This window comes from Geomonas sp. Red32 (assembly GCF_023652955.1).
GTDB lineage: Bacteria > Desulfobacterota > Desulfuromonadia > Geobacterales > Geobacteraceae > Geomonas.
Map to the genome: position 1 here is coordinate 288,358 of NZ_JAKLOY010000002.1, position 230,686 is coordinate 519,043.

The 230,686-nt window shown below is 62.0% G+C and carries 205 protein-coding genes, 1 pseudogene and 1 riboswitch (2 of these 207 running past the window's edge); of the genes and pseudogenes, 84 read left to right on the plus strand and 122 right to left on the minus strand.

Annotated features, from left to right (window positions below; translation table 11 throughout):
• The 3 genes and pseudogenes from L4X63_RS23855 to L4X63_RS08175 all read right to left on the minus strand — a co-directional run.
• A protein-coding gene (locus tag L4X63_RS23855) for a dihydrolipoamide acetyltransferase family protein (protein WP_250678321.1) crosses the window boundary here: on the minus strand, window positions 1–362 show its beginning. 463 nt of this gene lie to the left of the window's left edge; the window shows 362 of its 825 coding nt (coding positions 1–362); the start codon lies at window positions 360–362; its stop codon lies beyond the left edge, outside the window.
• Between the two features lie 3 nt (window positions 363–365).
• Window positions 366–1,133 (minus strand): annotated as a pseudogene (locus L4X63_RS23860) (biotin/lipoyl-containing protein); the annotation flags it as partial.
• Window positions 1,134–1,143: 10 nt separating this feature from the next.
• Window positions 1,144–2,130 carry an alpha-ketoacid dehydrogenase subunit beta gene (locus L4X63_RS08175; protein WP_250678120.1) on the minus strand — a complete coding sequence of 329 codons (987 nt, stop codon included), beginning with the start codon at window positions 2,128–2,130 and terminating at the stop codon, window positions 1,144–1,146.
• A gap of 337 nt (window positions 2,131–2,467) precedes the next feature.
• Between L4X63_RS08175 and L4X63_RS08180 the strand changes: the two genes are divergently transcribed.
• Both L4X63_RS08180 and L4X63_RS08185 read left to right on the plus strand, forming a co-directional pair.
• On the plus strand, window positions 2,468–3,127 hold the full coding sequence (locus L4X63_RS08180) for a hypothetical protein (RefSeq protein ID WP_250678121.1): 660 nt from the start codon (window positions 2,468–2,470) through the stop codon (window positions 3,125–3,127).
• Between the two features lie 47 nt (window positions 3,128–3,174).
• Window positions 3,175–3,990 carry a DUF169 domain-containing protein gene (locus tag L4X63_RS08185; RefSeq protein ID WP_250678122.1) on the plus strand — a complete coding sequence of 272 codons (816 nt, stop codon included), beginning with the start codon at window positions 3,175–3,177 and terminating at the stop codon, window positions 3,988–3,990.
• Between the two features lie 367 nt (window positions 3,991–4,357).
• Here L4X63_RS08185 and L4X63_RS08190 read toward each other — a convergent pair whose 3' ends face one another.
• Window positions 4,358–5,914, minus strand: coding sequence for a tetratricopeptide repeat protein (locus L4X63_RS08190; RefSeq protein ID WP_250678123.1), 1,557 nt, complete (start codon window positions 5,912–5,914; stop codon window positions 4,358–4,360).
• A gap of 206 nt (window positions 5,915–6,120) precedes the next feature.
• On the opposite strand from L4X63_RS08190, the gene tsaA reads away from it, so the two are divergent.
• The gene (tsaA, locus tag L4X63_RS08195; protein WP_250678124.1) at window positions 6,121–6,663 is read left to right on the plus strand and encodes a tRNA (N6-threonylcarbamoyladenosine(37)-N6)-methyltransferase TrmO; all 543 of its coding nucleotides are present in this window, start codon (window positions 6,121–6,123) and stop codon (window positions 6,661–6,663) included.
• 177 nt (window positions 6,664–6,840) lie between these two features.
• Here tsaA and L4X63_RS08200 read toward each other — a convergent pair whose 3' ends face one another.
• The 8 genes from L4X63_RS08200 to L4X63_RS08235 all read right to left on the minus strand — a co-directional run bounded on the left by L4X63_RS08200 (window position 6,841) and on the right by L4X63_RS08235 (window position 14,708).
• A complete protein-coding gene (locus L4X63_RS08200; RefSeq protein ID WP_250678125.1) occupies window positions 6,841–7,584 on the minus strand; it encodes a hypothetical protein in 744 nt (247 codons plus the stop codon).
• Between the two features lie 374 nt (window positions 7,585–7,958).
• A complete protein-coding gene (pdhA, locus tag L4X63_RS08205) occupies window positions 7,959–8,936 on the minus strand; it encodes a pyruvate dehydrogenase (acetyl-transferring) E1 component subunit alpha (protein WP_250678126.1) in 978 nt (325 codons plus the stop codon).
• Window positions 8,926–10,869, minus strand: coding sequence for an aconitate hydratase (locus tag L4X63_RS08210; RefSeq protein ID WP_250678127.1), 1,944 nt, complete (start codon window positions 10,867–10,869; stop codon window positions 8,926–8,928). Before L4X63_RS08210 ends, pdhA begins: the two co-directional genes overlap by 11 nt.
• 65 nt (window positions 10,870–10,934) lie before the next feature.
• Complete coding sequence (locus L4X63_RS08215; protein ID WP_250678128.1) at window positions 10,935–11,282, minus strand: DUF488 domain-containing protein; 348 nt, start codon at window positions 11,280–11,282, stop codon at window positions 10,935–10,937.
• Window positions 11,283–11,286: 4 nt separating this feature from the next.
• A complete protein-coding gene (locus tag L4X63_RS08220) occupies window positions 11,287–12,129 on the minus strand; it encodes a DUF302 domain-containing protein (RefSeq protein WP_250678129.1) in 843 nt (280 codons plus the stop codon).
• A gap of 192 nt (window positions 12,130–12,321) precedes the next feature.
• A complete protein-coding gene (locus L4X63_RS08225; protein WP_250678130.1) occupies window positions 12,322–13,098 on the minus strand; it encodes an MlaA family lipoprotein in 777 nt (258 codons plus the stop codon).
• A gap of 13 nt (window positions 13,099–13,111) precedes the next feature.
• On the minus strand, window positions 13,112–14,383 hold the full coding sequence (locus L4X63_RS08230) for an alpha/beta hydrolase (protein WP_250678131.1): 1,272 nt from the start codon (window positions 14,381–14,383) through the stop codon (window positions 13,112–13,114).
• A 67-nt stretch (window positions 14,384–14,450) separates the two neighbouring features.
• Window positions 14,451–14,708, minus strand: coding sequence for a BON domain-containing protein (locus L4X63_RS08235; protein WP_250678132.1), 258 nt, complete (start codon window positions 14,706–14,708; stop codon window positions 14,451–14,453).
• A 214-nt stretch (window positions 14,709–14,922) separates the two neighbouring features.
• Here L4X63_RS08235 and L4X63_RS08240 point away from each other — a divergent pair, with 214 nt between their 5' ends.
• Together L4X63_RS08240 and L4X63_RS08245 are read left to right on the plus strand one after the other, a co-directional pair.
• Window positions 14,923–15,342, plus strand: a complete 420-nt coding sequence (locus L4X63_RS08240; RefSeq protein ID WP_250678133.1) for a hypothetical protein — start codon at window positions 14,923–14,925, stop codon at window positions 15,340–15,342.
• 85 nt (window positions 15,343–15,427) lie between these two features.
• On the plus strand, window positions 15,428–16,375 hold the full coding sequence (locus L4X63_RS08245; protein WP_250678134.1) for a metal ABC transporter substrate-binding protein: 948 nt from the start codon (window positions 15,428–15,430) through the stop codon (window positions 16,373–16,375).
• Between the two features lie 190 nt (window positions 16,376–16,565).
• Here the strand turns inward: L4X63_RS08245 and L4X63_RS08250 are convergent, their stop codons facing one another.
• Window positions 16,566–17,318 (minus strand): uracil-DNA glycosylase family protein, encoded by a 753-nt coding sequence (locus L4X63_RS08250; RefSeq protein ID WP_250678135.1) that lies wholly within the window; start codon window positions 17,316–17,318, stop codon window positions 16,566–16,568.
• Between the two features lie 79 nt (window positions 17,319–17,397).
• Between L4X63_RS08250 and L4X63_RS08255 the strand changes: the two genes are divergently transcribed.
• Window positions 17,398–18,306 (plus strand): zinc dependent phospholipase C family protein, encoded by a 909-nt coding sequence (locus L4X63_RS08255; RefSeq protein WP_250678136.1) that lies wholly within the window; start codon window positions 17,398–17,400, stop codon window positions 18,304–18,306.
• 29 nt (window positions 18,307–18,335) lie between these two features.
• On the opposite strand, the gene coaBC is transcribed toward L4X63_RS08255, so the two are convergent.
• From coaBC to L4X63_RS08335, 15 genes are all read right to left on the minus strand, one after another.
• Window positions 18,336–19,544 carry a bifunctional phosphopantothenoylcysteine decarboxylase/phosphopantothenate--cysteine ligase CoaBC gene (coaBC, locus tag L4X63_RS08260; protein ID WP_250678137.1) on the minus strand — a complete coding sequence of 403 codons (1,209 nt, stop codon included), beginning with the start codon at window positions 19,542–19,544 and terminating at the stop codon, window positions 18,336–18,338.
• A gap of 9 nt (window positions 19,545–19,553) precedes the next feature.
• Window positions 19,554–20,177 (minus strand): MBL fold metallo-hydrolase, encoded by a 624-nt coding sequence (locus L4X63_RS08265; RefSeq protein WP_250678138.1) that lies wholly within the window; start codon window positions 20,175–20,177, stop codon window positions 19,554–19,556.
• Window positions 20,178–20,325: 148 nt separating this feature from the next.
• Complete coding sequence (locus L4X63_RS08270) at window positions 20,326–21,450, minus strand: 3'-5' exoribonuclease YhaM family protein (RefSeq protein ID WP_250678139.1); 1,125 nt, start codon at window positions 21,448–21,450, stop codon at window positions 20,326–20,328.
• A 37-nt stretch (window positions 21,451–21,487) separates the two neighbouring features.
• Window positions 21,488–23,071 carry an NAD(P)/FAD-dependent oxidoreductase gene (locus L4X63_RS08275; RefSeq protein ID WP_250678140.1) on the minus strand — a complete coding sequence of 528 codons (1,584 nt, stop codon included), beginning with the start codon at window positions 23,069–23,071 and terminating at the stop codon, window positions 21,488–21,490.
• 5 nt (window positions 23,072–23,076) lie between these two features.
• The gene (locus L4X63_RS08280; RefSeq protein ID WP_250678141.1) at window positions 23,077–23,478 is read right to left on the minus strand and encodes a response regulator; all 402 of its coding nucleotides are present in this window, start codon (window positions 23,476–23,478) and stop codon (window positions 23,077–23,079) included.
• 72 nt (window positions 23,479–23,550) lie between these two features.
• A complete protein-coding gene (locus L4X63_RS08285) occupies window positions 23,551–24,738 on the minus strand; it encodes a hybrid sensor histidine kinase/response regulator (protein WP_250678142.1) in 1,188 nt (395 codons plus the stop codon).
• A gap of 75 nt (window positions 24,739–24,813) precedes the next feature.
• Entirely contained in the window at window positions 24,814–25,257 is a 444-nt protein-coding gene (locus L4X63_RS08290) for a universal stress protein (protein WP_250678143.1), read from the minus strand.
• A gap of 21 nt (window positions 25,258–25,278) precedes the next feature.
• A complete protein-coding gene (locus L4X63_RS08295; protein WP_250678144.1) occupies window positions 25,279–25,659 on the minus strand; it encodes a response regulator in 381 nt (126 codons plus the stop codon).
• 187 nt (window positions 25,660–25,846) lie between these two features.
• Window positions 25,847–26,713, minus strand: a complete 867-nt coding sequence (locus tag L4X63_RS23610) for a helix-turn-helix domain-containing protein (protein ID WP_350339176.1) — start codon at window positions 26,711–26,713, stop codon at window positions 25,847–25,849.
• A gap of 6 nt (window positions 26,714–26,719) precedes the next feature.
• Window positions 26,720–27,466 carry a tetratricopeptide repeat protein gene (locus L4X63_RS08310; RefSeq protein WP_250678145.1) on the minus strand — a complete coding sequence of 249 codons (747 nt, stop codon included), beginning with the start codon at window positions 27,464–27,466 and terminating at the stop codon, window positions 26,720–26,722.
• Between the two features lie 92 nt (window positions 27,467–27,558).
• Window positions 27,559–28,476, minus strand: a complete 918-nt coding sequence (locus L4X63_RS08315; RefSeq protein WP_250678146.1) for a PfkB family carbohydrate kinase — start codon at window positions 28,474–28,476, stop codon at window positions 27,559–27,561.
• A gap of 44 nt (window positions 28,477–28,520) precedes the next feature.
• Complete coding sequence (gene mtnP / locus L4X63_RS08320) at window positions 28,521–29,384, minus strand: S-methyl-5'-thioadenosine phosphorylase (protein ID WP_250678147.1); 864 nt, start codon at window positions 29,382–29,384, stop codon at window positions 28,521–28,523.
• Window positions 29,385–29,427: 43 nt separating this feature from the next.
• A complete protein-coding gene (gene rlmN, locus L4X63_RS08325; RefSeq protein WP_250678148.1) occupies window positions 29,428–30,462 on the minus strand; it encodes a dual-specificity RNA methyltransferase RlmN in 1,035 nt (344 codons plus the stop codon).
• A 61-nt stretch (window positions 30,463–30,523) separates the two neighbouring features.
• On the minus strand, window positions 30,524–30,937 hold the full coding sequence (gene ndk / locus L4X63_RS08330) for a nucleoside-diphosphate kinase (protein ID WP_250678149.1): 414 nt from the start codon (window positions 30,935–30,937) through the stop codon (window positions 30,524–30,526).
• A 145-nt stretch (window positions 30,938–31,082) separates the two neighbouring features.
• Complete coding sequence (locus L4X63_RS08335) at window positions 31,083–31,289, minus strand: hypothetical protein (RefSeq protein ID WP_250678150.1); 207 nt, start codon at window positions 31,287–31,289, stop codon at window positions 31,083–31,085.
• A 422-nt stretch (window positions 31,290–31,711) separates the two neighbouring features.
• Here L4X63_RS08335 and amrA point away from each other — a divergent pair, with 422 nt between their 5' ends.
• A complete protein-coding gene (amrA, locus tag L4X63_RS08340) occupies window positions 31,712–32,269 on the plus strand; it encodes an AmmeMemoRadiSam system protein A (RefSeq protein WP_250678151.1) in 558 nt (185 codons plus the stop codon).
• Window positions 32,270–32,368: 99 nt separating this feature from the next.
• On the opposite strand, the gene L4X63_RS08345 is transcribed toward amrA, so the two are convergent.
• The 3 genes from L4X63_RS08345 to L4X63_RS08355 all read right to left on the minus strand — a co-directional run bounded on the left by L4X63_RS08345 (window position 32,369) and on the right by L4X63_RS08355 (window position 36,954).
• Window positions 32,369–33,694, minus strand: coding sequence for a citrate (Si)-synthase (locus tag L4X63_RS08345; protein WP_250678152.1), 1,326 nt, complete (start codon window positions 33,692–33,694; stop codon window positions 32,369–32,371).
• A 222-nt stretch (window positions 33,695–33,916) separates the two neighbouring features.
• A complete protein-coding gene (locus L4X63_RS08350) occupies window positions 33,917–35,107 on the minus strand; it encodes a M24 family metallopeptidase (RefSeq protein ID WP_250678153.1) in 1,191 nt (396 codons plus the stop codon).
• A gap of 164 nt (window positions 35,108–35,271) precedes the next feature.
• Window positions 35,272–36,954 (minus strand): AMP-binding protein, encoded by a 1,683-nt coding sequence (locus L4X63_RS08355; protein ID WP_250678154.1) that lies wholly within the window; start codon window positions 36,952–36,954, stop codon window positions 35,272–35,274.
• Window positions 36,955–37,509: 555 nt separating this feature from the next.
• On the opposite strand from L4X63_RS08355, the gene L4X63_RS08360 reads away from it, so the two are divergent.
• The 8 genes from L4X63_RS08360 (at window position 37,510) to L4X63_RS08395 (ending at window position 46,208) form a co-directional block, all read left to right on the plus strand.
• Window positions 37,510–38,190 carry a response regulator gene (locus tag L4X63_RS08360; protein ID WP_250678155.1) on the plus strand — a complete coding sequence of 227 codons (681 nt, stop codon included), beginning with the start codon at window positions 37,510–37,512 and terminating at the stop codon, window positions 38,188–38,190.
• Window positions 38,187–39,950 (plus strand): two-component system histidine kinase PnpS, encoded by a 1,764-nt coding sequence (gene pnpS / locus L4X63_RS08365; RefSeq protein ID WP_250678156.1) that lies wholly within the window; start codon window positions 38,187–38,189, stop codon window positions 39,948–39,950. The genes L4X63_RS08360 and pnpS overlap by 4 nt, the downstream gene beginning before the upstream one ends.
• A gap of 463 nt (window positions 39,951–40,413) precedes the next feature.
• Window positions 40,414–41,442 (plus strand): phosphate ABC transporter substrate-binding protein PstS, encoded by a 1,029-nt coding sequence (gene pstS / locus L4X63_RS08370; protein ID WP_250678157.1) that lies wholly within the window; start codon window positions 40,414–40,416, stop codon window positions 41,440–41,442.
• Between the two features lie 132 nt (window positions 41,443–41,574).
• Entirely contained in the window at window positions 41,575–42,585 is a 1,011-nt protein-coding gene (gene pstC / locus L4X63_RS08375; protein WP_250678158.1) for a phosphate ABC transporter permease subunit PstC, read from the plus strand.
• Window positions 42,586–43,425, plus strand: coding sequence for a phosphate ABC transporter permease PstA (gene pstA, locus L4X63_RS08380; protein ID WP_250678159.1), 840 nt, complete (start codon window positions 42,586–42,588; stop codon window positions 43,423–43,425).
• A gap of 84 nt (window positions 43,426–43,509) precedes the next feature.
• Window positions 43,510–44,310: a phosphate ABC transporter ATP-binding protein PstB gene (gene pstB, locus L4X63_RS08385; RefSeq protein ID WP_250678160.1), complete on the plus strand. Its 801-nt coding sequence runs from the start codon at window positions 43,510–43,512 to the stop codon at window positions 44,308–44,310.
• A 57-nt stretch (window positions 44,311–44,367) separates the two neighbouring features.
• Entirely contained in the window at window positions 44,368–45,039 is a 672-nt protein-coding gene (gene phoU / locus L4X63_RS08390) for a phosphate signaling complex protein PhoU (RefSeq protein WP_250678161.1), read from the plus strand.
• Window positions 45,040–45,530: 491 nt separating this feature from the next.
• On the plus strand, window positions 45,531–46,208 hold the full coding sequence (locus tag L4X63_RS08395; protein WP_250678162.1) for a haloacid dehalogenase type II: 678 nt from the start codon (window positions 45,531–45,533) through the stop codon (window positions 46,206–46,208).
• A 21-nt stretch (window positions 46,209–46,229) separates the two neighbouring features.
• Here L4X63_RS08395 and L4X63_RS08400 read toward each other — a convergent pair whose 3' ends face one another.
• Together L4X63_RS08400 and L4X63_RS08405 are read right to left on the minus strand one after the other, a co-directional pair.
• The gene (locus tag L4X63_RS08400) at window positions 46,230–47,192 is read right to left on the minus strand and encodes a D-2-hydroxyacid dehydrogenase (protein ID WP_250678163.1); all 963 of its coding nucleotides are present in this window, start codon (window positions 47,190–47,192) and stop codon (window positions 46,230–46,232) included.
• 42 nt (window positions 47,193–47,234) lie between these two features.
• Entirely contained in the window at window positions 47,235–47,825 is a 591-nt protein-coding gene (locus tag L4X63_RS08405; protein ID WP_250678164.1) for a DUF502 domain-containing protein, read from the minus strand.
• A gap of 246 nt (window positions 47,826–48,071) precedes the next feature.
• Here L4X63_RS08405 and L4X63_RS08410 point away from each other — a divergent pair, with 246 nt between their 5' ends.
• From L4X63_RS08410 to mtaB, 11 genes are all read left to right on the plus strand, one after another.
• Window positions 48,072–48,245, plus strand: coding sequence for a twin-arginine translocase TatA/TatE family subunit (locus L4X63_RS08410; RefSeq protein WP_250678165.1), 174 nt, complete (start codon window positions 48,072–48,074; stop codon window positions 48,243–48,245).
• A gap of 12 nt (window positions 48,246–48,257) precedes the next feature.
• Window positions 48,258–48,590, plus strand: a complete 333-nt coding sequence (gene hypA, locus L4X63_RS08415) for a hydrogenase maturation nickel metallochaperone HypA (RefSeq protein WP_250678166.1) — start codon at window positions 48,258–48,260, stop codon at window positions 48,588–48,590.
• A gap of 3 nt (window positions 48,591–48,593) precedes the next feature.
• Entirely contained in the window at window positions 48,594–49,520 is a 927-nt protein-coding gene (gene hypB / locus L4X63_RS08420; protein WP_250678167.1) for a hydrogenase nickel incorporation protein HypB, read from the plus strand.
• Window positions 49,510–51,789, plus strand: a complete 2,280-nt coding sequence (gene hypF / locus L4X63_RS08425; protein WP_250678168.1) for a carbamoyltransferase HypF — start codon at window positions 49,510–49,512, stop codon at window positions 51,787–51,789. Before hypB ends, hypF begins: the two co-directional genes overlap by 11 nt.
• Window positions 51,780–52,013 carry a HypC/HybG/HupF family hydrogenase formation chaperone gene (locus L4X63_RS08430; protein WP_250678169.1) on the plus strand — a complete coding sequence of 78 codons (234 nt, stop codon included), beginning with the start codon at window positions 51,780–51,782 and terminating at the stop codon, window positions 52,011–52,013. The genes hypF and L4X63_RS08430 overlap by 10 nt, the downstream gene beginning before the upstream one ends.
• Window positions 52,010–53,107, plus strand: a complete 1,098-nt coding sequence (gene hypD / locus L4X63_RS08435) for a hydrogenase formation protein HypD (protein WP_250678170.1) — start codon at window positions 52,010–52,012, stop codon at window positions 53,105–53,107. Before L4X63_RS08430 ends, hypD begins: the two co-directional genes overlap by 4 nt.
• Before the next feature lie 42 nt (window positions 53,108–53,149).
• On the plus strand, window positions 53,150–54,163 hold the full coding sequence (gene hypE / locus L4X63_RS08440) for a hydrogenase expression/formation protein HypE (RefSeq protein ID WP_250678171.1): 1,014 nt from the start codon (window positions 53,150–53,152) through the stop codon (window positions 54,161–54,163).
• A 168-nt stretch (window positions 54,164–54,331) separates the two neighbouring features.
• Window positions 54,332–55,720 (plus strand): S41 family peptidase, encoded by a 1,389-nt coding sequence (locus L4X63_RS08445; protein WP_250678172.1) that lies wholly within the window; start codon window positions 54,332–54,334, stop codon window positions 55,718–55,720.
• A 98-nt stretch (window positions 55,721–55,818) separates the two neighbouring features.
• Window positions 55,819–56,721 (plus strand): tRNA (adenosine(37)-N6)-dimethylallyltransferase MiaA, encoded by a 903-nt coding sequence (gene miaA, locus L4X63_RS08450; RefSeq protein ID WP_250678173.1) that lies wholly within the window; start codon window positions 55,819–55,821, stop codon window positions 56,719–56,721.
• A gap of 178 nt (window positions 56,722–56,899) precedes the next feature.
• Window positions 56,900–57,580, plus strand: coding sequence for a serine O-acetyltransferase (gene cysE / locus L4X63_RS08455; protein ID WP_250678174.1), 681 nt, complete (start codon window positions 56,900–56,902; stop codon window positions 57,578–57,580).
• Window positions 57,581–57,702: 122 nt separating this feature from the next.
• Window positions 57,703–58,995, plus strand: a complete 1,293-nt coding sequence (gene mtaB, locus L4X63_RS08460) for a tRNA (N(6)-L-threonylcarbamoyladenosine(37)-C(2))-methylthiotransferase MtaB (RefSeq protein WP_250678175.1) — start codon at window positions 57,703–57,705, stop codon at window positions 58,993–58,995.
• 18 nt (window positions 58,996–59,013) lie between these two features.
• Here mtaB and L4X63_RS08465 read toward each other — a convergent pair whose 3' ends face one another.
• From L4X63_RS08465 to L4X63_RS08515, 11 genes are all read right to left on the minus strand, one after another.
• Window positions 59,014–60,234 (minus strand): hybrid sensor histidine kinase/response regulator, encoded by a 1,221-nt coding sequence (locus L4X63_RS08465; protein ID WP_250678176.1) that lies wholly within the window; start codon window positions 60,232–60,234, stop codon window positions 59,014–59,016.
• A gap of 236 nt (window positions 60,235–60,470) precedes the next feature.
• Window positions 60,471–63,158: a cation-translocating P-type ATPase gene (locus L4X63_RS08470; protein ID WP_250678177.1), complete on the minus strand. Its 2,688-nt coding sequence runs from the start codon at window positions 63,156–63,158 to the stop codon at window positions 60,471–60,473.
• Window positions 63,159–63,218: 60 nt separating this feature from the next.
• Entirely contained in the window at window positions 63,219–65,915 is a 2,697-nt protein-coding gene (locus L4X63_RS08475; RefSeq protein WP_250678323.1) for a UPF0182 family membrane protein, read from the minus strand.
• 103 nt (window positions 65,916–66,018) lie between these two features.
• Window positions 66,019–66,354: a hypothetical protein gene (locus tag L4X63_RS08480; protein ID WP_250678178.1), complete on the minus strand. Its 336-nt coding sequence runs from the start codon at window positions 66,352–66,354 to the stop codon at window positions 66,019–66,021.
• A 100-nt stretch (window positions 66,355–66,454) separates the two neighbouring features.
• A complete protein-coding gene (locus L4X63_RS08485; RefSeq protein WP_250678179.1) occupies window positions 66,455–67,639 on the minus strand; it encodes a glycoside hydrolase 100 family protein in 1,185 nt (394 codons plus the stop codon).
• Between the two features lie 252 nt (window positions 67,640–67,891).
• Window positions 67,892–68,029: a hypothetical protein gene (locus L4X63_RS08490; protein ID WP_250678180.1), complete on the minus strand. Its 138-nt coding sequence runs from the start codon at window positions 68,027–68,029 to the stop codon at window positions 67,892–67,894.
• Window positions 68,030–68,221: 192 nt separating this feature from the next.
• Window positions 68,222–69,652 carry a serine hydrolase domain-containing protein gene (locus L4X63_RS08495; protein ID WP_250678181.1) on the minus strand — a complete coding sequence of 477 codons (1,431 nt, stop codon included), beginning with the start codon at window positions 69,650–69,652 and terminating at the stop codon, window positions 68,222–68,224.
• A gap of 604 nt (window positions 69,653–70,256) precedes the next feature.
• Window positions 70,257–71,096 (minus strand): cytochrome C, encoded by an 840-nt coding sequence (locus L4X63_RS08500; protein ID WP_250678182.1) that lies wholly within the window; start codon window positions 71,094–71,096, stop codon window positions 70,257–70,259.
• A 251-nt stretch (window positions 71,097–71,347) separates the two neighbouring features.
• Window positions 71,348–72,247, minus strand: a complete 900-nt coding sequence (locus tag L4X63_RS08505) for a cation diffusion facilitator family transporter (RefSeq protein ID WP_250678183.1) — start codon at window positions 72,245–72,247, stop codon at window positions 71,348–71,350.
• Window positions 72,247–73,962, minus strand: coding sequence for a single-stranded-DNA-specific exonuclease RecJ (recJ, locus tag L4X63_RS08510; RefSeq protein ID WP_250678184.1), 1,716 nt, complete (start codon window positions 73,960–73,962; stop codon window positions 72,247–72,249). The genes L4X63_RS08505 and recJ overlap by 1 nt, the downstream gene beginning before the upstream one ends.
• 193 nt (window positions 73,963–74,155) lie before the next feature.
• Window positions 74,156–75,700, minus strand: a complete 1,545-nt coding sequence (locus L4X63_RS08515) for a cytochrome B6 (protein ID WP_250678185.1) — start codon at window positions 75,698–75,700, stop codon at window positions 74,156–74,158.
• Window positions 75,701–76,058: 358 nt separating this feature from the next.
• Here L4X63_RS08515 and L4X63_RS08520 point away from each other — a divergent pair, with 358 nt between their 5' ends.
• The 4 genes from L4X63_RS08520 to L4X63_RS08535 all read left to right on the plus strand — a co-directional run bounded on the left by L4X63_RS08520 (window position 76,059) and on the right by L4X63_RS08535 (window position 79,875).
• The gene (locus L4X63_RS08520) at window positions 76,059–76,364 is read left to right on the plus strand and encodes a hypothetical protein (RefSeq protein ID WP_250678186.1); all 306 of its coding nucleotides are present in this window, start codon (window positions 76,059–76,061) and stop codon (window positions 76,362–76,364) included.
• Window positions 76,365–76,639: 275 nt separating this feature from the next.
• Window positions 76,640–77,461: an IclR family transcriptional regulator gene (locus L4X63_RS08525; protein WP_250678187.1), complete on the plus strand. Its 822-nt coding sequence runs from the start codon at window positions 76,640–76,642 to the stop codon at window positions 77,459–77,461.
• Between the two features lie 95 nt (window positions 77,462–77,556).
• Window positions 77,557–77,868 (plus strand): DUF485 domain-containing protein, encoded by a 312-nt coding sequence (locus L4X63_RS08530; protein ID WP_250678188.1) that lies wholly within the window; start codon window positions 77,557–77,559, stop codon window positions 77,866–77,868.
• A gap of 15 nt (window positions 77,869–77,883) precedes the next feature.
• A complete protein-coding gene (locus L4X63_RS08535) occupies window positions 77,884–79,875 on the plus strand; it encodes a solute symporter family protein (protein WP_250678189.1) in 1,992 nt (663 codons plus the stop codon).
• Between the two features lie 105 nt (window positions 79,876–79,980).
• Here the strand turns inward: L4X63_RS08535 and L4X63_RS08540 are convergent, their stop codons facing one another.
• From L4X63_RS08540 to L4X63_RS08590, 11 genes are all read right to left on the minus strand, one after another.
• Window positions 79,981–81,015 carry an AI-2E family transporter gene (locus tag L4X63_RS08540; protein WP_250678190.1) on the minus strand — a complete coding sequence of 345 codons (1,035 nt, stop codon included), beginning with the start codon at window positions 81,013–81,015 and terminating at the stop codon, window positions 79,981–79,983.
• A gap of 156 nt (window positions 81,016–81,171) precedes the next feature.
• The gene (locus L4X63_RS08545) at window positions 81,172–83,169 is read right to left on the minus strand and encodes an MASE3 domain-containing protein (RefSeq protein WP_250678191.1); all 1,998 of its coding nucleotides are present in this window, start codon (window positions 83,167–83,169) and stop codon (window positions 81,172–81,174) included.
• A gap of 300 nt (window positions 83,170–83,469) precedes the next feature.
• Window positions 83,470–84,198 carry a transglutaminase domain-containing protein gene (locus L4X63_RS08550; RefSeq protein WP_250678192.1) on the minus strand — a complete coding sequence of 243 codons (729 nt, stop codon included), beginning with the start codon at window positions 84,196–84,198 and terminating at the stop codon, window positions 83,470–83,472.
• A gap of 23 nt (window positions 84,199–84,221) precedes the next feature.
• The gene (locus L4X63_RS08555; protein WP_250678193.1) at window positions 84,222–85,238 is read right to left on the minus strand and encodes a metallophosphoesterase family protein; all 1,017 of its coding nucleotides are present in this window, start codon (window positions 85,236–85,238) and stop codon (window positions 84,222–84,224) included.
• 774 nt (window positions 85,239–86,012) lie between these two features.
• A complete protein-coding gene (locus L4X63_RS08560) occupies window positions 86,013–86,609 on the minus strand; it encodes a tetratricopeptide repeat protein (RefSeq protein ID WP_250678194.1) in 597 nt (198 codons plus the stop codon).
• Between the two features lie 10 nt (window positions 86,610–86,619).
• Window positions 86,620–87,516: a protein translocase subunit SecF gene (secF, locus tag L4X63_RS08565; protein WP_250678324.1), complete on the minus strand. Its 897-nt coding sequence runs from the start codon at window positions 87,514–87,516 to the stop codon at window positions 86,620–86,622.
• 18 nt (window positions 87,517–87,534) lie between these two features.
• Window positions 87,535–89,136: a protein translocase subunit SecD gene (gene secD, locus L4X63_RS08570; protein WP_250678195.1), complete on the minus strand. Its 1,602-nt coding sequence runs from the start codon at window positions 89,134–89,136 to the stop codon at window positions 87,535–87,537.
• 30 nt (window positions 89,137–89,166) lie between these two features.
• The gene (gene yajC / locus L4X63_RS08575) at window positions 89,167–89,490 is read right to left on the minus strand and encodes a preprotein translocase subunit YajC (protein WP_250678196.1); all 324 of its coding nucleotides are present in this window, start codon (window positions 89,488–89,490) and stop codon (window positions 89,167–89,169) included.
• Window positions 89,491–89,731: 241 nt separating this feature from the next.
• The gene (tgt, locus tag L4X63_RS08580) at window positions 89,732–90,856 is read right to left on the minus strand and encodes a tRNA guanosine(34) transglycosylase Tgt (RefSeq protein WP_250678197.1); all 1,125 of its coding nucleotides are present in this window, start codon (window positions 90,854–90,856) and stop codon (window positions 89,732–89,734) included.
• A gap of 35 nt (window positions 90,857–90,891) precedes the next feature.
• Window positions 90,892–91,917, minus strand: coding sequence for a tRNA preQ1(34) S-adenosylmethionine ribosyltransferase-isomerase QueA (queA, locus tag L4X63_RS08585; protein ID WP_250678325.1), 1,026 nt, complete (start codon window positions 91,915–91,917; stop codon window positions 90,892–90,894).
• A gap of 1 nt (window position 91,918) precedes the next feature.
• Window positions 91,919–93,028: a SpoIID/LytB domain-containing protein gene (locus tag L4X63_RS08590; RefSeq protein ID WP_250678198.1), complete on the minus strand. Its 1,110-nt coding sequence runs from the start codon at window positions 93,026–93,028 to the stop codon at window positions 91,919–91,921.
• 351 nt (window positions 93,029–93,379) lie between these two features.
• Here L4X63_RS08590 and L4X63_RS08595 point away from each other — a divergent pair, with 351 nt between their 5' ends.
• From L4X63_RS08595 to L4X63_RS08610, 4 genes are all read left to right on the plus strand, one after another.
• A complete protein-coding gene (locus L4X63_RS08595) occupies window positions 93,380–95,569 on the plus strand; it encodes an HD domain-containing phosphohydrolase (protein ID WP_250678199.1) in 2,190 nt (729 codons plus the stop codon).
• Window positions 95,570–95,809: 240 nt separating this feature from the next.
• Complete coding sequence (locus L4X63_RS08600; RefSeq protein WP_250678200.1) at window positions 95,810–96,772, plus strand: ABC transporter ATP-binding protein; 963 nt, start codon at window positions 95,810–95,812, stop codon at window positions 96,770–96,772.
• Window positions 96,769–97,749 (plus strand): ABC transporter ATP-binding protein, encoded by a 981-nt coding sequence (locus L4X63_RS08605; RefSeq protein ID WP_250678201.1) that lies wholly within the window; start codon window positions 96,769–96,771, stop codon window positions 97,747–97,749. Before L4X63_RS08600 ends, L4X63_RS08605 begins: the two co-directional genes overlap by 4 nt.
• A 68-nt stretch (window positions 97,750–97,817) precedes the next feature.
• Window positions 97,818–98,096: an ArsR/SmtB family transcription factor gene (locus tag L4X63_RS08610; protein ID WP_250678202.1), complete on the plus strand. Its 279-nt coding sequence runs from the start codon at window positions 97,818–97,820 to the stop codon at window positions 98,094–98,096.
• Here the strand turns inward: L4X63_RS08610 and L4X63_RS08615 are convergent.
• From L4X63_RS08615 to L4X63_RS08630, 4 genes are all read right to left on the minus strand, one after another.
• Window positions 98,093–99,436 (minus strand): TldD/PmbA family protein, encoded by a 1,344-nt coding sequence (locus L4X63_RS08615; RefSeq protein ID WP_250678203.1) that lies wholly within the window; start codon window positions 99,434–99,436, stop codon window positions 98,093–98,095. The two genes, L4X63_RS08610 and L4X63_RS08615, sit on opposite strands and share 4 nt — an antisense overlap.
• Window positions 99,437–99,461: 25 nt before the next feature.
• Window positions 99,462–99,911: an N-acetyltransferase gene (locus tag L4X63_RS08620; protein ID WP_250678204.1), complete on the minus strand. Its 450-nt coding sequence runs from the start codon at window positions 99,909–99,911 to the stop codon at window positions 99,462–99,464.
• Window positions 99,908–101,572, minus strand: coding sequence for a DNA repair protein RecN (gene recN, locus L4X63_RS08625; RefSeq protein WP_250678205.1), 1,665 nt, complete (start codon window positions 101,570–101,572; stop codon window positions 99,908–99,910). Before recN ends, L4X63_RS08620 begins: the two co-directional genes overlap by 4 nt.
• Before the next feature lie 190 nt (window positions 101,573–101,762).
• Window positions 101,763–102,629 carry an NAD(+)/NADH kinase gene (locus L4X63_RS08630; RefSeq protein WP_250678206.1) on the minus strand — a complete coding sequence of 289 codons (867 nt, stop codon included), beginning with the start codon at window positions 102,627–102,629 and terminating at the stop codon, window positions 101,763–101,765.
• A 197-nt stretch (window positions 102,630–102,826) separates the two neighbouring features.
• Between L4X63_RS08630 and L4X63_RS08635 the strand changes: the two genes are divergently transcribed.
• From L4X63_RS08635 to pfkA, 3 genes are all read left to right on the plus strand, one after another.
• The gene (locus L4X63_RS08635) at window positions 102,827–105,325 is read left to right on the plus strand and encodes a glycogen/starch/alpha-glucan phosphorylase (RefSeq protein WP_250678326.1); all 2,499 of its coding nucleotides are present in this window, start codon (window positions 102,827–102,829) and stop codon (window positions 105,323–105,325) included.
• The gene (locus L4X63_RS08640) at window positions 105,326–106,630 is read left to right on the plus strand and encodes a replication-associated recombination protein A (protein WP_250678207.1); all 1,305 of its coding nucleotides are present in this window, start codon (window positions 105,326–105,328) and stop codon (window positions 106,628–106,630) included. It abuts the gene before it with no gap.
• 92 nt (window positions 106,631–106,722) lie between these two features.
• On the plus strand, window positions 106,723–107,682 hold the full coding sequence (pfkA, locus tag L4X63_RS08645; RefSeq protein WP_250678208.1) for a 6-phosphofructokinase: 960 nt from the start codon (window positions 106,723–106,725) through the stop codon (window positions 107,680–107,682).
• Between the two features lie 3 nt (window positions 107,683–107,685).
• Here the strand turns inward: pfkA and L4X63_RS08650 are convergent, their stop codons facing one another.
• The 9 genes from L4X63_RS08650 to amrS form a co-directional block, all read right to left on the minus strand.
• Entirely contained in the window at window positions 107,686–110,280 is a 2,595-nt protein-coding gene (locus tag L4X63_RS08650) for a hypothetical protein (RefSeq protein ID WP_250678209.1), read from the minus strand.
• A gap of 105 nt (window positions 110,281–110,385) precedes the next feature.
• Entirely contained in the window at window positions 110,386–110,772 is a 387-nt protein-coding gene (locus L4X63_RS08655; RefSeq protein ID WP_250678210.1) for a VOC family protein, read from the minus strand.
• A gap of 169 nt (window positions 110,773–110,941) precedes the next feature.
• On the minus strand, window positions 110,942–111,394 hold the full coding sequence (locus L4X63_RS08660) for a tetratricopeptide repeat protein (RefSeq protein WP_250678211.1): 453 nt from the start codon (window positions 111,392–111,394) through the stop codon (window positions 110,942–110,944).
• 58 nt (window positions 111,395–111,452) lie between these two features.
• Window positions 111,453–112,073 (minus strand): HAD family hydrolase, encoded by a 621-nt coding sequence (locus L4X63_RS08665; protein ID WP_250678212.1) that lies wholly within the window; start codon window positions 112,071–112,073, stop codon window positions 111,453–111,455.
• 28 nt (window positions 112,074–112,101) lie between these two features.
• Window positions 112,102–112,407 (minus strand): HNH endonuclease, encoded by a 306-nt coding sequence (locus L4X63_RS08670; protein WP_250678213.1) that lies wholly within the window; start codon window positions 112,405–112,407, stop codon window positions 112,102–112,104.
• Window positions 112,408–112,641: 234 nt separating this feature from the next.
• Entirely contained in the window at window positions 112,642–113,088 is a 447-nt protein-coding gene (rnhA, locus tag L4X63_RS08675; protein ID WP_250678214.1) for a ribonuclease HI, read from the minus strand.
• Window positions 113,078–113,731 (minus strand): lysophospholipid acyltransferase family protein, encoded by a 654-nt coding sequence (locus tag L4X63_RS08680; protein ID WP_250678215.1) that lies wholly within the window; start codon window positions 113,729–113,731, stop codon window positions 113,078–113,080. The genes rnhA and L4X63_RS08680 overlap by 11 nt, the downstream gene beginning before the upstream one ends.
• Before the next feature lie 270 nt (window positions 113,732–114,001).
• Window positions 114,002–115,567, minus strand: coding sequence for a sensor histidine kinase (locus L4X63_RS08685; protein ID WP_250678216.1), 1,566 nt, complete (start codon window positions 115,565–115,567; stop codon window positions 114,002–114,004).
• Between the two features lie 3 nt (window positions 115,568–115,570).
• Window positions 115,571–116,584, minus strand: coding sequence for an AmmeMemoRadiSam system radical SAM enzyme (gene amrS / locus L4X63_RS08690; protein WP_250678217.1), 1,014 nt, complete (start codon window positions 116,582–116,584; stop codon window positions 115,571–115,573).
• 445 nt (window positions 116,585–117,029) lie between these two features.
• Here amrS and L4X63_RS08695 point away from each other — a divergent pair, with 445 nt between their 5' ends.
• Window positions 117,030–117,179, plus strand: coding sequence for a hypothetical protein (locus L4X63_RS08695; RefSeq protein ID WP_250678218.1), 150 nt, complete (start codon window positions 117,030–117,032; stop codon window positions 117,177–117,179).
• 732 nt (window positions 117,180–117,911) lie between these two features.
• On the opposite strand, the gene L4X63_RS08700 is transcribed toward L4X63_RS08695, so the two are convergent.
• The 8 genes from L4X63_RS08700 to L4X63_RS08735 form a co-directional block, all read right to left on the minus strand.
• The gene (locus L4X63_RS08700; protein WP_250678219.1) at window positions 117,912–118,292 is read right to left on the minus strand and encodes a hypothetical protein; all 381 of its coding nucleotides are present in this window, start codon (window positions 118,290–118,292) and stop codon (window positions 117,912–117,914) included.
• A gap of 357 nt (window positions 118,293–118,649) precedes the next feature.
• Complete coding sequence (locus tag L4X63_RS08705; RefSeq protein WP_250678220.1) at window positions 118,650–119,789, minus strand: tRNA-queuosine alpha-mannosyltransferase domain-containing protein; 1,140 nt, start codon at window positions 119,787–119,789, stop codon at window positions 118,650–118,652.
• Between the two features lie 12 nt (window positions 119,790–119,801).
• Entirely contained in the window at window positions 119,802–120,902 is a 1,101-nt protein-coding gene (gene rodA / locus L4X63_RS08710; RefSeq protein WP_250678221.1) for a rod shape-determining protein RodA, read from the minus strand.
• 64 nt (window positions 120,903–120,966) lie between these two features.
• On the minus strand, window positions 120,967–122,955 hold the full coding sequence (mrdA, locus tag L4X63_RS08715; protein WP_250678222.1) for a penicillin-binding protein 2: 1,989 nt from the start codon (window positions 122,953–122,955) through the stop codon (window positions 120,967–120,969).
• On the minus strand, window positions 122,952–123,437 hold the full coding sequence (gene mreD / locus L4X63_RS08720) for a rod shape-determining protein MreD (protein WP_250678223.1): 486 nt from the start codon (window positions 123,435–123,437) through the stop codon (window positions 122,952–122,954). The genes mrdA and mreD overlap by 4 nt, the downstream gene beginning before the upstream one ends.
• Window positions 123,438–123,444: 7 nt before the next feature.
• Window positions 123,445–124,269 (minus strand): rod shape-determining protein MreC, encoded by an 825-nt coding sequence (mreC, locus tag L4X63_RS08725; RefSeq protein ID WP_250678224.1) that lies wholly within the window; start codon window positions 124,267–124,269, stop codon window positions 123,445–123,447.
• Between the two features lie 78 nt (window positions 124,270–124,347).
• Window positions 124,348–125,250 carry a glucose-1-phosphate thymidylyltransferase RfbA gene (gene rfbA, locus L4X63_RS08730; RefSeq protein ID WP_250678225.1) on the minus strand — a complete coding sequence of 301 codons (903 nt, stop codon included), beginning with the start codon at window positions 125,248–125,250 and terminating at the stop codon, window positions 124,348–124,350.
• A 107-nt stretch (window positions 125,251–125,357) separates the two neighbouring features.
• Window positions 125,358–125,735 carry a hypothetical protein gene (locus L4X63_RS08735; protein ID WP_250678226.1) on the minus strand — a complete coding sequence of 126 codons (378 nt, stop codon included), beginning with the start codon at window positions 125,733–125,735 and terminating at the stop codon, window positions 125,358–125,360.
• Between the two features lie 220 nt (window positions 125,736–125,955).
• On the opposite strand from L4X63_RS08735, the gene L4X63_RS23615 reads away from it, so the two are divergent.
• The 4 genes from L4X63_RS23615 to L4X63_RS08750 all read left to right on the plus strand — a co-directional run bounded on the left by L4X63_RS23615 (window position 125,956) and on the right by L4X63_RS08750 (window position 127,973).
• A complete protein-coding gene (locus L4X63_RS23615) occupies window positions 125,956–126,081 on the plus strand; it encodes a hypothetical protein (RefSeq protein ID WP_284694547.1) in 126 nt (41 codons plus the stop codon).
• Between the two features lie 236 nt (window positions 126,082–126,317).
• Entirely contained in the window at window positions 126,318–127,013 is a 696-nt protein-coding gene (gene sfsA, locus L4X63_RS08740; RefSeq protein ID WP_250678227.1) for a DNA/RNA nuclease SfsA, read from the plus strand.
• Between the two features lie 68 nt (window positions 127,014–127,081).
• A complete protein-coding gene (locus tag L4X63_RS08745; protein ID WP_250678228.1) occupies window positions 127,082–127,570 on the plus strand; it encodes a hypothetical protein in 489 nt (162 codons plus the stop codon).
• The gene (locus tag L4X63_RS08750) at window positions 127,539–127,973 is read left to right on the plus strand and encodes an ATP-binding protein (RefSeq protein ID WP_250678229.1); all 435 of its coding nucleotides are present in this window, start codon (window positions 127,539–127,541) and stop codon (window positions 127,971–127,973) included. The genes L4X63_RS08745 and L4X63_RS08750 overlap by 32 nt, the downstream gene beginning before the upstream one ends.
• Window positions 127,974–127,976: 3 nt before the next feature.
• Here the strand turns inward: L4X63_RS08750 and L4X63_RS08755 are convergent, their stop codons facing one another.
• The 8 genes from L4X63_RS08755 to nudC form a co-directional block, all read right to left on the minus strand.
• Window positions 127,977–128,444, minus strand: coding sequence for a Csu type fimbrial protein (locus L4X63_RS08755; protein ID WP_250678230.1), 468 nt, complete (start codon window positions 128,442–128,444; stop codon window positions 127,977–127,979).
• Window positions 128,445–128,499: 55 nt separating this feature from the next.
• Window positions 128,500–131,016, minus strand: coding sequence for a fimbria/pilus outer membrane usher protein (locus L4X63_RS08760; protein ID WP_250678231.1), 2,517 nt, complete (start codon window positions 131,014–131,016; stop codon window positions 128,500–128,502).
• A 23-nt stretch (window positions 131,017–131,039) separates the two neighbouring features.
• Window positions 131,040–131,852: a fimbrial biogenesis chaperone gene (locus L4X63_RS08765; RefSeq protein WP_250678232.1), complete on the minus strand. Its 813-nt coding sequence runs from the start codon at window positions 131,850–131,852 to the stop codon at window positions 131,040–131,042.
• A gap of 113 nt (window positions 131,853–131,965) precedes the next feature.
• Complete coding sequence (locus L4X63_RS08770) at window positions 131,966–132,448, minus strand: Csu type fimbrial protein (protein ID WP_250678233.1); 483 nt, start codon at window positions 132,446–132,448, stop codon at window positions 131,966–131,968.
• Between the two features lie 88 nt (window positions 132,449–132,536).
• A complete protein-coding gene (locus tag L4X63_RS08775; RefSeq protein ID WP_284694548.1) occupies window positions 132,537–132,986 on the minus strand; it encodes a spore coat protein U domain-containing protein in 450 nt (149 codons plus the stop codon).
• Window positions 132,987–133,193: 207 nt separating this feature from the next.
• Window positions 133,194–133,284: riboswitch (cyclic di-GMP riboswitch) on the minus strand.
• Window positions 133,285–133,701: 417 nt separating this feature from the next.
• Window positions 133,702–134,130 (minus strand): hypothetical protein, encoded by a 429-nt coding sequence (locus L4X63_RS08780; RefSeq protein ID WP_250678234.1) that lies wholly within the window; start codon window positions 134,128–134,130, stop codon window positions 133,702–133,704.
• Window positions 134,131–134,665: 535 nt separating this feature from the next.
• Entirely contained in the window at window positions 134,666–138,028 is a 3,363-nt protein-coding gene (locus L4X63_RS08785; RefSeq protein WP_250678235.1) for a DEAD/DEAH box helicase, read from the minus strand.
• Between the two features lie 262 nt (window positions 138,029–138,290).
• Window positions 138,291–139,145 carry an NAD(+) diphosphatase gene (gene nudC / locus L4X63_RS08790; protein ID WP_250678236.1) on the minus strand — a complete coding sequence of 285 codons (855 nt, stop codon included), beginning with the start codon at window positions 139,143–139,145 and terminating at the stop codon, window positions 138,291–138,293.
• Between the two features lie 177 nt (window positions 139,146–139,322).
• Here nudC and L4X63_RS08795 point away from each other — a divergent pair, with 177 nt between their 5' ends.
• The 6 genes from L4X63_RS08795 to L4X63_RS08820 all read left to right on the plus strand — a co-directional run bounded on the left by L4X63_RS08795 (window position 139,323) and on the right by L4X63_RS08820 (window position 149,184).
• Window positions 139,323–140,351: an agmatine deiminase family protein gene (locus tag L4X63_RS08795; protein WP_250678237.1), complete on the plus strand. Its 1,029-nt coding sequence runs from the start codon at window positions 139,323–139,325 to the stop codon at window positions 140,349–140,351.
• A gap of 10 nt (window positions 140,352–140,361) precedes the next feature.
• Window positions 140,362–141,243 carry a carbon-nitrogen hydrolase gene (locus L4X63_RS08800; RefSeq protein ID WP_284694549.1) on the plus strand — a complete coding sequence of 294 codons (882 nt, stop codon included), beginning with the start codon at window positions 140,362–140,364 and terminating at the stop codon, window positions 141,241–141,243.
• A gap of 73 nt (window positions 141,244–141,316) precedes the next feature.
• Window positions 141,317–145,483 (plus strand): DEAD/DEAH box helicase, encoded by a 4,167-nt coding sequence (locus tag L4X63_RS08805; RefSeq protein ID WP_250678238.1) that lies wholly within the window; start codon window positions 141,317–141,319, stop codon window positions 145,481–145,483.
• Between the two features lie 258 nt (window positions 145,484–145,741).
• Window positions 145,742–146,179, plus strand: a complete 438-nt coding sequence (locus tag L4X63_RS08810) for a VOC family protein (RefSeq protein ID WP_250678239.1) — start codon at window positions 145,742–145,744, stop codon at window positions 146,177–146,179.
• Entirely contained in the window at window positions 146,176–147,489 is a 1,314-nt protein-coding gene (locus L4X63_RS08815; protein ID WP_250678240.1) for a putative sensor domain DACNV-containing protein, read from the plus strand. Before L4X63_RS08810 ends, L4X63_RS08815 begins: the two co-directional genes overlap by 4 nt.
• 24 nt (window positions 147,490–147,513) lie before the next feature.
• A complete protein-coding gene (locus L4X63_RS08820) occupies window positions 147,514–149,184 on the plus strand; it encodes a mucoidy inhibitor MuiA family protein (protein ID WP_250678241.1) in 1,671 nt (556 codons plus the stop codon).
• A gap of 182 nt (window positions 149,185–149,366) precedes the next feature.
• On the opposite strand, the gene L4X63_RS08825 is transcribed toward L4X63_RS08820, so the two are convergent.
• The 4 genes from L4X63_RS08825 to pruA form a co-directional block, all read right to left on the minus strand.
• A complete protein-coding gene (locus L4X63_RS08825) occupies window positions 149,367–150,821 on the minus strand; it encodes a sigma-54-dependent transcriptional regulator (RefSeq protein ID WP_250678242.1) in 1,455 nt (484 codons plus the stop codon).
• A gap of 229 nt (window positions 150,822–151,050) precedes the next feature.
• Entirely contained in the window at window positions 151,051–151,299 is a 249-nt protein-coding gene (locus tag L4X63_RS08830) for a hypothetical protein (protein WP_250678243.1), read from the minus strand.
• A 103-nt stretch (window positions 151,300–151,402) separates the two neighbouring features.
• A complete protein-coding gene (locus L4X63_RS08835) occupies window positions 151,403–152,344 on the minus strand; it encodes a class 1 fructose-bisphosphatase (RefSeq protein WP_250678244.1) in 942 nt (313 codons plus the stop codon).
• Window positions 152,345–152,715: 371 nt separating this feature from the next.
• On the minus strand, window positions 152,716–155,709 hold the full coding sequence (gene pruA, locus L4X63_RS08840) for an L-glutamate gamma-semialdehyde dehydrogenase (protein ID WP_250678245.1): 2,994 nt from the start codon (window positions 155,707–155,709) through the stop codon (window positions 152,716–152,718).
• Window positions 155,710–155,947: 238 nt separating this feature from the next.
• On the opposite strand from pruA, the gene L4X63_RS08845 reads away from it, so the two are divergent.
• The 9 genes from L4X63_RS08845 to L4X63_RS08885 all read left to right on the plus strand — a co-directional run bounded on the left by L4X63_RS08845 (window position 155,948) and on the right by L4X63_RS08885 (window position 165,582).
• Window positions 155,948–156,517 (plus strand): flavodoxin family protein, encoded by a 570-nt coding sequence (locus L4X63_RS08845; RefSeq protein ID WP_250678246.1) that lies wholly within the window; start codon window positions 155,948–155,950, stop codon window positions 156,515–156,517.
• A 142-nt stretch (window positions 156,518–156,659) separates the two neighbouring features.
• Window positions 156,660–156,842 (plus strand): hypothetical protein, encoded by a 183-nt coding sequence (locus L4X63_RS08850; protein WP_250678247.1) that lies wholly within the window; start codon window positions 156,660–156,662, stop codon window positions 156,840–156,842.
• A 290-nt stretch (window positions 156,843–157,132) separates the two neighbouring features.
• Window positions 157,133–158,950: a CheR family methyltransferase gene (locus L4X63_RS08855; RefSeq protein ID WP_250678248.1), complete on the plus strand. Its 1,818-nt coding sequence runs from the start codon at window positions 157,133–157,135 to the stop codon at window positions 158,948–158,950.
• Between the two features lie 45 nt (window positions 158,951–158,995).
• Entirely contained in the window at window positions 158,996–159,541 is a 546-nt protein-coding gene (locus L4X63_RS08860; RefSeq protein WP_250678249.1) for a chemotaxis protein CheW, read from the plus strand.
• A gap of 48 nt (window positions 159,542–159,589) precedes the next feature.
• On the plus strand, window positions 159,590–161,326 hold the full coding sequence (locus L4X63_RS08865) for a methyl-accepting chemotaxis protein (RefSeq protein WP_250678250.1): 1,737 nt from the start codon (window positions 159,590–159,592) through the stop codon (window positions 161,324–161,326).
• Window positions 161,327–163,366, plus strand: coding sequence for a hybrid sensor histidine kinase/response regulator (locus L4X63_RS08870; RefSeq protein ID WP_250678251.1), 2,040 nt, complete (start codon window positions 161,327–161,329; stop codon window positions 163,364–163,366). It begins immediately after the preceding gene.
• Between the two features lie 100 nt (window positions 163,367–163,466).
• Window positions 163,467–164,498 carry a chemotaxis-specific protein-glutamate methyltransferase CheB gene (gene cheB, locus L4X63_RS08875; protein WP_250678252.1) on the plus strand — a complete coding sequence of 344 codons (1,032 nt, stop codon included), beginning with the start codon at window positions 163,467–163,469 and terminating at the stop codon, window positions 164,496–164,498.
• A gap of 64 nt (window positions 164,499–164,562) precedes the next feature.
• The gene (locus L4X63_RS08880; RefSeq protein WP_250678253.1) at window positions 164,563–164,937 is read left to right on the plus strand and encodes a response regulator; all 375 of its coding nucleotides are present in this window, start codon (window positions 164,563–164,565) and stop codon (window positions 164,935–164,937) included.
• Window positions 164,938–165,282: 345 nt separating this feature from the next.
• Window positions 165,283–165,582 carry a hypothetical protein gene (locus L4X63_RS08885; RefSeq protein ID WP_250678254.1) on the plus strand — a complete coding sequence of 100 codons (300 nt, stop codon included), beginning with the start codon at window positions 165,283–165,285 and terminating at the stop codon, window positions 165,580–165,582.
• On the opposite strand, the gene L4X63_RS23865 is transcribed toward L4X63_RS08885, so the two are convergent.
• From L4X63_RS23865 to L4X63_RS08900, 3 genes are read right to left on the minus strand one after another with little or no spacing between them, the layout of a single operon-like run.
• Window positions 165,514–167,157: a sensor histidine kinase gene (locus L4X63_RS23865; RefSeq protein ID WP_250678255.1), complete on the minus strand. Its 1,644-nt coding sequence runs from the start codon at window positions 167,155–167,157 to the stop codon at window positions 165,514–165,516. The two genes, L4X63_RS08885 and L4X63_RS23865, sit on opposite strands and share 69 nt — an antisense overlap.
• The gene (locus L4X63_RS08895; protein WP_250678256.1) at window positions 167,157–168,005 is read right to left on the minus strand and encodes an ABC transporter substrate-binding protein; all 849 of its coding nucleotides are present in this window, start codon (window positions 168,003–168,005) and stop codon (window positions 167,157–167,159) included. Before L4X63_RS08895 ends, L4X63_RS23865 begins: the two co-directional genes overlap by 1 nt.
• Entirely contained in the window at window positions 167,993–169,780 is a 1,788-nt protein-coding gene (locus L4X63_RS08900) for a TonB-dependent receptor plug domain-containing protein (protein WP_502799899.1), read from the minus strand. Before L4X63_RS08900 ends, L4X63_RS08895 begins: the two co-directional genes overlap by 13 nt.
• Before the next feature lie 404 nt (window positions 169,781–170,184).
• Between L4X63_RS08900 and gptM the strand changes: the two genes are divergently transcribed.
• Window positions 170,185–171,516 carry a geopeptide radical SAM maturase gene (gene gptM, locus L4X63_RS08905; RefSeq protein WP_250678258.1) on the plus strand — a complete coding sequence of 444 codons (1,332 nt, stop codon included), beginning with the start codon at window positions 170,185–170,187 and terminating at the stop codon, window positions 171,514–171,516.
• Window positions 171,517–171,529: 13 nt separating this feature from the next.
• Here the strand turns inward: gptM and L4X63_RS08910 are convergent, their stop codons facing one another.
• The gene (locus L4X63_RS08910) at window positions 171,530–172,933 is read right to left on the minus strand and encodes a sigma-54-dependent transcriptional regulator (protein ID WP_250678259.1); all 1,404 of its coding nucleotides are present in this window, start codon (window positions 172,931–172,933) and stop codon (window positions 171,530–171,532) included.
• Between the two features lie 184 nt (window positions 172,934–173,117).
• On the opposite strand from L4X63_RS08910, the gene L4X63_RS08915 reads away from it, so the two are divergent.
• The 3 genes from L4X63_RS08915 (at window position 173,118) to L4X63_RS08925 (ending at window position 176,951) form a co-directional block, all read left to right on the plus strand.
• Complete coding sequence (locus L4X63_RS08915) at window positions 173,118–173,669, plus strand: HD domain-containing protein (RefSeq protein ID WP_250678260.1); 552 nt, start codon at window positions 173,118–173,120, stop codon at window positions 173,667–173,669.
• 221 nt (window positions 173,670–173,890) lie between these two features.
• Complete coding sequence (locus tag L4X63_RS08920; protein WP_250678261.1) at window positions 173,891–175,801, plus strand: SpoIIE family protein phosphatase; 1,911 nt, start codon at window positions 173,891–173,893, stop codon at window positions 175,799–175,801.
• Between the two features lie 58 nt (window positions 175,802–175,859).
• Window positions 175,860–176,951 (plus strand): AAA family ATPase, encoded by a 1,092-nt coding sequence (locus tag L4X63_RS08925; protein WP_250678262.1) that lies wholly within the window; start codon window positions 175,860–175,862, stop codon window positions 176,949–176,951.
• 3 nt (window positions 176,952–176,954) lie between these two features.
• Here the strand turns inward: L4X63_RS08925 and L4X63_RS08930 are convergent, their stop codons facing one another.
• From L4X63_RS08930 to rimI, 6 genes are all read right to left on the minus strand, one after another.
• A complete protein-coding gene (locus L4X63_RS08930) occupies window positions 176,955–177,347 on the minus strand; it encodes a TraR/DksA family transcriptional regulator (RefSeq protein ID WP_250678263.1) in 393 nt (130 codons plus the stop codon).
• A gap of 66 nt (window positions 177,348–177,413) precedes the next feature.
• Window positions 177,414–177,572, minus strand: a complete 159-nt coding sequence (locus tag L4X63_RS08935; protein WP_250678264.1) for a hypothetical protein — start codon at window positions 177,570–177,572, stop codon at window positions 177,414–177,416.
• A gap of 284 nt (window positions 177,573–177,856) precedes the next feature.
• Entirely contained in the window at window positions 177,857–178,891 is a 1,035-nt protein-coding gene (locus L4X63_RS08940; RefSeq protein ID WP_250678265.1) for a KamA family radical SAM protein, read from the minus strand.
• Window positions 178,891–179,808: a dihydroorotate dehydrogenase gene (locus L4X63_RS08945; RefSeq protein WP_250678266.1), complete on the minus strand. Its 918-nt coding sequence runs from the start codon at window positions 179,806–179,808 to the stop codon at window positions 178,891–178,893. Before L4X63_RS08945 ends, L4X63_RS08940 begins: the two co-directional genes overlap by 1 nt.
• A gap of 2 nt (window positions 179,809–179,810) precedes the next feature.
• Complete coding sequence (locus L4X63_RS08950; RefSeq protein WP_250678267.1) at window positions 179,811–180,620, minus strand: dihydroorotate dehydrogenase electron transfer subunit; 810 nt, start codon at window positions 180,618–180,620, stop codon at window positions 179,811–179,813.
• 1 nt (window position 180,621) lies between these two features.
• Window positions 180,622–181,095, minus strand: a complete 474-nt coding sequence (gene rimI / locus L4X63_RS08955) for a ribosomal protein S18-alanine N-acetyltransferase (RefSeq protein WP_250678268.1) — start codon at window positions 181,093–181,095, stop codon at window positions 180,622–180,624.
• Window positions 181,096–181,201: 106 nt separating this feature from the next.
• On the opposite strand from rimI, the gene purM reads away from it, so the two are divergent.
• Genes purM through L4X63_RS08970 form a run of 3 tightly spaced genes read left to right on the plus strand, consistent with a single transcriptional unit; the run spans window position 181,202 to window position 183,727 of the window.
• Window positions 181,202–182,248, plus strand: a complete 1,047-nt coding sequence (purM, locus tag L4X63_RS08960; RefSeq protein ID WP_284694550.1) for a phosphoribosylformylglycinamidine cyclo-ligase — start codon at window positions 181,202–181,204, stop codon at window positions 182,246–182,248.
• Between the two features lie 22 nt (window positions 182,249–182,270).
• Entirely contained in the window at window positions 182,271–182,885 is a 615-nt protein-coding gene (gene purN, locus L4X63_RS08965; protein WP_250678269.1) for a phosphoribosylglycinamide formyltransferase, read from the plus strand.
• On the plus strand, window positions 182,882–183,727 hold the full coding sequence (locus L4X63_RS08970) for a ChaN family lipoprotein (protein WP_250678270.1): 846 nt from the start codon (window positions 182,882–182,884) through the stop codon (window positions 183,725–183,727). The genes purN and L4X63_RS08970 overlap by 4 nt, the downstream gene beginning before the upstream one ends.
• Here L4X63_RS08970 and L4X63_RS08975 read toward each other — a convergent pair.
• Together L4X63_RS08975 and fliK are read right to left on the minus strand one after the other, a co-directional pair.
• A complete protein-coding gene (locus L4X63_RS08975; protein ID WP_250678271.1) occupies window positions 183,700–184,014 on the minus strand; it encodes an EscU/YscU/HrcU family type III secretion system export apparatus switch protein in 315 nt (104 codons plus the stop codon). The two genes, L4X63_RS08970 and L4X63_RS08975, sit on opposite strands and share 28 nt — an antisense overlap.
• Window positions 183,995–184,954, minus strand: a complete 960-nt coding sequence (gene fliK / locus L4X63_RS08980) for a flagellar hook-length control protein FliK (RefSeq protein ID WP_250678272.1) — start codon at window positions 184,952–184,954, stop codon at window positions 183,995–183,997. The genes L4X63_RS08975 and fliK overlap by 20 nt, the downstream gene beginning before the upstream one ends.
• Window positions 184,955–185,075: 121 nt before the next feature.
• Here fliK and L4X63_RS08985 point away from each other — a divergent pair, with 121 nt between their 5' ends.
• The 6 genes from L4X63_RS08985 (at window position 185,076) to L4X63_RS09010 (ending at window position 195,114) form a co-directional block, all read left to right on the plus strand.
• A complete protein-coding gene (locus tag L4X63_RS08985) occupies window positions 185,076–187,397 on the plus strand; it encodes a PAS domain-containing hybrid sensor histidine kinase/response regulator (RefSeq protein WP_250678273.1) in 2,322 nt (773 codons plus the stop codon).
• Window positions 187,394–188,440: an HD domain-containing phosphohydrolase gene (locus tag L4X63_RS08990; RefSeq protein ID WP_250678274.1), complete on the plus strand. Its 1,047-nt coding sequence runs from the start codon at window positions 187,394–187,396 to the stop codon at window positions 188,438–188,440. Before L4X63_RS08985 ends, L4X63_RS08990 begins: the two co-directional genes overlap by 4 nt.
• Window positions 188,441–188,632: 192 nt before the next feature.
• Window positions 188,633–189,007 carry a DUF6567 family protein gene (locus L4X63_RS08995; RefSeq protein WP_350339179.1) on the plus strand — a complete coding sequence of 125 codons (375 nt, stop codon included), beginning with the start codon at window positions 188,633–188,635 and terminating at the stop codon, window positions 189,005–189,007.
• Window positions 189,008–189,306: 299 nt separating this feature from the next.
• Entirely contained in the window at window positions 189,307–192,483 is a 3,177-nt protein-coding gene (locus L4X63_RS09000) for a peptidase S9 (protein ID WP_250678276.1), read from the plus strand.
• A gap of 69 nt (window positions 192,484–192,552) precedes the next feature.
• Window positions 192,553–193,155: a short chain dehydrogenase gene (locus L4X63_RS09005; RefSeq protein WP_250678277.1), complete on the plus strand. Its 603-nt coding sequence runs from the start codon at window positions 192,553–192,555 to the stop codon at window positions 193,153–193,155.
• A 318-nt stretch (window positions 193,156–193,473) separates the two neighbouring features.
• Entirely contained in the window at window positions 193,474–195,114 is a 1,641-nt protein-coding gene (locus L4X63_RS09010; protein ID WP_250678278.1) for a methyl-accepting chemotaxis protein, read from the plus strand.
• On the opposite strand, the gene L4X63_RS09015 is transcribed toward L4X63_RS09010, so the two are convergent.
• Genes L4X63_RS09015 through L4X63_RS09025 form a run of 3 tightly spaced genes read right to left on the minus strand, consistent with a single transcriptional unit; the run spans window position 195,115 to window position 197,510 of the window.
• Window positions 195,115–196,296 (minus strand): sensor domain-containing diguanylate cyclase, encoded by a 1,182-nt coding sequence (locus L4X63_RS09015; RefSeq protein ID WP_250678279.1) that lies wholly within the window; start codon window positions 196,294–196,296, stop codon window positions 195,115–195,117.
• Window positions 196,297–196,346: 50 nt separating this feature from the next.
• On the minus strand, window positions 196,347–197,297 hold the full coding sequence (locus tag L4X63_RS09020) for an aldo/keto reductase (RefSeq protein ID WP_250678280.1): 951 nt from the start codon (window positions 197,295–197,297) through the stop codon (window positions 196,347–196,349).
• 9 nt (window positions 197,298–197,306) lie between these two features.
• A complete protein-coding gene (locus L4X63_RS09025) occupies window positions 197,307–197,510 on the minus strand; it encodes a SlyX family protein (RefSeq protein ID WP_250678281.1) in 204 nt (67 codons plus the stop codon).
• Between the two features lie 275 nt (window positions 197,511–197,785).
• Between L4X63_RS09025 and L4X63_RS09030 the strand changes: the two genes are divergently transcribed.
• Window positions 197,786–198,451, plus strand: coding sequence for a hypothetical protein (locus L4X63_RS09030; RefSeq protein ID WP_250678282.1), 666 nt, complete (start codon window positions 197,786–197,788; stop codon window positions 198,449–198,451).
• A 143-nt stretch (window positions 198,452–198,594) separates the two neighbouring features.
• Here L4X63_RS09030 and L4X63_RS09035 read toward each other — a convergent pair whose 3' ends face one another.
• Genes L4X63_RS09035 through L4X63_RS09055 form a run of 5 tightly spaced genes read right to left on the minus strand, consistent with a single transcriptional unit; the run spans window position 198,595 to window position 202,683 of the window.
• Complete coding sequence (locus L4X63_RS09035) at window positions 198,595–199,356, minus strand: TSUP family transporter (RefSeq protein WP_250678283.1); 762 nt, start codon at window positions 199,354–199,356, stop codon at window positions 198,595–198,597.
• The gene (gene gmhB, locus L4X63_RS09040) at window positions 199,353–199,922 is read right to left on the minus strand and encodes a D-glycero-beta-D-manno-heptose 1,7-bisphosphate 7-phosphatase (RefSeq protein WP_250678284.1); all 570 of its coding nucleotides are present in this window, start codon (window positions 199,920–199,922) and stop codon (window positions 199,353–199,355) included. The genes L4X63_RS09035 and gmhB overlap by 4 nt, the downstream gene beginning before the upstream one ends.
• Window positions 199,919–200,500 carry a D-sedoheptulose 7-phosphate isomerase gene (locus tag L4X63_RS09045; RefSeq protein ID WP_250678285.1) on the minus strand — a complete coding sequence of 194 codons (582 nt, stop codon included), beginning with the start codon at window positions 200,498–200,500 and terminating at the stop codon, window positions 199,919–199,921. The genes gmhB and L4X63_RS09045 overlap by 4 nt, the downstream gene beginning before the upstream one ends.
• Before the next feature lie 50 nt (window positions 200,501–200,550).
• The gene (locus L4X63_RS09050; RefSeq protein WP_250678286.1) at window positions 200,551–201,600 is read right to left on the minus strand and encodes a glycosyltransferase; all 1,050 of its coding nucleotides are present in this window, start codon (window positions 201,598–201,600) and stop codon (window positions 200,551–200,553) included.
• 36 nt (window positions 201,601–201,636) lie between these two features.
• Window positions 201,637–202,683, minus strand: a complete 1,047-nt coding sequence (locus tag L4X63_RS09055) for a rod shape-determining protein (RefSeq protein ID WP_250678287.1) — start codon at window positions 202,681–202,683, stop codon at window positions 201,637–201,639.
• A gap of 251 nt (window positions 202,684–202,934) precedes the next feature.
• Here L4X63_RS09055 and L4X63_RS09060 point away from each other — a divergent pair, with 251 nt between their 5' ends.
• The 3 genes from L4X63_RS09060 (at window position 202,935) to L4X63_RS09070 (ending at window position 206,475) form a co-directional block, all read left to right on the plus strand.
• Complete coding sequence (locus L4X63_RS09060) at window positions 202,935–204,503, plus strand: SurA N-terminal domain-containing protein (protein WP_502799900.1); 1,569 nt, start codon at window positions 202,935–202,937, stop codon at window positions 204,501–204,503.
• A 157-nt stretch (window positions 204,504–204,660) separates the two neighbouring features.
• Window positions 204,661–205,551, plus strand: coding sequence for a phosphoribosylaminoimidazolesuccinocarboxamide synthase (locus L4X63_RS09065; RefSeq protein WP_250678289.1), 891 nt, complete (start codon window positions 204,661–204,663; stop codon window positions 205,549–205,551).
• 291 nt (window positions 205,552–205,842) lie between these two features.
• Window positions 205,843–206,475 carry a DUF3047 domain-containing protein gene (locus L4X63_RS09070; protein WP_250678290.1) on the plus strand — a complete coding sequence of 211 codons (633 nt, stop codon included), beginning with the start codon at window positions 205,843–205,845 and terminating at the stop codon, window positions 206,473–206,475.
• On the opposite strand, the gene L4X63_RS09075 is transcribed toward L4X63_RS09070, so the two are convergent.
• On the minus strand, window positions 206,472–206,831 hold the full coding sequence (locus L4X63_RS09075; protein ID WP_250678291.1) for a YtxH domain-containing protein: 360 nt from the start codon (window positions 206,829–206,831) through the stop codon (window positions 206,472–206,474). The genes L4X63_RS09070 and L4X63_RS09075 overlap by 4 nt on opposite strands.
• Window positions 206,832–207,016: 185 nt before the next feature.
• Here L4X63_RS09075 and L4X63_RS09080 point away from each other — a divergent pair, with 185 nt between their 5' ends.
• Window positions 207,017–208,120, plus strand: a complete 1,104-nt coding sequence (locus L4X63_RS09080) for an NAD(P)-binding domain-containing protein (RefSeq protein ID WP_250678292.1) — start codon at window positions 207,017–207,019, stop codon at window positions 208,118–208,120.
• A 186-nt stretch (window positions 208,121–208,306) separates the two neighbouring features.
• Here the strand turns inward: L4X63_RS09080 and L4X63_RS09085 are convergent, their stop codons facing one another.
• On the minus strand, window positions 208,307–209,101 hold the full coding sequence (locus L4X63_RS09085; protein WP_250678293.1) for a tetratricopeptide repeat protein: 795 nt from the start codon (window positions 209,099–209,101) through the stop codon (window positions 208,307–208,309).
• A 227-nt stretch (window positions 209,102–209,328) separates the two neighbouring features.
• On the opposite strand from L4X63_RS09085, the gene ptsP reads away from it, so the two are divergent.
• On the plus strand, window positions 209,329–211,671 hold the full coding sequence (gene ptsP / locus L4X63_RS09090; protein WP_250678294.1) for a phosphoenolpyruvate--protein phosphotransferase: 2,343 nt from the start codon (window positions 209,329–209,331) through the stop codon (window positions 211,669–211,671).
• Window positions 211,672–211,698: 27 nt separating this feature from the next.
• Here ptsP and L4X63_RS09095 read toward each other — a convergent pair whose 3' ends face one another.
• Window positions 211,699–211,917 carry a YtxH domain-containing protein gene (locus L4X63_RS09095; RefSeq protein WP_250678295.1) on the minus strand — a complete coding sequence of 73 codons (219 nt, stop codon included), beginning with the start codon at window positions 211,915–211,917 and terminating at the stop codon, window positions 211,699–211,701.
• A 329-nt stretch (window positions 211,918–212,246) separates the two neighbouring features.
• Here L4X63_RS09095 and L4X63_RS09100 point away from each other — a divergent pair, with 329 nt between their 5' ends.
• Window positions 212,247–213,269: a peptidylprolyl isomerase gene (locus L4X63_RS09100; protein WP_250678296.1), complete on the plus strand. Its 1,023-nt coding sequence runs from the start codon at window positions 212,247–212,249 to the stop codon at window positions 213,267–213,269.
• A 72-nt stretch (window positions 213,270–213,341) separates the two neighbouring features.
• On the opposite strand, the gene L4X63_RS09105 is transcribed toward L4X63_RS09100, so the two are convergent.
• Complete coding sequence (locus L4X63_RS09105) at window positions 213,342–213,863, minus strand: ferritin (protein ID WP_250678297.1); 522 nt, start codon at window positions 213,861–213,863, stop codon at window positions 213,342–213,344.
• A gap of 304 nt (window positions 213,864–214,167) precedes the next feature.
• On the opposite strand from L4X63_RS09105, the gene L4X63_RS09110 reads away from it, so the two are divergent.
• Together L4X63_RS09110 and L4X63_RS09115 are read left to right on the plus strand one after the other, a co-directional pair.
• A complete protein-coding gene (locus L4X63_RS09110) occupies window positions 214,168–215,541 on the plus strand; it encodes a sigma-54-dependent transcriptional regulator (RefSeq protein ID WP_250678298.1) in 1,374 nt (457 codons plus the stop codon).
• Window positions 215,542–215,733: 192 nt separating this feature from the next.
• Window positions 215,734–216,960 (plus strand): glycosyltransferase family 4 protein, encoded by a 1,227-nt coding sequence (locus tag L4X63_RS09115; protein WP_250678299.1) that lies wholly within the window; start codon window positions 215,734–215,736, stop codon window positions 216,958–216,960.
• On the opposite strand, the gene L4X63_RS09120 is transcribed toward L4X63_RS09115, so the two are convergent.
• Entirely contained in the window at window positions 216,950–217,819 is an 870-nt protein-coding gene (locus tag L4X63_RS09120) for a protein phosphatase 2C domain-containing protein (RefSeq protein WP_250678300.1), read from the minus strand. The two genes, L4X63_RS09115 and L4X63_RS09120, sit on opposite strands and share 11 nt — an antisense overlap.
• A gap of 139 nt (window positions 217,820–217,958) precedes the next feature.
• Here L4X63_RS09120 and L4X63_RS09125 point away from each other — a divergent pair, with 139 nt between their 5' ends.
• Entirely contained in the window at window positions 217,959–219,008 is a 1,050-nt protein-coding gene (locus tag L4X63_RS09125; RefSeq protein WP_250678301.1) for a GNAT family N-acetyltransferase, read from the plus strand.
• Window positions 219,005–220,171 (plus strand): polysaccharide deacetylase family protein, encoded by a 1,167-nt coding sequence (locus L4X63_RS09130; RefSeq protein WP_250678302.1) that lies wholly within the window; start codon window positions 219,005–219,007, stop codon window positions 220,169–220,171. The genes L4X63_RS09125 and L4X63_RS09130 overlap by 4 nt, the downstream gene beginning before the upstream one ends.
• A 114-nt stretch (window positions 220,172–220,285) precedes the next feature.
• Here the strand turns inward: L4X63_RS09130 and L4X63_RS09135 are convergent, their stop codons facing one another.
• Entirely contained in the window at window positions 220,286–221,101 is an 816-nt protein-coding gene (locus L4X63_RS09135) for a TIM barrel protein (protein ID WP_250678303.1), read from the minus strand.
• Between the two features lie 54 nt (window positions 221,102–221,155).
• Window positions 221,156–221,473 carry a hypothetical protein gene (locus L4X63_RS09140; protein WP_250678304.1) on the minus strand — a complete coding sequence of 106 codons (318 nt, stop codon included), beginning with the start codon at window positions 221,471–221,473 and terminating at the stop codon, window positions 221,156–221,158.
• A 143-nt stretch (window positions 221,474–221,616) separates the two neighbouring features.
• Here L4X63_RS09140 and L4X63_RS09145 point away from each other — a divergent pair, with 143 nt between their 5' ends.
• Window positions 221,617–221,943 carry a winged helix-turn-helix transcriptional regulator gene (locus tag L4X63_RS09145; RefSeq protein WP_250678305.1) on the plus strand — a complete coding sequence of 109 codons (327 nt, stop codon included), beginning with the start codon at window positions 221,617–221,619 and terminating at the stop codon, window positions 221,941–221,943.
• Between the two features lie 402 nt (window positions 221,944–222,345).
• Complete coding sequence (locus tag L4X63_RS09150) at window positions 222,346–222,609, plus strand: hypothetical protein (RefSeq protein WP_250678306.1); 264 nt, start codon at window positions 222,346–222,348, stop codon at window positions 222,607–222,609.
• An 87-nt stretch (window positions 222,610–222,696) separates the two neighbouring features.
• On the opposite strand, the gene L4X63_RS09155 is transcribed toward L4X63_RS09150, so the two are convergent.
• The 7 genes from L4X63_RS09155 to L4X63_RS09185 form a co-directional block, all read right to left on the minus strand.
• Window positions 222,697–223,491, minus strand: coding sequence for an ABC transporter ATP-binding protein (locus L4X63_RS09155; protein ID WP_250678307.1), 795 nt, complete (start codon window positions 223,489–223,491; stop codon window positions 222,697–222,699).
• On the minus strand, window positions 223,488–224,246 hold the full coding sequence (locus L4X63_RS09160) for an ABC transporter permease (RefSeq protein ID WP_250678308.1): 759 nt from the start codon (window positions 224,244–224,246) through the stop codon (window positions 223,488–223,490). Before L4X63_RS09160 ends, L4X63_RS09155 begins: the two co-directional genes overlap by 4 nt.
• A 1-nt stretch (window position 224,247) precedes the next feature.
• Window positions 224,248–225,216 carry an ABC transporter substrate-binding protein gene (locus L4X63_RS09165; RefSeq protein WP_250678309.1) on the minus strand — a complete coding sequence of 323 codons (969 nt, stop codon included), beginning with the start codon at window positions 225,214–225,216 and terminating at the stop codon, window positions 224,248–224,250.
• Entirely contained in the window at window positions 225,209–227,254 is a 2,046-nt protein-coding gene (cooS, locus tag L4X63_RS09170) for an anaerobic carbon-monoxide dehydrogenase catalytic subunit (RefSeq protein WP_284694551.1), read from the minus strand. The genes L4X63_RS09165 and cooS overlap by 8 nt, the downstream gene beginning before the upstream one ends.
• Window positions 227,255–227,541: 287 nt before the next feature.
• Window positions 227,542–228,417, minus strand: coding sequence for a GerMN domain-containing protein (locus L4X63_RS09175; protein ID WP_250678311.1), 876 nt, complete (start codon window positions 228,415–228,417; stop codon window positions 227,542–227,544).
• A gap of 82 nt (window positions 228,418–228,499) precedes the next feature.
• Complete coding sequence (locus L4X63_RS09180) at window positions 228,500–228,865, minus strand: hypothetical protein (protein WP_250678312.1); 366 nt, start codon at window positions 228,863–228,865, stop codon at window positions 228,500–228,502.
• A 33-nt stretch (window positions 228,866–228,898) separates the two neighbouring features.
• Complete coding sequence (locus L4X63_RS09185) at window positions 228,899–229,372, minus strand: hypothetical protein (protein ID WP_250678313.1); 474 nt, start codon at window positions 229,370–229,372, stop codon at window positions 228,899–228,901.
• A 337-nt stretch (window positions 229,373–229,709) separates the two neighbouring features.
• On the opposite strand from L4X63_RS09185, the gene L4X63_RS09190 reads away from it, so the two are divergent.
• On the plus strand, window positions 229,710–230,686 hold the 5' portion of the coding sequence (locus L4X63_RS09190; protein WP_250678314.1) for a heavy metal sensor histidine kinase. The gene runs 478 nt beyond the window's last position; only the first 977 of its 1,455 coding nucleotides appear in the window; the start codon lies at window positions 229,710–229,712; the stop codon falls past the right edge of the window.

The window sequence follows — 230,686 nt, forward strand, 5'->3', positions numbered from 1 at the left end:
CGGAAATCCTGCAGGGTGAGGGCCACGGCTTTTACGATGAGATCGTTGACGGTCACCGGAATGCCGGTCTGTTTCAACTGGTGCCGCAACGACTCCGCCTCGTCCATCAGGATCTCCATGGTGACCGTGAAGTGCGGGATGGAACTCCAGGACTGGGTGACGGTCTTGGCAATGGCGGCGCGCAGTTTCGGGAGCGGCTGAGTCCCCTCCTGCAGGGCAGGACGCGGTGCCTGCTTGCCGGGCTGCCCGGCGGGTGACGGCTGAGCACCGGCAGGCTGCCCCCCCGGCTGCTGCGGCTGCTGGGCCTGGGCATCGTAGAGATCTTGCAGAAGGATCCGGCCGTCGGGCCCGCTCCCTTTCACCGCGCCCAGCTCGATCCCCAGCTCACGAGCGCGTCTCCTGACTACCGGAGCAGCCTTCTCGCGGCTCTCTCCCGACTGTGGGGAGGGCGCCGGTTTCTGTGCACCTTCTGGATGCTGAGCCGGTTGGACGGCAGCAGGAGCGGCTTCCTCCCCACCCTCCTTGGCGCCCTCTTCCGGCTGCCCCTTGGCAGACTCTTCCACACCTTCCTTGGTGCCCGGCGGCGCAGGAGCCTCGCCACCGGCTGGAGACTCGCCACCGCCAGCAGACTCGCCACCGCCAACAGACTCGCCACCGCCAGCAGCCTCACCACCGGCAACAGCCTCACCACCGGCAACAGCCTCACCACCGGCAACAGCCTCACCACCGGCAACAGCCTCACCACCGGCAACAGCCTCGCCAACGGCAGCAGCCTCGCCAACGGCAGCAGCCTCGCCAACGGCAGCAGCCTCGCCAACGGCAGCAGCCTCGCCAACGGCAGCAGCCTCGCCACCGGCAGCGGCCCCGCCACCGGCAGGAGGAGGCGCACCTTTCTCCTCCGGCTTCCCGATCACCGCGATGACGGTACCGACCGCGACCAGGTCACCGGGATGGGCCTTGAGCTCCAGCAGAGTACCGGCGGCGAAGGCCTCGAGCTCCATATTGGCCTTGTCGGTCTCAACCTCGGCCAAGACGTCACCGCGCTTGACGGTGTCCCCAACCCTCTTTCTCCAGGCAACCAACCGCCCTTCCGTCATGGTGTCGGAAAGTTTTGGCATGACGATATCGTTCATTGCGGCTCCCTTAGTACAATTCTTTGAGAAGATCACGAACTCCCTGGGCGATGCTGTCCGCCTGCGGGATGCAGATTTTTTCGATTTTGCGCGAGTACGGCATCGGCACGTCGAGGCCGGAGATCCGCTTGACCGGGGCGAGCAGGGTATCGAAGCAGGACTCGTATATCCGTGCGGCGATGTCCCCTCCGAGACCGGCGGCGCGCCAGCATTCTTCGACCACCACCGCCCTCCCCGTTTTCCTCACCGAAGCCAGCACGGTATCCATGTCCAGCGGGCTCAACGTCCGTAAATCCACTACTTCGCAGGAGATATCCTCCTTCTGGAGCTCACCGGCCGCCTGGAGAGCGAGGATAGCCATCCGTCCGTAGCCGACGATGGTCACCTGGCTCCCTCCCCGCGTAACTGCCGCCTTTCCGAAGGGTACGACAAAGTCCGGGTCGTCGGGGACCTCCCCCTTGCTGTTGTAGAGAAGCTCGTGCTCCAGAAACACCACCGGGTTATCGTTGCGGATGGAGCTTTTCAGAAGCCCCTTGGCATCCGCCGGGGTTGCCGGGTAGGCGATCAACATACCGGGGCAGTGCATGAAGTAACTTTCCAGGCTTTGCGAGTGCTGGGCTCCCAGTTGGCTCCCCCCACCTCCGGGCATGCGGATCACCATGGGGAGGGAGACCTGCCCGCCGAACATGTAGCGGACCTTCGCCATGTGGTTCACGATCTGGTCCATGGCCAAGAGAGCAAAGTTCACCGTCATCAGCTCGGCGACCGGCCGCATCCCTCCCATGGCCGCACCGACCGCAACCCCCACGATGGTGTTCTCGGAGATGGGACAGTCCCTCACCCGTTCCTCGCCAAACTCTGCCAAAAGCCCCCGGGTCACCTTGAAGGCCCCCTCGTAGAGGGCGACATCCTCCCCGTAGGCGATCACGGTCGGGTCCCTCCGCATCTCCTCCTTGAGCGCCAGGTTGATGGCATCTCGGTACGTCATCTCGGACATAACGGTCTCCAGTCTTGGTCAACGTAAAACGGACCCCGGGGCCCGTTGTTCTCATTATGGAACTTAAAAATAGTACCAGACGGGCCCGGGAACACAACGCCAGGGGGAACGCTGGAAGCGCGCCCAGCGCCGGAAAATGCCCGAGAGGGACCCGGTCGATAACGTAGCCGCATTAAGAAACATTTGGAAAAGACCGTGCTAATGTGTTATACCCGTCCGGTGGATTGGGTCCCGCTTCCCAGGGACAGTGCCGGGGAAATAAATCGGAGTCGGTATGATCGATAAGAGGACAAAACGTATCCTTGCAGCCCTGCTCCTGATGTTGCCCGCCCTGACGATGTCCTCGACTGCGGCTTTCGCCAAGGCGGGCCTCTCCGAACTGGACGGGGCGTCCGCCACCGTACTGTTCACCCTCGTCCTGGCCGGGGCGATGGCCATTCCCTTCAGCGTCCATGGGTTATGGTTCTTCCCCTGGTACTTCGTGGGTCTGCAGATTCCCTTGATCGGCGGCGGGTTGTACGGGGTCTGGAAGCTGCTCAACCGAAAGGAAGCCCGCCTTCTTACCTATTTCATCGCCCTCCCCGTCGTCTACGCCGTTCTCACCCTGACCACCAACATGACCGCGGTCGCCTTCTTTCGCGCCGATCATTCCGGCTATTTCGCCATGGAAAAAACGCTGGTAGCCGTTTGCGACCGCCAGGGGGGCGAACGCCCGTCGGAGGCCGAGATCCGTCAAAAGCTCGGTGAACCGTACGAAGCCGACTCCTTCCGGGTCTCCAGTCCTGCCCTCCCCCAGGCGGTAGCCGATACCATGCGGGAGGCCAAGATCGACGAGGCCTACATCCTGAGCTATTTCGAGAAATGCCGCGGCCGGAAGGGAACCGAACAGCGGACCTATTATCTCGTGCTCGATCCCAACACCCGCCGCTACCTGACACGCGTGATCCTGATGGAGCCCACCCAGTGGCTCAACAAGTGGCCGTACCGCCGGGATTGATACTCCAGAGGACGCAGTAAATCAGCCCCAAGCAGGAGGAATTCCAGATGGAAAGCAAAATCGCCCGCGCGTTGAAACTTGGCAGCGAACCGGTAGCCCTGCTCTGGTCGGATGTCCGCCCGGAAGGAGCGGCCCAGTTCTCACCCGGCACCCGCTCGTGCGTGATGTTCATGGTAGCGACGGCGTCCAAGGGGAAAACGGCGGTGTTCGACCGGGAGACCTTCGGCTGCCCGGGAGGGGGTGTCGGTCTTGGGTTCGGAAACATCTACGAAAAGTTCCCCGGCGGGATTCCCGGCTTTTGCGGCTTCCTGTCCAACGGAAACGAGAAGGATCCGGCCGGCAAGGCGATCGGCGAGGGAATGAGGGCAGGCGGCGCCCCGGAGGAGTTCGTCCACCACTTTCTGCACGGTGAGCGGTTCAAGAAATCGCCCGAGGCGGTGAAATGGTTCATCGAGGCCAATCCCATCCAGGACATCCCGGCAAAATACGTGATCATGAAGCCTCTTTCGGAAGTCGATCCCGAAAAGGAGGAGCCGATATCGGTGACCTTCCTCGTCAATCCGGACCAGCTCTCGGCCTTGGTCATCCTCGGCAATTACGACCGCCCCGGCCTCGAGAACGTCGCCGTGCCGTATGCGGCGGCCTGCCAAGTGGTCGGCATCGTCTCCTACCGGGAGGCCCACTCGCAAAATCCCCGCTGCCTCATCGGACTCACCGACCTTTCCGCCCGCAAGTATCTCAAGGGACAGGGGATGGCCGACAAGCTCACCTTCACCATCCCGTACCGCCGCCTGTGCGAGATGGAGGAGAACGTTGCCGGGAGTTTCCTCGAAGAAAGAACCTGGGCGGAAGTGATCGCCTGACCCACCGGCCCCTGCTCCTCCCTTTGGGAGCGGGGGCCTGCCTCACCTGCACCAATCGCCGCCAGATCCTCACCTTCAACACACCTTACCAGCCCCCGCTCCAACTCAGAACAGCATGTTTCACCGCACCCTCTTCGCCTACCATCCACTACTCCATACCTCGCTTTGCAGCGGCTCTTCCTAGGCCCCCTTGAGCCCCTCGATATCGAGCTTCTTCAAAGAAGACCCCGGTGCGCCAACAGGACACAAAAAAAAGCCGCCTCATCCGGTTAAGGATGGGCGGCTTTGAGATTCCACAGGAAACACGTTCTCTTTAGCGCTTCCCATCCAGAGAAGGGGCAAGATCACGAGGGGGTTATGGCAGTATCTACCGGGGAGTCATCTGTCCCTTAATAGCCAGACAACGTTCCAGCGAGGCACGGGCATTGGCCGAGCGTTCGGAGTCGGGTTTCAATTGGAGCGCAATGACGAGATGCTGTATGGCCTGATTCACATCGCCGGTGATCATCGAGATCATCCCGATCTTGTAATGAGCGACCTCGTTGCGGGGATCGATCCTCACCGCCTCCAGGTAGTGGGGGAGAGCCTCGGTGTAGTTCCCCTCCTGGAAAAGCCAGTTGCCGAAAAGGATGTGGGCGTAGTAGTTATCGCCGGTGACCTTGATGGTGTGGGTAAGGAGCGACCGGCTGTTCTGCCAGTAACCGAGCTGGTTCCAGGTCAGGGCGGCGAAGGCGATCAGGACCGCTACCGCCACCGGGGCGAGGATCCTTCCCTGGCGAAGCGAAGAAGGAAGGAGCTCCGGGATCCCCCAGACCGCGATGATGGCGAGCCCCACCATGGGAATGTACATGTAACGGTCAGCCATCGACTGGTGCCCGACCTGGACCAGGCCGATCACCGGCAGCAGGGTGATGACGAACCAGAACCAGCCGACTGCCAGGTACGGGCGGCGTCTCGCGTTGAGCACGGCAACGACGGAGACCGCTAACAAAACGACGAGGCTGCCCACCGCGGGGAGGTAGGATTCGACAGGGGGGAACGGATAGTACACGGCGAGGTTCACCGGCCAGAGCGTCTTCCCGATGTAGGCGAGGTACGAGACCAGGGCGTTGTACACCCGGAGGGATATCGGCAGAACGGAAAGGTCGGCGACCGCGCCCCCCTGCCGCTGGGCGTAGATGGCAAGGCCGCAGAAAAAGGCGGTAATGCCGACCAAGGGGAGCTTCTCGATCAGCAGCGGCCACAACACCCGCCCCTCCCGGTCGGCCACCGGTGCGCCCCCCTCCACTAGCGGAGCTGGTCCGCCAGCGGGGGCGAAGCGCCCGAGCGGCCAGTAGTCGAGGAGCAAAAGGACCATGGGAAGCGATACCAGCATCGGCTTGGACACCAGCCCGATGACGAAGACGGCAAGGAGGGCGGCGTAACGTCCGGCGCTGCGCTTTCTGACGTACCCTGCGTAGATGAGGAGGGCGGCCATCCAGAAAAAGGTGCTCAGCACATCCTTGCGTTCGGCAACCCAGGCCACCGACTCGACGTGCAGCGGGTGGAAGGCGAAGATGGCGGCGACCAGCGCGCTCGGCCAGAGGGCACCGGTGACGGCGGAGAGGAAAAGGAAGAGAAGCCCCACGTCAAGGGCGTGCCAGAAGACGTTCACCAAGTGATGGCCAGCCGGGTTGAGACCGAACAACTGGACATCGAGGATGTGGGAAAGCCAGGTGACCGGATGCCAGTTGCCGCTGGTTTCGGTGGAGCCGAGCGAGAAGGCCCACTTCACGGAATCTGCCGTGAGCCCGCCGGCGATGGAAGGGTTCTTGCTGACATAGAGCTGGTCGTCAAGGATGATGAAATCGTGCCGGCCGCACTGAAAATAGAGAAGGAGAGTCGCGGCAACCAGAACAAGGAAGATAGAAAATCTCTTCGACATAACAGCTCCCGGGAAGGGACATTTAAAAGGCGAGGCATCATACCACCGGGTCAAGGAGGGGGCAAGTTCAGAGTGGAGAGGTTGGACTCGAAAGCAGCCACAGCCGGCCTCATACCCAAACATATCCTGGAAACCACCGGCCCCATGTGGTATAGGAGTTTGACCCGACGCCCACCCGTCGGCCTCTCTAGATCCGGAGTTTCCCCTTGCCGCAAGACATTTCCCCTGACATCACCCGCGATTCCGACTTCGTCTACCGTCCCATCGGCGTCGTGCGATCTCCCTATTCCCGCCGCATCGATGCCCCGCATCAAAGCACCGTCGTGGAGGGGACCGAGACCGGGGAAGTTGCGATAGCCACCTTGGAGCTCGGCCCGCACCTCGACGAAAAGGTGCTCCAGGACCTCGACGGTTTCGACCGGGTGTGGCTCATCTTCGCCTTTCACCTGAGCGAGGGGTGGAAAAGTACCGTGAAGCCACCACGCGGGGGACCGAAACGGGGCGTTTTCGCCACCCGTTCGCCCCACCGTCCCAACTCGATCGGGCTTTCCGCGGTGGAACTGGTGAAGATCGAGGGAAGGACGCTCCACCTCCGTGGCGTCGACCTCCTGGATGGCACGCCCGTCCTCGACATCAAGCCGTACGTCCCCTACGCCGATGCCTTTCCGGGCTCCAAGGCCGGATGGATCGACGAGATGGATGCCCAAAAGGGGCGCTACTCCGCCCCGGGGCCGCGCAAGCCCCGCTAGGCCAGGCAAGTCCACGCAAGTCCATACAGGTCCACGCAATCCCCGCAACCCACGCTAGCCCATGCAGGCAGACCCGCTACAGTCAGCCGCCGGCCCGCTGGCAACAAAAAAACGCCGCCCAACCATTCCTGGTTCGGCGGCGTTTGCTTTTGGTCTAAAGCGCGGGTAAGGCCGAAGCTACTGGACAGCCACCCAGTTTCCGGTCCCGTTGGCATCGACGGACACGGTGTAGCCGCTGTTGTTGAAGGTCATCCTGGCCCTGGAGCCGTTGGCGCCGGTGAAGAGCACCACACCGGAGTTCGGTTCGCTGGAGAGGGAGCCGACGGTAAGGGGCGTCGGGGTGGTGATATCGACGTACCCGTACTGCGGATCGTAGTACTGGCCGCTGATGGTCATGCTGGTGGAGGTGAGGGTAAAGGTCCAGTCGCGCAGCCAGTAGGTGGCCCCACCGCTAGTCACGGTGCAGGAGATGGTCATGGTTTCGCTGTTCCCCTGGATGGAGAACCCGATGCTGCCATAGAGCGAGGAAGTGGCGTTATTCAACGAGGCGCTCAGCGGGTTGAAGGACATGGTGAGCGAATTGAAGGAACTAGTGTTCAAGTTGAAGACGCCGCTGATTCCCACCGAGCCTGAAATCGAGGCGGTGCCGGCCAGCTCGCAGTAGTTGCTGAAGGTAATGGAACCGGAGAATTCGCCGGTGGTCTGGTTGAGGTTGAGGGAAAAAGCGGCGCTACCGCTGTAGCCGCCGTAGATGGTCTGGCTGGCGGAGGAGTTCACCCCGGCGAGGGCATTTCCAGCATTCCCGGCCTGCAGAGCCTTGGCAACCCCTTCTTTGACGGTGGCGCCGATCCCGGCAACGACCGGGGAAGCGGGAGCCGAGCCCGCACTCTGAACCGCGGCGATGTTCGCGGTCATGGCCATGCTGGTATTGTTATAGGCAGATGAAGAAAGAGAGGCAGCATTCGACGGAGTTACTACAGCCTTGGTTTGTACACCGGTATAAGAACTGACTCCGCCACTACCGGTACCACCACCGCCACCACAGGCGGCAAAAAGTCCAGTCACAGCAAATATGCTGATCATTTTTAAGCACGTCACATACTTACTCGCCTTTTTCACAAACATTCTTTCCCTCCCGATGTAGTTTGGCTTTACGGCCGAAATTGAACGAAATAGATATAGAGCCAAAGCGTATACAAGTCAATGTCAATCAACCCTCGGATTGGAAATAAATAAGGGAGGGCCCCATGCAGCAGGGCCCTCCCTTTGCCAATGTCGTCCTGGTTCTTGGCGGATCAGACGTAGATGTCTTCCCAGACCTGGTTATCCTCCGGCCAGGGAGATTGGGAGGCGAAGCTTACCGCCTCTTCGACCTTGGCGCCGCAGCGCTGGTGGATCTCGTCGAGGTGCTCCTGCGTCGCTATCCCCTCCTCGACCAGCCTCCGCCCGAGATTGGGGATCGGGTCGCGGCTCTTCCAGACCTCCTGCTCGGATGAGGAGCGGTACCTCGCCGGATCGGCCATGGAGTGGCCACGGAAGCGGTAGGTAACCGCCTCGATGAAGTACGGCCGCTGCCGCTCCCGCACCCAGGCGGCCGCTCGTTTGGTCGCCTCGTACATCGCGATCACGTCCATGCCGTCCACCTTCTCGCTCGGGATGTCGTACCCGCAGGTGCGCCGGTGCAGGGCCGCCTGCGCGGAGGCGCGGTGGACCTCGGTGCCGATGCCGTAGAAGTTGTTCTCGCAGACGAAGAGCAGCGGGAGGTCCCAAAGCCTCGCCCAGTTGAGGGATTCGTGGAAGGTCCCCTGGTTCATGGAGCCGTCGCCGAAGAAGCAGGCGGTGATGCTGTCCTCGTTCTTCAGGTGCGAGGCCCAGGCGAGCCCCACCGCGATGGGGAATTGCCCCCCGACGATCGCATAGCCCCCCATGAACCGTTTCTCGGGGGAGAAGAGGTGCATCGATCCCCCCTTCCCTTTGCAGATCCCAGTGGCGCGCCCGAAGAGCTCGGCCATGATCTTCTTGGCCTCCACCCCGCGCACGAGCGCCTGGGCGTGGTCCCGGTAGGCGGAAAGGATGTAGTCGTTGGTTTCCAGACCGGCGGTACACCCCACGGCCACCGCCTCCTGTCCGCTGTAGAGGTGGAGAAAGCCGGTGATCTCCCCCTTGGCGTACTGTTCGGCGCAGCTCTCCTCGAACTCACGGCAGAGTACCATCTGCTCGTAAAAGCCGACCAGTTCCTTTTCCGGCAGCACGTCTCTCAGACTACCTTCCATGGCTCTCCTCCTTGACCACGTTCAACAGACCTCCCGCCAGCAGCTCCCGCCGCTCCCGGTCCGAGGCGTCCAGTAAGGTCACGATCTCCCTGCCGTTGACCTCCACAGGGATCTCGGTGGCCCCGCTTTCCACGAGTTCCCTCAGGCGGGCGAATTTCAGCCGGTCCCCTTGGTTAAGCGAATCATAGTCGGCCGGATCCTTGAAGGTCAGGGGGAGGATGCCGTAATTGATGAGGTTGGAACGGTGGATCCGCGCGAACCCCTTGGCGATCTTGACCCTGATCCCGAGGAAGCGGGGCGCGAGAGCGGCATGCTCGCGCGAGGAGCCTTGGCCGTAGTTGACGCCCCCCACCACCGCGCCGTTTCCCTTGGCCTTGGCCCGCTCGGAGAACTCCGGGTCGGCCTGCTCGAAGACGAACTTGCTGATCGCCGGGATGTTGCTCCTGAACGGGAGCACCTTGTTGCCGGCCGGCATGATGGTGTCGGTGGAGATATTGTCGCCGACCTTGATGATGACCTCCACCTCCAGCTCATCGGGGAGGGCGTCGAACTCGGGAAGCGGCACGATGTTCGGACCGGTGACGATCTCGACCCTTGAGCCGTCCTCCGGAGGCGCCAGGATCCCCGCCGAGTCGTCCACCAGGTAGCGGTCGGGATTCTGGACGGCCGGCCACGGCATCAGCTCCCCGAGTTTGCGGGGATCGGTCGCTACCCCGAAGAGACCGGCCGCGGCGGCGGTTTCCGGCGAGCAGAGGTAGACACGGTCGTCCTTGGTCCCGCTTCGTCCCGGGAAGTTGCGGGGGAAGGTGCGGAAGGAGACCTGGTTGGTCCCCGGCGCCTGCCCCATCCCGATGCAGCCGAGGCAGCCGGGCTGGTGGATCTGGGCCCCGGCCAGCAGGAGCATGATGAAGCCCCCGTTGGCGACCACGTTCTCCAGCACCTGCCGGCTTCCAGGGTTGATGTGGAAGGAGAGGCTGGGAGCCACCTTCCTGCCGTCGAGGATCTTGCAGACGGTCATCAGGTCGCGGAAGGAAGAGTTCACCGAGCTCCCGACGATCACCTGGTCGACCTTGAGCCCCTCGATGTCGGCCACCCGCACCACGTTGTCCGGCGAGGTCGGGCAGGCGATCAAAGGCTCCACCTGGGAGAGATCGATCTCGTCGTATTCGTCGTAAGTGGCGTCGGGATCCGCCGAAAGTTCCCGCCAGACCTCTCCCCTCCCCTGCGCCTCCAGGAACTCGCGGGTGCGATGGTCGCTGGGGAAGACGGTGGTGGTGGCGCCGAGCTCCGCCCCCATGTTGCCGATGGTGGCGCGGTCGGTGGCCGAAAGGGTGGCGACGCCGGGGCCGTAGTATTCGATGATCTTCCCGACCCCGCCCTTGACGCTGTGGCGGCGGAGCATCTCGAGGATGACGTCCTTGCCGGAGACCCACGGCTGCAGCTCCCCGGTCAGCTTGATCCCCCAGATCTTCGGGCAGGTCAGGTGGAAGGGGCGGCCCGCCATGGCCAGCGCGGCATCGAGGCCACCGACCCCGATGGCCAGCATGCCGAGGCCGGCGGCGGTCGGCGTATGCGAGTCGGCGCCGAGCATGGTCGTCCCCGGGACGCCGAAGCGCTCCAGGTGCACCTGGTGGGAGACGCCGTTGCCGGGCTTGGAGAGGTAGACGCCGAGGCGCTGGGCGGCCGAGGTGAGAAAGGCATGGTCGTCGGCGTTCTTGTTGTCGGTCTGCAAAAGGTTGTGGTCGATGTACTGGGCGGCCAGACTGACCTTGATCCGATCGATGCCGGTCGCCAGAAACTCCAGCATGGCCATGGTCCCGGTGGCATCCTGAAGCAGGGTCTGGTCCACCTTGATGGCGATCTCTTTGCCGGGGACCAGCTCACCCTCGACGAGGTGCGCCTGCAGTATCTTGTTGGCTAGATTCTGTCCCATGACGGATCTCCTTGGCGCCTGTGCAATTAAAAAAACCGGAAGGCCCCGTGGGGCCCGGTCCGGCTTTACAGTAGTTCCTCGATCAGCTCCCTGAGCACCACCGCGTTATTGTGGTCGGGGTCGCGGGCCGCGAAGAGGAGGGTGACCCTTCCCCGCCGGGCCATCCCCGCCACCTCCTCGATGGCTGGCCGCACCGGCCGAAGCTCCTCCCGGTAACGTTCCCGGAATTCGTCCCACCGGGCCGGGTCGTGACCGAACCAGTGGCGGAGCTCGTTACTGGGGGCGAGGTCCTTCAGCCAGTGGTCGACCGCCGCGCGCTCCTTGCTGAGGCCGCGGGGCCAGAGCCGGTCCACCAGGAGACGGACCCCGTCCTCGGGTGCCGGTGCCTCGTATGCCCGCTTTATCTTTACCATATCCTCATAGCCCCGCCACCACCCTCTGCAGGGACTCCTTGATCGACTCGGCAAGCTCGACCAGGTGCGGGTTCCCCACCAGCGAGAGGGCCGCCACCGGGTCCATCACCATCACCACCGTGCGGATCTCGGACACCGAGTAGAGCACCACGTTGCAGGGGAGCAGGGTGCCGATGTTCATCTCGATCCCCAGCGCCTGGTAGGCCGCCCCCGGGTTGCAGGCCCCCAGGATCAGGTAGTCGCGGAAGTCCTTCTGCAGTTTTTCCTGGAACTTCTGCTTCACGTCTGCCTCGGAGATGATCCCGAACCCCTCCTTGGCAAGCTCCTCCCTGACCTTCTTGACCGCGTCCGCGAAGGGAAGAGCCACGGTGATCCCGAATGCGTACGGGGTGCTGAGCGGCTGGGAATTCTCCTTATCGAGGGTCTCGGCGCGTTGCTTGATGGCCAGTGCCTCGCTCTGGATCTGGTTCGCCATTCCGGCCAGCAGAATCTGCTCGGCCTTTTCGTCCTTGGGAGCCCAGTCGACCTCGATGGTCAGCACCTGCGGGGAAACCGGGTTCTGTACCGAGGAAGGAACCACCCGGTTGACCACCTTCCCGGAGAAAAGCGGATGCTCGAGCAGGAAGTAGTGGATCTCGCCGTGCCCCCGGTCGATCACCACCTTTTCCTTGATCAGCATCCCCTCCCCTTTGATCTCCCTCAAAAGGCCATTGCCGTAGTGCTGAAGGATGCGTGACTGAATCACCCCCGGCATATAGCTCTGGGGCTGCTCGACCTTTTCGATCAGGAGTTTCCAGACCGTATCCAGGGCTGCGTGAATTTCGCAGCTGTAGGTTACCTTGCGCATGGATGGCACCTCCCGGTAACGCCGGGCTCCCACTCCTTTAACGAGGCAGAGAGCGCGGCGTTTCCAATTAAACTTTACCCCTGTTGCCGATTCCCGGCAACTTGCCCCGGACCTTACTCATGTGGATCCCTCCCGGAAAATGGTCATAATCCTGCGGAGTTTTAAAGGGTGAGAAGCCTCTGGCTGCTACCTTCATTTGGGTGCCGGCGACGGCGGCGGTGGCTTGGTCGCTTCGAGCTCCCGCTTCTCGTGATAGACGAAGCGGACGAGGTAGTACTCGAAGGGAAAGCCGCTCTCGTAGTAGCGGAAAGGCTGCAGATGGCGGGCATCGACGGCCTCCAGGGTCTCGATGCCGAGCGCCACGGCGAAGCTGTCGTCCGAGTCGACCGGCGCCTCGGCGACCCTGTACATCCCGTAGCGAATCCCGGAATCGACCGCGAGCCCGCCGGTATCGCGCACGGAAGAGGGACCGAAGATGGGAAGCACCAGGTAGGGGCCGGAGGCCACCCCCCAGTAGCCGAGCGTCTTGCCGAAGTCCTCCGGCCGGGGTTTGAGCCCCCATTGGGTGGCCGGATCGAAGAGCCCCCCCAGGCCGAGGGTACTGTTAGTGAGAAACCGCCCCAGGGTGATGCCGGCCTCCTGCCCTTTCAGCTGGAAGATGCTGTTGGTGAGGTTCTTGAGCTCGCCGATGTTGGAGAAGAAATGGGAGACCCGGTGCTGGAGAAAGACCGGGGTCACGTACTCGTAGCCATGCACCACCGGGATGTAGAGGTACTTGTCGAAGTAGAAGTTGAACCGGTACATGTTCCGGTTGAACCCCTCCCACGGATCGTAGACGTAGGCGAACGGCTGGTCCCGGAACTCCGCCATGGTGTGCCGCGGTGGGATTTCCCTGGCGGGTTGCGGCTTGGTGGTCGCGCAACCGGAGAGGGCCAGAACGAGGAGCAGGACGATCAGGGGACGGCTCACGGGGATCCTCCTTTCAGCGGAAAAAGGCGACCATCTCTTCCAGGTTGTCCCGGTACTCGAGGTTACCGAGATGCCCACCTTTGGGGTACACCTTGAGACGCGGTCCGAACAGGTTCCGCAGGTACTCGAGATCGCCGGGCCCCATGAGGAAGTCGTTCTCGTTGGCGACCACCCCGATCTTCGGAGTATTGGCAAGGTAACCTTCGATGCTCTTCAGGCTCTGGGCGGCGGCCAGTTGCTGGATGGTGAGCCCGGGGCGCTTGGATTGGAAGTACGGATAGAAGTACTCGTTGAAATATTCGAAGAAGCTTAAGTGCGAAGAAACCATGAAGTAATCGTAGAGTGAGTCGCTTTGCATCAGCACCTTGTTCTTCGGCACGATATACCCGCTGTTGGTCATCACATCGGAGGCGAAGATCATCCCGCCGAGGTTGATCCTGAAGGTGAGGCTGATCAGTCCCCCCGTCTCCTCAGAGGAGAAGAGCCGTTCCCGGTACATGGTGTAGAGGAACTCGTCGTTGAGAGTCACGAAGTTACTGCTGCGGTAGTACTCGCTGAAGCGGGAGAGCATCCGGTTGAAGAAGATCCCCTCCTGATGCGGGCCGCCGGGTACCTTCTTCAGAAGATCCTCGATGCGGGTGATGGAGGTATAGATGCTGACCGAGGGGTCGATCATCAGCACTTTGCGGAAGTTGAAGACTTGGCGGTCCTCGTCCAGCTTGGCGACGAAGGCCGCCTGGTCGCCGCCGAGGCTGTAGCCGCAGAGGTTGAACGAAGAGACCTCGATTTCGCCCCGGACCTTCTCCCAGGCCACCTCCATGGCGTGGTAGAGGTCGGCGCTATCGTCGGTAAGATCGCCCGGGATGCAGCTGCGCGAGGCGGAGACGATGAAGTTCGCGTTGGTTGGCGACGGAAGCGTGATGACGTGAAAGCCCGCGTGGTAAAAGGCCTTCAGCATGGTGATCAGCTTGTCGGCGCGGTCACTCGCGCCGGTTCCGGCGATCAGGAACACCAGGGGAGCCTTCTTCTTCTGCCAGGCGAAGGTGCAGCGAAGCCCGGTGTCGTAGAAGAAGATGGGAGGCTTGACCCGCTCGGGGAGCACGTCGAGGACCAAAGACCTCATGCGGATCTTTTCCGGGTACACCGGGATCATTTGGGGCGGGGTACCGAGGATGGTGGCCTCGTAGGCGCCTTCAATCGGATAGCCGTAACGATCGCCGGCGGCCAGCAGATCGAACGGCAGCAGGAGCAGCAGGAAAACGATCGCCAATCTCAGGAACATCATCAGCGCCTCCCGTCAAAAAACAACCCGCCGAAGCGGGTTGCCGGGCGCCCCGGTCGGGGACAGTAAGCTATTTAACGATCAGGTCGTTTTTGACATCGGTGACGCCGCTGACCCGGCTGGCGACATCGCCGGCCCTGGTTTTCTGGTCGAGGGTATCCACGAAGCCGCTCAACTGGACGACCCCCTGGTAGGTCTTGACCCCGATGTTGAAGGTCTTAAGCGACAGCTCGTCGAAGAGGGCCGCCTTCACCTTGGTGGTCACCACCGAATCGTCCACGTACTGGCCGGTGCTCTCATGAGTCGAGGTCGTTGCGCATCCGATCATAGAAGACAACACTCCTGCGCAGGCAAATACCTTTGCCCACTGGCGAATATTGGCCATGACGTCTCTCCTTTTTAAGCTACGGGGTTGAGATATGCTTAAGGGTAGCTAACTCACATTAAGTGTCAAGCCGACCGTCTCTACGCTCATTATAGCCTATCCGCCCGGTGCATGGTCCAAACCCGGGCGGAAAAACTGGCACACAAGGAGAATCCGCATGAAGCCGACTGCCATCATCGCCCTTTCCCTTACGTCACTGCTGCTGACCACCGCCCTCTTCGCCGCCGACGTCTCCATCTGCAACCCCGGCTCCGCCATTACCACCTTTCCCGACGGGCGCCTTCAATCGTGCAACCTGAGAGATATCTACACTCTCCAGGGGGTGGTCTGTAACGCCTACTCGACAATATCCTTCCACCCCAACGGCCTGCTGCGAAGCTGCACCAGCAGGGATTTCTACACCTACGCCGGGATACCTTGCGACGAGTACGGCGAGATATCCTTCTATCCCTCCGGAACACTCGACACCTGCCGGCTCTCGGCCCAGACCCAGATCCAGGGGAAGGTCTGCGACGAACTGCAGCCGGTCACCCTGTTCGAAGACGGCAGGCTCAAATCGTGTGCCACACCGAAGTGACCACCGGGAGCCCTTGACATTCAAATCGAAATGGTTTCTATTTGGTCAACCGCCTTGCCCATTCCCTCTCATGGAGGAGTCTTAGATGAAACGCCTATCCCGGATGCTGTTGATCGGCATCCTCATGCTTACCTTTGGCTGCAGCTCAAAGGAGGCCCCGACGGCAAAGAGCGGTCCGCACAAGCCGATCGTGGTGGCCACCCTCTTCCCCGTTTACGACTTTGCCCGCGAGGTGGCAGGCGACAAGGCGGAGGTCAAACTGCTCCTTCCTCCGGGAGTGGAGCCGCACAGCTTCGAGCCCAAGCCCGACGACGTGGTGCGGATCGCCAAGGCGGACGTGGTGATCTATACCAACCGCTTCATGGAGCCGTGGGCGGTGAAACTCCTCGAGTCGCAGGGGGGGAACACCGAGGCGGTAGACGCAAGCCAGGGGGTGACCCTGATGAAGACGTCGCACGCCGGGGACGAAAAGGAGGGAGGAGGTCACGCCCACGACCACGGCGGGTACGATCCCCACGTCTGGCTCGATTTCGCGAACGCCCAGGTGATGGTGAAGAACATTGCCGACGGGCTCGCCAAAAAGGACCCAGCCAACGCCGAGTACTACCGGGCCCGGGCGGTGAAGTACCAGGGGGAATTGCAGAAACTAGACGAGGAGTACAAGGCGGGGCTGGCAAACTGCCGGACCAGGGTTCTTCTCCATGGCGGGCACTATGCCTTCGGCTACCTGGCGAAGCGCTACGGGCTGGATTACCACTCCGCGCAGGCGGTGGATCCGGATGCCGAGGCAACGCCCCGGAAGCTGGCCGACCTGGTCAACCAGATGCGAACCAACCATCTGAAGTACGTCTTCTGCGAGGAGTTGCTCTCCCCGGCAACCGCCGAGATGATCGCCAAGGAGACCGGCGCGCAGGTGCTGATGCTGAACGCGGCCCACAACGTCAGCAAGGAGGACTTCACCAAGGGGACGACCTTCCTCGCCCTCATGAGGGGGAATCTGGCCAACCTGAGAAAGGGGCTCGAGTGTAAGTGACGCACTTTCAGGCCGACAAGGGGAGAACGGGGTAAAAAAACGGCAGCAGGCCGCGAAAAAAAATTCGGAATTCGCTTGTGATAACGAAGTGTTGCAGGATTTCTTCGAACGTTCGAATTATTAGAAAAAGGGGGAGTGGCACCACACGGAGCCACTCCCCCTATTTATCGCCTACTTTCGGATCTTATTTTCACGAGCCGAGGCGGGCCATGACCTGCTTCATCTCGTTCCACACGCCGCGCTTGAGCCCCTCGTCGGCCACCAGTTGCTCCGGGTGCAGGGTGGCCAACAGCGGCACCCCGCGCAAGCTCCGGAAACGCCCGCGCAAGGACTCCAGCGGGCTCGCGGATTTCATCATCAGGTGGGCAGCCTCCTCGCCGAGGACGACGATGCATTCCGCGGATGCGGCGGAGAGCCTGGCGAGCAGGGCGGCGCGGAGCTCGTCGCCGGCACTACCCTTCGGATAGCTCAATAGAAGCACCTGGTCCCGGGAAATCCCCATCGCGCCGACTATCTTAGCCAACAGGGAGCCAGCCTCCCCGGCGAAACCGTCACCTGCCATGACCAGCACCAGCCGGGACTTAGCCGGCCCCTCCGCCTTGATCGGGACATCGCCAGCTGCCGGGGCCGCTGCCGGAGCCTGAGCTGCTGCCGGAGCCTGAGCTGCTGCCGGAGCCGGAGATGACGCAGCAGTTGCTGCCCCGGCCAAAGCCGCAGCGTAAGGAGTCTCGCCCCCGGCGCTTTCCACCTCGGGGCCCCGTTCTGCCCGAGCGGGGAGAGGAGCGGAGGAGACGGCGTGGGAGGGCTCCGGCGCTCCCTGATGAGCCTCGGCCAGGGGGGCAGTGACGGAGGCATCCCCGTAGGGGATCTCATCCATCCCGCTCTCCGTCAGGTCCTCGAGATACCTCCTGAGAGAACCTACCAGGGACTCCTGTTCCGACATTTCATGCATCCGCTTACCTCAAACAAGTTAGTCGATTAGAGCCTTTACTTTTGCCCATCCATTAACTATCCTCAACTACATGTTCCCACTTCTTGCCGCAGCAGTGCTGCTCGTGCTGGCCCTCCCCCACGACGCCTTCGCCTGGGGGGCCGGTATCCATCTTCAGCTCGGGATGAACGTCCTCGCCCATCTCGAGGCCCTGGAGCCATCGGTCGCCGCCATTATCGGCAACCATCCCTTCGACTTTCTCTACGGCACCATCGCCGCCGACATCACCATCGGGAAGAAATTCACCCACTACCTGCAGCACTGCCATCGCTGGCGGATGGGTCACAAGGTGCTGGACAAGGCAGCCGACGGTGCCGAGCAGGCCTGCGCCTACGGCTACCTGAGCCACCTGGCGGCCGACTGCATCGCCCACAACTACTACGTCCCCTACAAGGTAATGAGGAGCTTCTCCTCTCTCACCTTAAAGCACGCCTACTGGGAGATGCGGTTCGAGAACTATGTCGAGAAGGAGATCTGGGACACCGGGAAAAAGGTGGCCGCGGAGCACTTCAGCAAGAACGACCAGTTGCTCCGCAAGGTCCTCTCGGACACCATCTTTTCCTTCGCCACCAATAAGAGGATCTTCAACTCCATCCTTTTGGTGAGCCGGCTGGAGAAGTGGCAAAGCCTCCTGCAGACCCTTTCCGACTCCTCACGCTACTCCCTCGACGAGGAAGACCGCGAGGAGTACATGCAGCTGGCCCAGGAGGCGGTCTTCGACTTCCTGAACAACGACGAAGAGTCCCGCTACTTCAAAGCCGATCCCACCGGGGAGAAGGCGCTGGCCGCCGCGGAGGCGGTGCGTAAGAACCTAAGGCTCCTCTACCGGAGCGGGAAGATCACCAAGGACCAGGCCTATGACGAGCTCGGCGAGATCAAGACCAAGCTCAAGGAAGCTATCTGCCAGCCGGAACTGCTACTGGAGATACTATCGAAGTAAGCCTAACCCCAACGCCAATAGAACACGGATCAAATCCGATGTCCCTTCTCCCTTCTTAGCGCCAGCACCCGGTCGAGAATCACTCCCGCCAGCTGATCCTTAGCCATCTTCGGCAGCTCCTCGACCTTGCCGTCTTTGGAGAGTATCTTCACGATGTTGGTGTCGACGTTGAATCCCGCCCCTTCCAGGGAGACATCGTTGGCAACCACCATGTCCAAATTCTTCGCGTTGAGCTTGGCGGTGGCGTTGGCCACCAGGTCCGCAGTCTCGGCCGCGAAGCCGACCAGGATCCGTCCTTCCTTGCGCCCCCCTACCTCGGCGAGGATGTCGGGGTTCTTCTCCAGTTCGATCGAGAGGGACTCGGCCCCCTTCTTCATCTTGGTCCCCGCCCGCTGCTTCGGACGGTAGTCGGCGACCGCGGCCGCCTTGATCACCACGTCGCAGCTCTCCAGCTCGGCCAGCACCGCGTCCCGCATCTCCCGCGCACTCTCCACCCGCAGCACCTTCACCCCCCAGGGATCGGCAATGGCGGTGGGTCCGCTCACCAAGGTGACCGCGGCGCCGCGCAGACGCGCCTGGCGGGCGATGGCGTATCCCATCTTTCCCGACGAATGGTTGCTTATGTAACGTACCGGGTCGATCTCCTCCAGGGTGGGGCCGGCGGTAACCAGGATCCGTTCTCCGGCAAGGTCTTTCCGGGTCAGCGCGGCAACCGCCTCCTCGAGGATGACAGCGGGAACCTGAAGCTTCCCCTCCCCTTCGTACCCGCAGGCGAGCATCCCGCAGGCGGGGGGAACGAAGAGGTAGCCGTGCTCCTTCAGACGCCGTTCGTTCTCCCGGTAAATGGGGTTCTGGTACATGTTGACGTTCATGGCCGGGGCGATCAGCACCGGGGCCTTGGTGGCCATCACGGTGGTGGTCAGCAGGTCGTCGGCGATGCCGCAGGCCACTTTGCCGATGAAGTTGGCGGTGGCCGGGGCGATCACGAAAAGGTCGGCCCGCTCGGCCAGCGAGATGTGGCCGATCTCCTGCTCGGAGATCAGGTTGAAGAGCTCCAGGTGGACCGGATTACTCGAGAGGGTCTGGAAGGTGAGCGGCGTGACGAATTCGGTAGCGGCGCGGGTCATCACCACGTGGACGGTGGCTCCCGCCTTGGTCAGCAATCTCAACAGTTCGACGGCCTTGTAAACGGCGATCCCCCCGGTGACGCCAAGGATGATCACTTTCCCTTGCAGCATCGGCTCCCCCTACAGGTACGGGTTGGACTTCTTTTCGCGCCCGATGGTGGTGGAGGGGCCATGGCCGGGCCAAACCACGGTCTGCTCGGGAAGCGGCATAAGCTTTTCGGTGATGGAGGCGATCAACTGTTCGTGGGAGCCGCCGGGAAGATCGGTACGCCCGACGGAATCGGCGAAGAGGGTGTCGCCGGTGATGACCACCTGCTCGTTACGGAGATAGAGGCAGCAGCCGCCCTGGGTATGTCCGGGAGTGTGGAGCACCTCTATGGTGCGCTTGCCGAACTCGAGGGTCATGCCGTCGGTCAGGTAGCGGTCGGGGGCCGGGGAATCCACCACGTCGAGGCCGTACCCTTTTGCGCTGCTGCGGGCGCGGGAAAGAAGCGCCAGGTCGTTTTCGTGGACCAGCAGCTCCGCCCCGGTCTTATCCTTCACGTCGCGGTTGCAGCCGACATGGTCGAAATGGGCATGGGTGTTGACGATGTACTTGATGTTGAGGCCGAAGCGCCCCACGGCGGCGAGGATCTTATCGCAATCGGCACCGGGATCGACGATCACACCTTCGTTGCTCCCCCGGTCACCGAGGATGAAACAGTTAACCCCGAGCGGGCCAACCACTATTCTCTCTATCAGCATGGCATCTCCTTGGAAATTGTAGATAACAGTACTGCATAGTTAAAATACCCCCCCGCCTCCCCTCACCTTCCCTTACCATCGCTGGGGCACGGAGGGCTCGCGCTCACCCTCCCTTCCCAGCGTGCCAGGGAGGAAGGAGAGAGAGGCGTTAAAAGAGGTCGAGGTTCTCGCTTTTCAGCGCCTCGAAGGGATTGTTGGTGAAGGACTTGCGTCCATCCTTTTGCTGGTGCTGTGCTTCAGGCTTGACCGGCGGCGCCGCCACCCGCTCGGGGATCAGCTCGGCCGGGTCGAGAAAGTCCTCGGCCTGCGGCTCTTCGACCCGCATGGCGTTGTCCTTGAAGAAGTAGCGGTCGTAGAGACGGTGGTACGACGTCCAGCGGGAAGGATTGTCGGGCTCCTTGCGGATATGGGTCCTGATCCCGTTGATCTTCGAGTCGAGATCGTCCAGGTAGTTGAGGATGGTGGCCTCGACGGTCTTGGGACGCTTCGGGGAGCCGTACTCGTACTGCCCGTGGTGGGAAAGGATCATGTGCTTGAGGAGCATGCCGAGCTCGACCGGGAAACCGGGGAGGGCGGCGATCCGCTCCTGGATCATCTCCACGCCGATGGTGATGTGGCCGATCAGTTTCCCCTCGTCGGTATAGTCGAAGGAGCGCAGGTAGGTCATCTCCCGCACCTTGCCGATATCGTGCAGGAGGGCGCCGGCCACCAGCAGGTCACGGTTGAGCCCCTGGTACAACGGCACGATGGCATCCACCAGCTTGGCCACCGACAGCGAGTGTTCGAGCAGCCCGCCGAGGTAGACGTGGTGCATTCCCTTGGCGGCGGGGGCGACCCGGTACTGGTCCATCACCTCGGGATCCGAAAAGAAGGCGTTCATCAGCCGGGCGAGGTCGGGGTCCTTGAGGGAGGCCAGCAACTGACGCAATTCGGCTACCATCTCGTTGATGTCCCGGTCGGTCTCGGGAAGGAAATCGGCCAGCTCGACCTGGGACTCGGGAACGAGGGCCAGCTCGGAGATGATGAGCTGCATCTTCCCGAGATAGACGCTTGCCTTCCCTCGCACGGCCAGGAAATCGTTGCGGTCGAAGACGTTGGCGATCTCGTCGGCGTTGTCCCAGATCTTGGCGTCCATTTCGCCGCTCTTGTCCATCAGCTTGAGGGTCAGATACGGCTTGCCGTTTTTGGCCATGGCCATGATCTTATCCTTGACCAGGAATACTGCCTCGACCTGGTCCCGGTCCTTGATGTCCGCAACGCATATCTTTTTCACAAGTGACTCCTTGTTGGTATCGGTTTGACTCTCTACTCTACCCCAGCCCCTGCTCCTGCCTGATCCGAAGCGCAATGGCATCGGCCACCCGGATGCCGTCCAGCGCCGCACTCATGATCCCCCCCGCGTAACCGGCCCCCTCGCCGGCCGGGTAGAGGCCGGGATGGCTGACCGACTGGAAATCGCTGCCGCGCGGGATCCTGACCGGCGCGGAGGTTCTGGTCTCCACCCCGGTGAGGGTGGCATCTTCGGTGATGAACCCGCGCATCTTCCGGTCGAAGGAGACGATCCCCTCCCGGAGGGTGCTGACCACCGGTTGGGGAAGAAGCCGCGCCAGATCGTATTCTACCACGCCGGGACGGTAGCTGGAGGCGAGCTTCCCCTTCCCTCTCTTGAGAAAGGAGAGGAGGCTCTCCGCCGGCGCCAGGTACCCTCCCCCGCCGGCCCGGTAGGCCCGCTGCTCCAGCATCCTCTGGAACGCGATCCCCGCCAGCGGCGAGTCGCTTTCAAAATCGCGGGGCCCCACGGTGGCGACCAGGGCGCTGTTGGCCCAGGGGGAATTACGCCGGTAGCCGCTCATGCCGTTCACCACCACGCCCCCCTCTTCGGAGGCGGCGGCCACCACCACGCCGCCCGGGCACATGCAGAATGAATAGGCCGATCGCCCAGTCGCCTCGTTGTTGTAGGCCAGGGCGTACTCGGCCGGAGGGAGGCTCGGGGGGGCCTTCGCTCCGTACTGGATGGCGTCGATGAGCGGCTGGGGGTGCTCGACCCGCAGCCCTACCGCGAACGGCTTCGCCTCCACGGCCACCCCGCGCTCGTACAGCATCGCGTAGGTGTCGCGGGCGCTATGCCCGGGGGCAAGCACGAGGGCGCGGCAGGGAAGTTCGTATTCTCCGTTAATTTCGATCGCCGCGAGGTTCCCGTCCCGCAGGACGAGGTCGCTGAACCTGCTGTCGAAGAGGACCTGGAAGCCTGCGGAGATGAGGCTTTCGCGGATCCCCTTCACCACCGTCCGCAACCGGTCGGTCCCGATGTGGGGCTTCGCCTGGTAGAGGATCTCGGGGGGCGCCCCGAACCCGGCCAGCTTGGCGAGTACCCAGCCGCAGTTAGGGTCCTTCACCCGGGTGGTCAGTTTCCCGTCCGAAAAGGTTCCCGCCCCTCCCTCGCCGAACTGCACGTTGCTCTCGGGAAGGAGGGTTCCCTCGCGCCAGAAGCGGGCCACGTCGCGGTTACGCTGGTCGACGTCCCGTCCCCGCTCCAGGATGGTGGCGGTGAGCCCGTACTCGGCGAGCCTGAGGGCCGCGAAGAGGCCGGCGGGCCCCATGCCGGCGATGACCAGCCCCGGGACCGGGGAAAGCTTCGGGAAGGCCACCGGGGGAGCCGGTTCCACCCGCGAGAGATCTCCCCCTACGGCGAGCCGGGTTTCGTCCCGCAGGGAGAATTCCACCGTGTGGACCAGCTTGATGGCACCCTTCTTCCGGGCGTCGATCCCCTTTCTCACCAGAGTAAAGGAGACGATCTCGGATTCGGGGATGCCGAGCTTTTTGGCCAATAGCGGGCGGAGCGCGGACTCCGGATCGCCGGGGTTCAGGGTAAGGTTACGCAGCAGGAATGGCATCGGGATCAGGCCGCGCTGGCGCGCGCCTTTCTCTCCAACAACTGCTCGATGATGATCACGATGTCGAGTGGAGGGGTCGATTTGGGGATGTGCACCTTGGCGCCCATCTCGGGAGAGGTGTGCTCGTGAGGAGCACCCTTGAACATCGAGGTGAGAAGCACGATGATCGGGTCACGGCCGCCGGCCTGCCGGGCGATCTCCAGGCAGGTGCTGACCCCGCCCATGTTCGGCATCACCAGGTCGGAGACGACCACGTCCGGATGCTCCTGGACGTAGGCCTTCACACCCTGGAGGCCGTCGGAAGCGGTCACCACCGTGAAGCCGGCCCCCGAGAAGGCGTCGGAGAGCACCTTCAGGAAGAAGCTGTCGTCATCGATGAGGAGAATCTTTGCCCCGGCGGCTGCCATTGCGACCTCTGAGTCTTGGTGGAATGGGCCATGATACAAAAATGCCGGCCAAAATGGAAGGGGAAACCGCCCTTATTTGGCCGCCAGCGGGAGCCTGACCAGGAAAGTCGTGCCGCTGCCATCGGTCTTCTCCACCTCGATCTTCCCTTTGTAGGTCTTGACGATCCTCAGCACCACCGAGAGCCCCAGGCCGGTGCCGCGCGCGTTGGTGGTGAAGAAGGGGTCGAAGATGTTGGGGAGGTTTTCGGGGGGAATGCCGGGGCCGGTGTCGGAGACCTTCAGGTTGATGTACTCCTCGTCCTGGTCGAGTTCCACCCCGAGCGTCCCCTGCTCGCTCATCGCGTGGATGGAGTTAAGAAAGAGGTTGGTGAAGATCTGCTCGATCTCCATCGGGTCGGCGTTGATGGCGGGAGGGATATGCCGGAAGTCGGTGACCACCTGGATCTTCTTCTGCCTAAGCTGCGGGGTGAAGGCCTCGAGGAGATCCTCCAGCACCCGGTCCACATGCACCTCGCTGATCTCGAACTTGGGGCGCTTGGAGGCGTCCAGGAGCTTGCCGAGGATGCCGTCGATCCGGTCCACCTCCTTGAGGATCTTGTCGCAGTAGTCCTGGTGCTCGTTCTCGTCGAGCCCCCCCTTGATGAGCTGCACGAAGAGCGCGATCGAGTTGAGCGGATTCCTGATCTCGTGCGCCATACCGGCGGAGAGGTAGCCGAGGGTGGCGAGCTTCTCGGACTGGACGATCTCCGCCTGGGCACGGGTCAGCGCCTCGCTCTTTTCCTGGACCCTCGCCTCGAGCTCCCGGTTCCAGTCGGCGATCTCGGCCAACAGGCGCTCACGCTCGAGAAGCAGCGCCCGGTTCTGCAGCTCGACCGACCGGAGCTTCAGCACGCTCTCGATGCGGTCCACCATGTCCTGGTTGTTGAACGGCTTGAGGATGTAGTCGGAGGCCCCGGCTTTCATCAGCTCGACGGCGATCTCCTCGCTCCCCTTGCCGGTGAACATGATGACATAGGTCTCGGGGAAGCGCCGCCGGATCTCCTTGAGCGCGGTGAGCCCGTCCATGTTGGGCATCATGTAGTCCAAAAGGACGAGCTCGGGGGGATGCTCCTCGATGATCTTGAAGGCCTCGCCGGCGCTCAGGGCGGTAAAAACCTGGAAGCCGCGGTTCTTGAGGATAATGGCCGTCAGGTCCAGGATGATCTTTTCGTCGTCGACGATGAGGACGGTGCCGCGGTACTGTTTCACAGTTTCGGTCATGGTGCTCTCTTTCGGGATCGGTCAAAAAAAAAGGGACAGCGAAAACGCTGCCCCCCGGGTTCGCGGCGCTTCGTGCTACGGGAGTCTGACGGTCACCACCGGGCAGAGGGCCTTTCTCACTACGCGCTCGGCGGTGCTCCCGAAGAGGAGGTGGTCGATGCCGCTTCTCCCCTGGGTACCCAGCACGATGAAGGAGACCTGCTCGCTCTCGGCCCGTTTCAGGATCTCCTCGAAGGGGATCCCGGTGACGATCGAGCAATCGTAGTCGGCGAAGTCCTTGACGTGGGTGCTGCAAAAACGCTCCATCATCTGCTGGGCCCCCTCCTCGATCTCCTTCTCGAGGTTCTCGAAGGAAACGTGGGGAACGTAGAATCCCCGGAGGTCGACCGGTTCGTTGATCACGTGAAGGATCAGCAGACGGCTGTTGAACTTCTGGGCTAGGGCTAGGGCATACTCGAAGGCGTGCTCGGAGCTCTCGGAAAAGTCGGTGGCGAAAAGAATCTTGTCGAACGTTCGCATGCTGCCCCCCTGCAATTTAGTTCAGTGACTGGTCTCCTTGAAGATCTTTTTCAGGATCGACTTCAATTCGTCGATCTTGACCGGTTTGTTGATGTACTCGAAGGCCCCGAGGTTCATCGCCTCGATGTACGATTCCACCCCGCCGTAGGCTGTGATCATGATCACGTTACTTTTGGGGTAGCAGCGGTTGAGTTCCTTGAGGAAGGTGATCCCGTTCATCTCGGGCATGTTGATGTCGGTAACGATCAGGTTTACTTCTTGTTCTCTCAGGTAGTTGAGCGCTTCGAAACCGTTGGCAACGCTGTCGACCAGGAACCCTTCCTTGGCCAAAAGGCGGGAAAGGCCGATCCGTGCATTCTCCTCATCGTCGACCACCAGTATTCGTTTCGGCTGCTTTGGCAAAGTCAGGCTCCGGGTAAGTTTTTGAAAAGACGTACTGATTCTAACATCGCGCTCCCCGGTGTCAAGCGGTGCCGCGCTCCCCGGCAGCGATCCGGTTTCCCGGTTTCATCGCGGTTGAGGTAACGGTGAAGACGGCCTGGATAACGGGGATTTCGCCGCCGGCAAAATCTCCCGCCGGGCTCCTCCGTCAGGCGCCCTTCAGTTCCACATGCACGGGCTTGCCCGCCTCCCCGAGCTTCAGGTGGCGCCCGTTGTATTCCGCATCCACCGCCCCCCCGTCACCGAGATCGATCACGAAGGAACGGGTCCCTTTCCACTCGATCACGTCCCCCGCCTTGAGGTCGTAGCGCTGCGAGATGCTGTCGTCGATGGTGATGGCCAGCCAGCTGTCCCGGTTAAACCTGAGCCTCAGCACGATCCCTCCCGGCTGCTTCTGGGCGGGGGGGGGCGCCGCCGCGGGAGCGGGAGCCGGGGCCGGTGCCGGGGTGGCCGCGGGCGCCGGTGCGGTGGGAGCCGCCGGAGGGATAGCCTGCTGGGCCGAACTGTGCGGGGAAAGAACAGCGGGGTTCTGCGGCTGGGGCGCCGGCTGGGGTGCGGCCGGTGGCGGCGCTGCGGGTTTGACCGCCGGGCGCGGCGGGCGTTCGTCCGATTCGCCGAAGAAGATGGCTGCCATGATGACCAGCACCAGCAGGAAACCGGGGACCACCCAGCGGCCGGGGCCTGCCACCGCCTTCCCCTTCTCGACCTGGGGGGTGCGGGGAACACCCGCCTCCGCCTGCGGGCGGGGAGCGCTCTGCAGCGACTGCTCGTAACGGGCCACCACCTCGTCGCCGGAGAGAGAAAGGAAATCGGCGTAGAGCCTCAGAAAGCCCTTGATGTAGGCCGCCGACGGGAGCTTCTGGAATTCCCCCTGCTCCATGGCGATCAGGTAGTTCTTCCCGATCTTGGTGACCCGGGAGGCTTCGTCGAGCTCGAGGCCCCGCGAGATGCGGACGCTTTTCAGGTATTCCCCGAGCGGGGCGGCGCCCCCTGCTTCTGCCTCTGGTTCAGCCACAGTGCCTCACTTCAGCATGTCCAGGTACTCCCTGGAGAGCTGCCCGTTTTCGGAATCAGGAGCCAGCTTGACCACTTCGCGAAAGGCCTCGCGGGCCTCCCGCGATTCGTTCTGTTTCATGTACGCCAGCCCAAGGTGATAATAGGCAGCGGCGTACGAGGAGTTGAGCGAAACGGCCTTCTTATACTGCTCGATGGCCAGTTCGGTGCGGTTGAGGGCGAAATAGACCCGCCCGAGGTTGAGCCTGGCGCGGGGGTCGGAGGGGTTCTTGCTGACCGAACCGCGCAGCTCGGCCAGGGCCTGGTCGTAATCCCCCTTGCCGAAATAGGCGAGCCCGAGGTTGATGGCGGCGCTCCCCTGGTCGGCGTAGAAGATATCCTCCTGGACCTGCTTGAACTGCGCGATGGCGGCATCCCAGCGCTTCATCTCCAGGTAGTCGACCCCAAGGTTGTTGCGCGCCTCGGAGTAGTTCTCCTTGAGCTTGAGCGCCCTCAGGTATTTCTTCTCGGCCAGCTCGAAGAGCCCCTTCCGGAAGTAGGCCAGCCCGAGGAGGTTGAGGAGCTCGGGCTCCTTGGCGCTGATCTTCTCGGCCTCGGTGAACTCCTGCAGAGCGCCGGTGAAGTTGTTCTCGGCGTAGAAGGACTGCCCCATCTGGTAATGGTAGAGGTAGGTGTTCTTCTCCGCCTTGTTCATGGCGCAACCCGAGCCAAGAAGCAGCGGAACGATCAGCACGACAAGGAACCAACGGGACATACGCCTCACCTGGCTATTCTGGGTCTGGTACCGGGGAAAATTAACAGATTAGGAAGATCTTGTCAATGAAGGGACATCCACCCATCCCCCGCCTAGAGCTCGTTCACCCCTTCGAAGTGGGTCATCTGCTTGAAGGTCCGGTAGCGCGCCTCGATTTCCGGGTAGGTGAGGGACTTCAGGCGGTCGAGACTGAAGGCCTCCACGTTGAACGAGGCCATGACGGAGCCGAAGATGACCGCCTGGCGGACCCCTTCGTCGGTGAGGTTGCCGGTGTTGGCCAGGTACCCCATGAAGCCGCCGGCGAAGGTGTCCCCGGCGCCGGTGGGATCGAAGACCTCCTCCAGCGGGTACGCCGGAGCGGCGAAGAGCGAGTGGCCGTTGAACATCAGCACCCCGTACTCGCCGCGCTTGACGATCAGGTTCTTGACCCCCATGGCGATGATGCTGCGGGCGGCGCGGATCAGGTTGGACTCGCCGGAGAGCTGGCGGGCCTCCCCTTCGTTAATGATGAGAAAGTCTACCTTCCTGATCACCTCCTTCAAGGCCTCGGGCTTGGAGGAGATCCAGAAATTCATGGTGTCACAGGCCACCACCTTCGGATTTTTCACCTGGTTCAGGACCTCCATCTGCAGCTCGGGGTCGATGTTGGCCAGGATCAGGTACTCGGCGTCGGCGTAGGCGGCCGGAATCACCGGGCGGAAGGTCTCGAAGACGTTGAGATGGGTCTCCAGGGTCTGGGCCTCGTTGAGGTCGTAGCCGTAGCGCCCCTTCCAGTGGAAGGTCTCGCCCGGGACGCGGGAAAGGCCGTTCAGGTCGATGTTGCGGGAGGAGAGGAATTTGGTGTGCTCCTCCGGGAAATCCTCGCCGACCACCGCCACCAGGTTGACGTCGGTGAAGAAGCTTGCCGAGGTGGAAAAGTAGGTGGCCGAGCCACCGAGGACGCGCTCGCGCTTGCCGAAGGGGGTCTCGACCGAGTCGAGAGCGACGGATCCGACGACCAAAATGCTCATGAGGATACCTCCTGGAATATGGTTTAGGGTGTGAGGCCGGGCGGTCAGAGATACTTGCCGATGATCAGCTCCAGGTTTTCCCGGGTCTCCACCGGGATCACCGAGGTGTCGCTGATGATGGCGTACTTGAGGGCGTCGGCACAGGCGCAGCTCCTCGTGCCGGAGATCTTCTGCACGGCGCAGCGGATGATCTTCTTGGCCATGGCGACGTTGGACTTGATGATGGCGATGATGGCCTCCACCGAGACGTCGTCGTGGGCCTCGTGCCAGCAGTCGTAGTCGGTGGAGAGCGCGATGACCCCGTAGCAGAGCTCGGCCTCGCGGGCAAGCTTGGCCTCGGTCAGGTTGGTCATCCCGATGATGGATGCCCCGAAGGAGCGGTAGAGGTGGGATTCGGCCCGGGTGGAGAAGGCGGGCCCTTCCATGCAGACGTAGCAGCCCCCCCGGTGGACGGTGGCTCCCGCCTCGCCGGCGGCATCGAAGAGGACGGAGGAGAGGTCCTGGCAGACCGGGTCGGCGAACTGGACATGGCCGACCACCCCGTTGCCGAAGTAGGTGTCCTTCCTGAAGCCGCGGGTGCGGTCGATGAACTGGTCGGGGACGACGATGTGGCCGGGGGCGATCTCCTCGCGGAGGCTCCCCACCGCGGAGACGGAGATGATGCGGGTGACGCCGAGCTTCTTCATCCCGTAGACGTTGGCCCGGTAGTTGACCTCGCTCGGGGTGAAGCGGTGCCCCTTGCCGTGGCGGGGCAAAAAGACCATGCGGACCCCGTCCAGCTTGCCGGTGATGTAGTCGTCGCTGGGGCGGCCGAAGGGGGTATCGACGTTGACCTGGTCGACCTCGGTCATACCCTCCATCTCGTACAGCCCGCTGCCGCCGATTACTCCGATTACCTCGTCAGTCATCACACCCTCCTCGCCATGCAATTATAAATAGATCGGTCTGTGGTTACTGCTCCTTGAGCTTTTCGTCCAGCCTTCCCTTGAGCTGGCCGCAGGCGGCCGAGATCTCCCCTCCCCGGCTGGAGCGGGTGATCACGGTGACGTGCTTGTCCAGGAGGTACTTGTGGAAGCGGTCGATCGACTCCTGGCTGGGGGTCCGGAAGGATGCCCCCTCGTGCTCGTTGAAGGGGATCAGGTTCACCTTGGAGGGGAAATTGCTGATCAGCTTGACGAGCCTTTTGGCATCCTCCAGCGAGTCGTTCAGATCGCGGATCATCACGTACTCCACGGTGATCCAGCGCCGCGAAGGGAGCGGGAAGGCCTTGCAGGCGGCCAGAAGCTCCTTCAGCGGGTAGCGTCGGTCGATCGGCATGATCAGCGAGCGGATTTCGTCGGTGGTGGCGTTCAGGGAAACCGCCAGGTTGACGATGCACGCGTGGCCGAGCTCGGCCATCTCGGGGACCAAGCCGCAGGTGGAGACGGTGACCTTGCGGTTGGAGAACTGGAAGCCGTCCGGATCGGTGAGGATCTTGACGGCCGGGATCACCGCGGCAAGGTTGGCGAGCGGCTCCCCCATCCCCATGAAGACGATGTTTCTGACCGGCTCCTCGCGCTTCACCGCGCAGACCTGGTTGACGATCTCGGCGGTAGTCAGGTTACGGGTGACCCCGAAAGTACCGGTCAGGCAGAAGGCACACCCCATGGCGCAGCCGACCTGGCTGGAGATGCAGAGGGTATTGCGCCCCTCGTCGGGGATCAGCACGCTTTCGACGGCGTTGCCGTCGGCCAGCCGGAAGAGGTACTTCTTGGTGCCGTCCTCGGCCGCCTCCACCACCTCGGGGACGAGGTTGGAGATCGCCGCCTTCTCCGCGAGGAAGGCCCGGAACTCCTTGGAGACGTTGGTCATCTCGTCGAAGCTCGTGGCGTCCATCTGGTAGAGCCACTTGAAGATCTGCTTGGCGCGGAAGCGTTCCTTGCCGATCCCGGCGATGTACTGTTCGAGACCCTCGAGGGTCAGGTTCTTTACGTCGGTCTTTTCCATGCGTCCATATAAAAAGGGCCCTTCGCGACGAAGGGCCCTTTTTGAGTCGTACCTTGGCGTCTTAGACCAGTTCGAGCTGGTTGAAGAAGTAAGGAATCTCGAAAGCGGCGGTTTCCGGGGCGTCGGAGCCGTGAACGGTGTTCTCCTCGATGCTCACGCCAAGGACCTTGCGGATGGTGCCTTCGGTAGCGTTGGCCGGGTTGGTGGCGCCCATGAGGGTCCTCCAGTCGGCGATGGCGTTCTCTTTTTCCAGCACCAGGGCGATCACCGGGCCGCGGGACATGAAGGCGCAGAGGTCGCCGAAGAACGGGCGCTCTTTGTGGACATAGTAGAAGCCTTCGGCCTGGCATTTGGAGAGACGGATCTTCTTCATGCCGACGATCTTGAAGCCGCCAGCCTCGATCATCTCGATAACCTTGCCGGTTACGTTCCTCTCAACGGCATCGGGCTTGATGATAGCAAAAGTTCTTTCCATGACTTCCTCCCTCATTATATTGGTAGACCCCTTCAAATAGCATTCGCCATCAAGTTTTGTCAAGGCAAATGCAGGGGTTGCGGGTACAAAAAAAGCCCACAGAGATTCTGTGGGCTTTCGGTAACAGGGCGGACCCTGTTCCCAATTACTTCTTCTCAGCCGGGGCAGCCGGAGCAGCCGGGGCAGCCGGGGCAGCTTTAGCGGAAGAAGCCTGACCCTGAGCGGGAGCAGCCGGAGCGGCCGGAGCAGCCTGCTCAGCAGCCGGAGCCGGAGCCTCTTCTTTCTTCTTGCAGCCAGCAGCAAAGGCGAGGGCCAGAGCCAGGCAAAGAGCCAAAGAGATCACTTTTTTCATTGACGATATCACCTCTTTTCTTTTTAGATTTACCATTACTGCGCAAAGCGCCTGGTTTTTCAAGTCACAACAAAGGCCGAATATACTAGCATTCCGATAAATGTCAACACTTTTTAAAGCGTAAAAATCAACATTTTCCTTTGACCTTTAACTTTCCACCTGAAAAAGAGCGGTTACCTCCCCCACCATCCTCATGTGGGGTGGGCAAACGGTGCTTTCTGCACCGGTCAGGCCCCGGAGTGCCCGCCAGCAGGGGGCCGGCGGGCCGATCGGTGCATGGAAAGTATCTCATGAATTTTTCACTGCCTACTAGCAAGTAAGCTATCTATTTTTACATCAAACTCTTGTCATCAGCCGCCAAATATATTACTTTAGCCCAATTAATTCAAATGTAAACGCTAGCTACCCGAGGGGGAATCCACGTGAACGAAACGCTTAACCCGGAAGAGAGAAAATTTCTGCTGGAAACGGCTCGCGAGGCAATTACCGTGGCGGTGCGCAATGGCAAGGCGGTGACGAGGGAGGCGACCTCCCCTTCCCTGCTCGAGCATAAAGGTTGCTTCGTGACCATCAAAAGCCAGGGGGCCCTCAGGGGGTGCATAGGGAACCTGACCTCGGACAAGCCTCTGTACCAGCTTGTCCAGCAGATGGCCGTCTCCGCGGCCGTCCGCGACCCGCGCTTCTACCCGATGAAGGAGGAGGACCTGGCGGACTTCCAGCTGGAGATCTCGGTCCTCTCCCCGATGACCAAGGTTTCCTCGACCGAGGAGATAGAGGTCGGGGTCCACGGGCTTTACCTGGAAAAGAATTTCGCCCGCGGGGTACTGCTCCCGCAGGTCCCGGTCGAACAGGGATGGAACCTGGAGACGTTTCTCAACCAGACCGCGCTCAAGGCGGGCTTGAAGCGGGATGACTGGAAGGAAGGGGCCAACCTCTACGTCTTCTCCGCGGAGGTGTTCGGGGAATCGGAGACAGTTTAACCGCCAGTCGGACCTGTCGGACTAGCACTAGCCGGACGAAGGACAAAAAGAAGGGGGCGCATTCGCGCCCCCTTCTTGTTTCCCGGGTGAGGGGAATTCTTACATCTTGCGGCCACCTTCGGCAGCCCACTTCTCGAGCATGTCGGTGGTGACGGACTTCGGACGCTCGATGGCGTAGCCGAGGCCGCGGTCCCAAGTGATGTTGGCCATGCAGCCCAGAGCGCGGCCCACGCCGAAGAGGACGGTGTAGAAGTCCCACTCTTTGAGGCCGTAGTACCACTGGATAACGCCGGACTGTGCGTCGACGTTCGGCCAGGGGTTCTTGGTCTTGCCGTGCTCGGTGAGGACGCCCGGGGCGGTCTCGAAGATCATGGCGACCAGCTTGAACAGCTGATCGTCCTTGAGGCCCGGGGTCTTGAGGCAGAACTCGCGCTGTGCGGTGTAGCGCGGGTCGGTCTTACGGAGAACGGCGTGGCCGTAGCCCGGAACGACCTGGCCGGCGTTGAGGGTATCCCAGAGAGCCTTGGTGACGTTCTCTTTGGTCGGCTCGGCGCCGTTGAGCTTCTTCTGGAACTCCATGATCCAGCCGAGCACTTCCTGGTTGGCAAGGCCGTGCAGCGGGCCGGCGAGGCCGTTGAGGCCTGCGGAGTATGCGTAGTACGGGTCGGAGAGAGCGGAGTGCACGAGGTGGGTGGTGTGGGCGGAGACGTTGCCGGACTCGTGGTCGGAGTGGAGGATGAAGTACATCCTGGCCACGTCCTTGTACTGCTCGCTCTGGCCGATCATGTGGGCGAAGTTGGCGCCCATGTCGAGAGCCGGATCGATGGCGATCTGCTTGTCGCCGCGGTATTTCAGGTTGTAGATGAAGGCGGCCAGCACCGGGATACGGGCGACGATGTCGCTGGCATCCTCATACACGTACTCCCAGGCGTCCATCTTGTTGAACTTGCCGGAGTTGTAGAAGCCGGCAAACTTGGAGTCTTTCTGCATGGCGATGATACCGACGGAGAGCATCACCATCGGGTGGCTGTCCTTCGGAAGAGCGCGGACGGCCTGGTACACGTACTCCGGCACGACCTGACGGGTCTTGAACTCGGCCTCGACGGCGGCAACCTGGTCGGCGGTCGGAACGTCGCCGGTCAGCAGGAAGTACCAGAACGACTCGACGGTCGGGTACTCGGAACCTTTAGCCTTCGGCAGTGCTTCGAAGGTCTCCGGGATGGTCTTACCGCGGAAACGGATGCCTTCCTGCGGATCGAGATAGGAGATATCAGTCACCAGGCTGCGGATGTCGCGGGCGCCGCCGATGCACTGGCCGATATCGACCTTGTCGATGATAACGGAGCCGAACTCTTTGGTCAGGCGGGTGATACGGGGACGGTGGGCCTGGATCTTCTCAAACAGCTTCTCTTTTAATTGCGTCATGTGTCGGTTCTCCTTTTCTGTTGGGGTTGAGTGAACACTGATGAATTAAACTCTGGGAAACTTGCCACCCTTCTCGTCACCGTGCCGGTCGACCCGCGCTCGGCCGGTTGCGCTGGGAAGTATACTGTATACAAAGAGTTTTCAAATGTATACCATTGCCTCGGTTTATTTTCAATACAAAAAAATTCGATTTTGACCGTTTTGACTACATTTTTCTCCCTGTTACAGAACCACCAACTCATCACTGGAAAAGGTCAACCTCTTAAGTCCGCTCTCCGTAAGGTAAAAGGTATTTTCTATACCTACCGCACCCTCCCCCGGGAACACTACTTTAGGCTCGAAAGCGAAGGCCATTCCCGGCTCTAAGCGCTCATGGTCGAACCCCTTGGCGATGAAGGGATACTCGTCGATCTCGATCCCCACCCCGTGACCGATGAAAGACACCTGGGAGCCGGCGGTCCCCATGAAGTGGTCACCGTAACCGAGACTTACCGCAAGGGAGAGACACTCACGGTAAATCTCCCCCCAGGACGGCCGCTCCTCGGCCAGCACCATCATCCGCTCCTGGATCTTCAGCATGTCGCCGTACGCCTTCCGCAACCGGTCGGAGAGCGGCCCCACCGAGAAAATCCGGGTCTGGTCCACGAGATAGCCGTCGAAGCAACTGCCAAGGTCCACCACCACCGGTTCGTTCCTGGCGATACGGTTATAGCCGGCCCCATGGCCGAACGCCGGGGTGAGCCCCATTCCCCCCAGCGGAGTATTGGTGAAGGCGGGGGCGGCGGAATCGGGACCACAAAGCACCTGCCCCATGCCGACCTCGCCGTTGAAGGCCCGCATCCTGATATAGCCCTGGTGCCCCTCGACGCGGGAAACCCGCTCCAGTTCGGCGGCGAGCTCCACCTCGGCCATCCCCTCGCGGATATATTCCTTGGCCCGCCGGTACACCTTGTCCGCCTGCATGGCGGCATCCTGCATGATGTGAATTTCCTCGTGGCTTTTCACCATCCGGACCCGGCGCACGCACGGTGTCGCGTCGGCAAAGACCGCATTGGGGTAGAGGGCCTGGAACTTCTGGTAGAGAAGGACGGGGAGGACGTCGAGCTCCAGCCCGATCCGGGATGGGAGCGGATGCCCGAGCCCGGCCACCAGCGGCGGGAGATCTTTGGGCGAAGAAAAAGGGATTACCTGGGCCAGGCCGCATTCCATGCGGGCCCGCAGGTAATCCCTTCGTACCAGGTAGACGGGGTCCCCGGCGGCGGGGACGTAGAGGATACCGGACTGGACGGTACCGGTGAAGTAGAAAAGGTCGGCGTTTTGTACCAGGAGACAGGCGTCGAGGCCGGTGGCGGCCATCTCGCGTTGCAGCATCCTGAAGCGGTATTCCAGCTCGTTCTTGGGCGTAAGCCTCATGCACTTCCTCCTGTACCCTTCCTCATGAGTTCATTGAGAGGAAAGGAACAGGAAAGATAGCGCAGGTCGCAGCCTTCGTCAACAGGCCGCCAGTTTGGCGGGTTCATCGGGGGGGACGGCGCCGTGGCGGTTTCGGCAACCGCCCTGCGCCGCGGCTGTTTTCATCAACCGGCGTGTGCCGCGGCAGGCTGTCCCTGGGGGGCATCCTCGTCGAGCTCGAGCTCCCGGATGGCCATCTCCCGCAGCTTGAACTTCTGGATCTTCCCGCTGGCGGTCATCGGATAGGAGTCGACGAAGCGGACGTACTTGGGGATCTTGTAGTTGGCGATCTTGCCGCGGCAGAACTCCTTGACCTCCTCCTCGGTCATGGCGACTCCGCCTTTGAGGATGACGGCAGCCATCACCTGCTCGCCCCACTTGCGGTCCGGAACGCCGTAGACCTGGACGTCGGAGATCTTCGGATGGGTGTAGAGGAACTCCTCGATCTCGCGCGGATAGATGTTCTCGCCGCCGCGGATGATCATGTTCTTGATGCGGCCGGTGATCTTGCAGTACCCGTTTTCGTCCATCACCGCCAGGTCCCCGGTGTGGAGCCAGCCGTCGGCGTCGATCGCCTTGGCGGTCTCCTCAGGCATCTTGTAGTACCCCTTCATGACCAGGTAGCCACGGGTGCAGAGCTCGCCCTGCTTGCCGGGGGGGAGCCCGGCGCCGGTCTCGATGTCGACGATCTTCAGCTCGACGTTGGGAAGCACCCGACCGACGGTCGATACCTTCAGCTCGAGCGGGTCCTCGGTGCGGGTCTGGGTGATGACCGGCGAGGACTCGGTCTGGCCGTAGGCGATGGTGATCTCGGAGGCATGCATGTCGCGGATCACCCGCCGCATGACCTCGATCGGGCAGTTGGAGCCGGCCATGATCCCGGTCCTGAGCGAGGTGAGGTCGAACGTGGGGAACTCGGGGTGCTCGAGCTCGGCGATGAACATGGTCGGAACCCCGTGTACCGCCGTGCAGCGCTCCTTCTCGATGGTCTGCAGCACCTTGAGGGGGTCGAAGATCTCCACCGGGACCATGGCGGTGCCGTGGGTCACGCAGGCCATGACGCCAAGCACGCAGCCGAAGCAGTGGAAGAAGGGAACCGGGATGCAGAGGCGGTCGTTCTCGGTGAACTTCATGCACTCACCGATGTTGAAGCCGTTATTGACCACGTTGTGATGGGTCAGCATGACCCCCTTGGGGAATCCGGTGGTCCCCGAGGTGTACTGCATGTTGATCACCTCGTACGGGTTGAGGGTCGCCTCGACGGCCGCCAGCTCCTCGTCGCTCACCTGGGCTCCGAGCTCCACGATCTGCTGGAAGGGAACCATCCCGGCCGGAGCCCCGCCCCCGAGGAAGACCACCCGCTTCAGGAAGGGAAGCCGCTCGCAGCAAAGCTCTCCCGGCGTACTCGCTGCCAGCTCGGGAACCACCGAGGCGAGGGTCTGGACGTAGTCGGTGTCCTTGAAGCTTTGCACCATGAAAAGGGTAGTGGAATCGGACTGTTTGAGGATGTACTCAAGTTCCGCCGACTTATAGCTGGTGTTGACGGTGACCAGGACGGCGCCGATCTTGGCGGTGGCGAACTGCAGCACCACCCACTCCGGGACGTTGTAGGCCCAGATGGAGAGATGGTCCCCCTTCTTGACCCCCAGCTTCAAAAGCCCCTTGGCGACCAGGCGGCAGTGCTCGTTGAACTTTTCATAGCTGTAGCGGAGACCGCGCTCGTGGTAAACCAGCGCATCGTGGTCCGGGAACTTGGCAGCGATGTGGTCCAGCAGGCCCCCTACGGTAAGCTCGATCTGTTCAGACATTGGCCCCTCCTGTTTAGCACCCTCAAAAAATTGTTTAAAATATTTAACTCATTGAAATAAAAGGCGTTTATCTCTAACACAGCGCCCATACCATGTCAAGGCAAATGAGAAATTGTTTGCGATCGTATACGACTCCTCCGCAACTCCCCTTTTTCATTTGTTTCTTGTCAAGGCATCGTTAATTTATATAATGGTGCAGACCCGACGAGAGGGTCCGGTTCCTGTCACGGGGCGATGGCGCCGCATCACCCAGAGATAACGGCAGTGCCGGAATCCTTTACATGGTCCCGCTCATGAAGGGAGCGTCCACCCCCTATTCAGGCGAAATCGTTGGTTTTTCGTCGTTTTTACCGGCCGCTGATTTGTGCCTCATTTTTAGGCAATTCGCTAATGACACCGATTCGAAACAGTTTTTTCGGAAGATTCACACGTTTTCCACAGCGCTTTCCACAACTGCTGTGGACCGCTGGGGATCGTCCCTCCATTCACGATGAACTTCCAACGTTTACCCTGCTTCCCGCCCCGGGAACGCCGCCTACACAGGACTAAAGCCCCATGCAAACCGTACTGGTAATCGAGGATGAGACCGACCTCGCCGAACTGATCGCCTTCCACCTGGAGCAGGAAGGGTACCGGCCGGTGGTCTGCGCCGACGGAGTCTCCGGACTCCAGGAAGCCCGCCACCAGAAGCCCGACCTGATCCTGCTCGACCTGATGCTCCCCGGGATGATGGGGACCGAAGTCTGCCGCCTGCTCAAGGGGTCCGAGGAGACCAGGAGAATCCCGGTCATCATGCTGACCGCCAAGGGAGAGGAGATCGACCGGGTGGTGGGATTCGAGATGGGAGCCGACGACTACGTGGTGAAGCCGTTCTCCACGAGGGAGCTGATGCTCCGGGTGCGGGCGGTATTAAGAAGGGGGGGCGACCAGGGGGAAACGGAGAAAGCCCTGATTATCGGCGAGCTGGCCATCGACACCGAGCGGCATACCGTGACGGTAGCGGGCGAGCCGGTCGTCCTCACCTCCACCGAATACAAGCTCCTGATCAACCTCGCCCAGCGGCTGGGGCGGGTCCAAAGCCGCGAGGTGCTCCTGCAAAGCGTCTGGGGATACAACTATTTCGGCGACACCCGCACGGTCGATACCCACGTCACCCGTCTGCGGACCAAGCTGGGGAGCGCCGGAGACCTCATCAAGACCGTGCGCGGCTTCGGCTACAAGATGGAGCTGCCATGAAAGCAAGCTTCCGCTGGAAATTAATGGCCTCCTACCTCCTCCTGGTGCTGGTGCTCGGTGGCGGGCTCTACGGCTATCTCTCCTACGAAGAAGAGAACGCCATCATCACCTCGACCCGCGAACAGCTCTTCGACCAGCTGAGGGTCGCCACCCTGATGGCCTCCAAGGAGATCCACGATCTCAAGCAGGATGCCCCCGTCCTGACCGACACCCTCTCCAAGGCGGTGCGGGCCCGGGTCACCGTCATCGACCCCGGCGGCACGGTAGTAGCCGATTCCGAGGTCTCAGGGGGCGAGCTTCCCACCCTCGAAAACCACAACGGCCGCCCGGAGGTGATCCAGGGGCGCAAAAACGGGGTGGGCTCATCGGTCCGCTACTCGGCAACCCTGCACATGGATATGATGTACGTTGCCGCCCCCTTCGGCGCCGGGAACATGGTCAGGCTTGCCCTTCCCCTGGCGGAACTGAAGCAGGCCCAGCTGAAGCTCCAGAGGAGCCTGGGGGCGGCCATGGCGGTGGCGGTCATCGTCTCGCTGCTCCTCTCCTACCTCCTTTCCAACGTCAACACCCGCAACCTCCGGATGCTGGCGGCCCGGGCCTCCCGGATCGGCCGGGGCGAGTTCGCAGGGCGCATTCCCATTACCAGCGACGACGAACTGGGGAGACTCGCCCAGGTCATCAACGAGATGACCGACCGCATCGAGCAGCAGCTGGCCAGGATTTCCACCGAAAAGAACCAGCTCGACGCCATCCTCAAGGGGATGGGCGAAGGGGTCATCGTGACCGACCAGCACGGGACCGTCACCCTGGTGAATCCCGCCTTTTGCAGCATGCTGGGAACCGGCACCGAGGTAGTCGGAAGACAGCTCGTGGAGATCTCGCGCCACCCCGACCTCCACGAGGCCTGCCGCGAGGTGCTTACCCACCAGCACGAAAAGCACCAGGAGATCGCCCTTGCCGAAGGGAGGGTCACCATGGTGCACTGGGTTCCCCTCAACTATGGTGAGGAGCTGCGGGGGACGGTGGCGGTCTTTCACGACATCAGCGCGCTCAAGAGGGCCGAGAAGATCCGCCGGGACTTCGTGGCCAACGTCTCCCATGAGCTGCGCACCCCCGTCACCGTCATCAAGGGATACGCAGAGACCCTCCTGAACGGGACGGTGAGCGAGGACGCCGAGCGGCGCGACCGCTTCCTGGGGATCATTTACAACCACGCCGACCGCCTCACCGTGCTGGTACGGGACCTGTTGGCGCTTTCCGAGCTCGAATCGGGGGAGGTGAATCTGCAGCCCCAGACCGTACAGCTGGAAGGGGCGATCAGGAACGCCCTCTTGCTGGTGGAGCAGCGGGGCGAGGAGAAGGGGGTAACCCTGGAGTTCGCCGGAGTCTCGGGCACCGGATCGGTGACGGTCGATCGCGGCAGGCTCGACCAGGTGCTGATCAATCTCCTCGACAACGCCATCAAGTACAGCAGCACCGGGGACAAGGTCGCCGTCAGCGCCGCCGACGAGGGGAAGATGGTGCGGGTCTCGGTGAAGGACGAGGGGATCGGCATTCCCGCCAAGGATCTTCCCCGCCTCTTCGAGCGCTTCTACCGGGTCGACGCCGCCCGCAGCCGCGACTGCGGCGGGACCGGCCTTGGGCTGTCCATCGTGAAACACATCGTGCAGGCCCACGGAGGGAGCGTCTCGGTCGAGAGCACCCCCGGGGCCGGTTCCACCTTCTCCTTTACGCTCCCCAAACCGGGCGCCAAGCTGTAAGGGCTTATTTCCAGGCGGGGGCGCCAAGCCCCCTCGCCTTCCTCCACCTGCTGCCTGCCCCTACCGGGCAGCCGTTTCCTACTCGCCTTCCCCACGCCGCCCTCAGCGCCCTCAACTCAGATCAGCGACTTCAGGGACCTCAGCGACCTCAGCGACCTCAGCGACCTCAACTTTCCGGCCTTTGCCCCCCGCATCCTCTCCCTTTCAAAAACTCCATCTAAAAACTACACATCCTTAACCGTCCTGTAACAATCCACCTCCATGATGCAGCCGTCGAAGTAAGAGGCCGCCCAATGGCGCCTGAGAGTGAAGTTACATTCCCCGCGCCCTCCTAAGGAGGCCGGAAACAGGCATATCAACGAAAATTCACCACGTCGACACAATCTTATTCCAACCGTAACACGGCTGTAACAAACCCCCGGCATTCTTACCGGGAACTGACGATGATCAAAGGAGAGGATGAATGCTGAACAGGATCCGCAAAAGTGTCATGGCCCTCGCCGCAGTGGCCGCCTTCACCGCAGCAACCGCTGCCCATGCCGAAACCCTCATCAACGGCGCCGGTGCCACCTTCCCCTACCCCATTTACTCCAAGTGGTTCTCCGAGTACGCCAAGATCGACCCGAGCGTGAAGTTCAACTACCAGTCGATCGGCTCCGGCGGCGGTATCAAGCAGATCACCGCCCAGACCGTCGACTTCGGCGCCAGCGACAAGTTCCTCTCCGATGAAGAACTGAAAGCCGCCCCCGGCAAACTCATCCACATCCCGACCGTGATGGGCGCCGTGGTGGTCACCTACAACCTTCCCGGCGTCGGCAAGGGGCTGAAACTTACCCCGGATGCCCTGGCCGGTATCTACGAAGGTAAGATCACCAGCTGGAACGCGCCGCAGATCGCCAGGGACAACGCGGGCATCAGGCTCCCCGCCAAGCCGATCATCGTCGTCCACCGCACCGACGGCAGCGGCACCACCGCCATCTTCACCGACTACCTCTCCAGCGTGAGCGGCGAGTGGGCCAAGAAGGTTGGCAAAGGCACCTCCGTCAGGTGGCCGGTCGGCCTGGGCGGCAAGGGTAACGAAGGTGTTGCCGGACAGATCAAGACCACCCCGTACTCCATCGGCTACGTCGAGCTCGCCTACGCCTTCGAAAACAAGCTTCCGTACGCCTCCCTGAAGAACAGGTCCGGCAACTTCGTTGAGCCCTCCATCGCTTCCACCACCGCTGCCGCAGCCGGTGCCGCCAAGTCGATGCCGGCCGACTACCGGATCTCGCTGGTCAACCAGCCGGGCAAGAATGCCTACCCGATCTCCGGCTTCACCTGGCTGCTGGTCTACCAGGACCAGAGGGACAAGAACAAGGGTAAGAAACTGGTGGAATTCCTGAACTGGGAGCTCAAGCGCGGCCAGAAGATGGCGAGCCAGCTCCTCTACGCCCCGCTGCCGGCCAACGTGGTCAGGATGGTGGAGAAGACCATCAAGAGCATCAGGTAATAGCAGGATAGCCTTACCATCCCCTGGCGGCGGCACGGCCCACCAAGGCCTCCGCCGCCAGAGTTTTGAAACAGACAACTTTCACGTGCGGATTCCGTCAGCTGGCGGCAATCCCTCCCCTCGAGAAACCGTATGCCTCCAGCCAACGCATCAACCATGACCGCTCCGCACCCGGAGACCACCGTGCAAGCATCCACCAAACCGAAACCGATCGCGCAGGAAAAGAAGCTGAGCGGCGACCTCATCTTCCGGTGGGTGACCACCATCTTCGCCATGAGCATCCTCGCGATCCTGGCCCTGATGCTGACCGAAATGGCCCTGCAGAGCATCCCCGCCATCAAGCAGTTCGGCCTCAAGTTCGTCACCGCCAGCGAGTGGGATGCCGTCAACGGGAACTTCGGCGCCCTCCCCTACCTCTACGGATCGGTGGTCTCCTCGGTGCTGGCGCTGGCCCTCGCCACCCCGCTGAGCATCGGGGCCGCCCTCTTCATCACCGAGATCTGCCCCAGGGGGTGGGGATCGATGATAGCCCCCCTGGTGGAGCTGCTCGCCGCCATCCCCTCGGTCATCTACGGTCTGTGGGGGGTGCTGGTCATGGCCCCCTGGCTGCAGTCCACGGTGGAGCCGTTCCTGATCGACCATTTCGGCGCCCTCCCCTTCTTCCAGGGGGCCCCCTACGGCGTCAGCATGCTGGCCGCGGTCTTCATCCTGATGATCATGGTGGTGCCGATCATCACCTCCATCACCAAGGAGGTGCTTATGGCGGTACCGCAGAGCCAGAAGGAAGCCGCCATCGCCCTGGGCGCCACCCGCTGGGAGATGATCAGGATCGCCATCCTCCCCTACGGCAGGTCCGGCATCCTCGGGGCCGCCATCCTCGGCCTGGGACGTGCGGTCGGCGAGACGATGGCCGTCACCATGGTGATCGGCAACGCACCGCAGATCTCGCTGTCGCTGCTCTCTCCGGCCTATACCATGCCGAGCGTGATCGCCAACGAGTTCGCCGAGGCTAGTTCGAAGCTGCACAGCGCGGCGCTGATGGAGATCGGCCTGATCCTCCTTTTGGTCACCCTGATCATCAACGCCATGGCGAGGCTTTTGATCTGGAGCGTCTCCAGGGGGAGCTCGGGAGGGAGGATCTAAATGAACCCGGTACTTTTCCGCAAATTCAAGAACCACCTGATGACGTTTCTGATGGTGGCCGCCACCGCCGCCGTGCTGGTCCCGCTGGGAATGATCTTCTTCCACATCGTCAAGATGGGGATCAGTTCGGTCAACCTGGGCTTCTTCACGGAGATCCCCAAGCCTCCCGGTGAAGCGGGGGGCGGGATGGCCAACGGCCTGGCCGGCTCCTTCGTGATGATCCTCATGGCCTCGCTGATCGGGATCCCGATCGGCATCTTCGGCGCCATCTACCTCACCGAGTACGGCGGGAGCAAGATGTCCACCACGGTACGCTTCGCGGCCGACGTGCTGTCGGGGACCCCGTCCATCATCACCGGCCTGGTGGCCTACTCGCTGCTGGTCGTCCCGATGAAGGGATTCTCGGCGCTGGCCGGATCGGTGGCTCTCGCGCTGATCATCGTCCCGATCGTGCTGAGGACCACCGAGGAGCAGCTGAAGATGGTCCCGGGTTCGCTGCGCGAGGCATCGCTGGCGCTGGGGGTTCCCTTCTGGCGGACCAGCCTCAAGGTCACCCTGCGAAGCGCCATGTCGGGGGTGACGACCGGGGTGCTTTTGGCCATCGCCAGGGTGGCGGGAGAAACCGCCCCGCTCCTCTTCACGGCGCTCGGTAACCAGTTCTGGAACAAGGACGTGACCAAGCCGATGGCGGCCCTGCCGCTGCAGATTTTCAACTTCGCGATCTCCCCCTACGACGACTGGCACCGGCTGGCCTGGGCGGGAGCCTTGGTCCTGGTGACGATCATGTTCACCCTGAGCCTCACCGCCCGCTACTTCGGAAGAGGCAGACAGCGCGTCTAACGGAACCGGCCCGGCAACCGGCCCGGCCGATGCAAGCTACCGGTACCACACGGTACCCGGACAACGACAAGAAAAGGCGACATCATGTATTACAGCGCAGCGAATCTTAAAGTGACCGATCCCGCCCCTGCCCTCAAGGTGCAGCTGGAGGATGTCAACATCTACTTCGGCAAGACCCACGCCGTGAAGAACATCAACATGGAGTACCCGGAGAACAGCGTCACCGCCATCATCGGCCCCTCCGGCTGCGGGAAATCGACCCTGCTCCGCTCCATGAACAGGATGCACGACTTGGTCCCCTCGGCCCGGGTCACCGGGAAGATCCTGCTCGACAACAGCGACATCTACCAAAAGGGTGTCGACCCGGTCTCGCTCCGGAGAAAGATCGGGATGGTCTTCCAGAAGCCGAACCCCTTCCCCACCATGTCGATCTACGACAACGTGATCGCCGGCTACAAGCTCAACGGCCGGATGAACCGGGCCGAGGCGGACGAGGTGGTCGAGACCAGCCTGAAGAGGGTCGCCCTCTGGGACGAGGTCAAGGACCGGCTGAAGACCAACGCGATGAACCTCTCCGGCGGCCAGCAGCAGCGGCTTTGCATCGCCCGCACCATCGCGGTCAAGCCGGAAGTCATCCTGATGGACGAGCCCGCCTCCGCACTGGACCCGATCTCTACCATGAAGATCGAGGAACTGATCGAGGAGCTCAAGGAGCGCTACACGATCATCATCGTCACTCATAACATGCAGCAGGCCGCCAGGGTATCCGACTACACTGCGTTCCTCTACATGGGGGACCTGATCGAGTTCGGGGAGACCAAGAAGATCTTCACCACTCCGGAACAGAAGCAGACCGAAGACTACATCACCGGGCGTTTCGGCTAATAGAACCGGAACGTTGACCGTACCGGCACCGACAAATAGAGAAGTTCTGGAGAAGTTATGGAAAGAGAGCATTTCAGCAAGCAGTTCGACAACGAGCTGAACGAGATACGGGAAAAACTGCTGGTGATGGGGGGCAAGGTCGAGGCGATGATCGCCAACGCCATGCAGGCCCTGGTCGATCGCGATACCGAGCTGGCACAAAGGACCATCGTCTTCGACCACGAGATCAACACCCTGGAGATGGAGATCGACGAGAAGTGCCTGCAGGTGCTGGCCCGCCGTCAGCCCGCCGCCCGCGACCTCCGCTTCATCACCCTGGCCCTCAAGATCGTCACCGACCTCGAGCGGATCGGGGACCAGTGCGCCAACATCGCCAAACGGGTGAAGGAGCTCAACTCCGAGCCGAACCTGAAGCCGTACATCGACCTCCCCCGCATGGCGGCGGCGGCCTCCACCATGGTCAAGGAGGCGCTCGATGCCTTCGTACGGGGGGACGTGGAATTGGCCATCAAGGTCTGCCAGGACGACCAGGTGGTGGACGATCTGAACGAACAGATCCAGCGGGAGCTTTTGACCTTCATGATAGGCGACCCGACCACCATCGCCCGCGCGATCAAGGTCAACTACATCTCGAAATGCCTGGAGAGGATCGCCGACCACGCGACCAACGTGGCCGAGATGGTGATCTTCATGGTCAAGGGAAAGGACATCCGCCACACCATCGCCTAACCCCGGCTCCCCCCTTCCACAAAGGATCTTCCAAGGTTCGGGGGAAACGAAGCCCCCCCTTTGACAAGGGGGACGTTCAAAAACAAAAGGGCCCACCGAAGAGGTGTGCCCTTTTTGCGTTGTTCAGGTGAGACGCGGGAAGGCGAATCGGCAACTACTGGCCGACCACCCTCCCCTTAACGACCGGGAATTCCTTATGACAACCGCCGCAGCAAACCTGCCCCGCGGCAGTGGTTTTCCAGGGGGTTAAATTGCGGGAATCACACCACTCACAGTACCATACATAAAAATCACTCATTGCCATCGTCTTCATTTCTCATTCTCCTTTTATTTGTTCGAAGTAACAATAGCAGCTACATGTTACCGTACTGTGTCGGGAAGACAACGGCAGTGTGAAGATTTTCTAGAAATCCACCATATCTGCCCTTTGACAAGGAGGCGAGTTGCTTCATCATTTCCCTATCAATGCGGTACATGTCACAGGAGGAACCATGCGAGCAACTTTGGGATTCGACGTCTATGGCACACTCATCGATACGGAAGGTGTAGTACACAAGCTTGAGGGAATGGTGGCCGATCCGCGGGAATTCTCACGCAGATGGAGAGAGAAGCAGCTGGAGTACTCTTTCAGGCGCGGCCTCATGCAAAATTATGAGAGTTTTGCCGTCTGCACCAGGGACGCTTTGAGCTATACCAGCCTGGCACTAGGTGCGCCATTGACCAACCAGCAGAAGGTTGACCTGCTGGAAACCTACCGCACCATTCCCGCTTTTCCGGATGTTCGGGAAGCACTGGCCGGTCTGCAGGAAAAAGGATACCGGATCTTCGCGTTCTCGAACGGGACTGCCGAAGCGGTGGAAAAGCTGCTGGAGACGGCGAGGATACGTGATCTCTTCATGGGGGTGGTGAGCGTGGACGATCTGAGGTCGTTCAAGCCGAATCCTGCGGTGTACAGCCATTTCCTCAGGCAATCCGGGGCAGGCGGTAGCGCGTGGCTCGTCTCGGGGAACCCTTTCGACGTGATAGGCGCGGTATCGGCGGGAATGAGGGCGGCGTGGCTGAAGCGCTCGGAGGGGGCGGTTTTCGATCCCTGGGGAATCGAACCGACGGTGACGGTCCGCTCCCTCGGAGAACTGGAGACCGCCATCGCCGAGGTCGAGAACCGGTAAAGGAAACCTCCCCGCCCTCGGCTACAGACCGTTCACCACGTTCTGGGGGGTGCCGGCCAAGAAGGCGGCGATGTTCTCTGCGGTGGTGGCCATCAACCGGCGCCGCGCGGCAAGGGTAGCCCAGGCGATGTGCGGCGTGACGATGCAGTTCTTCGCGGTGAGGAGGGGGCTGTCGGCGGGAATCGGCTCTTTGCAGGCGACGTCCACGGCAGCTCCGGCCAGTTCGTCACGGTTGAGCGCCCAGGCCAGTTCCGTTTCGTTCACCAAGGGCCCGCGCGAGGTATTGATCAGGAAGGCATGGGGACGCATGAGCTTGAGACGCTCGGCATTCACCAGGTTGCGATTCCCCTCGGTAAGCGGACAGTGGAGGCTCACCACGTCCGCGGCCTCAAAGAGGTCGTCAAGGGGGAGCCACTCGACCTCGACACCTTCCGGCGAAACCCGGCGGTTGGGGTTATGGGCCACCACCCTCATCCCCAGGGCCTGGGCGATGCGGGCCACCCGGCCACCGATCCTTCCCATCCCCACGATCCCGATGGTCTTGCCACACAGCTCGGTCAAAGGGTCGTTCATCAGGGTGAAGTCGCGGGAGCGGCTCCACTCCCCCCGTTTGACGGCGGCGTCGTAGCAGCCGGCCTTGTTGGTCAGTTCCAGTAGCAGCGCAATGGTGTGCTGCGCCACGGAGTCGCTCCCGTACTCGGGGACGTTGACTACCGGGATGCCGAGGCGGGCGGCGGTTTCGAGGTCGACGATGTTGAAGCCGGTGGCCAGCACGCAGATCAGTTTCAGCTTGGGAAGGGCCGCGATGGTGGCGGCGTTCATCCGGGTCTTGTTGGTCAGGACGATGTCGACGCCGAAGCAGCGCTCCAGGATCAGGTCGTCCGGGGTGCGCTCATGAACGGTGAGCTCGCCATGAGCCGCAACCGGATCCCACGGGTTGTCGCCGGGGTTAAGAGTAAAGCCGTCGAGGACTACGAGTTTCATTGGGGCTGCCTCCGGAAAGGAAGATCTTTTTCGCGAGGGGGATCAGTGGACGACGGCGCCGCCGGAGACCACGAACTTTACGGCCTCCTCAACCGTCATCCCGCTCTCGTACACCTCGGTCTCCCTGAAAAAGAGGGCAAATCCGGAAGTCGGATTGGGCATGGTGGGAACGTAGACGACCACGAGCTTCTCCCCGTCACGCAACACCTCGCCGGTCACGAAGCCGACCGCCCGGACTCCACTGCGGGGCCACTCGACGAAGACGGCGCGGCGGTAGGAGGTCTTTCCCTCCTTGAACACCTGGGTGAGCTGCTTGCTCGAGTTGTAGATCGACTTGACGAGCGGGATGCGGGAAAGAAGCTCGTCCCACCAGCGCAGGATGCGGGTTCCCATCACGTTGGTGGCCAGGATTCCGCTGAGATAGATGACCACCGCGCCGGTCAGCATCCCCAGCCCGGGAACGTGGTACTCGCGCTGGGTGAAGATGGTCACCGCCGAATCGAGATAGGTGCCGAGGATACCGTCGGCAAAGTTGAAGAGGAACTTCAGGATGAAGATGGTAATCCCCACCGGTACCACCACGAACAGGCCGGTTATGAACTTTGCCTTCAGATGCCTGATAAACCCTTCCATCTCGCCTCCTGTGGATATCGCATGGTTTATGCTACAGAGGAGCCTACAAAGTCAATCGTTTTAGCCCTGTTGGGCGAACCAGTCTCTTTGGTGGCACTTCCCCCCACTTCGCCCCCCCTCTTCCCCACCCCGCATTATTGTGTAAACACAAGCCGGCACTAAAATCCCTCGCGCTTGGCCGGTCTGATGTGGTATTCTCCTCGACTAATTATGGGCCGCGCAAAGCGGCGCAGCACGGAGGTAGCAATGTTCGGATTCGGTATACCTGAGTTGTTGATCTTACTAGTTATCGTGGTGGTCATTTTCGGGGCGGGCCGGATTCCCGAGATCGGCAGCGCAGTCGGCAAGAGCATTCGGAACTTCAAGAACGCTTCCGAAGGAAAAGACGCCATCGACATCACCCCCAAGAAGGAATCCTGAGGTACCCCTCCCGTGCATGAGATGTCGATAACCCAGAGCATCGTCGAGATCTGCGAGGAGAACGCCGGAGGCCGGCGCGTCCTTGCGGTCGCTCTCGAGATAGGGGAACTGAGCAACATCGTCCCCGAGTCGGTGGAATTCTGTTTCGAGGCCTGCACCAAGGGAACCCTGCTGGACGGTGCCAAGCTGGAGATCGACCGGATTCCCGGCCGGGCCCGCTGCCACCAGTGCAATGCCGATTTTCCCGTGGCAGCCTATTACGATCCCTGCCCGAGTTGCGGAGGCTACCAGGTGGAGGTCGTTGCCGGTGAAGAGTTGAGAGTAAAAGAATTGGAGGTGGAGTAAGCCATGTGTACGACCTGCGGGTGCGGTCCCGAAGACCATCAGCACGATCACGACCATCATCACGACCACGACCATCACCACGGCCACGATCACGGCCATTCCCATAGCCATGACGGCAAGGACGGCGGGCACGACCACGGAGATGGGCACGACCACGGGCATAGCCACAGCCACGGTCATGGGCACCAGCACGGTCACAGCCATGGGCACGAACACGGCCATCACCACAAGGAAGAGCAGACGGCCTCTGCCCCGAAAACCATCAAGGTCGAATCCGACATCCTCGCCAAGAACAACCGGCTGGCTGCGCTCAACCGGGCACTCTTTAAGGAAAAGGGGGTCTTCGTCCTCAACCTGGTGAGCTCCCCCGGTTCCGGCAAGACCACCATCCTCGAGCGGACCCTGCGGGACCTCAAGGACAACTTCACCTTCAGCGTCGTCGAAGGCGACCAGCAGACCGACAACGATGCCGTCCGCATCGCTTCCACCGGCGTCCCGGTCAAGCAGATCAACACCGGTGCCGGCTGCCATCTCGATGCCCACATGGTCTGCCATGCCGTGGAACAGTTCGACCTCGAAGCCCTCGACATCCTCATGATCGAAAACGTCGGCAACCTCGTCTGCCCCGCCTCTTTCGACCTCGGCGAGCACCACAAGGTAGCCGTCCTGAGCGTCACCGAGGGCGAGGACAAGCCGATCAAGTATCCCACCATGTTCCATAACTCCGACGTCATGCTCCTCAACAAGGTCGACCTCGTTCCTCATCTCGATTTCGACGTGGAGAAGTGCAAGGCCTACGCCCGCAAGGTCAACCCGAACATCCTCATTTTCGAAGTCTCCAGCAAGACCGGCCAGGGAATGGACGCCTGGTACCAGTGGCTTGCTGCCGAGTCCGGGAAAGCACTGGCCGCGGGAAGCGATGGGCACTGACCGCCGGATCAGGATCCGGATCGAAGGGATCGTGCAGGGGGTCGGTTTCCGCCCCTTCATCTACCGGCTGGCCACTTCCCGTTCGCTGTCCGGCTGGGTGATGAACACCCCCTCCGGCGTCATCATCGAGGCGCAGGGGCCGGAAGTGGTGGTTGGCCGTCTGGCCGAGGAGATCCCACCCCTCGCTCCGCCGCTTGCCCGCATCGACCGTTCGTCCGTCGAGGAGATCGCCTGCGAGGAAGAGAAGGGATTCTCCATCCGGGAAAGCGGCGGCGACGGAACCGATGTCCAGATTTCCCCCGACTGCGACGTTTGCCCCGACTGTTTGACCGAGCTTTTCGATCCCGCCGGCCGTCGCTACCGCTATCCGTTCATCAATTGCACCAACTGTGGCCCCCGCTACTCGATCATCAAGGGGGTCCCCTACGACCGGCCCCTCACCACCATGGCTCCCTTCGTCATGTGCGAGGCATGCCGGGCCGAGTACGAGGATCCCGCCAACCGCCGGTTCCACGCCCAGCCAAACGCCTGCCCGGTCTGCGGCCCTACCCTCTCACTGGCCGATCGTGACGGAAACCCCGCGGAGGGGAACCCGCTCGACAAAGCCATCGACCTCCTCAAGGACGGAAAGATCCTGGCCATCAAGGGGCTGGGGGGATACCACCTCGCGGTCGACGCCACCAACGAGGCGGCGGTGCGCGAATTGCGGAACCGTAAAAAGCGGGACGACAAGCCGTTCGCCCTGATGGCACCCGACCTCGCCGCGGTTGCCCAGCTCGCGGTCTTCGACGACACGGAACGAAAGCTCCTGGAGGGTCCCGAACGCCCCATCGTGCTCCTCAAGAAGCGGGAGGGGAACAGCATCGCCCCGCAGGTGGCTCCGACCAACGGCTACTTCGGCATCATGCTCCCCTACACCCCGCTGCACCACCTGCTGCTTAGGGGGAACTTCAGAGCCCTGGTCATGACCAGCGGCAACCTCTCCGACGAGCCAATCTGCTACCGCGACGACGATGCCCGGGAACGGCTGAAGGGACTGGCGGATTTTTTTCTCCTCCACAACCGCGAGATCCAGACCAGGACCGACGACTCCGTCATCAGGGTCTTCAGGGGAAATCCCATCTTCCTGAGGCGCTCCCGGGGATACGCCCCCCGCGGGATCACCGTTCCTCCCCTTCCCCGCAACGTGCTGGCGGTGGGGGCCGAGCTCAAAGGTGCCGTCTGCCTGGCCCGGAGCGGGAAAGCCTTCCTGAGCCAGCACATCGGCGACCTCGGCAATGCCGCCACCCTGGCCTCCCTCGAGGAGACCGTCCTTCACCTGGAGCGGATCCTGAAAATCACCCCGGAGGTGGTGGCCCACGATCTCCATCCCGACTACCTCTCCACCGCCTACGCCCACTCCCGCCAGGAAATCGCCAAGGTTGGCGTCCAGCACCACCACGCCCATCTCGCCTCCTGCCTGGCTGAAAACCGCGTGGAGGGAGAGGCGATCGGCGTCATCCTGGACGGCACCGGGTACGGAACGGACGGGACCATATGGGGAGGCGAGTTCCTCATCGGGGACTACTCGCACTTCGAGCGCAAAGGCAATTTCGTTACCCAGCCCCTTCCCGGCGGTGACGCCGCGGTCAAGGAGCCGTACCGGATGGCCCTCTCCTACCTCTACGGCATTTATGGCGAATCGGTCTTCGATCTGCCGCTCGCCTGCGTGCAGCGGGTCCCCGGTCTGGAGCGGAAGCTCTTTCTGAGGATGCTGGAGCGCGGGATCAATTCGCCCCTCACCTCCAGTTGCGGAAGGCTTTTCGACGCGGTTTCCTCGCTGATCGGCCTGCGGCACCGCGTCGCCTTCGAGGGACAGGCCGCCATCGAACTGGAAGCGGTGGCGGAATCGTCCCAATGGGATGGCTGCTATCGCTACCAGGTAACCCTCTTCCAGGGGCGCTACCTGGTCGACTTTTCCCCGATGATCCGCCAGATAGTGGACGATACCGCTTCCGGCAGGCCGGTGGCCGATATCGCCCGCGGCTTCCATAACACGCTGGCGGACGTCATCTCGGAGACCTGCTGGGCCATCCGCCAGGAAACCAAAATCGGCCGGGTCGCCCTCTCCGGCGGAGTGTTCCAGAACAAGCTTTTGACCGAGGGGATATGCTCCCTCCTTTCAGAGAACGGTTTCGAGGTATTCACCCAACGCCTGGCCCCTCCCAACGACGGCGGCATCGCCCTGGGGCAGGCCATGATTGCAGCAAGGAGTTTCGAATGTGCTTAGCGGTACCGATGAAGGTGGTGAGCATCAACGACGATATGGCGGTTGCCGAGGTTGACGGCGTCAAGCGGGAGGCGAGCCTGATGATGCTGAGCGAGGAGGCCAAGGTGGGGGATTACCTCCTGATCCATGCCGGCTTCGCCATCAGCAAACTCGACGAGCAGGAGGCGCTGGAAACCCTCTCCCTCATGCGCGAGTGCCTCGATTTGGGAGTGGAGCCGACATGATCGATCTCTCCCAATTCCGCAGCAAGGAATATGTGAAGGGGCTCGCGGCCAGGATCGGGGAGATGGCGGCGGGAACCGGCAAGACCATGACCTTCATGGAGGTCTGCGGCACCCACACGATGTCGATCTACCAGTACGGGATCCGCTCCCTGCTCCCCGCCAACGTGAAGCTCATCTCCGGCCCCGGCTGCCCGGTCTGCGTCACCCCGGTCGGCTACGTCGACCAGGCCGTCGCCTACGCCCGCCGCCCCGGCACCGTGGTGGCGACCTTCGGCGACATGATCAGGGTGCCCGGATCGACCTCGAGCCTCATGCAGGAGCGCGCCAAGGGAGCCGACATCCGCGTCGTCTATTCGCCGCTCGACGCAGTGGAGCTGGCGGCCAAGAACCCGGACAAGCAGGTGGTATTCCTCGGCGTCGGCTTCGAGACCACCGCGCCCACTATCGCTGGCAGCATCATCGTGGCGGCCCGGCGCGGCCTCACCAACTACTTCGTGCTGGCCTCCCACAAGACCATGCCGACCCCGATGGAGGTGCTCTCCGCCGATCCCGATCTCGGCATCGACGGCTACCTCTGTCCGGCCCACGTGAGCGCCATCATCGGCGCCAACGCCTACCGTTTCCTCACCGCAAAGCACGGCATCCCCTGCGTGGCCACCGGCTTCGAACCGGCCGACGTCATGCATGGAGTCGAGATGCTGGTGAAGCAGAGAGTCGAGGGACGAAGCGAGGTGGAGATCCAGTACAGCCGCTTCGTGACCTGGGAAGGGAACGTGAAGGCCCAGCAGGTACTGAAGGAGGTCTTCACCCCTACCGATGCCGCCTGGCGCGGTATCGGCGTGATTCCCGGCAGCGGGCTGGAGATTTCCGCACAGTACCAAGCCTTCGACGCCACCCGGGCCATACCGGTCGAGGTGGAGGAACCGCGGGAGCCGAAAGGCTGCCAGTGCGGCGAGGTCCTGAAGGGGAAGCTTTCCCCGTTCGAATGCCCCCTCTTCGGCAAGCTCTGCACCCCCGAGGCACCGGTGGGCGCCTGCATGGTCTCCTCCGAAGGAAGCTGCGCCGCCGCCTACAAGTACGGCCGCACGGAATAATTACTCCCCCCTTGTCAAAGGGGGGGACTTAAGGAGCGCACCTTGGACAACGATCTCATCCTGCTCGGTCACGGCAGCGGCGGGAAACTCTCCCACCAGTTGCTGGACGACCTGATCATCCCCACCCTTTCCGGTATTCCGCAGTCGGCCCAGAACGACGCCGCTGTGCTGGCGGTGAACGGAGAGCGGCTGGCCTTCACCACCGACTCCTACGTGGTCGATCCGATCTTCTTCCCCGGCGGCAACATCGGCGACCTCGCCATCAACGGCACCGTCAACGACCTCTCCATGGTCGGAGCGGAGCCGCTCGCCATCAGCGTGGGGCTGATCCTCGAGGAAGGGTTCAGCAAAACGGAGCTCGCCAGGATCCTCGCCTCCATGCGGGAGGCGGCGGAAGCGGCGGGGGTCTCCATCGTGGCGGGGGACACCAAGGTCGTGCCGCGCGGCAAGGCTGACAAGATCTTCATCAACACCTCGGGGATCGGCGTCCTGCGAGTTCCCTTCGGGATCACCGGGGACAACGCGAAGCCCGGGGACCGGATCATCGTGAACGGCACCATCGGCGACCACGGCATCGCGGTCATGGCCAAGCGGGAAGGTCTCGACCTCGACGTCGACATCACCACCGACAGCGCCGCCTTGAACGGCCTGGTAGCCGAGATCATCGACGAGGCGGGTGAAGCGGTCCATGTCCTGCGGGACCCGACCCGTGGCGGGGTGGCTACCACCCTGAAAGAGATCGCGCTCCAGTCCGGGGTGACGCTCACCCTGGACGAGGAAAGCCTCCCCCTGAAGCCGGCCGTGAAGGGAGTCTGCGCGGTGCTCGGGCTGGATCCCCTCTACGTCGCCAACGAAGGGAAGCTCTTGGCCATCGTGGCCCCCGAGGTGGCAGACCGGGTCCTTGAGCGGATGCGGAAACACCCGCTCGGGAAGGATGCGGCGGTCATCGGGGAAGTCACCGCGGCCGGGACCGGACGGCTCCAGATGGTCACCTCGATAGGCGGCACCCGCGCCGTCGACATGCTCTCCGGCGAGCAACTCCCCCGGATCTGCTGATCCCCCCCCCCCGCAGCCGGCAAAAGCCCTCCTGGCATCCCCCAGGGGGGCTTTTTGGTTTGAGAAATATTCGTTGTATCACTAGGGAGTTGACATCTCCCTCGGCAGAATTTACAGTTCACCTTTACTTGTTTCCACCGCCACATTTCCACACAAAGGCGCCACGCAATGACGACCAAACGCACCGCCCTCACCGTCCTCACCGCCATCGTAGTCTTTTCCTTGCTGATCGTGCTGCTGGTCCCGATGATCCGCCACCTGGGAGGCGGGGGGCGAAGCGACGCCGAATATCTCAACATGTTCAAGGAAGTGGTCGAGATAGTGCGGACGAGCTATGTCGACAAGGTCGACGACAAGAAGCTGATGACCGGCGCCATCAACGGAATGCTGGCTGCCCTCGACCCGCACAGCGTCTACCTTCCCCTCACCGACTACACCGAAATGAAGGTCCACATGGCAGGGGAGTTCGGCGGCCTGGGGATCCAGCTGGAGATGATCGAGGGGAAACTGATCGTGAACGCTCCCATCGAGGACACCCCGGCTTTCCGGGCGGGGATCCAGGCGGGCGACCAGATCGTCAAGATCGACAACAAGTTCGTCAAGGGTCTCAAGATCGACGAGTGCGTGAGCCGCATGAGGGGGACTCCGGGAACCAAGGTGACCCTCACCATCCTCCGCAAAGACAGCCCTCCCCTGACCTTCCCGCTCATCAGGGCCATCATCAAAACCAAGAGCCTCAAGGCCAAGCTTCTGGAACAGGGGTACGGATACATCAGGATCTCCGAATTCCAGGAGCACACCGGCGAGGATTTCCGGCACGCGCTGGAGACGCTGAAAGCCGACAACGGTGCGCCGCTCTCGGGGCTGATCCTCGACCTCCGCTACAACCCCGGCGGCCTCGTCGACCAGGCGGTCATGGTGGCCGATCGCTTCATCGGCGAAGGGCTCAACACCGACGGGCTCATCGTCACCACCAAAGGGCGCGAAGAAGCCTCCCAGCGCAGCATGATGGCCTACGTCGGCGAGAAGGAACCGCACTACCCGATGGTCGTGCTGATCAACGGCGGCTCCGCCTCCGCCTCCGAGATCGTGGCCGGTGCGCTCCAGGACCACAAACGCGCCGTGATCATGGGAACCCAGAGCTTCGGCAAGGGGAGCGTGCAGTCGATCATCACGCTGCCTAACGGCGACGGCCTGAAGCTGACCACCGCGCGCTACTACACCCCGAGCGGCCGCTCGATCCAGGCCAAGGGGATCAAGCCGGACATCGTGGTGGAGTTCCAGCGCAAGCCGGCCAAGCCGGTCAAAGAGCACGACAAGGACGACGACCTGCGCGAGCAGGACCTCGAGGGTCACATGTCGGCTCCGGCGGATGACCAGACGAAGACGCAGGCACCGGCCAAGGAGCCCGCCGATCCGCACAAAAATCTGAAGCTCGTAAAGCCCATCCCGCACGGGACCATTGCGGATATCGATATCGCCAAGGCGGACAACCAGGTTGCCCGCGCGCTGGACCTCCTCAAAGGGGTCAACCTGCTGAAGGCTACCGGGCGTTGATCTCCTCCGGAACGTGCACCACCGGTGCATCCATCCATCCGACTTCCTCCCCTCGCCCTGAAGGGGAGGGAGTTTCCACTCCCCGGCAGGGCAACCTGTTGGCAGTGCTGGGACCGACGGCGTCGGGAAAGACCAGGCTGGCAGTGGAGCTCGCCGAACGGCTGAACGGCGAGATCATCTCCGCCGATTCCCGCCAGGTCTTCCGCGGCATGGATCTCGGCACCGGTAAAGATCTGCACGAATACCGCGGCGTTCCCTACCACCTGATCGACATCCTTCCCGCCGGCGAGGAGTTCAACCTCTTCCGCTTCCAAAGCCATTTTCTCGACGCCTTTCACGATATCTCGCACCGGGGGCGGCTGCCGATCCTCGCTGGCGGGACCGGGATGTACCTGGACTGCGTTTTGCGCGGCTACCGGCTGATCGAGGTCCCGGAGAATGCCGCCCTGCGCGCCGAGCTCGCGGGGATGCCGATGGACGAGATGGCCCGGCGGCTGCGGCTTGCGAACCCGAACCTCCACAACACCACCGATCTGACCGAGCGGGAGCGCCTGGTCCGCGCGATCGAGATCGCCGAGCATACGGTCGAAGGGGAGGAAAGCTGGCCGGATATTAGGCCGCTGGTGCTGGGGATCAGGTGGGAGCGTACCAGGATCCGGGAACGGATCACCGCCCGGCTCAAGGAACGGCTGGAATCGGGGATGATCGAGGAGGTGGAGCGGCTGGTGGACAAGGGTGCATCGTGGGAGCGGCTCGATTACTACGGACTCGAGTACCGCTACGTGGCGCGCTATCTCAAGGGTGAGCTGACCCGGAACGACATGTTCCAGAAGCTCAACGCCGCCATCCATGATTTCGCCAAGAAGCAGGAGAACTGGTTCAAGAGGATGGAGAAGCATGGGGTAACCATCCACTGGGTGGACGGCGCGGGCGATCCCCTGGCCGAAGCGATGGAAATCGTCTCGACGGGGATCCCCTTCCCCCTTGAGGGGAAGCGCTAGGGTGAGGGGGAGGCCGGCTTCGGTACGGTGTGGATGCTGCCCCCACTCGCTCGCCCTCTCCCTCCAGGGGAGGGGGAAGATAGTTAAATGTTGACGCAAACAGTGTGGTATGTTACGAGATAATCCTTGACGATTACGCTGGGCGTACATCGAAACACAAAACCGGGGAGGCACGCCGATGTTTAAGACTCTCAAGGCGGACATCAGGGCCGTATTTGACAGGGATCCTGCAGCACGCAGCACGCTGGAAGTGATCTTCTGTTACCCCGGCCTGCATGCCGTCTGGTTTCATAGAGTGGGCCACTGGTTCTGGAAGCATAATTTCTGGTTCCTCGGCCGGCTTACCTCGCACATCGGCCGCTTCCTGACCGGTATCGAGATCCACCCGGGGGCCACCATCGGCAAGGGCTTCTTCATCGACCACGGCATGGGAGTGGTCATCGGGGAGACCGCCGAGATCGGCAACAACGTGACCCTGTACCACGGCGTGACCCTGGGCGGGGTGAGCTGGGAGAAGATCAAACGCCACCCCACCCTGATGGACAACGTGGTGGTCGGCTCCGGTGCCAAGGTGCTCGGCCCCTTCACGGTCGGTAAGGATTCCAAGGTCGGCTCCAACTCGGTGGTCGTAAAAGAAGTCCCCCCCAACTCCACCGTGGTCGGTATCCCGGGGCGCGTGGTCATGGCCACCGAAAAGCCCCAGGAGAAGATGGACCTCGAGCATGGCAAGATGCCGGACCCGGAAGCGAAAGCCATCTCCTGCCTCTTTGATCAGATCAGGGAGCTGGAGAGGAAATACACCGCTCTGGCCAAGGAACACGAGGCCCTGAAACAGAAGATGGAAGGAACCGGAGCCTGACGAAAATTTTTCATCAATTTCCTCAGTGACAGAAACGGCGGCCGGAGTGTAATATACCTCCGGCCGCGTTCTATTTATCCCGACGCCGCTTTACTACTCCTGCCAAGAGATCCGCACCCTTTATGACCAAAAAGATCGCCATAAGCACCCTCGGTTGCAAGATCAACCAGTTCGAATCCGCCGCTATGACTGAAGCGCTCGCCAAGGAGGGATACGAAATCGTCCCCTTCTCCGAGCGGGCCGACATCTACGTGGTCAACAGCTGCACCGTAACGGCCAAGACCGACGCCGAGTCCCGACGCCTGATCCGGCGCGCCTCGCGGCAGAACGCGGAGGCACGCGTGGTGGTGACCGGCTGCTACGCCCAGATGTCCGCCGAAGAGCTCCTCCAGACGCCGGGAGTCAACCTGATCCTTGGAAACAGCGAGAAGAAGGACATCGTCTCCCTCTTGGCCGAGATCGGTGACGAGCCGAAGGCGGTGGTTTCCGACATCTCGCAGAGGACCACCGGTGAAGGCGCCAGGCTCGAGAGCTTCGCCGAGCACACCCGCGCCTTTCTCCAGGTGCAAAACGGCTGCGACGCCCGCTGCGCCTACTGCATCGTTCCCTTCGCACGCGGTGCCAGCCGGAGTGTCACTCCCGAGGAAACGCTCGGGGCCATCGCATCCTTTGTCGAGCAGGGATTCAAGGAGGTCGTGCTGACGGGCATCCACCTGGGCGCCTACGGCCTCGACCTCACCCCGAAGACCGGCCTCCTCCAGCTCATGGAGAAGGTGGAGGAAGCCGCCCTGGTTCCCCGCCTGAGGGTGGGATCGGTGGAGCCGACCGAAGTCCCGCAGGAGACGATCGACTTCCTCTCCCGCTCCAGCATCGTCTGTCCGCACATCCACCTCCCGCTCCAAAGCGGCTCGGACAGCGTGCTGGCCCGCATGAACCGCGGCTACGATACCGCCCTTTACCGGAGCGTGGTCGAGTCGCTGGTCAAAGCGGTCCCCGGCATCTTCATCGGCGCCGACGTCATCGTCGGCTTCCCGGGCGAGACCGGGGAAGAGTTCGAGGAAACCTACCGGTTCATCGATTCCCTCCCGCTGGCCGCCCTGCACGTTTTCCCCTTCTCGGTGCGCCCCGGCACCGCCGCCGCCGGCATGAAGCAGCAGGTGAATCCGAAACTCATCAAAGAGCGCGGCGAGGCACTGCGCCTTCTGTCAGAGAAAAAACTGAGTCAGTATGCCGCCGGTTTCGTAGGGAAGGAACTCAAGGTATTGATGCAGAAGGACGCCGGGGGGAAAAAGGGATTGTCGAGGAACTACCTCTCCGTCCTGGTCGAGAACGGGGCAGGACGCGTCAATGAGGAACTCTCCGTGCTGATCACCGGCTCAAACGGTGGGGAACTGACGGGAAGGGTCGCCGAGTAGCACCATCCAGGGAAGGAATCAAAGTGTGAAGGTAACCGTCGCGCCCTTGCCCGGTTCGGCCTCGGCCTTGACCTCGCCGCCGTGCTTGTTGACGATCCTCTTCACGATGGCGAGCCCCATACCCACACCGGGAAACTCCTGCTGGCTGTGCAGCCTCTGGAAGGGGGCGAAAAGCTTTTCGGCGTAGGCGGGATCGAACCCGACCCCGTTGTCGCGCACCGCGTAGGCCGGGCGTCCGTCCCATTCGGTGACGAATAATTCCACTCTCGGCTGTTCCACCGGCGCCGTGAAGGCCCAGGCGTTCGCCAGGAGTTTCTCGAGCACCGTCTTGATCATCTTGTAGTCCGCCTTGACCTCCACCTTTTCGGGCGCCACCAGCTCGACCTTCCTCTCGGGATACTGCTTGGCAAGCTCCCCTCCCACCTCCAGCGCCAGCGCCGTGAGATCCACATTATCCCTCAACACCTTTGCACGGCCGACCCGGGAGAGCTCCAAAAGCCCGTCGATCATGTCGAACATCCGGCGGCAGGACTTCTGGATGCGGTCCAGGTATTCGTTCCCGGTACTGTTCAGCTTTTCGGCGAACTCGTCGGAAAGCGCCTGGCTGAAGCCGTCGATGTGCCGAAGCGGCGCCCGGAGGTCGTGGGAGACTGAATAGCTGAAGATCTCCAGGTCCTTCTGGGAGGCCTCCAACTGGCCGGTCCGCTCCATGACCCGCTTCTCCAGCTCCTCGTTGAGACGCTTCAGGCTGTCATTGGCATCGGAGAGATCCCTCACCCGCTCCTCGAGCTTGCCCGCGACGATCTGGCAGTAATTCCTGAGGAATTCCTCTTCCTTCAGCGCCTCGTCCCCCCCACCGCTCTCCGCCCCCGGCGGAATGGTCAGCGCCCTCCCCACCTCTTCCCACAGTTCATCGGGCCCCTTGGGCTTTTCCAGAAAGGCACGGGCACCCATGGCCAGGGCGAGGTCGGCCTCCTTGGAGCCGGTGTAGACCGATGAATAGAAAACGAAGGGGGTCGATCGGAGGTCGGGATGCTTCTTGAGCTCGTGGAGAAACTGAAAGCCATCCATGATGGGCATCAGGCAATCGGAGATGATGAGGTCGGGCTTTTCGGCAGCGGCGATTTCCAGCCCCTGGCGGCCGTTGGAGGCCTCGAAGACTTGGCAACCGTGCCATTCGAAGTTGAAGCGAATCACCTTGCGGTCACTGCGGGAGTCATCGACGACAAGCACCTTCATACTTCCACTCCCTCTCAGGTTACAACAACAGCGGATCAGCCAGAACCTCGCGCGAAATCTATCTTATGATACCACGGAAATATTTCTTGTCGTTCTCATGATTCCCTCTCAGTCACAGCCAGGTTTCCCATAAGGTGGCCAGGCATCGAAAACCCCTTTGAGGAGCTCGGGCCAGAATCAAATCCCCCCTGTCCCCCCTTTTGCAAAGAGGGGAACGCGAGGCCTGCTATTCCGGATCAGGGGGAGGATGGGGTGCTGCGCCGCACGAAGTACTTACCAAGCTCCAATACCGGTGCCACCGATACCGCGGTCAACACGATCATCCCCCAGTCCGCTAACGAAAGGGGGTAACTCCCGAACGCTTCCCGCAGTGCCGGGAGATAGATCACCACCAGCAGCAGGAGAAATTCCCACACCACCGCCGCGTTCAGCCACCGATTGGCGAACGGACGCCTGAGCACCGAATGACGGTCCGACCGGAAGTTGTATGCCTTGACCAGCTGAATCAGCACCAGGGAAACGAAGGTGACCATCATCGCCTCGGCGAGCGACCGGCCCGACCACCGGGCCCAGAGAAAGAGGAAGAGATTGGCCACGGTCGACCAGATGCCCCCCAGCAGGATCAGGAAGGTCACCGGCCTCGTGAAGATCCCCCCCGCCGCCTTGCGGGGCGGGCGGCGCATGAGGCCGGGATCGGCGGGATCGACCGCCAGCGCCAGGGCGGGAAGGCCGTCGGTGGCGAGGTTCACGTAGAGAAGCTGCACCGCGCTCAGGGGGAGCGGCAAACCGAGGAGCTGGGTGACCGCCACCAGAAGGATCTCGCCGGTGTTGGAGGAGAGGAGGTACATCAGGTACTTCTTGATGTTGTCGAAGATCCCCCTCCCCTCCTCGACCGCCGCCACGATGGAGGCGAAGTTGTCGTCGGTAAGGGTCATGGCCGCCGCCTCCCTGCTCACCTCGGTCCCCCCGATCCCCATGGCGATACCGATATCGGCCTTCTTCAAGGCAGGCGCGTCGTTGACCCCGTCGCCGGTCATCGCCACCACTTCCCCCTTCTTCTGGAGGGCGGTTACCACCCGCAGTTTGTCGGCCGGCGAGACGCGGGCGAAGACGTCGATCCCTTCCACCTCCCGCTCCAGCTGGGCGTCGTCCATGGCGGCGAGCTCCTTGCCGGTCACCACCCTCCCCTCGGCCAGGATTCCCAGCTCGCGCGCCACCGCCGCCGCGGTCACCGGATGATCGCCGGTGATCATCACGGGCCGTATCGCGGCCCTGCGGCAAGTGGCCACCGCCCCGACGGCTTCGGGGCGCGGGGGATCGTTGATCCCGGCCAGGCCGAGAAAGAGCATCCCACGCTCGGCCTCGATCCGGTTAGTGGCCGACTTGGAGGCGACCGCCAGCACCCGGAGACCGACCGAGGCCATCGCGTTGGCGGTGTCCAGCACGCGGACGCGCTCCTCCGCATCGAGCGGACGCTCGCCGGCACCGGAAAGAATCCGGTTGCACCCCGCCAGGATGACCTCGGCGGCGCCCTTGGCGCAGGCGAAGAGCCCGACCCCGCCCTCGTGGAGGGTGGTCATCCGCTTGCTCTCCGACGAGAAGGGGATCTCGTCCACCCGCGGCCAGGCGGTCGCCAGCGCCGGCTTATCCACGCCACCCTTGGCAGCGGCAGCTACCAGGGCGGCTTCGGTGGGATCCCCCCAGGCCACCCAGCTCTTCTGCACCGGGTCGAAACGGCATTCGGCATCGCTCGCGAGGACCGCGGCTTCGAGCAACCGGGCGAGCGCCGGGAAGAGCTCCACCTTCCTTCCGCCGACCCCGAAACCTCCCTCCGGGGCATAACCGATCCCCGACACATCTACCGTGGTGCCCCCCACCCAGATCCGGCGGACGGTCATTTCGTCCCGGGTGAGGGTCCCGGTCTTGTCGGAACAGATGACGGTCGTGGCGCCGAGAGTCTCCACCGCGGCGAGCCGCCGCATCAGGGCGTGCCGCCGGACCATCCGCTGGACGCCGAGGGCGAGCGAAATGGTGACCACCGCGGGAAGCGCCTCGGGAACCACGGCAACCGCGAGGGCGATCCCGAAGATCACCATCTTCATCAGCGGCTCCCCGCGCAAGATCCCCAGCAGCGCGATGACCACGACACCGGCCACCGCCGCCCGGGCAAGGAGGGCCCCCACCCGGTCCAGGTTCTCCTGCAAAGGGGTCCGCCCCGCCTCGATCCCGGCCAGCATCCCCGCAATGGCCCCGAACTCGGTAGCCATGCCGGTGGCGACCACCAATCCCCTCCCCCGTCCGTAACTGATGATGGTACCGGCGTAGGCCATGTTCACCCGCTCGGCCAGGGATGCCCCTTCCTCGAGCGGGAAGACGAACTTGTCGACCGATGCCGATTCCCCGGTAAGCACCGACTCCTCCGCCCGCAGGTTGAACGACTCCACCAACCGGAGGTCGGCCGGTACACGATCGCCCGCCCTCAGTACCACCAGGTCCCCCGGCACCAGTTCGGCGACCGGGAGTTCCCGCTCGGTGCCGCATCGGACAACGAGCGCGGAGGGAGCGGCCAGCTTTCGCAGCGCCTCGATGGCCCGTCCGGCCCGGTACTCCTGCACAAAACCGAGCAGGGCCGCGAAGAAGACAATGACGCCGATGGTGATGGCCTCGACCGTGTGGCCGAGAAAGAGGGAGAGGAGGCAGGCGATCAGGAGGATGGCGATGAGGACGTTCTTGAACTGCGCCGCCAGCAGGCCAAGCGGGGAGACGGGGCGCGGGGGGGCGAGGATGTTCGGCCCGTGCAGGGAAAGGCGCGAGCGGGCCTCGTCATCGGTGAGACCGGCGGCGGACGACCCGGCCGTGGAATAAACGGCATCCAGCGGCAGGGCGTGCCAGGGTGAAGATGGATCGGGGCGCAAGGAAGCCATAGCTAACTCCTCTTTTGCCACGTTTCCCACGGGGAAGAAGGATGGAGGTACCCGGTTTAGTTACTGTGCGAGCCGCTTCAATACCTGCTGCAGCTTGCGAAGCTCTTCTCCGTAGCCGGCCCAGTCCCCCTGGCGCTGGAGATTGGTGGCCCGCTCGTAGATAGCCATCGCCTCACGGGCCAGCTGCTGGGCCGACTGCGGCGGGCCTGCGGCGGCCGGAGCGGCCTGGGCGGAGGAAGCCGGTGGCGCCTCGCCGGCGATCTTGCCGCCGAAGATCTTCTGCAGGGCAAGCTCCAGGGTCTGCTCCATGACCACGTCGTCCCCGTAGGCGACGATCACCCGCCGCAACTCGGGAAGCCCCCCCTTCTCGGCCACCAGGTAAAGGGGCTGCACGTAGAGGAGCGACTTCTCGATCGGGATCACCAGCATGCTCCCGCGGATCACCTCGGAGCCGCGCTGGTTCCAGAGGGTGAGCTGCTGGGAGATCAAGGCGTCCTGGTTGATGCGGGCATCGATCTGCTTCGGGCCGTAGATCAGGCGGTCGCGCGGGAAGGTGTAGGCCATGATCTTGCCGTAGTTGTCGCCGTCGCAGCGGGCGGTGAGCCAGGCCGCCAGGTTGTCGCGTTTGGAGGGGGTGAAGGGAAGGAGGAGGATGTACTCTTCGCTCTTCTCTCCCGGAAGCTTCATGACCGTGTAGTACGGCTCCAGCTGCTTATCGCCCATTACCGGGATCTCCCAGAGGTTCTCCTTGTTGTAGAAGACTTTGGGATCGGTCATGTGGTAGGAGGCGAAGACGGAGGCCTGCAAGAGGAGGAACTGGTGCGGATAGCGGACGTGGCGCCGCAGGTCCTCGGGCATGGCGGAGGCGGGTTTGAAGAGGCCGGGATAGATGCGGGAATAGACCTTGGCCATGACGTCAGAGGGATCGTACAGGTAGAAGGTCACCTTGCCGTCGTAGGCATCGATGCTGACCTTTACCGAGTTCCTCATGTAGTTGATCCCCCCCTTCAAGGGGTTGGAGTACGGGAGCCGGTCCGAATAGGTGTAGGCGTCGATCATCCAGGTGAGCCCGCCGGAGCCGTTCACGACCAGGTAGGGATCGTTGTCGAAGCGCAGAAAGGGCGCCAGGGTGCGGACCCGCTCGAGGATGTTGCGGTAATAGAGGATCCGGCTCTGCGGCGTGATGTCGGAGGAGAGGAGCAGCTTGTCGGACTTGAAGCGGGCGGCGAAGAGCGCCTTGCGGGCCAGGGAATGGATGGAGACGCCCCCTTTCCCGCTGTAGGTGGTGTTGATGTTCCCGGTGGCGGTCGGGTAGCTGAATTCGGGGACCTTGGTGCGGACCACCACGTAGTCGTTGGAGAGTTCGCCGTAGTAGATCTCCGGGCGGGTCACCTTGATGTCGGCCAGGCTGACCGGCGGGATGTCTTTCAGGAAGAACTCGGGGAGCCCTTCCTTGCTGATCCTGCTGACCGGCCCCATGGTGAGGCCGTTGCCGTGGGTGAAGATCAGCCGCTCGTTGATCCAGTTGCGGCTTGGGAGGTCGTTGTAGGAAAGCTCGCGCGGCGAGAGCATCACCTGGGTATAGCGGCCGTTGACCAGGTAGCGGTCGTTATCGACATCGAAGAAGCGGTAGTAGGTACGGATCTGCTGCAGCTGGCTGTAGGTCTTCAAAAGGGGCTCGGTGTCCCAGAGCCGGATGTTCTTGATGGTCGCCTGGTTGGCGGTGATGTCGGCGGCGGAGAGCTTAAGATCGACGTCGAAGGGGATGGTCTGTATCTTCTCCAAGTCGTACCCCATGCGGGTGAACTTGATGCTGTTCTTGATGTAGGGGGTCTCCAGGTCGAGCTCGTTGGGGGCGACCTTGAACTTCTGCAAAAGGCTCGGATAGAGGGCCACTCCCAGCAGGTAGGCACCGAAGATCACCACCGGGGGAGCCACGGTGAGGCGCCAGTTATTCTTCCAGAGGCCGGCCGCGAAGACGGCACCGGCAATGGGAGCAAGAACGGTCAAGGCACGGAAGGTGACCAGGCGGGCGTTGACGTCGGTATAGCCCGCCCCGTGGAAGCTCCCGGTCCCGCCCAGGAGGAGCTCGAAGCCGTCCAGGAAGAAGCCGAAGCCGAGGTTCAGGCCGTACAGGAAGGCGAGCACGGCGAGGTGCTTACGAAGCTTCGGGTCGAGGACCGCCCCCTGCGGGGTGATCGAGATCCCGCCCCGGAGGTAGTACATGGCGGCGACCAGCAGCGCGGCAAGCGGGAAGAGGCCGCCCAGCATGCCGTGGATCGCCTCCAGAAGCGGGAGGGAGAAAAGGTAGAAGCCGACATCCTGCCCGAGCACCGGGTCCGGCGTCCCCACCGTGATGCCGTTAAGGAAAAGGAGCGCCTCGCGCCATTGGGCAGCACCCCAGTTCCCCGCCATCAGGGCCAGCAGGAAGCAGATCAGGATGCTGACCGGCTTGATCAGGTGGGCGGCCTGGTCGGCCCGCAGCTGGTAGACGTTCCCCCCCTGGCGGTGGATACGGGTTACGTTGGCGGTGGCGTGAAAGGCAAAGTGGAGATTGGTCAGCAGGAAGAAGAGAAAGAACAGCCCGCAGGAGAGCCCGGAGGCGGCCTGGGCGGCGATGTTGGTCTTGAGGATGGAGAGAAAGCCGGTCTCGGTGAAGAAGAGCCAGTCGGTGTAGAAGTTAACCAGCAACGAGAAGGAGGGAACCAGTACGAACAGAATCAGCAGCAGTAGGATGAAGGGCTTGTTCTTGAGCATCTGGGTCCCCATTGGATGTTTTTAGCAGAGTTCTTCTAATAGTATCACGGCTTAATGCCAATGCACTATGAGAGAATGCCCTAATCGAGGAATGGATTCACATTCACAGCGGCAGACGGGTACTGAGGAAATTCATGGCGAAATAGACGAAGCTGTAGGCGCCGCAGGTACCGGCCACGTGACAGGCGAGCGTCACGGCGGGATTGCGTACTTTCCAGGCGACCGGTATGAGCAGAAAGGACATCAGGGCGTAGAGAAGAAGGGTCACCAGCGAGGCGGCCACCGCCGGGCCTGCCCAGCGGTACACGACATCGGCGGCGGTAAGAAAGAGAGTGGCGGCGGCTGCCCAGCACAGCATCCGCCTCATCCCGCCCCTGATTCCGAACCAGAAGGCGAACAGCCAGCCTGCAGTCTTGACGAGCATCAGCAGATAGATCATGGGGCGCCTCCTGTGTCAGTCCGGCCGATTCCTGTGTCGCCGATCCTGGAGTATGACCACCCTCCCCTGCAATAGCTTCAATAGTACCACCAAGGTCTCCCTACGGCAGATACCGCACCCGGTCCTTGAGCGTGCGGTAGGCCAGCAGGTACAGGGCGGCGTTCCAGGACTGGCGCGCCATCCCCATCGGCTCGCCGGTTTCCCCGTGCAGCCATTCGTTGAACTCCCACCCGTTGATCCGGCAGGCGGCCGCCATCGCCTCCAGCTCCTCCCACGCCTCCCGCGTCTGGCCGAGCCTGGCCAGCAGGAGTATCCAGAAGCCCCCCACGAAGGGCCAGATGCCGCCGTTATGGTACTGCCAGGGGAGGTTCTGGCGATGGCGCCCCATGTAGGCCCGCCAGGCGGGGTTTCCCCAGGCGATCGGGAAACCGACCACCCGGACGGGATACGGCCGGTTCGCCTTCATCCTGACGAGCCTCCCCACCGCCTGGCAGGCCCCGGAGGGGGACCCGACACCGGCCAGGTAGGCGAGGATGTTGCCGAAGACGTCGACCTCCTCCCCCCAGGTGGAGAGGTTCACATGGCTGAGAAAAAACGGGGACGGTTTGGAGCGGTTGCGGATGTAGTGCATGAGGAGCCGGGCCCGCCGCTGTTCGGGGACTACGTTCCCGTAGGGCCAGAAGAAGAGATTGGCGAAGTCGCGGGTCTGGGGTGCCGTGGGGATGGCGTAGAGGCGCTTGGTCCAGTACCAGAGGGCGTTCGTGTAGAGGACGAAGCCCGAGCGCGGCATGATGTCCGCCCAGTCGCTCGCCTCGTTTTGCTGCAGGAGAAACCAGCTCTGATGCTCCTGGCAGAAAAGCCAGTTGAGCGCGGCGGCGATCCCGGAGGAGAGCTCGCCGGCCAGGCGCTGGCGGGGATCGAGGCGGTCCAGCAGGGAGATGGCGATCAGCCACCAGAGGGTCGCGTCGATACACCCCGCATACCAGAAATCCGCCTCGCCGGAAACCGGCCTGACGAACTTGGGGATCTGCCCGTTTCCGGCCTGGGCCGCCGCCAGCGTCAGGATACCCGCCCGCCCGGTCGCCATCAGGCCGGCATCCCCGCTGACCGCCATCCCTACGGCGCAGATGGCCACATCCCGCGCGAAGATGCTGTCATAGCTTCGTGCCGACGCCTTCTTGCTGCGGGCCGACGCCAGCACCCCTTCCGGGGTGGAATTCTCCCGCAGCAGGGCGAGCGCCTCGTCGTAACAGGCAGCGAGCAGGCCGTAATCCGGTTCCCGCATGAGGGCTCCTTGACCGGGTCTGGTTGAACCTGGCCCTGTGAGAATGGCCATACCAGAGAGATCTCGTCCAGATACTATCAAGCCAACTTTACCACACAGTAGACGAGTGCCGGACCGGCAGGAGAAAGGAATGAAAGTATCGAAGGGGAGCCGTTGAAAGTACGGGAGGGTAACAGAAACAAAGAAGGTCCCGGTCGCTATGACCCGGGACCTTCCGGTGGGGTGGGTCCGGCTGCACTCAGGGTTCGAGTGTCAGCCGTTCACGGCACAGCGCTTGAGGTTGTCAATGCAGAGCTTGCACAACTCCTCGATGTCCCTGCGCTGTTCTGGGGTAAGTCCGTCCACCTCCGGGAGATGGAAGGTCAGGTTGTCGCAAAAGCGACACAGCATACCAAGATCCAAAGTCGAACTCTGGCTCGCCATGGCATTGCTCCCTTCATACCACTGTATAAGAAAACGCTAATGCCGGAACTTACCACAGCCCTGAGAGAGAATCAATAGGTTTTTTTAAGGTTAATAGAGCGGGGGGCGGAATCTTTGCCAGTGGGGTGAAACGCTGAGAAAGTGGCTCTTCCCTGGAGGTCAGCCTCTGACAGGGCGGCGTTTCCTGGAGTGCGCCCTCCCCTCGGACTTGGCCACTCTCGAGACCCGCCCCTTACGGACGCTGCACTTTTTGGCGGAAGACTTCACCACCTTGGAGGCATGGTGCTGGACGGCTTCGCGCCGGGGCTGCACGTGCTCGGGAGCGGTATGGTGGATGTTGGTGGCGACCAGGATGCCTTCCTTCTCGTAGACCTCGATGCGTCCCGGGGGGGGAGCCGGCTCGGAGTCAACCGCGGCGGCCTCGGCAAGCAGGGCGTCGTCGTTGATCGCGAACGGGACAGTGCCGCCGTTGTAGGTAGCGGATGCCACGGTGGAGACCTCGCGGCGGAGCTGGTTGAAGCTGTGGGTATCGCGGTAGTTGACCCGCCGGGTCAGCAGGATGACGAAGAGATCCTGCTTGGGGTCGATCCAGATCGAGGAGCCGCTGTAGCCGGTATGGCCGAAGGATGCATCTGAGAAGAGGCTCCCCTTGGGGGCCGCGAAGGGAGAGTTCATGTCCCAGCCGAGCCCGCGCCAAACCTGGCCGTTACTGCACGAGTGGGGGGAGGTCATCTCGGCGACCACCTGCTCGGAGAGCACCCGCTGGTTGCCGAGGGTCCCCTTCCCCAGCATGAGCCTCGCATAGCGGGAAAGGTCGTAGGCGGAGGTGAAGAGCCCCGCGTGACCGGCAACGCCGCCAAGCCGGCGGGCATTGGGATCCTGCACCACGCCGGGGGAGTATCCCGAGGTGGGGGCGATGGAAGCCTCCATGGCGCGGGAGGGAAGGAACATGGTCTCGCGATCGCCAAGAGGGCCAAAGATCTCGTTCTGGCAGAAGGCGTCCAGGGAGCTGCCGGAGACGCGGCGGACCAGTTCGCCGAGCAGGATGAAGTTGATGTCCGCGTAGTGGAAGCGGCCGGTGGACGAGCGCCTCTCGGCGGCGGCCTTGCGGATGGCCGACTGCATCGGCTGATCGGAGGGAACCGAGACGTCGTCGAGCCCCGAGGTGTGGGTTAAGAGATGCTGTACGGTGATCTCGCTGCGGCCGGGCTGGGCGAATTCGGGGAACCAGCGGGAGATCGGGTCGGTGAGGGCGATCTTTCCCTCGTCGAGGAGCTTCATGACCGCCGGAGCGGTGGCCACCACCTTGGTCAGGGAGGCGATATCGAAGATAGTATGCTCGTCAAGCGGCGGAGAGCCGGCGGCGGAGGTGAGGTGCCCGCGTGCCGAGGTGGCGATGATCCCCTGACTGTTGCCGATGACGACCACGCCGCCGGCGATCAGGTTCTGGGCCATGGCGCGGTCAAGCAGCGCCTCCATGGTGGAAATGCGTTGCGAGGTCGACTCGAGGGGAACGGGGGTGACGGAGGCACGGGAAACCGAGGTGACCAGCAGGCTGCCAGCTATTGCGAGGGTAATGATAACGCGCACGAAACACCTACTTGATAAAGGGAACAGGGGATAGCTCTCGATCAACCCGAAGGGGAGGTAGGTGCCGGGCTCTGCATAAAGATACGCGAGCTATCGCGGTTTCCATGTGACTCAGGTCACACAATCAATCATTGGAGCGGCAGCACCTGCTCCGTTAACTCAATCTCATAATCGGCGGATTCTCTGACAGGAAGGTTTCGATCTCCGCGTTTCGACGGCTACGACCCCACCGGCCACGTCAGCAGACCTCTTTAATGGCACAGTAAATCGTGGGCCATTATATCTTCTTGGAGATAATAAGAACAGTGTTTTTTTCGATAGATACGGAAACCTAAAACAAGTGTCTCAACCCTATCGAAAGGTTGGGTCCTCTGAACTCTGCGGAGACGGCGGGAAGATGGATACGCGGAATAGCGTAATGATGGCAGGAGAAGCCAAGACAGGCCGTCCCGGTGACTGTCAGGGAGAAACCGCCGGCCCATTGACAGGCCACCTTGGTGCCGGAGAGGGAGAGTTTGTCCAAGCGGAAGATGGCCGCCGATCGGGTAAGAAAAAGCCCCGGAGTTTCCCCCGGGGCTTTGGTACGGCAAGGACTACGACCGGCTTACTTCATGCTCGGCAGGTCGTGGACGTCGAGGTGGCAGCCAAGGCATTTCGGGAACTTCTGGAGGATGCCGGCCGGGTGCGGCTGCTTGTGGCACTCGGTGCACTGCGGGATGTAGCCGTGCTTGTCGTGGTGGCACTGTGCGCAGTTCACGTTCTTATGACGGGACGGAGTCTTGCTCCACTTGCCGTAGATGACCTTGTGGCAGGAACCGCAGGTGGCAGCCGGCTCGGTAGCGGTGTAGGTGACCTTCTTCGGCTTGTGAACCGAGTGGCACTTGGTGCAGGTGGTGTAAGCCTGACCTTCGTAGTGCGGCTTGTGGCACTTGGCGCAGGAAGGCTTGAAGCCGTGGGAAGTATGGCAGCGCTCGCAGCCCAGCAGGGAGTGCTTGCTCGGGAAGGCGACGAGGTCGGCCTTGGGACCCGGGTGGCAGGTGGCGCAGGAGCTGGTCAGACGCGGGGTCATGGCGACTTTGCGCGGAGCGTGCGGATTGGCGTGGCAGGAGGAGCAGTCTTTGTTCGCCGGGCCGTGAATGTCGATGTGGCACTGCGAGCACTTCGGCATGATCTCCGCGTAGTTGGCCTTGTTCGGGTTATAAGCGTGGATCACCTTGTGGCACTGCTGGCAGTCGAAGCGGTGCTTGCCACCGTTCTCCTTGAGGGAACCGAACTGACCGGTGTGGCACTGGGCGCACTGATTCGGGGCCAGCGGAGCCGGGGTCGCGGCGTACATCTGAGCATCCACCGGGATATCCACGGTAGCGAGCTTGGCAGCGAACGCGCTGGAAGCTACCAGCAGTATCGCCACCAGCAGCAGAGTAAGGCGATTAATCTTCTTCATCTCTCCTCCCAATAACATTTTTTCTTAAAAACACGATTGACCTTAATACTACCTTCGCAAATGGTCTGTCAAGAGAGATATGTATACTGTATGCGGATTTTCCGGCCGATGCGGCAATGAATTCTACAGGTTTTGGCAAGGCACAGATAGAGGGGGCGAAGCCGGCTGTGTCGTGAACGTGATAGTTTTTTACTTAAAGAAAAGAAGACAAAAACTGTCCGATAGGAAAAGCGGGGATCTAGTGACTCGGGCTACAGCCTGATGAGGTCCTCGTGAGGAACGTCGGAGGGGTTTATGTGAATCATGACATCGCCCACGTTGGGAAAGGTCTCGAAGATGAGCCGCTTCACCTCGGTGGCGATTTCGTGGGAGCGTTTGACGGTCATCTCCGGGTCCATGTCGAGTTTAAGGTCGACAATCACGAACTGCCCGGAGTGGCGCGCCCTGATCTCGTGGACGCGGTCGACCCCGGCCACGGCACGGGCGATGTCGGCGATGGCGGTCACCATCTCCTGCTCCGGAAGGCCGTCCATCAGTTCGTGGGCCGAGGTGCGGAAGGTGTCGTAGCCGATCTTGAAGATGACCAGCGAGGTGAGACCGGCGGCGATGGGGTCCATCACCTTCACCCCTAGGTAGGCGCCGCCGACCCCGATCAGGGTGGCGATGGAGGTGATGGCGTCTTTGCGGTGGTCCTTGGCGATGGCGAGGAGAGCCGGGCTCTTCAGCTGGTCCCCCACCTGCACCGAGTACCGGTAGAGCGCTTCCTTGACTACGATGGTGACCGCCGCCGCCAGGACCGCAATGAGGGCCGGGGTAGCGTAGTCGTTTTCCACCACGGTAGTGACGGCGGAATAGAGGATCCAGGCGCCGGTGCCCCCGATGACCAGCGAGATCATGATGGCGGAGAGGCTTTCGACCTTGCCGTGGCCGTAGGGGTGGTCGGCGTCGTACGGCTTTCTCCCGACCTTGAGGGCGAAGAAGGTCATGGCGATGGCGACGAAATCGCAGGCGCTCTCGATGCCGTCGGCGAAGACCGCTTCGGAGCGGCCGTAATGACCGGCGGCGAGCTTCATTCCCATCAGGAGGAAGTTGATCCAGAATCCGACCCGCATGACCCGGTCGGCCTTGTTAAACCGCTCCCCCCTCAGCACTAGCTCTCCTCCGGACGAAGGTCCTTTACCGTCAGCTGCAGCGAGCGCTTGCCGTTCCAGTCGTTGAAACCGGCGGTGAAGACCAGGTCGATCCGCTCCCCGATGCCGGGCTCCTTCTCGGCCAGGCCGAAGCCGATGGCGTCGAAGCTTTTCCCCTGGCCGGCGATCCGCAACTTGAGGTGTCCCCCCTTCAGCACGCGGCACTCGCGCACCTCCGCCCCCTTGAGGAGGAAAGAGGGCTCCGGGTTCCCCATCCCGAACGGCTTCATCCGCTCGAGCTCGGCGGGAAGCCCCTCGTCCACCTGGGCGGGGGAGAGTTCGGCATCGTAGGGAAGGACCGGGACCAGAGCCTCGGCATCGAGGGCACCCGCGGCCGCCTCGTCGAAGCTCAGGGCGAAGCGCTCGAGCTCTTCCTCGGCGATGGAGACCCCGGCCGCGTGGCTGTGTCCTCCGTATTTGAGGAGATGATCGGCGCAGCTGCGGATGGCGTCCAGAAGGTGAAAGCTCGGGATGCTGCGGCCGGAGCCCCTTCCGGTGCCGTCCTCGAGGGCGAAGAGGATCACCGGGCGGTGGAAGAGCTCGGCGATACGGGAGGCGACGATCCCCACCACCCCGGGATGCCAGAGCTTGGAGCCGAGCACGATGCTCTTTCTCCCCCGGCAGGCCCCCTCCTTCAGCATTACCCGCGCCTCTTCCAGGGTCGCCCGCTCGATCGCCTGCCGCTCGGCGTTACTGTCGTCGAGCTGGGTGGCGATGGCCTTGGCCTTGACCGGATCGGAGGTGAGCAGCAGCTCGAGGCCGACCGCCGCGTCCTCCAGGCGCCCGGCCGCGTTGATGCGGGGGGCCAGCCGGAAGCCGACTGCGCCGCACCCCACCTCCCCCACCACGCCGGAGACATCCTTGAGCGCCCGCACCCCTACCCGGTTCCCCAGGCTCAGCTGCTTCAGGCCATAGCTCACCAGGGCGCGGTTGATCCCGAGCAAGGGGACCACGTCCGCCACCGTGCCGAGGGCGACCAGGTCGAGGTACCCGCGGATATCGGGCTCCTTCCCCTTGAGGAGCTCCTGCTCCCTCAGCCGCGACCTGAGCGCGATGACGAGGTGGAAGGCGACCCCCACCCCGGCGAGCGACTTGAAGGGATACCGGCACCCGGGCTGGAGCGGGTTGATCACGGCATAGGCGCCGGGAAGCGTATCGCCCGGCGAGTGGTGGTCGGTGATGATGAGATCGATCCCCTTCTCGCGGCAAAGTGACGCCTCGGCATGGGAGGTGATGCCGCAGTCGACGGTGATGAGGACGCTCGCCCCCCCCTCTTCCGCCGCCGTTACCCCCTGCGAGGAGAGGCCGTACCCTTCGGTCAGCCGTTTGGGTATGTAGGAAAAGGCGTCGATCCCCACCTCGCGGAAGAAACCGATCAAAAGCGCCACCGAGGTGACGCCGTCGACGTCGTAGTCCCCGTGTACGCAGACCCGGTCGCCACGGGTGAGGGCGAGGGCGAGCCTCTCCACCGCGGTCTCCATCCCGGCAAGGAGCATCGGATCGTGAAGGGTCGAGAGGGTGGGATTAAGATAGGCTTGGGCAGCGCCGGTATCGGCGATGCCGCGGTTGGCGAGGAGCCGGGCCATGAGGGGGGAGACCCCGGAAGCGGCAACCCGCTCCGAAGCCCCCGGTTCCGCCTGCCTCGACCGCCAGATTCTGTGAGTGACGGGCTGCATTCAATCTCCGGAAAGGTTTCAAGACTCTTGCAATATTACCACTCTCTCAGGGAATTGATTAAAAGTGTCAGAGAGAATCGGCAGGGGGCACTATAGCATGAAAGAAACAATGGGGACAGACACAAACCGGCCGCCAGTGACCGTGCTCCGTCGTTGACAGAATCGCGGAAAGCTGGCGGCCGGCCGGACCTGCCTAGAGGACTCTCAGGAAGGCAACCAGGTCGGATTTCTCCTGGGGATTGAGCCTCAAGAACAGCACCAGGTTGAAGAACTCGACGGTGTCCTCCAACGTGAAGCAGCGGCCGTCGTGCAGGTACGGCGGACTCTCCTTGATGCCCCGCAGGGTGAAGGTCTTGATCGCCCCGTCCCCGGGCTCGCGGGTGAAGCGCTCGAGCTGCAGGTCGTGCATCTGCTGATCCATGTAGAAGGGAGGCTGGTGGCAGGTGGAGCATCTCCCTTTGCCGAAGAAGATCTGCTGCCCCGAGACCTCCGCCCGAGTCGCCTTCCCGGGGATCAGGTAGCCGGCGGAATCGAGCTTGGGAGCCGGCGGCACATCCAGCATGTTCTGCATCTGCGCCATGTGGGAGACCTGCACCCGGTTCAGGATGTTCATCCCCTTCTTGGCGGCGTGGATCTCGTCCCCGTTGAAGTAGGCGGTCCGCTGCTCAAACTCGGTGAAGTCCTCCACCGAACGGAGGCTCCGCTTGGAGGAATGGATCTGCTGGTTGAAGACCCCTCGGAGGCTCACGGTGTCGAGCCTGAAGCGCCGCTCCTGGGGACGGATGTCGGGGCTTAGGTGGAACTGGCCGGTGGTGTGGCCGTTCACGTGGCAGTCGAAGCAGGCCACGCCGAGGCTCGGCTGGGCGGATTTGCGGTCGTCGGTCGGGTTGAACTCTTCCTGGGGGAAGGGAGTGAGAAGCATCCTGAGGCCGTCGAGCTGGACGGGGGTGAGGATGTCCTTGAACAGCCGGTAGTAGTTGTTGATGGAGACCACCTCGCCGCGCGAAACGTCACCCAGCTCCGGGCGGCTCTGGAGGAAGATGGCCGGGGGGAATTCCGGAAGGAAGGCATCGGGAAGGTCGAAGTCCACGTCGAAGCGCTGCAGACGGGGGAACATGTCGATCTGCATCTTCGGGAAGAGCTGCCCGCCGGTGGCCTGCTTCGGATGCGGCAGCGGAGGATACGGGAACATTCCCTCGCGCCTGATCTCCTCGGGAGCGAGCCCTGCCAGCTTGTCCCAACTCATGCCGCGGGCCAGGCGGGCGGTGGGACCGACCGCGACCGGCTTGCCGCGGGTCATCCGGACGTCGGGGGAGAGATGCGGAGTGAGGTCGTACCTGCTCTCGAGCAGCCGCTTCTGAGTATCGTTCACCTTGGGGCGCTCGGAAACGTCCTTGCGGTAGACCTCCTCGAAAGTGGTCATCGGCCTGTCGGTGTTGAGCGGATCGCGGTAGCAGTCGAAGCCGGAGTTCTTGCCCTCCTTGGGCTGGTGGTTGAAGGCCGGGGATTCCGGCTGGGCGCTGGTGGCTTTGAAGACATCGGAGAGGTCGTGCGGGCTCTTTTTCTGCTCCGGCCGGGCGGCCGGCAGCTCGCGGGGAGTCTGCGCCTCCATGACGGCGTCCGGCGGCATCTGCTGAGTCTGCTGAGTCTTAAGCTCGGACCATCCTCGAGACGCAGCCAACGCCACGACGGCGAAGGCGGCCATGGCAACTGCTTTTCCTGACGGTTTGGGCATCATTGCACGCTATTTTATTGGTGTTTTTTAATACAAAGGGAAAGTGTGCCATCCGGGGGGCTCAAGTCAAGAAAACCCGGCGCCGGCCCAGGGCGTCCTCGACCAAACCGGTCCGTTATCGACTGTAATCGCGTTCTGTCGGAAGCCTCCCCCCCCCCCGTATCCTCCCGGTCATCCGGCCGCAGGCAGCCGATAAAACGGTATCTGCACACACACCGTTTAAATACGTTTCCGCTATTTTTCCATGTATTACAGCGGGGTTACCGCAGGACCAAAAAAGTTGTTGCATTTTTTTGAGATGTCGTTATATTTTCTATAACGAATTCAATTCGAATTTGCAGCGAACGAAAAGGCCCCGAACGTGAGAAAACTTTTCCTCACAACTACCATTTGCCTGCTGGCAAGCCTCCTCATCACCCTCGGGATGAGGAACCCGGCCCTTGAGCATAACAAGGGACCGAAACAGCGGCCGCGCGCGGTTGTCGAAACCAGCGTGAAGGTAGCGGATGCCAAGGCCTTCGACTGCCAGGCATTTGCGGAGCTCCCGCCCCCCCCGGTAGTCTCGCTGGCTACCCCCCCGGTCTATGACCATCCCGAAACCGTTATCCCCCCCCTCCATTCCGTCCAGCTCATCGCGACCCGTCACTCTCGAGCACCACCAGCCTAAGCCCACCCTGCGTCACCCTTCACCATTGCAGTCGTGTACCGCCTGACCTATTCCGTGGCTCCGCCGTCCGTCACCCGGTGATCGAATCATCGCGTCCCGCGGCATCGAGCAAAGCTCCCGGGCTCTCCTCCGTGCCTTAGGGGTCTGGCAGTACCTAGTTTCATCAATCAGTCGCGTAAACGGGAAAGAACCCTCCAGTTCCCCGTGGCACTACGTGTACCGCGTCCCCCCACGCCCGCTTTCTGCCGGCTCCGGGGCGCCCGCTCGAGGTCTATATGCGAGACAAGGAATGCACCTACACGGTGTTGAACGTCAAAAAAGCGCTGGAAGTACTGGAAAAACTGGCGGAAAGCAGGGAGCAGCTCTCCCTCGATACCCTGGCAGATGGTATCGGTTTCAGCCGCAACAAGACCTACCGCCTTTTGGCCACCCTCAACGAGAAGGGGCTCGTGGAGCGCGACAGCGTGACCGGCGAGTACGGGCTGGGAGCCAGGACCATCACCCTGGGGCAGAAGCTCATCGAAAGCGAAAACATGACCAGACATACCAAGAAGATGCTGCATGAGCCCGCCGACGGATCGAGTCTCGTCACCTACGCCCATCCCATCATGGAGGACCTCGCGCGCAAGCATGACGAAGCGGTCTACATGACGGTCATCAGGGATAACGAGGTGCTCTTCCTGAACATGGTGGATTGCTGCCAGCCGATCAAGGCGTACCCGCTGACCGGCAGGAAGTTTCCCTTTTTCACCAACGCGGCGGGGAAGGTCCTCAAGGCCGTCGACTCCTGGGACCTCCTGGAGCGGATCTGCCGCCGTGACGACGGCCTGGTCCGGGAGCCGGACCTTGAGCGCTTGGCGAGCGAACTGCAGCAGATTCGCGCCACCGGAGTCGCCGTAGACTGCGGCGGGCTCGGCGACGGCATCATCAGCGTCGCGGTTGCGGTGCGCGATTACGCCGGGAAGGTGGTGGGTGCCATCACCATGCTCGGCCCATCCTTCCGGATGCTGGCGGACCGGATCGAGAACGAGATCATCCCTTCCCTCCAGGAGGGGGCGGGGCTCATCTCCGCGAGATTCGGCTACCTCCCGGCTTAAGGAGACCGAGACGGCAAGGACACCATCACCTCTCGCCGAGCGAGACTTCCCTTCAACCCAAGCTGGGCAACCGATTTCAAACGGAGGAACGAACCATGGCAGAAAAAAAGTATGACTGGTCAGCGATCGCCAGGAATCCGAAGTTCGTAGAACTTCACCACAAGAAGTCCGCTTTCCTCTTCGGATGGTGGATCTTCAGCTGCGTCTACTACTTCCTGCTCCCCCTGGGCGCCGCCTACACCCCCGGCATCTTCAAGATCAAGCTCATCGGCCCCATCAACTTCGGCTACATCTTCGCCCTCTCCCAGTTTTTCGTCTCCTGGGGGATCGCGCTGTACTACTCCCACGTAGCCAACAAGGACTTCGACCGCCTGACCAAAGAACTCATCGACGAACTGCACATCTAACGAGAGGAGAACACCATGACCTTCAAAAAGATCTTCATCGCCGCCTCACTGGCCCTCTCACTGGCCGGTGCCGCCTTTGCCGATGAGCCTGCCAAGGCTCCCGCGGCCTCCCCCGCCGCCATGAGCGCCCCCGCAGCCCAGGGCGCCGCTCCGGCCGCCACCCAAGCCGCCCCCGCCGCCGAGAAATCCGCGGTAGCGGCCCCCGCTCCGGCCCCGGCCAAGAAGGAGCTCAAGGCCAACCGCACCATCACCATCGGGATGTTCGTCCTCATCATCGGCATCACCATGGGGATCGTCGTGTGGGCGGCCAAGAAGACCAAGACCGCATCCGACTTCTACGCCGCAGGCGGCGGGATCACCGGTGCCCAGAACGGCTGGGCGATCGCCGGCGACTACATGTCGGCAGCCTCCTTCCTCGGTATTTCCGGCCTCATCTCGCTCTACGGCTACGACGGGTTCATGTACTCGGTCGGCTGGCTGGTGGCCTACATCACCGTGCTCCTGATCGTGGCCGAGCCGTGCCGTAACGCAGGCAAGTACACCCTGGGCGACATCCTCTCCTTCCGCACCTCGCCCAAGCCGGTCCGCGCCATCGCCGCCATCTCCACCGTTTCGGTCGCCACCTTCTACCTCACCGCCCAGATGGTCGGCGCAGGCAAGCTGATGGCCCTTCTGGTCGGCATCCCCTACAAGGCTTCCATCATCGGCGTCGGCATCCTCATGGTCGGCTACGTCGTCTTCGGCGGCATGGTCGCCACCACCTGGGTCCAGATCATCAAGGCCGGCCTCCTGATGGCGGGCGCCTTCCTCCTCTCCGTGCTGGTCATGGCCAAGGCAGGCTTCAACCCGATCGGCTTCTTCAGCTCCATCGTCTCCAACCCCGAGATCCAGGATCACGTCTCCAAGATGGTCCTCAAAGACGGCATCATCCTCAACGGCGTGGACGCCGGCCAGCGCTTCCTGGAGCCGGGCCTGTTCCTCAAGAACCCGCTTGACCAGATCTCGCTCGGCATGGCTCTCGTGCTCGGCACCGCCGGCATGCCACACATCCTCATGCGCTTCTTCACCGTCCCGACCGCCCAGGCCGCCCGCAAGTCGGTCATCATCGCCATGTTCCTGATCGGCGGCTTCTACATCCTCACCACCCTCCTGGGCTTCGGCGCCGCCATCAGCCTCTCCCCGCAGGGGATCAAGTCCATCGACGCCGGCGGCAACATGGCCACCCTGATGCTGGCCGAGAAACTTGGTGCCGACATCGCCCCGGTCATCGGCGACCTCTTCCTCGCCTTCCTCTGCGCGGTCGCCTTCGCCACCATCCTCGCCGTGGTCTCCGGCCTGGTGCTCGCCGCCTCCGCCGCCATCGCCCACGACATCTACGTGAACGTGATCAAGGACGGCCATGCCGACCAGAACGAGCAGATGTTCGCCGCCCGTCTCACCTCCGTGGTGGTTGGCACCTGCGGCATCATCATCGGCATCATGGCGGAGAACCAGAACGTCGCCCACCTGGTGGCGCTCGCCTTCGCGGTGGCCGCTTCCGGAAACCTCCCGGTCGTCGTCCTCTCGCTCTTCTGGAGGAAGTTCAACACCGGCGGCGTCATCTCCGGCCTGGTGGTCGGCACCGTCTGCTCCATCGTCCTGGTGATGGTCTCCCCCAACATGACCTATCCGAAGGCGGTCGCCGCCGGCGCGAAGAAGGTCATCACCGCCATGGAGAAGAAGCAGGCCACCCTCCCGGCCGGTGCCACCCTCGACGAGAAGGACCTGAAGGCGCTCGCCAAGGCCAGAAAGGATTACGACACCAACAAGGACGGCACCTCCATCCTGGGCCTCGACAAGCCGATCTTCACCCTGAAGAACCCGGGCATCGTCTCGATCCCGCTGGGCTTCCTGGCCGCCATCATCGGCTGCCTTGCCTTCCCGAGCCGCCGCTCCGAAGAGATGTTCGACGAAGTCTATGTCCGCCAGAACACCGGCATCGGCATGGCCAAGGCGATCGACCACTAGTCCCGGCTCCGTCCCGGACACAAAAAAGGCTGGTGACCCATGGTCACCAGCCTTTTCTTTTCTTTCCCCCTCCCCTTCCCTGCTTACGGCCGCCCATAGGGAAACTCAGGCGGCCGCCTCCGGGGCGGCAGGGCGCGGAGCCTGCAGCTCGGCGACCGTGGAGGGCCTGAGTACCTCCGCCTTCAGCCAGGCGTAGAGAATGGGCGCCGCGATGACGCCGTGCAGCCCGAAGACCGCTTCCAGCGTGACCATGGCACAGAGAAGCTCCCACGCCTTGGCATTGACCTCGTGGCCGATGATCCTCGCGTTGAGGAAATACTCAAGCTTATGCACCACCACCAGGAACAGCAGCGATCCGATGCCGACGAAGAGCGAGGTCCCCAGACTCAGGATGACGATGACGCTATTGGAGATGAGGTTCCCGATTACCGGGATGAGTCCGGCCACGAAGGTGAGCAAGACCAAAAGAGACACCATCGGCAGGTACACGTGGAAAAGAGGAAGGATCAGCCAGAGATAGATCGCCGTCAGCACGGTATTGACGGCGGAAATCTTCAGCTGGGCGAAGACGACCTTTTCAAAGGATACCGTGAGCATCTTGGCCCTGCCGTACAGCTTTGACAGGAACGGATGGTCGTTGTCGGCGATCCTGACCCGGGCGATGGAAGTCATACCGCCGATCACCATGCCGATGAGGATGTGCGCGAAGGTGATGAGCCCTTCCGCCCCGGCGGAGGAGAGCTCCTTCCCGTTCTCCCTCAGGAAGGAAACCACGCTTTCCTGGAGCTCGTTGGCAGAGCCGGGGAGCGAGCTCGCCATGTCGAGGGGAAGCGACCGTTTGACCCTTTCCAGGGTCTCGGCGGAGGCCATCATGAGGGCGCTGAATCCCTGGAACCCCTTCATCATCGAGTAGAGGGCGAAGCCCCCCGCGACGAAGGCGCCCACGACCCCGACCGCCAGCCCGATGGCGGCCGCCTCCCGGGCCAGGCCGTTCTCCTTGATCGGCAGCCGTCCCGCCAGCTTGCAGGTCACCACGTGTACCGCGAGTCCGGCCAGAACGGTGGGCAAAAGATGGAACTTCAGGACCACCAACGTAGCCAGCACCGAAAGGACGTAGCTTGTCATCAAGCCGTTGAGCATTGGTCGACCTCCATAATAATCACCGGCAAACGGGCCTAGGCCGTCAGCCACAAACAACATCGAATAGTGTAACGATCCCTGCAAGGTACCGGGGGATCACCGTTGGAAAGCAGGAGGTTTCTCTTTACCCATTATTCACGGGGATGTCAACCCGGGTCAGCTGTCGTGCTCTTCGAGCGCGCGGATCCGCTCCTTAAGCTCCACCATGCGCAGCTCCCGCCCCACGAAGAGCCGGTTGGCGTGTTCCAGCTGCTCGTTCTTCATTTCCAGCTCGGCGGTCCGCTCCTTGACCCGGACCTCCAGCTCCGCGTTAAGAAAGCGCAGCCCCTCCTCCGCACGCTTGCGCTCGCTTATGTCGCGCGTCAGCGCCAGGTTGAACCGGTGGCCGTCGTATTCCAGGTAGTTGGCGCTGATCTCCACCGGGACAAGCCGGCCGTCCTTGGTCCGGTGGCGTCCGTCGAAGGTGAGCGAGCGTTGCTCCTTAAGCTGCGCCCAGTGCTCGGACCACCGCTCCCCGGGGAAATCCGGATCGACGTCGGCCACCCCCAGGGTCAGCAGTTCTTCGCGCCGGTACCCGAGCTCCCGGCAGGCCTCCCCGTTCACGTAAAGAAACCGCGCCTGCTCGTCGATCAGGAAGGCCGCCTCCCGCACGTTGTCGAGGGCAAATTCCAGAAGCGTTGTGGTCCGCTCGGCCTCCTGGCGGGCGCGGTGGTTGCGCAGGCCCCGGATGCCGAAGGCGAGGTCGGCGGCCAGCTCCTCGAGGAGCCTGATCTCGTCCGGGGGGAACGCGTTGGGATGGGAGGAGTAGATGGTAAGCGCCCCGAAGGTTGCCCCGGTTTCGTCCTTCAACGGCAGCGACGCGCTCGAGCGGTAGCCACGTTCCAAGGCCCTTTCCCTCCAGGGAGCCGCCACCGCATCGGTAGCGAAATCCTGGAAACAGGCGCTGGTGCCGTTGCGGATGCAGGTCCCTGAGGGTCCGCGCCCGAGGCCGGTATCGGCCCAGGTTATTCTCGCCTCCGCCAGGTAGCCGTCGTCGAGTCCACCCCGGGCGACCGGGGTGATGGTTTTGTCCCGATCGTGCCGGGCGTATCCCACCCAGGCCATCCGGTATCCCCCCTCCTCGCAGACGATACGGCAGATTTCTTCCAGCAGCGTCTGCTCGTCCTCCGCCCGCACCAGCACCTCGTTGCACCGGCTGATCGTACGCAGTTCCCGGTTAAGGCGCGAAAGGGCCACCTCGGCCAGGCGGTGCTCCGTCACCTCCGTTTCCAAGGCAACGGTCCGCTCCCGGACCTGCTCTTCCAGGGTCTCCTGGTGATGGAGCAGAGCCAGTTCCGCCTGTTTCAGGTCGCGGAAGATCACTTCGAACGGCTCCTGGACCCCGGTAACGATCAGGGCCCGGTAGGCAAGCGCGAAGGCGGCGAGCTTCAGAAAATGCCCGATCATGTTCGCGGAGCCGTACACGCTGATGTACGAGGTGAAGGCAACCTCCGACCCGATGGTACAGACGATGCCTGCCACCAGGAGGGCGAAGACCCTGGCGTTAAACGCGGACCGTGCCCTGATGAAGAGGACCAGTGCCAAGAAAAGCGAGGCGCTGATCAGGTATTCGGCGGCGATTTTGAACGGCGTCAGCCCCTTCCCCTCGATGAAACAGTCGGGGAAACCACCGGCGAAGATCAGTGCGGTGACGGCACCGGTTGCGGCGACGGTGACGGCGAGGAAAGCATGCTCGTTGAGGTTACGCCGGGCGTAAAGAGGAGCCACGCAGAGCAGCAGAGCCTGCAGCGAGCGCGCCGCGATCCAGAGTTGCGTGGGGAGGTTCGCTCCGTATGCCGGGAAGACCCCCATTCCCTTGTAAGTGAGGGCATGGATCAGGTCGACGATGGCAATGAGGCCGTAGCCGATGCCGATCGCCTTGATGCAGCCGGAGGTCAGAAACCGGCGGGAATTCCAGGTGAGGGTAAGGAGGGAAAAGGCAATGGCAATGGTGAAGATCTCGATGAGGCTGTGGAACAGGAGATAACTGTGCAAGCTGCTGGCATAGAGGATGGCGATAACGACAAAGATCGCCCCCGCATACACGATGTGGCCGGAGCGATCGTTCGTGAAGTCAACAAACCTACTACCTCCGCTGGCACGGTCTGCCGCCATCAGGAATCGTTACCTCTTTCTTTCCCGATCTGTCCAGTAACTCCACGAGTTCTGACTGCCGGCGGCCAATGCGAACTGTCTCACAGCGGAAGTTGCCAAAGCCACTAAGTCGACACGCAAAACGTATCCCAACTTTGGAACTTTGCAACCTTTCCATTGCCGTCATTTCCACCCTCCTCTCGCCGCGGCGTCCGGATGCTCCATTGCCGGGATGCGGGCTAGCCGACCGCGGGGAGGCACGGAATGCCCGCCCGGTATGTTAATTGGTCCGTTCGAGGGAACCTGCGGATCGGGGAACACCTAACGTTTGAGCCACTCCTGGTAGGTCAAGGGCTTCTCCAGAAGCTGCCATTGCGGATCGTTTGGGAAGTGGTGGTTGAGGAAATCCTCGGGAGGGTTGAGGAAGCTGTGCCGGGTCACATCGACGAGCCCCCACTTGCCGTCCACCATCACCGCGTTCCAGGCGTGGCCCTCCTGGCGGAAACCGCTGGCCCGGCCGATGACGACGGCACTCTGCAATCCCATCTTCCCGGTGAGCGCCGCGTAGAGGTTGGCCATTCCTTCGCACACCCCTCTCTTCGCGGCGAGCACCCCTTCGGGGCTCTGGTCGCCGCCGTGCTGTCCGTACCTTCTTTGCCACTTGGAAGCGTTGTCGTAGTAGATGTTGGAGCGGACCCAGGCAAAAGCGGCGTAGGCCTTGTCCCTGTCGGAGGTCGCGCTTTGCAGCAGGGTTTTGGCCAACAGATCGAGCTCCGTCAGCGGCTGGGGAGCTGCCGCGGGCGGCTCTTCCCGCTTCGAGAGGGTCATCGGCGTCCGGGTGGGCTCTTTGGGCTTGGCCACCACCGGGATGTCATCGGGCTGGTCGAACCCCTTGAGCGGGACCGCTTTCTTCCGGTATTTCGGTGGAATGGTCCTGGAATCGTCGGTGAAATGCTGGGTCCCCCGGCTGTCCGTCCAGGTGAAGACTTCGGCGAACAGCATGCCGGACCACAGCAACAACAACGCCGATGCGAGAAGTATCGCCCTCATTACCTTCCTTTCTGGATCGTCGTCTACTGGGGCAAGGTGTAGTCGAATCTGTCAGACTCGGTGATCTTGCCGCCATCGATGGTTTTCAAGACCGCGGTGGCCTTCCTGCCGTCGATGGTGACGACGAGGTACCCCGGCTTGGAGATGATACGCTTCTCCGGCTTCAACTTGGAGTCGCGGTACCCGCCGGAATAGTTATAAAAGGGGGCCCCGCCGTTCCCGACCAGCATCTGGCGGATTGGCCGTCCGGCGGCGTCGGCCATCTCGCCACGGTCGTAGAGATGGTCGTGACCGCAAAAATACATCCTGCCGTTGTTGGCGCCTATGGCATCCCACAATGCATCTCTCGTGGCGGTGTTGCAGGAGAGGTTGTCTTCGTGCATGACACTAAAGGCGGGAAAGTGGCCGAAAATGAAGAGGTGCTGGCGCTTGCTGGCCTTTACCGTGGCGTCGAGCCAGCTCCGGTCGTAGGAAAGGTAATTCACCTGCTCGTCGAGCCCAATGAAGAGCGCGTTCTTGTGGGGATAAGCAAAGGTTACCCCCTTCTCCCCCTCGGGACCGTTGCCGGGGACATCGCCGCCGAAATTCCGCAGCCAGATCTGGAGCGCTTCCGGGTTTGGGCGGAGGGGGCGGCATTCGTCGTGAGGAAAATAGTCACGACTGAGATATTCGTGATTGCCCCGCACCGGCAGCACAGGGATCCCGGCCTCGTACACCGGCGACATGACCTTTCGCCAGTTCTTGAGCTGGGTATCGAAGGAAGCGGCAGGGGCACACTTGTAGGCATTGCCGATGACCAGATCGCCCGGTACGAGCACCAGCTCCGGCTTTTCGGAAGCCACCGCCCGGGCTATCCGGCCAAGGACGGCACCGTTCACTCCGCTTTCGCCGCCGGGGGCACACGGGTCGCTCCGGGTGTCGGAGAGGACGACGAACCGCCACGGCTTTTCCGGCGCGGCATCCTGGGCCAGAGAAGGAACGGAGCATACCAGCAGCAGGATCGACGCGAAGCTCCAGATGAGGTGTCGTGCTGATTTCATATTCCTCCTTCACCGCCTGCAAACAGGGCGGCTACATGACAAGAGCAAGAGAGCTGGGGGTACCGTTCAGGAGCCGATGAAAAGGACAAGAACCCTCTGGCATCATATTGAGAAACACCGAACTCTTCCCATTGCCTAACACGGCCGCGTCATAGGACCATAAATCATGTCAATTAGCAATACTTTGAAGGTCTCCCTCTGATCGACAGCAAGCAGTCCACAGGGATTCTCGTTCGGCGGAATCTCGATTGCCCGGCCGGAATCTCGATTGCCCGGCCGGAATCTCAATTGCCCGGCCGGAATCTCAATTGCTCGGTAGAAATCTCAATTGCTCGGCGGGAATCTCAATTGCTCGGCGGGAATCTCAATTGCTCGGCAGAAATCTCAATTGCTCGGCAGAAATCTCAATTGCTCGGCAGAAATCTCAATTGTTCGGCGGAAATCTCAATTGCTCGGCGGAAATCTGAATTGCTCGGCGGAAATCTGAATTGCTCGGCAGAAATCTGAATTGCTCGGCAGAAATCTCAATTGCTCGGCGGAAATCTCAATTGCTCGGCGGAAATCTCAATTGCTCGGCGGAAATCTCAATTGCTCGGCGAAAATCTCAATTGCCCGGCGGGAATCTCGATGGGTAGGGAGGCATCGATTCGGAGGAGAGGGGCTGGAATAGGCCGAAGGGGGTACTTCGCGAAGGAGTCGCGCCGTTTGGGACAAAAAAAGGCCCCGCCGGTGGGCGGGGCCTTTTCTGTCACGGCTTTAACAAGCGGAGAGGCTTTAGTTCCCCCCCATACCGGCGGGGGGCATCCCTTTTCCCATGCCGGCCGGCATGGCGGAAAGGTCGGCCTTGATCTGCTGGGCAGTCGGGCTGGTGGAATCGAACTGGAGATACTTCGTCCAGATTTCCTTGGCCTTCTCGGGCTGCTTGAGATCGGCCATGTACACCACACCGAGGTTGTACAGACTCTGCAGGTGCTTGGGATCGATCGACTGCGCCTTCTCGAAGTTGGCGATGGCCTTGTCGTACCAGCCGATCTTGCGGTACATGATCCCCTGGTCGGTCATGGCGTTAACGTTCTTCGGATCCAGCTCGATCACCTTCGAGTAGGCATTGACGGCCTTTTGGGCCTGATCGGTATCGAAGTAGTCGTTGGCGAGCTGGTTCCAAACCTGGGCGTTGGTCGGGTCCTTCGCCACGATCTTCTCGGCCTCGGCGATCCGCTTCTGGTAATCCATCGGGGAACCTGCCCCCTGAGGGATCGACACCTCCGCCGGAAGCTGCTGCTTGTGGCCGGCGATGTTGATGACCAGGTAGCCGCCGAGCAGGCCGATGATGGCGGCCACGACGAGGGTAAGAACGTTCTCCTTGCTCACGGAAATCTCCTTAGGCTTTCGCCTCTTCAGCGGGTTTCTCCCACAGGGCTACGATGGGGCTGGCCACAAAGATGGAGGAGTAAGTGCCAACCAGCACGCCGCAAAGAAGTGCGAAAGCGAAGTCGTGAATCACCTCGCCCCCGAAGAGGAAGAGGGTGACGGCCGCCAGGAAGACGGTCAGCGAGGTGACGATGGTACGGGAAAGGACCTCGTTGATGCTGCGGTTGAACACCTGCGGGAGCGGGTCCTTGAGGCTCTTGTGCAGATTCTCGCGGATACGGTCGAAGACGACGACGGTATCGGTGAGCGAGTAGCCGGCGATGGTCAGCACGGCGGTGATGAAGAGGAGGTTGACCTCCTTGCCGGACGCGTAGAAGACGGCGATCATGAAAAGGACGTCGTGCATCGTGGCGACCACCGCCCCTACCCCGAACTTGTAGTCGAAGCGCCAGGCGATGTAGACGATGATCCCCAGCATGGAGATGATCACCGCGATCATGGTGTCGTGCTTGAGCTTGTCACCGATGGACGGGCCTATCTCGGTGGAGCTTTCCACGGTGTAGGGGTTGCCGGGGAGCTCCTTCTTGAAGGCAGCCTCGACGGAGTCGGCGACCTTGCCGCTCTTACGCATCTTGACCAGGAGCTTGTTCCCCTCCTTGATCTCCTGCAGGTCGACTTCCTTAATCCCTTCCTTGGAGAGCGCGGCACGAGCCTGCTCGGTGCTGATCGGCTGGGCGAACTTGAGCTGGATCTCGGTGCCGCCGGAGAAGTCGATCCCCATGTTGGCGGCGCCGCGGGCGATCTGGACGATCCCGATAATCCCGAGAATGGCGAAGATACCGGAGATGACGAAGGAAACCTTCCTCATCCCGATGAAGTCGATGTTGGTTTTTCCAAGCAGTTCCATTGACATGGTCCCCTCCCCTTATATGCTCAGTCGCTTCACGTGGACGCGGTCCAGGAAGGCATCGAAGATGACCTTGGTGCCGACCAGCGACGTGAAGAGGTTGATGATGACACCAAGACTCAGGGAGACGGCGAAACCCTTGACCGGGCCGGTGCCGAACTGGAAGAGAACGGCGGCGGTGATCAGCGTGGTGACGTGCGAGTCCATGATGGTCAAAAACGCCTTGTCGTAGCCGGCATCGAGCGCCGCGTGTGGCGTCTTGCCGAGCTTCAACTCCTCACGGATCCTCTCGAAGATGAGGACGTTGGAGTCGACCGACATACCGACGAGGAGGACGATTGCGGCGATGCCCGGCAGGGTCAGGGTGGCGCCCAGGGCGGCCAGGGCTCCCATCAGGTAGACCAAGTTGAGCACCATACCGAAGTTGGCGACCATACCGGCGGCCTTGTAGTAGATCCCCATGAAGACGACGACCAGCGCCACACCGGCCAGACCGGCCATGAGCCCCTTGCGGATCGAGTCCTGACCTAAGGACGGACCGACGGTGACGTTCTGGAGGATCTTGACCGGTGCGGGGAGCGAACCGGCACGGAGCACGATGGCCAGGTCGGCGGCCTCCTTCTCGGTGAAGGAACCGGAGATCTGGGCGCTGCCGCCGGAGATCCTTTCGCGGATGACCGGGGCGGAGTAGACGTTGCTGTCGAGCACGATGGCGAAACGCTTGCCGACGTTGGCAGCGGTCACCTGGTCGAAGAGACGGGCGCCGGTGGAGTTGAACTCGATGGCGACGTACGGCTGGTTGTACTGGGAATCGATCCTGATCTGGGCGTCAGTCAAAAGGTCGCCGGTGATCATCGCCTTCTTCTTCACCACGATCGGGGTCTCGGAAACGGCGCCGGTGGTGGCGTCGGCCTTCTTCTCGAAGAGGAGCTCGTCGTCCTCGGGAATGCTCGTCGGAGTGGCGGTGGCGGCGTTCACGTTCTCGTCCACGAGCTTGAACTCGAGGCGGGCGGTCTTGCCGATCAGGTCGATGGCGCGCTTGGGATCCTTGATGCCCGGGAGCTGGACGACGATGTGGTCGACCCCCTCGCGCTGGATCACCGGCTCGGAGACGCCGAACTGGTCAATCCTGTTACGGATGGTCTCCAGTGCCTGGGCGACGGCGCGGTCTTTACGGACTTGGGCCTCTTTCTCGTTGATGCGAAGCTGCAGGTTGACGAAGCCCCCCTGGTCCATGGCCGGAAGGATCTCGAGGTCGGGATACTTCTTCTTGACCATCTTCTGGACGTTGTCGGCGGTGGCGCGATCGTACAGGACCATCTGGACCTTGTCGGAGCCGAGCTTGCCGATGCTCTTGAAGCGAAGCTTCTGGGAGTTGAGGGAATCCTCCAGGTCGGTGGCGATCAGGTCCAGGGAGCCCTCGACCGCCTTCTGGGTCTCTACCTCCATAACAAGGTGAGTACCCCCCTGCAGGTCAAGACCGAGATGGATCTTGTCCTTGGGAAGCACCCCGCTCCACCAGGAAGGGAGCTGGGAAGCGAGCGTCGGCACCATGTAGATGCACGAGGCGATAATAAAAACAGCGATGAGGGAGATACGCCAGGTATAGCCTTTCGTCATGGAAAAGCTCCTTTCGGGAGTTTGATGATGCTAGTCCTTCTTGACCGTTGCGATGTAGCCCTTGTTGATCTTGACGTTGACGCCCGGAGCGATCTCCAGGGTCACTACCTGGTCGTCGAGGTTGGTCACCTTGCCGTGCATACCGCCGGCGGTCACTACCTGGTCCCCTTTCTTGAGGGCATCCAAAAGGACCCGGTGCTCCTTGGCCTTTTTCTGCTGAGGCCTGATGAGGAGGAAGTAAAAGATGGCGAACATCAAGATGAGGGGAATCATCCCCTGAAACTGGGCCAGCGGCCCGGCCGAACCAGCGGCTCCGCCGGACGGGGGCGCCATAGCAAACGCCAAACCAAACATACTGTTACCTCCTGGGTGAAATGTAAGAAACGATGAAACAGTCCTGCGCTCTAGGTTCTACGTTGAAAACCGTCTGACTAATAAAATCGTGGAACACGGATGACACGGATCGAACGGATAAAGGCGGATTAAGCAAAACCTGCTCTTTTTGTTTAAGCTTTACCCCGTGTAATGCGGTATCCGTGTAAATCCGTTCAATCAGATTTGATCCGTGTTCTATTGCTCTTGTCTTGTAAGCCGTTTACACGAGCGGCGTCAGGCCGCGCTTGGCGTAGAACTCCCGCCGGAACTCCACGAAGCGCCCCTGCGCGATGGCTCCCCTCGCCTCTTCCATCAGCTTCAGGTAGAAATGGAGGTTATGCCAGGTATTCAGCCGCGAGGCCAGGATCTCCTGGCTCCGGTACAGGTGCCTCAGATACGCCCGGCTGTAGTTGCGGCAGACGTAACAGCCGCACTCGGGATCGATCGGGCCGGTGTCCTCGGCAAAGACGGCCGACTTGATGTTGATCCTCCCGGTGCCGGTGAAAAGGGCGCCGTTTCTGGCATTCCTGGTCGGCATCACGCAGTCGAACATGTCGAAGCCGGCGTGGATCCCTTCGATGAGATCCTCGGGAGCCCCGATACCCATGATGTAGCGCGGCCGGTCCTCCGGGAGAATGCCGGAGCAGGCCTGCATCATCTCGTGCATGAGCCCCTTCTCCTCGCCTACCGAAAGCCCCCCGAGCGCGTAGCCGTCGAAGCCGATCTCCTGCAGCTGCAGGGCGCTCTCTCTTCTAAGCTCCGGGTGCATCCCCCCCTGCACGATCCCGAACAGGGCCTGGTCCTCCCGGCGGTGGGCCTCCTTGCAGCGCCTGGCCCAGCGGGTGGTGAGCTCCAGCGACGTTTTCACGTAGGAGTACTCGGCGGGGTACGGCGGGCACTCGTCGAAGACCATGGCGATGTCGGAGCCTAAGGCCTCCTGGATGGCGATGGAAACCTCGGGAGAGATGAAGTGGGTGGAGCCGTCGATGTGCGACCGGAACTTCACCCCCTCCTCGGAAATCTTCCTTAGCTCTCCCAGCGAGAAGACCTGGAACCCGCCGCTGTCGGTGAGAATGGGGCCGTTCCAGTGCATGAAACGGTGCAGCCCCCCCAGCCGGCCGATCAGCTCGTGCCCGGGACGCAGGTAGAGGTGATACGTGTTGGCCAGGATGATCTGGGAGCCGACCTCGACCAGTTCCTCGGGGGTCATCGCCTTGACCGTGGCCTGGGTACCCACCGGCATGAAGATCGGAGTCTCAATCCTGCCGTGCGTGGTTGTCAGAGAGCCGAGCCGGGCCGCGGAGCCCGGATCTTTCTTTATCAATTCAAAGGTGAGTGCCGGCAAAAAACTATCCTATCTGAGAAACTTCCCGCTACGCCCTAGCTTATGAACATCGCGTCGCCGTAACTGAAGAACCGGAAGCGCCTTGCGACTGCCTCCCGGTAGGCGGCTGTCATGGTTTCCTGGCCGCCAAAAGCGCACACTAGCATAAATAGGGTGGATTTGGGGAGATGAAAATTTGTTATCAGAGCATCTACGGCCTTAAAAGAGTATCCGGGAAGGATAAAGATATCGGCTTCCCCCTCTCCGGCCTTAACTTCACCCGAGGCCGCCGCGTGCTCCAGTGCCCTAAGCGACGTGGTTCCCAGCGCCACCACCCTACCCCCGGCCGCCTTGCAGGCTGCGATGGCGTCGGCGGTGGATTGCGGGATCCGGTAGATCTCCCGGTGCATGGTGTGCCGGGAGAGATCTTCCACCCGGACCGGCATGAAGGTCCCCAGCCCCACGTGCAGGGTGAGCGGCGCAATCGTCACTCCCTGCGCCCGGATGGCGTCGAGGAGCTCCGGGGTGAAATGGAGCCCCGCCGTGGGAGCGGCCACCGCCCCCTTCTCGCGGGCGAAGACGGTCTGGTACCGTTCCCGGTCCTCACCCTCCGGATTCCTTTTTATATAGGGGGGAAGCGGCATGCTCCCCGCTCCCTCCAGCCAGAGCATGAAATCGTCGGCCCCTTCGAAGAGGACGCGCCACTCGCCTTCCTCGCGGGCGGTCACCGTGGCGGTGACGCCGCCGGGAAGGAGTACCCGGCAGCCGGGTCCCGGGGTCTTGGAGGCCTTCATGAGGCAGCTCCAGAGCTCCCCCTCGCCGTTGAGCCTTCGTACCAGGAAGATCTCCACCGTGCCGCCCGATTCCTTCTTCCCGAGCAGCCGGGCCGGGATCACCCGGGTGTCGTTGAGGACCAGGACGTCTCCCGGCCTGAACAGCGAGGCGATGCCGGGGACGGTGGTTTCCCCGAGCGTCCCGTTTTCCCGGTCGACGGTCATAACCCGCGAGGCGTCGCGGCGTTCGGCCGGATGCTGGGCGATCAGCTCAGGCGGCAGTTGGTAATCGAAGTCGGAAAGGAGCATCTTACTGGCCGTACCCCTTGGCAAGCTTCACCCCGGGATAGTAGTAGGACAGGATCTCCTGGTAATCGAAGCCGTCGGCGGCCCGCTGCTTGGCCCCCCACTGGCAAAGACCGACGCCGTGCCCGCTCCCGGTGCCGCTGATGAGTGCCTCGTCGCCGGCCATCCTGATCTCGAAGTTGGTGCTTTTCAAAACGCCGTAGCCGATCGCCTTGCGGAAGGCGACCCCGGAAACGGCTATCCGGCCCCGGGAGCCATAGACGGCGAGTTCCTGGACGCGGCCGCTTTCGTTTCTCGACTGCACCCGGATATCCTTCAACCCGCCCACCTGGTAGCCGGCCGCCCTAAGCGCCACCTCCACCTTCTTGAGCGGCAGCTTCAAATCCCAGCGCATCGGGTTCGCGTCCAGGCAGTAGCGGCAGGGGACCCCGCGCAGGTAGGGAAGCGACATCCCCCAGACGTTACGGGAATTCTCGGTATGGCCGCCGCAGTTGGAATGATAGAAGGCCTGGATGACCTTGTCGTCGTAGGTGAGGACCTCGCCGGCAGTCTCCTGCACCGCGCGGGCGGCCCGGCTGTCCTCGATATCGCACCCTTCGTAGACCTGGTCCATGACGCTCGATTCGAGCTGGTAGGGGGCACCGCGGCGGGCATTTTTCTGGTAGATCGCGTAGGAGCGGGCGATGACGGCCTGGGCCTTCACCGCCTCCAGCGGCCAGGCGGAGGAGATCTCGCAGTTGATGAGACCGATCAGATAATCCTCGATGGGAAGCTCGTTCACCACCAAAAGCCCGCGGTCCCCCGAGGTGACCTCGACGATCCCCCGGTACCCCTTGCCGTTCACGTCGATCCGGATGGGCGCCGAGGCGACCAGCCCGGAGATGGTGACACCGTTGGCGGTGATCCGGCTCCCGGCCCGCTTAACCTCGATCGGCATCTCGATCCTGAGCGGTTCGCCCCGGGTGTCGGTCAGGAGCACCCCGGTACCGTCCAGCTGGAGGGTATCGCCCCCCTTGACCACGGCAACCCTGATGGTTTCCGGCCGCCAGGCAGCGGAACTGCCACCCGCGGCCAGACAGACAACCAGTATGATGAAAATCCTGAAAAAGCTCATGTAATCCGTGCACCACAGGCCAACGCGGGCCCTTGCTAAAAGCCTCAAATATAAACCATGGAACTGCCCGCAAAGTCAATAATTTTATGTTTCTAAGAAAGTGCTCCGGTTGCGCGATTGGCAAGCCGTTTGCTTTAATACTCATTAGATTGGCAGGCGTCATAGCGCGGCTGACAGAGACCGGCAGTGGCGACACTGCTAACCGGCCGCGACGGCTTGCAAAAGCTGGCTTTCGTTAGCTTCAACTCCCGAAATAACTGTTGCTATCTCGGTGAAATTGCGTTATATCGCTGGGCAATGACTGCGCGAAATCGCGGGCTGTAGTTTTTTATTCTATTGCGGACGGGGTCGATGGTTAATTCTCTCAAAATCAAGATTTTGGCACTGGTAACACTGATCCTGATTTTGGTGATATCGTCCGTCTCATACATGAACTATGTGCAGCAGAAAGAGATGCTGCATGAGATCGCCAACCGCAACACCTCCGTGCTCGTGGAGACCATCAAGAGCAGCATCGGCAATGCCATGCTCTCCGGGCGCTCCGACGAGGTGGGGAACATCTTCCGCCGTATCAAGTCCCGCGAGCTCGTCAAGTCGATCAGGATTGTGGACACCAACGGGATCATCCTCAACTCGGCCGACCCCACCGAGATCGGGACCCGGACCGTCGAGGCCCCCCAGCACCGCGCAACCTCCCCGAACCTGAACCTCCTTCCCGACGACGGACTCTTCATCTCCTACGCCAAGATCTTCAACGCCCCCCAGTGCTACCAGTGCCACCCTGCCGGACAGGAGACGCTCGGGCTTCTGGAGATCCGCCTCTCGCTCGACTACCTCAGTAATTTCCTCAACCGCGAACGCAACACCGCGGTGGCCTCCAGCGCCACCTTGATCATCCTCACCTTCGTCACCATCTGCGCCCTCCTCTATCTGTATGTCGACCGCCCCATCCGGAGGCTGGTCGCCTACATGGAGCAGGTCGAGCAGGGGGATTTCGACCACCGCGTGCAGATCACCAGCTCGGTGGAGATGAAGAGCCTCAGCGAAAGCTTCAACCGGATGGTGGTGAGGCTGAAGGCGATGATGGAAAGGACCATCTCCCACGAGCGCGAGCTCGCCCGCGCGCAGGAGAAGCTCTCCTTCCACCGCGAGACCCACCTGATGAACGGGCGCCTTGAGGAGCAGATCAGGGAGATCGAGAACCTCAACATCACGCTCGAGGAACGGATCGAGGAGATCGAGGAGGCGAACTACAAGATCGCCGACCTGGCCGGGGAGCTCGAGGACAAGAACACCAACCTCGAAAAGGCGGTCGCCAAGCTATCCACCCTCTACCGGCTCGGGCTCGCCATCAACTCCACCATGGAAGTGGAAAGCCTCTACCACCTGGTGGTGAAGACCACCATGGAGACGCTGCAGGCCCAGATCGGCTACATCATCCTCTACGATCCCAACTGTGAGGTCCTGAGGGTCACCAACCTGATCGGGTTGAACGATCCCCTCCCCAGCGAAGGGAAGGTCCCGATGAAGGAGACCGGGGTCTCCACCTGGGTGATCTCCAACCGGAAGCCGCTTTTGATCTCGGACATCAACCAGAACCCGGAGTTCGACCGTTTCAGCCTGCTCGGCTACGAGCGGAAGACCGTGATCTGCGCGCCGCTCATGGTGAAGGACGAGATCATCGGCACCCTCACCATGGTGAACAAGGCGGACAGCACCACCTACAACCACGAAGAGCTGGAGCTTTTGAGCACCATCGCCGCCCAGGCCTCCATCGCCATCAAGAACGCGATGCTTTACGACGAGCAGCAGAGGACCTACCTGAACACCATCCAGGCCCTGGTTTCCGCCATCGAGGCGAGCGACAGCTACACCCGCGGCCACTCTGAGCGGGTGACCAAGTTCTCGCTGGCCCTGGCCCGCAAGCTGGAGCTCCCGCAGGACCGCCTCAAGGTCATCGAGCGGGCGGCCATCCTCCACGACATCGGCAAGATCGGCATCGACCTCTCCCTTCTCCACAAGGAGGCCAACCTCACCGAGGCGGACGTCGAGGAACTGCAGCAGCATCCCAACATCGGGATGAGGATCCTCGAACCGATCGAATTCCTCCACGACGTGAGGCTCTGCATCGGGCAGCACCACGAGCGCTACGACGGCCTGGGCTACCCTAACCAGCTCACCGCCGACGATCTCCTTTTAGAATCCCGCATCCTTGCCATCGCCGACTCCTTCGACGCCATGACCTCCGACCGCCCCTACCGCAAGGCGCTCGGGGTGGACTTGGCGATCCAGGAACTGGCGGAAAACGCCGGCACCCAGTTCGATCCGGTGCTGGTCCCCATCTTCATCGATCTCCTCAAGACCCCCAACTTCCTCCCGGACCGCCACGCTACCCCGGCGCAGCAGCGGGAGGCGGTGCTGGCAGCCCTCCCGGACGATTCCGGCGAGGAGACCCTGGTCGCCCAGCTCGCCGCCGAGCGGGTACGGAAACAGCACTCCACTATCATCTACCACTCCCGGATTGCCCAAGGCGCCGAATGATGCTATAAATGTGCCTGGCGATTGAGGTCTGGCCCTGACAAGGGCAAGCTCCTTCCGCCCGGCGCTCGAGCATCCGGTCACCTCCGCAGTTTTCTGCAACCACTGCTTCGACGCCCTTTTCATTTCCCCGCATCCATCAACCTCAGGGACCATAGCGTCCCCCCCTTTGCGAAGGGGGGACAGGGGGGATTTCAACCCTCGCACCCTCCCTCCGGGGGAGGTGGAATTTAGGAGCCGCGCTTGTCATCTCTTCTGGAAGTCAAAGGATTGCGCACCGAATTCCGGCTTCCCACCGGCGTCCTCAAGGCCGTCCGGGGGGTGGACCTCGAGCTCGAGGCCGGGGAAACCCTGGCGCTAGTCGGCGAGTCCGGGTGCGGGAAGAGCATCACCGCCGCCTCCATCATGCGGCTCGTCCCCCCTCCCGGGCAGATCGTGGCGGGCTCGATCAGGTTCCAGGGGGAGGACCTCCTCGCCCTCTCCGAGGACGCCATGCGGAAGATCCGGGGCAACCGGATGGCCATGGTCTTCCAGGATCCGATGACCTCGCTGAACCCGGTCTTCACCATCGGCATGCAGATCGGCGAGGGGCTCCGGATCCACCGTGGTCTCTCCAAGGCAGAGGCCGCCGGGGAGAGCGAAAAGCTCCTCTCCGAGGTCGGCATCCCCGCCCCGGCCGAGCGGATGGCCGACTATCCGCACCAGCTAAGCGGCGGGATGCGCCAGCGGGTCATGATCGCCATGGCGCTCGCCTGCCGTCCCGAGCTCCTCATCGCCGACGAGCCGACCACCGCCCTCGACGTCACCATCCAGGCCCAGATCCTGGAGCTCCTTGACCGCCTCAAGGACGAGAACCGGATGGGGCTCATCCTGATTACCCACAACCTCGGCATCGTGGCCGAAAGGGCCCACCGCACCGCCATCATGTACGCGGGGCAGATCGTGGAGACCGCCTCCACCACCGAGCTCTTCAAGAATCCCCTCCACCCCTACACACAGGGACTTTTGGCCTCGCTCCCCGAGTTCGGCCGCCCCGGCGAGCCGCTGGCCACCATCGCCGGGACGGTACCGGACCTGCGCGAGGATATCGCCGGCTGCGCCTTCCGCGCCCGCTGCCCCATCGGCGACGACGGCTGCAGCCGCCACCCCATCGAAATGACGGAGGCAGGCCCGGGCCACCTGGTCCGCTGCCTGAAGGCAACATGAACCCGATCCTCTCCACGGAAAATCTCTACCGCCAGTTCCCCGTCCACGGCAGCGCCTTCGGCGAGAAGCGGGTGCTGACCGCGGTGGCCGGCGTCGACCTCGCCATCATGCCCGGGGAGACCCTGGGAATAGCCGGCGAGTCCGGCTGCGGAAAGTCCACCCTCGCACGCCTTCTGACCGCCCTCATGCCCCCCACCGAGGGGGTGGTACGCTACCAGGGAAAGGATCTCTGGAAGACGTCCAAAGGGGAGCTGTCGCTCTTCAGGAAAGAGGTCCAGATGATCTTCCAGGACCCCTTCTCCTCCCTCAATCCCCGCATGCGGGTCTACGACATCATCGCCGAACCGCTCGCCATCCACCGGATCGGGAGCGTGTCCGAGCGGCGCGAGCGGGTGGCCGCCCTTCTCGAGCGGGTGGGACTCTCCGGCGGCCAGCTGACCCGCTTCCCGCACGAGTTCTCCGGCGGGCAGCGGCAAAGGATCGGGATCGCCCGGGCCCTCGCCGTCTCCCCCAAGGTGATCATCGCCGACGAGCCGGTCTCCGCCCTCGACCTCTCCATCCAGGCCCAGATCATGAACCTCCTGCAGGAGGTGCAAAGGGAGCTGAAGCTCTCCTTCCTCTTCATCACCCACGACCTCTCGGTCTTGAAGCACCTGAGCGACCGGATCGCCATCATGTACCTCGGCCGGATCGTGGAGAGCGGGAGCCGGGACCAGGTGCTCTCCTCGCCGCTGCATCCCTACACCGAGGCGCTTTTGAGCGCCATCCCGAGCATCGATCCGGAGAAGAGGAGAAAACGGGTGATCGCCCGCGGCGAACTCCCCTCCCCGCTCTCCCCCCCTTCCGGCTGCCCCTTCCATACCCGGTGCCCCTACGCGGAGAAGATCTGCGCCGAGGTCCCTCCCGGCCTGGACGAGAAAGAGCCGGGACACCGCGCCGCCTGCCACTTCAGCGAACGGATCTACCGTTCTGGATAATGGCGATTGACAAAAAATCAATTCCTATATATAGAGTATTCCGGTAGGAATAACCGGAGGTTGTGAAATTGGCATTTGATAAGACGAGAGAATTCGGGAAGGAAGCCGAAATGTTGAAGGTGCTCGGGCACCCGATCCGGCTCAAGATTGTGGCGGGACTCTGCACCCAGGAGTGCAATGTGAAGCATATCTGGGAGTGCCTGGGTCTTCCCCAGGCGACCGTTTCCCAGCACTTGGCACTTTTGAAGAACAAGGGGATCATCGAGGGGACCCGCGACGGGGTCGAGGTGCATTACGCCGTGGTGAGCCCCTTCGTACGCAGGCTGATCGAGATCCTCAACGACTAGGAGCCGCTGACGTCCAGCTCGGCGAGCCTCACCGAAGGTGCGCCGGAGGATCCGAAGAAACGGAGGTCTCCGGCCACCTGGTCCACCCCGCGGAATATCTCCAGGAGATTACCGGCGATGGCGATCCCCTTCACCGGACGGACGATCTCCCCGTTTTCGAGGTAGAACCCCGAAGCCCCCACCGAGAAGTCGCCGGAGATGGGATTGGCGGTATGGATCCCCATCACGCCGGTGATGAGCACTCCCCGGCCGATACCGGCCAGAAGTTCCTCCGCAGTCACGTTCCCCGGCTCGATGAAGAGGTTGTGCGTCCCCATCCGGGGAGGCGCCGTCACCCCGCCGCGGGAGGAATTCCCCGTCGAAGCCGCTCCCATCCTCTGTCCCCAGTAGGAATCGAAGAGAAAGCCCTTCATTACCCCTTGCTCGACCAGCAGGGTGTTCTGCTGCGGCACCCCTTCGCCGTCGCAGGGAGCGGTCCCCATTCCGCCGGGGCGCAAGCCGTCGTCCCGGATGGTTATCCGCTCTGAGAGAAGGCGTTCCCCCACCCGGCCAGCCAGCAGCGATTTTCCCTTGTGCACGTTTTCACCGAGGAAGGAAGAGGAAAGGACGTCGAGCAGGTCGGCCGTCACCCGGTTGTCGAGCACGGCCGGGCAGCGCATGGTGGGGAGGGTGCCGGCGCCCAGGAGCGAGGTGGCCTTGCGGGCCGCGCGGCCGGCGAGGGTGGCGAGATCGAGGCCATCGTAGCGGTTCGAGTAATCGAAATCCCACCCCATCTGGGCGGCGCCCCCCTCCTCGGCGATCACCGAGACGCTGGCGGAGACCTGGGTGCCGCGGTAAAAGGCCTCGAGGCCGTGGGAGTTCCTGATCAGGGTCTCGTAGCGGGAATCGCTGTAACTGCACTTGCGGACCCTTTTCAGGCGCGGATCGCGCGCGAGCACCAGACGCTCGAGCTCGAGCACCCGCTCGATCTTTTCCTCCTCGGAAACGGCGGAAAGGTGCGGGTCGAGCAGGCCGGGGACCTCCGGATAGCGGGCGGCCGGAGCCGGGAAGCCGTGGCAGGGATCGGGGCTTTGCAGCCTGGCGGCCACCAGGGCCCCCTCCACCATCCGCTCGAGGGCCGGCCGGTCCAGGGCGGTGGAGAAGGAGAAGCCGAGCCCCTCGCCAGCCAGCACCCTGACCGCCACCCCTGACGGCTCGGCGAAGCGGAAGGTATCGAGCTTTCCTTCCTTGGCCTCCAGGCTTAGGTCGCGGGAGTTGACCGCCGCAATCTCGTAGCCGGTTACCCCCTTTTCCTTAAGGAGCGCCTCGACGGCATCCGCGTATCTCGCCAGTTGTTCCATGAGCGCCTCCCCTTCCCTTTTCCTTTTAGAGATCGAGAATCATGGCGATCTCGTCGCAGTCGGGGAACTTCACGCACTTGATGCAGTCCCCCCAGACCTTGTGGGGGAGCTCCGATTTGTCGACCACCTTGAAACCGAGCTTGGAGAAGAACTCCGGCTTGTAGGTCAGACAGAAGAGCCTCTTAAGCCCCAGCGAACGCGCCTCGTCGAGGCAGGCGCCCACCACCTGGCTCCCGATGCCGCGCCGTCCGGCATCCTCGGCCACCGCCACCGAACGGACCTCGGCCAGGTCCTCCCAAACGATATGAAGGGCGGAGGTTCCCAGAAGCTTCCCCTCCTCCTCGACGATGTAGAAATCGCGCAGCGAATCGTAAAGCTCGGAGAGCGAGCGGGAGAGCATGTCCCCCTTGTTCGCGTACCCGGACAGAAGCTTCTGGATATCCTTCACGTCGCTGATTTTTGCCTTTCTGATCATGCTGCTGCCTCCTCAATCATCTCCCTGGCGTGCTCCAGGGTCTTCTCGGTCACCCGGGCGCCGCCCAGCATGCGGGCCACCTCGGCGATCCTCCCCTCCCCGTCCAACGTCTGTACCGAGGTCGCGGTCCGCCCGTCGCGCACCGCCTTCTCCACCCGGAGATGGAGATCGGCAAAGGCCGCCACCTGGGGGAGATGGGTGATGGCCAGCACCTGCTGGCTGCCGGCCACCTTCTTGAGTTTCACCCCGACCAGGGCCGAGGTCGCCCCGCCGATCCCAGTATCCACCTCGTCGAAGATGAGGGTGGGGACCTCGCTTTCCGGGTGGAGCTGCTTCAAGGCCAGCATCAGGCGGGAGAGCTCGCCACCGGAGGCCACCTTGGCCAGCGGGCGGGGGGGCTCGCCGGGGTTGGGGGAAAAGAGGAACTCGGCCTTCTCGAAGCCATAGGCCCGCGGCTCGGCGCTCGCCTCGAAAGAGGTCTCGAAGACGGCGTGGGTCATGGCGAGATCGGCCAGTTCCCGCTCCATCCCGGCCTTGAGCGACTCGGCCCCCTCGGCGCGTTTCTTCGAGAGATGGGCGCCGAGCCCGACCAACTCCTCCTTCAGCCGGGCGATCCGCAGAGAGAGTTCCTCCTTGGCCTCCTCCCGGTTGGAGAGGGTGGCGAGCTCCCGGTCCACCTCGGCTGCGTAGGCTATAACCTCGGCCACGTCGGCACCGTATTTCCGTTTCAGCCGGTTGATGAGATCGAGCCGGTCCTCGAGCTGCTCCAGGCGCCCCGGGTCGGCCTCCACGCCGGCCGCGTAGTCGCGCAGGGTCAGCGAGGCGTCTTCGAGCTGGGCGTAGGCCCCCTCCAGCGTCTCGGCCACCGGGGAGAGCGTCTTGTCGTAGGAGCCCGCCTCGGTCACCCCCGAGATCACCCGTCGCAGGGTTCCGAGGATAGCCGTATCGCTTCCGTAGATCGCCTCGAAGGCCTGCTGAGAGAGCCCCAGGAGCTTCTCGCCGTGGGCAAGCCGCTCGCGTTCCTCCTCGAGCTCCTCTTCCTCCCCGGCGTAGAGCTTCGCCTCGGCGATCTCGCTACTTTGGAAGGAGAGGAGATCGAGCCGGCGGGCCGCCTCGCGCTCCCCCTGCTCGAGCGCTTCCAGCTGCTGGCGGGCCTGCTGGTACTCCTCGAAGCGGGAGGCGAAGGTGCCGCGCAGCTCGAGGGCGCCGACATAGCCGTCCAGCAGGCGGAGATGGTGCTCGGTCCGCAAAAGGGACTGGGAATCGTGCTGGCCGCAGATGTTGATGAGGGAGCGGGTTACCTCCCCCAGGGTGGCGATGGTGCCGAGTCCCCCGCCGATGAAGACGCGGTTCTTGCCGCTGCGGGAGACGGTGCGGCGCACCAGAAGCTCGCCCCCTTCGCAGCCGATGCCGTTTTCGGCGAGCCGCGCGGCCAGTGCGGGAACCCCTTCCAGGTCGAAGACCGCCTCCACCGACGCTTCCTCCGCCCCCGTCCTGATCAGCTCGGAACTCCCCCTGCCGCCGAGGATCAGGTTGACCGCGTCGATAATGATGGACTTCCCCGCGCCGGTCTCCCCGGTGAGGATGTTGAGCCCCGGGCGGAACTCCACGTGGAGCTTCTCGATGATGGCCAGGTTGGTGATCAGCAGTTCTCTTAGCATGGCGTAGGTGATTTATCCTTGTTCAGAGACTCCCCCTGGGTAAGGGGGGTGGGCGGGGATTTCCTAACGTCTGAGGGACGTCGAACGGCAGTCGTGTTTCCGGCTCTTGCAGTTGCCCCAAGACTGTTTCGGTTGATCCGCTAGATCCGCTAGATCCGCGTCATCCGCGTTCCCTTGCCTTGGTTCCAGCTTACCGCTCGCCCCACTTGAGCTTGGTCCGTAGGACCTCGAAGTAATCCTTACTGCGCGACTGGATCAGGCGGGTGACATGCCCGGAACGCCGGATCTTGACCAGGTCGCCGTTCACGAGCTTCACCCCCACTTGGCCGTCCAGGGTGAGAAAGACCGCCTCGTCGATCCCGGAGACCAGCTTGATGTCGATGTCGGCGTCCTTGGCCACCACCAGCGGGCGGTTGGTCAGGGTGTGTGGACAGATGGGGGTGATGGAGATGCACTCCAGGGCCGGATGGATGATCGGACCGTTGGCGGAAAGCGAGTAACCGGTGGAACCGGTGGGGGTGGATACGATCAGGCCGTCGGCCTTGAAGGTGGTCAGGTAGTGACTGTCGACCGAGGTCTCCATGTCGATGATGCGGGCGAGAGCCCCCTTGTTGATGACCACGTCGTTCAGCACCCGGTGTTTTTCGATGACCTCGCCCTCCCGCTCCACCATGGCGAGCAGCATCATACGCTCGCTCACCTCGTAATCGTCTGCGAGGCAGCGTTCCACTGAGGGATAGAGCTCGTCGAGGGTGATTTCGGTCAAAAAGCCGAGGCTTCCGAGGTTTACCGCCAGGATGGGGACTTCAGCCTCCCCCATCATGCGGGAGGCGGCGATCAGGGTTCCATCGCCCCCCAGCACTACGATGAGATCGGCGTCTTGGGCTATTTCCGAGCTCTCTACCGTCTGCGTCTGGCTCGGCCGGCGCAGCCGTTTGGAGAGGTGATCCTCCACTTTCGCGGTCACGCCACGCTGCGCCAGCCACTCAGTCAACTGTTGCGCGACACCCAGACAACGGGGGTCGTGGACTTTGGCAAAAATGGCGACTTTTTTCACTAACGCCCCTTTACTTGTATTGTAATCTAGGATTTACTAGCATATATACTTTACCATGTCCAACGGAAACTCCATCGCCTCCAGCCGCTTGTACCAAGGCTCCGGAGGCGTACTCCATTGTACTTTCAACGGGTGGTCTCATGACTGATGGGCTTCTGACGGAAGAGGGAACCGGCATGACTCAAGACGACACCCCCATGACTGGGGAGATGATTGGCATCAGCGAAGAGCTCGACAAGCAGATGACCATCATCAAGACCTTCCTGGAACACCTCGAGTACACCCTCGGCAAAGACAAATACTCCGCCACCAAGTACGACGCCTTCAACGCCCTTGCCTACGCGGTCAGAAACCACCTGGTCGAGCGCTGGCTGGACACCCAGCAGGCCTACTACAACCTGGACAACAAGAGGGTCTACTACATCTCCATGGAGTTTCTGATGGGGCGGGCTCTCGGCAACAGCCTGATCAACCTCGGGCTCTGGGACGACTTCAAGGAAGCGGTCGAGTCGCTTGGCCGCGATTTCGAGGAGCTTTTGAACGAGGAGCAGGACGCCGGGCTTGGCAACGGGGGCTTAGGGCGGCTGGCCGCCTGCTTCCTCGACTCCATGGCCACCATGTCCATCCCCGCCTACGGTTACGGGATCCGCTACGAGTACGGCATCTTCCGCCAGGCGATCGCCGACGGCGCCCAGGTCGAGATCCCCGACAACTGGCTCCGCTACCGTAACCCCTGGGAGCTCGACCGCCAGGAGCACCTGCACACCGTCAAGTTCTACGGCCGGGTGATCACCACCATCGACAAGGAGACCGGCAAGCTGGTCCGCGAGTGGGTGGACACCGAGGACGTCATGGCCATGGCCTACGACACCCCGATTCCCGGCTACCAGACCCATACGGTCAACACGCTGAGGCTCTGGAGCGCCAAGTCCAGCCGCGAATTCGATCTGCGCTTCTTCAACGAGGGGAACTACATCCGTGCCGTGGAAAAGAAGATGCAGTCGGAGACCATCTCCAAGGTCCTCTACCCGGCCGACAACGTGATCGAGGGGAAGGAGCTCCGCTTCAAGCAGGAGTACTTCCTCGCCTCGGCCACCGTGCACGATGTCCTCTACCGCTTCAAGAAGATGCACACCGACATGCGGCTTTTGCCGGACAAGGTGGCCATCCAGTTGAACGACACCCACCCCACCCTCGCCATTCCCGAGATGATGCGGGTGCTGATCGACCTGGAACACCTGGACTGGGAGGGCGCCTGGGACATCACCAAGCGGGTCTTCGCCTACACGAACCACACCATCCTTCCCGAGGCCTTGGAGCTTTGGCCGGTCTGGTTCTTCGAGCAGATCCTCCCGCGGCACCTGCAGATCGTCTACGAGATCAACGACCAATTCATCAAGGAGATCAAGGCGGCCTTCCCTGACGACCCGCACCGGATCGCCCGCATGTCGATCGTCGAGGAGCACTGGGAGCGCAAGATCCGCATGGCGAATCTCGCCATCGTCGGGAGCCATTCGGTCAACGGGGTCGCGGCGCTGCACTCCGAGATCCTCAAGAAGGACCTCTTCCGCGACTTCTACGAGATGTACCCGGAGAAGTTCAACAACAAGACCAACGGGATCACCCAGCGCCGCTGGCTCAAGATGGCCAACCCGCTCCTCTCCTCGCTGATCGACGAGTACATCGGCGACTGCTGGACCCGCGATCTCTACGAGCTCAACGCGAAGCTGAAGCCCTTGGCCGACAACCCCGAGTTCCTGGCCAAATGGATGAAGGTCAAGCGGAAGAACAAGGAGAAGCTCTGCCGCTACATCCACAAGATGAACGAGATCGAGGTCGACCCCGATTCGCTCTTCGACGTCCAGGTGAAGAGGATCCACGAGTACAAGCGGCAGCTTTTGAACGTCCTGCACATCGTCACCCTCTACAACCGGATCAAGGACAACCCGAAGGCGTTCGTGGTGCCGCGCACCTTCATCTTCGCCGGGAAAGCGGCCCCGGCCTACGCGGCCGCCAAGCTGATCATCAGGCTGATCAACGGTGTCGCGGCGGCGGTCAACAACGACCCCGACGTCGCCGGCCGCATCAAGGTGGTCTTCCTGGCCAACTACAGCGTCACCCTCGCCGAGAGCATCTTCCCCGCCTCCGACCTCTCCGAGCAGATCTCCACCGCCGGCACCGAGGCCTCGGGGACCGGCAACATGAAGTTCGCCCTCAACGGCGCCCTCACCATCGGGACCCTGGACGGCGCCAACATCGAGATCATGGAGGAGGTCGGCCGGGACAACATCTTCATCTTCGGGTTGAATGCGGCCGAGGTGGCCGAGCTCAAGGAGCGCCGCTACAACCCGAGGGACTACTACAACGCGGACCCCGAGCTGAAGAGGGTGCTGGACCAGATCGCATCCGGCTTCTTCTCCCCGGACATCCCCGATCTGTTCACTCCCCTTACCGATTCGCTTTTGAACCTTGGCGACCACTACATGCTGCTGGCCGACTACGCCTCCTACGTCGCCTGCCAGGAGCGGGTCGGCGCCCTCTTCCTCGACAAGGAAGAATGGGCGAAGAAAGCGGCGCTCAACGCGGCGGGCATGGGGAAATTCTCCAGCGACCGGACCATCAAGGAGTACGCCGAGGGGATCTGGGGGATCAAACCGATCGACATCCGCCCCGGCGGCGCCGAAATGGAGCACTGATTGGATTTATTCGACAAGAACACCTCCCTAACCGCCCCTCTGGCCGAGAGGATGAGGCCGCGCAGCATTTCCGAATACCTTGGACAGAGCCATCTCCTCGGAGAAGGCAAGATGCTGCGCCGCCTCATCGAGAGCGACCGGCTCACCTCCCTGATCTTCTGGGGCCCTCCCGGAAGCGGCAAGACCACCCTCGGCAAGATCATCGCCAACGCCACGGAGTCCCACTTCGTTTTCTTCTCCGCCATCTTGAGCGGTATCAAGGAGATCCGCGAGGTGGTCAAGGAGGCGGAGGACACCCTGAAATACCAGGGTAAGCGGACCATCCTCTTCGTGGACGAGATCCACCGCTTCAACAAGTCCCAGCAGGACGCCTTCCTCCCCTACGTCGAGCGCGGCACCTTCACCATGATCGGCGCCACCACCGAGAACCCCTCCTTCGAGGTCATCGCACCGCTCCTCTCCCGTTGCAAGGTGCTGGTGTTGAACCCTCTCACCGGGGAGGAGGTCACCAGCATCCTGCAAAACGCCCTGGCAGACCGGGAGCGTGGCCTGGGCGCGCTCGAACTGAAGGCCGCCCCGGAAGCCCTCGCCTTCATGGCCGACCAGGCGGGTGGGGACGCCCGCATGGCGCTCAACACGCTGGAGACCGCGTCGCGGCTCGCCCAGGACGGGGAGATCACCCTGGAGACCGCCCGCGAGGCGCTCCAGAAGAAGGCGATCCTCTACGACAAGGGGGGCGAGGAACACTACAACGTCATCTCCGCCTTCATCAAGTCGATGCGCGGCTCCGACCCCGACGCCGCGCTCTACTGGCTCGCCCGCATGCTGGAGGCGGGGGAGGATCCCCTCTTCATCGTCCGCAGGATGGTCATCTTCGCCTCGGAGGACGTAGGAAACGCCGACCCCCGTGCGCTGCAGATCGCGATCTCGGCGCTGCAGGGTTTCCAGCTGGTGGGGATGCCGGAGGGAAGGATCATCCTCGGCCAGGCGGTCACCTATCTCGCCACCGCACCCAAGTCCAACGCCTCCTACATGGGGATCAACCAGGCCATCGGCGAAGTGCGCCAGACCGGCGCCCTCCCGGTCCCGGTCCACATCCGCAACGCCCCGACCAAGCTCATGAAGAGCCTCGGCTACGGCAAGGAGTACCGCTACCCGCACGACTACGAGGGTGGCTACGTCGCCCAGGGCTACCTCCCCGACCAGCTGGCCGGCAAGCGCTTCTACCAGCCCAAAGAGTCCGGCTACGAAAGAAGCATCAAAGAGCGGATGGAATGGATCAAGGGGGAGCGGGAGAAGAATTGAAAATGAACTGCTGCGTGGTATGCTCATGCTGTCCTGCCGGGCACCTTGCCCAAACAGGCCTTCCACGAAACCTCGACAATCCGGAGTAAGCAATGAAGAAAATAGGGATTCTCACCAGCGGTGGCGACTGCTCAGGGATGAATGCGGCCATCAGGGCGGCCACCAGGACGGCCCTTGGCCACGGAGTGGAGGTCATCGGCTTCCGTAAGGGATACGCGGGGCTCTTAAAGCCGGACTTCCTGGAGATGGGGACCAAAGAGGTGGCGGGGATCCTGCACCGCGGAGGGACCTTCCTGCAGTCGGCGCGCAGCGAGGAGTTCAGGACCCCGCTGGGAAGAGAGAAGGCGGTCCGCCACCTCGAGGAGATGGGAATCGGCGGGCTGGTCATCATCGGCGGGGACGGTTCGCTGAACGGGGCGCTGGCGTTGCACCGGATGGGGGTCCCGGTGATCGGCATCCCGGCCAGCATCGACAACGACATCCCCTTCACCGACATGGCCCTCGGCGTGGACACCGCCCTCAACAACATCCTCTATGCCATCGACTGCATCAAGGACACCGCGAGCTCCCACGACCGCGCCTTCGTGATCGAGGTGATGGGGAGAAACTCCGGGTACCTCGCCGCCACCTCCGCCATCGCCTCGGGAGCCGAGTACGCCATCGTACCGGAGGTGGAATGCGACCTGGCCGATCTCTGCGAGCAGCTGAGGCACCGCTGGGAGGAAGGGCGCAGCAACGCCATCATCGTCCTGGCGGAAGGGGCCGGCAAGGCCCAGAACATCGCCGACACCATCAAGGACGTCATCGGTTTCGAGACCAGGGTGACCGTGCTCGGCCACTACCAGCGGGGAGGCGCCCCGTCGGTCTTCGACCGCCTGCTCGGCAGCCGCCTCGGCCACGCCGCGGTCGAGCTCCTCTTGGCGGGACAGAAGGGGAAAATGGTGGGACTTTGCTGCAACGCGATCGTCCCCACCCTGCTGGAGACGGTGGTGGTAAGCGAACGGAGGCAGCAGGACGACCTCCACAGCCTCTCGCTCATCCTCGGAATCTGACCGCTATTCCTTCAGGCCGTTTCCGCTCGATAGCGAAACGGCCTTTTTTCCCGCCCCCATCTTTGCCGCCACCTTGTCGCTCACGAGCTTCGCGCAGAAGATATCGGCATCCGCCCGTGCCGCCGAAGCCCGGGCGGGAAAGCCCTCCATCCCGGCCGGATTCACCTCCAGGTACATCCAGCGATCCCTCCCCGCCTCGGTCTTCACCAGGTACGCCCCCCCTTCCCTCACCCGGATCAGTTTCCTGACTCCCTCAACCTCGGCCAGCAAGCGCTCGCCGTGGGCAGGACGCGTTTGTTGCCGTCTGGCGAGGGAGCCGACCAGCTCATGGAGGGCCACGTCGGGGCTTTCCTGCCAGGTGAGCTTGATGACCGCCGGGCCGCCTGCCTTCCGGGTGGAGGCTTCACCAGGCTCGCCGGGAGCGGCGGCCTCCCGCGGGACGCCAGACGGCGCCGGCGGAGGAGGACCCACGTGCCTCGCCATCCGCGCCATCCTCACCTCACGCGCATGCTCCTTCGCCCTCGCCTCCCTGACCACCCGGTCCGGGTGCCCCCTCTGCGCGCTCCCCTTTTCCCCTTGAGGCTCGCCCGGCTGGGGCGCCGGCAGGTTCTCATCGCCTTCCGGCAAGGGAATCGCGTCGGCCACCCGGGAGGGTGCCACCGTCCGGGAGCGGCCAGTTCCCCGGACGCCTTTGGCGCCTGACCTCGCCACCTTGCCGCCATGAGGGGAGCGGTGCAGCTTGGCCAGGATGGCCTCCCTTCCGGCCAGCGAGACGCCGCCGCTCAGGGTAAAGCTCTGCCCCAGCATCGGGTAGGGAGCGGAGCTTAACAGCGGCAGCGATTCCGTTCTTTGCCCGAGCGCCGAGGCGTCCAGGAAGGTGATCCCCAGCCGGGCGAATACCGGCTCCTGCCTGCTCCAGCTGGTGAAATCGAGGTCGCGGCGAACGGGGTACGCGGAGAGAAAGGCAAGCTGGCGGGACTTATTTTCCTTGAGCACCATCAAGGCACAGCTCCATTTCTGGATCTGGTCCAGCTTGTGGTAGTACGGCTCGTAGGCGGCCACCGCCTCGTAATGCCGGTCCCACCACCCGAGGAACTCTGCGCTTTGATAGTTCGCCTTGCTCTCCTTGCCGGGAACCAGCGGATCCGAGGAGGCCGAATAGACGCGGGTGACCGAGGGGCGGAAGAGGATGGTGTCGTCTCCGTAGATGTCGAACCCGTCCCCGCGCAGGCCGAACCAGAGCCTCGTCTGGGAGAGCCGGATGAAGTCGCTCCAGTTGAGCTTGGGTACCGCGATCTCCTGCATCTTTCGAAAACCGGTGATAGCCCCCCGGGGGGCGCTGTTTCGATAGTCGAGCGCCCACAGCTTGGCGAGGAGGTCGGTGTAGAAGAGGGTCATCCCGGCCCCGGTCCCCTGGAGGTTGCCGTCGTAGCGGGCCGACTGGTAGCTCCGCCTGCTCTGCAGCATCCTCAAAAGGTCGGCGAGCCGTTTTGCGGCCGGGTCCCGGGAGGCCTCGTAGCGCCTTCTCAACTCCAGAAGAGGGCGCAGGTCGTGACGATGGGCAAGGTGCCGCACCACGTTTTCCAGCTCCCCCCGCCGGGCGGCCAGGTACCCGGCCACCGCCTCGTTGCCGCCGTGCTGGAAGGCCAGCTCCCCCGCCTCCGCCTTCCGGATGTCACTGGCGAGGCTGAGATAATCGACCTGGGGATCGAGGGAGAACCCGACCTGGGAGCTCTTGGCCTCCCCCCTCACCTCGCGCCTGATGCGGGCCAGTACCTTCCCCTTCCTGGCGGGCTCCCGGGCCAGCCCCCCCCGCAACCGTGCATCGCTGCGGACGAGATCGTCGAACCTGGCCTGGACCCGCGCCTCGAAAAGGGAGGGGGTGAGGGGCGGAGGGTTGTAGGCCTGGTAGAGGGCGGCCAGATCGTCGAGAGTCAGGGGCCTCCTCGCCTGCCGGTACTTGCGCCCCCCCAGGATCATGCTTCCGTTCTTCCAGCTAAAGCTCACCAGGTCGTCGGTCTCCGCGAGAAAACGGGCCAGCTCCGCCAGGGAACCGGCCCGCGACCGGCGGTAGCCGTACCGTGCTGAGAAAAAATCGGCGATCGGGATGGAACGGGAGGGAGCGATCTCGAGGGTGGCAGCCTCGCGGTCGAACCGGTAACTGTAGAGATCGACGGTAGAGGGCAAGGTCCCGGTGCGGGCGTACTCGCTATCGATCGCCCCGGCCAGGGCGGGCAGGTCGTCCAGCAGCGAAGGGGGGACCACCAGGCACCACTGCCGCTTAGAGAGCTTGAGAAGGCGAGACTTCCCGGCTTCCCCCGGATGCTCGGCGGTCAACGCCGGATGGCGCACCGGAACTTCCTCGCGGCTGCCGGAGACGAGGATCTTTTTCAGCCCGTAGCGGGCCCAGTCCCGCAGCTGTTCCTCGCGCTCGTCGGGAGGCAGGGAATCGAGGAGCTTGGAAAGGCTGGAAACATCGAGGACGGCAAGGGGAGGTACGCCCTCCTCCGGCAGGGGGCCACTACTCCCGGACGCGGGGAGGGTGCAGACGAGGAGGGAGAGGAGCGCGGCCAGCAACATGAGACGGTAATAAGACATGCCGCGCAGTATAGAAAACAGCGCCTCCCAATGCAACCGGGAAGGAGGGGATAGGTTCAAGTAATCGTGAGGGAGGAGAGTATTTTCTCCGGAAGATAGGCGGGATCACTCTCCCCGCGTGTAGCTGATGGCGGTGATGATGGCTCCCTGGGGGTCCCGGATCACGCAGAAGCGCCCCACCCTGGGTATGTCGGTCGGCTCGACCAGTACCTTGCCGCCCAGCTCGGGAGCCTTCCTGGCGGTGGCGTCGACGTCGGTAACGGTCACATAGATCCCCCAGTGGCTGGTCCCGAGCCCCTCGACCGAAGGTGTCTCGACGATGCCACCCACCTCGCGGCCGTTCACCTTGATGAGGCGGTACCCTTCCTTGCCGGTCCACGGCTCCGTGCTCCAGCCAAAGAGCCTGGTGTAGAACCGCTCGGCGCCGCTCACGTCGGTAGTCCGTAGTTCGAACCAGCTGAAGGAACCCTGTTTGCGGAACTCTTCGGACATGTCGGGCCTCCCTTGATAAGGCTTTTCCCGTTCCAGTCTAATTATTACCAGATATCGATGATAGGCAACCCGCCGCAAAGGGGGAGGAGGCAGAAAAGGGGAAATGGAGGAGAAGACGGGGACCGGCGCCGGGAGGGAGCCCCAAGGGATCTGCCAGGCCGGGTGCCCTTCATCGCAGGTGGAGACGGAAAAGGAGCTTTCCGAGGTACTTGTTGAGGACGTGGTCCCGGGAGAGAAACGAGATGACCGGGGGCTTGCGGTTACCGAGCCGCTCGAGCAGGGAGAGGATCTCCGGGTTTCCCCCCGCCCCCATCCCCTGGCGGAGGACGGTGAGTGCCTCGATCTTGTCGCCGGCAATGAGGTGGACCTTGGCGAGGTTCAGATAGTGGACGGGATTGCCGGGCTCGGCCTGGACCGATTGGGCGCAGAAGGCGGCCCCCTTTCTCACCTGCCCCCGCTCCTTGGCGATGCAGTACCCGAGATAGGAAAGCCAGGAAGGATTCTCCTCCCCTTTGAGGCCCCGTTCCAGAAAAGCGAGGGCGGAGGTCGTTTCCCCGGCGGCCAGGGCTTCCAAGGCCCGCTGGAGAAGCTTGTCGGAGTCAGAGGTTGCCGTGTGGTCCATGTTTTCACCTCGTGATGCTCGACCTGCCGAATTTTCTGCTGCCGGCCCGGGAGAAAACCTACAAAAGCCGGAGAAGATCCAGGTGATGATCGATTCGCGCCAAGCCGGGAAGATCGCCGCGGTAGGCCACGAAGGGGACCCCGGCACCTTCCGCCGCGCGGCGGTCGACGTCGGAATCGCCGACGAAAAGCGCCTCGGCCGGCGACAGCCCGAACTGGTCCAGAACCTTGAAAAGCGGCTCCGGATGCGGTTTCGGGTTGGCGACTTTCCCCGCCGTCATGACGCAGCTGAAAAAACGGTCGAGACCGAAGGATTCCAGCAGGTAATCCATGGAACTCGCCCGGTTGGTGCAGACCGCCAGTTCGACCTTGCCGTGCAAGGCTTCCAGCGTTTCCTTGAGACCCGCTTCCATCGCCATGAGAGGAAAGAGTTTGCGGTAGTCGATGCTGGCCGAAAACTTCCGCACCTCGGGCATACGGTCGTCGCCGGCGAAGAGGTACTCGAGGACGTCCTTGTTGCAGTAGGTGTGGAGGATCCGCATGGTCTCGCGATCGTCACGGTCCAGCGGGCTCTTCCCGAAACGTTCGATGATCTGGGTATAAAAGGCGAAGTTCGCTTCAAACGAGTCGAACATCACACCGTCGCAGTCGTAGATGACCGCTTTTATCTTTTGCTTCACTGGTAACTCCGAAATAAGCCGGGCCCGATCAGTTCCCGCCTTCGGCGGACAACGAGGTCAGGTACTCTTCCCACTCAATGGGAAGCATGTGCTTCTTCTTGTTGTTGCATTCCTTGCAGCACGGCACCACGTTGCCCTTGCTGCTCTTACCACCCCGTATCACGGGGACCACGTGATCCATGGAGAGATCGGAGGGATGGAAGCTCTGGCGGCACCAATGACAGACCCCTTTGCCTATCCGGTTCTTCCACCACTGGCTCTTGCGAAGCTCCCGCGCCTTTCCGCGCTCCCGCTTGATCTCCTCTTCACTCACCTCGATGATGAAGTAGTCCAAACATCCTCCAGCATGTTCCCGGACGGCGGCTGGCAAAGCCGGCCTGGCGTCCCCCCTTTCCAGCGTTCTTCGGGGACTTCCGGGGACGCTGGAAAGTACCCCTTGCGAAGGTTCTTCGAGGACGCTGGAAAGTCCCCCTTTGAAAAAGGGGGATTTAGGGGGATTTGGTTTCCGAGTCAAATCCCCCCCGCCCCCCCTTTTTCAAAGGGGGGAGACCTGACTTCTTCCCCTGCCCTAGCGGAGCTTTTCCCTCCGGAAAGTCTCGATGGCCCCGCGGGCCAGCTCGTCGCAGCGCTCGTTCTCCACATGGCCGTTATGGCCGCGGATCCAGGCCCACTTGATCTTGTGGACCTTGGAGAGCGCCAGCAGCTTTTCCCAGAGGTCGCGGTTAAGGACCGGTTCCTTTTTGCTGTTGACCCACCCCTTGCGGACCCAGCCGTGGAGCCACTCGGTCATCCCCTTGACGAGGTACTGGGAATCCGTGGTCACCACCACCTCGCACGGCCGGGTGAGCGCCTCCAGGGCGGCGATGGCAGCCATCATCTCCATCCGGTTGTTGGTGGTATCCCCGTCGGCGCCGGAGAGCTCCTTCACCTTACCGGCACAGCGAAGGATGCTCCCCCACCCACCGACCCCGGGATTACCGCTGCATGCTCCGTCCGAAAAGATCTCAACCAGCATTAACGTAGGCCCCTTCCTTCTTCAGCAGCCCGGCGATAGCGTCCATCACGCGGTCGATGATCAACTGGTGAGTCTCCTTGCAGTCGGGAAGCTGGTACAGATCGCTGAAATCGATCGGCTCCCCGAAGGTGACACTCCCCTCGGCACCGAGCGAGGGGAAGTGCCAGTGATTGATGCCGGCCAGGGCGGTCGGAATGACCTGCGGCCTGGTGTCGTAGATGATCTTGCCGGCCCCGCGGTTCCCCTTGCCGAGCACACCGTCGCGGTGCCTGGTCCCCTCCGGGTACAGCATCACCTTCTGGTCGGCCAGGAGATCGTTGATCACCTTTCCGGCCCGAACGTCCCTCCCCCGCTTGACGGGAAAGGCACCCCAGGAGCGGTAAATGAGCCCCTTCACCGGATTTTGGAACAACTCTTCCTTGGCGGGAGCCCAGATCATCTGCAGCGGGTTCCCCTTCACGACGGCCCAGGGAAGAAAGATGGTATCGTAGGCGGAGATGTGATTGGACGCGATCATGACGCCGCCGGAGCGCGGAATGTTGCGGGCGCCCTTGATGGCGAAGCGGTTGAGACCGGAAGCGTAGCTCCCGATAACCCATATGGAGAAGGTGACCCAGCAGCGGCGAAGAAGTGAAGCTCTCAAGGGACCCTCGCGGTAATTGAAATGTCCTGCCGATTCAAACTCGTTGTATAGCATGAATGGTGGACAACCGGCAACCGTTTCCGCCCCCAGGGGAGTGAGGAGTCCCCTCGCCCCTTCAGGGAAAAGGGTGCCAATGGCGGGCAACTTCATCAGCTAGGGTGGGAACCGTGCCCGCACGGAACCGGGAGAAGGAGATTTAGTCAGTCAGGTAGGGTGGGCAACCCGTGCCCCGCGCGGAACCGGAGACGAACGCCAGGGGAAACGGTTTTTTCAGCTCGGGAGGGTGAAGTAGAAGGTCGCGCCGCAGCCGGTCTGCCCCTCGCCCCAGATGCGTCCGTTGTGGCGGGAGATGATGCGCCGGACGGTGGCGAGCCCAAGCCCGGTGCCGGGGTATTCCTGGGAAGAATGGAGGCGGCGGAACGGCTTGAAGAGATCGTCGGTACGGACGGCGTCGAAGCCGGTTCCGTTATCCTTGACGTAGAAGACGGTTTCTCCGTCGGCGGAGGTCGCCGAGCCGATCTCGATAACCGGGTCGTCGACCTTCGAGGTGTACTTCCAGGCGTTCTGGATCAGGTTCTCCATCACGATCCCGAGGAGTTGGAAATCCCCGGTAGCCCGCAATGAGGGGGCAATGCGGATCTCGACCTTCCGCCCGGGATCGGTCTGCCGCAGGTCCCTGACCTTCTCGGAAGCGATCTTGCTGATATCAACCGTCCCCCACAGGATCTCCATATCGGTCACCCGGGAGAGGTTCATCAGCGCGTTGAGCAGCGCCTCGACTTGGACGCAACCGTCGTTTACCGATTTCAGGTAGAAGACACCGTTGATGTCCAGCCGGTCGCGGTAGTCGAGGAGCATCTGGGCATAGCTGTAGATCCTGGTGAGGGGGGTGCGGAGATCATGAGAGATGGCGTGGCTGAAGCCTTGCAGTTCCCGGTTCACCTGCTGCAGCTCGGCGGTTTGCTGGGAAAGTGCCGCGTTGAGCGCCCGGATCTCCTCTTCGGCACGCTTGCGCTGGGTGATGTCGATAATGACCCCGGCCATTCCTCCCCGACCGGTGACCTGATCCCGGTAGTAGGAACGGCAGAAAAGGACATCGCGGACCTCGCCATCCTCCCGTGTCACCGAGATCTCGCTGACGGAAACGCTCTCCCCTTCCCTGCGGCTGACGTCCAGGGGGTTGCTCACGCTCAGGGGGACGACCTCGGAGAGTTTCCTCCCGATCAGCCGCTCGCGGGGGCGGCACACCCACTGGGCGAAGGCGGAATTGCACCAGATGAAGCGCCCGCCGTCATCCTGGTAGTACACGGGGTTGGGAATGGTATCGATAAGGTGCTGGAGAAGGGCCGCCTGCTCCGCGGCGATATGCTCGACGAGTTTCCGGTCACTTATATCCCTGATAACCTCGATCCCGGCGGTGACCCGGCCGCTGCCGTCCTTTAAGGGGGACCCGAGGATCTCGAAAAAGCGGGTGTCGTCGCCGATCCGTTTTTTGAATTCCACCTTCCGGGGGAGGCCGTCGTGGAAGGTCTCCACCAGGTGACAGCCCGGGCAGGGAGCCGGCTCGTTGCGGTAGGCCTGGTAGCACGGCTCCCCGACATGGTTTCCCATCAGCTCCTGGTGGGCACGGTTCTGATAGATAACCTTCAATTCGGGGTCCTGGATGGAGATGGCGTCGTGGATAGCCTCCACCATGACCACCAGACCGGCGCGCTCCTCCTCAGCGGACGACACCGCCTGGCGAAGCTCGGCCTGCAGGTTCACCCGCTCCTTCCGGAGGCAAACGGCGTACGCGCAGGATGCCGTGGCCGCCAGCAGGAGAAGGAATTGGTTCATGGCCTAGCTCCAGATCCCGTCCAGCTCGAAACCGCAGCCGGAACAACTACCGTGGGATAGCAGGTTCTTTTCGATGAGGTAGCCGTAGCGCTTGACGAGGAGCGCGCGGCAGGAGGGACAGTAGGTATTTTCTCCCCCCTCGCCGGGGACGTTCCCCTCGTAGACGTAGCGAAGACCTGCCTGCTGGCCGATGTCGCGTGCGGCCCTGAGGGTCGCGACGGGGGTGCGGGGCTCGTTCAGGAGCCGGTAGGTGGGATAAAACTGCGTGACGTGCCAAGGAGTGCCGGCGCCTATTTCGCCGGCGATGAAGGAGGCGATCTGCCGGAGTTCCTCGGGAGAGTCGTTGCGGTTGGGTATGATCAGGGTGGTCAGTTCGATCCAAATCCCCAACTCCTTGTATTTCTTGATGGTGTCGAGGACGCCGGACAAGGTGGCACCGGCCACCTCGCGGTAGAACTTTTCGCTGTACCCTTTCAGGTCGATATTGGCCGCGTCGAGGTAAGGGGCGATGGCTTCCAGGGCCTGATCGGTGATGTAGCCGTTGGTTACGAAGATGTTCTTGAGACCGGCGGCATGCGCCTGGACGGCGATGTCGTAGGCATATTCGAAGAAGATGGTCGGCTCGGTGTAGGTGTAGGAAATGGATTGGCAACCGGCGGCGACGGCATTGGCCACCACCTGTTCGGGGGGAACGAATTCTCCGGAGAAGGCTACCCGATCCTCTTCCGGCTGCGAGATGCCGTAGTTCTGGCAGTGAAGGCAGCGGAAGTTGCAACCGACGGTGGCGATGGAGTATGAGCGGCTGCCGGGAAGGACGTGGTAAAGCGGCTTCTTCTCGATGGGATCGACCTGTTCGGCGACCACCCGTCCGTAGACCAATGTGTAGAGGGTGCCGTCACGGTTTTCGCGGACCCGGCAGTGCCCTCTCCTTCCCGGGGTGATCAGGCAGTGAAAGCGGCACAGATGGCAGCGGACGTCCCCTCCTTCGAGCTTGTCATAAAAGAGAGCTTCCTTCACAACGGTCCCCCCACGCGAAAGCCAGCACAATTAAAGGGAATTAACCTTAACACTTCCCGGGCGCTTTTTCCACCATAAAAAAAGGAGCCGCCAGGGAGTATCCACCTCTGTTTTATAAATCAAACATGTTTTCGACGGCTGGCAACAAAAAAAAAGTGAAAAAAGTTCCCGACGTTGACGTAAGGAAAAACCAAAGCGTCCAAAAACGACATACCTTTGTTTTAAAACTATTTTCACATATAATATTGGGTACTTACGCAAAAAAGCAAATCTGGACCAGCGGTCAGATTCGCCGGTGTTTTAAAATCTCGACTCGCTGCAAGCGGCGGCACGATAGTGTAAACAGTTGTTTTAGGTCACTTTTTCACAAAAATGGCACTTGCGTGTATCCATAGTGTTCTATATAGTGTGACCATCACAAATGTGCAGATAAGGAGATTTGACCATGCGTTGCCCGAATTGTAACAGCCACAAGAACATCGAGATCGACATCCACTCCGACGGTTATGCCAAAGACCTTTTCGAATGCACCTCCTGCGGTGTCATCTGGGTCGAGAAGTCCAACGAAGTGATCACCATCAAGAACGCCGCCTAACCAGGGATAAGGGGCGCCTCCGGGCGCCCCTCCTCTACCTCCCCCCCTTCGATACCCCTCATCACAATTTCCACTCCCTGCAACGCTTCTCCGCACCGCTAGTACCGCGTTAACCGATGGCAGCTTCCGCCCCGTGCGCTTACCTTAAGCTAACCACAGCATTCAATAAGCTAAATGGGGTGTCACTTAAGCTAAACATGGTCGCAGTTAAGCTAAAGTCCCTGTTGTTTTTCTTAAAGTGACCCAACTTTAAGCTAAACACGGTCCTGGATGGAAAAATCACACCGCATGGTAACGATGCCTGCGTCGATTTTATGCACCATGGCCAGGTAGCGACGCCGTTTTGAGCCTTTTACCGAAAAAGAACGGCATCAATAACCTGCGGCACCCCTTCCGCAGCTAAACATGAGACGTACCTGCCCCTCATGGGCCTACCAGAATTTAATTTGAAGGTGTCGATGACGGTGGGAATCGTTTTTCTGGGGACGGTGGGGTGAACTTTTTATATTTGAAGAGCGTGTTTAAGAAAAAGCTGACCTCATTTTGCTTAAGTAACACCTTACATTAGTAAATGCAGCCCAGCTTTTGCTTAACGCTAGCGTGGTGCGAGGACATGAAAAACCCGGCGGTTGTCCAACTGCAGTTGGACCGGATTCCGCCGGGGTCGTTTTGGAACGTGAGGCGTAGCGCCGACTGTCGTGAGGGAGGTTTAGCGGCCGGGGAGTCCCGCGGCTAGTTTGCGGCCACCGCTTTCACGGCTTTGCGGACTCTCTTCCTGCTTTTCTTCGTGACGACGCTGGTATTCAGCAGCATGTCGATATCTCTTTCCTCCGCCATCACTGCCACGTAATGCAGTATCTTCTGGATCCGCCCATCGAGATCCTTCCGCGCCGTCTTGCGCGCGGCGATGTGCAGGCGATTACCGGTCCGGCTGCCTTCGAACATCTCCCGGAACCAATCGGTGCATTTCTGAAGCACGCTCTGCGATCCGAGTTTTTCCTCCGGCCACCCCTGCTGGAAGATGGCGAGGGCGAAGAGTGTTGTAAAGAAGGTGTTGACGTTGGCCAGAAACGAGGCATCCGTGCCGGTTCCATTAAACTTGAGCTCGTCCATGATGTGTCCTCCTTGTTGTCCGGTGATTGGCTATCTACCAAGGAGCATTTCAACTAGAGTGCCAACACGGCAGGAGCGCGCCACAAAACAACATAAGGCTTATATAATTACACTTTTCACACCTGTACCATCTTCTGCCGATGCAAACTTCCCCAGCCATTTGTACTTTACCTGCACATCGCCGCAGGCGGATCCAGGATAGGAGTTTGATAACACTGAAAGTTCGGGACTTGACCAGAATGGTCAGGGGTTGGACCGCAAGCAGTTGGACGGGCGGCAGCTCTTGCCGCTAAGGTCTGAGAGCGAGAGGCACCTGGCAGAGCTGGTCCCTCTCCTCACCCGGGGAAGGAAAGGGATTTACGAGAGGGGAAAAGTGACTGCGGGGGTTTCGTTGCCGGCGGCGAGTCGTTCGAAGAAGCCGTCATAGACGGGAGCGAGATGGCTCCAGTCGTAACGGGTGACGAAATCGGCGAGGAGGGGCCCCGCTTGCTTCCCTTGCAGGAGCGTGGTCAAGCGAGGGATGAGGTCGTCCTCCTCGCGGTAGAGCACCCGGGAGACCGCTTCGTCCGGCACGTGCTCGGGATAGGCGAGCCGCTCGGGCAAGAGGGCCTGGCAGCCGCAATAAAGGGCCTGGACGGTGCTGGCTCCGAAGAACTCCTGCCGCGAGGTGACCGGCAGGACGTCCGCCTTCCAGAGCCAGCCTGCGTAGTCGGCAAATTTCTCCTGATACCCCCAGCTCACGATCCGCGACGACAGCCTCTCCCGCGCCTCCTTGAAGACGGACGGCGACCTGCTGAAACTCTCTCCCAGCACCGCAAGCCTGAAATCCACCCCTTGGTCGGCCAGGTGGTAGAGCGCCGCGAAGAATTCCTCCGGCGCCTTGTCGTACTCCCACCGGTGGTTCCAGAGCACCAGGGGAGATTCCGGGGCGTCCGGCAGCTCGGGCCGGTAGCGGTCCAGTTTCTTGAGATCCAGCCCCAGGGGGAGTACCCGGCTCTTGGCGGCGATAGCAGGCACCGCGCCGGGATCGGCGGGGTCCGGGAACTTCTTCAGGAAGCCGGGGAGCGCTCCCAGAAAGGAGTCCTGGTGGTAGCGGGAGTTGAACAGCACCGCGTCGGCTGCCAGGGCGGAGGTGAAGTTGATGAAGGAGTAGTGGAGATCGCGCTGGATGGCCGGATCGGCGTCTCCCGGGGACCAGGGATAGGTGAGCTGGTTTTCATGGAAGTAGATGGCGCTCCGGCAACCGCTGGAGAGCTTCCGGGTAAGCCCGAGGAAGACCGCCAGGTCGAGCATGTCGGTGGCCAGGATCAGGTCGGGGGTAACGCCGGACTCGAGGAAACGGCCGGCGAGGGTAACGGCGCCGCCGTGCATCCGCCATTTCCAGTTCCGCCCCGGGAGGGTCAAAAGGTCCACCTGGTGACGGCTGTGGGAGGCGTACTCGTGCGCCCAGGCGGCATGCGAGCCGGTGCAGTACGGTTCAACGAGGGTGATGCGCAATCCTGCTCCCTCCTAGAACATGAAACGCCGCATGCTGATGTTGAGCAGGATGCCGACGCCGATCATCGAGGTGACCATGGAGGTCCCCCCGTAGGAGAAGAAGGGAAGCGGCACCCCCACCACCGGGAAGAGCCCGATGACCATCCCCATGTTGATGACGATGTGCCAGAAGAGCATGGCGCAGACCCCGACCGCCAGCAGCGCGCCGAAGCGGTCGTTGCAGCGTTTGGCGATACCCAGCCCCCACAGGATCAGGAACAGGTACAGGATGAGCATGACCAGGCAGCCGACGAAGCCCCATTCCTCACCGAAAACCGAGAAGGCGAAGTCGGTATGCTGTTCCGGGAGAAAGCGAAGCTGGGACTGGGTCCCGTGCAGAAACCCCTTACCGAAGGTACCCCCGGAGCCCACCGCGATCTTGCTCTGGATGATGTGGTATCCGCTCCCCTGCGGATCGAGATCGGGGTTGAGGAAGTTGTAGATGCGCTTCTTCTGGTAGTCGTGGAGGACGAACCGCCACCCTCCGTAGATCACCGGAATGGCGGCGGCGCAGATGGTGGCCAGGGCCGACCAGCGGACGCCGACGAAGAAGAGGATGGTCCAGGCGATCATGGCGACGAGGATGGCAGTCCCGAGGTCCGGCTGCTTCATGATGAGCAGGACCGGAGCACCGAGCAGCATCAGGGGATACAGGAGGTCCCGCAGGGTAAGTCCCTTGAAGACGGGGTAACGGCTGAAGAAGCGGGCGAAGGTGATGATGATGACGATCTTCATCGGCTCGGAGGGCTGAACGGTGAAGAAGCCGAGATGGATCCAGCGGGTGGCCCCCATGGAGGTCTTCCCGGCCACCAGGACCAGCACCAGCAGGAAGAGAACGCCGCCGTAGAGCCAGTAGGCGAAATCCTCGAGCATATGGTAGTCGAGACTGCAGACGGTGAGGCAGAGGACCACCCCGGCCACGATCCAGTAGATCTGCTTGAGGTAGTAGGGATGCCCCACCTCGCGGTAGGAGGATGTGGCGCTGTATATATTGACGACGCCGAAAGCGGAGATGAGAATAACCACCACCAAAAGCGTCCAGTCGAAGTTGGTGAAAAGCCGACGGTCAAACATCTAGGAATCCTCTGTTATGGGAAGAAAATCCGCCACGCCGATTGCCAATGCCTAAGATACTGCATCAGTGTACCTGGGGGCGGTCGGCGGCGGGCTTGGCCGCGGGCGGAGCCGGAAGGGTGGCAGCAGGGACGCCGCCTGCCGGTGCAGCGGGAGAGCCTGGGGCAGGCGCCGGTGCTCCCGGGCCGCTCCCCTCGCCTTCTCCTGCCGTCACCGCCTTCTTCGGTACCGGCTTCTTGATGACCCCCTTCTGCTCGAAGTAGGCTCTCAGCACCCGGCCGGCCACCGGGGCCGCGGCGGAACCGCCGTGCTCGCCGTGCTCGACGATGACCGCTACCGCGATCTCGGGCTTCTCGTAGGGGGCGTAGCCGACGAAGAGGGCGTGGTCGCGGTACTTGTAGGGTATGTCCCCCTTGACGGCACGGAGCTTGACGACCTGCGACGAGCCGGTCTTGCCGGCGACCTTGACCTCGGAGAGCCTTGCCATCCCGCCGGTGCCGTGCGGCTCGTTGACGACGGCGAAGAGCCCGTCCTTGATCAGCTTGTAGGTCTGCGGCTTGAGCGCGGCCTTCTGCAGCACCTGGGGCTGGAACTCCTTGATGACCTTGCCGTCGGAATCGACCACCTTCTTGACCAGGTGCGGCTGGAAGACGGTCCCCTCGTTGGCCACCGTCGAGATCATGGAGGCGAGTTGGATCGGGGTGGTCAGCACGTACCCCTGGCCGATGCCGACCGGGAGGGTCTCACCCGAGTACCATCTCTTGCCGAAGCGCTTGAGCTTCCAGGCCTGGGTCGGGATCAGGCCACCCTTCTCGTTGTCGAGCCCAACCCCGAGCGGGGCACCGAGTCCAAGCTTCCTAGCGTAGGCGGCGATGCGGTCGACGCCAAGCCGTTCGGCAAGCTTGTAGAAATAGACGTCGCAGGACTCCCGTAGCGCCTTTCTCAACTCAACGTGGCCGTGCCCCTTCTTGTCCCAGCAACGGAAGGTGGCGTTACCGAACTTGTAGTAGCCGGGGCAATCGACCGCCGTGTGCTCGTCGATCAGCCCTTCCTCCAGCCCCGCGATGGCGGTGACGATCTTGAAGGTCGAACCAGGAGGATACATCCCCCTGAGCGCCTTGTTCTCCAGGGGCCGTTTTTCGTCCTCCAGGTACCCTTTCCACTTGTCGGCCGGTATGCGGCCGGTGAAGAGGGCCGGGTCGAAGTTGGGACTGCTGGCGAAGGCGAGGATCTCCCCGGTGTTGACGTCCATGGCCACCGCGGCCCCCGCCCTCCCCGCCAAGGCTTCTTCCGCCGCCTTCTGCATCTCGACGTCGATGGTGAGCATGACGGTGTTCCCCACCATGGAGTTGGTCTCCTCCACGGTCCTCAGGAACCGCCCCCGGGCGTCGACCTCGATCTGGCGCCCCCCGTCGGTGCCGTGCAGGAAGCTCTCCCAGCTCCGTTCGATCCCGCTCTTGCCGGTATAGTCCCCGGCGTTGTAATCCTTGTAACGCTCGGTGCCGAGCTCGTCCTCGGAGACCTCGCCCAGGTACCCCAGGAGGTGGGCGGCCAGCTCGCCGTTGGCGTAGGCGCGGATCGGCTTCATCTCGATGTTGACCCCGGAAAGGGAGAGACGGTTCTCTTCGAGGAACTCCATCTGGTCGCGCGTGATCCCGGAGGCTACCACCAGCGGGTAATACTTGGCCCTCCCCTGCCCCTTGGTCCACTTGTCGACGATCTCCTGGCGGTCGAGCTTCAGGTAGCGCGCCAGGTTGCCGACCAGCTCATCCTTGTTCTTCACGTCCTGCGGGATGACGGCGACCGAGAAGGAAGGGGTGTTGGAGACCAGCACCTTGCCGTTACGGTCCACGATGGCCCCGCGCGGGGCGGCCACCGGCACGAACCGGAGGCGGTTGCTCTCGGACTGGTCCATCAGATTTTCGGTATCGATGATCTGGAGGTACCAGAGCCTGGTCAGGATCAGGAAGAACATGACGCAAGCGCCGAGGGAAATCCCGATCAGGCGGTGGGAGCCGTCGTCGTCGGGAAGGATGTTTTGCTGCGGTTTCATCGCGCCTCCTCGCTGGTGGGAAGCCTGAAGGTGAAGAAGATGGAGGCGACCAGCGCGTTGACGAGGGATTGGGGGATCAGGGCCGGGAGCACCGAGGCGTAGACGCCGTAGGAGACCGAGAAGACGGCAAGCATCAGCACGATAAGGAAGGCGTTGGCGATGGTGGCCAGGAAGGCTACCAGCACCAGCAGGGCCCGGTTGTCCGTGTAGAGCCGGTCGGCAAGCCCCGACAAGACGGTGAAGATGCAGAGATAGGAGAAGGCGTTGAGGCCGAGGTAGATGCCGCTGAAGCTGTCCTGCACGAGCCCGAGCAGGAAGGCCCCGAGCGCCGCCGGCCGGGTCGGCCACTTGAGCCCCAGGTACACGACCAGGATGATCAACAGGTTGGGCTGAAAGGGGTCCTGGAGATACTGGGGAAGAATGGTCATCTGGAGAAGCAGGGCCGCTGCCACCAGACCCGCTATTTTAAGGTACCTATTCATGGATCGTCTACTCCGGCATCTGCCGGATCAGCACCAGCATCTCTTCGAGCCTGCCGATGTTGACGGCGGGGCGCACCTCGATGGTCTGGAACACCCCGTACTGTCCCTTTTTTACCATGGTTACCTCCCCGATAGGAAGCCCCTTCGGGAAGACGCCGCCGATGCCGGAGGTGATCACGGTGTCGCCGACCTTGACATCCTCCTCCTTGACGGTGAACTCCATCGAACAGCGCCCGCCGCCGGCGCCGCGTACCACGCCCCGGGCGCGCGAACGCTGGATGATGGCGGCCATGGCGCTCGCGTGGTCGGTCAGCAGGAGCACCCGGGAGCTGTGGGGGGCAACCTTCACGAGCCTCCCTACCACCCCTCCGGCCGCCACCACCGGCATCCCCTCGGCCAGGCCGTCCATGCTCCCGCGGTCGACGACCAGGGTCTTGAACCAGGCGGAGCTGTCCTCGCCGATCACCGAAACCGCGACGGAGGGGGAGTTGATGGTCCCCTTGAGGTCGAGGAGCGCCTTCAGCCTCTCGTTGGCGATGATCGCCTCGTTGTTGGCGACGATCCGCTCGTTGAGCCGCTTGACACTCTGCCTGAGCTGCTTGTTCTCCCGCCGCACGTCCAAAAGGTCGATGTAATCGTTCCAGAGGGTGCTGACCGTGCCGTTGACGGCAGCCCCGCCCCGGGCCAGCGGGGCGGTGGTCCCCATCACCGCACGCTCGAGGGTGTTGGCGTGCTCCTTGTTCCTCAGGTTGAGGGCGTAGATAAAAAAGGCCGCCAGCAACAGGGATGCGGTGATCAGGAATCGCTTATGGCGGATAATGAAGTTTCTCATCGGTCTCAAGAAATGGTATAGGGGGCACCCGGCCCCCTATCATTGTGAATTCCACCAGCAGTTCGAAAAATGGTACGGCTACTTCCTCTCCCCGCCGCACAGGGTGGTCTCGCTGTAGACCCGCTCCAGGTACTCGCGGTAGGAGGACTTGGGGGTGTTGTCGATCACCTCCCGCATCCTTTGGCAGTCGAGGAATCCCCTCCTGAGGGCGATCTCCTCGAGGCAGGCGATCTTCAACCCCTGCCGCGCCTCGAGGGTCCCGATGAAGTGGGAGGCCTCGAGAAGGCTCTGGTGGGTGCCGGTATCGAGCCAGGCGATGCCGCGCCCGAGCCTCTCCACGGAGAGTTTCCCCGCCTTGAGGTAGGCGAGGTTGACGTCGGTGATCTCGAGCTCGCCGCGGGCGGAAGGCTTCATGTTCCTGGCGATCTCGACCACGTTGCCGTCGTAGAGGTAGAGGCCGGGAACCGCGTAGTTGGACTTCGGCTTGGCCGGCTTCTCCTCGATGCTCAGCACGGTCCCGTCCGGGGCGAAGTCGACCACCCCGTAGCGTTCCGGATCCTGGACGTAGTAACCGAAGATCTTGGCGCCGCCGTCGAAATCGGCGATCAGGCGGTCCAGCCCGACCTTGCCGTAGAAGATGTTGTCGCCCAGGATCAGGCAGACCGGCTCGTTATCGATGAACTCCTCGCCGACCAGGAAGGCCTGGGCGATTCCCTTGGGCTCGGCCTGGACCGCGTAGGTCAGCTTGATCCCCCAGCGCGAGCCGTCGCCCAGAAGGGCCTGGAAACGGGGGGTATCATGGGGGGTGGAGATGATCAGGATGTCGGAGATGCCGGCCGTCATCAGGGTGGCCAGCGGGTAGTAGATCATCGGCTTGTCGTACACCGGCTGCAGCTGCTTGCTGGCCACCAGGGTCAGCGGGTACAGCCTGCTCCCGGCGCCACCGGCGAGTACGATCCCCTTCTTGATACCTTTCGCCATAACGCTCCCTCTGCCCCCGAGGCGGGGGTAAAATTCCCATTAACAAACCACTTTTTCTATCACATGAAAGCTGCCGCCGTCAAACACTTAAAACCGTAAACGGCGCGCTAGGAAAGAAGTTTCTCCTTGATCGCATCGGCGATCAGGCTCTCCTCGATTGCCTCGCGGACCCACGGCTCCTTGCAGCGGACAAGGACCCAGGCGGCCCCCTCGGCGACGGCGGGGATATCGCTCCAGAGGGCGTTACGCAGAGGACGGAGCTCCCGCGGGTCGGGAGTGCGCTTGTCGACCAGGCCGCGGCAGCCGGAGCAAAGAAGTGCGAGGTTCTCCGGGGCAGGCTCGTGGTCCGGCTGGTACTCCCACAGCTTGAGTCCCTCGTCGCCGCCGCACCATTCGCAATGGAAGCCGGCCCGCTTGCTGATGCTCTTGCCCAAGGCGTTGACCGCCTCGAGATGCTCCTTGTTGAGTTGACTCCCCTTGGCCATAGCGCACCCTCCTCATGAAGATTCAGCGGCCAGTCTAGCAGAATGGCGAAAGGAATCAAAGAGTTTCGGGGAGGGTGAAGCTGCGTGAAGGTGAGGCACGCGAACGGGACTGTCACAGCGGCAGCGGTCACAGTCATAGCTTTTTTGGGGAGGTGTTGCTAAAATTGTCGTAGAAGCATCTGATCCTGTTACTGGCACGGTCAGCATCGAGGAGGTATCCATGAACACCAGCATGTGCCCCAAATGCAAAGGAAAAGGGAAGGTCTTCAGCTCGTCCCGTCAGACCGGGTACGAGCAGATCGAGGTACCCTGCTCCTTGTGCAAAGGGTCAGGCAAGATGTCCTGATCCGGCAACCTGTTTCCCGACAAAAGAGCCCCCGCCCCGGCGGGGGTTTTTGTTGGCTCAGTCTATTTTAGTTCAGGCGCCGATTCAGCCATGAACGCACAACCTCCTGTCACGCTGTTCTTTTAGGTAGACAGAGGTTCCCGCCGGTAGTAAATTCCGGGCAATCCCGCCCTCGGTGCGGGAAGAAAGTACCACCAGGCGGCCGGTACCGGCCTGCCCCAAGGAGTTCCCACCGCGTGAAATTGATCGAACCCCTCTTCCACGGCACCCTGCTCCGCCGCTACCACCGCTTCCTGGCCGACGTGGAGCTGGACGACGGCAGCATGGTCACCGCCCATACCCCCAACACCGGAAGCATGATGGGGTGCGCCATCCCGGGGAGCCGGGTAATCCTTTCCAGAAGCCCCAACCCGGCCAGGAAGTACCCGCACTGCTGGGAGCTTGTCCACGCCGCCGGCCACTGGATCGGGATCAACACGATGTATCCCAACCGGCTGGTGAGGGAGGGGGTGGAAAACGGGACGGTCCAGGAGCTCTCCGGCTACCAGAGCATCAGGGGGGAGGTCCCCTACGGGACCGGCAGCCGCATCGACCTTCTGCTCTCCGGTCCCCAGGGAAACTGCTACGTGGAGGTGAAGAACGTCACGCTGGTCGAGGAGGGGAGCGCCCTCTTTCCCGACGCGGTCACCGCGCGCGGGCTGAAGCACCTGAAAGAGCTGATGGAGATGGTGCGCCAGGGGCACCGCGCGGTAAACTTCTTCGTCGTGCAGCGGGGGGACGGCGAGCGGGTGCGGCCGGCGGACGCCATCGACCCCGCCTACGGGGCCCAGCTCAGGGAGGCTGCCAAGGCGGGGGTGGAACTGCTCGCCTACCGCGCGCGGGTAACCCCGAACGAGATTTTCCTGGACCAACGGCTCCCCATCGCGCTCTAGGCCCGCCTCCGCCGGTTTGACAAAAACCGTTGGACCGCTACAGTTTAAGCGTTCAAAGGAGAAAGCGGATGAGAATTCCCCGGTTTACCATCTACTCCCGCGAAACAGGGGTCGAGATAGCGGCGGCCGAAAAGAGGCAGCAGGGGAAACCGGCGGAAGGGAGGGTGTCGCTGCGGTTCTTCCGGCTGGCCAGCGGGTCGCACCAGATTCGGTTTCTGGCCGAGCCGTGGGAGGCCTTCGAGCTCGCCCGCAAGGTCGCCGTGGTCCATGCGGCCGCCGGGAAGGAGTCCCTGACCCACAAGTTCGATGCGGGCGAGGGGGAAACGGTCACCAAGCTGAGCGTGGAAGGGTACGAAAGAAACGGCAAGAAGGGATTCGCCTTTTCCATTCAACGGGGTGAGGAGGCGATCAACGTCCCCGCTCCGGCTGGGGAGTTCCTCTTCGCCGCCGAATTTTTGAAGCACCTCGCCCTTGTCCAGTCATGGAGCGAACAGGGGGAGCAGAATACAGGAAGACGGGTACACCATGGTGAGCAAGACCCTGCATCTCAGCATTGACAGCAAGTTGAGCGACGTGGCGCTGATCGGGCATGCGGTCCGCGGGGTCTGCGCCTGCTCCCCCTTGGCCGAGGAGACTTACGGAGAGATGGAAGTCTGCGTGGTCGAGGCGGTCAACAACGCCATCTCCCACGCCTATAAGAACCAGTCGGGAAACTTCGTGGAGACCGCGGTCACCCTCCATCACGACCGGATCTCCTTCGAGATCTCCGACTCGGGGCGCGCCATCGAGGACTTCGCCCCCCGCACCCTCGAATTCGACCCCGAAGTGATCGGCTCCATCCCGGAAAACGGCATGGGGCTTTTTATTATCGAGACCCTGATGGACGAGGTCACCTACCGCTCAGAAAACGGCCGCAACACCCTCGCCTTCTGCCGCTACTTCCGGCAGCCCCAAGCCTGATCCCTACCAGGAAACGGTGACGGTCAGGGTATCGCTGTAGGACCCCACATACGCGTCCTGCCGTTCCGGAATTCTCCCATAGATGCCGGCATTGAGCGAAAGGTTCCGGGTCACGGTCTGGGTTATCACCGAGCTCCCCCCGGTCCCGTCTCCCCAGATGGTGGTCTTGGCGGGGTCGAGAAAGAGGTAGTAGTTAAGCCGCTCGCTCCCCCCGCTGCGGATCATCTGGCGCGGGTTGAAGGAGCCCCCCTGGCCGCTGCTGATCGCCACCGTTACCAGGATCGGCTTCCGGTCGGGATTGTTGCAGTTGAGCGCCACCGCCCCCTGCCCGTCCAGGGGAGATCCCGAGAAGACGTCGTAGCTGCCGAACCCGACCGGCGTCGTGGTCACGCTGCAACTGAAGGCGAAGGCTCCCCCAGCCGTCAGGCCGAGCAGCAGGAGCGCCATCGGAATACAACTCCACCTCTTCATAGCTTTCCTCCTCACCGAAGTAGCCCCCTCTTTTTCCATTCCCCAGTAAGACTCGTCACTTTTCACCCAGCCGCTCCCTGAGCCCCGGAGAGAAATCCCCCACCGTGATATCCCCGAGATCGACGATGGGATCCGGCGAAGCGGGGATGGTCAGGGTGACCGGGAGACGGGCGCCCCGGTACCTCACCATGCCGCGATAGCTACCGGGAGGAAGGAGCGCGTGCGCGGTGCCGCTTCCGGAGGAGCAGTCCCCTTCCCGGCCCCGCACCACCTCCTTGAACTCCGGAAGCTGGGTCACGTCGAGGAAGAACTCCCCGGATGGCGTGGTCTCGAAGCGTACCTTCCCCATCCCCACCGGCAGGACGACCTCCGCCGCATCGAGCGGTTGCAGCTTCCCATCCACCATGCCGCGCAGGGTCCCCGTGAAGGACTGGGCCGGCACCACCACGAAATTGACGCAGGAGCCGCTCCGTAAGGGGGGAGAAATCACCCGGGCCGACTGGGGGAAGTAGTAGGTGACCGGAATGTCGGTGTCCTTGAAGGAGATGCTGTTGTCGTTGTAGGAGCTCAGGGTGGGGAGGATCACCAGCCCGGAGGCATCGGTTTTCCCCATCTCCTGGGCGCCGTAACGGACGGCGACGCCATCGACCTCCCCGACCTTGACCGCGGCGAAGCTGTCGGTGACCGGCCTGGTGAAGGCGGTGACCCCGTCCAGCTTGACGAGCGCCCCGGAGAGGGCCAGCTGATACTGGTCGCTCCAGCGCCCGTCCCGCGCGACGCCGGTGCCTTCGGCCCGCACGATCCCGTAGCGGCCGTTGTACTGGAACATCGGGTTGAGGCTCTCCCCCGTGGTTCCGGTACCGTGATCCCTTTCCACCTGGACCCGGTACCCTACCCCTTCGCCGAGCGGCGGATTCTTCTGGAGCTGGAGCGTCTCGTTGCGGCTCCCCTCCCCTTCCTGCACCCGGGCGGTGACGCTCATGTCGCTCCGGGGGGCCCAGTTGAGCGCGGCGAAGAGCTGATAGCCGCTGCCGGTGTCGGAGTCGAAGATCCGCCGCAGGGAGAGGTTGAAGTTGAGGTTCCCCGGAAAGTCCTTGGAATAGCCGAGCGAGGCGCTCCGCTGGGGGCTCCCCGCATAAAGGGACTGCTCCTGCAGGTCGAAGGAGAACGATCCCGCGGCCGGGTAGGTGTATCCGAGGGAGAGCCCGGTGGTGTGCCGCACCTGCGGCGCCGAAAGGGCACCCAGCATCCGGTAGGACGGGGAGAAGTACTGGTAGAAGAGCCGGGCATTGAACCGGGGATCCAGGTACTGGTAGGAGAAATCCCCGCCGGTTCCCGGGCGCCCGCCGAAGCTCCCCGAGAGTGCCGCGCTCAGCACCCCGCCGCTCCAGAGCCTGAGCGAGGCCTGGGGGCCGAAATCCGCCACCCCCCTGCCGGCCTCTCCCCGGTAGCCGATGGTGAGGTAATCGCGGAAACCGTAGCGGTGGGAGGCCACCGCGGCGAGGCTCCCGTAGTCGTTACTCTCGGAGCCGAAGGACTGGCGCAGGAAACCGAGGTTGTAGCTGTAGTCGTTAAGCCCCGGTTTCAGCAAGAGCGCGTCGGCCGCGTAGTAGGGATAGCGGTAACGCTCCTCCCGGCCGAACTGGTCGCGCACCACCAGCTCCACTACCCCCGCTCCGCCGTAGGAGGTGAAGTTGTGGAACTGGAACTCCCCCGGGGCGACGTGCTCGGTGCGCACCTTGCTCCCGTTCACATAGACATCGACGTCGGAGGGGAGCCCCGCCTGGCCGCGGAAATCGAAGCTCGGGTAGGTGACGAAGTAGGGATCCATGCTGAGCACCTTGGAGACGCCGATCCCTGCCATGTTGACGCCCCCGCCGAGGGTTCCCGAGCTGGCGAAGAAATCGCCGAAGACGGTCCGCCTGAGGAGCGGACGTTCGTCGCGGGTGACGGAGGTGTGCAGCCGGAGAAATTGCCCGCCGTGCGGATCGTCGTTGAAAAGGGTATCGGTCAGAAAGAGGTAGTCGCCGTACCTCGCTCCGAGCTCGTTGGCCAGGCTGAAGTTCTGGAAGGTGGCCCCGGGAGCGCTGTTTACCTGCGCGCCGTAGTTGAGAAAAAGGCTCGTGTCCCGGGTGAGGACCGTTTTACGCGCCGGAGGGGAGGTATACTCGATCACCTTGCTGGGCAGCAGGGATGGGGTGGCGGTCAGTTTCAGGGTCAGGGTCCGTTCGTCGAGCGAAAAGGTAACCCCGGAGAGGGATTTGAGAGAGAGGTAGCTCTCCCCCTCGATGGTGACGCTCCCTTGCGCCGGGACCTGGAGCCCCGCGGCGGTAAGGTCCTGCGGGCGCAGCAGGAAATCGCCCTGCTCCGTGCGATGGACGAAGACCTCCCCCTTGTCCTCTCCGTTTAGAAAGAGCTGCAGCACCATCTGTTCGGCGGAGGCCGCAGTGGTGCAGAGCGCGAGAAGCAGGGTGAGAAGGGCCAGGGGCCAGGCGCGGCGGCGCCTTGTCGCGGCAACTTCGCGGCCCGATGACGGACTGGCTTTCGCGGTGTTACATCCCGAGGGAAACATCCGGGATCACTCCTGAATCGGCATCACGGCCGGCAATTGTTGCGGTCGACCTTGAGCTCGCTCTTCAGGGGAACTCCGGCGCGGTCCGCATCGCCGGTCACCACGATGGTTTCGCTGGCACGGCATCCCTCTTCCGGGACCGCAACGCTGAAGCTGCGGGTGGCGCCGTTCAAGACATACCAGCCATCGGCTTTCCTGCTGAAGGTGGTGGCGCCGGAAGCGTTCTTGCCGGTCACTTCGAGCGAGTTCACCCGGAAGTGCTGGTTGCCGTTGTTGGCCACCGCGACGGTCACCGTCCCCCCCTTGAGCTCCGCCTTGGAGATGCCGGCGGCATTGACCTCCTTGGCGGGGGTGATGAATATCGGGATGGCGAAGCGGATATTGACCGAAACGGTGGCGCCCATGGCAGCCTTTTTGTCTTCCGGGGACTGAAGCTTGGGAACCTCCTCGACGTAAAGCCGGAAGGTCCGCTCGCGGAGGACGGCGCCCCCCTTGAGTCCCAGCCGGATCAGCCGCTGGTCCTTGGGAGGTACGGTCAACTGTTTGGGGAAGAAGATGAGGTCGTTACTGTCGACGTAGCGATCGGCCCCGGTGGCGTCCTGGGTCCATTCGACCGCCTTCACCTGCAAAACCAGCGGGGTGTCGCCGTCGTTTTCCACGTTGACGATCCCGCTGCGGGCGCCCCGCTCGAAGAAGACCCGGATCGGCGTCACCCGCCACTCGCCGGCACAGGCCGGAGTATCGGGTAAGAAGGCGGGGAGGGAAAGGACGACCAGCAAAGGGGCGGTCAGCAGCCAGTTGGACAGACGCCGTACACGGGGAAAAAAGTGATGCATGGGAAGCCTCCAGCCACGGAACCGATTCGGGCAAGCATGTTTCTCTGCGGCTGCCGCACTCTAGCCGCAAAGACGGGAAAATGCAACCGTCACCTGCCGGTTTTCCAGCGGTATCAAGGGAGTATGTCGATGAGCACCGAGTCGCTGTAGGCACCCGCCGGAGCGGTGACGTAGGCGGAGGCCGCGATGGTGGCGGTGACGGTGAAGGAAGTAGGCTTCTTGTTGGTGGCCGCCTGGCTGGAAGGGAGGCTCAGACTGTAAGGGATCCGGTCGCTCCCGTTGGTGAGATAGAGCTGGTTGCTGGTGGCGGTCTCGACGATGACGGTCTTGCCGCCGGAACCGGTAAGCCCCGTGCAGGTAACGGTGAAGGTTACGGTAGCGGTCAACGGGGTGGCGGCGAGGGGGTTGATGGTGGGGAAGGCGATCGCGTAGGGACCACCGGTATCGAAGGTGCAGGTCCCTTTGCTGGGGGCAATCACCGCCGAGGCCTGCAACTGGGCCGCGGAAGTGGCCGCACCGGCGTTACCCGGGGCGCCGGGCAGCATGGCCGTCATGAGGACGGCGGCCGCCAGCGATATCCTTGTCCCGATACCCATAGTTAGCATCGCTCCCGGATGTGGGAAAAAAAGGGGGAGGGGAAGTTCCCCTCCCCCTCGACTCCGTCAAACAGCGAGTCCGAAAAGATTAGTAGTTGATGGTGACGACCAGGTTGCCGGTGTAGGCGCCGGCCGGAACGGAGGCGTAGGCGGTCTTGGCCACCGAGGCGTCGATGGTGTAGGTCTTACCGGCCACGGCACCGTCATTGGCGGGAATGGTCGGCAGCACCGGGGTGAAGGCGATGGTGTTGGTGCCGTTGAGCATGTTCACGGAACCCGGAGCGGTGAAGGTGTAGTTGGTCCCCTGGGTGCACTGAACGAGGATCTGGCCGGCGCCGGACTTGCTGCTGGCGGTGGTGGTGGCGCCGTCGAGGATCGGGTCGAGGGTGCCGAAACTGATGTTGGTGTTGGTGGAGGCGGTGCAGGAAGCGGCCACGGTGGCGCTCACGCTGACGGTGGCGGTGGTGGAGGCGGCGAAGGCGGAACCTGCGAAGGCGACCAGGGCTGCGGCGGTGACAACGGAAATCAGTTTTTTCATCGTTAATCTCCTTTTCTCAATTGATACAGGTGCACAGTAAAGGTTTATAGGCCTCGATAAATCTATCCCCTCACCTATGACTTCAAGAAAAACCGGCAAGGTACGAGATAGCGTGAATAAAAACAGAAAAGCCCGGCCTCAATGGAAGCCGGGCTACTCACTGTCCGGGCGCACCGGTGCCATAAAGCTGCACGACTTCACAAGCTCTTTGGCAACCCGGCTATCCGCTTCCCTGCTATGAGGAAACGGACCCGTGGCTTTGCGTCACTGGATTGCTCCAGTTTTGCCTTTGTCTAGAGATATGTTGGGGAAGAGCCATCCAACCCTCGCTCAAAGAGAGAGGTGGATTGGCGTAACAACCTAAAGTATTGGCGAAATAGTGTCAACTATTTTCATTAGGAGCAGGAACCGTGCCGAAACAGAGTGATACCAAAAGGGGCACTATTATCTCTATGAGATCATAAGCGATGTCCGTGAAAATACAGCACTTTGCCAGGGGGCGAAAAGAGGGGAAAATAGCGGACTTTATTAAAGAGATACCGGAGGGATGGCGGCGTAACAGACGGTTTTGTTAGGGGTAGTGGCGGGGAAAAGGAAAAAAATACGGGGTGGCCAGGGAAAAAGGCATGTACTGGCAGGAAAAGACGCTATTTCACCGGATCGGACGCCAAAAAACGTCACCGGGCGATGACGCATTTGGTCGCTTCGCCCGCCGTCAGATGACCGGAGTGATGCCGAGGGCGAGTTGATGGACCCCTCTCGGGGTGTCGGGGGAAAGTACGATGCGGGCGTCGAGCTTTCTCTCCACCCGGGCACCGATCCGGTAACCGGCGGGATCCAGGGTGAACGCGCTCGAAACGAAGTTCCCTTTGCCCGCCTCGCTGACCAGCACCCTCCCCTCGCCGAGGTTCTCGACCCCGACCGGCACTCCTCTTTCGAGGTTGGTCCTGAAGGATACGGTGACCGCACCGCTCAAATCTATATAGCCGCGGGCGACGTCCTCGTCGGCCACGTAGTAGGTCGCCGTCTGCTGCCTCGCGTCCAGGCTCACGTAGGGGAGAACGGCGGCCCCGACCCGCAGCGTGGTGGCGGCGGTCCCACCCCATGCGGCCGGCGTGACCAGCAGCAGAGCTAAAACGCTCATTATGGCAACAGTAGCCTTTCTCACGGCCATCCTCCCTGCCCTTTAGGAGCGAGAGTCGTACCGAAGCTAACTAGCTGTTTTTACGCCACTACCAAATCACGAACGCAAGCAAGAATGTGCAGAATCTGAACAGCATTTCCCCCTGGATCCACCAGGGGAGCGGTTTTTGGCCCATGTTCACCGAAAACCGCCAGCTGCTCAACAGTTGAACATACCGGACCCCTTCGGCCGCTCTCACGGTCAAAGAGAGATCCCGGATAGAGAGAACATGTCATTGCCCATAGTGGCGCGACCGGTTCCTTCGACTTACGATACTCAACGGTACTTTTATTATCTCACAACCCGGCTTTCTTTGAATGAGCAGATCATCGATGATCTTCCGCTATGCCCCTTCCCCTTTAAGAAGAAGGTCAGCATTGGGAACTCCATGTTGTAGAAGAAGAGGGAGGATTGGTCCCAGCGGAGGACGGTGGCGGGTCATCTAGAGTAAGGACAACGGGAAGGGTCTGCTATGACAGCGGGACGATGGCGGGAGTCAGCCGAGGAGGAATTCGAAGTCTTCTCTGCCAATGGCTCCGGTCCCCTCATGCTCGGCATCCTCGAGGAGCGCACGGTAGAGCTTCAGCTTCCGTTTCTTGAGCTCCATCATCTTCTCCTCGATGCTGTGGCGCATCAGGAGCCGGGTGATGGTGACCTGGCGCAACTGGCCGATCCGGTGGGCGCGGTCGGAAGCCTGGCTCTCCACCGCCGGGTTCCACCACGGGTCGAGGTGAAAGACGTAGGAGGCCTTGGTGAGGTTGAGCCCCTTTCCTCCCGCCTTCAGGGAGAGGAGGAACACGCCGGGCTCCTCGGAGCTCTGGAAACCCTCGACCAGCTCTTTGCGGCGGGAGATGGGGGTGGAGCCGTCGAGGCGCGAGGATACTATCCCCTGCTGGGAAAGCCCCTCCTCCACGAGATCGAGGAAGGAGGTGAACTGGGAGAAGACCAGCACGCTGTGCCCCTCGGCGAAGAGCTCCTCCAGCTGGTCGATGAGAAAGTCGATCTTGGGGGCGCGGTCCGGCGAGCGCGGGAGCAGCAGCCTCGACGACAGGCAGATCTGGCGGAGCTTCAAGATGGCGGTCAGCGCGATGATGCGGGCCTGGCCGGGAGCGTTGGAGCGGTAGGCCTCCGCCACCGTGGCCTTGACCTCGGCCACCGTCCTCACGTAGAGGGCCTTCTGGCGCGGGCTCATCTCGAGATAGATGTCGGTCTCCACCTTGGGAGGGAGCTCCGACCTGATCATGTCCTTGGCACGGCGCAGGATGAACGGATGGGTCCTGCGGGAAAGGGTCTCCATGAAACCTTCCCCGTCGCGCCCCATCTGCTTGCGGAACTGCTCGTAGGGGCCCAGCAGGCCGGGAAGCGCCAGGTCCATCACGGAGAAGTACTCGCCTAAGTGGTTCTCCACCGGGGTCCCGGTCAGGGTGAGCTTGAAGCGCCCCTTGAGTCTCCTCACCGCCCCGGTGGTCTCGGCGTGGATGTTCTTGATGGCCTGGGCCTCGTCGAAGACGATCACGTTGAACGAGAGTGCCGAGAGGTGCTCGATGTCGCGCTGGATGACGCCGTAGCTGGTCAGCACCAGGTCGAACCCGCCGAATTCGGCGCGGCGCCCCTGCCCCCGGTAGACCCCCACCTTGAGCGAGGGATAGAAACGGCCGATCTCGCTCTCCCAGTTGAAGATCAGGCTCGGGGGGACCACCACCAGGTGGGGGACCCCCTCGGGAAGCTCCGACTCGATCACCCCTTCCTGGAGACCGGCGATCAGCGCGATGGCCTGCACGGTCTTGCCGAGCCCCATGTCGTCGGCCAGACAGGCGCCGAAGCGGTGCTCGTAGAGAAAGGCGAGCCAGCTGTACCCTTCCCGCTGGTAGTTCCTGAGCACCGCCTTCAGCTTGGCAGGAACCGGGCGGGGGGGGATCCTCTCGAAGCTCATGAGGCTTTCGATGATCCGCTCGTCCTCCGGGGAGAGGAGGACCCGGACGCCGCTACGCCTGAGGATAAGCCAATCGAGGATCTGCAGGCGCGGCACCCTGACCACTTCGCGCTTGGGGTGGGCGGAGAAGAGGGCGAGCGCCCGTGCGCTCTCCTCGTCGAGAAGCAACATGGCGCCCCCCCTCCGGAAGACGCCGCCGCTCTTGATCGCCTCCATCAGTTCGCCCTCGTCGACCAGCTCCCCTTCGCAGCGGATCTCCGGACGGAGCTCGAACCAGTCGATGGTGGAGCGGGTGGCGTCCAGGGTGAAGGACCAGGAGACCGTCTCCAGCTCCTCTCCCCCCATGGCGAAGTGGAAGCCGGCGGCGGAGAGCTCGCTCCTGAGGGTCCCGATGTTCTTCATGAAGAGCTTGCGCTCCACCGCCATTTCTCCGGGGATCTCGGTGCCGGTGAAGATCTCCGGCCCCAGCAGATCGAAGGGGATCCGGAGAAGCCTCGCCTGGGCCTCGGCATCCACCGGCACCTGGACCCAGTGGCCGTCCACCACCTGCAAAAGGGTGCGCGGCTGGGTCAGGGACTGCCAGAAGGAGGTCACCATACGGCGCGCCTCGGCCTTGACGTTGCGCTTGCAGAAGTCGGGGCCGTCGAGAGCCAGGCGGACGATCCTCTCCTTGTCGGTGCGGCTGCCGCCGGCGAGGGTGGCGAAGCAGGCTTCCAATATGGAGGCGACCCGCTTCTTCGCCTTGAGCGGCTGGGGAAGCCGGGCGCGGCTGGCGGAGGGGAAGAACCAGAAGGTATCCCGCGACAGCTGGAACGGGGTATCCCCGGCCACCCCTTCGGCGACGAGCTGCACGTTCTCGGCGAGCTCCAGGATGTTAAGCCGGTAGCGAACGGGGAGCCCGGCGGCAACGCTTGGCCTCCCCTCCACGAAGAGGGCCCCCTTGTCGAAGAAGCGCCCATCCTCCGCCACCGTGTACTGGCTCTGGTTGAAGCAGGCGGCGGCGATCCTGAGCCCTTCCTCGTCCCGTTCCACGCACGGCTCCGGGACGAGCTGCAGGGAGGCAATGAGCCGGGTGAGATGACCGTTGGCGCTCTGCTCGTCGATCTTCTGGATGCGGCGCAGGGCGAGGTCCACCAGGTACCCTTCGCAGATGAAGCGGTCGCTGCCGAGCCCGTGCCCGTCATCGAGGGTCTTGGTGACCGCCACCTGGTCTCCTTGCAGGTCCAGGCGAAGGATCAGCGAGCGTTCGAGCGCGGCGTCGTAGACGAGCGGGACCGGTCCTTCCGGGGAGGCGAAGAGAACGGGATAGCGGGCGCCGAAGCGGGTGAGGAACTCCTCGACCGCCCTCCCCTTCATGAGGGGGTTGTACAAAAGGCGGAGGAATTCGCGGATGGAAGGGATCAGGTCCGGCTCCCACGGCACGAGCGGAACCCCGCTGCGGCAAAAGCGCAGCCGCCCGCCGTCCTCGCCGAGCTCAACCACCAGGGAATAGGCGGGCTCCTCGGTCATGACCGCAGCCGGGGCCGCCTGCGGGACGGAGGCAACCGTCCAGAGCTGGCCGGAAAGGGATCGCAGGTAGTCGGCGGGGAGGTGCAGCATGGGAAACGAGGGGGGGGAAAGGACCTTCTTGACGGTGGCGAGCGCAGCCACGAGATGCGGACAGCGCCCCCGGGGGCTCCAGACGCCGCAATCGCAGGTGGTGGAGAGTTCGCCCTGGGAAAGGGTGAGCGAGACGTCGACGGTCACGGCGTCCTTGATGCGGACGGTGAGCACGGAGCCGTCGCCGCTCCAGGAAAGCCCGGAAACAGGGGTCCTCTTGCACAGCTCGAAGCCGTTGAAGAGGTGGATCTTGTCCGCCAGCCTGTAGATCGCCGCCGGGGGCATCTCGAGAAGATGCCTCAGCAGCGGGTTGCCCCTATTGTCCATCTTCCGTGAACTCCCCTGAAGGTTGCCGAGCGAACGGTCCATGCTACCAGAAACAATGTCCCAATACAACAGCACAGCCTGGGGGATGTCGAAGTAATTACGGTGAGATGGGGGGCGAGGGGGGGGAAGGCGCGGGGCAAAAAAAAAGGGACGGTTTTACCCGTCCCGGAAAAGGAGACCCTGGAGAAACTCTGAACTCCTAGGTTCATAAATACGTATCGGGTCCCGTTCTCATTACTTTAGGAATTTTTTCCGGCCAATCTCATTTTCCGGACTTTCCCTTGCCGAGCGCATGGTTATCGATGATCCAGCGGGCGATGCTGCGCTGCGGCGGCAGGGAGTCCGGCATTTTTTCCCGGGTGAACCAGCCGGCGTCTTCCAGTTCGTTCCCGTCGATCTCGATCTCCCCGGAGACGTAATCGGCGACGAAACCGGCCATCAGCTGGCTCGGGAAGGGCCAGTTCTGGCTCCCGACGTAGCGGGCGTTGGTGACCTTGATGCCGGTCTCCTCCAGGACTTCACGCTCGACGCACTCCTCGAGCGACTCCCCGAAGTCTACGAAACCGGCCACGAGGCTGTAACGGCCGGCGGCCCATTCCGGTTTGCGTGCCAGCAAGAACTCGTCGCCCCGCTTGACGAGCACGATGACGCAGGGATGGATGTGGGGAAAATGCTCGTGGCCGCAGCCGCCGCACTTCTTGCCCCACGAGAACGGGATGCGCGTCGTGGAACCGCCACAGCGGGAGCAAAGCGAGCTCAGGCGTTCCCAGAAGACGATCTGGCGGGCCAGTCCGTAGAGGGTGGCGAGATCGTCGGGAAGCTCCATCCACTGGATGGCGGCGAATCCTTCCGGAAGCTGGGCATCGCGGGAGACGGTGGCCACCCGGACCGGCCTGCCGTCCCACTCGCCGAAGACGATGGGGCCGGAGGCTATCGCCAGTTCGGCGGGAAGGAGGCCGGCGTAGAGGCCGCCACCGGCAAGCACCAGGGAATCCCCCTGCACGAGGGCCCAGTACCCCTCCTCCGCCGTTTCCAGTTCGCCCGGTTTTCTCTGCACGAAACGGGAACGGATGATTTCGCCGTTAAAGGGAAGGTTGACCGTCTCGGGAAAGGCCATTGCTCACTCCTCGGGTTAGTATTTCCAGCCCCGGCATAATACGGCCATCGGCGCCCGGACGCAACCCCTTCGCCTCCCGTATACGCGGGCTCTTTGCTCCCCCTTTTGGCTTGCATAAAACAAACGGCGTATGCTAATCATTCTCGTTCAGCCATTTACACGAAAAGAGGATGTAACGTGACCATCAGAAGACTTCCGGCCGAGTGGGAGCCCCAGGATGGGGTGCTTTTGGCCTGGCCGCACGAAGAGAGCGACTGGCACCCGTACCTGGACCGCGTGGAGCCGGTGTTCGACCGGATCGCCGCCGAGATAAGCCGGTTCGAGCCGGTCGTCATCGCCGCCCCGGATCCCGCCTACGTCACCTCCCGGCTCGCCCGTTGCGGCGCCGACCTCTCCCGCGTCAGGGTCTACCAGGTCGAGACTAACGACACCTGGGCCCGCGACTTCGGCCCCATCACCGTCCAGGACGACGGCGTTCCCCGCCTGCTCAACTTCGGCTTCAACGGCTGGGGGCTCAAGTTCCCCTCCGACCTCGACAACCGGATCAACCGCAAGCTCCAGGGGCACGGGGTCTGGAAGGCCCCGCTGGAAACGGTCGGGCTGATCCTCGAGGGGGGAAGCATCGAGAGCGACGGCGAGGGGACCATCCTCACTACCGAGGAGTGCCTCCTCAACGATAACCGCAATCCGCACCTGACCCGCGACGAGCTGGAGCAGGAGCTGCACGGCCTCTTCGGGACCGACCGCTTCCTTTGGCTCGCCAACGGCTACCTGGCCGGCGACGACACCGACTCGCACGTCGATACCCTGGCCCGCCTCTGCCCGAACGACACCATCGTCTACGTTACCTGCGACGACCCGGACGACGAGCATTTCAACGCGCTCTCGGCCATGGAGGCAGAGCTCAAGGCCTTTACCACCAGGGAGGGTAAGCCGTACCGGCTGATCCCCCTCCCCTGGCCCCACCCCTGCTTCGACGAGGAAGGGACCCGGCTCCCCGCCACCTACGCCAACTTCCTGGTGGTGAACGGCGCGGTGCTGGTCCCCACCTACCAGGACAAAAAGGATACCGCCGCCCTGGAGGCGATCGGCCGCGCCTTCCCGGAGTGTGAGATCGTCGGGATCGACTGCCTGCCGCTTATCCTCCAGCACGGATCGCTGCACTGCGTCACCATGCAGCTGCCTGTGGGAACGCTGAAAATCTGAGGGAGAAACCATGGAAAAACTGAAGGTCGCCCTGGTGCAGCAGGGGCTTCGCCAGGACCGCGAAGCGAACATAGAGGCAAGCGCCGCCGGCATCCGCAACGCCGCCCGCGAGGGGGCGCGGCTGGTGGTGCTCCAGGAGCTCCATACCGGGAGATACTTCTGCCAGACCGAGGAGACCGGCTGCTTCGACATGGCCGAACCGGTTCCGGGCCCCTCCACCGAGTACTTCGGAAAGCTCGCCAAGGAGCTCGGAGTGGTGATCGTCACCTCCCTGTTCGAACGGCGGGCACCCGGGCTCTACCACAACACCGCCGTAGTGCTGGAGGCGGACGGCAGCATCGCCGGGAAGTACCGCAAGATGCACATCCCCGACGATCCCGCCTTCTACGAGAAGTTCTATTTCACCCCCGGCGACCTCGGCTTCGAGCCGATCAGGACCTCGGTGGGATCGCTCGGCGTGCTGGTCTGCTGGGACCAGTGGTACCCCGAGGCGGCGCGGCTGATGGCGCTGGCCGGGGCGGAGCTCCTCATCTACCCGACCGCCATCGGCTGGGACCCGCGCGACGTCCCCGATGAGCAGCAGCGCCAACTCGACGCCTGGGTGACCGTCCAGCGCGGGCACGCGGTCGCCAACGGCATTCCGGTCCTGGTGGCCAACCGGGTCGGGCTGGAGAACGATCCCAGCGGCCAGGGCGCGGGCATCCAGTTCTGGGGCAACAGCTTCGTGGCCGGGCCACAGGGGGAATTCCTCGCCCGGGGAGGCGAGCAGGAGGAGTTGCTGCTCGTCGACATTGACCGCCGCCGCAGCGAAGACGTCCGGAGGATCTGGCCCTTTCTCCGCGACCGCCGCATCGACTACTACGGAGATCTCGTCAAGAGATACCGGGATTAACAACCCAACGCCCTCCCCGGCCAGCCCCTCCCCCCGGAGCAGGCTGGCCGGGGAGGGAGGCTAAGGAGCTCCCTTGCCGCCTGTCCCCGCCCCTGATCGAAAACTTCTCGAAGCCTTCGCACGCTGCACGCCGATCCAGCGAAGCGTGGTGCAGCTTCTCTCCGTCATCTACGCTCCCGTCCCCAAAACCACCCTGCTCAACCTCGTCCGCACCTTGCAGCTCCGCATGCCGGACGGGAAACTGCTGAACGGCATCACCCTCTCCGAGGCGCTCGACCAGCTCAAGCGGCTGAAGCTCGTCCGCTCCGCCCACGACGGGTTCCGCTGTGATCCCTCCCTCATGCACCACGCGACGCTGAGCGCCCAGGCGGACCAGACGTTCGAGCCGATGGCCACCACGGCACAGCGGGAGATCCCCATGGTGTCGGAATGGGGAGGGCATTACTACCGCACGCCGCTCCAGGCCCTCCGCGACATCCGGATCGCCGTCCACCGCAGGGATGTCGATGCGTTTTTCCAGGCGCTGGAACGTTACGAGCGGCAGTTCCCCTACGACGCCGATACCGAACGGATATTCGCCGCCATCTGCAACGCCCCCTTCGATCCGGAATGGTTCCGCTCGCTGCCGCTGCCGGTCAAGGCCATCGCACTCAGGGCCATGCTCGTACCGGCGCAGGAGTCGCTGCTGCCGTCCAGAGAGCAGTTCCAGGCCCTCGAGGAGATGGTGACGGGGAATCCTCTCATGCCCGGCAGCGATCTTTACTGCCTGGAACTCTTCCTCAGGGGACGGCTGGCCGAAGCCATCGAGGCGTGCCAGCCGCTTTCCACCTCCGTACAGGCGGCCGTCGCAGGCGCGCTCGCTCTCATACGGGGAGGACGCCGGGAGTCCATCGAACTCTTCGAAGCGGCTCTCACCCTGCTCAAGAAGGAGACCGGAAAGCGGAAGATCTTTTTCGACGACATCACGGGCCCCATCTACCTGGTGGCCCTGCTCGGATCGGGAGACGAGGCGCTTCTCAAACGCGCCGGGGATTACTGCACGTTCGTCACCAAGAAGAAGGAGTGGCCCCACCAGACCGTCTACCAGGTCCTCGAGGATGTCATCAAGGAGCTCAGGGGCGAGCGGGGCGGGAAGCGCTCCCTGGAGAACAACATCTACCGGGCTGCCACCTCTCCCCACGTGGCTTTGTTCCTCACCCTGGCGCTTCACTGGTGCGATTCCAAGCTCGCCAAGGTGGTAGCCGAAACGCTTCCCACCCTGGCCAACCAGGCACAAGAGACGGGCTACCAATGGCTGGCGGACGAACTCGCCCTCACCGCCTCCACCTGCGGTGTCGAGGTCGGCCGCGCCGGAAAGATCCGCCAGCATTACCATGACTGCCAGCTCGTCCCCCTGGCCGACTGCGTCGAAAAGATCGAGTTCTGGGAGAACGCGCTCGCGGCCCTGATGAAACTCACCTCGCCGGAGAAGGATGTCCCCGCAACACCGGCCGGCACTATACGCCTCATCTGGCACTGCGATTACGAGGGGCGCCACCTCGAGGTCACCCCGCGGGAGCAAAAGCAGGGGGCTTCCGGCAAATGGAGCTCAGGCAAGAATATTTCGCTGAAACGGCTGGCAGAGGAGCCGGAAAAGCTTGGATTCCTGAGCGACCAGGACCTGAAGGTCTGCAGCTGCATCAGGAAGCAGCGGGAAGCGGGGAGCTACTACGGCTACGGCCGGGAGGTCTACCGGCTGGACCTCGACCAGGCGCTCCCGCTTCTGGTTGGCCACCCCTACACCTACCTGGATGCCGCCGGTACCGTCCGCCTGGAACTCGTACGGGGCGAACCGGAACTCCAGTTCACCGCCGCGGGGAACCGCTACCAGCTGAGCATCTTCCCCCCCTTCGAACCGGACCAGAAGATCTACCTTCAGAAGGAGAGCCCTACCCGGCTGAGGATATTCGAGGCCCGCGAAGAGCACCACAAGATCGCCGCGGTGCTCGGCAAGGGGCTTACCCTTCCCGCCAAGGCGCAGCACAAGGCGCTGGAGGCGATCAACTCGCTCTCCTCCCTCCTCACCGTCCACTCCGATATCGGGGATGCGGCGGCCCAGCAGGTCGAGGGGGATGCCACCCCCTGCTTCCACCTCCTTCCGTACAGCGCCGGGATCAAGCTGGAACTGCTGGTGCGCCCGTTCTCCCAGACCGGGCCCTACTTCCGGCCCGGAGGAGGCGGGGAGACCATCATGGCCGAGATCGAGGGGAAGAGGCTTCAGGCGAAACGGGACCTCCGGCTCGAGGTCCGCAGGGCGGCGGACGCGGTGGCCACACTCACCGAGCTTCCGGAAAGCGAAGAGAGCGACAACGAGTGGCTGATCCCTTCCCCGGACCGGGCGCTGGAGGTGGTTTTCCAGCTCAAGGCCCTGGGGGACACGGTGCGGGTGGCCTGGCCGGAAGGGGCGAAATTCAGGGTGAAGATGGAGGCGTCCACCGGGCACTGCAAGGCCTCCATCAGGCAGTCCAAGGATTTCTTCGAACTGGAAGGGGAGCTCAAACTCGACGAGGGGCTGACCCTGAGCCTCAGGCAACTGGTGGACATGGCCAGGGAGGGGCACGGACGCTTCGTTCCGCTGGGAGACGGCGAGTTCCTGGCCCTATCCGCCCAGCTGCGCAAACGGCTGGAGGAGATCGCCGCCTTCGCCGACCTGCAGGGAAACGCCTTCCGCTTCCACCCGCTGGCCGCTTCCCTCTTCGAGGAGTTCGCGGAGGAGGCTGGAGAGCTTTCCACCGACAAGAAATGGCAGGAGCAACTGCGGCGGCTGCGGGAGGCGCGCTCTTACGAGCCGCAGGTCCCCCCTACCCTCAAGGCGGAGCTTCGGGGGTACCAGGAGGAAGGGTTCGCGTGGCTGAACCGGCTCTCCCGCTGGGGGGTCGGGGCCTGCCTCGCCGACGACATGGGGCTTGGCAAGACGGTCCAGGCGCTCGCCCAGATCCTGACCATGGCGGGAAACGGCCCTTCCCTCGTGGTGGCCCCCACCTCGGTCTGCCTCAACTGGGAGAGCGAGATCAGAAAATTCGCCCCCACCCTCAACGTGGTGATGTTCGGCGGCAGCAAGAGGGAAGAGAGCCTGAAGGCGCTCAAACCGTTCGACCTGGTGGTCTGCAGCTACGGTCTCCTCCAGCAGGAGGCCGAACTGCTGGCGGCGGTCCACTGGCAGACCATCGTGCTGGACGAGGCGCAGGCGATCAAGAACATGGCCACCAAGAGGAGCCAGGCCGCCATGGAGCTCCGGGGCGAATTCAAGATGGTGGCGACCGGGACCCCCATCGAGAACCACCTCGGGGAACTCTGGAACGTCTTCAGGTTCATCAATCCGGGGCTTCTAGGATCGCTCAAACAGTTCAACGTCAAGTTCGCCTCCCCCATAGAGAAGACGGAGGACAAGAAGGCGCGGGTGCGGCTTAAAAAGCTGATCCAGCCCTTCATCCTGCGCCGGACCAAGAACCAGGTGCTGGAGGAGCTCCCGCCGCGCACCGAGATCACCGTCCGGGTGGAAATGGGGAAGGAAGAGGCCGCCCTTTACGAGGCGATGCGCCGGAGCGCCCTGGACAATCTCGCGGGGATCGGGAAGGTCGAGGGGAAGGGCGAGCTCCACATGAAGATCCTGGCGGAGATCATGCGGCTGCGGCGGGCCTGCTGCAATCCGCGCCTGGTGCTTCCGGAGAGTCCCATCCCGAGCGCCAAGCTGGCCGCCTTCGGCGAGATCCTGGAGGAACTCAAGGAGAACCGCCACAAGGCGCTGGTCTTCAGCCAGTTCGTCGGGCACCTGACCATCATCCGGGAGTTCGTGGAAAGATGCGGGATCTCCTACCAGTACCTCGACGGGAGCACCCCGCCCGCGGAACGGAAGAGGAGCATGGACGCCTTCCAGGCGGGCGATGGAGACCTTTTCCTCATCAGCCTCAAGGCCGGCGGGGTCGGCTTGAATCTCACCGCCGCCGACTACGTCATCCACATGGATCCCTGGTGGAACCCGGCGGTCGAGGACCAGGCCTCGGACCGGGCCCACCGGATCGGCCAGCAGCGGCCGGTCACCATCTACCGGCTGGTCGCCAAGGGGACCATCGAGGAAAAGATCGTCAGCCTCCACCAGCACAAGCGCGGCCTGGCTGACAGCCTGTTGGAAGAGAGCGATCTCTCCGGAAAGATGTCCGCGGACGAGCTCCTTGCGCTTTTGAGGAGCGACGCCAGGTAACCTCCCTCTACGGTCATCCCCCCTCCCCTTGAGGGGGGGGGCAAGGGGGTGGGGGAAGGTTCCACGGAGTGCCGAAGCCAGCCTCCCCCTCACCCTAACCCTCCCCCTCAGGGGGGGGAGGGAACTTAGTGGTTGCCTGTCCCCTGGCAATGAGACTGAAAAATTGAATAATCTCCTGCTGATATGCTATTGTGCCATCGCCGATTCCCGGTAGAATTTCAGGAAGACGACTCACCGACTGTCTCCGAAAGGCATAAAATGATCGAACGGATGGACCATCTGAACATCGTTGTCACCGACCTCGATGCCGCCCGCAACTTCTTCTCTCTCTTCGGTTTCACCGAAGGCATAAGCTCCCATCTCGATACCTCATTTCTTGCCAGCCTCACCGGAATCTCCGGTGCCCGCGGCAAATTCGTCGCTCTCCATCATGCCGGATCGAACCTGTCGATCGAACTGTTACAGTTCGACGGCGGCTCGAAGCCTGCGGCTGGCATCGGTTTGGCCGACCGCATCGGCTTCAGACATCTCGCCTTCGCGGTGACCGATCTGGAGTCGGAGGTTGCCCGGCTGAAAGAGCACGGGGTGTCCTTTTTGAGCGACATCAGGGTGTGGGAAAAGACCGGGAAAAAGCTGATTTACCTCTACGGGCCCGACGGCATCCTGCTCGAACTGGCCGAATACCCCCGGCCATGAGCAGCCGGAACAAGACTCCGCGGCACCTGGCCGAATCGGTCTGCGCCGAGCTTCGCAAGCGCCATCTCTCCTTCCCCAACGAGCGGGTCATCACCGATCTCTTCGAGACCATGTACTTCTCCAGCCTGAGGACCGAGGAGTCGGAACCGGTCAAGTTCCACATGGTTTTCCTCGATCCCGGCGTCCCGGACCCCAAGCCACCGCGCAACCCGATGAAGGACCGGTGGTGCTACGTCCCGTTCGAGGAGCCGATCGCCTTCGAGGTCTCCAACCTGGTCAAGATCGCCAAGTCCTCGGAGCTCCGCACCTCCTCGTTCGTCGTCTGGCCGGACAGGGACGGCAAGCTCCTGATCTGGGGGCTGGTGGACCAGCAAAACCTCTTCCACAAGTTCCTCAACCGCAGCGCGGAGATCCAGCCGGACCGCCCGGGGCTCTTCCAGGCCAGCGTAGAGGGAACCGGCGTGGTGGTGGTCTACATCCGCTACGAGAAGGTCGCCGAGCTCCGCATCAACGAGCTCATCCGCAACGCCCTCGACATCTTCCGGGAGAGCCCGGTCAGGAACCTCCTCACCACCGGCATCGAGAGTTACCTGGCCGCGGTACGGGCCCACATCGCCAACGACATGTACGCCGGTCCCCACCTGGACGAATTCCATACCCAGCAGTGGCTCTCCGTTCTTTGCCGGATCCTTTTGAGAATCCAGAAGATCAAGAAAGGGGGCGCCATACTCATTACCCCGACCCTCGACACACCCGATCTCAACATAAAGTACCGGATCAACTATGACCGGCTCCGCACGGCCCTCACCACCAACGCGATCACCAAGATAAAGTCGGATTTTCTGGAGAAGAGTGTGCTTGGGGCTGCCGAGGCGAAGGACCGGGAGATCCCGTCGCAGAAGTTTCTCCAATTGAGAAAGTTCGAGAAGGATCTCAGGGCCAACAAGAACGAGATCGACGGCGTCATCTGGTTCGTCGCCATCCTCACCAGGGTGGACGGGCTGGTGGTTATGGACCGCAGCCTCGACGTGAAGGGATACGGAGTGGAGATCATGACCTCCCAGGAACCGGCCAACCTCTATCTCGCCACCGACCGGATGGCCACTCCTTCCAAACTGAAACCGGTCAGCTACACCCACTTCGGAACCCGCCATCGCTCGATGATGCGTTACTGCTTCCAGCACCCCGGCAGCATCGGCTTCGTCATCTCGCAGGACGGGGAAGTGAGGGTCATTACCAAGGTCGAGGACCGTCTGATCCTCTGGGAGAACATCAAGCTGAAGTACTACACATATGCATCAAAGAAATAGCTCACACACAAAACGAGGCTGACTATGAAAAGTGGCATTGGAGTAGTATCGCTGTTTCTGGTTCTCACCCTCCCCTTCCCGGCATTGGCGGCAGACCATACGGTCAAAGCATCCTCCCGCATCACATCGGTCACCGTTTATCTCGACCGGGCCCAGGTCACCAGACACACAAACGTGCAGCTGAAAGCGGGCGGCAATCTGGTCACCTTGGAGGGACTTCCCCAGACGATGGTGGAGAAGTCGGTCAGGGTGGAGGGGGAAGGCCCGGGGACGGCCAAGCTGGAGGGGATCTCCGTCAAGAAGGTCTTTCTGGAGAGGGTGCAGGAGCAACGTATCCACGCCCTGGAAGACGAGATCACTAGGCTGACCGCGCAGGTGCAGGCGATCGACGCCCGTAAGAAGGGACTCGCCGCCCAGGAAGCCTTTCTCCAATCGATCAAGGTCGGCTGGGGCGAACGCATTTCCAAAGAGCTTGGAGCCGGTAAACCATCCGCCGCGGAGCTCGGGGAGGCATCCCGGTTCGTGGGCGAAGGGGTAGGCAAGGTCCAGGAGCAGTTGTTCCAGGCGGAAGCGTCCAAGAAACCGCTGCTGGAAAAGATTGAGGCGCTGAGGAGGGAACTCGAGCAGACCAAGGGCGAAGGGATGAAGGAGGCCAACAGCGTCCAGGTGGCCATCGATGCTGACCGGGAGATGACCTTCTCGATGGATCTGAGTTATCTCGTGATGGGGACCCAGTGGGAGCCTAACTACGATCTGAGGCTGGCTGCCGACGGTAAAGAAGCGGAGATAACCTACCGGGCCCAGGTATGGCAAAACACGGGCGAGGACTGGCCAGGGGTAAAACTGGCGCTTTCCACCGCCAATCCCGAAGTGGGAGGAGCGCCGCCGGAGCTGGCGCCGTGGAACGTCTCCTTCTATGAGCCTCCGCGGATCGTCGCCTACGAGGAGGATTTGCGGCGGTCCGAAGCGGTCCAGAGGTACCAGGCGGAAACGGGCCGGGTGGCTCTCGGAGCGGCACCACCCATGCCGGCCCTGGCGCCGATGGCGAAGGCTGCGCCGATGGCGGCTCAGGTCCAGGAGGGACAGACCTCCGTCCTGTTCGCCATCGCCCGCCCGGTCGACGTCCCCACCGACGGCTCGCATGCCGGAACCGTCATTGCGGTCAACCGCGTGCCGGTGGCTGCTGAATACGTCACCGTTCCGAAGCTTATGCCCAAGACGTACCTGAAATCGGAGGTGGTGAACAATACCGCGTATCCCCTCCTCCCTGGCGAGGCGAACATCTTCAACGACACGGTCTTCACCGGGAAAACGAATCTGAAGAACATCGCTCCCGGGGAGAAGTTCGACCTCTTCCTTGGGGCCGACGACCAGATCAAGGTCAAGCGGGACGTCACCAAGGTGAAGAAGAAAGGTGGGCTTTTGGGAAGCAGCAGCGTGAGCTACCACATCGCGGTGGAGTTGCAGAACTACAAGAAACGCCCGGTGACGGTGTCGGTGCTCGACCAGCTGCCGATCGCCGGCAACGCCGAGATCAAGGTGAATCTGGAAGAGCCGAGCATGAAGCCGGCCGAGACCAAGAGCGACGGCACCCTGATCTGGAAGCTGGATCTCACGCCCGGCGAAAAGAAAAAGCTCACCTACGACATCGTGATCGAGTACCCCAAAGACCGCGAGCTGACCGGGCTTCAGTAGAAGCTCCCATCCCCACCATGTCCCCGTTCCGCTCTCTCCAGCCCTCCCTCCCCCTCAAGGGGGAGGGGCCTGAGGATGGGGTGAAAGCAAAAAAGCCCTTCTCCGTCGGGAGAGGGGCTTTTGCTTTTCTTACACTGGTATATGGCTTCCCCCCTTCAAAGGGAGGACGCGTGAGGATGAAATTATGCCTCGGCAGCGCCGATCCGGTAGCGCTCCAGCCGGTCGCGCAGGGTGTTGCGGCTGATTCCTAAAAGCTTGGCGGCGAACACCTGGTTGTTGTTGCTCTTCTCCATCGCCATGTGGATGAGCGCCTTCTCGAGCCCCATGTTGACGCTCTCGTAGATGGCCCCCTTGTTCTTCTGGCAGATGCCGTCGAAGACCGGTTCCAGCATGCTCCAGAAGACCTCGTAGTAGTCGTCGCCGGCCGCCTCGAGATCGACTTCCTTGATGGCGGGGGTCTTGGCCTTGAGGAACGACTCGAAGTCCCCCGGGATCAGGATATCGCCGCGGCAGAAGACGGTGGCGGAGTTGATGACGTTCTTCAGCTCGCGGATGTTACCGTCGAAGTTGCAGGTGGTCAGCATGGCCATGGCCTCGGGAGCGATCCCCTTGATGTTCTTCCCGTACTTTCTCGAGAACTTCTTCACGAAGAGGTCGACCAGCAGCGGGATGTCCTCCGCCCGGTCCCTGAGGGGGGGGAGGAAGAAGTTCACCACGCGGAGGCGGTAAAAGAGGTCCATCCTGAAGGACTTCTCCTTGACACAGGTGAGAAGGCTCCGGTTGGTGGCGGCGACGACCCTGACGTCGACCTTGATGGTCTCGTTCCCCCCTACCCGCTCGAACTCCTGGTTCTCCAGGACGCGCAGCAGTTTCCCCTGGTTGGCCATGCTCATCTCGCCGATCTCGTCGAGGAAGATGGTGCCGCCGTTGCACTGCTCGAACTTGCCTATCCGGCGGGAATGGGCGTCGGTGAAGGCGCCCTTCTCGTGGCCGAAGAGCTCGGACTCGAGGAGCGCCTCGGGGATGGCCGCGCAGTTGACGGCCAGGAAGGGGCGGTTCTTGCGGCGGGAGTTGTTGTAGATGGCGCGGGCGAGGAGCTCCTTGCCGGTCCCCGATTCACCCTGGATGAGGACGGTGGCGTCGGAATCGGCGACCGTGCCGACCATCTTCCAGATCTCGATCATCTCGGGCGAGGAACCGATCATCAGGTCCTCGGTGAGATCCTCCTCGGCCTGCGGGCGCTCCTTGGTATAACGGACCTTGCGGCTTAAGAGGTTGCAGTCGATCGCCTTCTTGACCGTCGCCTTCAGCTTGTTCATGTCGAACGGCTTGGTGACGTAGTCGAAGGCCCCGTATTTCATCGCCTCGATGGCGTTCTGGGTGGTCTTGTAGCCGGTCGCCATGATGACGGCGAGCCCCGGGTCGATCTTCTTGGCCTCCTTGAGTACCTCGAGGCCGGACTTCTGCGGGAGACTGATGTCCATAATGGCGACGTTGGGGCGGTCGGCGATCACCCTCCTCAGGGCCGATTCGCTGTCGCTCTCCAAAAGGAGTTCGTACTCCTCACCGGCGAAGATACTCTTCAGCATGAACAGAATATCGTGGTCGTCATCAAGGATCAGCAGTTTCGCGGTCATCTTCGTTCCCCTCGTGGGCGTAATTCAAGCGGCAGGCCGGAGCCAGTCGTTACCGGCCGATATGCAGTTCAGGGTTTTGGTAGGTTGAGTGAAGCGGCAGGCCGTGAGGCGCGTAAGACCGCCATTACGATGTATCAGTGTAGCAGAGTATGCAAAGACGTCACTCCATAACAAAAGAACCGCCTGGATGGAAGCGGTTCTTTTGCAGACAAACTATAGGGGGTGGTGGTTAGTACTCGTCTTCCTCGTACTCATCTCCGCCGAATTCATCGTCTTCCCCCTCTTCCCCCTCTTCCTCCTCCATCTCCTCGGGGAGATACTGTGAGCGCTCGTCTTCTTCCTTTATGGCCTCGAACCGCTCAAGGGTTTTCGGGTCCGTGCAGTAACGGCCCTCCTTCTTGGAGCACTCATCAAGGTCGCAAAGATCAAAGAGCTGTATCTCGCTGCAAAGGCGGCGGGGTGGCTGCTGGTTTTCCATCGGTACCTCGTTGTTCTCCACCTTTTGTACATGTATCGACGCTGGTAAAGAGAACTTTAGAAAAAAGGATTAGGTGCAGTTACGCACCACATCCTACTACATTTTACTTCCCATTGACAAACGCTACGGCCGTTTTGACATCCTCTGCGCAGCCGATATAGACCGGAGCCCGCTGGTCGAGAGACTCGGGTTGAAGGTCGAGGATCGGGATAGTGCCGGTGCTGGCGGCGCCGCCGGCGTGCTCGACGATGAACGCCATCGGGTTGAGTTCGAACAGCACGCGGAGCTTGCCGTTGGGGGAGCCCTGGAGCGCCGGGTACATGAAGAGCCCTTTCCCCTTCAGCAGCACCTGGTTGATGTCGGGTACGAAGCCGCCGGAGTACCGGAGCTTGCACCCCTTGTCCTCGAGGTGGCGGATGAACTTCTCGTTCCCCTCGGTGTACTTGTTGCGCAGGCCGCCCGGGGCGTAGATGTCGCCCTCCGGCTTCATCCTGATGTTCTCGCGGGTCAGGGTGTACTCCATGAGGTTGTTCATGGTGAACTCGTGAACGCCGTCGCCCACGGTGTAGACCAGGGAGACCCTCGGCCCGTAGAGGATGTACATGGCGGCGACCTGGTTACGCCCCGGCTGGAGCAGCTCGGATCCGGCGTAGATGGAGACGATGGTGCCGACGGCGAGGTTGACATCGACCAGCGAGGAGCCGTCGAGGGGATCGTAGGCGACCGAGTAGAGCCCGTCGGCGTTGGCCTGGCACTGGTAGATCTCGTCCATCTCCTCGGAGGCGATGTTGCAGACCACGCCGGAGTGGATCAGCCTCTTGCGCATGATCCTGTCGGAGAGCACGTCGAGGGCGAGCTGCTCTTCGCCGTAAAGGTTGGAGGTACCGGCGACGCCGAGATCACCCGTCCGGACCGCGTTGATGACGTACTTGCTCGCCTCGGCGATCTCGCACATAAGATGCACGAGGTTGTCGCAAATGTTCTGGCTACGCAGGTGACGACGCAGATCGATCTGGAATTTCGAGGTTCCGGCTTGTTTTATCATCGCATTCCTCCAACATTAAATTAAAATTATCTTACGCCGCCGTAGATTATGTCAAATGTCGTGATAAATCAAGGGAAAAAGCAAGAATTTTGGATGACGAAGATTGGATAAGGAAAGGGAGCTAACAAAAAAGCGGCCTCCTGAGAGAGTCGCCGAGGTGATATCCAGGTGATACAGAGATTGTATGGAAAGGCTGCTAGGATAGCACTCAGGAATACTGTCATCTTCACGACGGATCAATGACATCCGGCGGAACGGAGCCTTTCATAACAGGCACCAGGGACGCCTTCCGTACCTTACCAGAGACGATGGCCGCCCCGGGTACCTAACTAGTATAGGGTAGAACGTAGAAGGGTAGAACCTGCGTCCTGTCATTCCTCGTTGGGAGCGAACCCTCGCCGCATGGTATTCTCCGTCACCACCCGCGGATCCATGAAATGAAGGAGATAGTCCGGACCTCCCGCCTTGGTACCGATACCGGACATCCGGGAGCCGCCGAAGGGCTGGCGCCAGACCAGGGCGCCGGTGTTGTTGCGGTTGAGGTAGAGGTTGCCGACCCGGAACTCCCGCCGGGCCTGCTCCAGGTGCTTCGGGCTGCGGGAGAAGACCCCGCCGGTCAGGGCGAACCTGGTGGAGTTGGCCTGCTCGATGGCATCGTCGAAGTCCTTCGCGCGCATGACGGCGAGCACCGGCCCGAAGACCTCTTCCTGGGCGATCCGGTGCTCCGGCCGGGTCCCTCCCACGATGGTAACCGGGACGAAGTAGCCGTCGTCATGGGGGACCCGGCTTTGGTAGAGGAGCTCCCCTTCCCTTTTGGCGATCTCGATGTACTCCGTGATGCTTCTCATCGCCTGGGGGTCGGCCACCGCGCCAAGGTAGTTGCCGGGATCCTCGGCCGGGCCGATCTTCAGCGCCCTGGCCATCTCCACCAGGCGGGAGACGAAGCGGTCGTACACGGCATCGAGCACGATGACCCGCGAGCAGGCAGAGCACTTCTGCCCCTGGAAGGCGAAGGCGGAGTAGATGACGTGAGGCACCGCCTCGTCGAGGTCGGCGTCGTCGTCAACGATGATGGCGTTCTTGCCTCCCATCTCGCAGACCACCCTCTTCACGTTGGTCTGCCCGGGTTGGACCTTGGCGGCCCGCTCGATGATCCGCAGGCCGACCTCCATGGAGCCGGTGAAGGCAATCAGGCTGATCTCCGGGCTGTCCACGAGGAAATCTCCCATCACCGCCCCGCGCCCCGGAGTGTAGTTGAGGACTCCCGGGGGAAGCCCCGCCTCGCGGAAGAGGTCCATGACCTGCCAGCCGACCACCGGGGTCAGTCCCGACGGCTTGAACACCACGCAGTTTCCGGTGACCAGCGCGGCGGACACCATCCCCATGCTGATGGCGAGGGGGAAGTTCCAGGGGGAGATGACGGCGGCGACTCCCCGCGGCTCGTAGAAGTAGTGGTTGACCTCTCCCGGGACGCTCCCCAGCCTCCGCGGCGCTCCCAGCCTGATCATCTCGCTCGCATAATATTCGAGAAAATCGATCGCCTCGGTCACGTCCGCGTAGGCCTGGTCCCACTGCTTTCCGATTTCCAGCACCTGCCAGCCCGCCAGTTCCACGATGCGGGAGCGGGCCAGAGAGGCGGCCTTCTTGAGAAAGCCTGCCCGCTCTGCCGGTGGGGTATCCCGCCAGGCGGGGAACGCCTCCCGGGCGGCGGCGATCGCCTCGCCGATTTCGCCCACCCCGGCCTGGCAGACGACACCGATCACTTCGCTGGGGTTGGCGGGATTCACCGAAGGGATGGTGTCGGCGGTGACCACTTCCCGGCCGTTTATGAAGAGGGGGTAGCTCCGTCCCAGCCGCTCGCGGTTGCGGGCGATCTGCGAGGGGAACTCGTCCCGCAACGTCTCGATGGTGAAATCGGCCACCGGCTGGTTGGCGAAGGGGGTGTGCTCTCCCGCGTTCTCCAGGGGCTCCCCCCTCCCCGCCTGCCGCGACCGTTCACGCTCGGCCTTCAGGGCCGGGTCCTCCAGCAGGCGGCCGATCTCGGCGTCCTCCGCGAAACTCTGCCGCAGGAAGGATTCGTTGGCGGTGTTTTCCAGCAGCCGGCGCACCAGGTACCCCATGCCGGGGACCAGGTCGCCGTAGGGACAGTAGAGGCGGATCCGTCCCGCTACCCGGAGGATCCCCTTCCGCACCGGTTCGGCCATGCCGTAGAGGACCTGGAACTCGTAGCGTTCCTCGGGGACCTTGAGATCGGCGGCCATCTCCATCACCGCGGAGATGGTGCGGATGTTGTGGGAGGCGCAGGCGAAATGACAGATATCGTGGTTCTTCATGATCACGCGCGCTTGCCGCTCGAAGGCGGCATCGGTCTCCGCCTTGATGGACCAGACCGGGACCTCCCACCCGTTCTGGGCGACCCGCACGGTCTCGAAGTCCCAGTAGGCACCCTTCACCAGCCGCACCGAGATCCCCACCCGCTCCTCCCGCGCCCACGCCAAAAGCTTCGCGAGGTCGGCGTCGGTATCCTTCAGGTAGGCTTGCAGCACCACCCCGAGGTGGGGGTAATCCCGGTACTCCATCCTCAGGCGGCGATAGACCTCGAGGGTGATCTCCTTGTGGCGGTAACTTTCCATGTCGATGCAGAGAAAGGCGTTCATCGCCACCGCCTGGTCGGCGATGCGGCGAAGCCGCTCCAGGATGGCGGCCACCGATCCCTCGAAGTCCTGGGGGTTGGCCAGGCAAAAAAGGGCGCTCGGCTTGACGGCGACGTTCACCTTCGGCGCATGCCCCCAGTCCAGACCGGGATCCCCTCCCACGCCGGGGAGCGGCGGCCACTGCCGAGCTTGTTTCTCGAGGGCTGCCATCAGCTCGAGGTAGCTCTGGACGTAGCGCTCGGCCTCCTCATCCGAGAGGGTGGCCTCCCCGAGGACGTCGACCACGAAGGCGAAGCCGTCCTTCCGGAGCGCCTCCATATTCTTGATGGCCTCCGAGGTATTCTCACCCACGATGAACTGGCGGGCCATGTCGTGGATGTTGGAGGAGAGGACCTTGCCGAGCATGGAACCGCCGAGGGTGCCGAGCATCCCGGCCACCTTGGCGCCGGCGGAGAGCACCGGAGGAAGATCCTTTTCGTGGCCGAAGTATTCCTCGATATGGCCGGTCAGCAGCTTGGTCGTGGTCAGCGAGGGGAAGACGTCCACGAAGCGGAACATCTGGACCTTGAAGGCCTCGTTTTTCATGCTCCAGTCCATCACCTTCCCCATCCAGGCCCCCTTGTTGAAGAGGGAGGGCTTTTCTCCGGCGATGCGCGCAAAAAACTCCCTGCCGCGGGAGACGATCCGCTCGTTGAGATCGCTACTGGTCATGACGGGACTCCTTTTGCCTGCTCGTTAATTAGACAATGATAGCTTCCGGCGGCAGGAGTACAAGGGATGCCGCCGGCACTGCCGGCAATCCTTCCCCATACTGTCTTTCAGGCGGGCTCAGGTACTGTCATTGCTGCCACCTCTTACATTCCCCCCCCTGGCACAAAGCAAAAAATCTTCCCCATTGCCGTTGATCCGGTTACTATTACCCGATCAAACAGTACAGCGAGGTGGAATTATGAAAATTGTGACACTCTTGGGGAGTCCCCGCAGCCAGGGAAACAGCAGCACCATCGCCCGACATATCGTCCAGGCCGCCGAGGCCAACGGCTGGACCAGCCGCAGCTTCGAGCTCAACCGGCTCACCTACCGCGGATGCCAGGGGTGCTACGCGTGCAAGCAGGAACGCGACGACTGTGTGCTGCGCGACGACCTGACCGAGGTGCTGGCCGCGGTAAGAGAGGCCGACCTGGTTGTCTTCGCCACCCCGGTCTACTACGGCGACATCAGCAGCCAGCTCAAGGCTTTCATGGACCGCACCTTCTCCTACCTGGTCCCCGGCTACGCGACCGCCGAGCAGCCCAGCCGGCTCTCCCCGAAGAAGCTGATCTTCGTGCAGTGCCAGGGACACCCGGACGAAGCGAGCTTCGCCGACATCTTCCCCCGCTACCAGTACTTCTTCAAGCGGCAGAACTTCACCGAGGTGCGGCTCGTGCGCGCCTGCGGGATCGGCCCCAACACGGTGGACAAGGTTCCCGAAGCGGTACTCGCCAAGGCCGTGGAAACATGGCGGGAGCTGACTTCCTGACCCGCTCCTCCCGCGGAGCCCTCCCCTGAAAAAAATTATCGCCCCCTCCTTGCATTACTAATTGGTTTTGTATAATTGGAATACGTAAACGGCATTATCATTAGCAGCCGTCTACCGCGACCATTAATGTAAGGAGGGTGTCATGCTCGCCCAAGCGACGGAAAATCTCCAGGAACCGGCCATCACCGCCATGTGCCGGACTAAGCAGATCAACGAGCAGTTCTCCAGCTGTCTTGCCGAAGGAAACCGCTATGGCTGCGTCTATGCCTTCCTGTTCGGCGACGGCTACCTCTGCACCCATCCGCAACACCGCGAATTCAGGTAGCCCCACCCTCCCGCGGCGCTCCCCGCCGCCCCCGCCCCCATCCGCCGAAGCCAGCTCGCAACCGGCACTGGCACCCCCTCCAGAACTGCCGCAAAACACCATTCTATATTAAACATATTTTAGTTGACCAGCGCCGAGCAAAACCATAGTATCCTCCAATCAGGCTGGTCCAGCCCGAAATGGGCCGCTGTTATAGGGTTATCCCTTCCCAGGCAGCCGCGGAAGGGGACCCGGCACCGTTGCTAACATCGTCACACCCCTCTACATTCCCAGGACGAAAAAGGACCGCTTTGCCACTGAAGATCCTCCTGATCACTGACGACAGTCAGGGAGCCGCACCGGTTTGCCGTGCCCTTACGGCGGCAGGGTACACTGTTGCCGAAATTACCTCGGCAGCCGACCCCATCAAGGCGCTCCGTCAGCGGAAACCGGACCTGCTCATCGTCTATCTCGAGGGAGCCCGGGCCGCCGACTGGGCTGGCGACCACCGTCTCCACACCCCGGAAGGTCCCCATCTCATTCCGGTTATCGTCATCTCCGACCGCCGCTCCCTGGAGGCCGAGCTGATGAACGTCTACGACTTCATCCCCTCCCCTCCCGACCTCGTCAGGCTCCTCGACAGCGTGGCCGCCATCGCGCAGCGCCCCTCGATGCCGGGTTACGAGGCCGCCCTCACCGACCTCCAGTACCAGGAACTGGCCGGCCAGCTCCTGGTCACCGCCGGGCTGCACTTCGAGGTGCGCAACCGCTCGGCGCTGGAGCGCGGGGTCAGGAGGAGGATGTCGTCGCTCCGGATGCACAGCTGCTCCGAATACCTCGACTACCTCAAGCGGCACGCCCAGGACCGCCAGGAGATGCAGAAGCTCCTGCAGTTTCTCACCGTGGGGGAAACGTACTTCTTCCGCTACCCGGCCCACTTCCAGGCGCTCACCACCGCCCTCTTGCGGCGCCGCCTCGGCGAGCCGGTACGGATCTGGTCCGCCGGCTGCTCGACCGGAGAGGAGCCGTACTCGATCGCCATCGCCCTGATGGAGGCGCTCCCGGACTGGAGAACGCGGGACATCAGGATTATCGCCACCGACATCAACCATGTTTCGCTGGCCAAGGCGCGGCGCGCCGTCTATACCGCGTGGTCGCTCAGGGCCACCGACGAGGCGATCAGGGGGCGCTACTTCACCAAGGAGGGCGACCACTTTGCGTTGAAGGAGGAGGTCAAGGCGCGGGTGGAGTTTTTCCACCTGAACCTCAACACCCCGTGCCAGGGGAAGTTCTGCTCCGAGCTCAAGGATCTCGACGCGGTATTTTGCCGCAACGTGCTGATCTACTTCTCCCCCGAGGCGGCCCCCGGCATCGTCGCAAGCATCAGCCAGACGCTGAGACCCAAGGGGCTCCTCTTCCTCGGTCACGCCGAGTCCCTCCTGCAGCAGCAGGCCGGGCTCGCCTCCCGGCTCCTGGACGGGAGCTTCTATTACGTGAAAGGGGCCCCGCCGAAAGCGGCCGAGTTGCCGGTCCCGCCTCCCCCCCCGGAACCGCTGGCCGAGCCGGCCGCCACGCCGCCGGCTGCCCCGCCACCGGAGCCCCCCGCCCTTTGCCCGGTGGTGGAGGAGCCGCGGCGGGAGCCGATGGAGGAGGCCCGGCTTCTGTACGACGGCGAGCGCTACGGGGAAGCACTGGCGGCGCTGAAGACCATCCTGGAGGGAACACCCGCCTGCGCGCCTGCCCTCGTCCTCAAAGGGTTCATCCTGGCCGGCCGCGGCGAGCTCGACGCCGCCCTGGAACTCTGCATCCGGGCCATCGCCGTCGACGATCTCTTCCCCGACGCCTACTTCCTGAGGGGGGTGGTGCTCGACGGCTTCGGGCTTTTGGCCGAGGCGGCCAACGAATACCGCAAGGCGCTCCTCTTGAACCACGATTTCATCATGCCGCGCTACCACCTCGGGCAGTTGCACCTGAAACTCGGCAAGGTTCCGGAAGCGGCACGCGAAATACGCAACAGCATCACCATCCTCACCCGCAGCCGGGGAGATGAGACCGTCCCCTACTCGGGCGGACTCTCTCGCGCGCGCTGCCTCGAGCAGCTGCAAAGCGTCCTCAACAAGGTCGCCTAGGCGAACCAGCCAGGGTAAGCCCCAGGCTCCCGAAGGAGCGGCACCATGCCACTTGACCAAGAAGAAAGCTACGACATCCAGACGGTACTGGCCAAGATGCGCGACGAGTACTGGCACGGCCTGGCCGAGCAGGAAACCGGCGCGGAAGAGATCATGGACTGCCTCGTCTTCATGCTGGGGGGGGAGCGCCACGCCTTCGAGACCCGTCATGCCTGCGAGGTGATCCGGGTTCCCCGGCTCGTGAAGGTACCGGCGGTCCAGGATCTCATCAAGGGGGTCTTCAACCTGCGCGGGGAGATCACCGCCGCCATGGACGTACGCCCGCTTTTGGGGCTCCCCCAGCCGGAATTGGGCCCTGCCGGGAGGATCATCGTGGTGAAGTCCGAACACTTCGCCACCGGTATCCTCGCCGAGGCGGCCCTCGGCGTGCAGGGGCTCCCCCTGGAGCAGTTCGAGCCCTCCCACCCGGGGAGTTCGCTGGACCGGCGGCGGCTGGTCCGCGGGCATTTCAACACCGATGACGGCGCTACCATTCTTCTCGACCTCGAGGCCCTCCTCACCTCGCCGGAAATCATGGTCGGGGCCGATTAATTTACATGCATTGATCATTTAACGCTGCGGCAGCAGACAGGGGTTACCATGTCAAACAAACTATCCTTCAAGATCGTCTTCGCCCTCATCCTGGTCCAGGTCGTCATCATGACCGCCTTCTCGGTCTATTTCGTCCGCTCCCGCCGGGCCGCCATGGAAGATGAACTGCTGGCCAAGGGGAAGATCCTGGCCCAGACCGGCGGCAAGAGCATGGAACGGGTGCTGAGCGACGCGGTCGCTACCGGCCAGCTCACGCTGGACCAGCTGTTCGACGACAAGTACGTACCCATCCCGGGAACCGAGCCCCAGAAATACCACACCCAGTTCGACAAATTCACCGACGGCGCCATCCAGGCGCTGGAGGACGAGTTCATCCAGGACGACCAGGTGGTGTTTGCGGTACTCGAGGACCGTAACGGCTACATCCCGACCCACAACACCAAGTACTCCGCAGCGCTCACCGGCGACAAGGAAAAGGACAAGACCGGCAACCGCACCAAGCGGATCTTCAACGACGAGGTCGGGCTGGCTGCGGCGCACAACCAGCAACCGTTTCTCCAGAGGGTCTACCAGCGGGACACCGGGGAGACCATGTGGGATCTCTCGGTCCCGGTCCGCGTGCAGGGCAAGCACTGGGGCGCTTTCCGCATCGGCTTCTCCATGGAGAAGATCGAGCAGAAGGCCGCCGCGCTGAGAAACCAGGTGATCGGCAGCATGTTCATCATGCTGATCATCTCCAGCACCTTCATCCTCTTCGTGGTCAGCCGGGCGGTGAGGCCGCTTTTGAACCTGACCGGCGCCGCCCTGCGGATCTCCAAGGGTAACCTCGACGAGACCGTCCCGGTGGAGAGCAGGGACGAGATCGGGGAGCTCGCCCAGGCCTTCAACGTGATGATCACGGTCATCGTGAAGGACCTCAAGGAGGAGATCGCCAAGAGCGAACGGCTGATCCGCTCGGTGAAGGAGGCGGTCATCCAGCTCTCGAGCGCCTCCAACGAGATGATGGCCATCAGCGCCCAGCAAGCCTCCGGCGCCACCCAGCAGGCGAGCGCGGTCCAGGAGGTGACCACCACCTCGGAGGAGATCGCCATCACCGCCAAGATGATCACCTCCAACGCCAAATCGGTGGAATCGGTGGCCGACGACACCGCCAAGAACTGCAACGCCGGGCGCGAGGACGTCTCCAACGCCATCACGGGGATGGATCTCGTGAGGAACCAGGTGCAGAGCATCGCCCGCTCCATGCTGGAGCTCGGTGAGAACAGCCAGAAGATCGGCGGCATCATCGAGATCATCGACGAGATCAGCGACCAGACCAATCTCCTCGCCCTGAACGCCGCCATCGAGGCGGCCGGAGCCGGCGAGGCGGGCAAGCGTTTCGCCATCGTCGCCCAGGAAGTCAAAAGGCTCGCGGACCGCACTGTGGAGGCCACTCGGCAGATCCACGGCCTGATCGGCGAGATCCAGCGGGCGACCAACAACACCATCATGGTGACCGAGGAGGGTACCAAGGCGGTCGACGCCGCCTCGCAGATGGTGGACAAGGTCCAGTTCTCCTTCGCCTCCATCGTCGGCACCGCCCAGGAGACCTCCCGGACCGCCAAGGAGATCTCCCTTTCGACCCAGCAGCAGACCTCGGCCTGCGAGCAGATGGCGGAGACCATGTCCGAGGTGCGGGACGTGGCCCAGCAGGTGGCCATGAGTGCCAACGAAACCGAGAAGGCCATCGCCGAAATCCTGGAGCTGGCGGGAAGACTCAGGGACCTGACCGAGAAAGAGGCCTAGATGGGAAAAAGGTACATCGAGATCTTCTGCAGGGAGGCCGAGGAGCACTTAGCCTCCCTGCAGAGCGGCCTCCTGGTGCTGGAGAAGCACCCGACCCGGATGAGCCTGCTGCACGAGCTTTTGCGAAACGCCCACACGCTCAAGGGATCGGCGCGCATGGTCGGGCTTTCCGACATCAGCGCCATCACCCACACCATGGAAGAGCAGCTAAAGGGGATGGAGCAGGGAAACCGGCCCGTTGATGCCCCGGCCATCGATCTCCTTTTGAAGGGGACCGACGCGGTCGCCCTCATCACCTCCGCGCTGTCCAAGGGAGAGCCCCCGCCGCTCGACGTGGAGGCCTTCGTCGCCGATTACGAGCGCGGCGAGGTCGGCCGCTCCCTCGCCTCCGTCGAGCCGCAGGAGGTGATCCCCGACCAGCTGAGCGAGACGGTGCGGGCCAACGTGAAGTCGCTGGACGCTCTCGTCAACCTGATCGGGGAGATGATCATCAACAAGAAACGCCTGGAGGCGAAGCTTACCCGACTGCGCGGGATCGAGCGGGAGGTCGAGGGGACCGCCGCCGACTTGCTGGTCCCCTTCCGGCGCGACCTCGAGGAGGACATCCTCTACCTCGACTACCTGATCGCCGAGCTCCACCAAAAGGCCATGGAGCTCCGGATGTTCCCTCTGAAGAGCATCTGCGACGGTTTCGAGCGGATGGTCAGGGACCTCGCCCAGGCACAGGGGAAGGAAGTCCGCCTGGAGACGGTGGGTGCCAACATCGAGATGGACCGGGTCCTTTTAGAAGGGCTCAAGCCGATGCTGATCCACCTTTTGACCAACGCGGTCTGCCACGGCATCGAGCCCCCCGACCAGCGGGAGAGCAAGGGAAAAAGCCGCCAGGGCTCGGTGCGGATCACCGCCCGCCACGAGGGAAGCTCGGTGGTGGTCGAGGTGCGCGACGACGGCAAGGGGATGGATCCGGTCAGGATCAAGGCGGCGGCGGTGGCGCGCGGGCTCATCGACCAGCGGGATGCCGAGGCGATGCGGGATGAGGAGGCGCTCTACCTGACGCTGCGCCCCGGCTTCTCCACGGCGGAGGTGGTCACCGACGTGGCCGGCCGCGGGGTCGGCATGGACGTGGTCAAGAAGAACGTTGAGCGGATCAAGGGGAACCTCACCATGACGAGCCAGGTGGGGAGCCACACCGAGATCTCCCTCCAGCTCCCCCTCTCCCTTTCGGTGCTCGACGCCCTGATCGTCGCCAGCGGCGGGGAAACCTTCGCCATCCCCATCAACTACGTGCAGGAGATCCTCAGGGTCGGGGAAGATGAGATCACGCCCCTGGGAGGCAGCGAGGTCATCAAGGTCCGGGGCACCACCACCCCAGTCTACAGCCTCTCCGACGTTCTCGAACTCCCCCGCCGGCAGCTGCTCCCCGGTGCCCGGCTGACCGCCCTGGTGCTGAAGCTGTGCGACCAGAGGATCGCCTTCACGGTGGACGCCCACTTGGGGAACTCGGAGGTGGTGGTCAAGGGGCTAGGCAAGCAGTTCAGAAACGTCACCTTCCTGTTCGGGGCCACGATCCTGGGGGACGGCAACCCCGCCCTCATCCTCAACGTTCCCGATCTCTACAGCGCGGTGGCCGAACAGACCCGCCCCGGACTGCAGAAGAGCTGGGAGGTCAAGGTCCAGCAGCGGGTGCTGGTGGTTGACGATTCAATCACCACGCGTACAATGGAGCAGAGCATTCTCACCGCCAACGGCTATCTCGTGGAGACCGCGGTCTGCGGGGAAGACGCCCTGGAGAAAGCGGCCGTCAGGGACTTCGATCTGGTGATCTCGGATGTCGAGATGCCCGGCATCAACGGATTCCAGCTCACCCGCCAACTGAGAGCCACCGACCGCCACCGGGAGACCCCGGTCATCATCGTCTCCTCCCTCTCACGCGACGAAGACAAACGCCAGGCCATGGAGGCAGGAGCCCAAGCCTACATCGTCAAGGGCTCCTTCGACCAGGGGATGCTCCTTGAGACCGTGCAGATGCTAATCGGGTAGCAGCAATAGTTCAAGGTAACAGCAGCGGCAGGCTACAGATCATGAAGCAGCAGAGGGTGTCGAAATCCTGCTGGCTTAAACGGATACCGGGCGGGATTTGATGATTCGAGTACTAATTGCAGACGACTCCCTCCTGGTCCGCCAGGTGCTCACCGATATCCTGGAAGAATGCGGGGAGATCACGGTGATCGGCTACGCCGCCAACGGCAAGGAGGCTGCCGAGCGCACCGTCGGCCTCAAGCCCGATCTCGTCATCATGGACCTCGTGATGCCGGGGGTGGACGGCATGGAGGGGATCGAGAAGATCATGGCTAACACCCCCACCCCGGTGCTGGTCCTCTCTGCGGCGCTGGAGGGATGCGAGGGGGATCAGCCAGGCAACGCCATCCGCCGCGGGGCTCTCGACGTGATGCTCAAGCCTGACCTCGGGGCGCCGGGAGCACTCAAAGTTTTCTCCCAGCGGCTCATCGAAAAGGTGAAGGTGCTGGGGGGAATCAAGGTCACCAGGCACCCGCGCCGCAAGCCTTCCCCGCCGCGCCAGGAGGAGACCCGGCAGCAGCCCTCGGCTCCCCCGAAGATCCTGGCCATCGGGGCCTCCACCGGCGGTCCGCGGGCGGTGATGAGCCTTTTAAGGGAGCTCCCGGCCAACTTCCCGGCCTCGGTCTTCGTGGTCCAGCACATAGCCCACGGCTTCGCGGCGGGGTTCGCCACATGGCTCGACCGCGAATGCGCCCTGCCGGTCAGGGTCGCCGAAGACGGGGACCTCTTCCTCCCGGGGGTGGCGCTGGTGGCCCCCGACGGCTGCCACATGACGGTTAGCGACGGAAAGATCAAGCTTGTGCAAGGGGATCCGGTGAACTGCTGCCGTCCTTCCATCGACGTTTTCTTCAATTCGCTGGCCGAGCGGAAATGCAACCAGGTAGTGAGCCTGCTTTTGAGCGGGATGGGGAAAGACGGAGCCCAAGGGCTTCTCAGGATCAGGGAACAGGGCGGGACCACCCTAGTCCAGGACGAAGGGAGCTGCGCAGTGTTCGGGATGCCGAAGGCCGCCATCGGTCTGAGGGCCGCCGACCAGGTGCTCCCCCTGGACCGGATGCCGTCGGCCATCTCGCGCCTCTTCGCCCTCGCCTAGCCGAAGCCGGCCGCCACCGGTCCACAACCTTGCGGCAGCTGAAATCATAAAGGAGACAACAGACTTGAACCAAACGATACTCATCATCGATGACAGCGACCTGGTGCTTGCCATGGCCAGGGACGCTCTCGAAGACGCCGGCTACCGGGTGGAAACCGCCACCAATGGCATCGAGGCCAACCGCTTCATTTTTTCCCGTCAGAAACCGGACCTGATCATTATGGACATCATGATGCCCATGCTGGACGGCAACAAGAAGGCCAAGATCCTCAAGGACAACGAACTGAGCCGGGACATTCCCATCCTGCTCCTCTCCTCCAAAAGCGACGAGGAGATGCGCGAACTAGTCCGGGAAGCAGGCGCCGACGGTTACATCCTGAAACCCTTTTCTCCGGCGCAGGTCGTCGCCAAGGTCCGCTCCTGCCTTGCCTCCCGCTAGCAAAGAGCGCCTTCATCGACCCAAGGTCCCGATGAGGGCGCTTCCCTTCCCTTCCCTTCCCTTCCCCTCTTTGCTTCAAATCCTCTTCTTTACCCGCGTCTCCTCGCCTCATTGAAGCTGTAAAAAAACGAACAGTGAATTTTTTTACAACACAGCGCAGGTCATCGTTTTTTCAACATTTTAGGCGCAACCGCCGCCCCAGGTTGTAAAAAAATTCACACCGCGCGCCTCCCTTTACCTCCCCGGCACTCCTCTGATAACGGGGGTTTGCAGGCCGGGGCATGTTGGCACGGTTATTGGAACCGGTAAGGAGTTATGTGGTTACATCGGAAATGGAGGGTGTCCATGGACTACCAGTACAGCATCATCAACCAGTGCCTCCAGCTTCTCAAGCAGAGCGACATGCCGACCATCAAGAAGCTTCGGGTTGAGATACAGCTGATCCAGATGAAGAGGCTTCTTCTCAACGAAGCGATCCCTAAGGAAGCCGAAAGCGGGCTCTGCAGCGAGGACAAGTTCGAGGGATTGCTTTCTCAGATGAGGAGAATCTGCGGCGGGAACTACGAAGGTGAGGCCTTAACGAGCCTCATGGATCGCATCGGCGACATGCTGATGGTCCTTGGCGGCGACCACCTCACCCAGTGAGGCATCCGCCGCCTTGGCGGGGAGGAGAACCCTGGCCAGGGTCCCCTGGCCAGGTTCGGAGACCAGCAGCAACCGCCCCCCATGCTCGGCCACGATGAACTGGGAGATATAGAGCCCAAGGCCGCTCCCCCCCCTGTCCAATTTGGTTGAAAAGAACGGTTCAAAAAGTCTCTCCATGGTCTCGGCACCGATGCCTATGCCGCTGTCTTGAACCTCCACTACCACCTCGTTGGATTTCTGGTCGAAACGAGTCACCACGCCAACCTCGCCGCAGGCGTTGGGAAGCGCCTGCATGGCATTCATGATGAGGTTGATGAGCACCTGCTCGATCTGCTGCTGGCTGCCGACGATGACGGGAAGGTCGGTACCGAGCGAGGTCTTGAGCTGGATGTTCTGCTTCATCTGGCAGGCGAGCACCGAAAGAGCGGCGGTCACCGCGTCGTTGACGTTGAGATTGGGGCGCAGCCGCGAACCGTCACCCACGCCGTACTCGCGAAGCCCCTGCACGACCCGGGCAATCCGCTCGGAGTTTTCGACGATCTTGGCGGCATTCTCGGATAGCGCGGTGCGGGCGGTCTTAAACGGGACCCCCCCCAGGTAGAAGTCCCCCTCTTCCTCCCGCACCCGGTCAAGAAGCGGCACCACGTCGGCCCAGATTTTAGAGATCATGTGACCTGAAAAGCGGATGGAGGCGTTGGGATTGTTGATCTCGTGGGCCATGGAGGAAAGCAAAAGCCCCAGCGAGGTCATTTTATTGGTCTGGATCAGGCGGGCCATGACCCGCTTCTTCTCCTCCTGCACTTCGAGCTTCATCGCCTTCAAAAGCTCCTCCTGGAGGGATAGATTCTCCAGTTCCCTGAGCTCAAGGGAGGCGGCCATGGCGTTGATGGCGTTGGCCGAACGGGCCAGTTCGTCATCGCCGGGGAGATCGACGCGAGTGGAGAGGTGTCCCGATCCGATTTCCTCGATGCCGGCCAAAAGGAGCTTGAAAGAGCCGGTTGCCCTTTTGAGGATCTGGTAGCAAAGCAAGGAGACCATGATCCAGAAAAGGGTTCCGATGGCGAGCGAGGCGATCAGCAGGTTGTTCAGCTGGTCCCGGACTCCGGAGGTATCGAGCCGGAGGTGGACCTGGCCGATGACCCGGTTCTCGCCGCTGGGGGGACGGCCAAGGAGCGCAGCCTCCGGGGAGAGCATCTGGCCGGGAGAGGTAATCGGCACTTCCATGTCGATGGTCTCCCCTACTTTCTCCTTCCGGCTCCTCGCCTCGGTCAACAGCTGCCCCTCGGCGCTCTTGATAGATACCTCGATGACCGAGGAGTGGCGGACGGTGTCGGCGGCCATCAGCGAGAGGGCGTCCCGGTTCTCGGCGAACAGCGGAAGGCGGGCATTTTGGGCCAAGATGGTGGCCATCAGCTTCCCTTCCCGTTCCAGCGTGGTCCGATACCCATGGCTTTCGGTGATGACGTACACCAGGGCAAAGGCAGCGGTCAAAAGCGCGATGGTCGCCGAAAAGATAAGGTAAAGCCTGAAGCTGAAGCTCTTGAGGTAGGAGGAGATACGGGAGGATTTTTTCACTAGCCCCCCGTGCCGCTGATCTTCAGCCTGCGTAAGACGCCGTCATTGGTTCTGGTCAGCGCCTTGCGGGGAGACTGGGGCGGAAGTTCATCAATGGGGGTACCGGCGAGGAGACTCTCGGCCATCTCCCCCACCTGCTTGCCGATATCGTAGCGGTCGATGCCGAGGGAAACGGCGCCCCCCATGGAAAGGTAGACCTCAGCGAAGGTGACCACAGGGACGCCTTGAGACTGGGAAAACAGGAAGTACGCCTCGGTAGAAGCAGGGGATACCGCCGTGACGTCAGGAATCATCCAGAGCGCCTCTACCTTCCCCCTGAGGGATTCCAGCACGGCCGGGGTCTCCTTGGGGACTCGGACCTCGCGGGTGATGAGTTCAATGCCGGCCCGCCGCGCCGCGAACTGGGCCCTCCGCAGGTAGGCACCCGAGCGGTTGGGATCGTAGATTACCCCCACTTTCTGAACGCCCATCGAGTTGAAGACCGACAGGTAGCGGGAGGGATCGAGCAACATGGCCACCCCGGTCACCCCCTGACGGATCCTGGGATTGAGGGCCATCATGTACAGGACCGGGACGTTGCGGGCCTTTTCAGCCACCGCCAGCGCACGCTCCCCCACGGCAATGATGACGCGGGGGTGTTCCTCGCGGATGATCCGGGTAATGTCGGTCTCGACGTAGTCGGAGAGGACGAGGGTACGCATGGTGGCGTTCGAGCCGCGGCGCGCGCCGCGAACGGCTTCATCGTACCCCTTCTCATGCAGGGATTGCAGGACGAGGATGTCGTAGGCCAGGGCCGGAAGAGGCAGCAGCAACAAGACGGCTATCAGGGCGGCTCTCAGAACTGGCATCTGATCCCCACCTCACCCCACCGTCTGGGATTCTTATAAAAGTAGTGGTTGTACTGGTCGCCGTTGAAGAGGTTCCGCAGCGACCCAAAGAACTCAACCGCCACTTGATCGGTATAGATAACCTTTTTCGCCAAGTGGAGATCCCAGATCATGTCCTTCTCTGGTTGGGCGGAGGGATCGGTGATCCAATCGATGTAGTGGCCTGTCACTTGCGCCCGGAAGTTCCGGGAATCCTCGTATTTGACGCCGACATTAAGGGTGTGGCGGGCTATTCCGGTAACCGCGGCGCCGGTGCCGTCAACCTCGGCATCGACATAGGTGTAACCGACCGAGAGTGAGGTGGACAAAACCGGAAGGGTTCGCGCCTCCAACTCGACCCCCCGCTTGAGCTGCCGCTGCATTGAGTGGCTGTTGTCGGGATTGTCGACAGTGATGTCCCAGGTTTCGTTACGGAACAGAGTCCCCTTAAGCCAAAGGTAGCCGATGTCGGCGGATTCGATGCCAACTTGAGAGGTCCAGACCTTCTCGAGGGAGTTGGCGCGATTGAGAGAGGTTATACTGTACCCCTTGGCTGTGTAGCCCCGGAGCACGGTGTTATCGGTCAGCGCGTAGGTGAGGCCGAAACTAGGGCTGAAGAGGTCGCCGCTGATGGAACTGTGGTCGTACCGGATGCTGGGGGTGATGGCAAAACGGTTGATGGTGAAGGTGTCGTTGAGGTAAACGCCGACGCGGTCGTCGCTGCTCACCAGGTAGTCCGCCCGGGTCTGCGGTTGGCTCAGATGAGCCTTGAGGTGGTCATAGTCGACCCCCGCCACAACCCGCTGAAGATTGTCCAAGTAGGTGAGCTTGACCACGCTGCCGTTGCTGACCTCCTCGTCCCTGACATCCCTCAGTAGGCCTCCGCTAGAGATAGCGAAGTAGAGCAGGTCGGAATTCATCCTCCGCGTACGGTAGGTGGCATCAAGGCTGATCCGGTCGGTCAGGGGATACTGGGCGGTGAAGGTAGCGATCAGCTGATCCAGGTCGGTGTTCCGGTTGAGGTCCATCTGTGGAACCTGCAATTCGGCACGGGAGACGTCGCTATAGGCGGATGTCAGGGTAAGGGATCCCTGCCCCGGCAGATCATAGTGCAACTTGCCATAGAAGTGATTTAGATCCACCCTGTTGTTCGGAGACAGGCCGTCGGAGCGAAGCTTGCCGCCGGTCAGGTAGTAACCGAATCCCCCCGACGTGCCGGAGAATTCGCCACGGCCGTCGACGGTTGAGGCCTTGCCGGCGGAAGCGGAGACGAGCCCCCCAATCTCCCGGTCGGGCTGGGGAGACTTGGTGATAACGTTGATGACCCCGCCCAAGGCGTTGCCCCATGAGGAGGAAGCCGCCCCCTTGACGATTTCCACCCGTTCGATCATCTGGACAGGAATAGCGATGTCTGGGAAGTTGTCGGCAAGGTTGTTAATGGGGACGTTGTCGATTAGGACCAGAATGTGATTGTAGTTGGAACCCTGCAGGTCCACCATGGTCGTCGAGCCGGCGGTACGGAGGTATTCGACCTGAACCCCGGCTACCAGATTGAGCACATCTACCAATGTGTGAGCGTTGAGTGCTTCGATGTCCTTGGCGGTGACCACCGTGATGTTTTCTGCAGTTTGGGAGGCGGGACGGGGCGAGCGGCCGACGGAGACTGTTTCACTCTGCGTTCCGTTGTACAGTTCTAGGGAGCGGAGTTCGTCCTCCTCCCCCCGGGCGGGGGAAGCTAACAACAGCAGACAAAGCAAGGGCAGGAAGTGTCGCCACCTCCACCCTACCGCTCTCCGCAGTTTATGCCCTCCGCCGTTGGTCAAAACACGCCCTCTAAAAAAAGTATAATAAATTATTTCAAAAAAACATTGCCTTACTAATAAGCATGTGCTAATCTAACATAGGTTGGATCGCAAGTCCAGCATTGATTGCAAAAAAAAGTGAGGGAGGTGATACCCATGGGCCAGTTAGAAGAAACCCTCGTCGTCATCGAGGCCGGAGAGGATCCGGAACTCCAGGAAGTCTCCTGCTGCTTGTGCTCTTTTACTTTCATCTAGAGATTTACAACATGGATGCCCCGTCTTGCGGGGCATCCTCCTCTCCCATCCCTTTTAACGAAATCAGCCCTCACAACTGACGACAACGACAAGGCTTGCGCAACATGCATCTATCCCGCTACCTGAAAATCTATCCATCCAATGAAAAACCAGGCTATTTTCTCCTTTTTTCCACCTTACGGAGTTCCACGGCGCTTGTTTCCGGTGCCACGTTGAGCACCGCCCTCACCGGCTCCAAGATGGGCATCGAGGGGGAAACCCTGAGGAAGCTGGGCATGCTGGTGGAACATCCTAGCATCGAGAGGGAACAGGTCCGTACCCTCATCGAACGCGCCAACGCCCAAAATCGGAAGTACCGGGCGGTCGTGGTGCTCAACCTCGCCTGCAACCTCGACTGCAGCTACTGTTATGAGGGAGGCTTCCGCAACGAGCAATACATGTCGCGGGATACCGCCCAACTCCTGGTGGAGACCCTAAAACGCGACCAGATTGCCCTGGGATTGGATGTCAACCTCGTCTTCTACGGCGGCGAGGCGCTTCTCTCCGAGGACCTGATCCGCTTCATCTCGGCGCCCCTCCAGGAGGCAGCTGAAGCGCAAGGGGTGACGTATAACTTCGACTTGGTCACCAACGGCACCTTGCTCAACCGAGCAACGGTGGAAAGACTCCTCCCCTTCGGGCTGAAGGGTGCGAAGTTCACTCTTGACGGACCAAGGGAGATCCATGACCGGCAACGGCCATTCGCCTCGGGTGCGGGGAGTTTCGACTGCATCGTGGATAATCTGCGTGAGGTCTATGATCATATCCAGGTGATGCTGGGAGGGAACTGCCGCGAGGAGAACTACCGGGAATTTCCTCGCCTGCTTGATTACCTGCTGGAGATCGGCATCCGTCCAGAGAAGCTTCTTAGGGTGCTATTCACTCCGGTCACGCCCAAGGCAGGTTGCACGGAGCACGGATCTGAGTGCGCCTCCTCGAGCGAACCTTGGCTCATCGAAGCCCTCCCCTTCCTGCGCGAAGAGACCCTGGCACGTGGATTCGCCGCGCCTAAGCTCAAGGTTTCCGCCTGTATGCTGGAATTCGACCACAACGTGGTGGTCAACTACGATGGCGCCCTCTACAAGTGTCCTGCCTTCATGGGGTACGACGGATTCAGCGTGGGAACTCTGGCCGAAGGACTCTCTGATTTCAAGGAATCTCACGGGATCGGCAACTGGCAAAACGAGGAGTGCCTCGACTGCCCGTATCTGCCGATCTGCTTCGGAGGATGCCGCTTCCTCAACCTCCTCAAAGACAGACCGGCCTCGGCCCTTGATTGCCGGCGGGAGTTTTACGACGGAGCTCTGGAAAGAATGATTCTCATGAGCATCCCGCACCCTCCCTGCAAGCAAGCTCCCCCCCCGATGATCACTCACGCTGTCGATTACTGCATCTGACCACCGCTAGCGGTCACTGCCTCTCCTGCTTGAGTCTCTTGTTCAAAGTGGGACGGGTGAGTCCGAGCAGTTCTGCTGCCATGGTCTGGTTGCCGTTGGTGAGCTTCATCGCCTCGGCGATCAGATACTCCTCCGCCTGAAGCACGGTGGGAAACTTCCCGAAGATAGCCAAGAAGGGATTGTCAGCATCCAGAGGGGGCTGAGGTGCTCTCGAGGCGGCGGGCTTCAGGCCAAAGTCGGCGGGCGTGAGGATGCCGGTTTCGCTGCAGGTGACCGCGTGGTGCACCATGTTGTAGAGTTCGCGCACGTTGCCCGGGTACTTGTACTGCTCCAAGGTCGCCATCAGGCCGGCAGCCAGCGCGGGCTTAGGTTTGCCGAGTTCTTCGGCTGCCATGTGGGCGAAGTAATCAACCAGCGGCCCCACGTCCTCAATCCTCTCCCTGAGCGGCGGCACGTGGAATTCGTGGGCGCAGAGCCTGAAGTAGAGGTCGTTTCGAAATTTCCCCTCCCCCCTAAGAGCGGTGAAGTCGACGTTGGAGGCGGCAATCACCCGTGCATCGCTCTTCAAAAGGAGATCGGAGCCGATCCGGTAGTATTCCTTTTCCTGCAAAAGCCGCAACAACTTCACCTGGGAGGCCATGTTAAGGTCGCCGATTTCGTCGAGGAAGAGAGTGCCGCCCGCGGCGGCGGCGATGAGCCCTTCACGTTGACTATCGGCCCCGGTAAAGGCCCCCTTCTTATGACCAAAGAGGGTGTCGGAGAACATCATGTCGTCGAGGCCGGCGGCGTTGAGGCAGATGAAATCCCCTTTGACCCCGGACACCTTATGGATGGCGCGGGCCAAAAGCTCCTTGCCGACCCCTGTCTCGCCGGTGATTAGCACCGGGAGGCGCGAGGAGGCAATCGCCTCGATGTACTGGAAGATCCCCCGCATCTTCTTCGCGTTGGTCACGATGCCGTCGAAAGCCTCCGGGTGGCGCAGCTTGTCCGCCAGCAGGTAATCCTTCAGGATCTTGTTCTGGTTCCCGAGGTCGCTCACCTGGAGCGCCTTCTTCACGGTGGCCACCAGCCGGTTGGGATCGACCGGCTTGGTCAAGAAGTCAAAGGCACCCTGCTTCATACAGCCGACGGCAGTCTCCACGTCGCCCATGGCGGTCATCACGATCACCGGCACCTCCGGGTAATCGGCGGCGAGGGTAGCCAACACCTCGGAACCGCTCATCCGGGGCATCATCCAGTCCAGGATGACGGCACTTACCTGATGCTCCCGCATGAACGGCACGACGGAGGTGCTATCAGAGATGGTGGTGACGTTCTGGATATCGCTGGAAGCGAGCAGCAGCGAAACTTCGGTGAGAATGGTCGGTTCGTCATCGACCACCAGCATATGCTTTTGGTTAACCGATTGCTCTGTCATCTGGTACCGTCCGGTAGACTGATTTAGAAGTTTCAAATAATAACGTCAATAGATGCTATCTTCAACCTATTTCAATCCGCCCCGGCATTTTTTCTCCCCACGGGACTGCTGCCCCCGCAGGGAACCTGTTGCAACCCGCCGCGAATCGTCCTAATCTGATGGCGACAGCAAAAGGAGAACCCTCATGGCCCCCACCCCATGGCAATTGTTGGAGAAGTACTTCGACGGCCAGCCGGAAGCCCTTGACATAGTCTACCGCCACAGCCGCAAGGTCGCCGATAAGGCGCTTGCCATCGCCAGGAGCAGCGGCCTCAGCCTCGACCTTCCCTTCATCGAAGAGGCCGCCCTTCTTCATGACATCGGCGTGTGCCGGGTCGACGCACCCAAGCTCAAATGCTTCGGCGCCGCACCCTACATCTGCCACGGCGTCATCGGGCGGGAGATCCTCGAGGCGGAGGGATTCCCTCGCCATGCTATGGTGTGCGAGCGCCACATCGGTGTGGGGCTCACGGCCAGCGACGTCGAGATCCAAAAGCTTCCCCTCCCCTTCCGCGAGATGTCCCCCGAATGCGCCTGCGAGCGCGTAGTGGCCATGGCCGATCTCTTCTTCTCCAAAAGACCAGGCGAACTGGAAAGGGAGAAAAGTCTCAAACAGGTGCGTAACGAACTGGCGGTGTTCGGCAGCCAGAAGGTCACCATCTTCGAGAGCTGGCTCGAGCAGTTCGGAGTCCGCTGACGCCACCCGAGCCGGGCCCGGCCGTGGCAGCCGGCCGCCAACTGCCACGGGAACGTTAACAAGATGAGGAAAGAGTCAGGCTGAGGCGTATCTTTCCCTTCCCCCCGCAGCGGTGGCAACGGCAAACTGTGCTATACTTCTTCCGTTTCTCCCGTAGTATCCCCCTCCACAGACCGTCATCCGGGGCCAACGCCCCCCAACCCCTTTGGCGAAGGTGCGCGATGGGAAACCCGCTACGCGTCCTGATCGTGGAAGACTCCGAGGATGACGCCCTGCTCCTCGTCTTCGAACTGCGCCGTGGCGACTATTCACCGATCTTCACCCGGGTCGATAGCGTCGAAACCCTGGCCAAGTCACTGAAGGAGGAGCGCTGGGACCTGGTGATCTCCGATTACGTCCTTCCCGGCTTCAGCGGACTGGAGGCGCTCCGGATGGTCCGCCGCAGCGGCCTCGACCTCCCCTTCATTATCGTCTCCGGCAAGATCGGCGAGGACACCGCGGTCAACGCCATGAAGGAGGGGGCCAACGATTACCTCATCAAGGGGAACATTTCCCGGCTGGTACCCGCCATCGAGCGGGAGATGCAGGAGGCCGAGGTCCGCAAAAAAAGGCGGGATGCCGAGGCCGCGCTGATACGGAGCGAGCGGCGCTACAAACGGCTGGTCGCCGCCGTCACCGACTACATTTACACGGTGACCCTGCGCGATGGGCAGGTGGTCAACACATCCCACGGCCCCGGCTGCCTCACGGTCACCGGCTACAGTTCGGAGGAGTACCAGGAGAATCCCTTCCTCTGGTACCAGATGATCCTGGAGGAAGACCGCCCCGCAGTCACCCGTCTCACCGAGGAGATCAGGGCGGGGCACGACATCCCCTCGCTGGAGCACCGCATCAGACACAAGGACGGCTCGGTCCGCTGGGTCATCAACACCATCGTCCCCCGTTACAACGAACAGGGGGAACTGATCGCCTACGACGGCCTGATCTCCGACATCACCGATCGCAAGAGGGCAGAGGAGTCGCTCAGACTGCAGAGTGCCGCGCTGCAGGCGGCCGCCAACGCCATCGTGATCACCGACAGCGAGGGGGTGGTGATCTGGGTGAACGAGGCGTTCACCAGGATGACCGGCTATCAACCCGATGAGGCGCAGCAGCGGGACCTGAGTTTTCTCAGAAGCGATCTGAATCCGCCCCATTTCTTCCAGGAAATGAAGCGCGCCATCAACGCCGGGGAAGTCTGGCAGGGGGAGATGGTGAACAGGAGAAAGGACGGGACCCTGTATCCCGAGGAGCAGACCATCACCCCGGTGACCGATGAAAGGGGAGTGATCCGCTACTTCGTCTGCATCAAACAGGACATCACCGAGCGCAAGAACGCGGAGCGGGCGCTGCTGGAAAATGCCAGCATGCTCAAGGAGATGGAGATCGCCAAGCAGATCCAGCTCTCCCTGCTCCCCCCCGCCCCTCCCCCCCTCACCGGAATAGACTGTGCCGGGCGCTGCGTCCCGGCCGGCCATATCGGCGGCGACTACTACGACATCTTTCTCCACAACGGCCACCTCGACCTGGTGATCGCCGACGTCTCTGGCCACAGCGTCGGCGCCGCCCTCATTATGGTGGAGGCCAGAAGCGTGCTGCGGGCCCAATTGAAGTCCCTCAGCCGCCCCCGCGAAATCGTCTCCGCTTTGAACGACCTCCTGCACGAAGACCTCAGCCGCTCGGAACTCTTCATCACCCTGACCTACCTAAGCCTCGAAATCGGGACCCGCCGCCTCGCCTTCGCCAACGCGGGGCACCCCCCCACCCTCCTCTACCGTCCCGCCTCCGGCAGTTTCATGGAGCTGGACGGGGAGGGGCTGATTCTCGGGATAAAGAAAGGGGTAAACTTCGAGGAGCCCTCCATCCAGGTGGAACGGGGGGACCTTCTGGTGCTCTACACGGACGGCGTGGTGGAGGCGGAACGGGATGGGGGAGAGCAGTTTGGCAGCGAACGGCTCAGAAAGGTTCTCACCGAGCACCATCAGGAACCTGCCGCCACCATCATCGCTACCGTGATCGACACCGTCCGCGGCTTCACCGGCAACGGTGGGGCCCAAGACGACGTCTCGCTTCTGCTGTTGAAGTTCATGTGACTTGACGCCACCGGTACGGTCGTGTAAACATACGCCATCTCGAGCGAGGGGTTTACCGATGGCGAAGAAGATCTTTGTGGCGGCAACCGGGCAAAACTGCGGTAAGACCACCATCAGCATTTCCCTGATGCACCAGGCAAGGAAGAAATACCAGAGGGTCGGCTTCATGAAGCCGTTCGGCCCCAAAGTCCTTCTCTACGACGATTTCATGGTGGACATGGACGCCCTTCTGATGGCCAAGGCGTTCGGGCTCGAGGAGGACATCGCCCTCATGTCCCCGGTGGCACTGCACAAGGATTTCACCAAGGACTACCTCGCGGGTAAGCTGGACGACATCTCACTTTCAGACTGCGTGGTGCAAGCGGTGAGGGAACTGGAGGAGAAGTACGACTTCCTGGTCATCGAGGGGGCGGGACACGGCGGTGTAGGGGCGGTGGTGGGGCTCAACAACGCGAGGATAGCCCAACTGATCGGCGCTCCGGTCATGATCGTCACCGAGAGCGGAATCGGGAAAGTCATCGACGCCGTCCACCTTAACCTCGCCCTGTACCAGCGCGAGGGGGCAGACGTCAGGGGTATCATCGTCAACAAGCTGATTCCCGCCAAAAAGGAACTGACCCGCAACTATCTGAAGCGGGCCTTCCAGCCGTCGGGCCTCGCGGTCATCGACGGCTTCAACTTCTCACCGCTACTGGCCAATCCGACACTGGGTCACATCTCGAAGCTCTTCAACCTGCCGCTGCACGGAGATCCCAACGAGAAAAGCCGCATTATCTACAACATCCAGCTGGGCGCTGCCTCCTCGCAACGGGTGATCGATGGCCTTTTGGACTCCACCCTGATGATCGTGACGAGCTCCCGCGACGAATTAATCGTCACCCTCTCTTCGCTGTATCACATACCAGCCTACAAGGAGAAGATCGCCGGACTGGTGATTGCTGGGCACGGCCCGGTTTCAAGCATCAGTCAGCAGATCCTGAGCGACAGCCACATCCCCTACATCAGGGTGGAGGAGACCACCGCCGACGTCTTCACTGCGCTTTCCGACGACGTCGCCAAGATCACCTTCGAGGACCAGGAGAAGCTCGATTGGATCATGGCCAACACCGAGCAGCACCTGGATTTCGCCGCCATCGACGCGCTGCTGTAGCTGCTACAGGGTGGTTCCCGGCCCTTTCTGGGGAGCTTCCTGCGCACGCTGGCATCCTACACAAAACGGGGTGAAAGGAACCGCCCTCAACCGCTCGACGCTGATCGGCTCTCCGCACGATTCGCACCTTCCGTAGGTCCCCGCCTCCAGCCTCTTCTGAGCCTCCTCCAGCTGGGTCAGCTGGTTCTTCCTGATGTCGGCCACCGCGAGCCCCGCGTCGGAGAGGAGGTCGAGAATGCTCTGCTCCCCGATGTCCTGGGGAATTTCGTACTGGGCATGGATCTCCTCGCCCGCCCGGTCGAAGATCTCCTCCCGAAGCGAAGTCCACAACCGCCTCTTCTGTTCGGCCAACAGGTTCCGTAGTTCGAGTTCGTCTCCCTCAAGCCTCCCCGCCATCTGCCACCTCCCCGACCATGCGGCGGCGATAGCGCCACAGGGCCGCTACCACATGATCCCGTGCGCTCAGAGTGATTCCTCGGCATCGCAGACCGGGCACTGGTACTGGCCGCTTTCGTGGTCCAACTCCAGTACCGCACCACACACTCCGCACACCGGGGGCTTCACATTATTGACCACCGTCCGATCCTTCCTGATCTGTTCTTCTATGGAGAGCCTTCTCATTTCGTCTCCTCCCCTACTCAAGACAGACGACCGCACCACGGGCTACCCCAAGCGGAGCCGCCCGCCGACACACACAGAAATTGGAATCGAGCAGAGAACTGTTTTTGAATACCATCATGATACCACCTCCTGCGGGATTCAACAGCACCTTAGCTCTTCCCGCTCAGGTCCAATCAGTAGAGGGAAAAATAAGAAGGTCGGGGGAGCCGGCGAAACGTAGGAAGTGAGTGCGGAGGTAAAAAGTGGAGTGATGATGACGGGGGCAACAGCGGCGGGCGTGTTATTTATGCGAGATCCTGGTAGACGATCTCTTCGCCGAGGTAGTTTCTCACGTGCAGGAGCGAGCCGTCGCGGAGAACCTGGCCAGCCGGGACTTCGACCTTCCCCTTCCCTCCCGGGAGATCGATGACGTAATGGGGGACGGCAAGGCCGGAGGTGTGGCCGCGCAACGCCTCCATGACCTCGATGCCGCGGGAGACCGGGGTTCTGAAATGGGCGGTCCCCTTCACGAGATCCATCTGGTGGAGGTAGTAAGGCCGCACCCGGATGGCGAGCAACCCTCGCATCAGCTCACGCATGACCTGCGGGTCGTCGTTGACCCCCTTGAGGAGCACGGTCTGGTTGCCGAGCTGGATGCCGGCGTCGGCCAGGCGGGCGCAGGCTGCCGCCGCCTCGGGGGTGATCTCCGCCGGGTGGTTGAAGTGGGTGTTGAGAAACAGCGGATGGTGCCCTTTGAGCATGCGGCAAAGCCGCGGCGTGATCCGCTGGGGAAAGGTGGCGGGGACCCGGGTCCCGACCCGGATGATCTCTACGTGCGGGATCTTCCTCAGCCGGCAAAGGATGGCGTCGATGCGATCGTCGGAATTGAGGAGAGGGTCGCCGCCGGAAAGGACCACGTCGCGGATCTGCGGCCGGGACTCGATGTAGGACGCGGCTTCCTCGATGGGAGCCGACTTCATTCCAGAACAGCCGACCCCGCGTTTTCTCATGCAGAACCGGCAGTAGACGGCACAGGCGGCGGAGGCTATCCAGATGACACGGTCGGGGTATCGGTGGATCAGCCCCGGGACCGGGGAGAGGCGCTCCTCGTCCAGGGGGTCGGGGGACTGGGAGAAATCGGAGAGCTCCTCGGGATCGGGGACGCACTGGCGCCAGATGGGATCCCCGACCTCGCGGATCAGCCCCAGGTAGTGCGGCGTGATCCGCATCGGGTAGCGGCCGGCCACCTCGGCAAGCGGCAGGTGGTCGATGCGAAAAAGCCCGGAAAGCTCCTCCGGGCTGGTAACGCATTGCTTAAGCTCTCTCTCCCAGCTTTCCATCAGACCTCGAGCGCCCCGATCATAGAGGCAATGGAGGGGATCCCCTTCTCGGCCAGGTACGCCTCCATCCCCCGGGCGATCTGCTGGGCGGCGCCGGGGTCGAGGAAGCTCGCGGTGCCGACCTGGATGGCGGTGGCGCCGGCCAGGATGAACTCCAGGGCATCGCGCGCATTCATGATACCGCCGATCCCGATGAGCGGCAATTTCACCGCCTTTGCCACCTGCCAGACCATCCGCAGCGCCACCGGCTTGATGGCCGGGCCGGAAAGGCCGCCGGTCACGTTGGCCAGCACCGGGCGACGCTTGTCGAGGTCGATGGCCATGCCGGTCAGGGTGTTGATGAGGGAGAGGGCGTCGGCGCCGGCGTCGGCGCAGGCCTTCGCCATCAGCACCACGTCGGTAACGTTGGGAGAAAGCTTCACGATCATCGGCTTGCTGGTGTTGTTCCTCACCAGCCGGACCACCTCCTGGGCCGCCTGCGGGTCGGTCCCGAAGACGATCCCCCCCTGCATGACGTTGGGACAGGAGATGTTGACCTCGATCCCGGCCACCCCCGGCTGGCCGTCCAGGCGGGCGGCGACCTCGCCGTACTCCTCGAGAGTGTTGCCGTACAGGTTCACGATCACCGGAGTATCGACGTCCTTGAGGTAGGGGAGCTTCTGGTTGATGAAGGCGTCAACCCCCACGTTCTGCAGGCCGATGGCGTTGAGCATCCCGCCCGGGGTCTCGACGATCCTCGGGGTGGGGTTGCCGGCCTTGGGCTTCAAAGAAAGCCCCTTGCTGACCATGGCCCCGATGCTCTCCAGGTCCAGGTAGCCGACGAACTCCGCGCCGTAGCCGAAGGTGCCGGAGGCGGTCATGACGGGGTTGCGCATCTTGATCCCCGCGATTTCCACGGACATGTCGGGTCTAGTCATCATTAACTCCATTGCAGCTCGAAACTGTCGAAGACCGGGCCGTCCTTGCAGACGCAGCGGTAGTCTGGGGTCTCGTCGGTGTGGTTGGCTCCCTTGAGGACGCAGCCGAGGCAGGCCCCCACCCCGCAGGCCATGCCGGCCTCCATGGAGACCTGGCAGGGGACACCGTGGGATTGGGCCATGAGGGCCACCGCCTTCAGCATGGGCGTCGGCCCGCAGGCGAAGATCCGCATGCCGCTTCCCAGGTGCTGCTCCAGCACTTGGGTAACCAGGCCGCGCTCGCCGAGGGTGCCGTCGTCGGTGGAGACGTAGGTTTCCACCCCCAGCCGCTCGAACTCGGTTATGCAGAGGATGTCGTCCCGGTTCCTTCCGCCGGCGAAAAGCCTGACCTTCTCACCCTTCATGACCAGGTCCTTGGCGAGGTAGTACAGCGGCGCGAGGCCGATGCCGCCACCGACCAGGACCTTTTCCTCCCCGGCGGGCCCCGCCGCGAACCCCTTGCCGAGCGGGGTGAGGAGATCGACCAGGTCGCCGTGGTGCAGGGCGGAGAGCATCTTGGTCCCTTTCCCCACCACCTTGTAGAGGATCTCGGTGTAGCACTGGGTGCCGCAACCGGCGTACTCGGGTGCGAAGGTTCCGACGTCGAAGAGGCCGAAGGGACGCCTGAGCAGGGGATCGATGGCATCGACCACCTTAAGCATCAGGAACTGCCCGGGGGATGATTCGAGAAGCTCCTGCGGGGCGGTCATTCTCATTCGGAAGTACCCGGGAGAGACTTCCACGTTCGATAGCACCATTGACTTGAACTGCATCTTACTCCTCTGACTGCGCGCTGAAGGTGTATTCCATCAGTATGGCATCGTCGCCATTGTGGTAATATTTCTTACGCCTGCCAACTTCAGTGAATCCCTGCGACAGATAGAGTGCGATAGCCCCGCCGTTGCCGGCCGCCACCTCGAGGCAGACCACCCGGGCCCCATGGCCGCGGCTTTGCGACAGGGCGAACTCCACCAACCGCCGGCCGATCCCCTGCCCGCGCAGGGCCGGGTTCACCGCCACGTCCAGGATCTCCGCCTCGTCCACTATCTGTTTAAGGCAAAGGTAACCGGCTACCGTCCCCTCCCCGGTCACGGCCACCACCGGAGTGCTCAAGGAAGAACCGATCTCGTCGAGAAAATGCCGGTGGGTCCAGGGGCGGGAGAAGGAGGAAGACTCGATTTCCAGCACCTGGTCGAGATCGTTCTCAACCAGCCGGCGGAGCTCTATTTTCTCATGAAAGCTGGGCACGACAGGGCATGATAAGCAAAGGCCAAGGCGAAGTAAACAACTTTTTCACTTTGACTTTTAGAGGGATATGCGCTAGATTTACCCACTTACAGGACGGAGGCATACCTTGGAAAATACTAAAATTACTTACAAAGACGCAGGGGTCGACATCGACGCCGGCAACACCTTTGTGCAGATGATCAAACCCCTGGTAAAGGCTACCTCGCGCCCGGAGGTCCTCGCGGACATCGGCGGATTCGGGGGGCTTTTCTCATTAAACATGGGAAAATATAAGCACCCGGTACTGGTATCCGGCACCGACGGTGTAGGCACCAAGCTGAAGCTCGCCTTTCTGGCTGACAAGCACGACACCATCGGGATCGACCTGGTGGCCATGTGCGTGAACGACATCATCGTGCAGGGCGCCGAGCCACTTTTCTTCCTCGACTACCTGGCCACCGCCAAGCTCGACCCGGCCAAAGGTGCCTCCATCGTGAAGGGGATCTCCGAGGGGTGCGTGCAGGCCGGCTGCGCCCTGATCGGCGGGGAGACCGCCGAGATGCCCGGCTTTTACAGCGGCGACGAGTATGACCTGGCCGGCTTCGCGGTCGGCGTGGTGGAGCGCGAGAAGATCATCGACGGCTCCTCCATCACGGTCGGCAACCACCTGATCGGCCTCTCCTCCTCCGGCCTGCACTCCAACGGCTACTCGTTGGCCAGAAAAGTCATCCTCGAGCGGATGGGTCTCGGCATTCACCAGGAGATCCCGGGACTGGGGAGAACGGTGGCCGAGGAGCTGCTGACTCCTACCCGCATCTACGTCCGTTCCGTCATGAACCTGCTGCGCGACTTCAACATCTCCGGCCTGGCCCACATCACCGGCGGCGGCCTGGTGGAAAACGTCCCCCGGGTCCTGCCCCACGGCTGCAAGGCGGTCATCAGGAAAGGGAGCTGGGAGATTCCCGAGATCTTCAAGGTCATCCAGGATGGCGGGAACATCGAGGAATCCGAGATGTTCAGGGCCTTCAACTGCGGCATCGGCATGGTGCTCATCGTCCCCGAGCGCGAGGCCGAAGACGTCATGATCCGCCTCTCCGGTCTCAACGAGACCGCCTACCACATCGGCGAAGTAGTCAAGTGCGACCCCGGCAAGGAGTGCGTGGAGCTCGTCTAGGGCTCCCGCTTTTCGAAAAAACATGGCGAACGACATCAAGATAGGAGTGCTGGTCTCCGGCAACGGGACCAACCTCCAGTCGATCATCGACGCCTGTACCCGCGGCGGCCTCCCTGGCCGGGTTTCCTGCGTGGTCAGCAACAAGGCCGACGCCTACGCACTCGAGCGGGCGCGAAACGCCGACATACCCGCCCTCCATCTCGATCACCGCGCCTATACCGGCCGTGAGGCCTTCGACGAGGCGCTGGTGGCGACCCTCCGGGAGTTCCAGGTCGACCTGGTGGTCCTGGCCGGTTTCATGAGGATCATCACCCCGGTCCTCCTCGACGCCTTCCCGATGGCCATCATGAACATCCACCCCGCTCTCCTTCCGGCTTTCCCCGGACTCCACGCCCAGCGCCAGGCGCTCGAATACGGAGCCAAGGTGGCCGGATGCACCGTCCACTTCGTGGATTCCGGCTGCGATACCGGGCCGATCATCATGCAGGCGGCGGTACCCGTGCTGGAGGGGGACACCGAGGATACCCTCTCGGCCCGCATCCAGAAGGAAGAACACCGCATCTACCCGGAGGCCATCCGGCTCTACGCCGAAGGGCGCCTCACCCTCCAAGGAAGACGGGTGCTGGTGACGCGGTGAATCTCCACCGGCCGCTCCTCAGACTTTTCCTCCTCTTCACCTGCCTGCTTAACCTCTCCGCCTGCTCCATCACCAAGGTCGTCCGCATCAAAGATGGTGCCGTCGTCCCCGTGGCGGCCATGCTGGACGACCTGCGCGACGCCCGCGTCGTCCTCGTCGGCGAGCGCCACAACGCCTCCTCTCACCACCAACTCCAGCTTGAGGTCCTGAAATCGCTCCAGGGGCAAGGAAAGGAGCTGGCGGTCGGGATGGAGATGTTCGAGCAGGCAAGCCAGCCGGCGCTCGATGCCTGGAGCTCCGGGAGGCTCCCGGAGGCGACCATGGAACGTCTCTTCGCCATCGACTGGAGAAATATCCCCTACTCGCAGTACCGCGACATCCTCCGCTTCGCCCGGGATAACCGCATCCCGGTGGTGGCGCTCAACGCACCCCGCCGGATCGTCGAGAAGGTCGCCGGGAGCGGATTCGCCTCCCTCGACAGCCACGAACGTTCCCTGCTCCCCCCCGGCACCGACGCCACGGTGAGCGAGGGATACCAAGCCTTCATGGCCACCGCCTACCCGCCTCACGGCCGCTCAGGCGACTCCTTCCGCTACCTCTGCGAAGCCCAGATGCTGAGAAACCGGATGATGGCCAGGAAAATAGAGGAGTACCTCACCCGACGGCCGAAGGCGGTCATGGTGGTGGTGGCCGGTGGGGGCCATGCGAGGATCAAGGGGGGGATTCCCGAGGAACTCTCGGGACTGAGCTACAAGGTGCTCCTCCCTCCGGTCCCGAGCCTGAACCGGGACACGGTCACCGGGGAGGACGGCGACTATTTGCTGGAGGAGCCGCTTCTGTGAATGGAGCCGGTCTTCTGGGCCATCTGCTGGTCGATGGCGTAGAGCCAGGCGAGGAGCTCGGCTACCGCCTGGTACAGCTCGGGAGGGATCTCCTGGTCGAGATCGACCTGCATGAGGAGGGTGACGAGCTCGGGCGAACTGTGGACGTAGACGCCATGCTCCTTGGCGAGTGAGATCATCGCCTCGGCGGTGATACCGGTACCCTTGGCCACCACCCGCGGAGCGCCGTCTTCCGCCCCGTAGGCCATGGCCACCGCCCGCTTCATGTCAGCTATCCGTTTCGACATCCTTAGCCGCCATCCTGGTGAGACTCACCCCGGCCGCCGCAAGCGACGACCGGAGCCGATCCCCTTCTTCCCTCATTGTCTGTGCCACCCCCGGCTGGTCGCAGACGAGCTCCAGCGAAAGCCCTTCGCGCCCGAGGGCGAGCTTCGCCCGCACTCCACCCAGGTGGGGGAGGAGCAGGGAAAGGTCAGCCTCGACGCTCCCCTCCTCGTTCTCGCTCCCCTGCCTGATGGCGATCTCCATCCCCTGGCCGGGCCAGGCCTCCCCCTTCCAGTTCAGCACGCCCGAGTTGAGAAGGAGCAGTTGCTCCTTGACGATGGGAAGGGTCCCCGGGTCGGCAATTTCCTCCCCTTCCGTGCGGTTCTCCTCACGTCCTCCCCGCCCTTTGAAGATCCTGGAAAGCTTTCCCTGGGGCTCCTTGAGGAGCTCGGAGAGCTGCAGCCCCCCCGCCGCCCACTGGGCCAGGTGCGACTCGTAGAAGAGCCCAACTTGGGTCAGGGCCGCCTTCAGCCGTTCGGCCAGGAGGGCCGGCACCTGGGGCGCCCCCTCCAGCAGCGGTTCCTGTGGTCCCTCCATGGGACCAGCCCCCATCGCCACGTTGGAGAGCCATCTCCCCATTGAGCTCAGCTTGACCGACACACCTCCATCCGGCGAGCGCAGGATCTGGAAGGTGATCCGTGGCTCAGCAGTCACGAAGGTCATGTCCATCGTCTCGCCCGGCTGCACGTTGAGCGGGATCTCCAACTGGTACAACTCCCCGGCGATCCGGGCCAGGTAGAGGCTGTTCGGGAGATTGGCGATGATCTCGGCCTTCACCTGCTGGCCGGGGTTCATCTGCAGCAGGGCCCCGGCACGCTGCTGCAGGTCGGCGGACGGGTTGACCGTCGTGGTCCGGGCCAGTACCGGTAGTACCTGTTTTTGAGCTTCGTCGTTAATGAACATGCCTGCCTGCCCCGTTACGTCCTACTCCTCCCATTTCGGCTAAATATATATTTTCTACAGCCGATAAGCCATAAATGAAGCCAGATGCTCTATTTTTTCACTACAGGAAGGGCGCTTTCCGATGAAAAACCAACTGCGCATCCTGATCGTCGACGACTCTCCGGAAGACGCTGCCCTCATCGTGCATCATCTGAATAAGGAGTTCACCCCCCACTACCGGCGGGTTGATACCGCCCCCGAGATGCAGGAGGCGCTCGATAAGGAAGAGTGGGAACTGGTGATCTCCGACTACCTGATGCCGGAGTTTTCCGGACTGGCCGCGCTGCAACTTTTGCGTGACCGGGGCTCGGACCTGCCATTCATCATGGTCTCGGGCCAGCTCGGGGAGGACGTCGCGGTCGAGGCAATGCGGGCCGGTGCCCAGGACTTCCTGATCAAGGACCGCCTCTCCCGCCTGATCCCCGCCATCAAGAGGGAGTTGAAGGAAGCTCAGGTCCGCCGGGAGAGGTACGAGGCCCAGTCGGCCTTGTCGGCCACGGAGGCGAGATTCAAGAGCCTGGTAGAACAGTCGCTGGTCGGCATCTACATGCTCCAGGAATGCCTCCTCACCTATGTCAATCCGAAGTTCGGCGACATATTCGGCTACCGCCCGGAAGAGTTGATGGGGAAAAAAACGCTCCTCGATCTCGTGGCCGGTGAGGACCAGAACAGGGTGATGGGGCACTTCCTGGGCCAGCTCGGCCAGGAGAGCGGCAGTCTCCACTGTTTCTTCCGCGGGGTGCGCCGGGATGGCCTCCTCGTCGATCTGGAGGTCAACGGGGCGCCGACCGACCAGGATGGCCACCCCGCGGTCATTGGAACGGTGCTCGACATCACCGAGCGCAAGCGGGCGGAGGCTGAGCTGAGCAAGCTTTCCCAGGCGGTCGAGCAGAGCCCGGTTTCCGTGGTGATCACCGACCTCAGGGGGATCATCGAGTACGTGAACCCCAAGGTACTCGAGGTGACCGGGTATACTGAGAAGGAACTGATCGGGGAGCGGACAAGCATCTTCAAGTCCGGGCACATGGAAGACGCCTTCTACCAGGATCTCTGGCAGACCATCAGCTCGGGACGCGAGTGGCACGGCGAGCTGCAAAACCGCAAGAAAAACGGCGAGCTCTTCTGGGAGAGCGGCTCGATTTCGGCAGTGAAAGACGGCGACGGCCGGATCACCCACTTCGTGGCCCTCAAAGAGGACGTGACCGAAAGGCGGCTGGCCGTCGAGCAGTTGAGGCAGGCCCAGAAGATGGAGGCGGTCGGCCAGCTGGCGGGCGGGGTCGCCCACGATTTCAACAATCTCCTGACCGTCATCAACGGCTACAGCACCCTGCTCATCAGGGGGCTCGACACCGGATCGGCTATGCGCAGAGAGGCGGAGCAGATCCTCAAGGCCGGCGAGCGGGCCGCGGAGCTGACCCGCCAGCTGCTTACCTTTAGCCGCCGCCAGATCCTGGAGCCGAAGGTACTCAACCTGAACCAGCAGATCCGCTCCTTCGAAAAGGTACTGACCCGCCTGATCGGAGAGGACTTCCCGCTCACCTCACTCTTGGCCGACGACCTGGGCTTCATAAAGATGGACCCGGGACACTTCGAGCAGGTGCTGGTCAACCTGGTGGTCAACGCCCGCGACGCCTCGGAGCCCGGAGGGAGCATCACCATCGAGTCCGCCAACTGCCACCTGGACGACGACTTCGTGCAGCTTCACCCCGGCGCCACCCAGGGGGACTACGTCCGGATCTCGGTGACCGACCAGGGGACCGGGATGAGCGACGAGGTCAAGCGGCGGATCTTCGAGCCGTTTTTCACCACCAAGGAGATGGGAAGGGGAACCGGCCTCGGGCTCGCCACCGTCTACGGTATCGTCAAGCAGTGCGGCGGCTATATCGAGGTCGACAGCCACCCCGGTTGCGGGACCCGCTTCAACGTCTACCTCCCCCGCGTCTACCAGCAGGCTGAGGCCCCCAGGCGGCCGGTGACAGCCGACGGCCACGAGGGAAGCCACACCATCCTGGTGGTGGAGGACGAGCCGGGGGTGCTCAACTTCGTGGTCCACACCCTCAAAAAACACGGCTACCGGGTGCTGGAGAGCGTCGATCCCGAGCTGGGGGTGAACATCTTCGAGGAACACCAGGAAGAGATCGACCTCCTTTTGACCGACGTGGTGATGCCGTTCATGAGCGGTCCGATGCTTGCCGACATCCTGGTCGGGAAAAATCCGCAGCTTAAGGTAATCTTCATGTCAGGGCATACCGACAACCGCGTCAACTTCGATAAGATCCAGCAGCAGGGGATGCAGTTTCTCTCCAAGCCGTTCACCAGCGATACCTTGGCACGCAAGATCAAAGAAACCCTCGACGAAGCCGAGGGAGGTGCCACGGGAGCATCCTCGGGAGGTAGCAATTGAAAGGGAACATCCTGATAGCAGATGACGAGGAGATGATCCGTGATCTGATCAACATAACCCTCAGCAAGGAAGGGTTCACCTGCCACCAGGCATCCAGCGCCGAAGAGGGCCTGGAGGTGGTGAACCGCCTTCCGGTGGACATGGCACTCTTGGACATCATGATGCCGGGGCGCTCGGGAATCGACCTGCTGAAGGACATCAAGAAGATGACCCCGGACATTCCGGTGCTGATGATCACCGCCATGAACGACATGGACACCGCCCTCTCCTGCATCCACCTCGGAGCCGAGGATTACATCACCAAACCGTTCAACCTCGAACGGGTGCTCCTCACGGTGAAAAACACCATGGAGAAGCGCCGTCTTGTCATGGAGAACCGAGAGTACCAGGCCAACCTGGAACTGAAGGTAAAAGAGCAGACCGAGACCATCCGGACCGTGATGGGAGAGATCAACCAGGCCTACGAACACACCCTGGCGGCACTGATCAGGGCCCTGGACGCCCGGGAGAAGGAGGTCGGCTCCCACTCAGAGCGGGTGATGAATTACGCGACCCTGCTGGCCCGCACCGCCGGCATCGACGAGGTGGCCTGCGGCATCCTGGCCAAGGGGGCGCTCCTGCACGACATCGGCAAAATCGGCATCTCGGACAACATCCTACTCAAGCCGGCCAAACTCGACGAGGCCGAGTGGGTCATCATGCGCCAGCACCCGGCGGTCGGTTTCGAGATCCTCTCCGAAATCAGGTTCTTCGAGGGGGCGGCCGAGCTCGTCCTCTCCCACCACGAGTGCTTCGACGGCACCGGTTACCCGCACCGTCTCAAGGGTGACGCCATACCGATCAGCGCCCGCATTTTCGCCTTGGTCGACACCCTCGACGCCATGACATCCGATCGTCCTTACCGCAAGGCACTGAGCTACCAGCAGGTGCGCGACGAGGTGATCAGGTGCAGCGGCAAGCAGTTCGACCCCGCCCTGGTGGAGGTCTTCCTGAGCATCCCGAAAGCTGAATGGGAAAAGGCTGCCGGCAAGGAGTTGCTGTAGCCGCTCCATCCCCTGCTGTCTTAACGGAGTGACATTATGTGATTTTTTCCATGTGTTTCCATTCCACAAGCCGCAAGGGGTGCCATGAACAAACTCGTCCCGCTTCTGTTCATCATGCTCCTCACCGCCGGCTGCCCAGCCATCCCCGCCCTCTTCTACCCCACCGCGTCGGGAACTCAATAGCAGCAACAGCTGCAGACCAATACCCTGGTACGACTGAACGGCCAGAACTACCGGATCGTGAAGACCAACGTGACCGGGAGCAGCAGGGGGTTCAGCCTGCTCGGCTTCATCACGGTGGTTTCCCCCAACTACATCAAGGCGGTCCAGCACCTCTACAAGGAGGCCGGTATCACCGAAGGGAGGGCGCTCGCCATCGCCAACATCGCCCAGCAGGATACCTCTCCCTATTTCATCCTCTTCTCGCTTCCCAAGATAACGCTGCGGGCGGATGTCATCGAATTCACCGGTCCGCCCCCCAGTGGCTCCCCCGCAGCCAGGGGCTCCACCACTGCATTAACGCGAAGGGCCGCGCAAGCGGCCCTTTTTCACGTTCCCCCTTCTTAACCTACCCAGCGAGGAAGATGATCACCGGGCAGGGGAGCTGATGCGGCAAGAGAAACGCCCCCCTCCCTCACCCGGCCTTCGGTCACGCTCTCCTCTGAAGGGGCGAGGTATAGGCCGTCGCCTGGAGGCGAGGGACGATGAAGGCGAGTTGTTCCTTGCCGATCAGCCATCCATGTAGTATAAGCCTCTCTCATGGGGAATTTGGCCGTCTCTGGAGCCTGCCACAGCGGGTTCCCCCCCAAAGCCCTGCCTTTTCTTCACCATCGAGTTTACTCTTATCCGCACTCCCGGGGACCCTCATGAGATCCGCCTTCCTGTCGTTCGTGCTCCTTTTGGTCATCGCCTCCCACGCCTACGGCGCAAGGCTCGACACCTCGTTCAAGTTCTCGACCATCGAGACCTCCCACTTTTCCATCCACTACCACCAGGGACTGGAGAGGGTAGCGGCCAAGACCGCGGTCATGGCGGAGGAGATTCACGCGAGGCTCGTGCCCGAGTTTCTCTGGGAGCCTGCCGAAAAGACACAGCTGGTGCTGATCGACGACAGCGACTTCACCAACGGCCTCACGGTGACCATCCCCTACAACACCGTCTATCTCCAGGTGACTCCCCCTACCCTGGCGTCGACTCTCGGCGAGTACGACGACTGGCTGAGAGAGCTCATCACCCACGAGTACACCCACGTGCTCACCTCCGACCCCGCCCGCGGCTACTGGCGCGTAACGCGGGCGATCTTCGGCAAGCCGCTCCCGATGCTGGGGGATCCCTTTACCGAGCTCATGTTCCTGGTGACCGCCCCACCCAACACCTTCATGCCGCGCTGGTGGCACGAGGGGAACGCGGTCTGGGGAGAGACCCAGTTCACCGGCGAGGGGCGTGGCAAGGGGAGCTACTTCGACATGGTCTTCCGGACCGCCGTGGCGGAGGATCACCTCCCCCGGGTGGACGAGATCAACGGCGACCCGCCCTACTGGCCCAACGGCGACTTTCCCTACATCTTCGGCTACCGCCTGGAGCGCTATATCGCTGACCGCTACGGTAAAGAGGCACTGGGACGGCTCAGTATCGCCCATTCCGGCCGTTTCCCCTACTTCATCGGGACTCCTCCCGAGGAGCTGACCGGCGGCAAGAGTTACGCCGACCTCTACGACGAGATGCTGAGGACGATGATCACCGAGCAGCGACAAAGGATCCGCGAGCTCTCCAAGGCCCCCTTCACCACGGTCACCAGGATCTCCAGCGAAGGTGAGCAGCTCTCCAACCCGAGGTACTCGCCGGACGGGAGCAAGATCGCCTTCACCAGGGCCGACCCCAACGACCATACCGAAATTACCGTCACCGACCACCTCGGCCACAACACCGTCGCCCATATCCGGCGCCGCTACTCGGACGGGTCCATCGCCTGGTCACCAGACGGCGGCACCATCTACTTCACCCAGGCAGAGATCAACCACGGCTTCGATGTCTATCAGGACCTCTACAGCTACCGTTTTGATGCCGACGCCACCACCCGGCTCAGCCACAGCCAGCGGTTGAGCGAAATCGACCTCTCTCCCGACGGCAGACGGTTTGCCGCCGTGGTCAGCTCGCGCGGAAGTCGCAATCTCGCCATCTTCGAGGTCCCCGACGGGGAGCACGAGCCGGGAGTCCGGCCGGTAACGAGCTACCTCATGCAAAGGGTCGCCTCTCCCCGCTGGTCGCCCGACGGGACCAAGATCTGCTATTCGCTGAGGGACAACGCAGGGCATTCATTCCTCAAGGTCTACGACCCGAAAACGGCATCGGACCGGACCATCCTCGCAGCCAGCAACAGCCTCGAGTACCCGGTCTGGTCCCGCGACGGCTCCACGATTTTCTACATCTCCGACGAGACCGGCGTCTTCAACTTATTCGCCCTCCGGCTGGCGGAAGGGAAGAGTTACCAGGTGACCCATCTTTTGAGCGGGGCACAGCAGCCTGATCCTTCCACGGACGGCAAAGGAATCGCCATCTCTCTCTACAACTCGCGCGGCTTCTCCATCGCCCGCGTCGACCTCGCGCCTTCGAAGTGGTCGGAGCAGAGAGGGCCTTCCCTCCCCCTTTTCCGGGATCTTCCTGCGCCCCTACCCGGTGTGGAGGCGGCAGCAGCTGCGGCCGGGAGCTCAGGTGCGGGAAACGCAATTCAGCCCTTACCGGCTGCCGGGGCGACGTCGCCTGCAGGGAGCAGCGTGCCGGTGCCCAAGGCTGCAAAGGTAAGGGGGATGCCGGGGGAACCCCATCCTCACCCTGTCCCTCCCCTTGAAGGGGAGGGTACCTCTCGCGACTCGGAGGTGGCGGGTTCCGCGGGGTCCGTTGGATATGCGGAAACTTTGGGGACTGGGAGGACTGGGGGGACGGCCGGAGTCGAGGAGCCCGTGGGAGCGGTGCCGTACTCGCCGCTGAAGACGCTCTACCCACGCTTCTGGCTTCCCCGGGTCTCCGCCGACGGGTCCGGAAAGCCGGTACTGGGGGCGTTCACCGCAGGGGCCGATGTCCTCGGCTACCACTCGTATCTGCTGGCGGCCGACTACAGCGTAGGCCGGAAGCGGGGGTACTGGGACTTCATCTACGACAACGATACCTGGTACCCGACCTTCACGCTGCAGACCTGGGGCCAGCCGTTTGTGTACGGCAACCTCCTGCAGCACGGCTCCGATTACTACGAGTTAAACCGCGGCTTCACCGCACAGGTCTCGGTCCCCATCAACGCCCTGGAGTGGAATTGCTTCTTCCTGGCAGGGTACCAGTTGATCGACCAGCAGGCGCTGAGCGGCCTGGAGCCTGATGGGACCTTCAACGGCCTGAACGTCTTCCGCGGCAAGCGGACGGCCGTCTTCGCCGGGGTCACCTTCGGCGACGCACTCCGCTACCCCTGGTCGATCAGCTACGAGGAGGGGCGGAACCTCTCCCTGCTCTACCACCGCTTCGACAAGGCGCTGGGCGGCGACGTCAACATCTCGGAATACACGGCCCAGTATCAGGAATTCTTGCGGATGCCATCGGAGCCCCTGAAGCACCACGTCGTATACCTGCGGCTCGCCGGGGCGGTCTCCCGGGGGGCTGATTACGCGCAACAGGCCTTCCAGATGGGAGGAACTCCCTCCGACCTCAACCCCTATTATCTCAGGGGTTACCCGTCCCGTTCGCTGGCCGGCAACTACCTGGTATCAGGCACGCTCGAATACCGGATGCCGCTCTTCAACCCGATGCGGGGACCGGGAACCTTCCCGTTCTTCGCCGAAAAGGTCCACGGCGCCATCTTCCTGGACTCCGGGGAGGTCTGGGGGAACCAGCGCTCCTTCCGCGGCGAGGAGATCAAGACCGGCGGCGGAGTCGAGGTGCGTGCCGACATCACGCTCGGCTACTGGGCCAAGCTGACGCCCGCCATCGGGGTCGCCCGGGGCTTTAACCGGGGTGGTGAAAGTCAGGTATACTTGAACGTGTACAGCCAGTACTAGCCGCGACCGGTAATTCTTCCCTTTCTTCCCGGCCGGCACGGCACCTGGCGGTACGAGGGAGGAACGAAGATGAGAGTGATCGTGGTGGGAGCAACAGGAACGATCGGGAAGGCGGTAGTCAAGCTACTGGCCAGGGAACACGAGGTCATCAGGGCCGCCTCCCACAGCGGCGATATTCGGGTCGACATGACCCGGACCGATTCCATCGAAAGGATGTATAGCGAGGTCGGCCCCTTCGACGCGCTGATCTGCGCGGCCGGGGTGGCCAAATTCGGGCCTTTGGCGGAGCTTAGCGAGGATGACTTTCAGCTCGGCCTCGACGGCAAACTCATGGGGCAGATCAACCTGGTCCGGATGGGACTGGGACGCATCAACGACAACGGCTCCTTCACCCTGACCAGCGGGATTCTGAGCCATCAGCCGATGCCGGGGAGTTCCTCGATCAGCATGATCAATGCAGGAGTGGAAGGTTTCGTAAGGGCCGCGGCACTCGAGTTGAACAGGGGGATCCGGATCAACGTGGTGAGCCCTCCCTGGGTCAAGGAGACCCTGGTGGCTCTCGGAATGGACACGTCAGGTGGCATGCCCGCTGAACGGGTGGCCCACGCCTACCTCGCCAGTCTCACCGGCACCCGCTCCGGCGTGGTCATCAACGCGAGGGATTACGCATAGCCACTAAGACTGAACGATCAAGCAGGCCCGGGGCGGTAACAGCCACCCGGGCCTTTTTGTATCCCGCCACTTCCGTGATTCTCTTCCCCTTCCCCCCCCGAGCTTCTTCCCCTAGCCTTCCCCTCCCCTTTCCCGGGTCCTTCCCCGTCTCAAACCACTGGCATAAAAGATTTAAATACTGAACCAGAATCTTAACGATTAAAGTAATTAGGGTGCTAACCGATAACAGTTAGAACGTCGCGAACGGGTAAGCGGCGTTGTTATCGCTATGTAGTGTAATTTTCTGACAGTATCAGGCATGAGAGGAGCAAAGTGACAATGAAAATGTACAAGGACTGGGGGATCTTCGCCAAGGTCATGAGTCTGTCGCTGCTGACCTGGCTAGTGCTGTTGGTAGCAACCACGTTCATACTGGTGCCCTACCTGCGCGGTATTGTGATGACGGAGAAGAAACTGGCTCTGCGCTACCTCGTCGAGGAAGCGGTGACCGTACTTGCCGATTACGAGAGACTGGCCGCTACCGGCGTCCTCACCAAGGAAGCCGCCCAGAAGGAGGCGGCTGACAAGGTCAAGCGGCTCCGCTACGACAAGAAGGAGTACTTCTTCATCAACGATCTCAACTGCCGGCTGGTGGCCAATCCGCTCCGTCCCGAGATGGAAGGGAAGGATATGAGCTCCTTCAGGGACGCCGACGGCAAGGCGATGTATCCGGAATTCACCAAGGCCGCCACCGGCCCCGAAGGGGGCGGGTACGTCGACTACCGGCAGATCAAGCCCAACGAAAGCAAGCCGCAACCGAAACTGAGCTACACGAAGCTCTTTCAGCCGTGGGGATGGGTGATCGGCACCGGGGTCTACATAAGCGAGGTCAACAAGGAGATGCGGGCCATCGAGATGGCGATCGGGGGAGGACTCTTCCTGGTGCTCCTCCTCGGTTTGGGACTCGCCTGGGGGATCTCCCGGTCGATCGCCAGGCCGGTCAACGCCGTGGTCGAGAGCATCAAGGACATCGCACAGGGAGAAGGAGACCTGATCAAAAGACTCCCGATCCAGGGGAATAATGAGGTGGGTGAGCTCTGCCGCTGGTTCAACACCTTCGTGGAAAAGCTGCACGGGATCGTAACCCAGGTGTCGGGTAGCGCGGATCAGCTGTCGGGGTCCGCAGAGGCGGTGGAATCGGCATCGCGGCAGATGGCCAGCGGCGTCGGCGACCTTACCACGCGGGTTCTTTCGCTTTCCACGGCCGGAGAACAGATGGCCGCCACCTCCAGCGACATCGCCGGAAACTGCCACGAGGCTGCCGGTAACGCCCGCTCCGCCTCCGAAAGAGCGGCCCAGGGAGCCGAGGTGGTCGGCGCGTCCATTTTCATCATGAACGCCATCGCACAGCGGGTGCAAAGTGCGGCCCAGACCGTCGCCACCCTCGGCAACCGCTCCGACCAGATCGGGACCATCGTGGGGACCATCGAGGAGATCGCCGACCAGACGAACCTCCTCGCCTTGAATGCCGCCATCGAGGCGGCCCGGGCCGGAGAACAGGGGAGAGGATTCGCAGTGGTGGCCGACGAGGTTCGGGCGCTGGCGGAGCGGACCACCCGGGCCACCCGGGAGATCGGGGAGATGATCAAGGCGATCCAGCAGGAGACCAGGGAAGCGGTGAAAACGATGGAGAGCAGCGTTCAGCAGGTGCAGGACGGCAGCAGCAATGCGGCCGCATCGGGAGAGGCGTTACAGCATATCCTGGAAATCATCACCAGCGTCACCGAGCAGATCAGCAGGATCGCCACCGCGGCGGAGGAGCAGACCGCGACCACGCGGCAGATCAGCCACAACGTGGCCACCCTCAACGAAATGGCGGGAGCCAACAACGCGGCGATCGGCGGCACGGAAGAAGCATCGCGCCATGTCCGCGAGCAGGCGGGCGAGCTGAAGCGCCTGGTACACCAGTTCAGGGTCTGATCACGGCGGGGGACCGCTTAACTGGTGGTAGTAAAGGTAGTGGTTCCCCCCCTTCTGCTTGGCGCCGTACATGGCGATGTCGGCGTTCTTCATGAGCTGGTCCGCGTCCTCGGTATCGCTGGGGTAGATGCTGATGCCGATGCTGACCCCGATCCGGCAAGGCTGGCCGGCCAGCATGAACTTTCCGCTCAGCGAGACCAGGAGCTTGCGGGCGACCAGGGCGGCATCAGAAGGGTCGCGGATGCGGGACATGAGGATGATGAACTCGTCACCGCCGAGACGGGCAACGGTGTCGGAGCCGCGCGTACAGTGCCTGAGGCGGGCGGCGACGTCCATCAGCAGGAGATCCCCCATGGCGTGCCCCATGGTGTCGTTGATCTCCTTGAATCCGTCAAGGTCGAGGTAGAGGACGGCGAAGGGGAAGCCGTACCGGCGGGCCTGGGCCAGGTTGATCTCCAGACGGTCGGCGAAGAGGGCGCGGTTGGGAAGCGATGTCAGCTGGTCGTAGTAGGCGAGCCGCTCCAGGAGCTCCTTGGCCCTCACCCGCTCGGTGATGTCCCGGAAGGTGATCTGGACCGACCGGCCGGCGGCGGTCGGAAAGGGAACGGCGGCGACCTCGACGGCGACTTCCCGGCCGTCGGAACGTACGAAGCGGTCCTCCACCCAGGTCAGCTCGAGTCCGCTCTTCTCGATGTGGGCCAGCTGGGCCCGGAAGGCGGTCCTGGTGGAAGGGGAAAGGAAGTCGAGCAGCGAGGATCCCAACAGGGTGCCGGAGGCTCCCTCGCCGAGCAAAAGCCGGGCGGCGGCGGGATTGGCGAACTCGATGCGGGAACCGCTGCAGATCAGGATGCCGTCGTGGGAGAGCTCGACGATCCGGCGGTGGCGTTCCTCGCTCTCGCGAAGCGTGGCCAGCGTCTGGCCGGCCAGCAGTTCCTCGAGGAGACGGTTCAGGGTGCCGGAGGCCGTTTCCAGGCCGCCCGGCTCGAGATCCCCCAGGGGGGACTCGGGGGCCGCTCGCTTGACGACCTCCCACGCCACCTTCTCCTCCCCGTTCTCGGTCACCACGATGATCGGCAGCGGCCGGCCGGCGTGGGAGATCTGGGGATCGGGCTGCCGCGCAGCGGCCGCCAGCTCGATCACCGTCCCCCTTTTTTTCCTGGTCGTCCCTTTTCCACCTTCCATACCGCACCTTCCATTACAACCTCCGGATTCCCGGAGGAAAAACCATTCCATCAGACAACGCGAATCATGAACTCCGGGCAGGCCGCCCCGCAGTAACCGCAGAGGATGCACTCACCTTCGTCGACCTTGGCCTTGCCGTTTACCAGCTCGAGGGCGCCGTTCGTGCAGGCGGGAACGCAGAAACCGCACCCCTTGCAGAATGCCTCCATTATTCTCAGCTTGCGGCGCCGCCCTTCCAGTTTGCTCCAGAGTCCCTCCTCGGCCACCCCCTGCTCGAAGAGGGCGATGTTGCCGTCGATCTCACCTTCGGAGAGCATGCCGACGGCGACGCCATGGACGCCGTCGAGCCCGAGGACGAAGCGGAGGCTATCCCGCGCGGTGGAGATGAGGTTTCCCCCCGCCAGGGCCTTCATGGTGTAGACACCCTTCCCCGCCTTGGCGCAGGCGGCGATGGCGGAGGCCATTTCGAAGGCGGTGCCGTCGATGATCCCCATGCCGGTCCGGTTGATCAGCGGATGGATCACCTCGATCTCCGGAAAGGCGGCGGCCTTGCGGATGGCGCAGACGTAGTGCGAGGAGAGGCCGACGTGCCTGATCTTCCCCTCCCCTTTCATCTTCACCAGTTCGGCGATGATTTCCGGGCGTTCGGTGAACGGGTCGGCCACCCGTGCGCCGTGCAGATGGACGATGTCCAGGGTCTCGCGCCCAAGCTCACGCAGCGCACGCTCCACGTGGGCCCGGGCGGTCTGCGCATCGTTCGCGTGGGTCTTGGTGGCGATTACCACTTCGCCCCGGTAGCCGTCGAGGGCCGAGCGGATGTGCGGATAGCTCTGGTACAGCTCGGCGGTGTCGAGCAGGTTGACCCCGCGCTCGAGCGCGTAGCGGATCAGCCGCCCCCCTTCTTCCGGGGTGACCGCGGCCTGCAGCGGCCCCAGCGGGAGGGTCCCGTAAACCAGGGGGTGGATGTGAAGTCCGGTCGTGCCGAGCGCGATACGTTTCATTGCCTGTTCCTAGTAGTGAGGGGGAGGCTCTTCCTCGGAAGGAAGCTTGTTCTGCGAGGGCATGATCCCCCTCAGGTGTTCCTGGATGAGTGCCATTTCCCGGGTCAGCCTTTCGATAGCCGCCTCGTGGCTGGTGACCACCTCGTTCAACTGCTCTATGACATGGCCCTGGTGCATGACGAGGATCTCTATGTCAGTCAGGCGCTGCTCCATTACGTCCTCTCCTGTGAAGATAAGAATCTGCCGGTGCCAAGACACTCTTCCCGTTCATCCAGGTACTCTAGGAAGACCTGTCTCTGCTGTCTAGGTGGCATGAAAACCGGAAGGGAAGGAGCACTTTGACAGTAGAGAACGTACGGGAGGGGGGAGACAGCGCGGATTTTACCTCCAAAGTACATTTCAGCCAAGATAAAAAACTTCAAAAACACGGCGTATTCTGATAATTTTCGACGACGCCCTGGCGGGCAGACCGTATACGGAGGTGGTTGATGTCGGATGCGCCCAGATCGAGCAGCGAGCGGCACATAGATGATCTGATGAGGCACGTGGAACCGGGATCGGAGCGGTACGAGATCCTCGATCGCGCGAAGCGCTTCAAGTCTTCCTGGGTGGAGTTGGGAGAAAAGCTTTTGGAGGTGAGCCGTAAGGGGCAGTTCCGCGACTGGGGGTACCAGAGTTTCGAGGAATACTGCGTCCAGGAGATCAGGATCAAACGGGGGACCGCGGAGAAGCTGACCACCGCCTACCGCTTCATGGAGAAGGAGGAGCCGCAGCTGATCGCCAACCGGCAGGAGCTCCGCCCCCTTCCCGACTTCCGCTCCATCGACCTGTTGCGTCAGGCCAAGGAGGAGAAGGCCTTTACCGAGGAGGAGTACGGCGATCTCAGGAAGAGCATCGTGGAGGAGGAGCGCAGCCACCCGACGGTGCTGAAGAAGTTCAAGGAGGTGGCGGCGTTACGGGAGGAGGTCAATCCCCTGGCCCCGCTGAAGGCGGCGCTTTCGGCGGCCAAGAGGCTGGAGTCTGCCCTGCGGGGCCTGCCGGATGCCCGCAATTTCGTGCAACTCGCTGCGGACATGGTGGCGCACCTGGAAGGCGAACTGGAAGCCATGGGGGCAGGCGAAGCCGAGGAAGCGGGGACCATCAGGGAGATCTAGCCGGCGGCTGGTCCGGCAGCAAGGGTGACGGCAAGGGACGAAAGGCGCCTGAGAGCGGCGGCCGGCCAGAGAAAGTAGGCGAGAGCCCTGATGGAGGAGAGAAAGACGGAAGCGGGGCCGCCCCTTTGAGGGAGCGGCCCTTCTTATTTGTAGTTGTCGAAGAAGAGCTTGGCGGTGACTGCCAGCACGGAACTGATGAAGACCGGACGCACGAAGCGCGTCCCCTTCTTGATGACCAGTTTCGCCCCCACGCGGGCGCCAAACGCCTGGCCGAGCCCCATCAGGATCCCCACCACGAAGACCACCTGCCCTCCGGCGATGAAAAGCACCAGCGAGACGATATTGCTCACGAAGTTGAAGACCTTGGTGTAGGCGGTCCCCTTCCGCATGTCGAAGCCAAGCCCAAGCATCAGAGAGATGACCCAGAAGGAGCCGGTGCCGGGGCCCAGGAAGCCGTCGTAGAAACCGAGCAAGAGACCGAAAATGGGATAGAAAACCGGCGGCGCCATACGGGGATGCGCTTCTTCGACCCCAAGCTTCGGGGTGAAGATCGTGTAGCAGAGGATGACGAGCAGCAGATACGGGATGAACCGTTTGAGGAAACCGGGATCGAGCTGCTGGACGGTGTAGGCGCCGACTACCGCCCCCACCGCGGTCCAGATGATGCCGGTGCGGGCATCGCGCAACCGCACGGTCCCCGCCTTCACGAAATGGAACATGGCGCTGGCGGAGCCGAAGCTCGACTGGAGCTTGTTGGTTCCCAGCGCGGCCTGGGGAGGGAGCCCGACGCCGAGAAGGACCGGGACGGTGATCAGTCCGCCGCCGCCGGCGATGGAATCGATCAGTCCGGCCACGGCTCCGGTGACAAAGAGCACCAGCAGAAGCAGCGGAGAAAAATGGATCATGAAAGGGCCAGTATTGCCTGGGCGGCGGAGGCGAGGTCGGGGAAGCGTTGGATCCCTTCGGGGAGCTTGGCGGCATCGCCGGCGCCGTAACCGGTGAGAACAAGCAGCGAGGTGCAACCGGCGGCGATCCCGGCCTGGATATCCCCGGCCTTGTCGCCGACCATGAAGGAGGAGGCCAGGTCGATGCCGAGGTCTCCGGCCGCCTGCTGGAGCATGCCGGGAAGGGGTTTGCGGCAGGCGCAATCCAGGCGGTAGTCGCCTATCCCGTGCTGCGGGTGATGGGGACAGAAATAGCAGGCATCCACGGTGACGCCGAAACGGGCGAGCTCCGCATGCATGTGGGCGTGGACCGCCTCCAGCGCCGCCTCGTCATAGAGACCGCGGCCGATGCCGGACTGGTTGGTCACCACGACCAGCATGAAGCCGGCATCCTGGAGGCTCTTCAGGGCCTGCGGCGCGCCCGGGATGAACTGGAACTGCTCAACCCGGCTCAGATAATCGACGTCGACGTTGATGGTCCCGTCACGGTCGAGGAAGACCGCCCTTCTCTTCGGCTGGCTGGTCAAGGCTTGGCCGCCTTGAAGAGCGTTTTCTCGAGGAGGTCGCAGACGATGTGGATGATGGTAATGTGTCCTTCCTGGATGCGGGGGGTATCCTGGCTGGGGACGATGAGGGGAAGATCCACCAGCTTGCCGATGGAGCCGCCATCGCGTCCGAGGAGGGCGACGGTCTTGCAGCCGATCGCGGCGGCGGCCTTGAGGGCGATCTCGACGTTGGGGGAGTTGCCGCTGGTGGAGATGCCGATCACCACGTCGCCCGGCTGGGCGAGCCCCTCGACCTGCCGGGAGAAGACGCGGTCGAAGCCGTAGTCGTTGCCGACCGCGGTGAGGATGGAGGTGTCGGTGGTAAGCGCGATGGCAGGCAGCGCCCGCCGCTCCATCTTGAAGCGCCCGATGATCTCGGCGGCCAGGTGCTGGGCGTCGGCCGCGGAGCCGCCGTTCCCCATCACCAGCATCTTCTTGCCGTCCCGGTAGGCATCGGCCAGCAAGCCGACCGCCACCTCGATGGCGGTGGCAAGATCGCGCTCCATCGCTTCGACTACCTGGCGGTGACTCTCCAACTGCGACTTGATCTCAGCTAACATCGCCCCTCCTCAGGGTGAAAAACTTACCAGAATTGTAGATGCCGTCTCCCTTAAAGGGACGCGGGGGACGGCTGCGCCTTGCGCCGTATGCTGTCGCTCAGTTCGGTGAAGGTGAGGTACGTGGGGCTCCAGGGGAAGGCAAAACCATCGACGGCGGTGACCGGAATGCAGCGGGGAGAATGGGCGAGCACCTTCTCGAATACCTTGCGCTTGCTTACCTCAAGGGCCAGCCGCGGCAGCGGGAGCAGGGTCACGTGCTCGTGGAGCCCACCGAGACCGGACTGCTGGGCGGCCTTGTGGAGCTGCGCAGGTAACAAGACCGTGTAGCTGTCGCCATGGCGGGCACCTACCACCAGGAGTTCGAGCTTCTGGCTCAAGAGCCCGAGGTCGACACCCTTCGGCACGTGGAGCACGTAGTCGAGACCGTCGCCCCAACGTTCGGCGAAGGTGGCCCGGCTCCGTTCGAGGGTTTCCCGGCGGCGCCGCTCGGAGCCGAGCACCACCTCGTCCTGGTAGGAGACGAGCGGCCCCGGCACCCGGTAGGAAAGGAAGCCTTTGGCACAGGCCCTCCTGGTGTAGTCCCTGAGGCACCACTCCCCGCCATCCATCGCCTCGTCGAAACCTCCGATGGCCTCGTAGGCTTCGCGGGTGACGACCATGGCGGCGAAGGAGCCGCTAGCGATCTCGATGGGGGAGTGGCAGGTGGCGGTCGACTCGCCGTTGGTCAGACAGGGAAGGAGAATGCCCGCTTCTGGATGGGAGGCCGCGAAATCGAGCAGCGGCTCCAGCCATTTATCGCTCACCATGGTGCTGTTTCTGACCAGGGCCAGAAAACGCGCCTCCGACCTCTTCAACCCACGGTTGGCCGAACGGACGAAGCCGACGTTGGTGTCATCACGCATGAGAAGGGCTCGATCATCGAGCCCTTCAGCGAAATCCTCCAAAAGCCGCTCCGTCTCACGGTCGCTGCCGCTGTCATACATGACGAAGCGCGCCCGCGGGGTGTAGTTGATCAGATTAACCAGGCAGTTGCGGGTCTCATTGGGCCTGTTCCAGACTGGTATGACGACATCGACGATGCACTCATCTTTAGCTGTCATTTTGGTCCTTGGGAAGGCTGGGACTGGTAGGAACCTTTAGCTGCTGACGGCAACGTTTCTGAGCAGGGTCAGTTCGTCGAGCACCTTGCCGGAGCCGAGCACGACGCAGGAGAGGGGGTCTTCGGCGGTAACCACCGGCAGACCGGTCTCTTCGCGCAAAAGGACATCCAGGTGACGCAGCAGTGCGCCGCCGCCAGCCAGCACGATCCCCTTGTCCACCAGGTCGGCGGCCAGTTCGGGGGGGGTACGCTCGAGGCAGTTGCGGACGGCGTCCACGATGGCGGTAACCGGCTCGGAGAGCGCCTCGCGGATCTCGTTGGAGTCGATCTCGGTGGTTTTGGGAATCCCGGAGACCAGGTCGCGCCCCTTGACCTCCATGTGGACCACCTCGTTGCCGGGATAGGCTTCGCCGATCTCGATCTTGATCAGCTCGGCCATGCGGTCGCCGATCAGGAGGTTGTACTTACGCTTGATGTACTGGACGATCGCCTCGTCCATCTTGTCGCCGCCCACCCTGACGCTCTTGGTGTAGACGATGCCGGCCAGGGAGATGACGGCAACCTCGGTGGTACCACCACCGATATCGACGATCATGTTGCCGGAAGCCTCGGTGATGGGAAGCCCGGCCCCGATGGCGGCGGCCATCGGCTCCTCGATCAGGTAGACCTCGCGGGCGCCGGCCGATTCGGCCGATTCCTTGACCGCGCGCTTCTCCACCTGGGTGATCCCGGAAGGAACACAGATGACGATGCGGGGACGGACGAGGGTCTTTCTGTTGTGGACTTTGTGAATGAAGTAGCGGAGCATCTCCTCGGTGATGTCGAAGTCGGCGATGACCCCGTCCTTCATGGGACGGATGGCGGTGATGGAGCCCGGGGTGCGCCCCAGCATCTTCTTCGCTTCCATCCCGACCGCCAGCACCTTGTTCTGTCCGGTGCTCTGCACCTTCTGCACGGCGACTACCGAAGGCTCCCGCACCACAATCCCCTTACCTTTCAGGTAAACGAGGGTGTTGGCGGTGCCAAGGTCGATGGCGAGATCATTGGAAAACATGCCGAAGAGGGCATCGAAGATCTTGAGCATTTTTCAAAACTCCTTTTAATTTGCTGCACCGGCACGGACGGCATCCGGCAAAGGACGAAGAATAGCAAAAACTCCGCACCCTTGCAACAAAGAAAACCCCGCTCAGCGGTTTACACACCACCCGCCCAGACCGCAGCCCACGCATTCTGCTGTTGCAATTGCGATTAGACTATATTATAGTTCCAGACTCTTGTCTGAAGCCTCGGCGCAATACTATCTCCAAAGGAGTCCCATCGTCAATGCTTGGCATAATGAGAAAGTACAAAGAGTCGCCTGTCATCAAAATTGTCTTCATTGTGATTGTGCTTTCCTTCGTAGGCACCATCTTCCTGGTCTGGGGCCGGGGCGGCGACAAACAGAGCGGACCCGCCGGGTTCGCTGCCAAAGTTGACGGAACGAAGATCTCGCTGGACGAGTTCGAGAAGGCTTACTACCGGAACCGTAACGTCTACGAGCAGATCTACGGCCGCTCCCTCACCCCCGAGATGGAAAAGCAGATGGGTCTCAAGAAGATGACCCTCAACTCCCTGATCGACAACGTGCTGATCATGAAGGAAGCCAAGCGGATGGGGATCAGCGTCGGCAACGACGAGGTCGCCGCCGAGATCGCCAAGATCCCCGCTTTCCAGAAGGACGGCGCCTTCAACTTCGACCAGTACCAGGCTACCCTGAGGGCCAACCGCCTGACCCCGGCCGCCTTCGAGGACGCCCAGCAGCAGGAGCTCCTCGTCCAGAAGGCCCGCACCAAGATCACCTCCGCCGCCAAGGTGACCGATCAGGAAGTCACCGACGCCTTCAAAAAGCAAAACGACAAGTTGTCGCTGCAGTACGTCGCCTACTCCCCCGCCGACGTCAAGGGTGGCATCAAGCTGACCGACCAGGAGCTGACCAGCTTCCTGCAGGATCACCAGAACGAATTCAAGACCCCGGAGCAGGTCAGCATCGCCTTTGCCAAGGTGACCCCGGCCCAGCTCGCCTCCAACGTCACCGTGACCCCGGAAGAGGCCCAGGCCTACTACCAGAAGAACATCGATCGCTACCAGGGCAAGGGTGGTATACTCCCGTTTGACCAGGTGAAGGATAAGGCCACCGCCGACGCCATCAAGCAGAAGGCCGCCAAGCAGGCCTACGAGAAGGCCGCCGACGCGGTGAACAAGTTCAAGACCAAGGCCGACATCGATGGCGCTGCCGCCGAGCTGGGGGCCAAGGTCCAGCAGACCCCGCTCTTCACCGCCCAGACTCCCGCCGCTTCCATCGCCTCCGAGACCGAGCTCGTCTCCCGCGCCATGGCCCTCAAGCAAGGTGAGCTGGGTGGCCCGGTGGAAACCGCCGACGGCATCTACATCCTGAAGGTGACCGACCGCAAGCCGGCCGCCGTACCGCCCCTGGCGCAGATCCGCAGCGCCGTCGAGCAGAAGGCTTTGACCGCCAAGGCCGCCGAGGTTGCCAAGAAGAAGGCCGAGGAGGCGCTGGCCCAGCTGGCTAAGGGTGGCATCTCCACCAAGGATACCGCGACCTTCGGCTACAACCCGCAGGGCTCCATCCCCGGCATCGGCAATTCTCCCGAGCTGATTGAGCAGGCCTTCGCCCTGACCACCGCGGCCCCGGTCGCCAAGCAGGCGGTCAAAGTGGGGGATACCTGGTACGCCGTCAAGCTCAAGAACAGGATCGAGGCTCCGCTCACCGACCTGGCCGCCAAGAAGGAAAGCATCAGGCAGAGCCTGCTTCCGAAGAAGCAGCAGCAGGCGCTGGAAGCCTGGCTGAAGGACCTCAGGGCCAAGGCCAAGATCGAGATCAACCCGGCCGTCGTCGGCGACTAGTACGAGACCGGCCCCGCCGCAATCGGCGGGCAGTAACGGGCAGTACCTGTAAAAACAGCTGGTTCTTTTTACGTTGCGAGGTGGAGGGCGAAAGGTTCGCTCTTCACCTTTCATCGTTTCACGAGCACATGCATACAAAGGCAAAGGAGAAAAACAAATGACGAAACCGGTACTTACCACGGACTTCCCCGGACTCAAGCTGGCTGCCCGCGGCAAGGTGCGCGACATCTACGACCTGGGCGAGGCGCTGCTCATCGTCACCACCGACCGGATCTCCGCATTCGACGTCATCATGAACGAAGGGATCCCCAACAAGGGGTACGTCCTGACCCAGATCTCCGCCTTCTGGTTCCGCCAGATGGAAGGGATCATCAAGAACCACATCATCTCCACCGACGTGGCTGATTTCCCGAAGGAGTGCCAGCCGTACGCCGATGTCCTGGCCGGCCGCTCCATGCTGGTCAAGAAGGCGCAGCCCCTGGCGGCCGAGTGCATCGTGCGCGGCTACATCTCCGGCAGCGGCTGGAAGGACTACCAGCAGACCGGCGCCATCTGCGGCATCAAGCTCCCCGAAGGGCTCAAAGAGAGCGACCGTCTCCCGCAGCCGATCTTCACCCCCTCCACCAAGGCCGAACTCGGGACCCACGACGAGAACATCTCCTTCGAGAAGATGGCCGAGATCTGCGGCAAGGAGATCTCCGAGAAGGTCCGCGCGGTCACCCTGGCCATCTACGAGAAGGCCCGCGACATCGCCGACGAGAAAGGGATCATCATCGCCGACACCAAGTTCGAGTACGGGATCTACGACGGCGAACTGATCATCATCGACGAGTGCATGACCCCCGACTCCAGCCGCTTCTGGCCCAAGGACAGCTACAAGCCGGGCGGCCCGCAGCCGTCCTTCGACAAGCAGTTCCTTAGGGACTACCTGGAGACCCTGGACTGGAACAAGACCGCGCCGGCCCCGCCGCTTCCCGCCGAAATCGTCGAAAAGACCGCCGAGAAGTACATGGAGGCGCTGGTCAAGCTGACCGGCAAGGGGATCTAACCCGCTCCACCGTTCCCGACCGACATCTCCCTCCCGGCGCCTGTGGCCAGGCCGCCCGGGAGGGGGATGCTCCCGAATGACCAAAAACCATTTCGACTGCTGCCCCGCCCCTGCGATACGCCTCCCTCCCCTTCGAGGGACGGCCCCGGTGACGCTGGGTGGCGAGCTCAAAAGAGGCCCCATCCTCATCCTCCCCTTCTCGATGAACGAGAAGAGACCTCCAATTGCAACCGTTGCCAATCTCCAGAAGAAATGGCCCCCCTCCTCGCAGGGGAAACGGAAAGGCACGCCATGTTGAACAATCTCCTTTTCTCCGCACTGATCCTTGCCGCCACCTCGACCCCCACCGCCGACATCCCGGTAGGGCGCTTCTCCCATTCGGACATGACCGGCTGGAGCGACAAGGCGGTGAAGGGAAAAACCAGCTACTCCATCGAGGACGGCGTCCTCAAGGCCCACGCCAACAAGGCCGCATCCGGGAAGATCAAGAAGCTCTCGGTCGACACCAAGAAATACCCCATCCTCACCTGGAGCTGGAAGATCGAGCACACCCTTCAGCACGAGGACGTCACCAAGAAGCAGGGGAACGACTTCGCCGCGCGCGTCTACGTGATCTTCCCGCGCACCTTCTTCTGGAGGATGCGGGCCATCAACTACGTCTGGAGCGCCAAGATGCCGAAAGGGAGCGAGGCGAAGAGCCCGCACGCCGCAAACTCGGTGATCGTGGCGGTGGAGAGCGGGGACGAAAAGGTCGGGAAATGGGTTAGCGAGGAGCGGAACGTCTACGAGGACTACAAGAGGATCTTCGGAGAAGAGCCCCCCCTCATGGGGGGGGTGGCGATCATGACCGATACCGACGACACCCAGGACGAGGTCACCGCGTGGTACGGTGACATCACCCTGCGTGGCGCCGAAAAGCCTTAGCCGATCATCTTCATGAGGCGGTTACGCTGTTTTTCGAGGCGGCTCTCCCCCTCCGCCATCGCCTTGAGGAGCCCTTTCTTGGCGCCGTAAGCCATGTCTTTCCCTTTGTCGAGGATCTCGGCGGCGCGCTCGCCGACGGCCTCGGCCATGTCGGTTACCTGCTCGGTGAAATCCTCCACAGCCTCGACCGCGTCACGGGTCCTCCTGCGCGCCTTCTTCGCGTACTTGCCGAGTTCCTTGCGTGTCTTGTCACCGCTTTGGGGAGCGTACAGGAGCGCCACCCCAGCACCGATCAGGCCGCCGACGATCAGCATCATCGCACCGGTCGTTATGTTGTTGTTCTCTCTTTCAGCCATACGGTCCTCCTTTTAACCGTCTGATGGTGTCGCAATGGGTAAATAGTACCCTATGCCGCGATTTTGCCAAGCGGACCGCCTCCCACCCCTCCCCCGCCGCCGGACTTGGCCCGGGCGCTTCCTTCTGGCGGCAACCATCTCATGAGTGTATAATCGCAGGACAACCCATTAATCCAAGGAGCACCATGGAAAAGACATACGACGTAATCATCGTGGGCGGCGGCCCCGGCGGGGTGGCTGCAGCCTACCTCGCCCATAAAAACGGCCTCTCCCACCTCCTGATCGAAGCCGGCAAGGCCGTCTTCCACGGCATATCGACCACCTATCCGGAAGGAAAGAACGTCTACCCATCGAAGCCGAAGGAGGATCCGGAGCCCTTCCTGGTCGAGGAGTTGCGGCCGCCCGACAAGCCGGTCACCGTGGAGAAGTACATCCAGTACGTGCAGCACTTCGTCCAGCACGAAGGGCTCAACGTGGTGACCGAGACCGCCTTCGAGGACATCGAGGACGCCCGGGATCACCTCAAGGTGGTCACCAACAAGGGGATCTTCCGGGCCAGGAAGGTGCTGCTCGCCTTCGGCAGCTCCATTCCCAAGGAGCTCTCCGTCTACGGCGATGCCAAGATGGTGGCCAAGACTTTGGACGATCCGCGGAAGTACCTCGGGGTGCGGACCCTGGTGATCGGCGGCGGGAACTCCGCGGCCGACGTCATCATCTCCATCCTGAAGGCCAAACGGAGCGAAAACGACAAGGAACCGGTGTACTGGGCCCATGTGGCCGAGACCTTCGACGTCAACAAGGAGACCGCCCAGAGGCTGGGCGAGGAGATCCTTCTCGGGGGGAACATCAGGCTCCTCCCCGGCGCCACCCCGAGAATCGGAGAAGTGGACGACGAGGGGGTGGACCGGCTGGTGATCCGGGTGAGCGAGGACAAGCTCCCCGGCGGTATCGAGCGTTACCACGCCATGAGCTTTCCGATGAAGAACGTGATCGCCTGCATCGGGAGCCAGGGGCCGATCTCGGTCTTCGACCGGGTCGGCGTGCAGACCATCGCCTGCGCCGAAGGGGTCTGCAAGGTGGCCAAGGAAGGGGACCGGCTGCTCCTTTTGACCTCGGAATTCGAATCCACCAGGAAGGGGGTCTACGTGATCGGCGGGGCCATATCCCCCTCGTACATGCGGATCAGCCAGGGGTCCATCCAGGAGGAGCGCCACCCCAACCTCATCCACACCGCGGTCAACGACGCCCACCACGTCATCGACGCGATCAGGGGAAAGATCAAGGGGTAGCCGATACCCCCATCCTCACCCCCACCCTCCCTTTGAAGGGGAGGGAGAGTTGGACGTAGACGTAAAGAGACCCCATGCTCCTCCATCGACAGGAGGCAAAGCATGGGGTCTCTTTTTGTCCTTACGTTCCCTCCCCCCTTGAGGGGGAGGGTCAGGGTGGGGGGGAGGCCAGGGGAGAGGGAAGCGTTATCCCTTCAGCTCCTCCTTGAGCCCTTCTACCACCGCCTTGACCTCGGCGATCATCTCGCGAGCCTGGGGGGAATGCTCCTTTTTCAGGTAGGTCTCGAAGAACTTGATGGCGTCGGCGGTCCGCTCCTGGTCGATGCAGATGTTGCCGAGCGTCAGGTAGCTCATGGTGAAGTCGGGATCGAGCCGGATGGCCTCCAGGGTCTCCCGTTCGGCGGAGGGGAGATCCTCCATGTCGTAGTAGAGCTCGCCCAAGTTGAAGCGTGCGGTGGCGTCGTCGGGATCGATCTCGATCCCGCGCTTGTAGCTCGCGATCGCCTTGTCGTTGTCGCCCAGTCCGTAGTACAGATCCCCCATGGCGTTGAGGGCGAAGACGTTATTGGGATCGAGCTCCAGCGCCCTCTCGAACGCTTTCAGGGCGTCGTCGGTCCGCTCCATGGCGTTGTAGACGAGCCCCATGCTGACGTAACCGTCGCACTCCTTGGGCTGCAGCTCGGTCACCTTCCGGTAGCAGCCGAGAGCTTCCTTGTGCCGGCCCGCCTCGAAATAGACGTCTCCCAGGGCGGTGAGACCGTCCAGGTCTTCGGGGGCGGACTCGAGCCCCTTCTTCAGCGCGGCGATCGCCTCATCCCCCTTCCCGGATTCGGAAAGCGCCTCACCGAGATAGAAATATCCCTCGGCGTTGGCCGGGTCCTGCGATACGCAACGTTTGAACGCCTCGACGGCCTTCGCGTACTCTCCCGATTCCATCAGGGCAATGCCGTCTGCCAGCGCTTCCTCGTATGTCGGTGCCATTGCCACCTCCCCATTGAACTGTCAATCATTGGCGGACACTATAACAGAGAACCTGCTCCTTTCCAAGAAATCAGGCAGAAATCGGCAATAAAACGCTTCACATTTTCTTTTACGTATATGATACTACGCCGGGCCCACCACAGAGATCCGCCGCACGTGCAGCAATGAGAGAACCCTCCGCCCCGTGAGCACGGTTGCCGGCCGGAGGTCGCCATGAAGGGGAGCGAATGCCTGAGGAGAGCGGCGAGAAGCTGGGACTGAGGACGCTGGAAGACATCAGCGCTCTGATCCTCCAGTCCCACGACCTGCAGGAGACACTGGACAACATCGTCAACCTGGTAGCCAAGCGGCTCGCTTCCGACGTCTGCTCGATCTACCTTCTGGAGGAGGACGGGAAAACCCTGAAACTCCATGCCACCAGGGGCCTCTCCCGTCTCTCGGTCGGCATCACCATGAAGATCTCCGAGGGCCTCACCGGCCTCGCCGTCGAGCAGCGGGGAGTGGTGGCCACCGACAACGCCCCTTTGCACCCCCGCTACAAGTACTTCAGAAAGACCAAGGAAGAGAAGGTCCTCTCCTTCCTCGGTGTCCCCTTCTTCGAGCGCAACAACCCGATGGGGGTCATCGTCATCCAGAACCGGGAGGCCCGCACCTTCACCCCCCAGGAAATCTCCGCCGTCTCCACCATCGCCTGGCAGATCTCCACCATCGTCTCCAACGCCAAACTCCTCGACTTCGTTCACAAGAAGGAGGAGGAGCGCGCCTTTTTCCAGGCCGAAGTGGAAAGGCTCCAGAGAGGGAAAGAGCTCCTTTCCCCCAAAAAGGAGCGAAAGAGCGTAACCGGGCAGACTGCCCTCCTCGGGATCGCCATCTCCCCGGGATTCGCCGCCGGAAAGGTGTCGGTGCTGAGCCCCGGGCCGGAGGAGGCGGTGATCGAGCGGGTGCGCCCGAAGGCCGAGGAACAGCAGCGCTTCCTCCAGGCACTGGAGAAGGCCCGCATCCAGACCATCTACATGGAGAAGCGGGTCAGCCAGATCCTCTCCGAGGCGGACGCCGCCATATTCCACAGCCACCTCATGATCCTCGAGGACCGCAGCTTCATCGGGAAGATCACCAACCTGATCGAGGGGGGGCTCGGCGCCCTGCGGGCGGTCGGCGAAGTGGTGGCCGACTACGTGGCCGCCTTCAACCGGATGGAGGATCCCTACCTCAGGGAGCGCTCCGCCGACATGGAAGATATCGGCCGCCGCATCTGCAACGCGCTCAACGGCAGCCACCGGAGCCGCGGAAAACTCAAGGACAACCGGGTGCTGATCGCCCGCGAACTCCTCCCTTCCGACATGGCCTACATGGACCGGAGCAAAGTGATCGGTATCGCCACCGAGAAGGGGAACGCCAACGCCCATGCGGCGATCATGGCGCGCGCCCTCGGAATCCCGGCGGTATTCGGCGTGGAGGGGCTCCTGAAGCAGGTGGGGGCGAGAAGCGAGGTGATCGTCGACGGCACCTCGGGATTCGTCTTCGTCAACCCCGACAGCACGGTGAAGACCGAATACGAAAGGCTCCTTCGCGAGTTCGACGAGAAGCAGCGCGAACTCGAGGAGATCCGCGATCTCCCCGCCGAGACCACCGACGGCCACCGCATCGCCCTCTTGGCCAACGTCGGCCTGATCAGCGAACTGAAGGTGGCGCTTTTGAACGGCGCGGAGGGGGTGGGTCTCTATCGCACCGAATTCCCGTTCATGGCACGGAGCGCCTTTCCGGGAAGAAACGAGCAGGCGGGGATCTACCGGAAGATGCTGGAGGGATTCGAGGGGCTTCCCGTCACCATCCGGACGCTCGACATCGGCGGCGACAAGGGACTGCCGTACTTCCCGCACCCCAAGGAGGACAACCCGTTCCTGGGGTGGCGCTCCATCCGCATTTCACTGGAGCGGGAGGACATCTTCCGGGAGCAGATCGCCGGGATCCTGATGGCCTCTCCCTACGGAAAGTGCAACCTGATGTTCCCGCTCATCTCGAGCGTCGACGAGGTGAGGCGGATCAAGGAGATCATCGCCGAGGTCCAGGAAGAGCTGACGCAGGAGGGAAAGCCGTTCGACCCGCAGATCGGGCTGGGGGTGATGGTGGAGTTGCCGGCGGCCGTGCTGGTGGCGGACATGCTGGCGAAAGAGGTCGATTACCTGAGCATCGGGACCAACGACCTGATCCAGTACACGCTGGCGTGCGACCGGAACAATCCGCTGGTCAAGAAGTGGTACGACCAGCACCACCCGGCGGTGCTCAAATCGATACGCCGGGTAGCCGAGGCGGCGGATGAGGCAGGAAAGCCGGCCACCGTCTGCGGGGAGATGGCAGCGGACCCGGTCGATGCGATATTGCTGATGGGATTGGGGATCAGGACGTTCAGCCTTTCGGCGCCCAACATCCCGAGGGTGAAGGAAGCGATCAGGCGGATCTCCCTGGGCCGCGCCAGGGAGATCGCCGATACCGTTTTGGCACTCGATAGCTCGCAAGCCATCAAGGAGTATCTGGATGGAGTGAGAAAGGAACTTGAAGTCCCCCTTTGAGAAGGGGGGGTAGAACGGGTTATGCAGTTATATCCAGCAGTCGCCGCCGTCGTAGTTCATCTGCTCGCCTTTGCGGCCACGTCCCTTCATTTTCTGTTTCAGCTTATCGAGCGCCTCGTCCTTGGCCTCGCCCAGCTTTTCCCGCACCTCGCGGCCGGTCTTGGGAGTGAAGAGAAGTGCCGCACCAGCTGCCACCGCAGCCCCGGCCAGAAATGCTAAAAGAGCCTGCTCGGATTTCTTGGACATGTTGTTCGCTCCGTGTGTAGTTGAGATGGTCCAGCGTTTCATGACGCATATTCATTACCATATTCCGCGGCGCAATAAAACCCCCTATCACGATAAAAATATTGCCTATTAGGATGATCCTCTCCTTTGGAAAACACCCAGCCCCTTCAAAACGCCATATTGAGCTGTATGTAGCTCTGGAGCCGGAACCGCGATGGGGTCAGGTACCTTAATGCCCACGGCGCAAAGCTCCCCTCCCCTTTCCTTTTTCAATGGGGAGAAATCTTTAGAGTGTAAATTCTTACCCGCTAATGCTAGTATCGCCAAATCCCAATCATAAAGGAGATCGCATGCTTTCTTTCAAAGGACTCGCCCCCGCGGCGCTCGCCCTGCTGGTCATGACCACCGTTCCCGCCCTCGCCGAAGACGCCGCCAAGACCGCACCCGCCCAAGCCGCCAAGGGCACCGAAACCACAGCTGCGGTAGCACCTTCTTCCCCCGTGGCCACCGTCAACGGGGTAGCCATCACCCGCCGTGAGCTCGACCAGGCGGTCAAAGTTCTCCTGATGCAGAACCAGGTTCCCGAGTCAGCGATGGCGCAGGTCCGCGAGCAGGCAACCGCGGCCGCCCTCGAGCAGTTGATCTCCGCGCAGCTCATCTACGAGCAGGCGCAGAAGGTTGAGGTCAAGGACCTCGACAAGAAGGTGGAAGAGAAGCTGGCCCAGAGCAAGAGCCGCTTCGCCACCGACGAGGAGTACAAGAAGGCCCTCTCCCAGGTTGGTCTGACCCCGCAGGACATGCAGGACTTCACCCGTAAGGACATCACGATCGCCAACTTCATCGATACCCGGTTCGCCAGCCAGGCTGCGGTCACCGATGCCGAGGCTCAAGAGTTCTACAAGGAGAACCTGGACGCCTACTTCAAGAAGCCGGAATCCGCCCACGCCAGCCACATCCTGATCGGCGCCGACGAGAAGGCCACCCCCGAGGACCGCAAGAAGGCCAAGGAAAAGGCGGAGGCGATCCTGAAGCGGGTCAAGGCAGGCGAGGACTTCGCGGCTTTGGCCAAGGCGGAATCGAGCTGCCCCAGCGCCGCCCAGGGTGGCGATCTTGGCGAGTTCACCCGGGGCCAGATGGTCCCCCAGTTCGACGAGGCGGTCTTCTCCATGAAGCCGGGTGAGATCAGCAACGTCGTGGAGACCACCTTCGGCTACCACATCATCAAGCTGGTCGAGAAGAAGGAAGGAAAGACCGAGAAATTCGAGGACGTGAAGGAGAAAATCATCTCCCACCTCAAGCGCCAGAAGGTTCAGAAGGCCCTGTCCTCCTTCCTTGAGGACCTGAAGAAGAACGCCAAGATCGTGAAGTCCTAACGGCGGCAGTTCTCAATTGGAAACAGCAAAGGGCCGGGGGACATCTCCCGGCCCTTTTTATTTTGCGCCCCCTTAGGCCGCGGCGGTGTTGGCCGGCGGCGGGACGAAAACCCTGGCCGCGAGCTCGGTGTCCAGTTGCAGAAGGCCCTGTCCGTTGTCGCCGATAAGCTTGAGCTTGCCGATGATGTCGCGGTCGTTCTCCTCCTCCTCGACCTGCTCGGTGACGAACCACTGCAGGAAGATGTGGGTTGCGTGGTCCTTCTCGGAAAGCGCGAGGTCGGTCAGGTCGTTGATGGAGGCGGTGATCCCCTCCTCGTGCTTGAGAGTCTTCTGGAACATGTCCAGGAGGCTCTTGAACTTGGAAGGAGGAGCGGCGACCTGTCCCAGTTCCACGTTGACGCCGCGGCTGTTGATGAAGGCGAAGAACTTCATGCAATGAACCATCTCCTCCTGGTACTGGACATAGAACCAGTTGGCAGCACCCTTGAGACCGATGGATCCCGCATAGGACGACATGGAGAGGTAAAGGTAGGCCGAGTAGAACTCATTATTCAGTTGCTTGTTCATGGCAGTGCGAAGCTTGTCGGTGAACATTCGTTTCCCCCTTGTGATTTCATAGCTTTGTCACTGTCAATGATAACACGAAAAATCTGCTGTTCTAAGTTATATGTTCCAGGTTCCGAGCTGGTAGGGTGGGCACCCTGTGCCCACCGGTTCCTGAAAGCTGCAGCCCTGCCCTCACCCTGAATTCAGCCACCCTCGTCTCAGAGAAACGAGGGGGCTATGAGCCAGCAGCTCAATTCAGGACCTGGAACATAGAACCTAGAACGTCTTTATTGTTGCCTTATCACTGCATCCTGTGGTATCTAAAGGCTTCAGTAATGGGGACTTTCTAATTATGAAACCGACCGCAAAGATTCTCATTATAGAAGACGAACAGGGAAGCCGGGAGGCGCTGCTGATCCTTTTGAAGGGGGCGAACTTCCAGGTGAAGGGATGCTCAAGCGGCGCAGAGGCGCTCGACATCCTTTCCGGCGAGCAGTTCAACATCATCATCACGGACCTTTTCCTCCCCGACCTGAGCGGTATCGACATCCTCACCAAGGTCAAGCACGACTCCCCCCACACCGAAGTCATCCTGGTCACCGGCCACGCCTCCGCGCAGAGTGCGGTCGAGGCGATGAAAAAAGGCGCCTTCGACTACATCACGAAGCCCCTCAACTTCGAGGAGCTCCGGATCATCATCGACAAGGCGCTCGAAAAAGGTGCCCTCATGGAGGAGAACGTCTACCTGAAGAAGCAGCTCAGGGAGCGCTACGAGTTCTCCAACATCATCGGCAACTCCCAGCCCATGCAGCAACTCTTCTCCCGGATGAAGAGGATCATCAAGACCGACTCCACCGTCCTCATCCTGGGCGAGTCCGGGACCGGCAAGGAACTGGTCGCCAAGGCGATCCATTTCAACGGCAGCCGCAAGGACAAGCCGTTCGTAGCGGTGAACTGCTCCGCTATCCCTGAGAACCTCTTGGAGAGCGAGCTCTTCGGCCACGTCAAAGGTGCCTTCACCGGCGCCCTTAAGGAGAAGATCGGCAAGTTCGAAGCCGCCAACCAGGGGACCATCTTCCTCGACGAGATCGGCACCCTCCCGATGCATCTGCAAACCAAGCTCCTGCGCGTTCTCCAGGAGCAGGAGGTCGAGCGGGTCGGCTCCAACAAGCAGATCAAGCTCGACGTCAGGGTCATCTCGGCGACCAACGTCAACCTGGAGGAGGAAGTCACCCGCGGGAACTTCCGTGAGGATCTTTTCTACCGCCTCAACGTCATCCCGCTGATAATTCCGCCGTTAAGGGAGCGGATCGAGGACATACTCCCCCTCACCCGCCACTTCCTGGAGAAGAACTGCCACTCCATGCAGCGCCCGATCATGCAGCTCGAAAAGGAGGCGCTGGAGGCCTTAGAGGCCTACCCGTGGAACGGCAACGTCCGCGAGCTGGAGAACATCATCGAACGGGTGGTGGCCCTCACCGAGGGGGACCTCATCACCCTGCGCGACCTCCCCGCCAACGTGACCAAGAACTACCTCGAAGGCGGCACCACCAGCGTCACCAGCAACGGCATCGACATGGTGCGGACCATCAGCGAAATCGAGAAACGGATGATCAGCGAGGCACTGCAGCTGGCCGGCGGCGTCAAGGCCCGCGCCGCCACCATGCTGAACATCAATCGCACCACCCTCGTCGAAAAAATGCGCCGCCTCGGCATGCCGCTGTAGCCCCCTGCCCCCCCTATCTGGCCTACCCGAACATCGCCAAGATGATCTTTGCAGATTGGCAGGCCGACGGGTTGCCGGTAGCAAAATGAACTTGTTACGAAGCACTATAAAGCAAAGACCTCTCTGACCGGAACCCAACGCATCTCTGGAGCCGGGGTTTCCGCATGATATCCATTTCGGAGGGTCTTTCCCTTGCCCCTCAAGATTCTGCACATCCTGAGTCAGCGTCCCGATGCCACCGGCAGCGGCTTTTTCGTACAGAACATGCTGCGGCTGAGTGCGGCCAAGGGGCACGAGAACTATCTGATGTGCGGCGTTCCCGCCGGCGACATCCCGGTTCTCGATTGTATCGACAGGGACAGGTGCCGCTTTGTGCTCTTTGATGGCCCCGATCTGGCCTTCCCCATCCCCGGCATGAGTGACGTCATGCCTTACCCGAGCTCAGTTTTCGGTGAGCTCACCGAAGAACAGCTCCTGGCCTACCAACAGGTTTTTACCGAAACAATACAGCAGGCTGCCAAGGAATTTTCGCCGGACATCATTCACAGCCACCATCTCTGGCTGGTAACGGCCATCACCCGCAGAATCCTACCGGATATCCCCATGGTGACCTCCTGCCATTCCACCGATCTTCGGCAGTTCATTGAATGTAAGCACCTGCGGCCGCAGGTTTATGAGGATTGCCGGAAGATAGAGAGGATTCTCGCGCTCAGCAAGGACCAGAGCCAGATGATACAGAGTCTGTATCAGATTGACAGTCACCGGATTGATATCGTCGGCGCTGGCTTCAATAGGGAGATATTCAACTGGGGACCGAAGGAAGCCTTGCCGATACACCTGCTGTATGCCGGAAAACTGAGCTTTGCCAAAGGAGTCGATTGGTTATTGCGTGCCTGTCGGCAGGTGGCCGGGCTGCCGGTGCAGTTGCACCTCGCCGGTTCGGGGGGCGGGCATGAGGCCGAAGTCTGCCGGGCCCTGGCCGAAGAGCTGGCCATCCCGGTTACGTTCCACGGCAAACTGTCGCAGCCGCAGCTCGCCGCCTTGATGCGAACCGCCCATATCTTTATCCTGCCATCTTTCTACGAAGGCCTGCCACTGGTGCTGTTTGAAGCCCTGGCCTCAGGCTGCCGGATCATCACCACCAAGTTGCCGGGGAGCCACGAACTGCTGAAAAATGTGCGGCACGATCTGGTCCAGTTCGTCAACCTGCCCCCCCTGCAAGCGGTGGATCGGCCGGCTCCCGAAGATTGGCAGAGCCTCGAAGCACAACTTGCCGAGGCGGTACGGCACATGGTCGATCTGGCGCTGAAAACCCCAGCGCCGACCGCATCCGAAGCTTGCGAGCTCACGACATCCCACACTTGGGAAAGGGTCTTTTCAAGGGTGATGACAAACTATCGCCAGGTTCTCAGGGCTTGATGTTAATGGCAATGGCGGCGATATCGTCGTGGAGCTTGAAGCGCGGGTAAACGCGGCAGAATGGGTCGTCCTGCTGCAACGCCCGGACCTGGGCGCAAATCCCTTGCAGGCCGCCTTGTCGATAGCAGGCGACGAAGCGCGACCAGTCACTTTCCTCTTCCGGATTTTCTTTGGGAAGAAACAGACCATCGGTGAATAGAAGGATGCTTGCCACGCCATCAAGCGCCACACGGCCGGAGTTAATAAAATCGAGGGCAGTTGACTCGCCGTTTAACACTCCGTACACCCTGTTCATCTGCGACCGCACCTTTTTAATCTGCTCGGCCAACTCGGTGCCAATGGTAAGGCCGGAAGACCACGGCAGATGCTTCCACTGCATGAGCGTCTCGAGGTCGTGATCGGTGTCAGGCGTCAGCAGCCTATGCTGTCCATCTTCCATAACCAGCAGAATAAGGCTGTCGCCGATCTGGCAGTAATCGGCATGGTCCTCTGCAACGCACACCACGGCTGCGCTGGTCGACCAGAGGAGGTGCCGTTCACCCTCAGTAATGCCGTGTACACGGGCAGCGGCATTGATCTGGCGATTGGCGAGATCGGCTGAACGGCAGAGGTCGCAGCAGCCCGTCCGGAAAGCCTCCGCGGCTATCCGGGCGGCGAGAAGCCCGCCTGTGGTCCCGGGCGGGAGATGGTCTCTTCCCAGGCTGCTAGCGCCGTCAAATACGCCAAAAAGGTTGCCCTCGCACAGCAGCACATCTTCGTTTACCGCGCCGCTCCCTTTTTGCAAAAGCTTTTCGGCGGGCCAGATGAAATAGTCGTCATAAGGTGGGAATGGTTTGCGGAGATCGGTTGCAGTGTACATCGAGGCTTGTCCTTCGTTATTAGTGCATGCACTATAATCAACATCCTATGCAGTGGCAAATCGATAGTTCCAATGTTTGGCTCAGGAGCTATCGGTAATACAGATAACGAGCTTATGGTGCTGAATATGACACAAGCCTATGACTACGATTGTTAACGACTGCCGGCAGGATGTTTGGGATGCGTACATCGACAACAATCCCGGCAGCCTGTTCTTTCATCGCTATGGTTGGGCAGAGGCCCTGGCTGTCACCTACGATCTGCCTGTTTTTCGTCTGGCGGCCCGGAACGGCGCCGGAAACATCATCGGTGCCCTTCCGCTTATCCTTTTCTCTCCACCTAATGCAGCAAAACGACTGATATCTCTGCCATACACCGATGCAGCGGGTGTGGTTGCCGAGAATGGCGAGGCCGCCGGCCAACTGGTTTCCGCCGCCTTGCACATGGCCCGGGAGCTGGGGGCCTGCCATCTGGAGATTCGCCAAGCCGGAAATCCCGAGCAAAGCGCATTTCCTGCCGGCAATGCACAGTGGCAAAATCAGGTGGCCCATGCCTTTAAAACCGGCCTTTCCCGGATGCTTCCCGCATCCCCCGGGGCACTGTGGCTCGATTTATCGTCCAAGGTGAGGAACCAGGTACGAAAAGCCCTGCGGGAAGGGTGCCGGTCAGAGATAGGCGGGCCTGAACTGTTGCCAGATTTCTTTGCGGTATTTTCCGAAAATATGCGCGATCTTGGTTCTCCGGTGCATGACCCGGCCCTCTTTCAGCATCTGGCCGGCCATTTTCCCGGCAGCATGCAGGTAGTGGTGATATATCGGGCCGCCGTCCCGGTTGCCGCGGCGATCCTTTTGCAGCATGGCGCAACGCTCTTCAACCCCTGGGCCTCCTCGCTCAAGCGGGAAAGGCCGGCTTGCCCGAATATGCTGCTCTATTTCACGATGCTTGACCTTGCTGTTCGGATGCATTGCGAACGGTTCGATTTCGGCAGGTCGAGCCCGGATGCGCCCACCTGCCGCTTCAAGATGCAATGGGGTGCGGTGATGGAGCCTCTGATCTGGCATGTCTATTCCCGGCCTGACTGCCACTGGCAGCCTGAAAGCGAAAGCCTCACCCAGGAAACCTGGAGGAGCGTCGGCCTCTCAGACTCCCTCAGAAAAGGACCGGCGCTCAGGCGCTGGATCAGCCTGTGAACGGCAGGTGGCTGGCACTTGGCGGCGCGGTTTTTTCGCTGCCTCAGCCGATCTTCCTGGTCATTGAGGATGTCGGCTGGTGGCAGGGATACGACGGTTCGGCGCGGAATGAACCCTTTCGCAACGGTTTTTGCCGCCGTCATTGCCTGGCCGACTACCGTGCCTTGACCAGGCTTGCCAAACGGCTTTCCATGCGGGTCGCCCTAGGCTTGGTGCTGGGTGAGTGGGACCGCACCAACTTCCTGAAAGATGTGCCGGGCGCCACCTGGATGGGCACGGCTTGGGACAACCGCATCAACCAGGGCCCCTGGCTCGATGAAACAGCGCAGTATCTGAAAGACCATCGGCAGTTTCTTGAGATCGCCCTGCACGGTATCTGTCACGAGTATTGGCAGGACGGGCAGATGCTTCGCACGGAATTCCATGATGCAAGCGGGCAGACGCGCCCCGGGGCCTTGGTCCGCGAACATCTCGAGGCCTACGCCACTCTCTTGTCACAGAACGGGCTTGGGGACTATCCACGCTTGTTCATTCCACCAGCGCTCCACCACAGCTTCGGTAACGGACAGGAGTCGATGCAGGCGATCCTCGAATCGTTCGGCATCAATTTTGTCACGACACGTTTCGGCAAGACCCGCTTCCATGCCGAACCTCAGCACCCGCGCATTGCCTGGGAGTGCGGCGTTGGACTCGTCGAGAGGGGACTTTCCCCGGTGAACTGGGATGTGGCAGCTGCGCCGCCACTTTTGGGTGATGACAATCCTATCCTCGCCCTCCATTGGGCAAACCTCCTGCATCCCGATGCGGAGCACAACGATGAGATAGTGGACGCCTGGGCGGATATGCTGCTCGAAAAGGGTGCCGGGCTCGATTTCATGCTGGCGGAGGAGCTGGCCGCCTGCTGGTGCCAGACGGCAGCGTATTACCTTGCCGATTTCAGAGAGGAGTCGAATAGCGTCATCATCGATCTTGCTGCGATACCGAAGCTCCCCTGCTTTACCGGCGTGATAACTATAAAAATACGAGATGAAGAATCGAAAAGGTGGCAGTTTCGAGGGGCACAAGTTGTGGGTCAAACAACAGGAGATGATGCAATAACAACCATTTCTTTGTTACCCGAACCACGATGTACAAAGATCGAGGTTTTTTGCCTTGAGGACTAGAAACTGCTCGGAACCACTGGCGGCACACGGTCTCCGCTACGATCCCAGGTCAGAGCCAGAAGCGAATCACATACACTTCTTGTCAGAATGATTGAGACAGCTATGGGTTCCTCCTCAAAGCCTCTCGTACGTCCTCTTCAATAGCAGTGCATCGTTTTCTACTCTTGGCCCCTCGCAGATCACGCACCCTTTCACGTCGAAATCCCGCAGCGCCTTAAGACAGTCGAGGTATTTGAAATCGCTCTCCTGCAGCGGGAGGTGGTTCCGCTCCCCCTTGACGCCGTACGCGACGCCCCCCATGTGGATGTGAAGATCGTCCAGGGCGGCGCGTCCGAGTTCACCCGAAACATACTGCAGGATGCCGGCGAAGTCATCGTAACCTTTCAGGCTGCCGTTGTTCCGTGCATGGATGTGAGCGAAATCGATGCAGAGCTTGCATGATCTCACTTCCTTGCAAAGTGACACCAGTTCCTCTATTGTCCCGAACTGCGTCCCCTTGCCCGTCGTCTCCAGTCGGTAATCAATCCCTTGGTGCTTTAACCGGGATAGGTTATTCCTGATCGAGGAGAACGCCTCCTCCTTCGAGGAATTCAGGTAGTAGCCGGGATGGAAGATCAGGCTTCGCCCCTGCACTTTGGACAGCGCCTCCCCCCCATTCAGTATCCTCTCGAGGGATGCCTGCTGCATCTCCTTGGTCTCGGCGTTTAAGTTTATAAAGTACGACCCGTGCGCTGACAGGTAAAAATCGTGTGCCAATTTGTTCCGTAGGATCGCATCTTTGTTCTTGTCCGAGACGTTTATCGACCGGACGAACAACAACTCCATCGCATCCAGCTCGAACTCCTTCAAATAGGAAATCGCCGATGCGTAGTTGAACTTCCGCCCGTTGCCGAGCGGAAGCCCCGATATACCAAAAAGAAGCCTTTCCAACTCAATGCCTCACATCGCACTTGACGCCTGGGCCTAAGAACCGTTCCGGAACTGTCATTGTTTCGGATCTCTGAAAATGACGAAGTGGACAAAGACATCCGGACAGTTACTTACGGGACTCCAAAATCTGATCCTCCCGTCGGGCGCATTTATTCGCTGCCCCTTGTTCGAGACGAGCGCCTCATTGGCACTGCATACCTTGTGAAGTTCGGGATTGCCGATTGAATAACAGTGGACGCCAACCTCCATTCCCTTGCCTGCTGCAATTTCGTTGACTGCCAGCACCCTACGGTCCTTGTGAATCAACCGTACCGGTTCCGGGAAACTACCCCACATCATTTGGAATGCCTCAATTACCGTGCTATCTACCATGTCTTGTTTCCTCCTATTTGGGCTTTGCTATTTCCCGTTTTTGAAGGCAAAGTAAAGCGACACCGAACTTATGGCAAGTAAGCACTATAAAGTCATATACCTACCCGAAGGTAACCAATGTGTAATTGCAAGGAGTTAGAACAATGGCATGTCCGATTGAGGTAACGGTCAATCTGCTGGGTGACAAGTGGAAGGTCCTGATTGTGAGAAATCTGCTGCTGAGAGGGACACAACGATTCGGCGAACTCAACAGGGGAATCAACGGCGTGACCCAGAAGATGTTGACCCAGCAGCTCCGCAAGTTGGAGTCTGACGGGCTGGTCTCCAGGAAGATCTACCCCGAGGTCCCCCCCCGCGTCGAATACTCTCTCACGGAATTAGGCCACACCCTTAAACCCATCTTCGAGTCAATGCATAATTGGGGCACCAGCTATCTGGAGCGACGCGGTGTCCAGGATGCAGGACGCTGACCTGTGAGATGAGTGCCAAGATGGGGCCACACTCCACGAGCTCCCAAGCTGGGACACAATCCGTATTACTTTGTGACACATCAGAGGGAGGGTTTGAGGGGGGCGCCTGCTGGCGGGTCTAGGACGATGCTGGCGACGAAATGTTTCAGGGAAGGGCTGACTTCATCTGATACGCCTTATAGCAGCGAGGGCAGCCTCCTTTAGCTCAAACAGCACCGGCTCTGGCGGGGGAAACGAGAGATGAATCGCTCAATTCCAGATATTTCCCTGAAAATGGTAAGAACTTTATTGTCTCCCCCCCCCCCGGCACCTACTACCCCCACTCACCCCGCAGTTCATCCCTTGCCCTCCATCTCACCGCTACCCAAGCAGGCCCAGCTGGCCCTGATGCTACCCTCATGCATGCCTATCACGACCTTCGCACCGGCCAATTCCTCGTACCGGCCTCAATCGGTCACCAGCCCAGAGGAAGTCGAGGTCTACCGAACTGAACGTCCCAGCAGGGCCTTTGAAGAAATTGGCAGCATCTACGTCCAGACTACCGATCTCCCGGCGGCTGCATCCAAAATGAAAGAGGAAGCAGCGAAGCAAGGCGGAAATGCCGTCATCGACATAAAGATCACCTCGGACGGTGTGGCTGGGACCGTTGTCAGATATAAGAGGTAGTTGGGTAGGTCCTTCCAGCAGGGGGCGGTTCGCAGACCGCTTTACGGCTTGCATCCCACCCTCCCCGATCAAGCCTTTCATGCTGCCCTAAATCGAATACTCCGCCGCCTCCGCCGCTTCCCGGTGGACCAGGTGGAACTCCTCGAAGAGCTGCTTGCGGAATACCGCGAAGTCGTGTTCGGTACGGTCTCGAGGGTGGGCGAGTTGTACCTCCAGGATGCGCTGGATCCGTCCCGGACGCGGGGCCATGAGCACCACCCGCTCCCCCAGTGCTATCGCCTCGTCAAGATCGTGGGTCACGAAGACGATGGTCGGCTTCTTCTCCCTCCAGATCCGGAGCAACTCGTCCTGGAGATGGAGCCGGGTGAAGGCGTCGAGGGCGGCGAACGGCTCGTCCATGAAAAGAACGCTCGGCTCCACCGCCAGCGCCCGGGCGATGGAAACGCGCTGCCGCATGCCGCCGGAAAGTTCGTGGGGATGCTTATTCACCGCGTGGGAGAGCCCCACGAGATCCAGCGCCGCCAGCGCCTTTTCCCTGGCTTCCGCCGCCGGCACCTTGCGGGCCTGAAGGCCGAACAGGACGTTTCCGAGCACGGTGCGCCACGGGTAGAGCCCGTAATCCTGGAAGATCATTATGTGGTCCGGGTCCGGAGCGGTGGCCACCTTGCCGTCGATGATCACCTCCCCTTCGGTCGGCTTCTCGAACCCGGCCATCAGGTTAATCAGCGTCGTCTTCCCGCAGCCGCTGGGGCCAACCAGACAGACAAACTCGCCGGCCCTGATATCGAGGTCGAGCCGGCTCAAGGCGGTCTGCTCCTCTCCCCGGCCGGATACGAAGCGCTTTTCGACTCCGCGGAGACTGATCTTGGCCTCGATGCTCATCTCGTCACCCCCCAGCGGCGCCCGATAACGCCCTCCACCGTCTTCATCCCCCTGTAGATCGCCAGCCCCAGCAGGCCGACCAGCAGCATCCCGGCCATGATCTCGTCCGTCCGCAGGAAGTTACGGGCATCGATGATCATGAACCCAAGGCCCGACTGCGCTCCGAGCATCTCGCCTGCGACCAGGTGGATCCATCCGGTGCCGACGGCGATGTGCAGCCCGACCATGATGCCGGGGAAGGCAGCGGGAACGATAACGCGGAGAAAGGTCATCCGGGCCCCGGCTCCGAAGTTGGAGGAGACCTTGAGGTAGACGGGCGGCACCGATCTCACGGAGCTGATCGTGGTCAGGAGGATCGGGTAAAACGCTGCCAGGAATATGATGAAAACCGCCGGTGCGTTGCCGATCCCGAACCAGAGCACGGCCAGCGGGAACCAGGCGATCGGGGAGATCGGGCGGAGCACCTGGATCAGCGGATCGATGGCGAGATGGCAGCGGGTGAAGCGCCCCAGAAACAGCCCGAGGGGAATCGCGGTCACCACCGCCAGCAGGTACGCCGCGCCAAATCGAGCCAGACTGATGCCGATGTTGGTCCAGAGGACGCCGTTGTCGGACAGTTCCTTGATTGCCTTCAGAACGTCCGAGGGAGCGGGAAACTGTTCCGGGGGATAGTGGCCCGCGACAACCTGCCACAGCAAAACGAAAGCGGCCAGCGTCATTACCGGCAGAAGCACCTGTTCGAAAATCCTGCGCACGCTACACCGCCCTGCGTGCAAAGCGGTCGTCGAGGTAGCCGGAGAGATCGACCCTCTGCTTGGCGATGCCGAATTTCACCATGTAGTCCTGGGTGGCAGCGAAGTCCGCTTTGCTGGGCACCAGGTTGTGGAAGGTCAAGCGTCCGCGTGGCGAGGTAAGGACCTTTTCTACAATCTCGGGGCGCTGCCCGAGGACTTTGTGCGATGCCTTGGCCGCCAGGGAAGGATTCGCCTCGATGAACGCCGCGGTGCGCTGGAAGCTGGAGACCACCTCCTGCACGGCCTCCGGGTGGGCGGCGATCACGTTTTCCCTGACATTGAGGACGCAGCAGATATGGTCATGCCAGATGTCCTTGGAAAGCATGAGGACCTTGCCGACCTTCTGCGCCTCCGCCTGGGCGCCGAAGGGTTCAGCGACGATGTACCCCTGGATGCGGCCGGTGGCAAGGGCGTTCACCATCTCGGGGGGGGCCATGTCGATGATCTTGAGGTCCCGGTTCGGATCGAGGTGTTTCTCGGTGAGTACCTTGCGAAGCAGGATGTTATGGGTTGAGAAAGGGCTGGGGACGGCGATGGTCTTCCCCTTCAGGTCCTGAATTCTGTTGATCTCGCCGCTGTTCTTGACGGTAATGGCGCTCCCGTTTCGGTGCCCGAGCATGACCACCTTCACCGGCACACCTTTCTGGCGCAGCGTCAGTCCGATCGGAGTAAGCAGGAAGGCGGCATCGATGGCTCCCACCTTGATTGCATCGGCGATCTCCGGCCAGGAGGAGAATTTCACCGGCTGGATTCGCACGTTTTTCAACTGCTCCCGCTCGGAGGCGATCATCAAAAGGTGGTCGCTGATGGGAAGATAGCCAACCTTGAGGGTAGCTTTGGCGCCACCCGCAAAGGCAAAGTTGGATACCGGGGTAACGGAGGCGGCTGCCAGGGCCAGGCCGGTGGTCTTCAGGAATTCGCGTCTATTCATGATGGTGTCCCTCCTCGTGGGAATGCAGGTGTTCATGGGTGTGCGAGTGCTCAAGGCCATGCTCGTGAGCGTGGCGATGTGTCTTATCAGCCTGGATGGCAAGAAGCCGGCGGGGGGCCGGAGCCGCGGCCGGAGCCCAGCCAAGCTCCTTGCGGCGGGCGTCGAAGTCCGCCACGATCCTGGCGGCCAGCTCTACTGGATTTTCTTCGACCACCATCACGGCACCGAGCGTTTCCCCGGTCGCGCGGAAGAAGAAGTCGGAGACGCGGTCCGAGCCGGAGACCGGCGGGGCGATGCAGTGGTAGGAGTTGAGCCCGAGGAGCCGGAACCCCATGGCGGCGCCGAGCCCCTTTTCGTTGGACCATTCCGGGCTTGAAAACGCGAACGGGAGCCGGGTAAGAGCCTCACCGGAAGCCGTAGAGAAGGTGCGGAAAAAGGCCGAGGCACGGGCGTTGTCCAGGCACTCCCCCATGTGCCAGACCGGGGGAAGGCTGTGGGGAGCAAGAGCGGAGTTCAGTCCACCCCCCGCCCCTTCGAGACCTTCCGGCAGGCAGAATCCCATCTTCAAGAGCGCAAAGGCGGCGCAGCCGTTGGTTAAAACCAGGACGTCGTGGGCGATCAATTCCTCGGCGGCTTTCACGATCGCCTCTTCGTACACCACTTTGGGATTGTTGCACCCGACCAGATTGACCACGCCCCGGATGCGTCCGCTCTTGAGATGATCGAGCAGCACGTCCGCGCCCCCGAAGGTGGAGAGTACGTTTTCCACCGAGAAGCCTACCTCGGCCTCCATACGGGCCTTGGGGACGAAGACCTTACCGGCCTGCCGCTCCCCGTACGCATGGATTCCCCGCCGCACTATCATGCGGGCCAGCAGATCGGCCTGGTCAAGGTTCGAGTGACGGTGGTCGAAGGCCAGGTGCTCGGCACCGGGCAACCGGGCCGAGTCGCTGGTGGTGACCACCCGGGTATGGAAGCAGGCGGCCACGTCCATGATCCCGGGGAAGACATCCTGCACATCGGCTACCCACAGATCGAGCGCTCCGGTTGCCAGGGTCAGTTCTGCGCCCGCCGCGTTGGCGAGCGGTGTGATGTCGCCGAATTTAGCCAGCGCGGAGTGCCCGGAGCAGCAGATCCCGTAGAGCCGGATGTTCCCGGCGCCGGCGGCCCGGGCCTCGGCAATGAGATTCTCACTGCGGGCCGCCTTGACGATGGCGGCCACCAGCACCGGGGAGTGTCCGTGGACGGCAATATTGACCGTGTCCAGCGATATGGCCCCAAGATTGGTGGCGATACGGCTCCGCTTGGGGAGACCGTAAAGGCAGTCCATGGCGATGGCGGAGCCAACCACGCTGCTCCAGGCAAAGGCGAGCCCGCAACGAAGAATCTGGCTGGCAACGTTGGACCAATCACCATCGGTCCCCGTGGTCGTACGGTGCAGGGCTTCGAAAACTTCGTGGTAGGCCCCGATCGGCAGGATGTCGAGATCCTTCCAGACCTGTATCCGCTCCGGCGGCGCCAGCGCCTCGAGAGTCCTGAACGGGCCGGGCACGGTGCGGCAAAGATCTTCCAGCAGCAGCATGGCAATCTCTCCCGCCATCTCCTGGATCGACTTAGACTCCTGATAGATGCCGAAGGACTTTGCGGTAGCGGTGACCTTTTCCGGACCGAGGATGGGGAGGTCGAGCGCCCCTTCGGCGGCCCCTTTGAGGGCAAGCATCACCTCGCGTCCCCGCGCACCGTGAGCCGAGACCCCGGCCGCGGTCCAGCGCAGGATATTGCGCGCCACGATCAGGTGGGCATCGGCTCCGCAGACCCCCTTGGGGCTTTTGGGCGTGATGCGGCAGGGCCCCATGTGGCAATTCTTGCAGCAGGTTCCGTTGAGCCCGAAGCCACAGTGCGGTTTCTGGGAGTCGAAGCGGTCAAAAGGGGTCTCGATACCGGCCGCCTCCATATGCCGCAACATGTCTCGTACGGCAGGGTCTGGAGTGCGGGAGAGGACATCCGCCTTGGATGGAAAGTTTTGTCTTTTAGTCATATACCTCGACCTTGTTTTACTATCAAAAAAATAGGGTATTGATATAGCAATTCTGAACCTTTTTTGTCAATTACTTTTACGGCTTGGCAGCCAAGTTTCAGCGCCAATCGAGAGAGGTAAGAAAAGGGCCAAAAAGGGGGGGGAAATGCGCGATTAGATAAGGGGGGGAATGGCAAGGGGGGGTACTGCACGGCAAGGGGACTCGACTTGTCAGCTAAAGAACAACGCCGGCACGAAGAGACCGGGACCTTCTGGTCCCGACCCCTGCGAAGACGAACGGGAGGGGGTCAGTGCTCTTTGACTTCCAAAGACACCTCAGCATCCCCCGTGGAAGTACGGCCAACTTTGTCGGTCACGTTCCACTGCACTTTGACCGGCATTCCGGCCTTGAATAGCTCAGGATTCTTTGGTTTCATCACACCGGCCATATCGAAAACCGACTGGTAGATATCACCCTGGAACTGGTTACCGCTCTTGTCGCTCAAACGAAGGGACTTGATCTCGACCGGGCGGTCAAAGAAGGCGTTCACCTCCTTAATCTCCTTCTCCCCGTTCTCCCGCATAGCGGTGACACTCAATAGCCGCGGCGGCGGAAGCGGTAGCACCGACCGTTCATCGGCCCGCGCTAGGAGCGGATCTAGGCTCCCCTCCTTTGCGTCGACCGTCACCCTGACCTCCCGTACTCCGGGGAACTGTTTCAGGGTCAGGGAAAGGGCGTTGGCGGCCGCGGTTGCCGAGGAATCCCCTGCCGCGAGCTTATTCATCTCGGGCGAGAAATTGGCGGTGACCACGCCACCCTTCTCCTCCAGCGCCAAGAGCCTCACCCCCTGCGGAAATGGCTGCAGGATCTCTCCCTGGTACCCTTTCAGGTCCGTCATCCCCCCTACCAGGCGCTGTACCGCCACCTTTTTAAGGCTTTCCTGGTCGAAGGTGAAGAATGGGAAGGGAATTACTTTGCCCGGGTCCTTCGCCGAGGGGAAATAGATGACGAAGGCATAGCAGGATCCTTTGTCGGTAGTGGGCGCCGGGCCGAAATACTTCTCGAAAGCCTTGGTGGCCGAAACCCTGACCTGCTTTGCCGGCGGCGGTTCCTGTTTGCGGGTGCATGATACAACTGCGGCAATCGCCAGCATCGACAGGCAGACCAGCAGAGATTTCTTCATGGCGTCCTCCGTGGAGAAGTTTCCTGGGCAATAAAAAGGGCACCCACGGGTATACCGGGGTGCCCCTTTTTTCGTCTACGGCCTAGCGGCCAGGTTTGGAGAGGCTTTTGAGGGTTTCGTTCGCCTCGCGCAGTTTCGCGTTAAGAACCTTCAGCTCGTCGACCTTGGCCTGGTCGGCGCCATCTCTCTTGATGGCTTCCTTGATCCTGCCTATCCGCTCCTGGATGCTGTCGGCTTCCTGCGCGCAGTTTTTCAGGAGCATCTCGCATTCCTTGGTGCAGTCGGCGTCCATGTTATGGTCGTGCATGCTGCTGTGATCGTGCTGCATGGCCGGCATGGACTGCATGTCCATGTCGTTCATGTCCATACCGCCATGTTCATGCGCGAAAGCAGGGAGAGTGGTCGAGAACATCGCGGTTGCCATCAAAGCCAGTAATACCTTTTTCATTGCCTTGCTCCTTTCTGTGCCAGCTATCGGCCGCTACTTAACGGTATACCAGAATTTGGCGGTATGTACCTTCCCGCCCTTCAACTGGAACTTGCACATGACCCCGTATTTCCCTTTCTTGGAGAGGTCGAAGTCGGCGCCAAAATGTCCCTGCATCCCCATCAGGTCCTTGGTCTGGAAACTCTTATCGGGATTCTGCACCTTCACCTTTACATCGCCATCGGTCAGGGCCTTGCCGGTCTTGGTGTCCTTGAATTCCACGGCAATGTGATGGGTATCTTTCATCTCCATCGGCATTTCCATCTTCATGGCCTTCATGTGCTCCTTCATCCCCATCACTTTGAAGGTAGCCTTGACACCGTCGATCACTTCCTCGTGGGCGACGTCGCCCTGGTGGCCGCCGTGGCTCATGTCCATCCCGGCCATCCCGCTGTGGTCCATGGCAAAGGAAGCTACGGGGGCTGCAAGGGCGAAGCAAGCTGCGATAAGGACGATCACTTTTTTCATTTCTGTTTTCTCCTTTGGGGTAAATGTTTCGTTGCATCCACCCTAGCATCCCTTGTGCCAAAAGCTAACTACCCGGAATACCGCACTCGGCTTCCAGGAGACCTCCGCGTTGCCAGAGAATATTCCACACCGTCGTCGCATATTCTTCATCCGGGGCGGTTCTCCCGGCGATGCTCCGGCTAACGCCCGGTACCCGATCCATCCGCCACGCCCTATTTTTCCTGGCGGGCCGCCACCACCCGCCGGGCCGGAACAGTGGCACAAAACCTGCATATTAATCCGGGGCAGGAGGCGCCTCCCTCTCCCCCAAGCCCCCTGCCGGCTTATTGAGGTCTCCATGTTCGTTCGAAAAATTTATGACCGCTGGTCTCTCAAGGTGAGGCTCACCGTTGCGCTGGTGCTTTTTTCCACCGCCGGCTCCTATCTCACCTACCACATCACCCATGAAACCTTGCATACCACCCTCTCCCGGGAGGAAAACGATTTCATCTACGACCGGCTTCATACCATCCGCGCCATCATCGACAACAATCCGGACTATCTCGAAATCATAAAGAGAGACATCGACTGGGAAGGAAAACACGTCCCGTATCCGTATTACTACCTCCGGGTCCTCGACCAGGCGGGAAAGATGATGATCGAGACTCCCGGGATGAAAAGCATCCTCCCGATCCGGGAGTTTCCGGAGGCACGCCCCCCCCAGAGGGTAAGCAAAGACCTCGTCCGCAGAGAGAACAACGGGAGATACTACCTGTTGATGGCGGACTACGTACCGGGTTCTCGCAACGTACCGTTTGCTGCGGAGGTTCAGATCGCCCTCGACATAACCTCCGAGGTCACCATCGATGAGGCGAACCATCGCAGGATAGCCGTCTTGGAGGTTCTCCGCGCCATCGTCTTCGCCTCGATCATCATCGTGATCGTCCGGAACGTTCTCAAGCCGCTGGACAAAATGATCGCCACCGCCGAGTCGGTATCGCTGAACCGGATCGCGGAAAGGGTGGATCCGGAAGGGTGGCCCGAGGAGGTAAAAAGGCTGGCCATCTCCTTCAACGGCATGCTCGGCCGGCTAGAGGAGGCCTTCGACCGGCTTTCCGGTTGTGCCTCCAGCATGGCGCACGAGATCCGCACGCCAATCCACAACATCCTGGGGGAAGCTGAGATCTCGCTCTCCAAGGACCGGACCCCGGAGGAATACCGTAAGGTTCTCCTCTCCTGCATCGAGGAATGCCAGCGGCTCTCCAGCCTGACCGACCTCCTGCTGTTTCTCGCCCATGCGGACAATCCGAAGGATTCCATAACCCGGGTCCCCTT

Excerpts from the sequence above, each read along its gene's own strand:
- L4X63_RS08735 (WP_250678226.1), bottom strand. The coding sequence starts at position 125,735 with ATGGCCAAGGGGAGTCAACTCAACAAGGAGCATCTCGAGGCGGTCAAC.
- L4X63_RS08430 (WP_250678169.1), top strand. The coding sequence starts at position 51,780 with ATGTGCTTAGCGGTACCGATGAAGGTGGTGAGCATCAACGACGATATG.
- L4X63_RS08950 (WP_250678267.1), bottom strand. The coding sequence starts at position 180,620 with ATGCAGTTCAAGTCAATGGTGCTATCGAACGTGGAAGTCTCTCCCGGG.
- L4X63_RS08240 (WP_250678133.1), top strand. The coding sequence starts at position 14,923 with ATGAAGCCGACTGCCATCATCGCCCTTTCCCTTACGTCACTGCTGCTG.
- pstS (WP_250678157.1), top strand. The coding sequence starts at position 40,414 with ATGCTGAACAGGATCCGCAAAAGTGTCATGGCCCTCGCCGCAGTGGCC.
- L4X63_RS09000 (WP_250678276.1), top strand. The coding sequence starts at position 189,307 with ATGAGATCCGCCTTCCTGTCGTTCGTGCTCCTTTTGGTCATCGCCTCC.
- pstB (WP_250678160.1), top strand. The coding sequence starts at position 43,510 with ATGTATTACAGCGCAGCGAATCTTAAAGTGACCGATCCCGCCCCTGCC.
- L4X63_RS08810 (WP_250678239.1), top strand. The coding sequence starts at position 145,742 with ATGATCGAACGGATGGACCATCTGAACATCGTTGTCACCGACCTCGAT.
- L4X63_RS08590 (WP_250678198.1), bottom strand. The coding sequence starts at position 93,028 with ATGAGCTTTTTCAGGATTTTCATCATACTGGTTGTCTGTCTGGCCGCG.
- L4X63_RS08800 (WP_284694549.1), top strand. The coding sequence starts at position 140,362 with ATGGAAAAACTGAAGGTCGCCCTGGTGCAGCAGGGGCTTCGCCAGGAC.
- pnpS (WP_250678156.1), top strand. The coding sequence starts at position 38,187 with ATGAAAGCAAGCTTCCGCTGGAAATTAATGGCCTCCTACCTCCTCCTG.
- L4X63_RS09070 (WP_250678290.1), top strand. The coding sequence starts at position 205,843 with ATGTTGAACAATCTCCTTTTCTCCGCACTGATCCTTGCCGCCACCTCG.
- L4X63_RS08865 (WP_250678250.1), top strand. The coding sequence starts at position 159,590 with ATGTCAAACAAACTATCCTTCAAGATCGTCTTCGCCCTCATCCTGGTC.
- L4X63_RS09140 (WP_250678304.1), bottom strand. The coding sequence starts at position 221,473 with ATGGTAGATAGCACGGTAATTGAGGCATTCCAAATGATGTGGGGTAGT.
- L4X63_RS09020 (WP_250678280.1), bottom strand. The coding sequence starts at position 197,297 with ATGAAACGTATCGCGCTCGGCACGACCGGACTTCACATCCACCCCCTG.
- L4X63_RS08615 (WP_250678203.1), bottom strand. The coding sequence starts at position 99,436 with ATGGAACAACTGGCGAGATACGCGGATGCCGTCGAGGCGCTCCTTAAG.
- L4X63_RS08445 (WP_250678172.1), top strand. The coding sequence starts at position 54,332 with ATGACGACCAAACGCACCGCCCTCACCGTCCTCACCGCCATCGTAGTC.
- L4X63_RS08280 (WP_250678141.1), bottom strand. The coding sequence starts at position 23,478 with ATGGCAGCCGCCGGGGCAAAGATTCTCCTCATCGATGACGACAGCTTC.
- L4X63_RS08230 (WP_250678131.1), bottom strand. The coding sequence starts at position 14,383 with ATGATGTTCCTGAGATTGGCGATCGTTTTCCTGCTGCTCCTGCTGCCG.
- L4X63_RS08915 (WP_250678260.1), top strand. The coding sequence starts at position 173,118 with ATGGCCCCCACCCCATGGCAATTGTTGGAGAAGTACTTCGACGGCCAG.
- L4X63_RS09145 (WP_250678305.1), top strand. The coding sequence starts at position 221,617 with ATGGCATGTCCGATTGAGGTAACGGTCAATCTGCTGGGTGACAAGTGG.
- L4X63_RS08635 (WP_250678326.1), top strand. The coding sequence starts at position 102,827 with ATGACTGGGGAGATGATTGGCATCAGCGAAGAGCTCGACAAGCAGATG.
- L4X63_RS08255 (WP_250678136.1), top strand. The coding sequence starts at position 17,398 with ATGTTCCCACTTCTTGCCGCAGCAGTGCTGCTCGTGCTGGCCCTCCCC.
- L4X63_RS09105 (WP_250678297.1), bottom strand. The coding sequence starts at position 213,863 with ATGTTCACCGACAAGCTTCGCACTGCCATGAACAAGCAACTGAATAAT.
- L4X63_RS08850 (WP_250678247.1), top strand. The coding sequence starts at position 156,660 with ATGCTCGCCCAAGCGACGGAAAATCTCCAGGAACCGGCCATCACCGCC.
- L4X63_RS08465 (WP_250678176.1), bottom strand. The coding sequence starts at position 60,234 with ATGAAGGTGCTTGTCGTCGATGACTCCCGCAGTGACCGCAAGGTGATT.
- L4X63_RS09015 (WP_250678279.1), bottom strand. The coding sequence starts at position 196,296 with ATGGAAGGTGGAAAAGGGACGACCAGGAAAAAAAGGGGGACGGTGATC.
- L4X63_RS08765 (WP_250678232.1), bottom strand. The coding sequence starts at position 131,852 with ATGCATCACTTTTTTCCCCGTGTACGGCGTCTGTCCAACTGGCTGCTG.
- L4X63_RS09125 (WP_250678301.1), top strand. The coding sequence starts at position 217,959 with ATGACTACGATTGTTAACGACTGCCGGCAGGATGTTTGGGATGCGTAC.
- L4X63_RS08400 (WP_250678163.1), bottom strand. The coding sequence starts at position 47,192 with ATGAAACTCGTAGTCCTCGACGGCTTTACTCTTAACCCCGGCGACAAC.
- L4X63_RS08815 (WP_250678240.1), top strand. The coding sequence starts at position 146,176 with ATGAGCAGCCGGAACAAGACTCCGCGGCACCTGGCCGAATCGGTCTGC.
- L4X63_RS09180 (WP_250678312.1), bottom strand. The coding sequence starts at position 228,865 with ATGAAAAAGGTATTACTGGCTTTGATGGCAACCGCGATGTTCTCGACC.
- L4X63_RS08405 (WP_250678164.1), bottom strand. The coding sequence starts at position 47,825 with ATGGAAGGGTTTATCAGGCATCTGAAGGCAAAGTTCATAACCGGCCTG.
- L4X63_RS08785 (WP_250678235.1), bottom strand. The coding sequence starts at position 138,028 with ATGGACAATAGGGGCAACCCGCTGCTGAGGCATCTTCTCGAGATGCCC.
- L4X63_RS08920 (WP_250678261.1), top strand. The coding sequence starts at position 173,891 with ATGGGAAACCCGCTACGCGTCCTGATCGTGGAAGACTCCGAGGATGAC.
- L4X63_RS08310 (WP_250678145.1), bottom strand. The coding sequence starts at position 27,466 with ATGTCCCGTTGGTTCCTTGTCGTGCTGATCGTTCCGCTGCTTCTTGGC.
- L4X63_RS08975 (WP_250678271.1), bottom strand. The coding sequence starts at position 184,014 with ATGTCGAAACGGATAGCTGACATGAAGCGGGCGGTGGCCATGGCCTAC.
- L4X63_RS08695 (WP_250678218.1), top strand. The coding sequence starts at position 117,030 with ATGCGTTGCCCGAATTGTAACAGCCACAAGAACATCGAGATCGACATC.
- pruA (WP_250678245.1), bottom strand. The coding sequence starts at position 155,709 with ATGACCAGTAGCGATCTCAACGAGCGGATCGTCTCCCGCGGCAGGGAG.
- phoU (WP_250678161.1), top strand. The coding sequence starts at position 44,368 with ATGGAAAGAGAGCATTTCAGCAAGCAGTTCGACAACGAGCTGAACGAG.
- L4X63_RS09100 (WP_250678296.1), top strand. The coding sequence starts at position 212,247 with ATGCTTTCTTTCAAAGGACTCGCCCCCGCGGCGCTCGCCCTGCTGGTC.
- yajC (WP_250678196.1), bottom strand. The coding sequence starts at position 89,490 with ATGTTTGGTTTGGCGTTTGCTATGGCGCCCCCGTCCGGCGGAGCCGCT.
- pfkA (WP_250678208.1), top strand. The coding sequence starts at position 106,723 with ATGAAGAAAATAGGGATTCTCACCAGCGGTGGCGACTGCTCAGGGATG.
- L4X63_RS08910 (WP_250678259.1), bottom strand. The coding sequence starts at position 172,933 with ATGACAGAGCAATCGGTTAACCAAAAGCATATGCTGGTGGTCGATGAC.
- rlmN (WP_250678148.1), bottom strand. The coding sequence starts at position 30,462 with ATGGAAAAGACCGACGTAAAGAACCTGACCCTCGAGGGTCTCGAACAG.
- L4X63_RS09075 (WP_250678291.1), bottom strand. The coding sequence starts at position 206,831 with ATGGCTGAAAGAGAGAACAACAACATAACGACCGGTGCGATGATGCTG.
- L4X63_RS08540 (WP_250678190.1), bottom strand. The coding sequence starts at position 81,015 with ATGCTCAACGGCTTGATGACAAGCTACGTCCTTTCGGTGCTGGCTACG.
- hypB (WP_250678167.1), top strand. The coding sequence starts at position 48,594 with ATGTGTACGACCTGCGGGTGCGGTCCCGAAGACCATCAGCACGATCAC.
- L4X63_RS08860 (WP_250678249.1), top strand. The coding sequence starts at position 158,996 with ATGCCACTTGACCAAGAAGAAAGCTACGACATCCAGACGGTACTGGCC.
- L4X63_RS08530 (WP_250678188.1), top strand. The coding sequence starts at position 77,557 with ATGGCAGAAAAAAAGTATGACTGGTCAGCGATCGCCAGGAATCCGAAG.
- cheB (WP_250678252.1), top strand. The coding sequence starts at position 163,467 with ATGATTCGAGTACTAATTGCAGACGACTCCCTCCTGGTCCGCCAGGTG.
- L4X63_RS08200 (WP_250678125.1), bottom strand. The coding sequence starts at position 7,584 with ATGGCCATGACCGCGAACATCGCCGCGGTTCAGAGTGCGGGCTCGGCT.
- rfbA (WP_250678225.1), bottom strand. The coding sequence starts at position 125,250 with ATGGCGAAAGGTATCAAGAAGGGGATCGTACTCGCCGGTGGCGCCGGG.
- L4X63_RS09065 (WP_250678289.1), top strand. The coding sequence starts at position 204,661 with ATGACGAAACCGGTACTTACCACGGACTTCCCCGGACTCAAGCTGGCT.
- recJ (WP_250678184.1), bottom strand. The coding sequence starts at position 73,962 with ATGCAGCCCGTCACTCACAGAATCTGGCGGTCGAGGCAGGCGGAACCG.
- L4X63_RS08700 (WP_250678219.1), bottom strand. The coding sequence starts at position 118,292 with ATGGACGAGCTCAAGTTTAATGGAACCGGCACGGATGCCTCGTTTCTG.
- coaBC (WP_250678137.1), bottom strand. The coding sequence starts at position 19,544 with ATGCTGCAAGGGAAAGTGATCATCCTTGGCGTCACCGGGGGGATCGCC.
- L4X63_RS08605 (WP_250678201.1), top strand. The coding sequence starts at position 96,769 with ATGAACCCGATCCTCTCCACGGAAAATCTCTACCGCCAGTTCCCCGTC.
- L4X63_RS08500 (WP_250678182.1), bottom strand. The coding sequence starts at position 71,096 with ATGAAGAAGATTAATCGCCTTACTCTGCTGCTGGTGGCGATACTGCTG.
- L4X63_RS08315 (WP_250678146.1), bottom strand. The coding sequence starts at position 28,476 with ATGAGCATTTTGGTCGTCGGATCCGTCGCTCTCGACTCGGTCGAGACC.
- L4X63_RS08940 (WP_250678265.1), bottom strand. The coding sequence starts at position 178,891 with ATGGAAAGCTGGGAGAGAGAGCTTAAGCAATGCGTTACCAGCCCGGAG.
- L4X63_RS09155 (WP_250678307.1), bottom strand. The coding sequence starts at position 223,491 with ATGAGCATCGAGGCCAAGATCAGTCTCCGCGGAGTCGAAAAGCGCTTC.
- L4X63_RS08250 (WP_250678135.1), bottom strand. The coding sequence starts at position 17,318 with ATGTCGGAACAGGAGTCCCTGGTAGGTTCTCTCAGGAGGTATCTCGAG.
- L4X63_RS08470 (WP_250678177.1), bottom strand. The coding sequence starts at position 63,158 with ATGGCTTCCTTGCGCCCCGATCCATCTTCACCCTGGCACGCCCTGCCG.
- L4X63_RS09010 (WP_250678278.1), top strand. The coding sequence starts at position 193,474 with ATGAAAATGTACAAGGACTGGGGGATCTTCGCCAAGGTCATGAGTCTG.
- L4X63_RS08215 (WP_250678128.1), bottom strand. The coding sequence starts at position 11,282 with ATGGTAAAGATAAAGCGGGCATACGAGGCACCGGCACCCGAGGACGGG.
- queA (WP_250678325.1), bottom strand. The coding sequence starts at position 91,917 with ATGCTCCTTTCCGACTTCGATTACCAACTGCCGCCTGAGCTGATCGCC.
- L4X63_RS08660 (WP_250678211.1), bottom strand. The coding sequence starts at position 111,394 with ATGGACCACACGGCAACCTCTGACTCCGACAAGCTTCTCCAGCGGGCC.
- L4X63_RS08870 (WP_250678251.1), top strand. The coding sequence starts at position 161,327 with ATGGGAAAAAGGTACATCGAGATCTTCTGCAGGGAGGCCGAGGAGCAC.
- nudC (WP_250678236.1), bottom strand. The coding sequence starts at position 139,145 with ATGGCCTTTCCCGAGACGGTCAACCTTCCCTTTAACGGCGAAATCATC.
- L4X63_RS09165 (WP_250678309.1), bottom strand. The coding sequence starts at position 225,216 with ATGAATAGACGCGAATTCCTGAAGACCACCGGCCTGGCCCTGGCAGCC.
- L4X63_RS08935 (WP_250678264.1), bottom strand. The coding sequence starts at position 177,572 with ATGAGAAGGCTCTCCATAGAAGAACAGATCAGGAAGGATCGGACGGTG.
- mrdA (WP_250678222.1), bottom strand. The coding sequence starts at position 122,955 with ATGAAACCGCAGCAAAACATCCTTCCCGACGACGACGGCTCCCACCGC.
- L4X63_RS09120 (WP_250678300.1), bottom strand. The coding sequence starts at position 217,819 with ATGTACACTGCAACCGATCTCCGCAAACCATTCCCACCTTATGACGAC.
- pstC (WP_250678158.1), top strand. The coding sequence starts at position 41,575 with ATGCCTCCAGCCAACGCATCAACCATGACCGCTCCGCACCCGGAGACC.
- L4X63_RS08220 (WP_250678129.1), bottom strand. The coding sequence starts at position 12,129 with ATGCGCAAGGTAACCTACAGCTGCGAAATTCACGCAGCCCTGGATACG.
- L4X63_RS09025 (WP_250678281.1), bottom strand. The coding sequence starts at position 197,510 with ATGGAGCAGCGCCTGACTGACATAGAGATCCTCGTCATGCACCAGGGC.
- mreC (WP_250678224.1), bottom strand. The coding sequence starts at position 124,269 with ATGAGAAACTTCATTATCCGCCATAAGCGATTCCTGATCACCGCATCC.
- L4X63_RS08235 (WP_250678132.1), bottom strand. The coding sequence starts at position 14,708 with ATGATCGGATGCGCAACGACCTCGACTCATGAGAGCACCGGCCAGTAC.
- ptsP (WP_250678294.1), top strand. The coding sequence starts at position 209,329 with ATGCCTGAGGAGAGCGGCGAGAAGCTGGGACTGAGGACGCTGGAAGAC.
- L4X63_RS09035 (WP_250678283.1), bottom strand. The coding sequence starts at position 199,356 with ATGATCCATTTTTCTCCGCTGCTTCTGCTGGTGCTCTTTGTCACCGGA.
- L4X63_RS08550 (WP_250678192.1), bottom strand. The coding sequence starts at position 84,198 with ATGAGGGCGATACTTCTCGCATCGGCGTTGTTGTTGCTGTGGTCCGGC.
- L4X63_RS08265 (WP_250678138.1), bottom strand. The coding sequence starts at position 20,177 with ATGCTGATAGAGAGAATAGTGGTTGGCCCGCTCGGGGTTAACTGTTTC.
- L4X63_RS09095 (WP_250678295.1), bottom strand. The coding sequence starts at position 211,917 with ATGTCCAAGAAATCCGAGCAGGCTCTTTTAGCATTTCTGGCCGGGGCT.
- L4X63_RS08945 (WP_250678266.1), bottom strand. The coding sequence starts at position 179,808 with ATGACTAGACCCGACATGTCCGTGGAAATCGCGGGGATCAAGATGCGC.
- L4X63_RS08620 (WP_250678204.1), bottom strand. The coding sequence starts at position 99,911 with ATGATCAGAAAGGCAAAAATCAGCGACGTGAAGGATATCCAGAAGCTT.
- L4X63_RS08985 (WP_250678273.1), top strand. The coding sequence starts at position 185,076 with ATGAAAAACCAACTGCGCATCCTGATCGTCGACGACTCTCCGGAAGAC.
- secD (WP_250678195.1), bottom strand. The coding sequence starts at position 89,136 with ATGACGAAAGGCTATACCTGGCGTATCTCCCTCATCGCTGTTTTTATT.
- L4X63_RS08545 (WP_250678191.1), bottom strand. The coding sequence starts at position 83,169 with ATGGCGGCAGACCGTGCCAGCGGAGGTAGTAGGTTTGTTGACTTCACG.
- L4X63_RS08595 (WP_250678199.1), top strand. The coding sequence starts at position 93,380 with ATGGTTAATTCTCTCAAAATCAAGATTTTGGCACTGGTAACACTGATC.
- L4X63_RS09185 (WP_250678313.1), bottom strand. The coding sequence starts at position 229,372 with ATGAAAAAAGTGATCGTCCTTATCGCAGCTTGCTTCGCCCTTGCAGCC.
- pstA (WP_250678159.1), top strand. The coding sequence starts at position 42,586 with ATGAACCCGGTACTTTTCCGCAAATTCAAGAACCACCTGATGACGTTT.
- recN (WP_250678205.1), bottom strand. The coding sequence starts at position 101,572 with ATGCTAAGAGAACTGCTGATCACCAACCTGGCCATCATCGAGAAGCTC.
- L4X63_RS08775 (WP_284694548.1), bottom strand. The coding sequence starts at position 132,986 with ATGAAAAAACTGATTTCCGTTGTCACCGCCGCAGCCCTGGTCGCCTTC.
- gptM (WP_250678258.1), top strand. The coding sequence starts at position 170,185 with ATGCATCTATCCCGCTACCTGAAAATCTATCCATCCAATGAAAAACCA.
- L4X63_RS08490 (WP_250678180.1), bottom strand. The coding sequence starts at position 68,029 with ATGCTGTGTCGCTTTTGCGACAACCTGACCTTCCATCTCCCGGAGGTG.
- L4X63_RS08395 (WP_250678162.1), top strand. The coding sequence starts at position 45,531 with ATGCGAGCAACTTTGGGATTCGACGTCTATGGCACACTCATCGATACG.
- L4X63_RS08780 (WP_250678234.1), bottom strand. The coding sequence starts at position 134,130 with ATGAGCGTTTTAGCTCTGCTGCTGGTCACGCCGGCCGCATGGGGTGGG.
- L4X63_RS08350 (WP_250678153.1), bottom strand. The coding sequence starts at position 35,107 with ATGAGGCTTACGCCCAAGAACGAGCTGGAATACCGCTTCAGGATGCTG.
- L4X63_RS08290 (WP_250678143.1), bottom strand. The coding sequence starts at position 25,257 with ATGCGAACGTTCGACAAGATTCTTTTCGCCACCGACTTTTCCGAGAGC.
- L4X63_RS08175 (WP_250678120.1), bottom strand. The coding sequence starts at position 2,130 with ATGTCCGAGATGACGTACCGAGATGCCATCAACCTGGCGCTCAAGGAG.
- L4X63_RS08770 (WP_250678233.1), bottom strand. The coding sequence starts at position 132,448 with ATGGGTATCGGGACAAGGATATCGCTGGCGGCCGCCGTCCTCATGACG.
- rodA (WP_250678221.1), bottom strand. The coding sequence starts at position 120,902 with ATGTTTGACCGTCGGCTTTTCACCAACTTCGACTGGACGCTTTTGGTG.
- L4X63_RS08895 (WP_250678256.1), bottom strand. The coding sequence starts at position 168,005 with ATGCCAGTTCTGAGAGCCGCCCTGATAGCCGTCTTGTTGCTGCTGCCT.
- L4X63_RS08525 (WP_250678187.1), top strand. The coding sequence starts at position 76,640 with ATGCGAGACAAGGAATGCACCTACACGGTGTTGAACGTCAAAAAAGCG.
- L4X63_RS08650 (WP_250678209.1), bottom strand. The coding sequence starts at position 110,280 with ATGTCTTATTACCGTCTCATGTTGCTGGCCGCGCTCCTCTCCCTCCTC.
- L4X63_RS08185 (WP_250678122.1), top strand. The coding sequence starts at position 3,175 with ATGGAAAGCAAAATCGCCCGCGCGTTGAAACTTGGCAGCGAACCGGTA.
- L4X63_RS08275 (WP_250678140.1), bottom strand. The coding sequence starts at position 23,071 with ATGCCATTCCTGCTGCGTAACCTTACCCTGAACCCCGGCGATCCGGAG.
- hypD (WP_250678170.1), top strand. The coding sequence starts at position 52,010 with ATGATCGATCTCTCCCAATTCCGCAGCAAGGAATATGTGAAGGGGCTC.
- L4X63_RS08535 (WP_250678189.1), top strand. The coding sequence starts at position 77,884 with ATGACCTTCAAAAAGATCTTCATCGCCGCCTCACTGGCCCTCTCACTG.
- mtnP (WP_250678147.1), bottom strand. The coding sequence starts at position 29,384 with ATGACTGACGAGGTAATCGGAGTAATCGGCGGCAGCGGGCTGTACGAG.
- L4X63_RS08345 (WP_250678152.1), bottom strand. The coding sequence starts at position 33,694 with ATGACGCAATTAAAAGAGAAGCTGTTTGAGAAGATCCAGGCCCACCGT.
- cooS (WP_284694551.1), bottom strand. The coding sequence starts at position 227,254 with ATGACTAAAAGACAAAACTTTCCATCCAAGGCGGATGTCCTCTCCCGC.
- purN (WP_250678269.1), top strand. The coding sequence starts at position 182,271 with ATGGCGAACGACATCAAGATAGGAGTGCTGGTCTCCGGCAACGGGACC.
- L4X63_RS08555 (WP_250678193.1), bottom strand. The coding sequence starts at position 85,238 with ATGAAATCAGCACGACACCTCATCTGGAGCTTCGCGTCGATCCTGCTG.
- L4X63_RS08515 (WP_250678185.1), bottom strand. The coding sequence starts at position 75,700 with ATGATGCCCAAACCGTCAGGAAAAGCAGTTGCCATGGCCGCCTTCGCC.
- L4X63_RS08845 (WP_250678246.1), top strand. The coding sequence starts at position 155,948 with ATGAAAATTGTGACACTCTTGGGGAGTCCCCGCAGCCAGGGAAACAGC.
- L4X63_RS09060 (WP_502799900.1), top strand. The coding sequence starts at position 202,935 with ATGAGAAAGTACAAAGAGTCGCCTGTCATCAAAATTGTCTTCATTGTG.
- L4X63_RS09150 (WP_250678306.1), top strand. The coding sequence starts at position 222,346 with ATGCCTATCACGACCTTCGCACCGGCCAATTCCTCGTACCGGCCTCAA.
- L4X63_RS09050 (WP_250678286.1), bottom strand. The coding sequence starts at position 201,600 with ATGACAGCTAAAGATGAGTGCATCGTCGATGTCGTCATACCAGTCTGG.
- secF (WP_250678324.1), bottom strand. The coding sequence starts at position 87,516 with ATGGAACTGCTTGGAAAAACCAACATCGACTTCATCGGGATGAGGAAG.
- L4X63_RS09030 (WP_250678282.1), top strand. The coding sequence starts at position 197,786 with ATGTCGGATGCGCCCAGATCGAGCAGCGAGCGGCACATAGATGATCTG.
- L4X63_RS08830 (WP_250678243.1), bottom strand. The coding sequence starts at position 151,299 with ATGGAAAACCAGCAGCCACCCCGCCGCCTTTGCAGCGAGATACAGCTC.
- L4X63_RS08755 (WP_250678230.1), bottom strand. The coding sequence starts at position 128,444 with ATGAAGAGGTGGAGTTGTATTCCGATGGCGCTCCTGCTGCTCGGCCTG.
- cysE (WP_250678174.1), top strand. The coding sequence starts at position 56,900 with ATGTTTAAGACTCTCAAGGCGGACATCAGGGCCGTATTTGACAGGGAT.
- ndk (WP_250678149.1), bottom strand. The coding sequence starts at position 30,937 with ATGGAAAGAACTTTTGCTATCATCAAGCCCGATGCCGTTGAGAGGAAC.
- L4X63_RS08820 (WP_250678241.1), top strand. The coding sequence starts at position 147,514 with ATGAAAAGTGGCATTGGAGTAGTATCGCTGTTTCTGGTTCTCACCCTC.
- L4X63_RS09045 (WP_250678285.1), bottom strand. The coding sequence starts at position 200,500 with ATGTTAGCTGAGATCAAGTCGCAGTTGGAGAGTCACCGCCAGGTAGTC.
- mreD (WP_250678223.1), bottom strand. The coding sequence starts at position 123,437 with ATGAATAGGTACCTTAAAATAGCGGGTCTGGTGGCAGCGGCCCTGCTT.
- L4X63_RS23615 (WP_284694547.1), top strand. The coding sequence starts at position 125,956 with ATGAACACCAGCATGTGCCCCAAATGCAAAGGAAAAGGGAAGGTCTTC.
- pdhA (WP_250678126.1), bottom strand. The coding sequence starts at position 8,936 with ATGGAAGGTAGTCTGAGAGACGTGCTGCCGGAAAAGGAACTGGTCGGC.
- L4X63_RS08410 (WP_250678165.1), top strand. The coding sequence starts at position 48,072 with ATGTTCGGATTCGGTATACCTGAGTTGTTGATCTTACTAGTTATCGTG.
- L4X63_RS08285 (WP_250678142.1), bottom strand. The coding sequence starts at position 24,738 with ATGACCGAAACTGTGAAACAGTACCGCGGCACCGTCCTCATCGTCGAC.
- L4X63_RS09085 (WP_250678293.1), bottom strand. The coding sequence starts at position 209,101 with ATGGCACCGACATACGAGGAAGCGCTGGCAGACGGCATTGCCCTGATG.
- hypF (WP_250678168.1), top strand. The coding sequence starts at position 49,510 with ATGGGCACTGACCGCCGGATCAGGATCCGGATCGAAGGGATCGTGCAG.
- L4X63_RS08835 (WP_250678244.1), bottom strand. The coding sequence starts at position 152,344 with ATGATAAAACAAGCCGGAACCTCGAAATTCCAGATCGATCTGCGTCGT.
- L4X63_RS08190 (WP_250678123.1), bottom strand. The coding sequence starts at position 5,914 with ATGTCGAAGAGATTTTCTATCTTCCTTGTTCTGGTTGCCGCGACTCTC.
- mtaB (WP_250678175.1), top strand. The coding sequence starts at position 57,703 with ATGACCAAAAAGATCGCCATAAGCACCCTCGGTTGCAAGATCAACCAG.
- L4X63_RS08360 (WP_250678155.1), top strand. The coding sequence starts at position 37,510 with ATGCAAACCGTACTGGTAATCGAGGATGAGACCGACCTCGCCGAACTG.
- L4X63_RS08475 (WP_250678323.1), bottom strand. The coding sequence starts at position 65,915 with ATGCTCAAGAACAAGCCCTTCATCCTACTGCTGCTGATTCTGTTCGTA.
- L4X63_RS08355 (WP_250678154.1), bottom strand. The coding sequence starts at position 36,954 with ATGTCTGAACAGATCGAGCTTACCGTAGGGGGCCTGCTGGACCACATC.
- L4X63_RS08210 (WP_250678127.1), bottom strand. The coding sequence starts at position 10,869 with ATGGGACAGAATCTAGCCAACAAGATACTGCAGGCGCACCTCGTCGAG.
- L4X63_RS08245 (WP_250678134.1), top strand. The coding sequence starts at position 15,428 with ATGAAACGCCTATCCCGGATGCTGTTGATCGGCATCCTCATGCTTACC.
- L4X63_RS08925 (WP_250678262.1), top strand. The coding sequence starts at position 175,860 with ATGGCGAAGAAGATCTTTGTGGCGGCAACCGGGCAAAACTGCGGTAAG.
- L4X63_RS08885 (WP_250678254.1), top strand. The coding sequence starts at position 165,283 with ATGGACTACCAGTACAGCATCATCAACCAGTGCCTCCAGCTTCTCAAG.
- L4X63_RS08750 (WP_250678229.1), top strand. The coding sequence starts at position 127,539 with ATGGTGAGCAAGACCCTGCATCTCAGCATTGACAGCAAGTTGAGCGAC.
- L4X63_RS08825 (WP_250678242.1), bottom strand. The coding sequence starts at position 150,821 with ATGACCGCGAAACTGCTGATCCTTGATGACGACCACGATATTCTGTTC.
- L4X63_RS09055 (WP_250678287.1), bottom strand. The coding sequence starts at position 202,683 with ATGCTCAAGATCTTCGATGCCCTCTTCGGCATGTTTTCCAATGATCTC.
- L4X63_RS08930 (WP_250678263.1), bottom strand. The coding sequence starts at position 177,347 with ATGGCGGGGAGGCTTGAGGGAGACGAACTCGAACTACGGAACCTGTTG.
- L4X63_RS09005 (WP_250678277.1), top strand. The coding sequence starts at position 192,553 with ATGAGAGTGATCGTGGTGGGAGCAACAGGAACGATCGGGAAGGCGGTA.
- L4X63_RS08760 (WP_250678231.1), bottom strand. The coding sequence starts at position 131,016 with ATGTTTCCCTCGGGATGTAACACCGCGAAAGCCAGTCCGTCATCGGGC.
- L4X63_RS08180 (WP_250678121.1), top strand. The coding sequence starts at position 2,468 with ATGTCCTCGACTGCGGCTTTCGCCAAGGCGGGCCTCTCCGAACTGGAC.
- L4X63_RS08335 (WP_250678150.1), bottom strand. The coding sequence starts at position 31,289 with ATGAAAAAAGTGATCTCTTTGGCTCTTTGCCTGGCTCTGGCCCTCGCC.
- L4X63_RS09080 (WP_250678292.1), top strand. The coding sequence starts at position 207,017 with ATGGAAAAGACATACGACGTAATCATCGTGGGCGGCGGCCCCGGCGGG.
- fliK (WP_250678272.1), bottom strand. The coding sequence starts at position 184,954 with ATGTTCATTAACGACGAAGCTCAAAAACAGGTACTACCGGTACTGGCC.
- L4X63_RS08745 (WP_250678228.1), top strand. The coding sequence starts at position 127,082 with ATGAGAATTCCCCGGTTTACCATCTACTCCCGCGAAACAGGGGTCGAG.
- L4X63_RS09110 (WP_250678298.1), top strand. The coding sequence starts at position 214,168 with ATGAAACCGACCGCAAAGATTCTCATTATAGAAGACGAACAGGGAAGC.
- rnhA (WP_250678214.1), bottom strand. The coding sequence starts at position 113,088 with ATGCTGGTTGAGATCTTTTCGGACGGAGCATGCAGCGGTAATCCCGGG.
- L4X63_RS08480 (WP_250678178.1), bottom strand. The coding sequence starts at position 66,354 with ATGATCTATCTGCTGATGCTCGTCAAGACTGCAGGCTGGCTGTTCGCC.
- L4X63_RS09175 (WP_250678311.1), bottom strand. The coding sequence starts at position 228,417 with ATGAAGAAATCTCTGCTGGTCTGCCTGTCGATGCTGGCGATTGCCGCA.
- L4X63_RS08655 (WP_250678210.1), bottom strand. The coding sequence starts at position 110,772 with ATGTCCGAAGAGTTCCGCAAACAGGGTTCCTTCAGCTGGTTCGAACTA.
- L4X63_RS08485 (WP_250678179.1), bottom strand. The coding sequence starts at position 67,639 with ATGCGGGAACCGGATTACGGCCTGCTCGCTGCCTGTTACGACGAGGCG.
- L4X63_RS08685 (WP_250678216.1), bottom strand. The coding sequence starts at position 115,567 with ATGAACCAATTCCTTCTCCTGCTGGCGGCCACGGCATCCTGCGCGTAC.